The sequence below is a fragment of the Variovorax sp. RA8 genome (assembly GCF_901827175.1).
Lineage (GTDB): Bacteria > Pseudomonadota > Gammaproteobacteria > Burkholderiales > Burkholderiaceae_C > Variovorax.
In genome coordinates, this window is the sequence record NZ_LR594662.1 from 3,641,745 (window position 1) to 3,866,119 (window position 224,375).

Annotated in this window: 209 protein-coding genes, 2 tRNA genes and 1 pseudogene (2 of these 212 cut by a window edge); 99 read left to right on the top strand and 113 right to left on the bottom strand. The window is 68.1% G+C overall.

Annotated elements, in window-relative coordinates; genetic code table 11:
* Together E5P3_RS17035 and E5P3_RS17040 are read left to right on the top strand one after the other, a co-directional pair.
* A protein-coding gene (locus E5P3_RS17035) for a glycoside hydrolase family 3 N-terminal domain-containing protein (RefSeq protein WP_162587051.1) crosses the window boundary here: on the top strand, positions 1 to 1,592 show its 3' portion. The gene continues 709 nt to the left of window position 1, outside the view; only the last 1,592 of its 2,301 coding nucleotides appear in the window; the start codon falls outside the window, past its left edge; its stop codon occupies positions 1,590 to 1,592.
* Between the two features lie 33 nt (positions 1,593 to 1,625).
* Entirely contained in the window at positions 1,626 to 2,699 is a 1,074-nt protein-coding gene (locus E5P3_RS17040) for a DUF72 domain-containing protein (RefSeq protein ID WP_162587052.1), read from the top strand.
* Here the strand turns inward: E5P3_RS17040 and E5P3_RS17045 are convergent.
* The 9 genes from E5P3_RS17045 to E5P3_RS17085 form a co-directional block, all read right to left on the bottom strand.
* Positions 2,680 to 4,401, bottom strand: a complete 1,722-nt coding sequence (locus E5P3_RS17045) for a tannase/feruloyl esterase family alpha/beta hydrolase (RefSeq protein ID WP_162587053.1) — start codon at positions 4,399 to 4,401, stop codon at positions 2,680 to 2,682. The genes E5P3_RS17040 and E5P3_RS17045 overlap by 20 nt on opposite strands.
* Positions 4,402 to 4,572: 171 nt before the next feature.
* On the bottom strand, positions 4,573 to 5,481 hold the full coding sequence (locus E5P3_RS17050; RefSeq protein ID WP_162587054.1) for an SDR family NAD(P)-dependent oxidoreductase: 909 nt from the start codon (positions 5,479 to 5,481) through the stop codon (positions 4,573 to 4,575).
* 25 nt (positions 5,482 to 5,506) lie between these two features.
* On the bottom strand, positions 5,507 to 6,445 hold the full coding sequence (locus E5P3_RS17055) for a 3-keto-5-aminohexanoate cleavage protein (RefSeq protein ID WP_162587055.1): 939 nt from the start codon (positions 6,443 to 6,445) through the stop codon (positions 5,507 to 5,509).
* Positions 6,446 to 6,465: 20 nt separating this feature from the next.
* Positions 6,466 to 7,176 (bottom strand): ABC transporter ATP-binding protein, encoded by a 711-nt coding sequence (locus tag E5P3_RS17060; RefSeq protein ID WP_162587056.1) that lies wholly within the window; start codon positions 7,174 to 7,176, stop codon positions 6,466 to 6,468.
* Complete coding sequence (locus tag E5P3_RS17065) at positions 7,173 to 7,928, bottom strand: ABC transporter ATP-binding protein (RefSeq protein ID WP_162587057.1); 756 nt, start codon at positions 7,926 to 7,928, stop codon at positions 7,173 to 7,175. Before E5P3_RS17065 ends, E5P3_RS17060 begins: the two co-directional genes overlap by 4 nt.
* Positions 7,925 to 9,208 carry a branched-chain amino acid ABC transporter permease gene (locus E5P3_RS17070; protein ID WP_162587058.1) on the bottom strand — a complete coding sequence of 428 codons (1,284 nt, stop codon included), beginning with the start codon at positions 9,206 to 9,208 and terminating at the stop codon, positions 7,925 to 7,927. Before E5P3_RS17070 ends, E5P3_RS17065 begins: the two co-directional genes overlap by 4 nt.
* A 4-nt stretch (positions 9,209 to 9,212) precedes the next feature.
* The gene (locus E5P3_RS17075) at positions 9,213 to 10,154 is read right to left on the bottom strand and encodes a branched-chain amino acid ABC transporter permease (RefSeq protein ID WP_162587059.1); all 942 of its coding nucleotides are present in this window, start codon (positions 10,152 to 10,154) and stop codon (positions 9,213 to 9,215) included.
* 46 nt (positions 10,155 to 10,200) lie between these two features.
* Positions 10,201 to 11,442 (bottom strand): branched-chain amino acid ABC transporter substrate-binding protein, encoded by a 1,242-nt coding sequence (locus E5P3_RS17080; protein WP_162587060.1) that lies wholly within the window; start codon positions 11,440 to 11,442, stop codon positions 10,201 to 10,203.
* Between the two features lie 59 nt (positions 11,443 to 11,501).
* Positions 11,502 to 12,293 (bottom strand): SDR family oxidoreductase, encoded by a 792-nt coding sequence (locus E5P3_RS17085; protein ID WP_162587061.1) that lies wholly within the window; start codon positions 12,291 to 12,293, stop codon positions 11,502 to 11,504.
* 217 nt (positions 12,294 to 12,510) lie between these two features.
* On the opposite strand from E5P3_RS17085, the gene E5P3_RS17090 reads away from it, so the two are divergent.
* The gene (locus E5P3_RS17090) at positions 12,511 to 14,466 is read left to right on the top strand and encodes a helix-turn-helix domain-containing protein (protein ID WP_162587062.1); all 1,956 of its coding nucleotides are present in this window, start codon (positions 12,511 to 12,513) and stop codon (positions 14,464 to 14,466) included.
* 13 nt (positions 14,467 to 14,479) lie between these two features.
* On the opposite strand, the gene E5P3_RS17095 is transcribed toward E5P3_RS17090, so the two are convergent.
* Entirely contained in the window at positions 14,480 to 16,141 is a 1,662-nt protein-coding gene (locus tag E5P3_RS17095; protein ID WP_162589725.1) for a carboxylesterase family protein, read from the bottom strand.
* Between the two features lie 95 nt (positions 16,142 to 16,236).
* Complete coding sequence (locus E5P3_RS17100) at positions 16,237 to 17,217, bottom strand: Bug family tripartite tricarboxylate transporter substrate binding protein (protein WP_162587063.1); 981 nt, start codon at positions 17,215 to 17,217, stop codon at positions 16,237 to 16,239.
* Positions 17,218 to 17,443: 226 nt separating this feature from the next.
* Between E5P3_RS17100 and E5P3_RS17105 the strand changes: the two genes are divergently transcribed.
* From E5P3_RS17105 to E5P3_RS17120, 4 genes are all read left to right on the top strand, one after another.
* Entirely contained in the window at positions 17,444 to 18,367 is a 924-nt protein-coding gene (locus E5P3_RS17105; protein WP_162587064.1) for a LysR family transcriptional regulator, read from the top strand.
* 131 nt (positions 18,368 to 18,498) lie between these two features.
* Entirely contained in the window at positions 18,499 to 21,837 is a 3,339-nt protein-coding gene (locus E5P3_RS17110; RefSeq protein WP_162587065.1) for an acetate--CoA ligase family protein, read from the top strand.
* A gap of 59 nt (positions 21,838 to 21,896) precedes the next feature.
* Positions 21,897 to 23,003 (top strand): alpha/beta fold hydrolase, encoded by a 1,107-nt coding sequence (locus tag E5P3_RS17115; RefSeq protein WP_162587066.1) that lies wholly within the window; start codon positions 21,897 to 21,899, stop codon positions 23,001 to 23,003.
* 114 nt (positions 23,004 to 23,117) lie between these two features.
* Positions 23,118 to 23,633, top strand: coding sequence for a tetratricopeptide repeat protein (locus E5P3_RS17120; protein WP_162587067.1), 516 nt, complete (start codon positions 23,118 to 23,120; stop codon positions 23,631 to 23,633).
* A gap of 25 nt (positions 23,634 to 23,658) precedes the next feature.
* On the opposite strand, the gene E5P3_RS17125 is transcribed toward E5P3_RS17120, so the two are convergent.
* Together E5P3_RS17125 and E5P3_RS17130 are read right to left on the bottom strand one after the other, a co-directional pair.
* Entirely contained in the window at positions 23,659 to 24,264 is a 606-nt protein-coding gene (locus E5P3_RS17125) for a 2'-5' RNA ligase family protein (protein WP_162587068.1), read from the bottom strand.
* Complete coding sequence (locus tag E5P3_RS17130; protein ID WP_162587069.1) at positions 24,261 to 25,607, bottom strand: MFS transporter; 1,347 nt, start codon at positions 25,605 to 25,607, stop codon at positions 24,261 to 24,263. Before E5P3_RS17130 ends, E5P3_RS17125 begins: the two co-directional genes overlap by 4 nt.
* A gap of 172 nt (positions 25,608 to 25,779) precedes the next feature.
* On the opposite strand from E5P3_RS17130, the gene cyoA reads away from it, so the two are divergent.
* The 7 genes from cyoA to E5P3_RS17165 all read left to right on the top strand — a co-directional run bounded on the left by cyoA (position 25,780) and on the right by E5P3_RS17165 (position 32,558).
* Complete coding sequence (cyoA, locus tag E5P3_RS17135) at positions 25,780 to 26,838, top strand: ubiquinol oxidase subunit II (protein ID WP_162587070.1); 1,059 nt, start codon at positions 25,780 to 25,782, stop codon at positions 26,836 to 26,838.
* A gap of 61 nt (positions 26,839 to 26,899) precedes the next feature.
* Positions 26,900 to 28,903, top strand: coding sequence for a cytochrome o ubiquinol oxidase subunit I (gene cyoB, locus E5P3_RS17140; protein ID WP_162587071.1), 2,004 nt, complete (start codon positions 26,900 to 26,902; stop codon positions 28,901 to 28,903).
* Positions 28,896 to 29,537 (top strand): cytochrome o ubiquinol oxidase subunit III, encoded by a 642-nt coding sequence (gene cyoC / locus E5P3_RS17145; protein ID WP_162587072.1) that lies wholly within the window; start codon positions 28,896 to 28,898, stop codon positions 29,535 to 29,537. The genes cyoB and cyoC overlap by 8 nt, the downstream gene beginning before the upstream one ends.
* On the top strand, positions 29,534 to 29,932 hold the full coding sequence (cyoD, locus tag E5P3_RS17150) for a cytochrome o ubiquinol oxidase subunit IV (RefSeq protein WP_162587073.1): 399 nt from the start codon (positions 29,534 to 29,536) through the stop codon (positions 29,930 to 29,932). Before cyoC ends, cyoD begins: the two co-directional genes overlap by 4 nt.
* The gene (locus E5P3_RS17155) at positions 29,929 to 30,750 is read left to right on the top strand and encodes an SURF1 family protein (RefSeq protein ID WP_232073178.1); all 822 of its coding nucleotides are present in this window, start codon (positions 29,929 to 29,931) and stop codon (positions 30,748 to 30,750) included. Before cyoD ends, E5P3_RS17155 begins: the two co-directional genes overlap by 4 nt.
* Complete coding sequence (locus tag E5P3_RS17160) at positions 30,734 to 32,029, top strand: ATP-binding protein (RefSeq protein ID WP_162587074.1); 1,296 nt, start codon at positions 30,734 to 30,736, stop codon at positions 32,027 to 32,029. The genes E5P3_RS17155 and E5P3_RS17160 overlap by 17 nt, the downstream gene beginning before the upstream one ends.
* The gene (locus E5P3_RS17165; RefSeq protein ID WP_162587075.1) at positions 32,019 to 32,558 is read left to right on the top strand and encodes a response regulator transcription factor; all 540 of its coding nucleotides are present in this window, start codon (positions 32,019 to 32,021) and stop codon (positions 32,556 to 32,558) included. Before E5P3_RS17160 ends, E5P3_RS17165 begins: the two co-directional genes overlap by 11 nt.
* A gap of 35 nt (positions 32,559 to 32,593) precedes the next feature.
* On the opposite strand, the gene E5P3_RS17170 is transcribed toward E5P3_RS17165, so the two are convergent.
* Entirely contained in the window at positions 32,594 to 33,268 is a 675-nt protein-coding gene (locus E5P3_RS17170; protein WP_162587076.1) for a protein-L-isoaspartate(D-aspartate) O-methyltransferase, read from the bottom strand.
* 249 nt (positions 33,269 to 33,517) lie between these two features.
* On the opposite strand from E5P3_RS17170, the gene E5P3_RS17175 reads away from it, so the two are divergent.
* Together E5P3_RS17175 and E5P3_RS17180 are read left to right on the top strand one after the other, a co-directional pair.
* Positions 33,518 to 37,315: a Dyp-type peroxidase domain-containing protein gene (locus E5P3_RS17175; protein ID WP_162587077.1), complete on the top strand. Its 3,798-nt coding sequence runs from the start codon at positions 33,518 to 33,520 to the stop codon at positions 37,313 to 37,315.
* A 34-nt stretch (positions 37,316 to 37,349) separates the two neighbouring features.
* Positions 37,350 to 38,270 (top strand): hypothetical protein, encoded by a 921-nt coding sequence (locus E5P3_RS17180; RefSeq protein ID WP_162587078.1) that lies wholly within the window; start codon positions 37,350 to 37,352, stop codon positions 38,268 to 38,270.
* A gap of 61 nt (positions 38,271 to 38,331) precedes the next feature.
* Here the strand turns inward: E5P3_RS17180 and E5P3_RS17185 are convergent, their stop codons facing one another.
* Positions 38,332 to 41,424: an ATP-binding protein gene (locus tag E5P3_RS17185; protein WP_162587079.1), complete on the bottom strand. Its 3,093-nt coding sequence runs from the start codon at positions 41,422 to 41,424 to the stop codon at positions 38,332 to 38,334.
* Between the two features lie 275 nt (positions 41,425 to 41,699).
* Entirely contained in the window at positions 41,700 to 42,590 is an 891-nt protein-coding gene (locus E5P3_RS17190) for a LysR substrate-binding domain-containing protein (protein WP_443083287.1), read from the bottom strand.
* 168 nt (positions 42,591 to 42,758) lie between these two features.
* On the opposite strand from E5P3_RS17190, the gene E5P3_RS17195 reads away from it, so the two are divergent.
* Genes E5P3_RS17195 through E5P3_RS17205 form a run of 3 tightly spaced genes read left to right on the top strand, consistent with a single transcriptional unit; the run spans position 42,759 to position 45,842 of the window.
* On the top strand, positions 42,759 to 44,018 hold the full coding sequence (locus tag E5P3_RS17195) for a CaiB/BaiF CoA transferase family protein (RefSeq protein WP_162587081.1): 1,260 nt from the start codon (positions 42,759 to 42,761) through the stop codon (positions 44,016 to 44,018).
* Positions 44,019 to 44,025: 7 nt separating this feature from the next.
* Positions 44,026 to 44,823 carry an enoyl-CoA hydratase-related protein gene (locus E5P3_RS17200; protein WP_162587082.1) on the top strand — a complete coding sequence of 266 codons (798 nt, stop codon included), beginning with the start codon at positions 44,026 to 44,028 and terminating at the stop codon, positions 44,821 to 44,823.
* A 56-nt stretch (positions 44,824 to 44,879) separates the two neighbouring features.
* The gene (locus E5P3_RS17205) at positions 44,880 to 45,842 is read left to right on the top strand and encodes a Bug family tripartite tricarboxylate transporter substrate binding protein (RefSeq protein ID WP_162589727.1); all 963 of its coding nucleotides are present in this window, start codon (positions 44,880 to 44,882) and stop codon (positions 45,840 to 45,842) included.
* Between the two features lie 88 nt (positions 45,843 to 45,930).
* On the opposite strand, the gene guaA is transcribed toward E5P3_RS17205, so the two are convergent.
* Both guaA and guaB read right to left on the bottom strand, forming a co-directional pair.
* The gene (guaA, locus tag E5P3_RS17210; RefSeq protein WP_162587083.1) at positions 45,931 to 47,544 is read right to left on the bottom strand and encodes a glutamine-hydrolyzing GMP synthase; all 1,614 of its coding nucleotides are present in this window, start codon (positions 47,542 to 47,544) and stop codon (positions 45,931 to 45,933) included.
* 9 nt (positions 47,545 to 47,553) lie between these two features.
* Complete coding sequence (gene guaB / locus E5P3_RS17215; protein ID WP_162587084.1) at positions 47,554 to 49,023, bottom strand: IMP dehydrogenase; 1,470 nt, start codon at positions 49,021 to 49,023, stop codon at positions 47,554 to 47,556.
* A gap of 151 nt (positions 49,024 to 49,174) precedes the next feature.
* On the opposite strand from guaB, the gene E5P3_RS17220 reads away from it, so the two are divergent.
* Complete coding sequence (locus E5P3_RS17220) at positions 49,175 to 49,714, top strand: DUF4124 domain-containing protein (protein ID WP_162587085.1); 540 nt, start codon at positions 49,175 to 49,177, stop codon at positions 49,712 to 49,714.
* Between the two features lie 9 nt (positions 49,715 to 49,723).
* Here the strand turns inward: E5P3_RS17220 and E5P3_RS17225 are convergent, their stop codons facing one another.
* Both E5P3_RS17225 and E5P3_RS17230 read right to left on the bottom strand, forming a co-directional pair.
* The gene (locus E5P3_RS17225; RefSeq protein WP_162587086.1) at positions 49,724 to 50,056 is read right to left on the bottom strand and encodes an RnfH family protein; all 333 of its coding nucleotides are present in this window, start codon (positions 50,054 to 50,056) and stop codon (positions 49,724 to 49,726) included.
* The gene (locus tag E5P3_RS17230; RefSeq protein ID WP_162587087.1) at positions 50,056 to 50,502 is read right to left on the bottom strand and encodes a type II toxin-antitoxin system RatA family toxin; all 447 of its coding nucleotides are present in this window, start codon (positions 50,500 to 50,502) and stop codon (positions 50,056 to 50,058) included. Before E5P3_RS17230 ends, E5P3_RS17225 begins: the two co-directional genes overlap by 1 nt.
* Before the next feature lie 175 nt (positions 50,503 to 50,677).
* On the opposite strand from E5P3_RS17230, the gene smpB reads away from it, so the two are divergent.
* The 5 genes from smpB to E5P3_RS17255 all read left to right on the top strand — a co-directional run bounded on the left by smpB (position 50,678) and on the right by E5P3_RS17255 (position 53,504).
* Positions 50,678 to 51,154 carry an SsrA-binding protein SmpB gene (gene smpB / locus E5P3_RS17235; protein ID WP_162587088.1) on the top strand — a complete coding sequence of 159 codons (477 nt, stop codon included), beginning with the start codon at positions 50,678 to 50,680 and terminating at the stop codon, positions 51,152 to 51,154.
* Positions 51,155 to 51,166: 12 nt separating this feature from the next.
* On the top strand, positions 51,167 to 51,748 hold the full coding sequence (locus E5P3_RS17240) for a putative colanic acid biosynthesis acetyltransferase (protein ID WP_162587089.1): 582 nt from the start codon (positions 51,167 to 51,169) through the stop codon (positions 51,746 to 51,748).
* Between the two features lie 54 nt (positions 51,749 to 51,802).
* Positions 51,803 to 52,312, top strand: coding sequence for a sigma-70 family RNA polymerase sigma factor (locus E5P3_RS17245; protein ID WP_162587090.1), 510 nt, complete (start codon positions 51,803 to 51,805; stop codon positions 52,310 to 52,312).
* 11 nt (positions 52,313 to 52,323) lie between these two features.
* Complete coding sequence (locus tag E5P3_RS17250) at positions 52,324 to 53,046, top strand: anti-sigma factor family protein (RefSeq protein ID WP_162587091.1); 723 nt, start codon at positions 52,324 to 52,326, stop codon at positions 53,044 to 53,046.
* A gap of 68 nt (positions 53,047 to 53,114) precedes the next feature.
* Positions 53,115 to 53,504 carry a COG4315 family predicted lipoprotein gene (locus E5P3_RS17255; RefSeq protein WP_162587092.1) on the top strand — a complete coding sequence of 130 codons (390 nt, stop codon included), beginning with the start codon at positions 53,115 to 53,117 and terminating at the stop codon, positions 53,502 to 53,504.
* 20 nt (positions 53,505 to 53,524) lie between these two features.
* Here E5P3_RS17255 and E5P3_RS17260 read toward each other — a convergent pair whose 3' ends face one another.
* The 13 genes from E5P3_RS17260 to E5P3_RS17320 form a co-directional block, all read right to left on the bottom strand.
* A complete protein-coding gene (locus E5P3_RS17260) occupies positions 53,525 to 53,977 on the bottom strand; it encodes a YXWGXW repeat-containing protein (RefSeq protein ID WP_162587093.1) in 453 nt (150 codons plus the stop codon).
* Between the two features lie 73 nt (positions 53,978 to 54,050).
* The gene (locus tag E5P3_RS17265) at positions 54,051 to 54,920 is read right to left on the bottom strand and encodes a DMT family transporter (RefSeq protein WP_174263141.1); all 870 of its coding nucleotides are present in this window, start codon (positions 54,918 to 54,920) and stop codon (positions 54,051 to 54,053) included.
* A 34-nt stretch (positions 54,921 to 54,954) separates the two neighbouring features.
* Positions 54,955 to 56,790 carry a translational GTPase TypA gene (typA, locus tag E5P3_RS17270; RefSeq protein WP_068685517.1) on the bottom strand — a complete coding sequence of 612 codons (1,836 nt, stop codon included), beginning with the start codon at positions 56,788 to 56,790 and terminating at the stop codon, positions 54,955 to 54,957.
* Positions 56,787 to 57,731: a tRNA pseudouridine(55) synthase TruB gene (gene truB, locus E5P3_RS17275; RefSeq protein ID WP_162587095.1), complete on the bottom strand. Its 945-nt coding sequence runs from the start codon at positions 57,729 to 57,731 to the stop codon at positions 56,787 to 56,789. Before truB ends, typA begins: the two co-directional genes overlap by 4 nt.
* A 2-nt stretch (positions 57,732 to 57,733) precedes the next feature.
* Positions 57,734 to 58,105 carry a 30S ribosome-binding factor RbfA gene (gene rbfA, locus E5P3_RS17280; protein ID WP_068685509.1) on the bottom strand — a complete coding sequence of 124 codons (372 nt, stop codon included), beginning with the start codon at positions 58,103 to 58,105 and terminating at the stop codon, positions 57,734 to 57,736.
* Between the two features lie 28 nt (positions 58,106 to 58,133).
* The gene (gene infB, locus E5P3_RS17285; protein WP_162587096.1) at positions 58,134 to 61,052 is read right to left on the bottom strand and encodes a translation initiation factor IF-2; all 2,919 of its coding nucleotides are present in this window, start codon (positions 61,050 to 61,052) and stop codon (positions 58,134 to 58,136) included.
* Positions 61,053 to 61,076: 24 nt separating this feature from the next.
* Complete coding sequence (gene nusA, locus E5P3_RS17290; protein ID WP_162587097.1) at positions 61,077 to 62,561, bottom strand: transcription termination factor NusA; 1,485 nt, start codon at positions 62,559 to 62,561, stop codon at positions 61,077 to 61,079.
* Positions 62,562 to 62,578: 17 nt separating this feature from the next.
* Positions 62,579 to 63,202 carry a ribosome maturation factor RimP gene (gene rimP / locus E5P3_RS17295; RefSeq protein WP_162587098.1) on the bottom strand — a complete coding sequence of 208 codons (624 nt, stop codon included), beginning with the start codon at positions 63,200 to 63,202 and terminating at the stop codon, positions 62,579 to 62,581.
* Positions 63,203 to 63,352: 150 nt separating this feature from the next.
* Complete coding sequence (locus tag E5P3_RS17300; protein ID WP_162587099.1) at positions 63,353 to 64,558, bottom strand: YbfB/YjiJ family MFS transporter; 1,206 nt, start codon at positions 64,556 to 64,558, stop codon at positions 63,353 to 63,355.
* 23 nt (positions 64,559 to 64,581) lie between these two features.
* Positions 64,582 to 66,195 (bottom strand): ABC transporter ATP-binding protein, encoded by a 1,614-nt coding sequence (locus E5P3_RS17305; protein ID WP_162587100.1) that lies wholly within the window; start codon positions 66,193 to 66,195, stop codon positions 64,582 to 64,584.
* On the bottom strand, positions 66,192 to 67,220 hold the full coding sequence (locus tag E5P3_RS17310) for an ABC transporter permease (protein WP_232073180.1): 1,029 nt from the start codon (positions 67,218 to 67,220) through the stop codon (positions 66,192 to 66,194). Before E5P3_RS17310 ends, E5P3_RS17305 begins: the two co-directional genes overlap by 4 nt.
* A gap of 4 nt (positions 67,221 to 67,224) precedes the next feature.
* Complete coding sequence (locus E5P3_RS17315; RefSeq protein WP_162587102.1) at positions 67,225 to 68,259, bottom strand: microcin C ABC transporter permease YejB; 1,035 nt, start codon at positions 68,257 to 68,259, stop codon at positions 67,225 to 67,227.
* 7 nt (positions 68,260 to 68,266) lie between these two features.
* Entirely contained in the window at positions 68,267 to 70,063 is a 1,797-nt protein-coding gene (locus tag E5P3_RS17320) for an extracellular solute-binding protein (RefSeq protein ID WP_162587103.1), read from the bottom strand.
* A 37-nt stretch (positions 70,064 to 70,100) separates the two neighbouring features.
* On the opposite strand from E5P3_RS17320, the gene fabI reads away from it, so the two are divergent.
* Both fabI and E5P3_RS17330 read left to right on the top strand, forming a co-directional pair.
* On the top strand, positions 70,101 to 70,883 hold the full coding sequence (gene fabI / locus E5P3_RS17325) for an enoyl-ACP reductase FabI (protein WP_162587104.1): 783 nt from the start codon (positions 70,101 to 70,103) through the stop codon (positions 70,881 to 70,883).
* A gap of 70 nt (positions 70,884 to 70,953) precedes the next feature.
* Positions 70,954 to 71,808, top strand: a complete 855-nt coding sequence (locus E5P3_RS17330; RefSeq protein ID WP_162587105.1) for a DNA ligase — start codon at positions 70,954 to 70,956, stop codon at positions 71,806 to 71,808.
* A 14-nt stretch (positions 71,809 to 71,822) separates the two neighbouring features.
* On the opposite strand, the gene E5P3_RS17335 is transcribed toward E5P3_RS17330, so the two are convergent.
* On the bottom strand, positions 71,823 to 72,380 hold the full coding sequence (locus tag E5P3_RS17335; protein WP_162587106.1) for a fasciclin domain-containing protein: 558 nt from the start codon (positions 72,378 to 72,380) through the stop codon (positions 71,823 to 71,825).
* Positions 72,381 to 72,517: 137 nt separating this feature from the next.
* On the bottom strand, positions 72,518 to 74,812 hold the full coding sequence (locus E5P3_RS17340) for an arginine/lysine/ornithine decarboxylase (RefSeq protein WP_162587107.1): 2,295 nt from the start codon (positions 74,810 to 74,812) through the stop codon (positions 72,518 to 72,520).
* A gap of 118 nt (positions 74,813 to 74,930) precedes the next feature.
* On the opposite strand from E5P3_RS17340, the gene E5P3_RS17345 reads away from it, so the two are divergent.
* From E5P3_RS17345 to E5P3_RS17365, 5 genes are all read left to right on the top strand, one after another.
* A complete protein-coding gene (locus E5P3_RS17345; protein ID WP_162587108.1) occupies positions 74,931 to 75,356 on the top strand; it encodes an NfeD family protein in 426 nt (141 codons plus the stop codon).
* Positions 75,357 to 75,391: 35 nt separating this feature from the next.
* Entirely contained in the window at positions 75,392 to 76,321 is a 930-nt protein-coding gene (locus tag E5P3_RS17350) for an SPFH domain-containing protein (RefSeq protein ID WP_162587109.1), read from the top strand.
* Positions 76,322 to 76,357: 36 nt separating this feature from the next.
* A tRNA-Ser gene (locus tag E5P3_RS17355) sits at positions 76,358 to 76,448 on the top strand.
* A gap of 176 nt (positions 76,449 to 76,624) precedes the next feature.
* On the top strand, positions 76,625 to 77,005 hold the full coding sequence (locus tag E5P3_RS17360; RefSeq protein WP_162587110.1) for a response regulator: 381 nt from the start codon (positions 76,625 to 76,627) through the stop codon (positions 77,003 to 77,005).
* Between the two features lie 83 nt (positions 77,006 to 77,088).
* Positions 77,089 to 78,537: an IS1182 family transposase gene (locus E5P3_RS17365; protein ID WP_162587111.1), complete on the top strand. Its 1,449-nt coding sequence runs from the start codon at positions 77,089 to 77,091 to the stop codon at positions 78,535 to 78,537.
* Between the two features lie 167 nt (positions 78,538 to 78,704).
* Here the strand turns inward: E5P3_RS17365 and E5P3_RS17370 are convergent, their stop codons facing one another.
* The 4 genes from E5P3_RS17370 to E5P3_RS17385 all read right to left on the bottom strand — a co-directional run bounded on the left by E5P3_RS17370 (position 78,705) and on the right by E5P3_RS17385 (position 82,388).
* Positions 78,705 to 79,922, bottom strand: coding sequence for a branched-chain amino acid ABC transporter substrate-binding protein (locus E5P3_RS17370; RefSeq protein ID WP_162587112.1), 1,218 nt, complete (start codon positions 79,920 to 79,922; stop codon positions 78,705 to 78,707).
* 137 nt (positions 79,923 to 80,059) lie between these two features.
* Complete coding sequence (locus E5P3_RS17375) at positions 80,060 to 80,452, bottom strand: hypothetical protein (RefSeq protein ID WP_162587113.1); 393 nt, start codon at positions 80,450 to 80,452, stop codon at positions 80,060 to 80,062.
* Entirely contained in the window at positions 80,452 to 80,889 is a 438-nt protein-coding gene (locus E5P3_RS17380; protein ID WP_162587114.1) for a DNA polymerase III subunit chi, read from the bottom strand. Before E5P3_RS17380 ends, E5P3_RS17375 begins: the two co-directional genes overlap by 1 nt.
* A 5-nt stretch (positions 80,890 to 80,894) precedes the next feature.
* A complete protein-coding gene (locus E5P3_RS17385) occupies positions 80,895 to 82,388 on the bottom strand; it encodes a leucyl aminopeptidase (RefSeq protein ID WP_162587115.1) in 1,494 nt (497 codons plus the stop codon).
* A 21-nt stretch (positions 82,389 to 82,409) separates the two neighbouring features.
* Here E5P3_RS17385 and lptF point away from each other — a divergent pair, with 21 nt between their 5' ends.
* The 6 genes from lptF (at position 82,410) to E5P3_RS17415 (ending at position 87,438) form a co-directional block, all read left to right on the top strand.
* Positions 82,410 to 83,519 carry an LPS export ABC transporter permease LptF gene (gene lptF, locus E5P3_RS17390; protein WP_162587116.1) on the top strand — a complete coding sequence of 370 codons (1,110 nt, stop codon included), beginning with the start codon at positions 82,410 to 82,412 and terminating at the stop codon, positions 83,517 to 83,519.
* Positions 83,516 to 84,622 (top strand): LPS export ABC transporter permease LptG, encoded by a 1,107-nt coding sequence (gene lptG / locus E5P3_RS17395; RefSeq protein WP_162587117.1) that lies wholly within the window; start codon positions 83,516 to 83,518, stop codon positions 84,620 to 84,622. Before lptF ends, lptG begins: the two co-directional genes overlap by 4 nt.
* Before the next feature lie 8 nt (positions 84,623 to 84,630).
* On the top strand, positions 84,631 to 85,002 hold the full coding sequence (locus E5P3_RS17400; protein ID WP_162587118.1) for a sirohydrochlorin chelatase: 372 nt from the start codon (positions 84,631 to 84,633) through the stop codon (positions 85,000 to 85,002).
* Positions 85,003 to 85,066: 64 nt separating this feature from the next.
* A complete protein-coding gene (locus tag E5P3_RS17405; RefSeq protein WP_162587119.1) occupies positions 85,067 to 86,008 on the top strand; it encodes a CysB family HTH-type transcriptional regulator in 942 nt (313 codons plus the stop codon).
* A complete protein-coding gene (locus E5P3_RS17410) occupies positions 86,005 to 87,171 on the top strand; it encodes a pyridoxal phosphate-dependent aminotransferase (RefSeq protein WP_174263077.1) in 1,167 nt (388 codons plus the stop codon). The genes E5P3_RS17405 and E5P3_RS17410 overlap by 4 nt, the downstream gene beginning before the upstream one ends.
* A 108-nt stretch (positions 87,172 to 87,279) precedes the next feature.
* Positions 87,280 to 87,438: a DUF3309 family protein gene (locus E5P3_RS17415; RefSeq protein ID WP_106556648.1), complete on the top strand. Its 159-nt coding sequence runs from the start codon at positions 87,280 to 87,282 to the stop codon at positions 87,436 to 87,438.
* A gap of 76 nt (positions 87,439 to 87,514) precedes the next feature.
* Here the strand turns inward: E5P3_RS17415 and hrpA are convergent, their stop codons facing one another.
* Positions 87,515 to 91,492 carry an ATP-dependent RNA helicase HrpA gene (gene hrpA, locus E5P3_RS17420; protein ID WP_232073471.1) on the bottom strand — a complete coding sequence of 1,326 codons (3,978 nt, stop codon included), beginning with the start codon at positions 91,490 to 91,492 and terminating at the stop codon, positions 87,515 to 87,517.
* Positions 91,493 to 91,627: 135 nt separating this feature from the next.
* Here hrpA and argA point away from each other — a divergent pair, with 135 nt between their 5' ends.
* The 9 genes from argA (at position 91,628) to E5P3_RS17465 (ending at position 101,221) form a co-directional block, all read left to right on the top strand.
* The gene (argA, locus tag E5P3_RS17425; protein ID WP_162587121.1) at positions 91,628 to 92,974 is read left to right on the top strand and encodes an amino-acid N-acetyltransferase; all 1,347 of its coding nucleotides are present in this window, start codon (positions 91,628 to 91,630) and stop codon (positions 92,972 to 92,974) included.
* Positions 92,975 to 92,985: 11 nt separating this feature from the next.
* Positions 92,986 to 94,197: a succinyldiaminopimelate transaminase gene (gene dapC, locus E5P3_RS17430; RefSeq protein WP_162587122.1), complete on the top strand. Its 1,212-nt coding sequence runs from the start codon at positions 92,986 to 92,988 to the stop codon at positions 94,195 to 94,197.
* Positions 94,194 to 95,018 carry a 2,3,4,5-tetrahydropyridine-2,6-dicarboxylate N-succinyltransferase gene (dapD, locus tag E5P3_RS17435; RefSeq protein WP_162587123.1) on the top strand — a complete coding sequence of 275 codons (825 nt, stop codon included), beginning with the start codon at positions 94,194 to 94,196 and terminating at the stop codon, positions 95,016 to 95,018. The genes dapC and dapD overlap by 4 nt, the downstream gene beginning before the upstream one ends.
* 48 nt (positions 95,019 to 95,066) lie before the next feature.
* Positions 95,067 to 96,215, top strand: a complete 1,149-nt coding sequence (locus E5P3_RS17440; RefSeq protein WP_162587124.1) for a PilT/PilU family type 4a pilus ATPase — start codon at positions 95,067 to 95,069, stop codon at positions 96,213 to 96,215.
* A gap of 8 nt (positions 96,216 to 96,223) precedes the next feature.
* Entirely contained in the window at positions 96,224 to 97,405 is a 1,182-nt protein-coding gene (dapE, locus tag E5P3_RS17445; RefSeq protein ID WP_162587125.1) for a succinyl-diaminopimelate desuccinylase, read from the top strand.
* Positions 97,402 to 98,268 (top strand): 50S ribosomal protein L3 N(5)-glutamine methyltransferase, encoded by an 867-nt coding sequence (gene prmB, locus E5P3_RS17450; RefSeq protein WP_162587126.1) that lies wholly within the window; start codon positions 97,402 to 97,404, stop codon positions 98,266 to 98,268. The genes dapE and prmB overlap by 4 nt, the downstream gene beginning before the upstream one ends.
* The gene (locus E5P3_RS17455; protein ID WP_162587127.1) at positions 98,265 to 100,229 is read left to right on the top strand and encodes an ABC-F family ATP-binding cassette domain-containing protein; all 1,965 of its coding nucleotides are present in this window, start codon (positions 98,265 to 98,267) and stop codon (positions 100,227 to 100,229) included. Before prmB ends, E5P3_RS17455 begins: the two co-directional genes overlap by 4 nt.
* Before the next feature lie 26 nt (positions 100,230 to 100,255).
* A complete protein-coding gene (locus tag E5P3_RS17460) occupies positions 100,256 to 100,828 on the top strand; it encodes a hypothetical protein (RefSeq protein ID WP_232073182.1) in 573 nt (190 codons plus the stop codon).
* A gap of 171 nt (positions 100,829 to 100,999) precedes the next feature.
* Positions 101,000 to 101,221: a hypothetical protein gene (locus E5P3_RS17465; RefSeq protein ID WP_162587128.1), complete on the top strand. Its 222-nt coding sequence runs from the start codon at positions 101,000 to 101,002 to the stop codon at positions 101,219 to 101,221.
* A 65-nt stretch (positions 101,222 to 101,286) separates the two neighbouring features.
* On the opposite strand, the gene E5P3_RS17470 is transcribed toward E5P3_RS17465, so the two are convergent.
* Positions 101,287 to 101,481 (bottom strand): hypothetical protein, encoded by a 195-nt coding sequence (locus E5P3_RS17470; protein ID WP_162587129.1) that lies wholly within the window; start codon positions 101,479 to 101,481, stop codon positions 101,287 to 101,289.
* A gap of 141 nt (positions 101,482 to 101,622) precedes the next feature.
* Between E5P3_RS17470 and E5P3_RS17475 the strand changes: the two genes are divergently transcribed.
* Both E5P3_RS17475 and E5P3_RS17480 read left to right on the top strand, forming a co-directional pair.
* Positions 101,623 to 102,150: a protein-tyrosine phosphatase family protein gene (locus E5P3_RS17475; RefSeq protein WP_162587130.1), complete on the top strand. Its 528-nt coding sequence runs from the start codon at positions 101,623 to 101,625 to the stop codon at positions 102,148 to 102,150.
* A 139-nt stretch (positions 102,151 to 102,289) separates the two neighbouring features.
* The gene (locus E5P3_RS17480) at positions 102,290 to 102,541 is read left to right on the top strand and encodes a hypothetical protein (protein WP_162587131.1); all 252 of its coding nucleotides are present in this window, start codon (positions 102,290 to 102,292) and stop codon (positions 102,539 to 102,541) included.
* A 156-nt stretch (positions 102,542 to 102,697) separates the two neighbouring features.
* On the opposite strand, the gene E5P3_RS17485 is transcribed toward E5P3_RS17480, so the two are convergent.
* The 4 genes from E5P3_RS17485 to E5P3_RS17500 are packed head-to-tail and all read right to left on the bottom strand — an operon-like array spanning position 102,698 to position 107,985.
* Positions 102,698 to 104,431 carry an FAD-dependent oxidoreductase gene (locus tag E5P3_RS17485; RefSeq protein WP_162587132.1) on the bottom strand — a complete coding sequence of 578 codons (1,734 nt, stop codon included), beginning with the start codon at positions 104,429 to 104,431 and terminating at the stop codon, positions 102,698 to 102,700.
* Complete coding sequence (locus E5P3_RS17490; RefSeq protein WP_162587133.1) at positions 104,428 to 106,023, bottom strand: acyl CoA:acetate/3-ketoacid CoA transferase; 1,596 nt, start codon at positions 106,021 to 106,023, stop codon at positions 104,428 to 104,430. The genes E5P3_RS17485 and E5P3_RS17490 overlap by 4 nt, the downstream gene beginning before the upstream one ends.
* A 7-nt stretch (positions 106,024 to 106,030) precedes the next feature.
* Complete coding sequence (locus E5P3_RS17495) at positions 106,031 to 107,191, bottom strand: acyl-CoA dehydrogenase family protein (protein WP_162587134.1); 1,161 nt, start codon at positions 107,189 to 107,191, stop codon at positions 106,031 to 106,033.
* Positions 107,188 to 107,985, bottom strand: coding sequence for a shikimate dehydrogenase family protein (locus tag E5P3_RS17500; protein ID WP_162589729.1), 798 nt, complete (start codon positions 107,983 to 107,985; stop codon positions 107,188 to 107,190). The genes E5P3_RS17495 and E5P3_RS17500 overlap by 4 nt, the downstream gene beginning before the upstream one ends.
* A 75-nt stretch (positions 107,986 to 108,060) precedes the next feature.
* Here E5P3_RS17500 and E5P3_RS17505 point away from each other — a divergent pair, with 75 nt between their 5' ends.
* Together E5P3_RS17505 and E5P3_RS17510 are read left to right on the top strand one after the other, a co-directional pair.
* Complete coding sequence (locus tag E5P3_RS17505; protein WP_232073184.1) at positions 108,061 to 109,104, top strand: Gfo/Idh/MocA family protein; 1,044 nt, start codon at positions 108,061 to 108,063, stop codon at positions 109,102 to 109,104.
* 28 nt (positions 109,105 to 109,132) lie between these two features.
* A complete protein-coding gene (locus tag E5P3_RS17510) occupies positions 109,133 to 109,957 on the top strand; it encodes an IclR family transcriptional regulator (RefSeq protein WP_162587135.1) in 825 nt (274 codons plus the stop codon).
* Between the two features lie 41 nt (positions 109,958 to 109,998).
* Here the strand turns inward: E5P3_RS17510 and E5P3_RS17515 are convergent, their stop codons facing one another.
* The 3 genes from E5P3_RS17515 to E5P3_RS17525 all read right to left on the bottom strand — a co-directional run bounded on the left by E5P3_RS17515 (position 109,999) and on the right by E5P3_RS17525 (position 112,955).
* The gene (locus tag E5P3_RS17515; RefSeq protein WP_162587136.1) at positions 109,999 to 111,498 is read right to left on the bottom strand and encodes an FAD-dependent oxidoreductase; all 1,500 of its coding nucleotides are present in this window, start codon (positions 111,496 to 111,498) and stop codon (positions 109,999 to 110,001) included.
* Positions 111,495 to 112,466: a Bug family tripartite tricarboxylate transporter substrate binding protein gene (locus E5P3_RS17520; protein ID WP_162587137.1), complete on the bottom strand. Its 972-nt coding sequence runs from the start codon at positions 112,464 to 112,466 to the stop codon at positions 111,495 to 111,497. Before E5P3_RS17520 ends, E5P3_RS17515 begins: the two co-directional genes overlap by 4 nt.
* Before the next feature lie 87 nt (positions 112,467 to 112,553).
* Positions 112,554 to 112,955 (bottom strand): cupin domain-containing protein, encoded by a 402-nt coding sequence (locus E5P3_RS17525; protein WP_162587138.1) that lies wholly within the window; start codon positions 112,953 to 112,955, stop codon positions 112,554 to 112,556.
* A 201-nt stretch (positions 112,956 to 113,156) separates the two neighbouring features.
* On the opposite strand from E5P3_RS17525, the gene E5P3_RS17530 reads away from it, so the two are divergent.
* Together E5P3_RS17530 and E5P3_RS17535 are read left to right on the top strand one after the other, a co-directional pair.
* Positions 113,157 to 114,002 (top strand): hypothetical protein, encoded by an 846-nt coding sequence (locus E5P3_RS17530; RefSeq protein ID WP_162587139.1) that lies wholly within the window; start codon positions 113,157 to 113,159, stop codon positions 114,000 to 114,002.
* 62 nt (positions 114,003 to 114,064) lie between these two features.
* The gene (locus E5P3_RS17535) at positions 114,065 to 115,453 is read left to right on the top strand and encodes a hypothetical protein (protein ID WP_162587140.1); all 1,389 of its coding nucleotides are present in this window, start codon (positions 114,065 to 114,067) and stop codon (positions 115,451 to 115,453) included.
* A gap of 195 nt (positions 115,454 to 115,648) precedes the next feature.
* Here the strand turns inward: E5P3_RS17535 and E5P3_RS17540 are convergent, their stop codons facing one another.
* Positions 115,649 to 116,104, bottom strand: a complete 456-nt coding sequence (locus E5P3_RS17540; protein ID WP_162587141.1) for a Zn-ribbon domain-containing OB-fold protein — start codon at positions 116,102 to 116,104, stop codon at positions 115,649 to 115,651.
* Positions 116,101 to 117,282, bottom strand: coding sequence for a thiolase C-terminal domain-containing protein (locus tag E5P3_RS17545; RefSeq protein WP_162587142.1), 1,182 nt, complete (start codon positions 117,280 to 117,282; stop codon positions 116,101 to 116,103). Before E5P3_RS17545 ends, E5P3_RS17540 begins: the two co-directional genes overlap by 4 nt.
* A gap of 85 nt (positions 117,283 to 117,367) precedes the next feature.
* Here E5P3_RS17545 and E5P3_RS17550 point away from each other — a divergent pair, with 85 nt between their 5' ends.
* From E5P3_RS17550 to E5P3_RS17565, 4 genes are read left to right on the top strand one after another with little or no spacing between them, the layout of a single operon-like run.
* Positions 117,368 to 118,387, top strand: coding sequence for a cyclase family protein (locus tag E5P3_RS17550; RefSeq protein WP_162587143.1), 1,020 nt, complete (start codon positions 117,368 to 117,370; stop codon positions 118,385 to 118,387).
* Between the two features lie 21 nt (positions 118,388 to 118,408).
* The gene (locus E5P3_RS17555) at positions 118,409 to 119,170 is read left to right on the top strand and encodes an SDR family oxidoreductase (RefSeq protein ID WP_162587144.1); all 762 of its coding nucleotides are present in this window, start codon (positions 118,409 to 118,411) and stop codon (positions 119,168 to 119,170) included.
* Positions 119,171 to 119,193: 23 nt separating this feature from the next.
* On the top strand, positions 119,194 to 120,264 hold the full coding sequence (locus tag E5P3_RS17560) for an amidohydrolase family protein (protein ID WP_162587145.1): 1,071 nt from the start codon (positions 119,194 to 119,196) through the stop codon (positions 120,262 to 120,264).
* Positions 120,261 to 121,013 carry an SDR family oxidoreductase gene (locus E5P3_RS17565; protein WP_162587146.1) on the top strand — a complete coding sequence of 251 codons (753 nt, stop codon included), beginning with the start codon at positions 120,261 to 120,263 and terminating at the stop codon, positions 121,011 to 121,013. The genes E5P3_RS17560 and E5P3_RS17565 overlap by 4 nt, the downstream gene beginning before the upstream one ends.
* Before the next feature lie 82 nt (positions 121,014 to 121,095).
* Here E5P3_RS17565 and E5P3_RS17570 read toward each other — a convergent pair whose 3' ends face one another.
* The 10 genes from E5P3_RS17570 to E5P3_RS17615 form a co-directional block, all read right to left on the bottom strand.
* A complete protein-coding gene (locus E5P3_RS17570; RefSeq protein WP_162587147.1) occupies positions 121,096 to 122,322 on the bottom strand; it encodes an ABC transporter substrate-binding protein in 1,227 nt (408 codons plus the stop codon).
* 32 nt (positions 122,323 to 122,354) lie between these two features.
* Positions 122,355 to 124,901, bottom strand: coding sequence for a branched-chain amino acid ABC transporter ATP-binding protein/permease (locus E5P3_RS17575; protein ID WP_162587148.1), 2,547 nt, complete (start codon positions 124,899 to 124,901; stop codon positions 122,355 to 122,357).
* A complete protein-coding gene (locus E5P3_RS17580) occupies positions 124,901 to 125,767 on the bottom strand; it encodes a branched-chain amino acid ABC transporter permease (RefSeq protein ID WP_162587149.1) in 867 nt (288 codons plus the stop codon). Before E5P3_RS17580 ends, E5P3_RS17575 begins: the two co-directional genes overlap by 1 nt.
* Before the next feature lie 85 nt (positions 125,768 to 125,852).
* Positions 125,853 to 126,821: a Bug family tripartite tricarboxylate transporter substrate binding protein gene (locus E5P3_RS17585; RefSeq protein ID WP_162587150.1), complete on the bottom strand. Its 969-nt coding sequence runs from the start codon at positions 126,819 to 126,821 to the stop codon at positions 125,853 to 125,855.
* Between the two features lie 126 nt (positions 126,822 to 126,947).
* Positions 126,948 to 128,153: a CaiB/BaiF CoA transferase family protein gene (locus E5P3_RS17590; protein ID WP_162587151.1), complete on the bottom strand. Its 1,206-nt coding sequence runs from the start codon at positions 128,151 to 128,153 to the stop codon at positions 126,948 to 126,950.
* Positions 128,154 to 128,167: 14 nt separating this feature from the next.
* Complete coding sequence (locus tag E5P3_RS17595) at positions 128,168 to 129,925, bottom strand: FAD-dependent oxidoreductase (RefSeq protein WP_162587152.1); 1,758 nt, start codon at positions 129,923 to 129,925, stop codon at positions 128,168 to 128,170.
* Positions 129,922 to 130,632 (bottom strand): EthD domain-containing protein, encoded by a 711-nt coding sequence (locus tag E5P3_RS17600; protein ID WP_162587153.1) that lies wholly within the window; start codon positions 130,630 to 130,632, stop codon positions 129,922 to 129,924. The genes E5P3_RS17595 and E5P3_RS17600 overlap by 4 nt, the downstream gene beginning before the upstream one ends.
* Positions 130,633 to 130,667: 35 nt before the next feature.
* Positions 130,668 to 131,450, bottom strand: coding sequence for an SDR family NAD(P)-dependent oxidoreductase (locus E5P3_RS17605; RefSeq protein WP_162587154.1), 783 nt, complete (start codon positions 131,448 to 131,450; stop codon positions 130,668 to 130,670).
* Positions 131,447 to 132,298, bottom strand: a complete 852-nt coding sequence (locus E5P3_RS17610; RefSeq protein ID WP_162587155.1) for a sugar phosphate isomerase/epimerase family protein — start codon at positions 132,296 to 132,298, stop codon at positions 131,447 to 131,449. Before E5P3_RS17610 ends, E5P3_RS17605 begins: the two co-directional genes overlap by 4 nt.
* Complete coding sequence (locus E5P3_RS17615) at positions 132,295 to 133,353, bottom strand: SDR family oxidoreductase (protein ID WP_162587156.1); 1,059 nt, start codon at positions 133,351 to 133,353, stop codon at positions 132,295 to 132,297. The genes E5P3_RS17610 and E5P3_RS17615 overlap by 4 nt, the downstream gene beginning before the upstream one ends.
* Before the next feature lie 204 nt (positions 133,354 to 133,557).
* On the opposite strand from E5P3_RS17615, the gene E5P3_RS17620 reads away from it, so the two are divergent.
* The gene (locus E5P3_RS17620; RefSeq protein WP_162587157.1) at positions 133,558 to 134,553 is read left to right on the top strand and encodes a Bug family tripartite tricarboxylate transporter substrate binding protein; all 996 of its coding nucleotides are present in this window, start codon (positions 133,558 to 133,560) and stop codon (positions 134,551 to 134,553) included.
* Between the two features lie 35 nt (positions 134,554 to 134,588).
* On the opposite strand, the gene E5P3_RS17625 is transcribed toward E5P3_RS17620, so the two are convergent.
* The 8 genes from E5P3_RS17625 to accB form a co-directional block, all read right to left on the bottom strand.
* The gene (locus E5P3_RS17625) at positions 134,589 to 135,416 is read right to left on the bottom strand and encodes an IclR family transcriptional regulator (protein WP_162587158.1); all 828 of its coding nucleotides are present in this window, start codon (positions 135,414 to 135,416) and stop codon (positions 134,589 to 134,591) included.
* A gap of 80 nt (positions 135,417 to 135,496) precedes the next feature.
* Positions 135,497 to 136,219: a sulfite exporter TauE/SafE family protein gene (locus E5P3_RS17630; RefSeq protein WP_162587159.1), complete on the bottom strand. Its 723-nt coding sequence runs from the start codon at positions 136,217 to 136,219 to the stop codon at positions 135,497 to 135,499.
* A gap of 10 nt (positions 136,220 to 136,229) precedes the next feature.
* Entirely contained in the window at positions 136,230 to 137,018 is a 789-nt protein-coding gene (locus E5P3_RS17635; protein ID WP_162587160.1) for an ABC transporter ATP-binding protein, read from the bottom strand.
* Between the two features lie 14 nt (positions 137,019 to 137,032).
* Complete coding sequence (locus E5P3_RS17640; protein ID WP_162587161.1) at positions 137,033 to 137,923, bottom strand: ABC transporter permease; 891 nt, start codon at positions 137,921 to 137,923, stop codon at positions 137,033 to 137,035.
* A gap of 14 nt (positions 137,924 to 137,937) precedes the next feature.
* Positions 137,938 to 139,230: an ABC transporter substrate-binding protein gene (locus tag E5P3_RS17645; protein WP_162587162.1), complete on the bottom strand. Its 1,293-nt coding sequence runs from the start codon at positions 139,228 to 139,230 to the stop codon at positions 137,938 to 137,940.
* Positions 139,231 to 139,299: 69 nt separating this feature from the next.
* Positions 139,300 to 140,784, bottom strand: coding sequence for a pyruvate carboxylase subunit B (locus E5P3_RS17650; RefSeq protein WP_162587163.1), 1,485 nt, complete (start codon positions 140,782 to 140,784; stop codon positions 139,300 to 139,302).
* A complete protein-coding gene (gene accC / locus E5P3_RS17655; RefSeq protein WP_197893971.1) occupies positions 140,781 to 142,169 on the bottom strand; it encodes an acetyl-CoA carboxylase biotin carboxylase subunit in 1,389 nt (462 codons plus the stop codon). The genes E5P3_RS17650 and accC overlap by 4 nt, the downstream gene beginning before the upstream one ends.
* Positions 142,166 to 142,675, bottom strand: coding sequence for an acetyl-CoA carboxylase biotin carboxyl carrier protein (gene accB, locus E5P3_RS17660; RefSeq protein ID WP_232073187.1), 510 nt, complete (start codon positions 142,673 to 142,675; stop codon positions 142,166 to 142,168). The genes accC and accB overlap by 4 nt, the downstream gene beginning before the upstream one ends.
* Positions 142,676 to 142,861: 186 nt before the next feature.
* Here accB and E5P3_RS17665 point away from each other — a divergent pair, with 186 nt between their 5' ends.
* Both E5P3_RS17665 and E5P3_RS17670 read left to right on the top strand, forming a co-directional pair.
* Complete coding sequence (locus tag E5P3_RS17665; RefSeq protein WP_162587164.1) at positions 142,862 to 143,695, top strand: 3-keto-5-aminohexanoate cleavage protein; 834 nt, start codon at positions 142,862 to 142,864, stop codon at positions 143,693 to 143,695.
* On the top strand, positions 143,692 to 144,462 hold the full coding sequence (locus E5P3_RS17670) for an SDR family NAD(P)-dependent oxidoreductase (RefSeq protein ID WP_162587165.1): 771 nt from the start codon (positions 143,692 to 143,694) through the stop codon (positions 144,460 to 144,462). Before E5P3_RS17665 ends, E5P3_RS17670 begins: the two co-directional genes overlap by 4 nt.
* Before the next feature lie 46 nt (positions 144,463 to 144,508).
* On the opposite strand, the pseudogene E5P3_RS17675 reads toward E5P3_RS17670, so the two are convergent.
* Positions 144,509 to 144,864, bottom strand: a pseudogene (locus E5P3_RS17675) (PIN domain-containing protein); the annotation flags it as partial.
* Between E5P3_RS17675 and E5P3_RS17680 the strand changes: the two are divergent.
* Positions 144,865 to 145,200 carry a hypothetical protein gene (locus E5P3_RS17680; RefSeq protein ID WP_162587166.1) on the top strand — a complete coding sequence of 112 codons (336 nt, stop codon included), beginning with the start codon at positions 144,865 to 144,867 and terminating at the stop codon, positions 145,198 to 145,200.
* A 21-nt stretch (positions 145,201 to 145,221) separates the two neighbouring features.
* On the opposite strand, the gene E5P3_RS17685 is transcribed toward E5P3_RS17680, so the two are convergent.
* The 5 genes from E5P3_RS17685 to tolB all read right to left on the bottom strand — a co-directional run bounded on the left by E5P3_RS17685 (position 145,222) and on the right by tolB (position 148,797).
* A tRNA-Lys gene (locus E5P3_RS17685) sits at positions 145,222 to 145,297 on the bottom strand.
* A 45-nt stretch (positions 145,298 to 145,342) separates the two neighbouring features.
* Positions 145,343 to 146,164 (bottom strand): tRNA threonylcarbamoyladenosine dehydratase, encoded by an 822-nt coding sequence (locus E5P3_RS17690; protein ID WP_162587167.1) that lies wholly within the window; start codon positions 146,162 to 146,164, stop codon positions 145,343 to 145,345.
* Between the two features lie 16 nt (positions 146,165 to 146,180).
* The gene (ybgF, locus tag E5P3_RS17695) at positions 146,181 to 146,936 is read right to left on the bottom strand and encodes a tol-pal system protein YbgF (protein ID WP_162589733.1); all 756 of its coding nucleotides are present in this window, start codon (positions 146,934 to 146,936) and stop codon (positions 146,181 to 146,183) included.
* Positions 146,936 to 147,457: a peptidoglycan-associated lipoprotein Pal gene (gene pal / locus E5P3_RS17700; RefSeq protein WP_162587168.1), complete on the bottom strand. Its 522-nt coding sequence runs from the start codon at positions 147,455 to 147,457 to the stop codon at positions 146,936 to 146,938. Before pal ends, ybgF begins: the two co-directional genes overlap by 1 nt.
* Before the next feature lie 23 nt (positions 147,458 to 147,480).
* Positions 147,481 to 148,797: a Tol-Pal system beta propeller repeat protein TolB gene (tolB, locus tag E5P3_RS17705; protein WP_174263078.1), complete on the bottom strand. Its 1,317-nt coding sequence runs from the start codon at positions 148,795 to 148,797 to the stop codon at positions 147,481 to 147,483.
* A 145-nt stretch (positions 148,798 to 148,942) separates the two neighbouring features.
* Between tolB and msbA the strand changes: the two genes are divergently transcribed.
* A complete protein-coding gene (gene msbA, locus E5P3_RS17710; protein WP_162587169.1) occupies positions 148,943 to 150,727 on the top strand; it encodes a lipid A export permease/ATP-binding protein MsbA in 1,785 nt (594 codons plus the stop codon).
* Between the two features lie 120 nt (positions 150,728 to 150,847).
* Positions 150,848 to 152,659, top strand: coding sequence for a tetratricopeptide repeat protein (locus E5P3_RS17715; protein WP_232073188.1), 1,812 nt, complete (start codon positions 150,848 to 150,850; stop codon positions 152,657 to 152,659).
* Here E5P3_RS17715 and rng read toward each other — a convergent pair whose 3' ends face one another.
* From rng to E5P3_RS17755, 8 genes are read right to left on the bottom strand one after another with little or no spacing between them, the layout of a single operon-like run.
* A complete protein-coding gene (gene rng, locus E5P3_RS17720) occupies positions 152,660 to 154,183 on the bottom strand; it encodes a ribonuclease G (RefSeq protein ID WP_162587170.1) in 1,524 nt (507 codons plus the stop codon).
* A 15-nt stretch (positions 154,184 to 154,198) separates the two neighbouring features.
* On the bottom strand, positions 154,199 to 154,804 hold the full coding sequence (locus E5P3_RS17725; RefSeq protein WP_162587171.1) for a Maf family protein: 606 nt from the start codon (positions 154,802 to 154,804) through the stop codon (positions 154,199 to 154,201).
* The gene (gene rlmH / locus E5P3_RS17730; protein WP_088956899.1) at positions 154,801 to 155,268 is read right to left on the bottom strand and encodes a 23S rRNA (pseudouridine(1915)-N(3))-methyltransferase RlmH; all 468 of its coding nucleotides are present in this window, start codon (positions 155,266 to 155,268) and stop codon (positions 154,801 to 154,803) included. The genes E5P3_RS17725 and rlmH overlap by 4 nt, the downstream gene beginning before the upstream one ends.
* Positions 155,265 to 155,912 (bottom strand): ribosome silencing factor, encoded by a 648-nt coding sequence (rsfS, locus tag E5P3_RS17735; protein ID WP_162587172.1) that lies wholly within the window; start codon positions 155,910 to 155,912, stop codon positions 155,265 to 155,267. Before rsfS ends, rlmH begins: the two co-directional genes overlap by 4 nt.
* Positions 155,912 to 156,529 (bottom strand): nicotinate (nicotinamide) nucleotide adenylyltransferase, encoded by a 618-nt coding sequence (gene nadD / locus E5P3_RS17740; RefSeq protein ID WP_162587173.1) that lies wholly within the window; start codon positions 156,527 to 156,529, stop codon positions 155,912 to 155,914. The genes rsfS and nadD overlap by 1 nt, the downstream gene beginning before the upstream one ends.
* Positions 156,520 to 157,434, bottom strand: a complete 915-nt coding sequence (gene hemF / locus E5P3_RS17745; protein ID WP_162587174.1) for an oxygen-dependent coproporphyrinogen oxidase — start codon at positions 157,432 to 157,434, stop codon at positions 156,520 to 156,522. The genes nadD and hemF overlap by 10 nt, the downstream gene beginning before the upstream one ends.
* On the bottom strand, positions 157,434 to 158,729 hold the full coding sequence (gene purD, locus E5P3_RS17750; protein ID WP_162587175.1) for a phosphoribosylamine--glycine ligase: 1,296 nt from the start codon (positions 158,727 to 158,729) through the stop codon (positions 157,434 to 157,436). Before purD ends, hemF begins: the two co-directional genes overlap by 1 nt.
* A 24-nt stretch (positions 158,730 to 158,753) precedes the next feature.
* Complete coding sequence (locus E5P3_RS17755) at positions 158,754 to 159,479, bottom strand: YebC/PmpR family DNA-binding transcriptional regulator (RefSeq protein WP_162587176.1); 726 nt, start codon at positions 159,477 to 159,479, stop codon at positions 158,754 to 158,756.
* Positions 159,480 to 159,648: 169 nt separating this feature from the next.
* Between E5P3_RS17755 and E5P3_RS17760 the strand changes: the two genes are divergently transcribed.
* The 4 genes from E5P3_RS17760 to E5P3_RS17775 all read left to right on the top strand — a co-directional run bounded on the left by E5P3_RS17760 (position 159,649) and on the right by E5P3_RS17775 (position 163,778).
* Positions 159,649 to 161,010 carry an NAD(P)/FAD-dependent oxidoreductase gene (locus E5P3_RS17760; protein WP_162587177.1) on the top strand — a complete coding sequence of 454 codons (1,362 nt, stop codon included), beginning with the start codon at positions 159,649 to 159,651 and terminating at the stop codon, positions 161,008 to 161,010.
* Positions 161,011 to 161,179: 169 nt separating this feature from the next.
* The gene (locus E5P3_RS17765; RefSeq protein ID WP_162587178.1) at positions 161,180 to 162,211 is read left to right on the top strand and encodes a chorismate transformation enzyme, FkbO/Hyg5 family; all 1,032 of its coding nucleotides are present in this window, start codon (positions 161,180 to 161,182) and stop codon (positions 162,209 to 162,211) included.
* Positions 162,212 to 162,237: 26 nt separating this feature from the next.
* A complete protein-coding gene (locus E5P3_RS17770) occupies positions 162,238 to 163,035 on the top strand; it encodes a lysophospholipid acyltransferase family protein (protein WP_162587179.1) in 798 nt (265 codons plus the stop codon).
* Positions 163,002 to 163,778 carry a glycosyltransferase family 2 protein gene (locus tag E5P3_RS17775; RefSeq protein ID WP_162587180.1) on the top strand — a complete coding sequence of 259 codons (777 nt, stop codon included), beginning with the start codon at positions 163,002 to 163,004 and terminating at the stop codon, positions 163,776 to 163,778. Before E5P3_RS17770 ends, E5P3_RS17775 begins: the two co-directional genes overlap by 34 nt.
* Positions 163,779 to 163,803: 25 nt before the next feature.
* Here the strand turns inward: E5P3_RS17775 and fabG are convergent, their stop codons facing one another.
* The 10 genes from fabG to E5P3_RS17825 are packed head-to-tail and all read right to left on the bottom strand — an operon-like array spanning position 163,804 to position 173,270.
* The gene (fabG, locus tag E5P3_RS17780; protein WP_162587181.1) at positions 163,804 to 164,535 is read right to left on the bottom strand and encodes a 3-oxoacyl-ACP reductase FabG; all 732 of its coding nucleotides are present in this window, start codon (positions 164,533 to 164,535) and stop codon (positions 163,804 to 163,806) included.
* A 16-nt stretch (positions 164,536 to 164,551) separates the two neighbouring features.
* On the bottom strand, positions 164,552 to 165,013 hold the full coding sequence (locus E5P3_RS17785) for a hydroxymyristoyl-ACP dehydratase (protein WP_162587182.1): 462 nt from the start codon (positions 165,011 to 165,013) through the stop codon (positions 164,552 to 164,554).
* Positions 165,010 to 165,768 (bottom strand): class I SAM-dependent methyltransferase, encoded by a 759-nt coding sequence (locus E5P3_RS17790; RefSeq protein ID WP_162587183.1) that lies wholly within the window; start codon positions 165,766 to 165,768, stop codon positions 165,010 to 165,012. Before E5P3_RS17790 ends, E5P3_RS17785 begins: the two co-directional genes overlap by 4 nt.
* Positions 165,769 to 165,775: 7 nt before the next feature.
* Entirely contained in the window at positions 165,776 to 166,615 is an 840-nt protein-coding gene (locus E5P3_RS17795; RefSeq protein WP_162587184.1) for a polysaccharide deacetylase family protein, read from the bottom strand.
* Entirely contained in the window at positions 166,615 to 169,008 is a 2,394-nt protein-coding gene (locus tag E5P3_RS17800) for an MMPL family transporter (protein ID WP_232073190.1), read from the bottom strand. Before E5P3_RS17800 ends, E5P3_RS17795 begins: the two co-directional genes overlap by 1 nt.
* Positions 169,005 to 169,601, bottom strand: coding sequence for a LolA-related protein (locus E5P3_RS17805; RefSeq protein ID WP_162587185.1), 597 nt, complete (start codon positions 169,599 to 169,601; stop codon positions 169,005 to 169,007). The genes E5P3_RS17800 and E5P3_RS17805 overlap by 4 nt, the downstream gene beginning before the upstream one ends.
* The gene (locus E5P3_RS17810) at positions 169,573 to 170,616 is read right to left on the bottom strand and encodes an acyl-CoA synthetase (protein WP_232073192.1); all 1,044 of its coding nucleotides are present in this window, start codon (positions 170,614 to 170,616) and stop codon (positions 169,573 to 169,575) included. The genes E5P3_RS17805 and E5P3_RS17810 overlap by 29 nt, the downstream gene beginning before the upstream one ends.
* Positions 170,613 to 172,316: an AMP-binding protein gene (locus E5P3_RS17815; RefSeq protein WP_162587186.1), complete on the bottom strand. Its 1,704-nt coding sequence runs from the start codon at positions 172,314 to 172,316 to the stop codon at positions 170,613 to 170,615. The genes E5P3_RS17810 and E5P3_RS17815 overlap by 4 nt, the downstream gene beginning before the upstream one ends.
* Positions 172,313 to 172,936 carry a hypothetical protein gene (locus E5P3_RS17820; protein WP_232073194.1) on the bottom strand — a complete coding sequence of 208 codons (624 nt, stop codon included), beginning with the start codon at positions 172,934 to 172,936 and terminating at the stop codon, positions 172,313 to 172,315. Before E5P3_RS17820 ends, E5P3_RS17815 begins: the two co-directional genes overlap by 4 nt.
* A gap of 25 nt (positions 172,937 to 172,961) precedes the next feature.
* Positions 172,962 to 173,270, bottom strand: a complete 309-nt coding sequence (locus tag E5P3_RS17825) for a phosphopantetheine-binding protein (RefSeq protein ID WP_174263079.1) — start codon at positions 173,268 to 173,270, stop codon at positions 172,962 to 172,964.
* Between the two features lie 110 nt (positions 173,271 to 173,380).
* Here E5P3_RS17825 and E5P3_RS17830 point away from each other — a divergent pair, with 110 nt between their 5' ends.
* Entirely contained in the window at positions 173,381 to 174,901 is a 1,521-nt protein-coding gene (locus E5P3_RS17830) for a helicase HerA-like domain-containing protein (protein WP_162587188.1), read from the top strand.
* 66 nt (positions 174,902 to 174,967) lie between these two features.
* Here E5P3_RS17830 and E5P3_RS17835 read toward each other — a convergent pair whose 3' ends face one another.
* Together E5P3_RS17835 and E5P3_RS17840 are read right to left on the bottom strand one after the other, a co-directional pair.
* Positions 174,968 to 175,609 carry a DUF1109 domain-containing protein gene (locus E5P3_RS17835; RefSeq protein ID WP_162587189.1) on the bottom strand — a complete coding sequence of 214 codons (642 nt, stop codon included), beginning with the start codon at positions 175,607 to 175,609 and terminating at the stop codon, positions 174,968 to 174,970.
* The gene (locus E5P3_RS17840; protein ID WP_162587190.1) at positions 175,606 to 176,160 is read right to left on the bottom strand and encodes a sigma-70 family RNA polymerase sigma factor; all 555 of its coding nucleotides are present in this window, start codon (positions 176,158 to 176,160) and stop codon (positions 175,606 to 175,608) included. Before E5P3_RS17840 ends, E5P3_RS17835 begins: the two co-directional genes overlap by 4 nt.
* A gap of 175 nt (positions 176,161 to 176,335) precedes the next feature.
* Here E5P3_RS17840 and E5P3_RS17845 point away from each other — a divergent pair, with 175 nt between their 5' ends.
* The 12 genes from E5P3_RS17845 to E5P3_RS17900 all read left to right on the top strand — a co-directional run bounded on the left by E5P3_RS17845 (position 176,336) and on the right by E5P3_RS17900 (position 188,260).
* On the top strand, positions 176,336 to 176,626 hold the full coding sequence (locus E5P3_RS17845; RefSeq protein ID WP_162587191.1) for a BufA1 family periplasmic bufferin-type metallophore: 291 nt from the start codon (positions 176,336 to 176,338) through the stop codon (positions 176,624 to 176,626).
* A 25-nt stretch (positions 176,627 to 176,651) separates the two neighbouring features.
* Positions 176,652 to 177,503, top strand: coding sequence for an MNIO family bufferin maturase (gene bufB / locus E5P3_RS17850; RefSeq protein WP_162587192.1), 852 nt, complete (start codon positions 176,652 to 176,654; stop codon positions 177,501 to 177,503).
* Positions 177,500 to 178,270 carry an HvfC/BufC N-terminal domain-containing protein gene (locus tag E5P3_RS17855; protein WP_162587193.1) on the top strand — a complete coding sequence of 257 codons (771 nt, stop codon included), beginning with the start codon at positions 177,500 to 177,502 and terminating at the stop codon, positions 178,268 to 178,270. The genes bufB and E5P3_RS17855 overlap by 4 nt, the downstream gene beginning before the upstream one ends.
* A gap of 71 nt (positions 178,271 to 178,341) precedes the next feature.
* Positions 178,342 to 178,752, top strand: coding sequence for a DoxX family protein (locus E5P3_RS17860; protein WP_232073474.1), 411 nt, complete (start codon positions 178,342 to 178,344; stop codon positions 178,750 to 178,752).
* Between the two features lie 66 nt (positions 178,753 to 178,818).
* On the top strand, positions 178,819 to 180,162 hold the full coding sequence (locus E5P3_RS17865) for a GTP cyclohydrolase II (protein ID WP_162587195.1): 1,344 nt from the start codon (positions 178,819 to 178,821) through the stop codon (positions 180,160 to 180,162).
* Complete coding sequence (locus E5P3_RS17870) at positions 180,159 to 181,568, top strand: DUF1688 family protein (protein WP_162587196.1); 1,410 nt, start codon at positions 180,159 to 180,161, stop codon at positions 181,566 to 181,568. The genes E5P3_RS17865 and E5P3_RS17870 overlap by 4 nt, the downstream gene beginning before the upstream one ends.
* Positions 181,569 to 181,602: 34 nt before the next feature.
* Complete coding sequence (upp, locus tag E5P3_RS17875) at positions 181,603 to 182,232, top strand: uracil phosphoribosyltransferase (RefSeq protein ID WP_162587197.1); 630 nt, start codon at positions 181,603 to 181,605, stop codon at positions 182,230 to 182,232.
* 123 nt (positions 182,233 to 182,355) lie between these two features.
* A complete protein-coding gene (locus E5P3_RS17880; protein ID WP_162587198.1) occupies positions 182,356 to 183,357 on the top strand; it encodes a BMP family protein in 1,002 nt (333 codons plus the stop codon).
* Between the two features lie 5 nt (positions 183,358 to 183,362).
* Complete coding sequence (locus E5P3_RS17885) at positions 183,363 to 184,919, top strand: ABC transporter ATP-binding protein (RefSeq protein ID WP_162587199.1); 1,557 nt, start codon at positions 183,363 to 183,365, stop codon at positions 184,917 to 184,919.
* Between the two features lie 85 nt (positions 184,920 to 185,004).
* Positions 185,005 to 186,066, top strand: a complete 1,062-nt coding sequence (locus E5P3_RS17890; RefSeq protein ID WP_162587200.1) for an ABC transporter permease — start codon at positions 185,005 to 185,007, stop codon at positions 186,064 to 186,066.
* A complete protein-coding gene (locus E5P3_RS17895; RefSeq protein WP_162587201.1) occupies positions 186,057 to 186,977 on the top strand; it encodes an ABC transporter permease in 921 nt (306 codons plus the stop codon). The genes E5P3_RS17890 and E5P3_RS17895 overlap by 10 nt, the downstream gene beginning before the upstream one ends.
* Before the next feature lie 2 nt (positions 186,978 to 186,979).
* Positions 186,980 to 188,260, top strand: a complete 1,281-nt coding sequence (locus tag E5P3_RS17900; RefSeq protein WP_162587202.1) for an amidohydrolase family protein — start codon at positions 186,980 to 186,982, stop codon at positions 188,258 to 188,260.
* Positions 188,261 to 188,341: 81 nt separating this feature from the next.
* Here E5P3_RS17900 and sbcB read toward each other — a convergent pair whose 3' ends face one another.
* The 5 genes from sbcB to icd all read right to left on the bottom strand — a co-directional run bounded on the left by sbcB (position 188,342) and on the right by icd (position 195,620).
* Entirely contained in the window at positions 188,342 to 189,784 is a 1,443-nt protein-coding gene (sbcB, locus tag E5P3_RS17905; RefSeq protein ID WP_162587203.1) for an exodeoxyribonuclease I, read from the bottom strand.
* A gap of 85 nt (positions 189,785 to 189,869) precedes the next feature.
* A complete protein-coding gene (cls, locus tag E5P3_RS17910; RefSeq protein ID WP_162587204.1) occupies positions 189,870 to 191,327 on the bottom strand; it encodes a cardiolipin synthase in 1,458 nt (485 codons plus the stop codon).
* Between the two features lie 80 nt (positions 191,328 to 191,407).
* Positions 191,408 to 193,726, bottom strand: coding sequence for an ATP-dependent Clp protease ATP-binding subunit ClpA (gene clpA, locus E5P3_RS17915; protein ID WP_162587205.1), 2,319 nt, complete (start codon positions 193,724 to 193,726; stop codon positions 191,408 to 191,410).
* A gap of 54 nt (positions 193,727 to 193,780) precedes the next feature.
* On the bottom strand, positions 193,781 to 194,140 hold the full coding sequence (clpS, locus tag E5P3_RS17920; RefSeq protein WP_068679577.1) for an ATP-dependent Clp protease adapter ClpS: 360 nt from the start codon (positions 194,138 to 194,140) through the stop codon (positions 193,781 to 193,783).
* Positions 194,141 to 194,360: 220 nt separating this feature from the next.
* On the bottom strand, positions 194,361 to 195,620 hold the full coding sequence (gene icd, locus E5P3_RS17925; protein ID WP_162587206.1) for an NADP-dependent isocitrate dehydrogenase: 1,260 nt from the start codon (positions 195,618 to 195,620) through the stop codon (positions 194,361 to 194,363).
* Positions 195,621 to 195,816: 196 nt separating this feature from the next.
* On the opposite strand from icd, the gene E5P3_RS17930 reads away from it, so the two are divergent.
* Positions 195,817 to 196,134 (top strand): cell envelope biogenesis protein TolA, encoded by a 318-nt coding sequence (locus tag E5P3_RS17930; protein WP_162587207.1) that lies wholly within the window; start codon positions 195,817 to 195,819, stop codon positions 196,132 to 196,134.
* A gap of 193 nt (positions 196,135 to 196,327) precedes the next feature.
* Complete coding sequence (locus E5P3_RS17935; RefSeq protein ID WP_162587208.1) at positions 196,328 to 196,780, top strand: DUF192 domain-containing protein; 453 nt, start codon at positions 196,328 to 196,330, stop codon at positions 196,778 to 196,780.
* Positions 196,781 to 196,848: 68 nt separating this feature from the next.
* Here the strand turns inward: E5P3_RS17935 and E5P3_RS17940 are convergent, their stop codons facing one another.
* Positions 196,849 to 197,430, bottom strand: a complete 582-nt coding sequence (locus E5P3_RS17940) for a superoxide dismutase (protein WP_162587209.1) — start codon at positions 197,428 to 197,430, stop codon at positions 196,849 to 196,851.
* 47 nt (positions 197,431 to 197,477) lie between these two features.
* Positions 197,478 to 198,788: an exodeoxyribonuclease VII large subunit gene (gene xseA / locus E5P3_RS17945; protein WP_162587210.1), complete on the bottom strand. Its 1,311-nt coding sequence runs from the start codon at positions 198,786 to 198,788 to the stop codon at positions 197,478 to 197,480.
* Between the two features lie 313 nt (positions 198,789 to 199,101).
* On the opposite strand from xseA, the gene E5P3_RS17950 reads away from it, so the two are divergent.
* The 6 genes from E5P3_RS17950 (at position 199,102) to adk (ending at position 202,925) form a co-directional block, all read left to right on the top strand.
* Positions 199,102 to 199,734: a MotA/TolQ/ExbB proton channel family protein gene (locus tag E5P3_RS17950; protein ID WP_162587211.1), complete on the top strand. Its 633-nt coding sequence runs from the start codon at positions 199,102 to 199,104 to the stop codon at positions 199,732 to 199,734.
* Between the two features lie 76 nt (positions 199,735 to 199,810).
* Positions 199,811 to 200,236, top strand: a complete 426-nt coding sequence (locus tag E5P3_RS17955; protein WP_162589739.1) for an ExbD/TolR family protein — start codon at positions 199,811 to 199,813, stop codon at positions 200,234 to 200,236.
* A gap of 2 nt (positions 200,237 to 200,238) precedes the next feature.
* A complete protein-coding gene (lpxK, locus tag E5P3_RS17960) occupies positions 200,239 to 201,219 on the top strand; it encodes a tetraacyldisaccharide 4'-kinase (protein ID WP_162587212.1) in 981 nt (326 codons plus the stop codon).
* On the top strand, positions 201,200 to 201,382 hold the full coding sequence (locus E5P3_RS17965; protein ID WP_068679561.1) for a Trm112 family protein: 183 nt from the start codon (positions 201,200 to 201,202) through the stop codon (positions 201,380 to 201,382). The genes lpxK and E5P3_RS17965 overlap by 20 nt, the downstream gene beginning before the upstream one ends.
* Before the next feature lie 2 nt (positions 201,383 to 201,384).
* Positions 201,385 to 202,146, top strand: a complete 762-nt coding sequence (kdsB, locus tag E5P3_RS17970; RefSeq protein WP_162587213.1) for a 3-deoxy-manno-octulosonate cytidylyltransferase — start codon at positions 201,385 to 201,387, stop codon at positions 202,144 to 202,146.
* A 122-nt stretch (positions 202,147 to 202,268) separates the two neighbouring features.
* Positions 202,269 to 202,925 carry an adenylate kinase gene (gene adk, locus E5P3_RS17975; protein WP_162587214.1) on the top strand — a complete coding sequence of 219 codons (657 nt, stop codon included), beginning with the start codon at positions 202,269 to 202,271 and terminating at the stop codon, positions 202,923 to 202,925.
* Between the two features lie 3 nt (positions 202,926 to 202,928).
* On the opposite strand, the gene E5P3_RS17980 is transcribed toward adk, so the two are convergent.
* The 3 genes from E5P3_RS17980 to E5P3_RS17990 are packed head-to-tail and all read right to left on the bottom strand — an operon-like array spanning position 202,929 to position 204,834.
* Positions 202,929 to 203,402: a DUF6152 family protein gene (locus tag E5P3_RS17980; RefSeq protein ID WP_162587215.1), complete on the bottom strand. Its 474-nt coding sequence runs from the start codon at positions 203,400 to 203,402 to the stop codon at positions 202,929 to 202,931.
* A 15-nt stretch (positions 203,403 to 203,417) separates the two neighbouring features.
* On the bottom strand, positions 203,418 to 203,834 hold the full coding sequence (locus tag E5P3_RS17985; RefSeq protein WP_162587216.1) for a hypothetical protein: 417 nt from the start codon (positions 203,832 to 203,834) through the stop codon (positions 203,418 to 203,420).
* A gap of 4 nt (positions 203,835 to 203,838) precedes the next feature.
* Positions 203,839 to 204,834, bottom strand: coding sequence for an asparaginase (locus E5P3_RS17990; RefSeq protein WP_162587217.1), 996 nt, complete (start codon positions 204,832 to 204,834; stop codon positions 203,839 to 203,841).
* Between the two features lie 74 nt (positions 204,835 to 204,908).
* Here E5P3_RS17990 and lexA point away from each other — a divergent pair, with 74 nt between their 5' ends.
* The 4 genes from lexA to E5P3_RS18010 all read left to right on the top strand — a co-directional run bounded on the left by lexA (position 204,909) and on the right by E5P3_RS18010 (position 208,364).
* Positions 204,909 to 205,583, top strand: a complete 675-nt coding sequence (gene lexA / locus E5P3_RS17995) for a transcriptional repressor LexA (protein ID WP_068679551.1) — start codon at positions 204,909 to 204,911, stop codon at positions 205,581 to 205,583.
* A gap of 146 nt (positions 205,584 to 205,729) precedes the next feature.
* On the top strand, positions 205,730 to 206,062 hold the full coding sequence (locus E5P3_RS18000; RefSeq protein WP_162587218.1) for a hypothetical protein: 333 nt from the start codon (positions 205,730 to 205,732) through the stop codon (positions 206,060 to 206,062).
* Between the two features lie 125 nt (positions 206,063 to 206,187).
* On the top strand, positions 206,188 to 207,195 hold the full coding sequence (locus E5P3_RS18005) for a D-2-hydroxyacid dehydrogenase family protein (protein ID WP_162587219.1): 1,008 nt from the start codon (positions 206,188 to 206,190) through the stop codon (positions 207,193 to 207,195).
* Positions 207,192 to 208,364, top strand: coding sequence for an MFS transporter (locus E5P3_RS18010; RefSeq protein WP_162587220.1), 1,173 nt, complete (start codon positions 207,192 to 207,194; stop codon positions 208,362 to 208,364). The genes E5P3_RS18005 and E5P3_RS18010 overlap by 4 nt, the downstream gene beginning before the upstream one ends.
* Here the strand turns inward: E5P3_RS18010 and E5P3_RS18015 are convergent.
* Positions 208,354 to 210,486, bottom strand: a complete 2,133-nt coding sequence (locus tag E5P3_RS18015; RefSeq protein ID WP_162587221.1) for a type IV pilus assembly protein FimV — start codon at positions 210,484 to 210,486, stop codon at positions 208,354 to 208,356. The genes E5P3_RS18010 and E5P3_RS18015 overlap by 11 nt on opposite strands.
* Positions 210,487 to 210,638: 152 nt before the next feature.
* Between E5P3_RS18015 and E5P3_RS18020 the strand changes: the two genes are divergently transcribed.
* The 5 genes from E5P3_RS18020 to E5P3_RS18040 are packed head-to-tail and all read left to right on the top strand — an operon-like array spanning position 210,639 to position 216,147.
* The gene (locus tag E5P3_RS18020) at positions 210,639 to 212,159 is read left to right on the top strand and encodes a 3-hydroxyacyl-CoA dehydrogenase (RefSeq protein WP_162587222.1); all 1,521 of its coding nucleotides are present in this window, start codon (positions 210,639 to 210,641) and stop codon (positions 212,157 to 212,159) included.
* Between the two features lie 14 nt (positions 212,160 to 212,173).
* Entirely contained in the window at positions 212,174 to 212,953 is a 780-nt protein-coding gene (locus tag E5P3_RS18025; protein ID WP_162587223.1) for an oxepin-CoA hydrolase, alternative type, read from the top strand.
* Between the two features lie 55 nt (positions 212,954 to 213,008).
* Entirely contained in the window at positions 213,009 to 213,731 is a 723-nt protein-coding gene (locus E5P3_RS18030) for a Crp/Fnr family transcriptional regulator (RefSeq protein WP_162587224.1), read from the top strand.
* A gap of 17 nt (positions 213,732 to 213,748) precedes the next feature.
* Positions 213,749 to 214,837, top strand: a complete 1,089-nt coding sequence (locus E5P3_RS18035) for a phosphotransferase (protein ID WP_162587225.1) — start codon at positions 213,749 to 213,751, stop codon at positions 214,835 to 214,837.
* A gap of 38 nt (positions 214,838 to 214,875) precedes the next feature.
* Entirely contained in the window at positions 214,876 to 216,147 is a 1,272-nt protein-coding gene (locus tag E5P3_RS18040; RefSeq protein ID WP_162587226.1) for an acyl-CoA dehydrogenase family protein, read from the top strand.
* Positions 216,148 to 216,223: 76 nt separating this feature from the next.
* Here the strand turns inward: E5P3_RS18040 and E5P3_RS18045 are convergent, their stop codons facing one another.
* The 5 genes from E5P3_RS18045 to E5P3_RS18065 all read right to left on the bottom strand — a co-directional run bounded on the left by E5P3_RS18045 (position 216,224) and on the right by E5P3_RS18065 (position 221,713).
* Positions 216,224 to 216,703, bottom strand: a complete 480-nt coding sequence (locus E5P3_RS18045) for a GNAT family N-acetyltransferase (protein ID WP_162587227.1) — start codon at positions 216,701 to 216,703, stop codon at positions 216,224 to 216,226.
* Positions 216,700 to 218,043: a phosphoglucosamine mutase gene (gene glmM, locus E5P3_RS18050; protein WP_162587228.1), complete on the bottom strand. Its 1,344-nt coding sequence runs from the start codon at positions 218,041 to 218,043 to the stop codon at positions 216,700 to 216,702. Before glmM ends, E5P3_RS18045 begins: the two co-directional genes overlap by 4 nt.
* Positions 218,040 to 218,900, bottom strand: coding sequence for a dihydropteroate synthase (folP, locus tag E5P3_RS18055; protein ID WP_162587229.1), 861 nt, complete (start codon positions 218,898 to 218,900; stop codon positions 218,040 to 218,042). Before folP ends, glmM begins: the two co-directional genes overlap by 4 nt.
* Before the next feature lie 61 nt (positions 218,901 to 218,961).
* Positions 218,962 to 220,878 carry an ATP-dependent zinc metalloprotease FtsH gene (ftsH, locus tag E5P3_RS18060; RefSeq protein ID WP_162587230.1) on the bottom strand — a complete coding sequence of 639 codons (1,917 nt, stop codon included), beginning with the start codon at positions 220,876 to 220,878 and terminating at the stop codon, positions 218,962 to 218,964.
* 166 nt (positions 220,879 to 221,044) lie between these two features.
* On the bottom strand, positions 221,045 to 221,713 hold the full coding sequence (locus tag E5P3_RS18065) for an RlmE family RNA methyltransferase (protein WP_162587231.1): 669 nt from the start codon (positions 221,711 to 221,713) through the stop codon (positions 221,045 to 221,047).
* Positions 221,714 to 221,733: 20 nt separating this feature from the next.
* Between E5P3_RS18065 and E5P3_RS18070 the strand changes: the two genes are divergently transcribed.
* Positions 221,734 to 222,213, top strand: coding sequence for a YhbY family RNA-binding protein (locus tag E5P3_RS18070; RefSeq protein WP_162587232.1), 480 nt, complete (start codon positions 221,734 to 221,736; stop codon positions 222,211 to 222,213).
* Positions 222,214 to 222,216: 3 nt separating this feature from the next.
* On the top strand, positions 222,217 to 222,984 hold the full coding sequence (locus E5P3_RS18075; protein WP_162587233.1) for a glycosyltransferase: 768 nt from the start codon (positions 222,217 to 222,219) through the stop codon (positions 222,982 to 222,984).
* On the opposite strand, the gene E5P3_RS18080 is transcribed toward E5P3_RS18075, so the two are convergent.
* The 3 genes from E5P3_RS18080 to E5P3_RS18090 form a co-directional block, all read right to left on the bottom strand.
* Positions 222,981 to 223,394, bottom strand: coding sequence for a DUF4149 domain-containing protein (locus tag E5P3_RS18080; RefSeq protein ID WP_162587234.1), 414 nt, complete (start codon positions 223,392 to 223,394; stop codon positions 222,981 to 222,983). The genes E5P3_RS18075 and E5P3_RS18080 overlap by 4 nt on opposite strands.
* Positions 223,395 to 223,404: 10 nt before the next feature.
* Positions 223,405 to 223,884: a transcription elongation factor GreA gene (greA, locus tag E5P3_RS18085; protein ID WP_162587235.1), complete on the bottom strand. Its 480-nt coding sequence runs from the start codon at positions 223,882 to 223,884 to the stop codon at positions 223,405 to 223,407.
* A gap of 66 nt (positions 223,885 to 223,950) precedes the next feature.
* A protein-coding gene (locus E5P3_RS18090; RefSeq protein ID WP_162587236.1) for a Kdo hydroxylase family protein crosses the window boundary here: on the bottom strand, positions 223,951 to 224,375 show its 3' portion. 445 nt of this gene lie beyond the right edge of the window; 425 of the gene's 870 nt are visible here — the last part of the coding sequence; its start codon lies off the right edge, out of view; it ends in the stop codon at positions 223,951 to 223,953.

Sequence of the window (224,375 nt, forward strand, 5' to 3'; positions counted from 1 at the left end):
TCGACCTCTCCGAGCGCACGCTGCGCGAGGTCTACCTGCCGCCCTTCCGCGCCGCCATCGATGCCGGCGCGCTCTCGATCATGAGTGCCTTCAACGAGATCGGAGGCATTCCCTCCAACGCCAACCGCGCGCTGCTGACCGGCGTGCTGCGCGAAGAATGGGGCTTCCAGGGCTTCGTGGTCTCGGACTACACCGCCGACGAGGAGCTGATCGCGCACGGATTCGCGGCCGACGGGCGCCAGGCCGCCAAGCGCGCCTTCATGGCCGGCACCGACGTCAGCATGCAGAGCGGCCTGTACATGAAGTACCTGCCCGGCCTGGTGGCCAAGGGCGAGGTGCCCATGTCGCGCCTCGACGATGCGGTGCGGCGCGTGCTGCGGATCAAGCAGCGGCTCGGGCTCTTCGACCACCCCTTCCGCGGCCTCGAGGACACGCCGGGCCCGCGCTTCGATGCCGCCGCGCACCAGGCCCTGGCGCGCGAGGCGGCGGGCCGCTCGATCGTGATGCTGCGCAACGAGAAAGACGTGCTGCCCCTGCCGAGGTCGGGCAGGCGCGTCGCGCTCATCGGCCCCTTCGCCGGCACCGACGACCTGTTCGGCCCGTGGCGCATCTTCCCCGGCCAGCAGCCGCCCATGGGCATCGAGCAGGCGATCCGCCAGTCGCTCGCCGAGCCCGAGCTGCTGACGGTGGTACGCGGCGCCAACGTGGAGACACCGATCCCCGGCGGCATCGAGGCAGCCGTCGCGGCCGCGCGCGAAGCCGACGTGGTGCTGCTGTCCATCGGCGAGAACGACCAGATGTCGGGGGAGGCGCGCTCGCGCAGCGACATCGAGATCCCGCGTGCCCAGCAGGCGCTGGCCGAGGCCGTGGCCGCCACCGGCAAGCCGGTGGTCGTGCTGCTGCGCAACGGCCGCGCGCTGGCCCTGCGCGGCGCGGTGCGCAATGCCAACGCCATCCTGGTGACCTGGTTCCTCGGCTCGCAGACCGGGCCGGCCATCGCCGACGTGCTGTTCGGCGACGTCAATCCCTCCGGGCGGCTGCCGGTGAGCTTTCCGCAGACCCCGGGCCAGGTGCCCTACTACTACGCCCACAAGCGCACCGGCCGGCCGCAGCTGGCCGACGCCCCCGCCACCTTCTACAAGGCACGCTACCTGGACGCGACCAACGACCCGGCCTTCGCCTTCGGCCACGGCATGGGCTACGCGCGCGTGCGCTACGACGCGCTCGAGGTCAGTCCCGCGCGCATGGCGTGGGACGGCACGACCACCGTGCGCGCGCGCATCACCAACACCGGCCAACGAGACGCCGAGGAAACGGCGCAGCTCTACGTCGCCAACCGCGCGGCCAGCGTCACCCGGCCGGTGCGCGAGCTGAAGGGCTTCCGCAAGCTGCGCATCCCTGCGGGGCAATCGGCCACGGTCGAGTTCACGCTGACGCGGGCCGACCTGATGTTCATCGGCCAGGACATGGCGCCGACGGTCGAGCCAGGGCAATTCGACCTGTGGGTCGGGCCCTCCGCCGCCGGAGGCCTGCGCGGCGGCATGACGCTGCTGCCGGAAAGCCGGCGCTATTTCTTCTTCAGCGGCAGCTGATCGGCATCGGTCAGCGTGCCGAAGCGCCCCACGATGCAAGACTCCCTCTTCGACGATCCGAACGAAGCCAAACCGCCCGCCGCGGGCGAGCCTTCCCCAACGAGGAAGCGCACCCTTGCCGGCGGTCCGAAGGTCCGGCCCGCACCCGCCGACCCTGAACAACAGGCGCTCGCGCGCACCTTGCCCGCTGCGCTGCGCATGGGCACCTCCTCCTGGTTCTTTCCCGGCTGGGCCGGCATGGTCTGGGAGGGCGATTACGAACAATCCGTGCTGTCGAAACACGGCCTGGCCGCCTATGCGCAGCACCCGCTCTTTCGCACGGTGAGCCTGGACCGCAGCTTCTACCGGCCGCTCTCGGCCAGCCAGTACGCCGCGTACGCCGCGGCGGTGCCGCAGGACTTCCGCTTCATCGTGAAGGCGCCCGGCCTGCTCGCCGATGCGCTGGTGCGCGACGAGGACGGCCGCGGCATGCAGCCCAACCCGGCCTTCCTCGATCCGGTGCTCGCCGTGCAGGAATTCGTGCAGCCCGCACTGGACGGGCTGGGCGCGAAGCTCGGCGTGCTGGTGTTCCAGCTGAGCCCGATCCCCGCGCCGATGCGGGCCGACCTGCCGGCCCTGCTGCAGCGCCTGCGGCGCATGCTGGAGGCGCTGCCCTCGCTGCGCCCTGCCGCGCCGGACGGCGTGATCGCGATCGAGCTGCGAAACCCGGAGCTCCTCACGCCCGCGCTTGCCGACGTGCTGCGCGAAGGCGGTGCCACCTACTGCCTGGGCCTGCACCCCAAGATGCCGCCCATCGCCGCGCAGTTGCCGCTGCTGCGCGCGCTGTGGCCGGGGCCGCTGGTGTGCCGCTGGAACCTGAACCGCCTGCACGGCGCCTACGGCTACGAGGAGGCCAAGAAGCTCTACGAGCCCTTCGACAAGCTCGCCGATCCCGACCCCGGGACCCGCGAGACCCTGGCTCGCGTGATCGCCGGCACCACCGGAGCGGGCCACCCGGCCTACGTGGCGATCAACAACAAGGCCGAGGGCTCGGCGCCGCTGTCGGTGCTCGCGCTGGCGCAGGCGGTGGCGGCGCTGGATGCCCTCCCTACTGGCTCGCGCAGGTGAAGGAGGATGCGGCGTTCACGTCGCCCGAGCCACCGTAGCGCGGCCACTTCGGGTAGTCGCACAGCGGCCGCGTGCGGCCCGGCACGCCGACGGTGTCCCTGGCCACCTGCGCCGTGGGCGCGACACCTGCCTCGGCCCATTGCTCCAGCGCGGTGAGCGAATCCCAGGTGCCGTTGAACTGGCTGCTGACCGCATGCCCGAGGCCCGGGACTTCGTAGTAGCGCGCGAAGCTGTCCACCCTGGCCTGGCCGAATTGCTGCACGAGCCGCGTGTAGTAGTCGGCGGTGGCGCGCGAGCTGACCAGCACGTCATGCAGCCCGTGGGCGAGCAACAGCTTGCCGCCGCGCCCCACGAAGCCCGAGATGTCCGTGGACTGGTCGATCATCCGGCTCAACACGCCCCAGCGCTCCGCCAACGGGCTTGCGCTCTCGGGGTCGAAGCTCAGCGGGTTGAAGGCGAGGTCGCGCGTGATGATGTTCTTGAGCACCTGGTCGAGCTGCTGGCTGATGTACGGCGCGGTGGTCGGCATCGGATTGGCCGGCTGGCTGCTGCCCAGGTTGAGGAAGGTCACCGTCGGCTGCACCGCCGTGGTGATGGACGCGATGCCCAGGTCCGCGCCCCAGACGTTGTAGCCCGGGTAGCCCGTCTCGCCGCTCGCCAGCGCGAAGCCGAAGCTGGCCGGCCCGTTCATCGCCTTGAGCGCGTCGATCTGCGCATCCGAGAGGCAGGTGTCGGCGGTGTCCGCGCCGTCCGGGCAGCGCAGCGGCGTACCGTTCAAGGTGGCAGTGGCTGGATCGAAAGTCGCGTTGCAGGCGGCCTGGTTGCTGACGAGTCCGTCGGCCACGCCGTCCAGTGCATCGCAGGCCTGCATGGCCGCCTGGAAGAGCGCCAGCCGCTTGGCTGAACCGGGATAGGCGCCCGGCCTCGACAGCGCGAGCGTGGCCTTCTGGCCGCCCAGCATCGCGGACGCCTGGTTCCACGCCGGGTACCAGGCGATGGCGCCGTCCCAGTCGCTGGGCCAGCGCTGGATGCTCTGCAGCGCTTCCCGCCCGCCCGTCGAGCCGCCGGCGAAGTAGGACTTGGCGGGCGCGGCCGCATAGCGCGCCTTGATCAGGAACACGGCGGCGTCGCGCGTCTTCTTGAGGGCATCGCCGCCCCAGTTTCGAAGGGCCTCGTCGTTCAACCCGAACGAGCCGTCCAGGGAGCCCCGGGCGCCTGCCTGATGCCCGGAATCGCTCGCGAACACGGCATAGCCGCGGGCCAGCGGCAGCGGGCGGTCCGTCGGACCGTTGGGGACATTGCCCACGACGTTGGGAATGGAGCCGTCGAAGCCGCCGCCGCCGTACATCAGCGCCTTGGTGTTCCAGTTGGTGGGCAGCGCCACGCGGAACATGATCTTGGGCGCCGCGGCATCGACGGGTGAAATGCTCCCGGACACCAGGCAATGCTCGGGCACCGCCGCGGCGCCCGTGCCGCTTGCGGCGACCACGCTGGCCGCGGTCACCGTCCCGCCCTTGGTGGCCAGGCCGATGGCAGACGCCGGGATCTCCATGCCGGCGAGCTGGGCGCAGCTGCGCGGGAGATACACGAGGAAGGGCAAGCCACCGCCGCCGTCACCGCCGCCGCCGCAGGCGGTCAACAGCACGGCGGCCATGCAGCTCAATGGAAGGCGGCTGCGCACCCGCACATTTGTCGCGTTCATCTTTCGTCTCCGGCTTTGTAGGTTGTGGAGCGCCGCGTGCAGATGCGACGGCGCAACAAGAAGTCTGGCCAGTACCGGCCCGCCAGCCAATGTCGTCCCGCAACACACGCGACCGCTCTTCGATGTGTGCGCGCGTCATCGTGCCGAGGCAGGACAACCCTGGCGTGCGCGTCAGTCCGCGCCGGCAAGCTCCGTCGCCAGGCCGGCCTTGGAAAGCTCCAGCCTGTACTGCTCCCAGCCCGAGGCCGGAACCATTTCGCCGCCGCGCGCGCGGATCTCGTCCAGCCGCGTGCGAACCTGCCCGGCCGCGTCTTCTTCATCGTCGACGAAGACCCCGCGCGTCATCGTCACGTGCGCGCACTCGAAACTGCCCGCGCCGGCCAGCAGGATCATCCGCGTCGGCGCGTCATCGCCCACCAGCGCGACGAGGCCGGGGCTGACCTTCCCGGGAGCCAGGCCGGCCAGGGCGTCTTCGGGCAGGATGCCCTCGGTCATGCCGGTGGCCGCGCTCGGCGCGAGGCAATTGACGCGGATGTCATGCCTGGCGCCTTCCAGCGCCAGTGTCTGCATGAGTCCCACCAGGGCCATCTTGGCGGCGCCATAGTTGGCCTGGCCGAAGTTGCCATAGAGCCCCGACGACGACGTCGTCATCACGATGCGGCCGTGGTTCTGCGCGCGCATGCGGTCCCACACGGCCTTGGTGCAGTTCACGGCGCCCATCACGTGCACGTCCAGCACCAGGCGGAAATCGTCCAGCGGCATCTTGGCAAAGGACCTGTCCCGCAGGATGCCGGCGTTGTTCACGAGGATGTCCACGCGCCCCCACTGTGCGACGGCCTTGGCGACCATCGCCTCCATCTGGGCGAAGTCCCTGACGTCGCCGCCATCCACCAGGGCCTCGCCGCCGCGGCGCCGGATGTCCTCGGCCACCTGCGCGGCGGACGATCCTTCACGGTCGCCCCCGAGGTCGTTGACCACGACGCGGGCGCCCTGCCTCGCCAGCTCGAACGCATGCGCGCGCCCGAGGCCGCCCCCTGCGCCGGTCACCACGGCCACCTTGTCCTGCAGATATTTCCTCATGGTCCTCTTTCAAAAAATGGATCGATCAAAACGCAACCGCATCCTGCCCCTTGAGGCCGAGCATCGCCCTCGCCTCCTGCGGCGTGGCGATCTCCAGGGACAGCTCCTCCAGGATGCGGCGGATCTTGCGCACCTGCTCGGCGCACGACTGGGCCAGTTGCCCCTTGGCGAGATACAGGCTGTCCTCCAGCCCCACGCGCACATTCCCGCCGAGCACCGCGCCCATCGTGAGCAGCGGCATCTGGTGCCGGCCGGCGCCGAGCACGGAGAAGCGGTAGCGGTCGCCGAACAGCCGGTCGGCCGTCGACTTCATGACGACGAGGTTCTCGGGGTCGGGGCCGATGCCGCCCAAGATGCCGAGGATGCACTGGATGAACAGCGGCCCCTCGACGAGCCCCTCGTCCATGAAATGCGCCAGGTTGTAGAGATGGCCGACGTCGTAGCACTCGAACTCGAAGCGCGTCCCGCAGTCGTCGCCCAGCACCTTCAGGATGCGCTTGATGTCGCGGAAGGTGTTGCGGAAGATCAGGTCTTCCATGCCCTCGACGTACGGCTTCTCCCAGTCGTGGCGCCACTCCTGGATCTTGCGGGCGGCCGGATGGATGGAAAAATTCATCGAGCCCATGTTGAGCGAGCACATCTCGGGCTTCGCCTGCAGCGGGTATGCGAGGCGCTCCTCCAGCGTCATGCGCGTGCTGCCGCCGGTGGTGATGTTGATGACGGCGTCGGTGGCTGCCTTGATGCGCGGCACGAACTGGTCGAACACCGCCGGATCGGCGGTCGGCCGCCCATCGACGGGGTCGCGCGCATGCAGGTGCAGGATCGCAGCGCCCGCCTCGGCTGCTTCGATGGCCTGCTTCGCGATCTCCTGCGGCGACAGCGGCAGGTACGGCGACATCGAGGGGGTGTGCACCGACCCGGTGACGGCACATGAAATGATGACCTTGTCCTGTGAACTTGCCATTGAATGCTCCTTGGGCTGTTTCAAACAGCCAGCCAGTCCGCCAGCAGCTTCTCGTCGGCGGCGAGCTGCTGGGGTGTTCCTTCGAAGACGATCTGCCCATGTCCCATCACGCACACGCGCGTGGAGACCTTCAAGGCAATCGCCAGTTTCTGTTCCACCAGCACCACGGCCACGCCCCTGCGGTGCATGTCCTTGATGCATTCGCCGACGGCGACGACGATCTTGGGCGCGAGCCCTTCCGTCGGCTCGTCGATCAGGATGAGCTGCGGGTTGCCCAGCAGCGAGCGGCAGATCGTCAGCATCTGTTGCTCGCCGCCGGACAGGCTGCCGGCCTTGGTGTTGCGGCGCTCCTTCAGGCGCGGGAAGTACGCGAACATGTCCTCCACCGTCCACCGCGTCGCACCCTCCGTGGGCGGCTGCTCGCCCATGCGCAGGTTCTCGTCGACCGTCAGATTGGCGAACACCTCGCGCTCCTCGGGCACGTAGGCGATGCCCGCGCGGCAGATGGCATACGGCCGCGCACCCGTGATGTCGCGGCCGCCCAGGCGGATCTGCCCGCCGGTGGGCGTCACCAGACCCATGATCGCCTTCATCGTGGTCGAGCGGCCCGAGCCGTTGCGCCCCAGCAGGCTGATCACCTCGTTGCGGCCCACGTGGAGGCTCACGCCATGCAGGATGTGGCTCTTGCCGTAGTGGGCGTGCACAGCGTCGAGCGCCAGCAGCGATGTCATTGCGCAACCTCCTCGCCCAGGTACGCTTCCTTCACCGCGGCGTTGCGGCGGATCTCCTCGGGCGTGCCGGTGGCGATCACCTCGCCATACACCAGCACGCTGATGCGGTCGCTGATGGCGAACACCACCTGCATGTCGTGCTCGACGATCAGCAGCGCGCGGCCGCGCGTCACGGTTCGGATCAGCTCCGCGGTGTAGGCCGTCTCCTCGTTGGACATGCCGGCCATCGGCTCGTCCAGCAGGATGGCCTTCGGATCGGAGGCGAGCGTCATCGCGATCTCCAGCGAGCGCTGCTCCGAGTAGGACATCTCCCCCGCGATGGTGGCGGCGCGGCGCTGCAACCGTACCTGCTCCAGCAGCCGTTCGGTCTCTTCGCGGATGCGCGCATCGCGGGCGATCAGCTTCCACAGGTTGTTCTGCAGGCCATGCGGGCGCATCACCGCGAGCCGCAGGTTCTCGAAGACGGTCAGCTTCGGAAAGATGTTGGTGATCTGGAACGAGCGCGACAGGCCGAGGCGGTTGACCTCCTGCGGCGGCTTGCCGTCGATGCGGCGGCCGTCGAACACGATCTCGCCCGCGCTGGGCGCGAAGTGGCCCGAGATGAGATGGAACACGGTGGACTTCCCAGCGCCGTTGGGCCCGATCAACGCATGGCGCTCGTCAGGCAGCAGCTCGAGATCGACGCCGCGGATGATCTCCGTCTGGCCGAACGATTTGCGCACGCCGCGCAGGCTCAGGATGGCCTCGGTCATAAGGCCACCTCCGCGCCAGGTGCTGCAGTGCCGATGCCGCGCCCGCCCGCACCCTGGAGCGCTTCCACGCCCCGTCGCACGCCGTAGACGAGCGCCCCGCCACAGGCAAGAAGCGCCGCCGGGACCGCCCACGTCAACGCGTCGGACGGCAACCACGAACGGCCGAACAGCGCAATGGCCGGCCACGGCGCCCCGGGGTCGGCGCCGGCCAGGGCGCGGTAGTCCTGCGAGAACATGCGCTGCAGCAGCTCCACTGCGAACGCGGTGCCGGCCGCCAGCAGCGCCGCGGCGGCCACCCACGCGAGCAGCACGGGCAGCAGCCGCGCCACGCCGATCTGCCGGCGCAGCTGCGACGAGGCGCGGAACAAGCCAGCCAGCCCCTCCGGCATGAACAGCATCACCAGCACGAAGAGCGTGCCCTGGTAGAGCAGCCACGACTGCGTCAGGTCCGACACCGCGTAGCCGAAGAAGGTCATCAGCGAGGCGCCCAGCGCCGGCCCGAGGAACACCTTGACGCCGCCGATGTAGGTGTTCAGCACCACGGCGGCCGACAGCTGCGCGTCGAGGACGACGTAGTTGGCCGCCTCGTTGCTGATCACCTGCAGGCCGCCCGCGATGCCGGAGAACATGGCGGAGATGGAGAACACCAGTACGCTGAGCCGGTGCACGTCATAGCCCAGGAAGCGCAGCCGGTGCCCGTTCTCGCGCAGCCCCAGCGCCAGCCGGCCGACCGGCGTCAGCGTGTACACGTAGAGGAGCGCGAGCGACACCAGCACCCACGCGAGCGTGAGGTAGTACACCTGCGTGGTCGAGCCGAACGTGATCCCCAGCGAAGGCATGCGCATCGACGAGATGCCGGCCTCGCCGCCGAACAGGCCCTTGAGGTGCGGCGCCAGCGCATGCAGGAGCTCCGCGATGGCCAGCGTGATCATTGCGAAGTAGGTGCCGGTGCGCTGCGTGGCGAACCAGCCGGCGATGGCGCCGATCGCCAGTCCGCCCAGCGCGCCCGCCAGCGGCAGCAGCGGCGTCGGCAGCAGCCCGGTACCGCCGAGGGCGTTCATGGCATGGACGGTCGCGAACGCGCCCACGCCGAAGTACGCCGCATGGCCGAAGGACAGCATGCCCGCCTGGCCGCACAGCACGTTGTAGGCGCTGGCGAACAGCGCGGCGATCAGCATCTGGATGGCGGCATTCACCAGCCCCTGCGACAGCAGCAGCGGCACGCCGGCGAGCAGCAGCACGGCCAGGCCGACGCCGAAGACACGCGAAAGAGACGTCATGGTGTCAGCCCTTCTCGCCGAGCAGGCCGCCGGGCCGCACCAGCAGGATCAGCAGCATCAGCGCGAAGGGGATCGTCGCGGCCAGGCTCGACACCTTCAGCGTCAGCAGCCCGCCCACGCCTTCGGCCCAGGCACGCGCGCCCACCAGCGCGAAGGCATCGGCCAGCGTCGCGTCGACCGCGACCGCCAGCGAAGTGATGACGCCGATGAGCAACGAGGCCAGCATCGCGCCTTCGAGCGATCCGAGGCCTCCGACCACCACCACCACGAACACCATCACGCCCAGCTCCAGCGCCATGTTCGGATTGGTGGTGTAGAAGGCGCCGGCCACCGCGCCGGCCAGCCCGGCCAGCGCCGCGCCGACGCCGAACACGCCCATGAACACCAGCGGCACGTTGTGCCCCAGCGCCTCGGCCATGCGGGGCCGGTAGATGGCCGAGCGCACCACAATGCCGACGCGCGTGCGCGTGAGCAGCAGGTAGATGGCGACGAACATCGCGATGGCCACCGCGCCCATCAGCAGGCGGTACACCGGATAGTCCGAGTGACCGAGCGTGAAGGCGGCAAAGTCCAGCGACTTGGGGACGCGGTAGTTGACGGGATAGTTGCCGAAGAACAGCTTGACCAGCTCGGCAATGATGAACGACAGCCCGAAGGTCAGCAGCAGCTCGTGCGCGTGGCCGTGGTGATGCACGCGCCGCAGGAAGAAGCGTTCCACCACCGTGCCGACGAGACCCACGAGCAGCGGTGCCACCGCCAGCGCGCCGAAGAAGCCCAGCACGTCCTGCAGCGCGTAGGCGAAGTAGGCACCCAGCATGTAGAACGAGGCATGCGCGAAATTGAGGATGCCCATCATCCCGAAGATGAGCGTGAGGCCGGCCGAGACCATGAACAGCAGCAAGCCGTAGATGATCCCGTTCAGCAGCGAAACGATGAAGGTGTCCATGTGCCTTGGATGAGTGAGCCGGCGGCGCGGGCCGGCTGCCGGTGGATCAGGCGGGCCGCTGCATCTTGCAGCTGGCCTGCGCCGGGGTCGCCGCTTCGGCCGCGGAGAACAGCTTCACCGGCTTGAAGCCCATGTCGGTGTCGTCGGCCTTGTACCTGGCGTCCTTCGTCACCGTGGAGACGACCATCGGCAGCAGCACCTGGTGGTCGGCCGCGCGCATGCTCATTTCGCCCATGGGCGTCTTGATCTTCGCGGTCTCGATGGCCGCGGCCAGCGCGTTGACGTTCAGCTTGCCGCCCTCGGCCTTCACGCGCTTGAGCGCATCGGCCACCATGGCCAGGCCGAAGACGGTCTGCGGTTCCGTGGCGGCGGGCAGGTGCCCGGTCTTGGCCTTGTAGTCGGCGACGAAGCGCTCGCCCTCGGCACCGCCTGCTTCGGCATTGAAGGTGTGGGCCACGAAGTGGCCGATCGCCAGCTCGCCCGCGTTGGCGATGTTGCCCGGCTGGTCCAGGAAGATGGTGCCGAAGCGTGCCTTCAGGCCCGCGGCCTTGGTGGCCTTCATCAGCAGCAGCAGGTCGTTGGACCAGTTGCCGGTCATCACCGTGTCGGCCTTCGCCGCGCCGATCTTCGCCACGTACGGCGCGAAGTCCTGGATCTTGTTCACGTCGTGCAGCGTCTTCTCCACCACCTGGTAGCCGCCGAGCGCGGCGTTGTCGGAGATGGCCTGCTCCATGTCCTGGCCCCAGGAGTAGTTCTGGTTGATCGCGTACACGCGCGAACCCAGCGCATTGGCCTGCTTCATCGCCAGCACCAGGGCCTTGGTGCGGACCTGGGCGTTGCCGCTGAAGCGGAAATGGTGAAAGTGGCACTTGTCGCCGGTCAGCTCCAGCGCCTCGGCGCCGACGTTCACGTAGATCATCTCCTTGCCGGGATTGCGCAGGTTGTGCTTGCGCACGTCCTCGGTGATCTGCCCTCCGACGGCCGACGATGCGCCCTGCACCACGACGTGGACGCCATCCGCGATGGCCGCCTTCAGCTTGTCGGCCGCGCCCGCCGGGCCGCCCTGGTTGTCGTACTCGAGCAGTTGCACCGGCTGCCCGTTCCAGCCTCCTTCGGCGTTCATCCGCTCGACCGCGTACCGGGCCGCCGCACGGTACGTCTGCCCGGACGCGGCCTGCGGCCCGGAGAGCGTTTCGATGACGCCGATCTTCACGGGGTCGGCGAAGGCCGCACCCGAGGCCATGCAGGCGGCGATGGCGGCGAGGGAAAAATGGCGAAGCGATTTCATCAAGGTCTCCTTTTGAATTCGAATGGGGGTCGAAGCGGCGCCAAGCGGGCGCCCTTCACTCACAGGTACTCGACGTTGGCGTCGACGCTCACCGCCTGGCCGGTGACGTTGCGCGCGGCGGGGGCGCAGAGGAACAGCGCCATCGCGGCCACGTCCTCGGCAGTCACCATGCGGCGCAGCGACATCTTCTGGATGTACTGCTCGCGCACGGCGTGCGCGCTGAGGCCGGAAGCGGCCGCGCGCGCCGCGATGACGGCGTTCATGCGATCGCCCTCCACCGTCCCGGGCAGGATGGCGTTGACGCGCACGCCGTGCGGTCCGAGCTCGATCGCCAGCGACTTCATGAGGCCGATCACCGCCCACTTGGTGGACGCGTAAGGCGTGCGATAGGCATAGCCCAGCCGGCCCGCCACCGAGCTCATCGCGATGACGCAGGGGTTGGCCTTCGATGCCTTCAGCAGCGGGATCGCCCGCCGCGCAAAGAGAAACTGGCTGTTCAGGTTGACGGCCACCGTCCGGTCCCACATCACGGCATCGATGCCTTCGATGGCGGCAGTGGGCCCGGCGATGCCGGCGTTGTTGACGAGCACGTCCAGGCCGCCGAGCGTGCCGCGAACGTCGTCGAAGACGAGGTCGACTTCGCTCTCGACGGCGGCGTCGGCCATGCTGCTGGTGATGCCGGGGATCTCGCCGGACAGGCGGTCCAGGGCCGCGCGGTCGATGTCGCACACATGCACGTGCGCGCCGGCTTCGCTGAAGGCGCGGGCCACCACCGCGCCGATGCCGCTGGCGCCGGCCGTCACGAGCACTCTCAGGCCGGGTTCGGGCCTGAGCGAATCAAGAATGGTCATGGCGTGACTTTCGCGGACAGGCCGGCCGCATCCAATGTCTCGCCGCCACATTGCCTCGCGGCTTCCGGTGTGCCCGGAAGACTTCGCGAAAACCCTAGTCACTGAATCACTGAAATGACACCCGCTGCCCACGCGGTACGAGCCGCGCTCGAAGTGCAAGGCTCTGCTAGCCTCTGCCCCCGCCGCAGGAACTTCAAGCGGCGCAAGGAGCAAACGAATGGCAAGCGAGGTGGGTTCGGAGGGCATCGAAGAGATCGGCTGCGACCTCATCAGGATGCTGCACCAGGGCGCGTCGGCCGACGAGTTCGCGGCGCGCCTCGCGCAGGTCGAGGCGCTGGCGGCCAACGGCCCGGGCCGCTCGGGCTGGGGCGAGCTGGTGCGCATGGCCATGGGCGTGCGCAACCGGCTGGACCTGTGGCAGCAACGCGAGAGCGGCATGCTGACCGTGATCGAATCGGCGCGCGAACTCTCCAGCCGGCTCGACCTGAAGGAGCTGCTGCGCGCCATCGTCTCGCGCGCGCGCAACCTGCTGGGCTCGCAGGTGGCGTGGCTGTCGACGTACGACCCCGAACTCGCCGCCTTCCACGTACTGGCCACCGACGGCGCGCTGGCGCAGAGCACCGGCGACATGGTGGCCGGCCGCGGCCTCGGCATCGTCAGCGTGGTCCTGGCCACGCGGCTGCCTTTCACGACGCCGGACTACCTCCACGACACGCGCTTCCCGCACGACCAGCAGCTGGACGCAACCTTCCGCGACGAGGGCATCGCCGCCGTGGTCGGGGTGCCGATGCTGTGGGAGGACGAGGTCATCGGCCTGCTCTTCGTCGCGGACCGCTACCACCGCACACACACGGCGCAGAGCATCTCGATCCTGTCCACCCTGGCGACGCACGCGGCGGTGGCCATCAAGAATGCCAGGGCGTTCGAGCAGGCCAGCGCAGCCGTGAAGAGCGCCGAGGCCGCGCGCGCGGAACTGGAGCGCCACGCCCGCAAGGTGCAGGCTGCCGCCGAGGCGCACGAGCAGATGACGACGCTGCTCGCCAAGGGAGCGTCGCTCGCGACGCTGTGCGAGTCGGTTGCGGGCCTGATGGAAGGCAGCGTGCTGGTGCTGGACGAAGCGGCGCAGGTCATCGGCCGCGGCACCGCCCCTGGCTATGCGGGATCGGGTGCGGAGCACTACGCGCCGCACGGCGACAACAGCAGCGCACTCGCGAGCGCGCTGCGGCACAGCCGCCAGCTGGGCCGCTCCGTGGTGGCCTACGAGGCGGACGGCGAGTCCTGCAGGGTCAACGCGGTGATCGGCGGCGATGACGTGCTCGGCTCCGTCCTGCTCTTTCGTCGAGGCGAGCTCGACGAGATGTCGGTCCGCACCTTCGAGCGCAGCACCAGCATCGTGGGCATCGTCCTGCTCTCCAGGGATCGGATGGAGGCGACCAAGACGCGCGATCTTTCGACGCTGCTGCGCTCGCTGATCTCGCCGCGGCAGGACGACCTGGCGATCCTCTGCGAACGCGCGGCGCGGTTCGGCGTCGACCTCTCGCAGCCCAGCTCGCTGATGCTGGTGGATGTCGGCGAGCCCCACGCGGGCCATGCCGCACGCCGCCTGCGTGCCGCGAACCTCCTGCCCCATGCCGTGTTCGACGACATCGAGGGCGTGCTCACGGTTCTTTGCGCGACGACGAGGGCCGAGGACGTGCGCCGCATCGTGACGGAGCATGCGAGGAGCGAGTTTCCGGCCGACCACCGCGGCATCCTCTCCAGGCCGCTCTCCGGGCCTGCGGAGATCCCGGCTGTGTACGTGACGCTGCGGCGCGCACTCCCCGTGCTGCGCCGCATCGGCGTTCAGGGCCACGTGGTAGCCCAGAACGAGATGGCGCTGTACTCCACGCTGTTCGAGACGCACGACCAGGTGAGCCTGGCGGCATTCCTGGAGGCGACCATCGGCGCGCTGACGGCCCACGACCGGAAGCGCGGCTCGGAGCTGACCGCGACCTTGCTCAACTACTTCGACAGCAACCAGAGCGCGAAGCTGGCGGCCCAGCGCCTGGGCATCCACGTCAACACGGTGCGGCAACGGCTGGCCACCATCGAGGACCTGATCGGCCACTGGGGCAACGCCACCCGCGCGCTGGAAATCCACATGGCGCTGCGGCTGTGGAGCCTGAGCGCCTAGGCGCGCACGCTGCTCACCGGGCGGAGATGCGCGCCGCCTCCGGCGTCGCGTCGAACACGATGCGCGAGGGCCAGGGGCGCCATGCCGTCCCGAGCGCGGGGTGGTTCGGGTCGCCGCTGTGCGCGAACGCACCCAGGCTCTTCATCATGGCCTCCGACAGGGCCAGGCGGCCCGGCCGGTTGGCCTTGGTGAACGAGATGTTGGCGAACAGCGAGGGGCCGAAGTTGCCGAAGACGAAGGGCAGATCGAACGCATGCGCGGCGCCGAAGATGTCGTCGAAGGGCCTGGGCAGCTCGTCCCAGTCGAACTGGTAGAGCCAGATCGATGATTGCCGGGTCTGAAGCGCATTCAGCATGTCGTCGCGGATCGCCATGAACCAGATGCGGTTGAGCTCCTGCGCGCGTGCGTTGAAGCCAGTCACCGGCGCGTTCACCGGCAGGTACTGCGCCGGAATCCAGTCTTCGACGCGCGTCGCGGGCGGCCCTTCCGGATCGTGCTTGTAGGCGATGGAGAAGACGCGGGCATCGTCGATGAGCCGCCCGCTCGCGCCGCCGAGGCTGGGCCGCAGTGCGAACAGGCCGGGGAACAGCTTCGTCTCGTCGCGCGTACTGCCGGCAAGGACCGGCACCTTCACATAGCGGCCGGCGCGTACGCCTGCGATCGGGTCGGTCGCCACCACCGTTCCATCCGGGATCGGATTGGACGCGGCCATGCCCAGTGGTGCCAGGCGGGTACGAACGGTGGTCAGCAACGCATCGGGCGACTTGCCGCGGAGGTATTGGGCGATCTGCTGCGGGGTGCGGGCGGCCAGGTAGGCCTTGGCCGCAGCTTCGTCCGGCACCGTGCCGTCGGCGATCAGCGAATGCGCGAGCAGGGCCTGGCCGCGCGTGGCCCAGACGGATGCCGGAAGCACGCCCGGGATCGAACCAGGCGCAAGCGTGGCGGCCGTGGAGAGGCCGCCGCTGAGCGCCACCACGCGATGGAACAGCTGGGGCGATTGGTCGCTCACCATCGGCGAGGTCATCAACGCGTACACGTTGACCGCACCTGCCGATTCGCCCATCAAGGTGACGCGGGCCGGGTCGCCACCGAAGCTCGCGATGTTCTTCTGCACGAACTCCAGCGCCTTCACCAGGTCCAGCAGTGCGAAGTTGCCGGAGTCGTCCGCCGGGACGCCGGGCTTGAGCTGGGCGAGGTTGAGGAAGCCGAAGATCCCGAGGCGGTAGTTGACCGACACCACCACCGCGTCGGCCGTGCGCGCGAGATTGGCTCCGTCGTACACCGGGTCGGCGGTGTACCCGGTGATGTTGCTGCCGCCGTAGACCCACACGATGACGGGGCGCGGGCCGGCCGAGCGTGCGGCCGGTTCCCAGATGTTGAGTGTCAGGCAGTCTTCGGAGCCCAGCGTCTGCCCGAGCGTCGCGCCGATCGTGGCGTCGTACCGGTTGTTCAGGCCGGGGCCGTAGAGGCGCCCGGTCTGCACGCAGGCGGGACCGAAGTGCGTCGCGCGCCGCGCCGTGGTCCAGGACTCGGGATCGACGGGCGCCCTCCACCGCAGCGGCCCCACGGGCGCCTTGGCGAAGGGCACGCCCTTCCAGCTGTAGGTGCCCGTGGCCGCGCGATCGTCGGTGCCGCTCACCGGGCCGAAGGCCGTGCCGCGCTGGGTCGCGGACATCGTGCCGGCCGTATGGGAGCAAGCCTGCAGCAGCAGGAGCGCGGCGCCCGCGCACAGGCCGCGGAGGAGGCAGATGGTGAAACGCGTCCGCACGGCTATTCGCCCTTGATGCCGACCTTGGCGATCAGGTCGCCCCACTTGCGGGACTCGTCGTCGATGAACTTGCGAAATTCCGCGGCGGTGCTGCCGCTGGGCTCCAGGCCTTGCGCCAGCAGCTTCTGCTTGATGTCCGGGTCCGCCAGCGCCTTGGCCGTTGCGGCCTGCAGGCGCTCGACCACCGGGCGCGGCGTGGTGCCCGGCAGCATGAAACCGTACCAGCCGGACGCCACCACGCTCGGGAGGCCCTGCTCGCGCAAGGGCGGCGCATCCGGGTACAACGCGCTGCGCGTGGTCGAAGCCACGCCGAGCACGCGCAGCTTGCCGGCCTGGATGTGCGGCAGGGCGGTGGTGATCGCGGTGAGGGTCGCGTCGACGCGGCCCGCCAGCAGCTCGGCATAGGCCGGCGCATCGCCGCGGAAATGGACGATGACGCCCTTGATGCCGGCATCCCTGAGCAGCAGCTCGGCCGCCAGGTTGGGCTGGGAGCCGGCCCCTGGCGAGCCGATGTCCAGGCCGCTGGGTTTGCTCTTCCCGTGGGCGATGAGATCCTGCGCAGTCTTGAAGCCGGACTGCGCATTGACGATCAGGAACAGCGGCGCCATGGCGACCAGCGCCACGGGTTGCAGGTCCTTGCGCGTGTCGAACTTCTGCTTGCCGTACAGCGCTTCGGCGGTCGCGTACGGTGCCGCGGCATAGAGCAAGGTGTAGCCGTCGCCGGGGGCATGCGCCACGAGTTCATTGGCCAGGCGCGTGCCCGCGCCCGGCTTGTTCTCGACGACGACCTGCTGGCCCAGTTCCTTGCCCAGGTAGTCCGCCAGGATGCGGGCCGAGATGTCGTTCGCGCCACCGGCGCCGTAGGGGGAAATGAGCCGGATCGGGCGCGCGGGCCAGGCATCCTGGGCATAGGCGAACGATAGGGGGCCGGCCGACAGGCAGGCTGCGGCGGTGCCCAGCAGGGACCGGCGTGTGAACTTCATGGCGTCTCCTTTTTTGGGGCCGTCACGGCAGCCCGGGCAGTAACGCTAAGGCGTGGCGGGGCTATCGGGCAAGACGCATTTTCCGAGCAATCTATCGGATGACCTTATAAGTTCCCACCGCGCCGAGCGGCGCCGCTGCCGATGCAGCATGAAAAGGGCAAGTTGTCATTGCCCGTGACCTATCATCTGAGCCGATAACTGTCGCGGGGTGCGACGGAGGCCTGGGATGACGATGCATGTGACGCTGCGCCAATTGCAGGCCTTCGTGGCCGTGATGGAGGCCGGCAGCTTTTCGGAGGCCGCCGAGGCGATGCACCTTTCCCAGGCGGCGCTCAGCGGCCTCATCCGCGAGCTCGAAAGCCGCGTCGGCGTGCGCCTGCTGGACCGCACCACCCGCAGCGTGTCGCCCTCCGCCGTGGGCGAGGCCTTCGAGCCCATGGTGCGGCGTGTGCTGGCCAGCCTGGACGAAGCGCTCGACAGCCTGAGCAACCTCAAGGACCTGCGGCGCGGCGTGGTCCGGCTGGCCGCACCGGAGCCACTGTCCTGCACCTTGCTGCCGGAGCTGATTGCCAGCTACACGGCCAGCCATCCGGGCATCGACGTGCGCTTCGAGGACGTGCCGATCGAGCTCGTCCTGGCCGGGCTGCAGAACGGCAGCACGGACGTGGGCTTCGGACCTGCAGGGGTGGTGGCGGACGACGCCATCGAGGCGCACGTGCTCTGGGCCGACCCGCTGTGGGTGGCGCTGGCGCCGGATGATCCGCTGGCGGATGGCGCATCGGTGAGCTGGAAGGACCTGCGCGCCACGCCGGTGATCAACTACATGCCGAACTTCGCGCCGAACGTGCTGAGCCAGGTGCCGGTGCGCAATCACCCGCGCAAGATCGTGCCCGTGCACCGGGTGAACACCGCGCTGTCGATGCTGCAGGTCACGCGCGGCGCGGTCGTCTGTCCTTTCATCACGGAGCCCTTCGTCCGGGGCTTCGGGCTTGCCTTCCTGCCGCTGCTGCAGCCCCAGGTGAGCTGGCGCGTGGCGATGTTCGTGCGGCGCGGACTGTCGGTCTCGCCGGCGGTGGAGAGCTTCCTGCGCTTCGCGCGCGAATTCACGCGCGAGAAGGCGACCGGCAGCGCCGTTGGCCGCGGGCGCTAGCTCCCGGCGGACCTCCGCACCGCGCCGAATAATTCGGCTGCGGTTATCAATCTGTCGGAAATCTCAGTTTGTCCGATAGTTCGCCGGCCGCTATCTTGCGCAGCTTCATCCCTCCACACTGAAGCAAACCCGTGGCCACGCCAGACCTGGACTCCTTCTTCACGCCCCGCTCCATTGCCGTCGTCGGCGCCTCCGCCACGCCCCGCAAGATCGGGGCGGCGCCCCTTCGCTACCTCATCGACCACGGCTACGCGGGAGAGATCTACCCGATCAACCCGACCACGCCCGAGATGCATGGATTGCGCGCCTATCGCAACCTGCGCGACGTGGGCCGGCCGATCGACCTCGCGATCTTCGCCATCCCCGCCCAGCTGACGGAAGCGGCGCTGGAGGATGCGATCGCCGCCGGCGTCAGGAACATCGTGATCTTCACCGGCGGCTTCGCGGAGGCCGGGCCGGAAGGCGGCGAGGCGCAGCGCCGCATCATGGCGCGCGCGCGTGCCAACGGCATCCGGGTGCTGGGGCCCAACTGCCTCGGCTTCATGAATGCCAGCCGTTCCGTCTACGCGACTTTTTCTCCGGTGCTGGCGACGGGATTGGCACCCGCCGGGACGGTCGGCATCGTCACGCAGAGCGGCGCATTCGGTGCCTACGCCTATGGCATGGCGCGCGATCGCAACGTAGGGCTGTCGACCTGGATCGCCACCGGCAACGAAGGCGACATCGACGTGGCCGAATGCATCGCGTGGATGGCGCAAGACCCCGCGACGCGCGTCATCATGGCCTACATGGAAAGCTGCAACGACGGCGCCAGGCTCAAGCGCGCACTCGGCCTGGCGCGCTCGGCCGGCAAGCCGGTCGTCATCGTCAAGGTCGGGCGCACGCCGCTGGGTGCGATGGCGGCGGCATCGCACACGGCGGCGCTGGCCGGGGACGACGCCGCGTTCGACGCCCTCTTCCGCCAGTACGGTGCGTGGCGGGCCCGGACGATCGACGAGTTCTTCGATGTCGCGCATTGCCTGGCGGTGTCGGGCATGCCTGCGAACGGCAAGGTCGGCCTGCTCACCGTCTCCGGCGGGGTCGGCGTGCTGCTCGCCGACGCTGCCGCGGAGGCAGGACTCGACGTGGCCGCGCTGCCCGAGGCGGCGCAGCAGCGGATCCTCGACCGCGTGCCCTTTGCCGCCACCCGCAATCCCGTCGACGTGACGGGCCAGGTCACTTCCGAGATCGATCTTCTCGAAGTTGCTGCCAATGCCATGCTCGGCGGCGGCGGCTACGGCAGCCTGCTCGTGTTCCTCGCGGCCGCGGGCCTGACGCCCGCGATGCAGGAGATCCAGCTGAAGCTTGCCCGCGACCTGCGCCGCGATTTTCCGGGGCGCCTGGTGATGTTCAGCACCCTGGCCGACCCGGCGCAGCAGCGCGCGCTGGAACAACTCGGCTGCCTCACCTTCACGGACCCGAGCCGCGCCATCCGCGTGCTCGCGGCCATGGACTTCTTCCGGGAGCAACGCGAGCACGCGGGCGCTGCTCCCGCCGCTGCCGCCACGGGGTCCATCACGCTGCGGCCCGGCACGTACAACGAGGCCGATGCACTGGAACTGCTGCAAAGCCATGGCATGCCCGTGGTGCCGGTGCGCCGAGCCCGCACGCGGGACGAAGCCGTCGCCGCCGCGGAGGAACTCGGCTATCCCGTGGCGATGAAGATCCTGTCCTGCGACATCACGCACAAGAGCGACGTCGGCGGAGTCGCCCTCGGCGTGGCCGATGCGGCCAGTGCCGGCGCCGCCTACGACCGGATCGTGGAGGCAGTCCGCATCGCCGCGCCCGAGGCCCGAATCGACGGCGTCCTGGCGGCAAGGATGGTGCGCGGCGTCGAATGCATCCTCGGCGTGCACCGCGATCCGGTCCTCGGCCACGTGGTGATGCTCGGGGCCGGCGGGGTGAACGTGGAACTGCTGCGGGACGTCACCTTCCGCGTCGCGCCGGTGGACCTCCAGCAGGCGCGCCGCATGGTCGGCGAGCTCAAGACCGGCGGCTTGCTCCATGGCTTCCGGGGCGCGCCGAAGGCCGACGTCGAGGCCCTGGCGCAAGCGATCGTGCAACTGTCGGAGTTCGCCATTGCCGCGGGGGATGGCCTGGAATCCGTGGACGTGAATCCTTTCGCCGTGCTGCCGCAAGGCGAAGGGGCGCTTGCGCTGGATGCGGTCGTCGTCGGGCGCTGCGCTGGGCAAGGCTCCACCGTGCGCGATCAGGTGATCGAGACGCTGCCGCTCTTCGAGATGGCCCGGATGCGGTCCGCGAACACCGCCCGACGGCATCCGGTGGAAGGCTTCGCAGGCGACGGCCGGGATTCCACGATGCGGTGGGTCAACCAGTTCACCCACACGCGCAAGCTGATCTCACCCGACGACAAGGAAGTCGTGACGCCGAACAACGACACCTTGTTCACCAACGCATGGCTCGACCTCTCCGCGGGGCCCTTGGTCATCCAGGTGCCGGAGATGGGCGAGCGCTACTGGGTGCTCGGCTTCCTGGACGCATGGACCAATCCCTGGGCCTATGCCGGCCGGCGCACGACCGGCGGCGCGCAGCAGCGCCTGTTCGTGCACGGGCCGAACTGGAAGGGGCCGGTGCCGGACGGGATGCACGTCGTCAGCGCCCCTGGCGACGACGTGTGGGTCATCGGGCGCATCCTGGTCGACCACGACGACGAGGACCTCGCACGCGTTCATGCACTCCAGGACCGCTTCGGCATCTTGCGGCCGGACGGGTCACCCGCGCTGACGCGGCTGGATGTGCTGCTCGACGGCCGCCGCGCGGGCGTGCCGGGCGCCGGCGAATACCTGCGCGTCATCGAACGCATGCTGGCGCGTAACCCTCCCCCGCGGCCTGTCTCCGGCTGGCCGCCTGCCGCGGCAGCGCTCGAGGAGGCGCTTCCCCGCGTCTACGCTGAACTGCGGGAGGCGGACGCGCGCTCCGAACTCGGCGGCGGATGGACCACCGCCGTCCATGTGCGCACGCATTTCGGCGAGGACTTCGCCACCCGCGCCCGCGTGGCCCGCAACTGGATCGGCACGCTGGGCATCGAGGAAGCCATGTACGTGATGGCCGAGGTCGATGCGCAAGGCCGCGTGCTGGAGGGGACCCATCGCTATACGTTGAGGTTTCCGGGCACGGGCATGCCCGAGGTCGACACGTTCTGGTCGGTCACGCTCTATCGCCGTGAAGACTGCCTGCTGGCGCGCAACCCCATCAACCGGCACTCCATCGGCGACCGCACGCGCGGGCTGCATCGCGATGCAGACGGCGGCTTGACCCTGGCGATCCAGGCGGACGATCCCGGCCCGGGAAAGAATTGGCTGCCCGCGCCGGCAGGAGAGGGCTTCTACCTGACCTTGCGGCTCTACCAGCCGCGCCGGGCCCACCTGGAGGGCACATTCAGCTATCCGCCCGTGCACCGCGTGGATTGAGGCATCGCCGGCCATCTGGTTTATTGACCAAAGGGGGCAAAGGTTCTTCACTAGCGGTTGTGCAGAAATCGTCCCCGCCTCCGCTCGGCCATCCGCCCGCCAGGCAGCAGATCCGCTTCGCGCGCGGCCACGACGGCGTGCGCCTGGCCTACGCCCTCTGCGGCCAGGGTCCGCTGCTGATCAAGGCGGCCACCTGGCTTTCGCACCTCGAGTTCGACTGGGAAAGCCCGGTGTGGCGCCACGTGCTCGACGGGCTGTCCACCAACGCCACCTTCGTGCGCTACGACGAGCGCGGCTGCGGCCTGTCGGACTGGGAGGTCGAGGACCTGGGCTTCGACAGCTGGCTGCGCGACCTCGAGACCCTGGTCGATGCGCTGGGCGCCGAGCGCTTCGGCCTGCTCGGCATTTCGCAGGGCGCGTCCATCGCCATCGCCTATGCCGCCCGGCATCCCGATCGGGTGAGCCGCCTGGTGCTGCACGGCGGCTACGCGCGCGGCCGCCTGTTGCGCAACCCCACGCCGGAGCAGCGCGAGGAGGCCGAGATGATGCGCAAGCTCGCCCAGCTGGGCTGGGGCAAGCAGGACCCCGCCTTTCGCCAGTTCTTCACCAGCCAGTTCATCCCCGGCGGCACGCCCGAGCAGCATCGTTGGTTCAACGAGCTGGAGCGCATCTCCACCTCGCCGGCCAACGCCGCGCGCTTCATGCGCGAGTTCGACCAGATCGATGTCGTAGCCCGTTTGGCCGAGGTGCGCTGCCCCACGCTGGTGCTTCACAGCACCCGCGACGTCCGCGTGCCCTTTGCCGAGGGACGGCTGATCGCGAGCGCGATCCCGGACGCGCGCTTCGTGCCGATCGACAGCGGCAACCACCTGATCCTCGCGCACGAGCCGGCCTGGGCCCACTGGCTGGCCGAGGTGCGCCGTTTCCTGGGCGAAGCGGCGCCTGCGCGCGACCCGGTGTTCGAGACCCTCACCGCCCGCGAGCGCGCCCTGCTCGAACTGCTTGCCCAGGGCCGCGACAACGCCCAGATCGCGGCCACGCTCGGCCTGTCGGAGAAGACCGTGCGCAACCGGCTGACCAGTGTGTTCTCCAAGCTGGATGTCGACAGCCGGGGCCGCGCGATCGTGCTGGCGCGCGATTCGGGCTTCGGCAAGCTGAGCGCCTGAGCGCGCAGCCTCGGCAGATGGTGTGTGCCGCGTGACGCAAATCTTCAAGACCACGCGTGCGGCGCTGCCTATGCTCGGACTCAACTCCTTTCTCGCCCTCGATCGGATCACGCCATGTTGACCAGGATCATCCACCTCGCCGCTGTCGCCGTTGTCGTCACGCTTGCGCTGCAGACGCCGCCGGCGCAGGCCATCGACTCGGCCTCCCTGCCCTCCTCGATCCGCCTCGCCAACGCTCGGGCGCTGATCGAGGCCAAGGACTGGAAGGGGGCCATCGCCGAGCTGCAGGGCGTGGACGCCCCCAACGACGCCGACTGGAACAACCTGATGGGCTTCAGCCACCGCAAGGCGAAGAAGCCCGACTACGTGGCCGCCGAACGCTTCTACGACGCCGCCCTGCGCATCGAGCCCAGCCACCGGGGCGCCCTTTCGTATTCCGGCGAGCTCTACCTGGTGCTGGGCAATCTGCCGAAGGCCGAGCAGCGCCTCACCACGCTGAAGCTGGTGTGCAACAACGCCTGCCCCGAGCAGGACCGCCTGGCCCAGGCGATCGTGCGCTACAAGGAAGCCGGCAAGTACGTGCCGGAGCCCGAGGAGCCTGCGCAGAGCGGCGCGCGCGCTGCGCAGTGAGCGGATCCCGCGGAAGGGCTGCGCTTCAGCCGTGCAAGGTCCAGCGGGCCAGCACCTCGTGCCGGCCTTGGCCGATCAGGCTGCGCACCAGCACGAACTCGTTCGCTGTCCAGGCGATCGGCTGGATCGCGCGCGGGGCCACGTGCGTGTCGTCATACAGCAGCGTCAGGTGCGGCGTGTAGTGGGCGGCACCGCCGTCGTTTTCCCCGGCGCGGGCCATCGCCTTGCAGAGGGCCTGCCGGAAAGCCTTCGCGGCGATCAGGCCGTCCTCGCCCAGCAGCACCAACGGCATGTTGCTCGGCCTGCGGGAGAAGCTGCCCACACGGTCGAAGCCGAGCTTGTACGCGGGGATGACCGTCAGCGCCTGGACAGCCGCGCAGGCCGCATCGACCAGCGGCCGGGGTACGCCCGCAAAGGCGCCCAGGTGGAGCAGCGTGACGTGGAAGCGCGAGGCGCCGAGCGCCTTGCCCTTCAGCCCATGGTCGTGGCGCAGGTCCGCGATCAAGCGCTCGATGCGGGCGATGGCTGGTGCGTCCGGCAGCAGCGCGAAGAACAGCCTGTCGGTGTTCGGCGGCGGCGCGGGCGCGACGCCCTCCGGCGAGGGCTCCCGCGCGCCGCGCCCCGGCGTCACGACTCGTCGCCGCGCGCCTCCAGCGCGCGGTTGATGCTGAGCGCCGCCAGCGTGCACGCGGCGCCCGACAGCAGGTAGACGCTGACGTAGGCCAGCCCGAAATTGGCCGACAGGCCCAGCGCCACCAGCGGTGCGAAGGCAGCGCCGATGAGCCAGGCCAGGTCCGCGGTCAGCGCGGCGCCGGTGTAGCGGTACTTGCGCGCGAAATTGGCCGTCACGGTACCCGAGGCCTGGCCGTAGGAAAGGCCCAGCAGCACGAAGCCGACCAGCATGAACACGTCCTGGCCCAGCGTGCCGCCGCCCAGCAGCGTCGGCGCGAAGCCGCTGAAGACGGCGATCATCACGGCCAGGGTGCCCAGGGTGCGGCGCCGGCCCACGCGGTCGGCGATCCAGCCCGAGGCGACGATGCCGCCGGCCGCCAGGAAGGCGCCGATGATCTGGATGATGAGGAACTCGGTGATGGACTGGTCCGAGTAGAGCCGGATCCACGACAGCGGGAAGACCGTGACCAGGTGGAACAGCGCGTAGCTCGCCAGCGCCGCGAAGGCGCCGATCAGCAGGTTGCCGCCCTGGGTGCGAACCAGCTCGACCACGCTGGTGGGCTCGAGCTCGCCCTCTTCCATCAGCTGCTCGTACTCGTGCGTGACCACCAGCCGCAGCCGCGCGAACAAGGCCACGACGTTGATCGCGAAGGCCACGAAGAAGGCATAGCGCCATCCCCAGGCGAGGAAATCGTCGAACGACAGGCTGGCCCACAAGAACGCGAACAGGCCGCTGGCCACCACGAAGCCCACAGGCGCGCCCAGTTGCCCGAGCATCGAGTACCAGCCGCGCCGGTTCGGCGGCGCGTTCATGGCGAGCAGCGAAGGCAGGCCGTCCCAGGAGCCGCCCAGCGCCAGGCCCTGGCCGACGCGGAAGATCGACAGCAGCACGATGGACAGCGCCCCCGCGCTCTCGTACCCCGGCAGGAAGGCGATGCCGACGGTGGAAGTGCCCAGCAGGAACAGGGCCATGGTGAGCTTGGTGGCGCGCCCCCAGCGGCGCTGCACGTGCATCGAGATCACCGTGCCGATGGGCCGCGCGATGAATGCGAACGAGAAGATGACGAAGGCGTAAAGTGTGCCCTCCAGCCGCTGCTCGAAGGGAAAGAACAGCGCCGGAAAGACCAGCACCGAAGCGATGCCGTAGACGAAGAAGTCGAAATACTCGGACGCACGGCCGATGACCACGCCGACGGCGATCTCGCCGGGCGCGACCTTCGAATGGTCGGCGGTGATGAGCCGGACATCCCTCTCGAGGGAGTCGGACGAGGGTTCGGGATGGGTGTGACTGATGCTGGACATCGCGGTGCTACGGATTCAGGGAGCCTTGCAAGAGCCGTCAGGGTCGCATCAGATGCAGTTTTGCGCCATAGGACAAAACGTCCAATCGCCAAGCGCCCCCGATGGGGATACATTTTGCGCGCATTGGCCATCCGCGTTTTCCCGCGGGGCGCGATTCTCTTCCCATCCTGGCATGCCACTCCTACCCATCCTTCGCCGGTCGGCCCTGCTCGTTCTCGCCCTGATGCTGGCGGGCTGCAACATGGTGGTGCTGAATCCGTCCGGGGACATCGCGGCCCAGCAGGGCCGGCTGGTCGTCATCTCCACCCTGCTGATGCTGCTGATCATCGTGCCGGTGATCGCGCTGACGCTGCTGTTCGCGTGGCGCTACCGCCAGTCCAACACCGAGGCAACCTACAAGCCCGACTGGGACCATTCCACCCAGCTCGAGCTGGTGATCTGGGCCGCCCCGCTGCTGATCATCATCGCCCTCGGCGCGATCACCTGGATCAGCACCCACACCCTGGACCCGTTCCGCCCGCTGGACCGGATCGCCGAAGGGCGCGCGGTGCCCGAAGGCGCGCAGCCGCTGGTGGTCGAGGTGGTCGCGCTCGACTGGAAGTGGCTGTTCTTCTACCCTGAGCAGGGCATCGCGACCGTGAACGAAATGGCCGCGCCGGTGGACCGCCCGATCCAGTTCAAGATCACCGCCTCCTCGGTCATGAATTCCTTCTACGTGCCCGCGCTGGCCGGCCAGATCTATGCCATGCCCGGCATGGAGACCAAGCTGCACGCGGTCGTCAACCAGCCCGGCGTGTACGACGGCTTCTCGGCCAACTACAGCGGCGCCGGCTTCTCGGGCATGCGCTTCAAGTTCCACGGCCTGCAGAGTGCCGAGTTCGAGAGCTGGGTGCAGAAGGCCAAGGCCGAGGGCAAGGCGCTCGGCCGCGAGGACTACCTGAAGCTCGAGCGCCCGAGCGAACGCGAGCCCGTGCGCCGCTACGCCAGCGTCGCGCCCGGCCTGTACGACGCCATCCTCAACCGCTGCGTGGAGCCCGGCAAGATGTGCATGAGGCAGATGATGGCCGTCGATGCCACCGGCGGCGCCGGCAAGGCCGGCCTCTCGCCCCTGGCCATCACGCAAGTGCCGCGCGGCGAGCAGGGGCTGCCGATGCGCACCGTCGCCACCGAGCTGTGCACGGCCGACAACCCGACCGGCGCGCCGCTGCCCGCGCGGACGGTGCTCCAGTAATCACCCGACATTCCAGGCGCGGCCCCGGGCGGCGCTCCACCCTTGGTATCCGAGACCCACGATGCCCGACCATCCCGACCTGACCAAGCTGATCTTCGGACGCCTCACCTGGGAGGCCTTCCCCTACCACGAGCCCATCCTGGTGGCGACCTTCGCCGCCGTGGTGCTGGGCGGCCTCGCGCTGATGGGCGCGATGACCTACTTCCGCGTCTGGGGCACGCTCTGGCGCGACTGGATCACCAGCATCGACCACAAGAAGATCGGCGTGATGTACATCGTGCTCGGGCTGGTGATGCTGCTGCGCGGCTTCGCCGACGCGATCATGATGCGGCTGCAGCAGGCCATCGCCTTCGGCGACAACGCGGGCTACCTGCCGCCGCACCACTACGACCAGATCTTCACGGCCCACGGCGTGATCATGATCTTCTTCGTCGCCATGCCGCTGGTCACCGGCCTCATGAACTACGTGGTCCCGCTGCAGATCGGCGCGCGCGACGTGGCTTTCCCCTTCCTCAACAACTTCAGCTTCTGGATGACCACCATGGGCGCGATGCTGGTGATGGCGTCGCTGTTCATCGGCGAGTTCGCCAAGACCGGCTGGCTGGCCTACCCGCCGCTGTCGGGCATCCTCTACAGCCCGGACGTGGGGGTGGACTACTACATATGGTCGCTGCAGATCGCGGGGGTCGGGACATTGCTCTCGGGGGTGAACCTGATCGCGACCATCGTCAAGATGCGCGCCCCCGGCATGAGCCTGATGAAGATGCCGGTCTTCACCTGGACCGCGCTGTGCACCAACGTGCTGATCGTCGCCGCCTTCCCGGTGCTGACGGCCGTGCTGGCGCTGCTGTCGATGGACCGCTACGTCGGCACGAACTTCTTCACCAATGAGCTCGGCGGCAATCCGATGATGTACGTCAACCTCATCTGGATCTGGGGCCATCCGGAGGTGTATATCCTGATCCTGCCGATCTTCGGCGCCTTCTCCGAGATCGTGTCGACCTTCAGCCGCAAGCGCCTGTTCGGCTATGCCTCGATGGTGTACGCGACGGTGGTGATCACCATCCTGTCGTACCTGGTGTGGCTGCACCACTTCTTCACGATGGGCTCGGGCGCCAGCGTCAACTCCTTCTTCGGCATCACGACGATGATCATCTCGATCCCGACCGGGGCGAAGATCTTCAACTGGCTGTTCACGATGTACCACGGGCGCATCAAGTACGAGGTGCCGATGCTGTGGACGATCGGCTTCATGGTGACCTTCGTGATCGGCGGGATGACGGGCGTGCTGCTGGCCGTGCCCCCGGCCGACTTCGTGCTGCACAACAGCCTGTTCCTGATCGCGCACTTCCACAACGTGATCATCGGCGGCGTGGTGTTCGGCGCCTTCGCCGCGATCACCTACTGGTTCCCCAAGGCCTTCGGCTTCAAGCTCGACCCGTTCTGGGGCAAGTGCGCCTTCTGGTTCTGGCTGGTGGGCTTCTACTTCGCCTTCATGCCGCTGTACGCGCTGGGCCTGATGGGCGTGACGCGCCGCCTGAGCCACATCGAGGACCCGTCGCTGCAGATCTGGTTCCAGATCGCCGCCTTCGGCGCCTTCCTGATCGCCCTGGGCATCCTCAGCTTCCTCATCCAGCTGGTGGTGAGCTTCATGCGCCGCGAGTCGCTGCGCGACACCACCGGCGACCCGTGGAACGGCCGCACGCTGGAGTGGTCCACCTCCTCGCCGCCGCCGGCGTACAACTTCGCGTTCACCCCGCGCATCCATGACAACGACGCCTGGTGGGACATGAAGCAGCGCGGCTACGAGCGGCCCGTGGAAGGCTTCGCGCCGATCCACATGCCGAAGAACACCGCCGCGGGATTCGTGCTGTCGGTCATCAGCGCCGTGATGGGCTTTGCGCTGATCTGGCACATGTGGCTGATCGCCGGCGTGGCCTTCGTCCTGCTCATCCTCGCGACCATCGTCCACACCTTCAACTACAAGCGCGACTACCACATCCCCGCGGACGAGGTCGTCCGCACGGAAGCAGCGCGTACCCGAATGCTGGCCGGCCATGTCTGAGATCACCGCCTCCTCCTCCCCCGCCGCGGTGCGCGCGGCGGACCGCCCCATCTTCCTCGTGACCGAGGAGCACCACCCCGAGAACGGCACCCTGCTGGGCTTCTGGCTCTACCTGATGAGCGACTGCCTGGTGTTCGCCTGCCTCTTCGCGATGTACGGCGTGCTGGGCCGCAGCTATGCCGCGGGCCCTTCGGGCGCCGACCTGTTCGACCTGCCGCTGGTGGCGGTCAACACCGCGCTGCTGCTGCTGTCCTCCATCACCTATGGCTTCGCGATGCTGGAGATGCTGAAGAAGCGCAAGGGCGGCACATTGCTGTGGCTGGCTGTTACCGGCTTGCTGGGCGCGGGCTTCATCGGCATCGAGCTTTACGAGTTCGCCCACCTGCTGCACGAAGGCGCCGGCCCGCAGCGCAGCGCCTTCCTGTCGTCCTTCTTCACGCTGGTGGGTACGCACGGCCTGCACGTCAGCTTCGGCATCATCTGGCTGATCACGCTGATGATCCAGGTCGGCAAGCACGGCCTGATCGCCGAGAACAAGCGGCGCCTCTTCTGCCTGTCGATGTTCTGGCACTTCCTGGACGTCGTGTGGATCGGCGTCTTCACCTTTGTCTACCTGATGGGGAGCCTGCAATGAGCGCGCAGCAGCATCACGACGAGCACCACGGCCACGGTCACGATGACGGCGGCGACGACCACGGCCTGCACATCAGCGCCAAGGGTTACCTGACCGGCTTCGTCCTGTCGGTGATCCTGACGGCCATTCCCTTCTGGCTGGTGATGGGCAAGGTCTTCGAGAGCCCGGGCACCACCGCCTTCGTGATCCTGGGCTTCGCGGCCGTGCAGATCGTGGTCCACATGATCTACTTCCTTCACCTCAACGCGCGCTCCGAGGGCGGCTGGAACATGCTGGCGCTCATCTTCACCATCGTGCTGGTGGTGATCACCCTGAGCGGCTCGCTGTGGGTGATGTTCCACCTCAACCACAACATGATGCCGGCATCCATGCACGAGATGCGCAACATGCCTTGAGCGACACGCCGCCCGACCTGACCCGGGGACCGCGTTCCACGCCGGCGCTGGCGCTGCTCGCCCTCGCCGGCGTTCTTCTGTTCGCGCTATTCGTGGCGCTGGGTACCTGGCAGCTCGAGCGGCGGGCGTGGAAGCTGGCGCTGATCGAGCGCGTCGAGGCGCGCGTGCATGCCCCGCCCGAGGACGCCCCGCCGCAGGCCCAATGGCCGCGGGTCAACGCCGCCGACCACGAGTACCGGCACGTGCGGCTCGAAGGCGTTTTCCTCCACGAGCGCGAGGCGCTGGTACAGGCATCGACCCGGCTGGGCCCCGGCTACTGGGTGCTGACGCCGCTGCGCACCGCACATGGCGTGGTCCTGGTCAATCGCGGCTTCGTGCCACACGAGCGGCGCGAGCGCGCCACGCGCAGCGGCAACGAGCCAGCGGGCGTTGTTCGCCTCACCGGCCTGCTGCGCATCAGCGAGCCCGGCGGCGGCTTCCTGCGCCGCAACGATCCGGCCGCCGACCGCTGGTTCTCGCGCGACGTGCAGGCCATCGCCGCGGCGCGCGGGCTGGCGGACGCCGCCCCGTTCTTCGTGGACGAGGATGCCGCCGCGCCGCAGCCCCCGGGCGCCGAGCCGCGCTGGCCGGTGGGCGGCCTGACGGTGATCGCCTTCCACAACAGCCACCTGGTCTACGCCCTCACCTGGTTCGGCCTGGCGCTTGGGGTCGCGGTGGGCGCCTGGCTGCTGGGGCGCGCCGAGCACCGCCTGCGCCGGGCGCACGTACCGGACAGGACCGGCGCCGCCCACGGAGCCCACGATGCAGCCGCGGACTGAAGCCGACGCCACCGGCCTGAAGAACATGCAGCAGCTGATCCAGCTGCGCTGGATCGCGGTGGTGGGCCAGGTCGCGACTATCCTGGTCGTGCACTTCGGCTTGGGCATCCGGCTGCCGCTGGGACCGATGCTCGGGGCGCTGGGCTTCCTCACCATCTTCAACCTGGTCAGCCTGTGGCGCTGGGACCGCCACGAGGACGTGACGGACCTGGAGCTCTTCGTCGCGCTCCTGGCCGACGTCGGCACGCTGACCGTGCAGCTCTACCTGAGCGGCGGCGTCACCAACCCCTTCATCTTCCTGTTCCTGCTGCAGGTCTGCCTGGGCGCGGTGCTGCTGGGCCCAGGCTACTCGCGCACGCTGATCGGGGTGACCGTGGCCTGCTTCGTCGGCCTGATCCTGTTCCACCGGCCGCTGGAGATCCCGCCGGAAAACGGCCGCGGCCTCGCCAGCCCCTACATCCAGGGTCTGCTGGTCTGCTTCGCGCTCGATGCCGCGCTGCTGGCCATCTTCATCGCCCGCATCAACCGCAACCTGCGCGCGCGCGACGCCCGCCTCGCCGGCCTGCGCCAGCGCGCCGCCGAGGAGGAGCACATCGTGCGCATGGGCCTGCTGGCCACCGGCGCCGCGCACGAGCTCGGCACGCCGCTGGCCACGCTGGCGGTGATCCTGGGCGACTGGCAGCGTATGCAGCCCTTCGCCGCCGAGCCCGAGCTGCGGCAGGAGATCGAGGAGATGCAGGCCCAGGTGGCCCGCTGCAAGGCCATCGTCAGCGGCATCCTGCTGTCGGCCGGCGAGGCGCGCGGCGAGGCGCCGGCGCACACCACCGTCAATGCCTTCCTCGACGAGCTGGTGGCCGAATGGCGCGCCACGCGTTCGGCCGATGCGCTGGCCTATTCCAACGTGTTCGGCGACGATGTGGCCATCGTGTCCGATTCGGCCTTGAAGCAGACGCTCTACAACGTGCTCGATAACGCGCTGGAGGCCTCGCCCCGCTGGGTCGGCCTCGAGGCCGCGCGCCAAGGCGAGTGGCTGCGCCTGACCGTGAACGACGCCGGCCCGGGCTTCGCCCCCGAGATGCTGGCGCAGCTCGGCAAGCCCTACCAGTCGAGCAAGGGCCGGCCCGGCGGCGGGCTGGGCCTGTTCCTGGTCGTCAACGTCGCGCGCACGCTGGGCGGCAGCGTGTCGGCCCAGAACCGCCCCGAAGGCGGCGCGGCCGTGACCCTGCGCCTGCCGCTGGCCGCACTGACCGTCGAGGAGATGCCGCGCCATGGAAGCTGAGCAACGGCTGCTGCTGATCGTCGAGGACGACGCCGCCTTCGCGCGCACCCTGTGCCGCTCCTTCGAGCGCCGCGGCTACCAGGTGCTCGTGGCCACCAGCGCCGAGCAGGTGACGGCACTGCTGCAGGACCATTCACCCGGCTATGCGGTGGTGGACCTCAAGCTGGCCGGCGGCGCCTCGGGCCTGGCCTGCGTGCAGATGCTCCACCAGCACGACGCCACGATGCTCATCGTGGTGCTTACCGGCTACGCCAGCATCGCCACCGCCGTCGAGGCCATCAAGCTGGGCGCCTGCCACTACCTGGCCAAGCCCTCCAACACCGACGACATCGAGGCCGCCTTCGGCCGCGCCCAGGGCGATGCCGAGGTCGCGCTGACCGAGCGCTCCACCTCGATCAAGACGCTGGAATGGGAACGCATCCACGAGGTGCTGGCCGAGACCGGCTTCAACATCTCCGAGGCAGCACGGCGCCTGGGCATGCACCGGCGAACGCTGGCGCGGAAGCTGGGGAAGCAGCGGGTCAAGTAAGCCGCTGCATCCTTGAGCGGCGCTTCGGCGCAGGGTCAATCAGTCTCGGTGTCTTCCAGCGTCGAGAACAGCACCTGGAAGATTTCCCGCGTCGAGATGGAGCCGTCCGCGTCCTTCTCGACCAGCAGCAGCTGCTGCGCCTCCGGCAGGCCGGCCGGGATCACCATCCGCCCGCCGGGCTTGAGCTGGTAGATGAGCGCCGGCGGGATCAGCTCCGGCGCCGCGGTGACGATCACCCGGTCGAAGGGCGCGTGCTCGGGCCAGCCATGGCAGCCGTTGCCGATCTTGACCTCGACATTGGCATAGCCTAGACGGGCCAGCCGCTGCCGCGCCTGCCGGGCCAGCTCCTCGATGAGCTCGACGCTGTAGACCTGCTGCGCGAGTTCCGACAGGATCGCAGACTGGTAGCCCAGGCCGGTGCCGATCTCCAGCACGGTGTCGGTCGGGCGCACGCGCAGCAGATCGGTCATCACGGCGACGATGAAGGGCTGCGAGATGGTCTTGCCGTAGCCGATCGGCAGCGGTGTGTCGACGTAGGCATAGGGCCGCAGCTCGATCGGCACGAAGAGGTGGCGCGGCACCTTGCCCAGCGCGGCCATCACCCGCGCGTCGAGCGCCGCCTTGCCCAGGTGCATGGTCGAGAAAATCGTCTTGGCAGCGATCTCCGCGAGCATGCGCTGGTGCAGTGTCGTGAAATCCGGTTCGCTCATGGTGCCTCCTCGAGGCGATGCCGACGTTCGGATCGTACGCTTGCGCGCAGCCACAAGACAGCGGGGGACACCTCCCCTTCGGAGGGGATGCCGGGGCGCCCGGCCCGGCGATATCGTCCGTCCGGCTGTCACACGGAGGCGCGGCGCGACCCTTGCATCCGACGCGGGCCGCGCACGACAATCCGACTCACTTCATGGCCTCGCTTGGCGTGCCGCGGCGCGTCGCGCGGCCGCCCACAGGGAGGCAGCATGCGAGCAGAACTGGTGATCAAGGGCAAGAGCTTGACGGGCTCGAGCGACCTGACGCTCCTGGCACCGATCAAGCCGGGCCTGGTGCCCTCGCTGGACGCCGTCACCTACAAGACGCGCGCCAAGCGCCTGCTCAAGACGCTGCAGGGCGGCCGCGCTTCGCTGCACGAGCACACGCTGCTGCGCCCGATCTCCGACGCGGTGGAGCGCGTGGCCAAGATCCATTCCTTCCGCGTGGCGGTGCTCGAGCCGGAAGACAAGATCCTGCTGGCCGTCACATTCGACGGCACCTGGGAGGCCTACATCCGCGTGCTGTGGCAGAAGGTCGGAACCCTGCTGGACGTGATTTTCTGCAACTCCGACGGCTACGTGGTCTCGCACGACGCGGGCTTCGACGCCTGGGCGGGCTGGGTGCGCAAGGTGCAGGTCGAGACCGCCTTCTACTACAACACGCACGGGCTGACGGTCGAGGACGCGCGCTACCTGCGGGACGAGGAGCGCTTGCATCGCCAGCCGCCGGCGCCCTCTGCGCCGGACGCGCAGGCGGCCGAGGGGCTCGCGGCGACGCGCCTGCGCGTGCGCACGCCCGAGGAGATCGCCTGGGAGGCCGCGAGCGCAAGCCCCGGGCACGCGCTCGATGCCAGCCGCCAGGCGCTGCAATCGCTAGCCGTGCTGTTCCGGCTCACCGACCTGTACCTGCCCGGCACGGGCGACGGCCGGGTCCTGCAGCGGGCCGGGCGCGACATCCTGCGCGAGTTCGTGTCGCTCATGGAGGACGGCGACCTGCCGCCCGAGCTGAAGCAGGCGATGCGCGTGCGCTTCGATCGCCAGCTGCGCTGGCTGCTGCCTCAGGACGAGCCCGAGGTGACCCGGCCGCGCGAGGTGCCCAGGCTGCCGCCGAAGGCCGTGGTGGACGACCCCGGCGACGTGCAGGGCGGCATCCTGCGGCCCTACGAGAGCATCACGCACGGCTGCCTGCTGCTGGTCGCCTTCGACGCGCGCGGCGCCGGCGCGGGCCTGCTGGACGAGCTGCGCAAGTCGCTGACGACCGCCACCGGCCAGCCGCCGGCGGGCCAGCCGATCGTCAATGTCGCACTCACTTACGAGGGCCTTCGCTTCCTCGGCATGCCGGAGGAGCAGCTGGCCTGGTTCCCGCAGGAATTCCGCGAGGGCATGGAGGCGCGGGCCAGCATGCTCGGGGACTTCCGCGCCAACCATCCGCGCCGCTGGCGACTGCCGCAGCGCTTCGTCCAGGCCAGCGCGTCGGAGCACGACACCGCCGTCGAGCTCGCAGCCGTCCACCTCGTGATCCAGCTGCGCATCGGCGCGCCGGGCAACGACGTGAGCGATCCTGCGGACCGGAACCACCCCTTGCACGGAACGATCGGGAAGCTCTTCGGCAACCCGGGCCTGGGCGGCACGCGTCCCGGCGTACGGCTGCTGGCGATCGAGCCGCTGCGCCGCTACCTCAACGACAAGGAGCGCATCCAGGAGCATTTCGGCTTTGCCGATGGCGACGGCCAGCCGGTGCTCGACGCCGTGCCCGAAGGCGCCGTGTACCGCAACCAGGTGCACCTGGGCGAGCTGCTGCTCGGCTACCCGAACGAGGCAGACCCTGCCCCGCAGGGAGACAGCGACGCGGAGCGCGAGCGCATTCGCTTCTTCCACAACGGCAGCTTCCTGGTCGTGCGCAAGCTGCGGCAGGACGTGGCCGCACTCTACGAAACCGTGCGACAGGCCAGCCGTGACACCGGGCTCGACGAGGACCTGATCTTCGCGAAGCTGATGGGCCGGCACCGGGACGGCCGGCCGCTGGTCGATGCCACGGCGATCAACGACTTCGACTACCACGCGGACGGCGAGGGCAAGGTCTGCCCCTTCCACGCGCACATCCGCCGCGCCAACCCCCGGCAGGACGAAACCGCCCAGGGGCCGCAGGACCCGCCGGGGCGCCGACGCCCGCGGCTGATGCGCCGGAGCATGTCCTACGGGCCGCGCTATGCGTTTCCGGAGGTGGTTCCCGAGGGCGGCTACGTGGACGACGGCCAGGAGCGGGGCCTGATGTTCATGGCCTACAACGCCAGCATCAGCGAGCAGTTCGAGGTGATCCAGCGCTGGCTGGTCGGCGGCAACAGCGCCGGCGGCTTCTCGGGCCAGAGCGATTCGCTGCTCGGCGTGCCCGAGGTGGGCGAGAACCGCAGCTTCCGCTTCGAGCATCCGGTCGACGGCGTGCCGCGCAGCCATCGCATCGCGCTGGACACGGCGCCTGGCGTCGACGAGGAGCCCCGGTCCCGGCCCTACGTGCGCGTGGAATGGGGCGCCTACCTGTTCACGCCTTCGGTGCACGCGCTGCAACAGCTGATCCACCTGGCCGCGCTCGGCCCGCGTCCACTGCCCGTCTGGTCGGCCGACGAAGGCGAGCAGCGCATCCAGGCGCTGCTTCGGCTCGAAGGGGCGCCCTGCCCCGCGCCGGCGATCCGGGCCTGGAAGAGCGCGCTCGAGGACCCGGAGGCGCAGGAGAAGTTCATCAGCGCCGGCATCTGGGCTGCCATCCGCGAGCATCACGGCGGCGTGCTGCGCACGGCCTACGGCGTGCTGGTCGCCGATCGCGAGCGCGTGCTGGAAGTGCTGGGCGACGACCTGCACTACACGGTGGCGGGCTACCGGGAACGGATGGACGGATCGATCCGGCAGATCTACCTGGGCCTGGACCGCGACGGCAGCGGCGAGTACGAGCGGCAGTCGAGGGAAGTCAACAAGGCGATCGGCCGCATCGACGAAGAGAGCGCCTTCCGGTCGGCCTTCGCCTTCACCACGGAGGTGCTGGACCAGTTCATCGAGGTCGAGAAGGGCATCGCCCCGCTGCTGGGGCGAAAGCGCTGGGAACTCAATCTCGACGCCAAGGAGGTCAGCGACAAGGTGCTGGCGCAGCTGTGCCAGGAATGGTTCGGCCTGCCCGAAGCGCCCGCGCCCGGCGAGCAGGCGCCCGCCCTGGTGCCCGGCAGCTGGCGCTGGGACTGGAAGGAAGGCGAGCCCGCGATCTATCCCGCCCAGTTCACCGCACCCTCGCGCTACATCTTCCAGCCCCGTCCCAACGAGGACGTGAAGGCCTATGGCGAGCGCTACGGCGAGGCGCTCACCGCAGCGCTCCACGCTTTCATCCGGCCGTTCCAGAAGAGCAAGTCCGTGCCGAAGACGCCGCAGGGCGAGGACGCGGTGCTGGCGTCCGCCATCCTCCGCGCCTTCCCCGACGCCAAGGGAGAGGACGATTTCGTGGCACGCACCTTTGTCGGCGCGCTCATGGGCTTCCTGCCCACCGTGGACGGCAACCTGCGCCTGTCGCTCAACGAGTGGCTGCGCGACAGCACCTTCTGGTCGCTGCGCGCGGCCTGGGCGCAGAGCCGGGAGGCGGACCCCTACGAAAGGGCGAAGGCGCTGCTCGAAGGCCCGCTGAAGGAAGTGATGCAGCTGCGGCCTTCGCCCGAACTCGTCTGGCGGCGCGTCAAGGGCGAGAGCGTCCAGCTCGGCCACGAAACGCTCGCCGAGGGCGAGACCGTGGTCCTGTCGCTGGTCTCGGCGACGCAGCAGAACCTGCGCGAAGACAAGCTCGACGTGACGCCGATCTTCGGCGGCAGGCGCACCCAGGACGGCCCGCACCCTGCGCATGCCTGCCCGGGCTACCAGGCGGGCATGGGCGTGCTGCTGGGCATCCTGGCCGGCCTGGTGGACGAGAAGGAACGGATGCGGCCCAGCCCGGCGCCGCTGGCTTTCACCTTCGAGGGCCGCCTCGGCGGCTGAGCACAGCGCAGCCACGGCTGCCAAGGAGCGGGACATGGGCACCTATGACAAGGACCAGCCGGCCATCGAACGCGGCCGCCGGCTCGGCGATTTCCTGGTGGAGGGGCAGCGCAGGCGCGTGGCGCGCGGCGCGGGCTTCGCGCCCCTGGCCGCGGCGCAAAAGATGCTGCTCGCCATCGGTGACTCGTGGTTCTCCTATTGGCCGCGGGGCGACGTGCTCGACGTGCTGGAGCGCAAGTTCCACTACACGGTGGATTCGCGCGCCCGAGCCGGCAGCACGCTCGCGGAGATGATCTTCGAGGTGCCGCCAGGCGACGAGCTCCCCGACCTGGACGACACGACCCAGGGCGAGCAGCTGCAATGGCTGACCACGCGCATCGAGGGCCTGACCCCGGCCGACAAGAGCAGTCTGAAGGCGATCCTGCTCTCGGGCGGGGGCAACGACGTGGTGGGCGACAAGCAGACGCTCAAGTCGCTGGTGCATCCGGCCGCGGAGGGCCACGCTCAGCCGGTCAAGGAGGAGATGCTCCTGAAGATCGTCGACGGGCGGCTGCGCGAGCTGTTGACGGTCATGCTGTCGGCCATCACCACCGTCAGTGTCGCCTCGGTCGGGCGCAAGGTGCCGATCCTGATCCACGGCTACGACTACCCGGTGCCCGACGGCCGCGGCGTCTTCCTCAACGTGTGGCTGAAGCCGGGCCTCGTCGAGCTCGGCTACGACGTGCTGGAGGATCGAAGGAAGATCCTGAGGACGCTGATCGACCGGCTCAACGCCATGCAGATTGCGCTGGTGCAGCATCCGGAGTTCCAGCACGTGGTGCATGCGAACCTGCGCGGCACGCTGTCGACGCTGGATGCGGACTATCAGCAGTTCTGGCAGAACGAGCTGCACCCCACGATCCCGACCGGCTTCGGGCTGGTGGCGGACAAAGTGGCGGCGAAGATCCCGGCCTGAGTCATCGCCGCGAAAGAAGTCGGGAACGGCCGACTTCAGCAGCCGGCATTCAGGCGCGTGCCTAGACCCGGAGCATGTCGCGCGTGCGCTCGGCACGCTCCAGATGCCAGCGCATGTCCATGGCTTCGAAGGCGGTGCAAGCGGCATCGAGCAGCCGCTGCGCCTCGCCGACGTGGCCCCGGCCTACCTCGATCTGCGCCCGGCACAGCTGCGTCGCGGCCGCCTCGTGCGCCGAGCCGCGCGCCTGTGCCGAGCGCTCGGCGCAGGCGAGGTAGTGCTCGGCGCGCACGAAGTCGTTGAGCTTGGCGGCAGCGCGGGCCAGCGCGCGGCATCCGAGGGCCTCGCCGATGCGATCGTGCTGGCGCACCCGCATGAAGAGCCGCGCCGCATGGTGCCTCGCCTCCTCGGTGCGGCCGTTGGCGACCGCGCCGTCGACCATCCAGCCGTGGTTGAGCGAGGTGGCGAGCGCGCCCTTGCGCGCCTCGATCCACGCGGTGGCATCCCGCACCGCCTGCAAGGCCTGCGGATCGCGCGTCAGGGTCCACTGCGCATACCCGGCCAGCGCGCGGCCCATGGCGAGCTGCTGGCGGCTCTTCACATGCTCGGCAATCTCCGACGCGCGCTCGGCCACACGCAGCGCCTCTTCCCAGCGCCCCTGCCACTGGTAGACGACGCTGATCCAGTGGCGCACCGAGGCCGAGACCTGGTGCAGCGAATCGCCCACCAGCAGCAAGGCCTCTGCGAAGCACTCGTCGGCCTGCGCGAAGCGGCCCTGGTCGCCAAGCAGGTAACCCTTGCAGGCCAGGGCATAGGCCGAGCCGACGGCCAGGCTGCTGCCGGGCCGGCTCTGGCGCCGCTTGCTGTCCACTGCCGAGTCCAGCAGCACCAGCGCCCGGCCGTAGTCGCCGGCGGCCAGCAGTGCCTGGCCCAGCGTGGCACGCACCTGCGCGGCGAGGCGCGCATCGCCGATCTGCGTGGCGAGATCCAGCGCCGCTTCGCCGTGCGCGATCGCGGCCTTGGACATGCCCTTGGCGTAGCAGATGTAGCCGAGCCAGTAGGACGCCCGGGCGATCGCGTCCATGCTGGCGCTCTGGCGCGCCAGCATCAGGCCGCGCTCGAAGATCGCCACGCCGTCGGCCAGTCCCAGCGGATCGAAGACACAGGCCATGCCCAGCTTCTGCGCGATCGCGCACCAGCGCAGCGCCAGCTCGCGCGAGGGTGGGCCCAGCTCGTCGAGGGCCTTGAGTGCGGCGGAGTACTGGGCCCGGGCGCGGTCCAGCGCCGAGGCGGCCATGGCCTTGTCGCCGGCCAGCTCCGCGTAGCGTGCCGCCGGCTCGGCCAGCGCGGCAGCGGCGCAGTGGTAGGCCAGGGCTTCGTAGAGCTCTTCCTGGGCCGCGCCCTCGCCGCGGCCCTCGAGCACCTGCGCGATGCGGCGATGCATCTCGCGGCGCCGGTGCAGGCCGACGGCCTCGTAGATCACGTCGCGGGTGATGCCGTGCTTGAAGCGCAGCGTCCCCGGCTGCTCGCCCGCGAAGAGGAAATCCTGCTCGGCCAGCGCAATGACCAGCGGATCGTCCGCGCCGTGCCCGGTGAGCTGTTCCAGCAGCCAGGCCGGAAAAACGCCGCCGATGACGGCGGCAGCGCGCAGCACTTCGGCCTGCGCGGGCGGCAGGCGCTCGACGCGCGATTCGATCAGGGCGGTGAGCCAGGCCGCGCTGCCCAGGCGGAGCTCGCGCAGCCACTGCCCGCCTTGCGCAGAGGCCGAATGGCACAGCTCCTCGATGAACAGCGGGATGCCGCCGGCGTAGCGCTGGATCTCGGCCACCACGAAGGGATCGGCCCCGGGCAGCAGGTGGCGGGTCGCCCGGGCGGCCTCGTCGTCGTCCAGCGGCTGCAGCTCGAGCGTGGTGACGGGCGCAAGGAAGAGGCTCTCGCCGATCGCCGCCCGCGTCGCGGCGACGACGAAGATCGGAGCCTTCAGCGACAGCACCGCGTCGAGTGCCTGCTGGCTCGCCTCGTCCGCCCATTGCCAGTCGTCGACGATCAGCATCAGCGGTTGACGGGCCGCGAGCTGCTCGAACAGGCTTCGCAGCGTCGGCACCGTCGCGCCGGGGCTGAGCTGGCGCGCCTCTTCGCGTGGCGCCACCAGCAGCCGCACCTGGGCCAGCACAGCGGCGGCGCCCTCCTCCTGCTCCAGCGCGGCCAGCAGCGGATGCGCCTGCGCGGGCTCGGCCGGCAGGCCCGCCGACCGGCCGAACAGCGCGCGCAGCATCTGCAGGAAGGGCTGCAGGGGCTCCGCGAGGTAGGTGCCGCAGTAGCCCTGGAGGACGAGGCATTCGCCGGCGGCGGCGTGGCGGCGCAGCTCGTCGACCAGGCGCGTCTTGCCGACGCCCGGGCCGCCCGACACGGCGACGCACTGCGGGACGCCGGCGATCGCCATGCGCAGGCGATCGCGCAGCAGCCGCAGGGCCGGCTCGCGGCCGACGAAGGGACAAAGGCTGCGCCGCTCCATCGCCTCCAGGCGCGTCGGCGCCGGCGCACGGCCAAGCACCCGGCGCACCGCCAGCGGCGGCGTGCGGCCCTTCAGCTGTACCAGCGCGGGTTCGCTGGAGGTGAAGAACTGGGCATGCGGCCCGAGGGTCTCCTCGCTCACGCAGATGTCGTCGCGCTCGGCGAGGTCCGACAGGCGCGCGGCGATGTTCGGCACGTTGCCCAGCAGCTCGAAGCGCCCGCGCTCCACGTCGCCGTCCGAAATGAGCACAAGCCCGGCGTGGATGCCGGAATGCAGCGTCAACGCGCCAGCCGGGAATCCGGCGCCCGCGACGGCGAGCCGGCTCACCGCCGCATGCAGCTCGAGCGCGGCCTCGGTGGCGCGGCGCCCGTCGTCCTCGCGCGTCTCCGGATAGCCGAAGAAGGCCAGCACGCCGTCGCCCTGGATGCGGGCGATGTTGCCGCCGTGGCGCGGGATGATCTCGCGGCAGAGCACACGCAGCTGCGCGAGCATGTCGGCGTAGAGCTCCGACTCCATCAGCTCGCCGAGGCGGGTGGACTCGGAGAGGTCCGAAAAGAGGATGGTCAGGTACCGGCGCCGCCCGGAGGCGTCGTCGATCGCGTCATCTGCAGCAGCTGTTTCTTCTTCGGAGGGGCGGGGCATTTTGGAACGCTGGGGCTACACGGTCCGCTCCCCGGCCGGGGCGCCAGGGCCGAATACTTTGGTAGTCTAGGTCCTACAGCAACAAATGGAAGCATCCAGGTGTCCCGCAAAGGCGCGAGTGCCCGCGCTGCACCTGTTTGGCGCTCGCGTGTCACAGGCCGCGGCTGCCACGCACCCGGCCTCTGGCACAGCAGGTCTTCATGAGGATCGGGCCACGGGCGGTCTGCCACTCGTCACGGCCGGGAAGAGCGTGCTGCTCGAGCTGCGGCGGGTCGTCAAACGTTCTCGTCGAGCCACAACCTGAATGCGGTCAGTGCGCTCGACTCACGTCGATCAGCCGGCCAGACAAAATAGTAGGTGTGCGCCGCGCGATCGAGTATGAAGTCAAAAGGGGCGACCAACGACCCGGAAGCGAGTTCGCGCTCTACAAATGCCTTCTGCGCCATCGCAACGCCATGGCCCTCGGCCGCCGCCTGGTAGGCCAGCAGAGACGTCTCGTACTTCATGCCACGGTACCCGTTGACGCCACTCGCGTTCTGCGCCTTCAACCACAGGTTCCAGTCGTCCGGGCGTGCCATCGAATGGAGCAGGGTTTCGTGCTCAAGGTCGGCTGGAGAATGCAGGCGCAGGGCCAGATCTTTGCCGGGCGCGGCAACAGCAATCAGTTCATTTGCCACAAGTCGCAGGACTCGCGTTCCGGGCCACTTGCCATCGCCGAGTTGCACTCCCGCTTCGATGTCCTCCTGGTCAAAGCGCAATGGAGCCGGAGAGGTAGCAAGTTGGACGTCGATATCTGGGTGCGCTCGATGAAACGAGGCGAGGCGCGGGATAAGCCATTTGACAGCGAATGTCGCCGGCGAGCGCATCCTGAGCGTATGACGTCGGTAGCTGCCGCCCATCGCTGCGTTCGTGGCCTCGCGCAAAGTAGCAAATACCGGCATGACGTCAGAGAGGAATCGAGCGCCTGCAACGGTCAATTCCAGCCCGCCAGGGACGCGCTTTACCAGCTTGAATCCAAGAAAGGCTTCTAGCGCCTTGACCTGCCGGCTGACAGCCGCGGACGTGACACATAGCTCGGCAGCAGCGTGCGAGACGCTCAGCAATCGCCCTGTTGCCTCGAAGCATTTCAGCGGGTTGAGAGGCGGGAGCGGATGCATGCGCTTCAGCATTGCACCGAGTTTACAAAAAGTCAATTGTGAGTGAAAGAATGTCGATTGCCGCACCCTGGCGGGCCTCTTAAGCTCAATCCTCAGCAGGCTCGGTGACCACTCAAAGCCCAGCCTGCCCAGATTGAAAACACGGGCAGCCGCCCGGGATATGCAAGAGGCAAAAGAATGCTGAGAGACACGCTCCAGGGTATCCGTGCCATTGATTTCTCCCACGTTGTGGCGGGACCCGTGTGCGGGATGATGCTTGGCGATCTGGGTGCCGACGTGGTCAAGGTCGAGTCACTGAGCGGCGAACTCGGGCGTGCCATCGGCCCGCCATGGGTCAACGGCGAAAGCGTGGCATCCCTGAGCGTGAATCGCAACAAGCGTGGATTGGCCATTGACCTGCGGGATGGTGCCGCACGGGCAGCCGTGATGAAGATGGCCTGCGGTGCCGACGTGATCCTGGAGAGTTTCAGGCCGGGCGTCATGCAGCGGTTAGGGCTTGACTATGCGGCGGTTCACAAGCTCAACCCGCGTGTTGTGTACTGCTCGATATCCGCATATGGGCAAACGGGGCCGCAGCGAAGAATGCCAGGTGTTGACGGCGTCATCCAGGCTGTCTCCGGACTCATGAGCACGTTGGGCCCGCCCGGTTCTGCACCTTCGAAAGTTCCGGTCCCCATCGCCGACATGGCAACGGGCTACCTCGCGACGATTGCGATTCTTGCTGCGCTCCGCCGCGCTGAGCAAACGGGCCGAGGGCAGCACATAGACGTCAACCTGTACAACTCGACCCTCATGCTGCAGCAGGTGGGTTTGGCATTCTTTCTTGCGAGCGGCGAGGAGCCGGTCAAAAGCGGCAGTGCTGCGCCCTATGCTTCACCCAATGAAGCCTTTCCAACGCAGGACGGTTGGGTCATGGTGGCCGCATACCAACCTGAGCGATGGAGCCGTCTGTGTGAGTTGCTGCAGCGACCAGAACTGAAGGACGATCCCCGCTTCGCGAGCAACTCTGAACGCGTGCGCAACCGCGTCGCGCTCAACGAACTGCTGGCGGAATCGTTCAAGACGCAGACCACCAGCGTCTGGATGCAGCAGCTCGAGGCAGGAGACATCCTCTGCGCGCCGATTGCGAGCTACGGCGACGTAACCAGGTCTCTTCAGTATCTTCACAGCGGCGTCGAGACAAGCGTTTCACATCCTGTGGCGGGAATCGTCCGGATGCCCGGCTTTGCGCTCGGCGGCGCCGATTCGAGCACTGCGCCTCACAGGCCTCCTCCAATGGTGGGGGAACACTCCGGCGAAGTGTTGATGGAGTACGGCCTCACCCAGGCCGAGGTTTCCAGCCTTGTGGCGCGAGGAATGGTCGGCACGGCTTCCCATCTTCCGCTTGGACAGGACACAAGCAAAGTTCCCAATCACCAAACTTCGGCAACGGCCTGACAACACAATGAATGAAGACACACTCGATGCACCACTCGTACGCACCGAACGCGCCGGTCGCGTGCTCAATGTGGTGCTGGATGCGCCGGCGCAGGGAAATGCGCTGACGGTCGACATGACCGAGCAGCTCGCTGACATTCTCGAAGAGGCGGCGCTCAGTGAGGGTGTTCACTGCTTGGTCCTTCGCAGCTCGGGCAAGCACTTCTGCACGGGCGGCAACGTCAAGGACATGCAAGAGGGCACCGACTTGATGGCGGGCTCCGTAGCCGATGTCCGCACCCGACTGCAGCACACCCTTCATCGACTGACACGAGTCTTGGCAACCATCGAGATTCCGACGATTGCGGAGGTCAACGGAATGGCCATCGGTGCTGGCTGTGATCTCGCATTGATGTGCGACATCCGCATTGCAGGTGAGCGAGCCCAGTTCGCAGAGAGTTTCCTCCGCCTGGGCCTGGTGTCCGGCATCGGAGGCGCCTGGTTTCTGACGCGCCTGGTCGGCCCCGCGAAGGCGATGGAGATGACTTTGACGAGCGAGTTCATGGATGCCCACGGCGCCCTCGCTCACGGGATCGTTTCTCGTGTCGTGCCCCAGCAGGAACTGGCGTCCGAAACGGCAAGGCTTGCTGCGAAGGTCGCGTCAGCGCCGCCGCTTGCGCTTCGTATGGCCAAGCGGCTCGTGCGCGAGTCCGCCCGAAGCGAACTTTCCACCGCCCTGGAAATGGCGGCATCGATGCAAGCCATTCTGCTGTGCGGCGACGAACACAAGGCGACCGTCACTGCGTTCCTCGGGGGCAGTCAATGACTGTCACACGCCAGGCCTTCGAACTATCGACACCAACAGTGGAGACAACCTTGAAGATGAATAGAAGAGCGGCAATCGCCTTGGCATGCGCAATCTGCGCGGCTCCCGCTGCGGCACAGATGCCGCGCTTTCCCGAAAAGCCGGTCACCTTCATAGTACCGTTCGCCGCCGGCAGCGCGACCGACCAACTCGCGCGTGCCTTGGGGGTTTCGTTCACCGAGAAAACGGGACAGCCCGTGGTGGTCGACAACCGGGGCGGCGCCGGCGGCCTCATTGCCGCGCAAGCCGTTGCGCGTGCGGCGGCTGATGGATATACGGTGCTGATCACGACCAATACGACACAGGTCGCCAACCCTTACCTGTACCGCAAGCTTCCGTACGACCCGGTGGGCGACTTTGCACCGGTCACGGGACTCGGACGAGGAGGCCAGGTGCTGGTTGTTCCCGCTTCGTCACCCTACGTATCGGTCAAAGATGTTCTTGCACAAGCGCGCGCCCAGCCTGGGAAGCTCTCGTTCGGCGCGGGCAACTCTTCGAGTCGTGTTGCGGGCGAGATGCTGAAGCAGCTGAGCAACACCGATATCCTGTACGTTCCGTACAAAAGCAACCCACAGGCATTGACCGACTTGCTTGGAGGGCAGATCGACCTCATGGTGATTGATACAGTCACCGGCATGCCGCAGATCGAGTCGGGCAAGCTCCGTGCGCTCGGAGCCTCCACACCGCGGCGCCTGGGCGTTCTGCCCAAAGTGCCGACGCTCGACGAAGCTGGAGTCAAGGGCTATGACATCGGGTATTGGTTCGCAGCGTACGTTCCTGCGAAGACGTCACCCACCGTCGTGGCACGCTTGCGCGGGCTGCTTGTCGACGCCGTCCAGAGCCCTCAGGCAAAGGCCTTCTTCGACAACACCGGGACCGAGCCGTGGACGACCACCTCTGACGAGCTGAGCCGTTTCCAGGCAGCCGACGCCAAGAAGTGGGAGAAGGTCATCAAGGCCGCCAACATTCAGCCTGAGTAGCCTGGCACCTGCGTCCTGAACCCCCGGCCAGGCCGAAGACCGCTCGGGCGATGAAACGCCAGCGCTCCGGGGGATCCGGTCGATCTCGTCACTCCCACTCGATCGTCGCCGGCGGCTTGCTCGACACGTCGTAGGTCACCCGGTTGATCCCGCGCACCTCGTTGATGATGCGGCCCGACACCTTCTTGAGCAGCGCATAGGGCAGCTCGGCCCAGTCGGCGGTCATGAAGTCGCTGGTCTGCACGGCGCGCAGCGCAACCACGTAGTCGTAAGTGCGGCCGTCGCCCATCACGCCCACGCTCTTGACCGGCAGGAAGACGGTGAAGGCCTGGCTGGTCAAGTCGTACCAGCTCTTGCCCGACGACGGGTCCTTGAAGTTGCGCAGCTCCTCGATGAAGATGGCATCGGCCCGGCGCAGCAGATCGGCGTATTCCTTCTTCACCTCGCCGAGGATGCGCACACCCAGGCCGGGGCCCGGGAAGGGATGGCGGTACACCATCTCGGGCGGAAGGCCCAGGGCCACGCCCAGCTCGCGAACCTCGTCCTTGAACAGGTCGCGCAGCGGCTCCAGCAGCTTCAGGCCCAGCTGCTCGGGCAGGCCGCCCACGTTGTGGTGGCTCTTGATGGTGACGGCCTTCTTGCTCTTGGCGCCGCCGGACTCGATCACATCGGGGTAGATGGTGCCCTGCGCCAGCCATTTCGCTCCCTTGGCCCCGGCGCTGGTGAGCTTGGCGGCCTCCTGCTTGAAGACAGTGACGAACTCGCCGCCGATGATCTTGCGCTTGGCTTCGGGGTCGCTGACGCCGGCCAGCTTGCCGAGGAAGAGCTCGCTCGCATCGACGCGGATCACCTTGGCGTGGAGCTTGCCGACGAACATGTCCATCACCATGTCGCCCTCGTCGAGGCGCAGCAGGCCGTGGTCGACGAACACGCAGGTGAGCTGGTCGCCAATGGCGCGATGGATGAGCGCCGCGGCCACAGACGAGTCGACGCCGCCGGACAGGCCGAGGATCACCTCTTCGTCACCCACCTGCTTGCGAATCGCCTCCACGGCCTCCGCGATGTGGTCGCGCATCACCCAGTCGGGCTTGACGCCGCAGATGCCGAGCACGAAGCGCTCGAGGATCGCCTTGCCCTGCTGCGTGTGCGTGACCTCGGGGTGGAACTGCAACGCATAGAAATGCCGTTCCTCGTCAGCCATGCCGGCGATGGGGCAGCTCTCGGTGGAGGCCATCAGCTTGAAGCCCGGCGGCAGCTCGGTGACCTTGTCGCCATGGCTCATCCAGACGTTGAGCATGCCGTGCCCTTCGTCGGTATTGAAATCGGCGATGTCGCGCAGGAGCTCGGTGTGGCCGCGCGCGCGCACCGCCGCGAAGCCGAACTCGCGCTTGTGCCCGCCTTCGACCTTGCCGCCGAGCTGGTGCGCCATGGTCTGCATGCCGTAGCAGATGCCCAGCACCGGCACGCCCAGCTCGAACACTGCCTGCGGTGCCTTGTCGGTCGTTTCCTCGTAGACGCTGGCATGGCTGCCGGAGAGGATCACGCCCTTGAGCGTGCCGTCCTTCGCGTACTCACGCACCCATTCGTCGCTGACGTCGCACGGATGGACTTCGGAGTAGACGTGCGCCTCGCGCACGCGCCGGGCGATCAGTTGCGTGACCTGGGACCCGAAGTCCAGGATGAGGATTTTCTGGTGTTGCATGGGCGAGTCTTATTCCGCCCGGTAGTTCGGCGCTTCCTTGGTGATCTGCACGTCGTGCACGTGGCTCTCGCGGATGCCGGCGGTGGTGATCTCGACGAACTCGGCCTTGGTCTTCATTTCTTCGATGGTGGCGCAGCCGCAGTAGCCCATGCTGGCGCGCAAGCCGCCGGACATCTGGTAGACGATCGAGACCATGGAGCCCTTGTAGGGCACGCGGCCTTCGATGCCCTCGGGCACCAGCTTGTCGGCGTTGGGGTTGCCGGTGCTCGATTCCTGGAAGTAGCGGTCGGCGCTGCCCTGCTGCATGGCGCCGATGGAGCCCATGCCGCGATAGCTCTTGTAGCTGCGGCCCTGGAACAGCACGATCTCGCCCGGCGCCTCTTCGGTGCCGGCGAACATGCCGCCCATCATCACGGTGCTGGCACCGGCCGCGATGGCCTTGGCGATGTCGCCCGAGTAGCGAATGCCGCCGTCGGCGATCAGCGGTATGCCGCTGCCTTGCAGCGCGGTCGCGACGTTGTCCACCGCCATGATCTGCGGCACGCCGACGCCTGCCACGATGCGCGTGGTGCAGATGGAGCCGGGGCCGATGCCGACCTTGACGGCATCGGCGCCCGCATCGGCCAGCGCGCGGGCGGCGTCGCCGGTGGCGATGTTGCCGCCGATCACATCGACCTGCGGGTAGTTCTTCTTGACCCAGCGCACGCGTTCGATCACCCCGGCGCTGTGGCCGTGGGCGGTGTCGACCACGATCGCATCGACCCCAGCCTTGACCAGCGCCTCGACGCGCTCCTCGGTGCCCTCGCCCACGCCCACTGCTGCGCCCACGCGCAGCCGGCCACTCGCGTCGCGCGCGGCATTGGGAAAGCTGGTCTGCTTGGTGATGTCCTTGACGGTAATCAGGCCCTTGAGCTCCCAGGAGTTGTTGATCACCAGCAGGCGCTCGAGCTTGTGCTTGTTGAGGAGCGCCTTCGCCTCGCTCAACGTGGTGCCGTCGGGCACGGTGATCAGCTTCTCGCGCGGCGTCATGATCTCGCTCACCGGCACGTCGTAGCGGCTCTCGAAGCGCAGGTCGCGGCCGGTCACGATGCCGACCACCTTGCCGCCGTCCACCACCGGGAAGCCCGAGATGCCCAGTTCTTCCGACAACTGCAACACCTGCAGAACGGTGTGGGTAGGCGTGATCACCACCGGGTCGCGCAACACGCCCGATTCGTAGCGCTTGACCTTGGCCACGTGAGCGGCCTGTTCGGCGGGAGTGAGGTTCTTGTGTACGATCCCGATGCCGCCCTCCTGTGCGATCGCGATCGCGAGGCGGGCTTCTGTCACGGTGTCCATCGCCGCGGAAACCAGCGGCATGTTCAGCGTGATATTGCGGGAGAGTTTGGTGGCGAGGGAGGTGTCCTTGGGCAGGACCTGGGAGAAGGCTGGCACCAGCAACACATCGTCGAAGGTGAGCGCTTTGCCGAGAAGGCGCATGGGTGAAGCTCCAAAAGACGGATTGTAACGATGGCGCCATGCCCGGCCGGCGTGCGGGCTCATCGCGGATGTTGGCCAAATGCCTCGCGAAGCGCGGAAACCGCGCTGGAAAAACGTTGCCAAACGTAAGTCGCGGCTAAACTGCCACCTCATGAAGCTCGCGCACCTGCTCGTACTCGGATCGGCCTGCCTCCTCGGAGCGACGGCCGTTCAGGCCCAATGGCAATGGGTCGACCAGAACAACAAGAAAGTCTTCAGCGACCAGGCACCGCCCCCCGACATTCCCGACAAGAACATCCTCCGCCGCCCCGGCCCCGCTTCCTCTCGACTCAGCTTCAGTCCCGCTCCCGCGGCTGCGCCGGACGCGGGCAGCGTCCAGGCTGCCGCCGCGCCGGCAGCCGCGCCGCGCCCCGCAGGCAGCCCCAAGCCCACGGGGGTGGACAAGGAACTCGAGGAAAAGACTCGCAAGGCAGAGGAAGCCGAGAAGGCCAAGCAGGCCGCGGAGGCGCAGAAGGTGGCCCAGGCCAAGACCGAAAACTGCAAGCGCGCACGCGAAGGCAAAGCCACGATGGACAGCGGCATCCGCGTCGCCCGCCTGAATGCCCAGGGCGAGCGCGAGATCATGGACGACAAGATGCGCGCCGCAGAGTCGCAGCGACTGCAGTCGATGATCGACAGCGACTGCAAGTAGTCGAACGGCTCAGTACCCCGCTTTGCCGCCCTTGCGCCGGCGTGCGAAGAGCCCCGTCCCCCTCGCCCCCTGTTGCCGGAAGCGCTCGCGTCGCGCGATCTTGGGATCGACCGTCAGCGGGCGGCACAGCTCGATGCGATCCAGCGCGTGCACCGGCTGCTCCCATTCCACGGCGCGGCCCCAGATGCCAGGCGTCATGGCCTGCCAGTCGAGCTGCGGGTAGCGCGCGGCCAGACTGCTCGCCTGCACCGCATCGCGCACGGTGGCGCCTTCGGCCACGCCGAGTTCCTCTTCGAACACCTCGCGCGGGGCCGGCGAATACACGACCGTCACCTGAAGCATCAGCTCTGGCCGTAGATGTGCTCGGCGCGCTTGACGAAGGCTTCGACCAGGTTGGAGGCGATCTTGTCGAACACCGGCCCGACCAGCGCCTGCAGCGCGAAGTTGCTGAAGCCGTAGCTGAGGTTCAGCTCGACGCGGCATGCGCGCTCGCCCTCCTCGCCCACCGGGGTGAATTTCCAGACGCCGTCGAGATTGGAAAAGGGGCCGTCGACCAGTCGCAGATGCACCTCGCGGCCCGGCACATGGGTGTTGCGGGTGGTGAAGCTGTGATGGAAGCCGCTGAAGGCCAAGCCGACCTCTGCCGTCATGCCCGCTTCGTCCTGCTCGATCACACGGGCCTTGTCGCACCAGGGGAGGAACTCGGGGTACTTCGCGACGTCGGTCACCAGGCTGTACATCTCCTCGGCGCTGTACCAGATCAGGATGGACTTGTGGACTGATTTCATGAAATCGAATGGGGGCGGCGTTCGATTGTATGAAGCCCGCCGCGCACCGATCCGCCACCTCACGCCAACCCGCTGCGACACGAGCCATCCTGCACCTCCACTCATTTCATAGAATCGCATCGGTGTGTGCGTTTGTCCGTTGTGTGGATGCCATGCGCCCCCACCTGACGAAGCCATGGCCACCAAAAAACAAGACACCTCTTCCCGGATCGCCGAAAACAAGAAGGCCGCGTACAACTATTTCTTCGAAGAGCGCTTCGAGGCCGGCATGGTGCTGGAAGGGTGGGAGGTCAAGTCGCTGCGCGAGGGCAAGGTGCAGCTGACCGATGGCTATGTCGTGATCCGAGACGGGGAGCTGTTCGTCATCGGATGCCAGATCAACCCGCTGAAATCCGCCTCCACGCACATCAACCCGGACTCGGTGCGCACCAAGAAGCTGTTGCTGCACAAGGAGCAGATCCGCCGCCTCGTGGGCAAGGTCGAGCAGAAAGGGTACACGCTGGTCCCGCTCAACCTGCACTGGAAAGCCGGCAAGGTGAAATGCGAGATCGCGCTGGCAAAGGGCAAGGCCGAGCATGACAAGCGCGACACCATCAAGGACCGCGAAGGCAAGCGCGAAGTCGAGCGCGCAATGAAGAGCCGCAACCGCTGAAGAGGACAACGAATGGCCGCCAGACCGCTCGACGCTCAGAGAACCAAGCCCCTCGAGGGCGGCCCCAGCTTCTCGCTGCGCAACCGCCTGCTGCGCGCGGCCTGGAACGTGAGCTGGGCGCTGCTGGCCTCCTGGACGCCGCCCCAGATGCGCTTCTGGCGCCGCTTCCTGCTCAAGCTCTTCGGCGCGAAGCTGGGCGAGGCCAGCGACGTGCGCGGCAGCGCGCGGGTCTGGTATCCGCCCCACCTCCACCTGGCAGATCGCGCCCTGCTGGCCGAGCGGGTCAACTGCTACAACATGGCGCCGATCACGCTGGGCCGCGCCGCGCTGGTGTCGCAGGGCGCGCATCTTTGCGCCGGCAGTCATGACATCGCGTCGGCCACATTCCAGTTGACGGCCAGCCCGATCGTCATCGGCGCCGGGGCCTGGATTGCGGCCGAGGCCTTCGTCGGTCCCGGCGTGGAAGTGGGTGAAGGCGCGGTGCTGGGCGCGCGCGGCGTGGCCTTCCGTTCGCTCGACGCCTGGACCGTCTACGGAGGGAACCCGGCCAAGGCGATCAAGCCGCGGGTGCTGCGAGGCGCCGAGCACGGCTGATGTTTATTTCGCGGCGCAGGGAATAAGCTGCGTTCTCCCGGCGTTCATGCAGCAATGGATTCCCGCGCACTCATCGACCATATCCCCAGCCTCAGGCGCTATGCACGCGCGCTGACCGGCGACGCCTGGGCGGCCGATGACCTGGTCCAGGACACGCTGGAACGTGCCTGCCGCAAGTGGCAGCTATGGATCGTCGGCAGCGACTTGCGGGCCTGGCTGTTCACCATCATGCACAACGTGTTTGCCAGCCAGGTCCGGCGCGCGCCGCCGCGCGCCACGGTCGACGTCGACGAGATTGCCGCGCAACTGCCCAGCGCGGCGGGCGCGCGCGACCGCGCCATAGACCTGCAGCGCTGCCTGCTCCTCCTGCCCGAGGAGCAGCGCGCCGCGCTGCTGCTGGTGGCGCTCGAAGACATGTCCTACGCCCAGCTGTCCAGGGTGCTGAACGTTCCGCTCGGCACCGTCATGTCGCGCCTGGCGCGGGCGCGCGTGCGCCTGCAGGAACTGATGGAGGGCGCCCCGCCGCCGGCAGCCAGCCGCCCCGGGCTGCGCCGCCTCAAGTGAAGCGCATTGCCATGAAGCCGACTCCCTCGTCGCCCCCCGACACCGACCAGCCCGCCTGGCGGGCCCAGCGCGACGCGCTGCGCCGGCTGCACGGCGAGGTGCTGGACGAGCCCATCCCGCCTTCCCTGCTGGCGGCCGCGGAAATGGTTGCGGCGCGCCAGGACCAGCATGCGCGCTGGATCCGCTGGAGCGGCATCGCGGCTGGGCTGCTGGTCGCCTTTGGCGCCGGCTGGCTGGGCAGCCTGGAATGGACAACCCAGCGCCAGGCCTTGCTGGCCAAGGCACCGCCGACGCGCGAGTTCGTACATGCCGCTGCGGTCGCCCACCGGGTCTACACGCCCGAGACGCGCCACCCCGTGGAGGTTGCCGCCGCCGAGCAGCAGCATCTGGTGCAATGGCTGTCGAAGCGGCTGGACAAGCCGCTCAAGGTGCCAGACCTGTCGGCCCAGGGCTACGCGCTCGTCGGCGGTCGTCTGCTGCCCGGCAGCCCGGGTGCGCGGGCACAGTTCATGTTCGAGCGCGGCGACGGCGAGCGCCTGACGCTCTACATCGGCAGCGTGGAGGCGGCTGCTGCGCAACCGCCGCAGCCGGGAGAAACAGCCTTCCGCTACTCGGCCGAGGGGCCGGTATCGAGCTTCTACTGGGTCGACCAGGGCTTCGGCTATGCGCTGACCGGCAATCTGCCGCGCGAGGTGCTGCTGACCCTGGCCGGCGCGGTGTACCGCCAGCTTTGATGGAAGGCCCGGACGCCAGCTGCGTCGGCCTGTTTGGTGTGTTTGTTCAACAAGGAGAAAACTTCATCATGAAACTGCTCAGCGCCTCGATTCTCGCGGTTGCCCTGCTCGCCGGCTGCGGCGGCATGTCCAGGACGGCCTCGGTGCCGGACACTCCGACCCGCACTGCCGACGGCGTGCTGATCGGGCCGACCGGCATGACGCTCTACACCTTCGACCGCGATGCCGCCGGCAGCGGCAAGTCGGCCTGCAACGGACCCTGCGCGACCAACTGGCCGCCCCTGCTGGCAGCCGACACGGCCAAGCCCATGGGCGCCTACACCATCGTCATGCGCGACGACGGCAAGCGCCAATGGGCCTACAAGGGCTGGCCGCTCTACTACTGGACCAAGGACGCGAAGGCCGGCGACAAGACGGGTGACGGCGTCAACAACGTCTGGAAGGTCGCGCGGCCCTGATCGGTCTTGGGGCGCTGCGCTCAGCAGCGCCCCTTCTTGGCCTGCCCGGGCGGGCAGTGATAGCCGCCGTGGCGGTCGCCATCATCATGGCCGCGATCGCCATGATGGCCACGGGGCTCGTGGTGAGCATCGTCGCGGTCGCGCCGCTGGGCACGCCGCTCGGCGCGCCGCCAGTTGGGCTCGGCCCAGCGCCACCCTCCATCCGCACGCACCCAGCGTCCCGGCGCATAGACATACTCAGGCCTCGCGCGCTCCCAGTAGCCCGCGCGCCAGCCATAGGCGTTCTGTTGCCATTGCCAGTTCCCCGGCACCCAGACAAAGCCGGCGCGCGGCGCCGGCACGACCTCGTAGCGCGGCGCCGGCGGCGCGATCGTGATGAGGCCAGGCACGTTGATGTTGACCGAGACCTGTGCCGAGGCCCCGAAGGATGCCGCAGCCGCCACGGCGGCCAGCAGGAAGGCGGAAAGTCGCATCGCTATCTCCCTTATTGGATGGAAAGTCTTGAACGCGCCCGACCCGGGCGCGAAATCGGTGGAAGCACGGATGCTAGTGGGTTCCCGGAACGGGTAGGGCCGCCGCACGCCGGCCGCGCAGGCCGAGCCACTCGTTGACCACCAGGGCCCCGATCACGAGCGCGCCGCCCACCATGACGCTCGGCGCAGGCGCCTCGCCCGCGCCAACCCACGCCAGGGTGATGCCGAAGATGATCTCCAGCAGCGCCAGCAAGGCCACTTCGGGCGCCTTCAGGACCCGCGCGCAGAGCACCGAGAGCACGCACGGAATCGCGAGCTGGAACAAGCCAAGGAAGGCCAGCAATCCCACGTCATGCGCGCTGGCCTGGAAGGGCCAGGCAAGCGGCAGCGTCAGCAGCGAGGAGATCGCGGCGCCCACCAGCACCGAGGGCACCAGGTCCACGTCCTGCCCTTTCGCATGGGCATGCTGCACCACGGTCCAGTTGCAGGCGCCGGCGAGCGGCACGCACAGTGCCACCAGCGTGCCGGCCAGCACGCCCCCGCCGAGCTGGGTTCCGTACATCCAGCCGATGCCGACCCCGGCCACCACGATGGCGCCCCAGGTGCGCGCCGGCAGCCGCTGGCCGATGAAGATCCGGGCCGCGAGCGCCGTCAACAGCGGTCCGAGCGCCATCGTCACAAGCACATTGGCCACGCTCGTGAGCGTGAGCGCCACCATGAAGGCGGTGAACATCACGCACCAGCAGACGCCGGAGATCCAGAGCGCGCTGCCGCCCGTGCGGATCTTCGTGAGCACCGCCCGGCCCTGCCAGGCCGGCAGGATCACGAGCAGGGCCGCGAGGGTGAAGAAGCTGCGCCAGAAGGTGATCTCGAAGCTGCGCGCATGCTCGAGGTGGCGCGTGACCACGCCTGCCGTGGCCCACATCAGGGTCACGGCGACCATCAGCCAGACGGCGCGGCCGTGGGTCAGCACAGCCCTAGATCGCGGTCTCACGGCTGGCGCGCTTGCGCTCATGTTCCTTGAGGTGGCGCTTGCGCAGGCGCACGCTCTTGGGGGTGATCTCGACCAGCTCGTCGTCCTCGATGAACTCCACGCCGTATTCCAGCGTCAGGTCGATCGGCGGCGTGATCTTGATCGCGTCCTCCTTGCCCGAGACCCGGAAGTTGGTGAGCTGCTTGGTGCGCGTGGCGTTGACCACCAGGTCGTTGTCGCGGCTGTGGATGCCGACGATCATGCCTTCGTACACCGGGTCGTTCGCCCGCACGAACATGCGGCCGCGATCGTCCAGCTTGCCCAGCGCGTAGGTGAAGATCTCGCCGTCGTCCATGGAGATCAGCACCCCGTTCTTGCGGCTGCCGATTTCGCCCTTGTGCGGCTCGTAGCTGTCGAAGATGTTCGAGATCAGGCCAGAGCCGCGCGTCAGGTTCAGGAATTCGTTGGTGAAGCCGATCAGGCCGCGCGCCGGGATGCGGTATTCGAGGCGCACGCGGCCGCGGCCGTCCGGCTCCATGTTGACCAGCTCGCCCTTGCGCTCGCCCAACGCCTGCATCACGCCGCCCTGGTGCTGGTCCTCGATGTCGGCGGTCACCATCTCGATCGGCTCGTACCGCACGCCATCGATGTCGCGGAATACCACGCGCGGCTTCGACACCGCGAGCTCGTACCCTTCGCGCCGCATGTTCTCCAGCAGGATGGTCAGGTGCAGCTCGCCGCGGCCCATCACCTCGAACACGCCTTCCTCGTCGGTTTCCTTGACGCGCAGCGCCACGTTGTGCTGCAGCTCCTTCTGCAAGCGGTCCCAGATCTGGCGACTGGTGACGAACTTGCCTTCACGGCCGGCCAGCGGACTGGTGTTGACGCAGAAATTCATCGTCAGCGTGGGCTCGTCCACCTTGAGCATGGGCAGCGGCGCCGGATTTGCCGGGTCGGTGACCGTCACGCCGATGCCGATGTCGGCAATGCCGTTGATCAGCACGATCTCGCCCGGGCCGGCTTCGGTGGCCTGCACGCGCTCCAGCCCCTGGAAGGTCAGCACCTGGTTGACCCGGCCCTTGAAGGACTTGCCGTCGGGGCCTTCCATAACCACCACGTCCATCATCGGTCGGATGGTGCCGGCGTTGATGCGGCCGACGCCGATGCGGCCCACGAAGGTCGAGAAGTCGATGGCCGAGATCTGCAGCTGCAGCGGCGCATCCGGATCGCCCGCATGGGCCGGCACATGCTCGAGGATGGTGTCGAACAGGGCCGACATGTCGGGGCCCCACTGCTCGCCCGGTGCCCCCTCTTCCAGCGACGACCAGCCGTTGATGCCCGAGGCGTAGACGACGGGGAAGTCCAGCTGCTCGTCCGTCGCGCCCAGCTTGTCGAACAGATCGAAGGCGGCATTGACCACGTGGTCGGGGCGAGCACCCGGCTTGTCGACCTTATTCACCACCAGGATGGGCTTGAGGCCCAGCGCCAGGGCCTTCTTGGTGACGAATCGCGTCTGGGGCATCGGGCCTTCCTGGGCGTCGATCAGCAGCACCACGCCGTCCACCATGCTGAGCGCGCGCTCCACCTCGCCGCCGAAGTCGGCGTGGCCGGGGGTATCCACGATGTTGATGTGCATGCCCTTCCAGGTCACGGCGCAGTTCTTTGCGAGGATCGTGATGCCGCGCTCTTTTTCGATCGCGTTGTTGTCCATCACGGTGTCGACCACTTTCTCGTGCGCGGCGAAGGTGCCCGACTGGCGCAGCAGCTGGTCGACCATCGTGGTCTTGCCATGGTCCACGTGGGCAATGATGGCGATGTTTCGGATCTGGTTGGTGCTCATGGTGTGGCTTCGGTCAAAAGTGTCTGCTGGATTTCGATGGGGTTCAGCAAGCGCCCCGGAATGAGTTCGCCGGCCTTCACATGCGCGGTGCCGAGGAACGCGCGCGGCGCGCGGCCGAAGACGGCGACCTCCGCCGCATCGGGCCAGTCGCCGCGCCGGCGCAGGCCCGACAGGAAGCGTGCCGCATCTTCTGCCGCCAGCATGACGCTCGTATGGCCGGCCACCAGCGACTCGACAGGCAGCAGCTGGGCGAGGCGCTCTTCGTCGCTCATGGCTTCCAGTGCTTCCAGCGTCACGCACTGAGATGCGTCGAAACCGCCCGTGGCCGTGCGGCGCAGCGCGCTGAGATGGGCACCACAGCCGAGCGCCTCGCCGATGTCCTCGCCGAGGGTGCGGATGTAGGTGCCCTTGCTCACGCTGGCCCGGATGCGGATCTCGTGCGCCGACAGCTGAACGAGCTCTAGCGCATGGACCACGACATCGCGTGGCGCACGCTCGACCTCGACGCCCTCTCGGGCGTACTGGTAGAGCGCCTTGCCGTCCTTCTTGAGGGCGCTGTGCATGGGCGGCACCTGGCGGATCGGGCCGGTGAACTGTGCCTGGACGCGCGCCAGGGCCTCGGACGTGACGGCTACGGGCCGCTCCTCGATCACCTCGCCCTCGGCATCGCCGGTGGAGGTGCGGATGCCCAGCCGTGCAGTGGCCTCGTAGGTCTTGTCCGCGTCGAGGTGCAGCTGGCTGAACTTGGTCGCCGCACCGAAGCACAGCGGCAGCACGCCGCTGGCGAGCGGATCGAGCGTGCCCGTGTGCCCGGCCTTCTCGGCGCGCAGGAGCCACTTGGCCTTCTGCAAGGCCTGGTTGCTGGACAGGCCCAGCGGCTTGTCGAGCAGAAGCACCCCATGCACAGGGCGCCGCTGCACCCGTGTGCGTGGCGCGTTCATCCTCAGTCGTCTTTGGAACGGGAGGCGACGGCCTGCGCGATCAGCGCATTCATGTCGGCGGCGCGCTCGGTGGTGCGGTCGAACTGGAAGTGCAGCGTGGGCACCGTGTGGATGTGCAGCCGCTTGAAAAGGCCATTGCGCAGGAAGCCCGCCGCCTGGTTGAGCGCCTCGGTGGTCTCCACCGGGTCGCCCACCAGCAGGCTGAAGAAGACCTTCGCATGCGCGTAGTCGGGCGTGACTTCGACCGCCTGGATCGTGACCATGCCCACCCGCGGATCCTTCAGCTCGCGCGCGATCAGCTCCGTCAGATCGCGTTGGATCTGATCGGCGACCTTGAAGGCGCGATTGGGGGTTGCGGCTTTTCTCTTAGGCATGGCCAGGATCGTGACGCCTCGGTGACGCCTACAGCGTCCGCGCGATCTCCTTGATCTCGAAGAACTCCAGCTGATCACCTTCCTTGATGTCGTTGTAGTTCTTGAGCTTGATACCGCACTCGAAGCCTTCGCGCACCTCGCGCACGTCGTCCTTCATCCGCTTGAGCGACTCGAGCTCGCCGGTGTAGACGACCACGTTGTCGCGCAGCAGGCGGAAATGCGCGCTGCGGGTGACATAGCCCGAGGTGACGTAGCAACCGGCAACCGTGCCGATCTTGGAGGCCACGAACACGGTGCGGATCTCGGCCGAGCCGATGACCTCTTCGCGACGCTCGGGCGCCAGCATGCCGGCCATGGCCGTCTTCAGCTCGTCTACAGCGTCGTAGATGATGCTGTAGTAGCTGATGCTGACGTTGTTGCCCTCGGCCAGACGGCGGGCGCCGGCATCGGCGCGCACGTTGAAGCCGATGACCGTGGCCTTGGAGGCGATCGCGAGGTTGATGTCCGACTCGCTGATGCCGCCCACCGCCGCATACACCACCTGCACCTTGACCTCGTCGGTCGAGAGCTTGAGCAGCGACTGCGCGAGCGCTTCCTGCGAGCCCTGGACGTCCGCCTTGATGATGATCGGCAGCGTCTTGACCTCGCCGGCGCCCATCTCCGAGAACACGTTCTCGAACTTGGCGGCCTGCTGCTTGGCCAGCTTGGTATTGCGGAACTTGCCCGCGCGGTAGGTCGCGATCTCGCGCGCGCGGCGCTCGTCGCTCATCACCATGAACTCGTCGCCGGCCTGCGGCACCTCGGTCAGGCCCTGGATCTCCACCGGGATCGAAGGGCCGGCCTCCTTGGTGGGCTTGCCGTCCTCGTCCAGCATGGCGCGCACGCGGCCGTAGGTCGAGCCGGCCAGCACCACGTCGCCGATCTTGAGCGTGCCGGATTGAACCAGCACGGTCGCGACCGGGCCGCGGCCCTTGTCCAGCTGCGCTTCGATCACCAGGCCCTTGGCGGCCGCATCGACCGGGGCCTTGAGCTCCAGCACCTCGGCCTGCAGCAGCACCTGCTCCAGCAGATCGTCCACGCCCTGGCCGGTCTTGGCGGACACCGACACGAAGGGGGTGTCGCCGCCGTATTCCTCGGGCACCACTTGCTCGGCCACCAACTCCTGCTTGACGCGGTCGAGGTTGGCATCGGGCTTGTCGATCTTGTTGATCGCCACCACGATCGGCACCTTGGCGGCCTTGGCGTGGCTGATGGCTTCCTTGGTCTGGGGCATGACGCCGTCGTCCGCTGCCACCACCAGGATCACGATGTCGGTCGCCTGCGCGCCGCGGGCTCGCATAGCGGTGAAGGCCTCGTGGCCCGGGGTATCCAGGAAGGACACCATGCCGCGTTCGGTCTGCACGTGGTATGCGCCGATGTGCTGCGTGATGCCGCCGGCTTCGCCCGCCGCGACCTTGGTGCGGCGGATGTAGTCCAGCAGCGAGGTCTTGCCGTGGTCGACGTGGCCCATCACGGTCACGACCGGCGCGCGCGGCAGCGCTTCGGCCAGCTGCGCGGACACGTCCTCGTCGGTGAAGGCTTCCGGATCGTCCAGGGCAGCCACGACCGCGTTGTGGCCCATTTCCTCGACGATGATCATCGCCGTGTCCTGGTCCAGCGACTGGTTGATGGTGGCCATCTGACCCAGCTTCATCAGCTGCTTGATGACCTCCGAGGCCTTCACTGCCATCTTGTGCGCCAACTCCGAGACCGTGATGGTCTCGGGCACGTGCACTTCGATGATGCGCGCCTCGACCGGCGCGGCCTGCACGCGTTCTTCCTGGCCGCCACGGTCATTGCCGCGGCGCCCGCGCGGACCGCCGCGCCAGTTGCCGCGGCCGACGCCGCCGCTGGCATCGCCGCGGGTCTTGATTTCCTTCTTCTTGGCGGTGTCGCCGGCCCAGCTCGACGAGAGCTTGGCGGACTTGACTTCCTTGCCTGCGCCAGGCGCCGCGGCGCCGGGTGCAGCCGGCGCGCCAGGGCGGGCCGCCGGAGCGGTCGGCTTGTGCAGCGTACCCTTGACGCCAGCGGCCTTGGCTTCCGGTGCTGGCTTCTCGGGCGCCTTGTGCGGCACGAGCACGCGGGCGGGCGCATTCATCATGGCGCGAATGGCTTCCGCCTCGGCCAGCGCCTTGCGGCGGCGCTCGTCGAGGTCCTTGGCGCGCGCGGCTTCCTCATCGGCGCGGGCCTTCGATTCGGCAGCCGCCTTGGCCTTGGCGTCTTCCTTGACCTGGGCGGCAGCGGCTTCGGCAGCGGCCTTGCGGTCGATCACGGCCGGGGCTTCCTCGGGCGCTTCGGGCGCGCCTTCGGTCACGGCGGCGGCAGCCTTTTCCGAGGCAGCCTTCGCACGCGCGGCGCGGGCCTGCTGCTCGGCCTGTTCGGCACGCTCCGCCTTCTCGCGCTCGCGTGCCTCGGCTTCCTCGCGCAGGCGGCGCTTCTCGACCAGCTCTTCCTCCTGGCGGCGGATCAGCTCCGCCTGTCGGCGCGCCTCTTCCTCGCGGCGCGCGAGTTCGGCCTCGTCGACGCGCGGCGCGGCGGGCTCGGCAGCGGAGGGCGCAGGAGCGTCGGCGACCCCCCTCACCGGCTCGGGCGTGGCCGGATGTCCCTCGTCGCGCTGGATGAAGGTGCGCTTCTTGCGCACTTCGACCTGGATCGTGCGCGCACGGCCGGTGGCGTCGGCCTGCTTGATCTCAGTGGTCGATTTCTTGGTCAGCGTGATCTTCTTGCGCTCAGGCTCGACCGTGCCGTGGCTGGCCTTCAGGAAGCCGAGCAGGCGCTGCTTGTCCGCCTCGGTGAGCGCGTCGGTGACGGCGGCCTTGGGCACGCCCGCGCTCTTGAGCTGGTCAAGCAGGATTTCGGGCGTCTTCTTGAGCTCGTTCGCGAACTCGGCGACAGTGGTACTGGACATATTGCTTTCGTGCCTCCATGACCGTCACTCTTGGCCGGCGAACCAGTGTTCGCGGGCCTTCAAGATCAGGTTCTTGGCTTCATCGGCGCTCTGGCCGGTGATTTCGGTGAGTTCGTCGACCGCGAGGTCGGCCAGGTCGTCGCGCGTATGCACGCCAGCCTCGGCCAGCTTCGGGATCAGGGCGGGGTCGAGGCCCGCGAGATCGCGCAGGTCCTGCGAGACGCTTTCGACGTTCTCTTCCCGGGCGATTTCCATGGTGAGCAGCGCATCCTTGGCGCGCGAGCGCAGCTCGTTGATCGTGTCCTCGTCGAAGCTCTCGATTTCGAGCAACTCGGAGATCGGCACGTAGGCCACCTCCTCAAGGCTGGTGAAGCCCTCGGAGATAAGGATGTCGGCGATCTCCTCGTCGACGTCGAGCTTCTCCATGAAGAGCTTGCGGCTGGCGTCGGTCTCGCTCGCCTGCTTCTGGGCAGACTCGTTGGCATCCATGATGTTGATCTTCCAGCCGGTCAGCTCGGAGGCGAGCCGCACGTTCTGGCCGCCGCGGCCAATCGCAATCGCGAGGTTCTCCTCGTCGACCACCACGTCCATGGCGTGCTTTTCCTCGTCGACCACGATCGAGGACACGTTGGCCGGGGCCAGCGCGCCGATCACGAACTGTGCCGGGTCCTCGCTCCACAGCACGATGTCCACGCGCTCGCCGGCGAGCTCGTTGGTGACGGCGTTGACGCGCGTGCCGCGCACGCCGACGCAGGTGCCGATCGGGTCGACACGCTTGTCGTGCGAGAGCACCGCGATCTTGGCCCGCGAGCCGGGGTCGCGGGCGCAGCTCTTGATCTCCAGCAGGCCCTGCTCGATCTCGGGCACTTCCTGGCGGAACAGCTCGATCATGAACTCGGGCGCCGCGCGCGACAGGATGATGGGCGCGCCGCGCAGCGTGAGGTCGACCTCCATGATCATGGCCCGTACGCGATCGCCGTTGCGCAGGTTCTCCTTGGAGATCATTTCGCTGCGGCGCAGGCGCCCTTCGACGCGTCCCGCCTCGACGATGATGTCGCCCTTGTCGAGCCGCTTGACGGTGCCGGTGAAGATCTTCTCGCCGCGCGACATGAAGTCGTTGAGCAGCATCTCGCGCTCGGCGTCGCGGATCTTCTGCAGGATGACCTGCTTGGCCGCCATCGCGCCGATGCGCCCGATCGGCACCGAGTCCACCGACTCCTCGATGTACTCGTCGACCTCGATGTCGGGCATCTCTTCCTTGGCCTCGAACAGCAGGATCTCCTGGTCGGGCAGCTGCAGGCCCGCCTCGTCGGGCACCACGTGCCAGCGGCGGAAGGTCTCGTAGTCGCCGCTGTCGCGATCCACCGCAACGCGGATGTCCACATCGCCCTGGTAGAGCTTCTTGGTGGCCTGCGCCAAGGCGGACTCGACCGCGCCGAAGACGACGTCGCGTTCGACGTTCTTCTCGCGCGAGATCGCATCCACCAACATCAACATTTCGCGATTCATGCCACCACTCTCCTTGTTCAGTCCGACACCGTCATGTCGGGTTTGGGCCTGCGCCCCTTGAAATCCACGATCGGGGCGAGCCGCGCCTCGCGCAGCTCGTCCAGGGTGAAGCCCAGCGCCTGCATCGGGGCGGGCGCGCGCTTCGTGCTGATCTTCTGGCCGGGCTTCGGCGCCGTCTTTCCTTCGGGCTCCTGGCTCCAGACGATCTGCCAGCCCTGGGACCCATCGGCCCCTGCGACCCGCTCCAGCGTGCCGCGAAATTTCTTGCGGTTGGCGGCCACCTGCCCCCCAGCGGCGGCGCCCATGGGCGCCTTCAGCGTGATGTCGATCACCTCGCCGACGAAACGTTCGAAATCCTGCGCATTGCGCAGCGGCCGGTCAATCCCCGGCGAAGAAACCTCAAGCCGCTTGTAGTCGACGCCGTCCACCTCGAGCGCGAACTGCAGCTGGCGGGTGACCTTCTCGCAATCCTCGACGGTAACAAGAGCCTCCGGCGCGCCCGGTGCCGCTGCCTCCGATGTGGGGCCGCTCCAGGGCAAATCAATCGTGACACGCAGCAGTCCTCCCGCCGAGCGTTCGATCTCGACCAGGTCGTAGCCGAGGCCGGCCACGGTTCGTTCCACTGTCTGCTGCAATGCCACGTGCTTGAGTGCGCCTTCTGTGTGTGTCGGTGCGCCGCCCGCCCAGCGCCCCGGAAAATGCTTCGACCAATAAAAAACGGGCGGTAGGTACCCGCCCGTTTGGTCGTGAGCCTCGAATTATATGCCAATCGTGTCAGGAAACGCTGCTTTCTAGGCGGCAAAGGCGCCTGCCGACCGCCTGGCACGCCACCAGACCCAGGCGAACAGCAGCGCGCCGAAAGCCAACGCAGCAGCGGCCACGAGCAGCGGCAGGGTGAAGGAGCCCGTGCGCTGGGCCAGCGGGGCGGCGAAGAGCGGTCCAAGGATCTGCCCGACGCCATAGGAAGCCGTCGCATAGCCGATCAGCCCGGCCGCCGCGTTGCCCCGCAGGCGACGCGCCTCCCGCATTGCGAACAGGGTGATTACCGTGAATGGCAGCCCCAGCAGCAGGCTGCCCAGCATGAAGCCGGCGATGCTCGGGCGAACCACCGACAGCAGCACGCCGAGCGCCTGCAGCCCGTAGGCGAGGGCCAGCAGCAGCCGGTTGTCCCACCGGACCGGCGCCCGCGCGCCGATCAGCGCGCCCGGAACCACCGCCAGACCGAACAGGGGCCAGAAGAAGTCGGGCCAGGACGAGCCCGGCAGCGCCTGGCGCGCAATCACGGGCAAGAAGGTGGCTGTGATGATGTAGCCGAAGCCGGCGAGGCCGTAGAGCGCAACCAGCCACCGCGCATCGGCCCGGGCGGCGGCGGAGTCGGCATGCTCGGCGGCGGCCGAGCCTGCGGCCGCCGCAGGGGCCAGGACATGGGCACCGTCGCCGAAGATGCGCCAGACCCCGACGATCAGCACCGCCGACAACAGCCCGAAGCCGATCCAGCCAGCCTCCGAGCCCCAGCGTCCGATCGTGCCACCCAGCAGACCCGTGACCGCGATGCCGATGCCGGGACCGGTGTAGATCACCCCCTGCAAGGCGGGCGCGTGGGTCTCGGCCAGGCGCCTGAGTCCCCAGCCCGATGCGAAGACGAAGGTCCACGCGCTCATGACCCCGGCCGCCGTGCGCAGCACGCCCCAGGCGGTGAAGCTGTCCCATAGCCCCATCCCGAGCAGCAGCGCCGCGGTGGCGACCAGGCCGCCGCGCACCATGGTGGCAGCCTCGATCCGGATCGCCGCGCAGGACAGCGCGCCCACGAAATAACCCAGGTAATTGAGCGAGGCCAGCAGTCCGCCCGCTTCCAGGCCCAGCCGGCCCTCGTGCAGCATGACCGGCAGCATGGGCGTGAAGGCGAATCGCCCGAGGCCCATCGCCACCGCCAGGGCCACCATGCAGGCCAGCGCCGCGCGCCACGCGCCGCGCCGGTCGCTTCCGATTGTCGACATCGATACGTTCCGGATTCTTTTAATCAGCCAATGGCCGCGGCCACCAGCTTTTGCGTGTAGGGATGCTCCGGCGCATCGAGGACCCGCAGGGCAGCGCCGGATTCGAGGATCGCACCGTCCTTCATGACGATGACCTGGTGCGCCATGGCCCGGATCACCTCGACATCGTGCGTGATCAGCAGGTAGCTCAAGCCGCGCTCGCGCTGCAGGCGCTGCAACAGGCCCAGCACCTGCTTCTGGATGGTGACGTCGAGGGCGCTGGTGGGCTCGTCGAGCACCAGGAGCCGCGGGTCGACGATCAGCGCCCGCGCGATGGCCAGGCGCTGGCGCTGGCCGCCGGAGAATTCGTGGGGATAGCGATCGAGGAGCGACGGGAACTGGGCCTCGGTCAGGCCCACATCGGCCAAGGCCTCGAGCGCGCGCACGCGGCGGGCGGCGGTGTCGAACTCGGGCGCATGCACCGTCAGGCCTTCGCCGACGATCTGCTCCACCGTCATGCGCGGCGAGAGTGAGGAGAACGGGTCCTGGAACACGACCTGCATCTGCCGGCGCAGCGCGCGGTCGCTCGCCCGGCCGCTCTTCCAGCGCTGGCCCGCGACGGCCAGGCTGCCACCGTGCTTGAGCAGGCCCAGGGCGGCCAGGGCCAGGGTCGACTTGCCCGAGCCCGACTCCCCCACCACTCCCAGTGTCTCGCCCTGCCCGATGCGGAAATCCGCGCCTTGCACCGCCACGAACTCGCCCTTGCGGAACCAGCCGGCAAAGCCGGGACGCGAGACCGGGTAGCCCACCCGCAGGCCGTGGGCCTCCAGCACCGGCGGCTCCTGCTGGGGGGGCACGGGCGGCACATCGCGCGCGGGTCGGCTGTCCATCAGCATGCGGGTGTAGGCATGCTGCGGATTGCCGAACACTTCGGCCACGGCGCCCTGCTCGACGATCGCACCGTTCTCCATCACCGCTACGCGGTCGGCAAAGCGGCGCACCAAGTTGAGGTCGTGCGTGATCATCAGCATGGCCATGCGGTGCTTGTCCTGCAGGTCGGCCAGCAGGTCCAGGATCTGCGCCCGCACCGTCACGTCGAGCGCCGTGGTGGGCTCGTCGGCCAGCAGCAGGCGCGGCTTGCAGGCCAGGGCCATGGCGATCATGGCGCGCTGGCGCTGGCCGCCCGAAAGCTGGTGCGGAAAGGCCCGCGCCCGGCGCGCCGGCTCCGGGATGCCGGTGTCGGCCAGGAGCTGGACCGCCGCCTCCTGCGCCGCGCGCTTGGGCAGCGCCTCGTGCACTTCCAGAACCTCGGCGATCTGGTCACCCACGGTGTAGAGCGCGTTCAGCGCGGTCATCGGCTCCTGGAAGATCATCGCGACCTCCTTGCCGCGGATGGCGCGCAGCTCGCGCTCGGGCAGGGTCAGCAGATCGCGCGGGCCGGCGCCCTCCCCGTTCCCCGCCAGCCGCGCGTGGCCGGACACTTCGGCGTTGAGGGCCAGCCGAAGCAGGCTCAGTGCTGTCACGGTCTTGCCGGAGCCCGATTCGCCCACCAGGGCCAGCTTCTCGCCGGGCGCGATGCCGAAGTCGATGCCGTGCACCACTTCCTTGCCACCGAAGGCGACACGCAGGCCCCGCACCTCAAGCAGCGCTGCGCTCACTTGTCGGCCTTCCGCGGATCGAGCGCATCGCGCAATGCGTCGCCCATGAAGGTCAGGAGCATCAGCGTCACGACAAGCACGCCAAAGGTGGAGATCGAGATCCACCAGGCATCTATGTTGGCCTTGCCCTGGCTCAGCAACTCGCCCAGCGAGGGCGTGCCCGGCGGCACGCCCAGGCCCAGGAAGTCGAGCGAGGTGAGCGCCAGGATCGCCGAACTCATGCGAAACGGCAGGAAGGTCACGACCGGCGTCATGCTGTTGGGCAGGATATGGCGCCGCATGATCTGCAGATTGCCCACACCGAGCGCGCGCGCGGCCCGCACATAGTCCATCTGCCGATTGCGCAGAAACTCGGCGCGCACGTAGTCCGACAGGCCCATCCAGCCGAACAGGCTCAGCAGGACCAGCAGCAGCGCCACGCTGGGCGCGAAGATGGCGCTGAAGATGATCAGCAGATAGAGCTCGGGCATGGAGCTCCAGATCTCGATGAAGCGCTGGAAAGCGAGGTCGGTCTTCCCGCCGAAGTAGCCCTGGAGCGCCCCCGTCACGATACCCAGCACCACGCCGATGGCGGTGAGCGCCAGCGCGAACAGGACGCTGACGCGAAAGCCGTAGATCAGCTGCGCCAGCAGGTCGCGGCCGCGGTCGTCACTGCCCAGGAAATTCTCCCTCGAAGGGGCGGCCGGGTTGGGCGATGTCGCGAAGTAGTTGAGCGTCTTCGGGCCGTAGGGATTGGGCGCATAGATCGCCCAGTTGCCGCCCTGGGTGATTCGCTCGCGGATGAACGGATCGAGATAGTCTGCGGGCGTTTCGAAATCGCCGCCAAAGGTCTTCTCGGAGTAGTCGCGCAGCACCGGGAAGTAGGTCTGCCCTTCGTAGCGCACCACGAGCGGCTTGTCGGTCGAAACAATCTCGGCGAACAGGCTCAGGACCACTAGGACGCTGAAGAGCACCAGGCTCCAGAATCCGAGCTTGTTGCGCTTGAAGCGCAGCCAGGCGCGCCGGGCGGGGGAAACGGAGGGCACCGCGCTAGTCAAACTTCACTCTCGGGTCCACGAGGACGTAGCAGAGATCGGAAACGAGCTTGGTCACGAGGCCGATCAGGGTGAAAAGGTAGAGGGTGCCGAGCACCACAGGGTAGTCGCGCCTGATCACGCTCTCGTAGCTCAGGAGGCCCAGCCCGTCGAGCGAGAACAGGGTCTCGATCAGCAGCGACCCGGTGAAGAAGGCGCCGATGAAGGCGGCTGGAAAGCCCGTGATGATCGGAATGAGCGCATTGCGGAACACGTGCTTCCAAAGCACCTTGCGCTCGGTCAGTCCCTTGGCGCGCGCGGTCAGCACGTACTGCTTGCGAATCTCCTCGAGGAAGGAATTCTTGGTCAGCATCGCGGTCACGGCAAAGCTCCCCAGCACCATGGCCGTCACCGGCAGCGCAATGTGCCACAGGTAGTCGACGATCTTCGCACCCCATCCCAGGCTGTCCCAGTTGGACGACGTCAGTCCGCGCAGGGGGAACCACTGGAGTTGCCCGCCGAATACCACGAGCAATGCCACCCCCAGCACGAAACCCGGAATGGCATAGCCCACCAGCACGATCAGCGTGGTGACGGTGTCGAATCGCGATCCGGCACGGACGGCCTTCGCCACGCCGAGCGGCACCGCGATCAGGTAGCTGATGAAGAAGGTCCAGAGGCCGAGGCTGACGGACACCGGGAGCTTCTCCTTGACCAGTTCCCAGACGTCCTTGTGCTGGTAGAAGCTGGTCCCCAGGTCGAAGCGGGCGAAGGACTTGAGCATCATCCAGAAGCGTTCCGCAGGTGGCTTGTCGAAGCCGTAGAGCTTCTTGATTTCCTCGATGCGCTTCTCGTCCAGGCCCTGCCGGCCGCGGTAGCCGGCGCCCGAGCTGGCCGCGCGCTCGCCGCCCGAATCCCGCCCCTGCAGCTGCGCCACCATCTGCTCGACCGGCCCGCCCGGCACGAACTGGACCGTGACGAAGGTCAGCAGCAGCACGCCGAAGAGCGTGGGCACCATCAGCAGCAGGCGTTTGAGGATGTAGCTGGCCATCGCGATTTCACTTGTTGGAGGGCGATGCCCACCACGTGCTCATGGCCCAGGTATCGGCCTGGTAGTAGGGCGGGATCCGGTCCGGCAGAACGAAGGGCCGAGGCCGGTAGCCGATCAGGAAGGCGTCGCCATAGTACTGGGGCACCGAGTAGTGCCCATGCGAGAGCACGCGATCGAGCGAGCGCATTGCGGCGCTGAGCTCGGGCCGGGTCGTCGCGCTCACGACCTTCTGCAGCAGGGCATCGACGGCGGGATCCGCAATGCCCCAGATGTTCTGCGAGCCGTGGGTGGCCGCCGCCTTGGAGCCGAACAACTCCAGCAGTTCCCCGCCCGGAGCCGTGGTGCCGGGCAGGCGCACCGACGTCATCTCGAAGTCGAAGTTGTCCATGCGCTGCTGCGAGAGCGAGAAGTCCACCGTACGGAAGCTCATCCGGATGCCCAGCTTCAGCAAGGCGGTCTGCAGCGGGGTCACGACGCGGATCAGCGAAGGCTGGTCGTTCAGGAACTCGATGGTGAACACCTCGCCCTTCTCGTTGCGCAGGGCGCCATCGCGATACGTCCAGCCCGCCTCGGCCAGCAGATTCCTGGCCTTGCGCAGGTTCTCCCGCAGGCTCCCCGGAGGCGCTGTGCTCGGCGGAATCGCCGCGGGACCGAACACCTCGGGGCGCAGCTTGCCGCGCAGCGGTTCGAGCAGCGCCAGTTCGTCCGGCTTGGGCAAGCCTTCGGCGTGGAACTCGCTGTTCGGGTAGTAGCCCTGGACCCGCTTGTACAGGCCGTAGAAGAGCTGCTTGTTGAGCCACTCGAAGTCGAACGCGAGTCCGATGGCCTGCCGCACCCGGATGTCCTTGAACTTCGGGTTGCGCAGGTTGAATACATAGCCCTGGAAGTCGCCAGGATTCTGGTTCTCGAACGCGCGCTTGACGAGTTCGCCGGATGCGAACTGCTTCCCGGTGTACTGGCGCGCCCAGTTCCGCGAGGTGAACTCACGCATGAAGTCGAACTCGCCGGCCTTGAGTCCCTCGAAGCGCGAGGTGTCGTCGAGATAGATCTTGAAGGTGATGCGATCGAAGTTGAAGAAGCCCTTGCGCACCGGGATGTCGGCACCCCAGTAGTTCGGATCGCGCGCATAGGTGATGTCGCGCCCCATGCGCGGGTTGGCGATCTGATAAGGACCGGATCCGATCGGCACCTCGGTCGTGACCTGGTCGAAAGGCTTGCCGGCTCCCCATGACCGGCTGAACACGGCCATGCCGCCGACCACCAGCGGCAGCTCGGGATTGGGGCTGGCGAAGTCGAAGCGCACGATTCGCTCGCCCAGCGCCTTGACACCCTTCACCTCTGCATAGATCGTGCGGAACTGGGGTGCCGCCAGCGGACCCGTGAGGGTCGTGAAGGAATGCACGACGTCGGCGGCCAGCACCGGCGTACCGTCGTTGAAGCGCGCGTTGGGCCGGATGCGGAAGGTCGCCGAGCGCCTGTCGCCTGCGACCTCGACGTCCTCGGCCAGAAGCCCGTAGGCCGTGGTCGGCTCCTCCGAATTGCCGGTCAAGAGGCTCTCGAACAGCAAGGCGCCGATGCCGTAGGGCGCGGTGCCCTTGAGCGTGAAAGGATTGAACTTGTCGAAGTTCGTCGGCCGCGTCGGCGGCACCATGCGGATCTCGCCGCCCTTGGGCGCGTTCGGATTCACGTAGCTGAAATGCCTGAAGTCCGGCGGGTACTTGATATCCCCGAACTGCGCGTACGCATAGGCAGCCCACGACGGGGCTGCCGAGAGCGCCAACCCCAAGAGCAGCCAACCTCGCATGCGAGAATTCTGCCCAAGATTTTCACGAGGTCGCTTCATGGGCTTTCTTTCCGGCAAAAAATTCCTGATCACCGGCGTGCTGAGCAACCGCTCCATCGCCTACGGCATCGCCAAGGCCTGCCATGAGCAAGGGGCCGAGCTTGCCTTCAGCTACGTGGGCGAGCGCTTCAAGGACCGCATCACCGAGTTCGCCGCCGATTTCGGCTCCAAGCTGGTGTTCGACTGCGATGTCGGCGACGACGCCCAGATCACCAAGCTGTTCACCGACCTGGCCCAGGCCTGGCCCAGGTTCGACGGTTTCGTGCACAGCATCGGCTTCGCGCCGCGCGAGGCGATCGCCGGCGATTTTCTCGACGGCCTGTCGCGCGAGGGCTTCAAGGTGGCGCATGACATCAGCGCCTACAGCTTCCCCGCCATGGCCAAGGCGGCCCTGCCCTACCTCAACGACAAGTCGGCCCTGCTCACGCTCACGTACCTGGGCTCCGTACGCGCGCTGCCCAACTACAACACCATGGGCCTGGCCAAGGCCTCGCTGGAGGCCTCGGTGCGCTACCTGGCCGAGTCACTGGGCCCGAAGGGCATGCGCGTCAACGGCATCAGCGCCGGACCGATCAAGACGCTGGCAGCCAGCGGCATCAAGGGCTTCGGCAAGATCCTCTCGGTGGTGGCCGAGGTCTCGCCGATTCGCCGCAACGTCACCATCGAGGAAGTGGGCAACGTCGCCGCCTTCCTGCTGAGCGACCTGGCCAGCGGCGTGACGGCCGAGATCACCTACGTCGACGGCGGCTTCAGCCAGGTGGTGGGCGGCATCGCCGAATAGCCGCTCGGGGCCATCTGCCGGCGGCGGGCCGGCCCGCGTCAACACAAGAAGATCATTCAGGGAACAACACATGGATCGTCGAAAGCTACTGCTTCTCGGCACGGCGCTTGCGCTGGCGCCCTTCGCGCTGGCGCATGCAGCCGCGCCGAAGCTCATGCTGGCCGATGTCTATCGCCGCGGCATGCCGCTGGCGGACTATTGGGTCAGCGAGAAGTACGACGGGGTGCGCGGCTACTGGGACGGCAGGCAGCTCTGGACGCGTGGCGGCGAGCGCGTGGCCGCTCCCGCCTGGTTCGCCGCAGCGCTGCCGGCGGTGCCGATGGACGGCGAGCTGTGGGCGGGCCGCGGGCGCTTCGCGGAGACGGTGTCCACGGTCCGGGACCAGACGCCGAACGAGCAGGCCTGGCGGAACATCCGCTTCATGGTCTTCGACCTGCCGGCCCAGCCCGGCGACTTCACGGCACGGCTGGCGGCGCTGCGCAAGCTGCTGCCGTTGAAGGACGCGCCATGGGTGGTGCCGGTGCCGCAGGCGCGGGCCGGCACGCACGAGGACCTGCAGGCGCTGCTCGACAAGACGATGCGTATGGGCGGCGAAGGCCTGATGCTGCATCGGGGTGCCTCCCTCTACCGCACGGAACGATCAGCCGACCTGCTCAAGCTCAAGCCCTACGAGGATGCGGACGCCCGCGTGCTGGCGCACGTACCGGGCCGCGGACGGCACGCCGGCCGAATGGGCGCGCTGCTGGTCGAGACGCCCGAAGGCAGGCGCTTCAAGCTGGGCGGCGGCTTCAGCGACGCGCAGCGCGACCAGCCGCCTGCCGTGGGAAGCTGGGTCAGCTATCGCTACAACGGCACGAACCCCGGCGGCCTGCCGAGGTTCGCGCGCTTCCTGCGGGTACGGGACGACCTCGCGTTGTCCTCCTAGGCGCCGCCGTGCCCTTACTTGGGTAGCAGTACCTTGTCAACGACGTGGATCACGCCGTTGGACTGGTAGACATCGGCGGTGCTCACGGTGGCCCAGCCGCCCTTCTCGTTGCCCACCATGATCTTGCCGCCGCTTTCCTTGGCGGTGAGCGTGCCGCCAGCCACGGTCTTGAGCGTGGCCGTGCCCTTGCCGTCCATGATCTGGCTACCCAGCGCGGCGGCGTCGAGCTTGCCGGGCACCACGTGATAGGTCAGCACGGCCGTCAGCTGGCCCTTGTTCTCGGGCTTGAGCAGCGTGTCCACGGTGCCCGCGGGCAAGGCGGCGAAAGCCACATTCGTCGGCGCGAACACGGTGAAGGGGCCCGGCCCCTTGAGGGTTTCGACCAGCCCTGCGGCCTTGACCGCGGTGACCAGCGTGGTGTGGTCCTTCGAGTTGACGGCGTTGTCGATGATGTCCTTGGTCGCGTACATCGGCGCGCCGCCGACCATGACCTGCGCGGAAGCGAGGCCGGCGCCGGTCGTGAACGCGACCGCCAGGGCAAGGGAGGCAAGGCGGTGGAATCTGCTGATCATGATGAAGGCTCCTTGGGGTTGGACCGGCACCGGAATGGTGGCGGCTGCAACCAATACGGAAGCCGCGCCCGATTGGATTTGCGGGCACCCGAACAATGCTGCGTCCAGGCACGCGATGCGCGGCCGCGCCGCAGCGATCAGCCCGCGCGCACGCAGTCCGCGTAGTAGCGCTTCTTGCCGCTCTCGTCGAACCGAGCCACCAGCCCGTGGATGTCGGTCTCGAAGCCCGGGCACTCGCTGTTGAACGCGCGCGCGAACTTGAGATAGTCGACGATCTTCTTGTTGAAGACCTCCCCCGGGATCAGCAGCGGAATGCCCGGCGGGTACGGCGTGATCAGGCTCGTGGTGATGCGGCCCTCGAGGTGATCGATCTCCACCCGCTCGGTCTTGCGATGCGCGATGTGGGCGAAGGCGTCGCTGGGCTTCATTGCCGGCTGGAGATCGCTCAGGTACATCTCGGTCGTGAGCCGGGCCACGTCGTGGCGCGCATAGAGCTCGTGGACATGCTGGCAGAGGTCGCGCAGCCCCAGGCGCTCGTAGCCCGGGTGGCTCTGGCAGAACTCCGGCAGGATGCGCCACATCGGCTGGTTGCGCGCGTAGTCGTCCTTGAACTGCTGCAGCGCCGTGAGCAGCGTGTTCCAGCGGCCCTTGGTGATGCCGATGGTGAACATGATGAAGAAGCTGTAGAGCCCCGTCTTCTCGACGATCACGCCGTGCTCGGCCAGGAACTTGGTGACGATGCTCGCCGGGATGCCGGTGGGGGCGAACTTGCCGTTCAGGTCCAGGCCCGGCGTCACGATGGTCGACTTGATCGGATCCAGCATGTTGAAGCCGTCGGCGAGCTTGCCGAAGCCGTGCCAGTTGCGTGCGCCGTTCCTGGCGTTCGGGCCGCTGCGCGACTCGCCCTGCATGATCCAGTCGCTGGCGCGGCCGATGCCTTCCTCCACCAGCTTCTCGGGGCCCCAGACCTTGAACCACCACTCGTCCTTGCCGAACTCCTGCTCCACCTTGCGCATGGCGCGGCGGAAGTCCAGCGCCTCGAGGATGCTCTCTTCCACCAGCGCGGTGCCGCCGGGCGGCTCCATCATCGCGGCGGCCACGTCGCAGCTGGCGATGATCGCGTACTGCGGGCTGGTCGAGGAGTGCATCAGGTAGGCCTCGTTGAAGAGGTCGCGGTCGAGTGCACGGTTCTGCGAGTCCTGCACCAGCACGTGGCTGGCCTGGCTGATGCCCGCCAGCAGCTTGTGGGTAGACTGGGTCGCGAACACCAGCGATTCCTTCGGCCGCACACGCCGCTTGCCCATCGCGTGGTAGGCGCCGTAGAAGGGGTGGAAGGCCGCGTGCGGCAGCCAGGCCTCGTCGAAATGCAACGTGTCGACGTAGCCGTCGAGCATGCCCTTGATCGTCTCGGTGTTGTAGATCACGCCGTCGTAGGTGGACTGCGTGAGCGTCATGACCCGCGGCTTGACCTTGTCGGCATCGACATGCGAGAGCAGCGGGTTGGCGCGGATCTTGTCCTTGATGGCCGCCGGCTCGAACTCGCTCTTGGGGATCGGGCCGATGATGCCGAAGTGGTTGCGCGTCGGCTTCATGAAGACGGGAATGGCGCCGGTCATGATGATCGCGTGCAGCACCGACTTGTGGCAGTTGCGGTCCACCACCACCACGTCGTCCGGCGCCACGGTGTGGTGCCACACCATCTTGTTGCTGGTGCTGGTGCCGTTGGTCACGAAGAAGCAGTGGTCGGCGTTGAAGATGCGCGCCGCGTTGCGCTCGCTGGCCGCCACCGGGCCGGTATGGTCGAGCAGCTGGCCCAATTCCTCCACCGCGTTGCAGACGTCGGCCCGCAGCATGTTCTCGCCGAAGAACTGGTGGAACATCTGGCCGACCGGGCTCTTGAGGAAGGCGACGCCGCCCGAGTGGCCGGGGCAGTGCCAGGAGTAGGAGCCGTCTTCCGCATAGTCGATCAGCGCCTTGAAGAACGGCGGCTGCACCCCTTCGAGGTAGGACTTGGCCTCGCGGATGATGTGGCGCGCCACGAACTCCGGCGTGTCCTCGAACATGTGGATGAAGCCGTGCAGCTCGCGCAGGATGTCGTTCGGCAGGTGGCGTGAGGTTTTCGTCTCACCGTAGATGTAGATCGGCACGTCGGCGTTCTTGCGCCGCACCTCTTCGATGAAGTTGCGCAGGTTCAATACCGCCGGGTCCAGATCGGGCCCGGGGGTGAACTCCTCGTCGTCGATCGACAGGATGAAGGCACTGGCGCGGCTCTGCTGCTGGGCGAACTGGCTCAGGTCGCCGTAGCTGGTGACGCCCAGCACCTCGAAGCCCTCGCTCTCGAAGGCCTGGGCCAGGGCGCGGATACTGAGTCCCGAGGTGTTCTCGGAGCGGAAGTCCTCGTCGATGATGACGATCGGAAAGCGGAATTTCATGGGGGGGCTCCGGGGCACGGGACAAGCAAACAGGCGCGAAGTGTACGGAATTCAGATGAAGGAATCGCTGCCCTTTTGACACAGAATGTCGTGCCTTCACTTACAGAGGAGTCGTGACATGGCGAGTTCCACCGTCTGGTGGCTGATTGCGGGGGGAGCCATCGTGCTGGAGCTGCTGTCCGGCACCGTCTACCTGCTGCTGTTGAGCGCGGGCTTCGCGGCCGCCGCGGTGGCGGCACACGCCGGCGCCGGCATGTCCACCCAGCTGGTCGTGGCAGCGGTCGTCGGCGTCGGAGCGGTGCTCGTCTGGCACACGATCCGCCGCAAACGCCCGGCCGAGCCGCCGGCCGCCGCCAACCGCGATATCAACCTGGACATCGGCGAGAGCATTTTTGTCGACGCCTGGAACCCGGACGGCACTGCCACCGTGCGCTACCGCGGCGCGCAATGGACCGTGGTGCCCCGCCCGGGCGCCACGCCGACCGTCGGCGAGCACCGGGTGGCCGAGATCATCGGCAGCCGGCTGGTCGTCGACAAGATCTGATCCCCAAGCAACAAGCACAACGAGGAAGCAACTTCATGGAATTCACCGTCCCCTTGGTCCTGTTGGTCATCGCGATCATCGTCATCAGCCAGTCCATCAAGTTCGTGCCGCAGCAGAACGCCTGGGTGCGCGAGCGCCTGGGCAAGTACCACAACACGATGACGCCCGGGCCCAACTTCCTGATCCCCTTCATCGACAAGGTGGCCTACAAGCACAGCCTGAAGGAGATCCCGCTGGATGTGCCGAGCCAGATCTGCATCACCCGCGACAACACGCAGTTGCAGGTCGACGGCATCCTCTACTTCCAGGTCACCGATCCGATGCGTGCAAGCTACGGCTCGTCGAACTACATCGTGGCCGTGACGCAACTGGCGCAGACCTCGCTGCGCAGCGTGATCGGCAAGCTCGAACTCGACAAGACCTTCGAGGAGCGCGACATCATCAACGCGCAGGTGGTGGCCGCCATCGACGAGGCGGCCCTGAACTGGGGGGTGAAGGTCCTGCGCTACGAGATCAAGGACCTGACGCCGCCGAAGGAAATCCTGCAGGCGATGCAGCGCCAGATCACGGCCGAGCGCGAGAAGCGCGCGCTGATCGCGGCCTCCGAAGGCCGCCGCCAGGAGCAGATCAACATCGCCACCGGCGAGCGCGAGGCCTTCATCGCGCGCTCCGAGGGCGAGAAGCAGGCCCAGATCAACAACGCGCAGGGCGAGGCCGCGGCCATCACGGCGGTGGCGGAGGCCACGGCGGGCGCCATCGAGCGCGTGGCCGCCGCCATCCGCCAACCCGGCGGCGAGCAGGCCGTGCAACTCAAGGTTGCGGAGCGCGCAGTCGATGCCTACGGCAAGGTCGCGGCCGATGCCACCACCACCTTGATCGTGCCCAGCAACATGAACGAAACCGCCGCGCTCATCGCCTCGGCGATGCGCATGGTGCAGGCCGGAAAGACGTCGAGTACCGCCTGAAAACGCTCATTCCCCGCTGCTACAATCGCGGGCTTCGGAGCGGTGGATGAGTGGTTTAAGTCGCACGCCTGGAAAGCGTGTGAGGGTTAATAGCCCTCCGCGGGTTCGAATCCCGCCTGCTCCGCCACTCAATGTTCAGGAAGCCCGCGAAAGCGGGCTTCTTTGCTCATGCGGGCCGATGTCCTTCAGTCGCCCCCGCTGCCTCATATTCGTGCGCCTTATCCTACGCGACCGCGGGCGGCTTGGGCGCGACCGCGCATGCTGCAGCGCGGTAGGCTTTCGGCTTCACAGGCAAGAAAGCGTATGACGCTCTCCACCTTCCTTGTCGAAGACAACAAGACGATCCGCGACAACCTGATCCCTGCCCTCGAGGACCTGGTCGGCGCCCAGGTCGTGGGTTGCGCCGACAGCGAAAACGAAGCGGCCACCTGGCTGGCCTCACACGCCGGCGAGTGGCAGCTGGTGGTGATCGACGTGTTCCTCAAGCAGGGCTCCGGTCTCGGCGTGCTGAGAACCTGCAGGCAGCGCAGCGCGAGCCAGCGCGCGGTGGTCCTGAGCAACTACGTCAATGCCGACATACGGGCACGCTGCACGGCCTTGGGCGCGGATGCCGTGTTCGACAAGTCGAGGGAGCTCGAAGCCTTCTTCGACTACTGCAACGACGCCAGCCGCAGCGCCATGTAAAAAGGGCCCCTGAGGGCCGAGGCTGTGTGAAAACGTCAATCCGTCGTCTATATTGAGTCAACCCGTTTTGAGCGAGGTGGCCCATGAAGCGATTCATCGAAGGCGCGGACCGACAGCAGGTCACGCTGATGCCAGAGTGTCTCGATGACTATGTTGGTGAAGACAACCCGGTGCGCATCGTCGATGCCTTCGTGAACGAATTGGATCTGCAAACACTCGGCTTCGACGGTGCAGATCCCGCAACGACCGGACGCCCGTCCTACCACCCGGCGGTGCTTCTCAAGCTCTACATCTACGGATACCTCAACCGCATCCAGTCCAGCCGACGCCTGGAGCGTGAAGCGCAACGCAACGTCGAACTGATGTGGCTTACAGGCCGGCTCGCACCGGACTTCAAGACCATTGCCGACTTCAGGCGCAGCAATGGCGCTGGGATCCGCAACGTTTGCCGACGCTTCATCGTTCTGTGCCGCCAGCTCAAGCTCTTCTCCCAAGGCGTCGTGGCCATCGACGGTAGCAAGTTCAAGGCGGTGAACAGTCGAGACCGAAACTTCTCGCCTGGGAAGATCGACGCGCGCAAGGAACAGATCGAGCAAAGCATTCAGCGCTACCTGGATGCCTTGGAGACGGCGGACCGGACGCAACCTGCCGAGTTGGGAGCAAAGGCAGAACGGCTGCAGGAGAAGATCAGCAAACTGCGCGAGCAAATGCGGCAACTGGACGAGACCAAGGAGCAGCTGAAGAGCGAACCGGGCCAACAGCGCTCGCTGACGGATCCCGACGCCCGCTCGATGCTCCAGCAAGGCAAGAGCACAGGCTTAGTGGGCTACAACGTCCAGACAGCTGTGGACCGCAAGCACCACCTGATCGTTGCGCACGAAGTGACGAACGTCGGCAATGACCGAGCCCAGCTAAGCAAGATGGCGCTGGCCGCGCGCGAAGCGATGGGCAGGAGCAAGGTGCAGGCGTTCGCCGACCGTGGCTACTTCAGCGGCACGGAACTCAAGGCCTGCGAGGACGCCGGCATCACGACCTTCGTGCCCAAGCCGATGACATCGAATGCCAAGGCTGAGGGGCGCTTCGACAAGACCGACTTCATCTATATCGCCAGCGCTGACGAGTACCAGTGCCCAGCAGGGGAGCGGGCAATCTATCGGTACAGCACGCTTGAGAAGAGCGGTCTCAAGGCTGGCGTTTACTGGACCAGTGCGTGCCCACGCTGCGCGATGAAGGACCAATGCACAACTGGCGACTACCGCCGCATTCGTCGCTGGGAACATGAGGAAGTGCTGGAACGCGTTCAACGACGGCTGGATCGCAAGCTCGATGCGATGACACTTCGACGATCCACCATCGAACATGTGTTCGGAACGCTGAAGTACTGGATGGGTTCGACGCATTTCTTGATGAAGACCATGGAGCACGTCGGCACCGAGATGAGTCTTCACGTGTTGGCTTACAACCTGAAGCGGGTGATGAGTGTGCTGGGTATTGCCAGAACGATGAAGGCGATGCGGCTGGCGGGGGCATGAGCCCCGGTGTGTCTTCGTGCGCGTAGACAACGGACGTCACGAGGCCTGGAATACGGGTTCTGACGCACCAGAACACTGGGTGAACTCGGTAGGCGAACCGCCCGGCGTGACAACGCTGCGCGTTTCTACACAGCCTCGGCCCTTTTCGGCAGATGCAGCGACTTGCTTCAGCTCGCGCCGCGCACCACGGCGATCTGCGTACGCGCGCCACCCTTGTAGGTGTAGATCGTCAGCGCACCGTTCTTGATGTCGCCCTTCTCGTCGAAGGCGATCGGGCCGGTCACGCCCTTGTACTGGATCTTGCCGAGCTCCGGCAGGTACTTCTCGGGATCGGAAGAACCGGCCTTCACCATGGCTTCGGCCAGTACGTTGACCGCGTCGTACACGTACGGCGCATAGATCTGCACATCAACACCGTTCTTCGCCTTGAACTTGGTCTTGAAGTCTTCCAGCGGCTGCTTGAAGTCGCCTTCGACGCCGCCGGCCTCCGCGCAAACCACCATTTCTTCGCCGATCGCATCGCCAGCCAGCTTGGCCAGTTCCCCGGTGCACAGGCCGTCGCCACCCATGAACTTGACGTTCATGCCCAGTTGCTTGACCTGCTTGAGCATCGGGCCGCCCACGGCGTCCATGCCGCCGAAGAACAGCACGTCGGGCTTGGCGCCCTTGAGCTTGGTCAGGATGGCGTTGAAGTCGGTCGACTTGTCGGTGGTGAACTCGTGGCCGACGATCGTGCCGCCGGCGGCCTTGACGGCCTTCTCGAACTCCTCGGCGACACCCTGGCCATAGGCGGTGCGGTCGTCGATCACGGCGATGTTCTTGCCCTTGAGCGTGTCGACCGCGTACTTGCCCAGTGTGCCGCCGAGCTGCGTATCGTCAGCCACCACGCGGAAGGTGGTCTTGAAGCCCTGGCGGGTGTACTTGGGATTGGTCGCCGAAGGCGAGACCTGAGGGATGCCGGCGTCGCTGTAGAGCTTGGAAGCGGGAATGGTGGTGCCCGAGTTCAGGTGGCCGACGATGCCGTTGACCTTGCTGTCGACCAGCTTCTGGGCGACCGCGGTGCCCTGCTTCGGATCGGCGGCGTCGTCCTCGGCGAGCAGTTCGAACTTGGCAACCTTGTCGCCGATCTTGAGGCCCTTGGCATTCAGGTCCTCGATCGCCATGCGCGCGCCGAGCTCGTTGTCCTTGCCGAGGTGGGCGATGGCGCCGCTGGTCGGGCCGACGTGACCGATCTTGACCACCAATGCATCGGCCGGAGGAGCCGCGGGTGCAGGGGCTGCCGCGGTGGGTGCCGGCGCAGTCGCCGGGGCCGCTGCTTCTTCCTTCTTGCCACAAGCCACGAGCGTGAGTGCTGCAAGCGTGACTGCAGTCCATTTCAATTGCATGAGGAACCTCCAAGTATTGGTGGATAAGAACACTAGCTATACGGCCTTTTGATCCGTGCGCGAACCCTCAGCAAGTTTCACGCCGCAGACCCTCAGCGCCTCGCGCCTTCGACCTGGCGCGCAGTGTAGCCCAAGGATCAGGGGCGAAAAGGTGGCGTTGACCCTGGGGTGTCGGACAGTTCCTGGGCCAGTGCTTCGCTCACCAGCTCGCGCAGCACCGTTTCGATTTCGTCGCGCAGGCGCGGGATCATCTTGTCGAGCTGCTGCTGAACGGCGGCTGACACCGTGTCGCTCAGGCGCTCCTCCAGCGCGAGGTCGACGCGTTGCAGCACGCGATGCAGCAGTTGCTCCTCGACCCGGAAAGCGTCGGACTCCGACAGCAGGGCCTGTGGGTCGAGCGCGACCGCCTGCGAAGGGTCCGCAGCGGCGGCCGGCTCGGGAACCGGCTGGCTCGCGGGCACCGACTCGGCCGGCACCTCGAGCACGGTGGTGAGCGTGGGCACGAAACGCGGCGGGGTGCGGGCGGACATCAGGCAGTGTTCCCCGCGAAGTCGTGGCGCTGGATCGCATAGCCACGGTCGGCGTAGTGCCGCCAGCGCATGCGGCCGGCCTGCCGGTCGGCATCGTCGCCGCTCACGATGTCGATCAGGCGGTCGAAGCGTTCGAAGCCGCCAGGCACCGTGTGACCGAGGTTCACCAGCACCTGGCGGTGCGGCAGCGGCGCATCGCAGCTCTCGGCCAGCACCACCGGCGAGCGCGCGACCGTGTGCGGCTCGCCATCGCTGCGGCAGTGGGCGATGAACTCCGCGGGCGCGAAGGTCCAGAGCGCGAGATCGACCGCCTCGAGCATGGGCGCATCGGCGACCACCACCACGCGCGCGCCGCGCGCGCCGACGGCCTTGCGCAGCAACCGGCAGGCGTAGTTCACCTTGTCCGGCGTGTTGAAGTGGAAGTCGATCTCGGTCATGGCAGTTACCGGGCCTTGGCGTGCTTGCGAGCCTTGCGCGGCACCGGCTGGACGGCGCCTTGACGGGCCCGCTCCAGCAGATAGGACAGCAGCAGGCCGACGGGACGTCCGGTCGCGCCCTTGGCCGACCCGCTCTTCCACGCCGTGCCCGCGATATCCAGGTGCGCCCAAGGGAAGTCGCCCGCGAAGCGTTGCAGGAACTTGGCCGCGGTGACCGCGCCGCCGGCGCGGCCCGCGACGTTCGCCACGTCGGCGAAATTGGTCTTGAGGCCCTCGGCGTAGTCCTCGTCGAGCGGCATGCGCCAGCAACGATCCTGCGATGCCTCACCGGCCGCCAGCAGCGCATCGGCCAGCGCGTCGTCACTGGCGAAGAGGCCGCTGCGCACGCCGCCCAGCGCCACCACGCAGGCGCCGGTCAGCGTGGCGATGTCGACCACTACGGCAGGATCGAAGCGCCTGGCGTAGCTCAACGCATCGCACAGGATCAGGCGCCCCTCGGCATCGGTGTTGAGGATCTCGATGGTCTGCCCGCTCATGCTGGTGATCACGTCGCCGGGCTTGATCGCGCGGCCGTCGTTCATGTTCTCGCAGGTCGGGATCAGCCCCACGACGTTGAGCGCGGGGCGGATGTCGCCGAGCGCGCGGAACACGCCCAGCACGCTGGCGGCGCCGCACATGTCGAACTTCATTTCGTCCATCTCGGCCGCCGGCTTGAGCGAGACGCCGCCGGTATCGAAGGTGATGCCCTTGCCTACCAGCACCACGGGCGCCTGATCCTTGGGAGCGCCCTGGTAGCGCAGCACGATGAAACGCAGTGGCTCGGCCGAGCCCTGCGCCACCGCGCTGAACGCGCCCATGCCGAGCTTCTGGACCTCCTTCGGCCCCAGCACCTCGCACTTCAGCTGCGGCAGCGCGGCGAGCTTCTGCGCGGCCTCGGCCAGCATCGTGGGCGTGCAGTGGTTGCCGGGGCGGTTGGCCCACTCCTTGGCCAGCTCGATGCCCGCGACCGTCGCCGCCGCCTCGTCGAAGGCCCCGCGCAGCGCCGCCGCATCGTCCACGCCGAAGTGCAGCTGGCGAATGGAGCGCGGCTCGGGCTTCGACTTCGTGGCGGTGTAGACATAGCTCGCGTCGGCCGCCGCAAGCACCGCGCTGCGCAGCCCTGCCGCGTCGGTCGGCTGGGCGAAGACAATCGCCACCCGCCTGGGATCCGCCGCCTTGGCCGCGGCCACGGCCGCCAGCACGCCGGTGCGCACCGAGGCAGGCTTGCCGTCGCCCACCGAGGCCAGCAGCAGGCGTGGCGCAGCGACACGGGCCGGACGGTACAAGGCCAGCAGCTTGCCGGCCTTGTCGCCCAGGTCGCCGGCCTTGCGGGCGTCGGCGACGAGCGTCGCGATCACATCCTTGGAGGGGGGGGTTGCGGCTGCGGCGAGCACGATCAGCACATCGCATTTGTCAGTGGCAGCCTGGGCGGTGGAGAGGGTCTTGAGTTGAAAGTCCATAATCCTTTTTTTCCCTCGACGATGTTATTCCATTCCTCCATACGCAAGGAGCTGTCGCGCAGCTTCGGGGCCACGCTGGTGGTGCTGATCACCATCGTGATGACCATGATGCTGATCCGCACGCTCGGCCTGGCCGCCAGGGGCAGCGTGAATCCCTCCGAGGTCTTCCTGGTGATGACCTACACGGTGCTCGGCTACATGCCCACCATCCTGAGCCTCAGCCTGTTCGTCTCCATCGTGGGCACGCTGTCGCGCATGTACCGCGACAGCGAGATGGTGATCTGGTTCTCCAGCGGCCGCGGCCTTGCCGATTTCGTGCCGCCGCTGTTCCGCTTTGCCTGGCCGATCCTGCTGCTGATCGCCGTGTTCGCCCTGGTCGGCTGGCCCTGGGCCAACTCGCAGACCCAGGGCATGCGCGACCAGTACCAGCGCCGCAGCGACATCGAACGGGTGTCGCCCGGCGAGTTCCGCGAGTCGGCCGGACGCCTGCGGGTGTTCTTCATCGACAAGGACGCGCCCGACAGCGCCACGGCCAGCAACGTGTTCATCTCCTCGCTCGAGCGCGGCCTGCAGATCATCACCTCTGCGCAGAGCGGCCGCATCGAAAGCATCGGCGACTCGCGCTACCTGATGTTGAGCAACGGTCAGCGACTGGAACGCCCGCTGCTGCCCGGCGAGCTCAAGATCAGCGAGTTCCGCAGCTACGGCGCCAAGGTCGGCAGCGACATCGATCCCTCCAACGGCGCCGCACCGGTGCGTGCCAAGACCACCCTGACCCTGATGCGCGAACCCAGCGTGGCCAATAACGGCGAGCTGGCCTGGCGCATCGGTATGGTGCTCGCGGCCATCAACTTCGTGCTGCTCGCGCTGACCGTGTCGAGCGCGAATCCGCGCGTGGGCCGCAGCGGCAACCTGCTGTTCGCCCTGTGCGCCTTCGTCCTCTATTACAACCTGCTCAATCTCGGCCAGAACTGGGTCGGCATGGGCCGCTACAGCATGGGCGGGTTCATGCTGGCGCTGCATGGCGGGGCGCTGGCACTCGCCCTGCTCTGGCTCGCCAAGCGCCATTTCAACTGGAGCTGGCGTCCGTTCCCCGTCCGCAGCCGGTCGCCGGCGAGTTCCGAAACGTGAAAACCATTCGCCGACTGATCTACGTCGAGGTGCTGAAGGCGGTGGCCTTCGTGACCCTGGGCTTCCTGAGCCTGTTCTTCTTCTTCGATTTCGTCGACGAGCTGCAGGCCATCGGGCAGCCGGGCACCCTGGGCTACGGCGCGGCGCAGGCCCTGATGTACGTCGCCCTGCTGATCCCGAGCCATCTCTACGAGCTGCTGCCGATCGCAGTGCTGATCGGCACCATCTTCGTCATGGCGCGGTTGGCACAGAGCTCCGAGTACACGATCCTGCGCACCAGCGGCCTCGGCCCCTGGCGTGCGCTGCGCACCCTGCTCGTGCTGGGCCTCGGCTTCGTGTTCCTGACCTTCGCGGTGGGCGACTATGTCTCGCCGGCTTCAGACCGCACCGCCCAGTTGCTGAAGTCGCGCTACCAGGGCACCTATTCGCTGGTGGGCTACACCGGCGCGTGGCTCAGGGAAAAGCAGGGCGACAAGTCGTATGCGGTAAACGTGGCCTCGATCTCCCGCAACGGCACGCTGAAGGACCTGCGCATCTTCGAGTTCGGCCCGAAGGGCCTGCTGGTCTCGCACACCTCCGCCTCGCAGGCACACATCTCGAACGGCGTGTGGACGCTGGTCGGCGTCGAGCAGCAGCAGTACGACACGGGCAATGCCGACAAGGTCCGAGTCACCACCACGCAAACCCCGGTCGTGAACTGGCCTAGCTCGCTCACCAACGAGATGGTGTCGGTGGCGCTGCTGCGGCCGGACCGCATGCGCACCATCGATCTGTTCGAATACATCCAGCACCTCGACGCCAACGGCCAGACCGCCCAGCGCTATGAGATCGAGTTCTGGCGCAAGGTCTTCTACCCGCTTTCCTGCCTGGTGATGGTGGTGCTCGCCCTGCCCTTCGCCTACCTGCATTTCCGCCAGGCGGGAATCACGGCCTACGTGTTCGGCGGCGTGATGATCGGCATCAGCTTCTTCCTGCTGAACAACGTGTTCGGCTACTTGGGCAACCTGAGCAACTGGTGGCCCTGGATCACCGCCGCGGCCCCCGGCCTGATCTATTCGGTGATGTCGCTGGCGGCCTTCACCTGGCTGGTGCTGCGGCGCTAGCGACGCGCATGCAGGAACGCGCTCTCGGCATCGTGCTGCTCGCGCACGGCTCGCGCGACGTCCGCTGGCGCGCACCGGTGGAAGCCGTTGCGCGGCGCGTCGCCGATCTCGATCCGGCCGTGCAGGTGCGCTGCGCCTACCTCGAGTTGTCGCAGCCCGACCTGCAAACCGCCATGGCGGAGCTGGTCGCCGGTGGCGCCGGGTCAGTGCGCGTGGTGCCGCTCTTCCTCGGCATGGGCAAGCATCTGCGGGAAGACCTGCCGCGGCTGCTCGAAGAATTGCGCGCATTGCACCCGCAGGTTCCCGTGGAGCTGGCGCGCGCCGTCGGCGAGGAGCCCGAGATCCTCGATCTGCTGGCCCGGCTGGCGCTCAGATCCTGAACATTTCGCTGCTTTCGATAGACAGCGAAGGCATAATAAATCCGGAAATAAGACGGAATTTGTTATGAATCTTCACCAGTTCAAGTTCGTGCAGGAGGCGGTGCGTCGCAACCTCAACCTCACCGAGGCGGCCAAGGCCCTGCACACCTCGCAGCCCGGCGTGTCCAAGGCAATCATCGAGCTCGAGGAAGAACTGGGCGTGGAGATCTTCGCGCGGCACGGCAAGCGCCTGAAGCGCGTGACCGAGCCGGGCCAGCACGTGCTCGCGAGCATCGAGCTCATCATGCGCGAGGTGGGCAACCTCAAGCGCATCGGCGAGCAGTTCAGCGCCCAGGACAGCGGCACCCTCTCGATCGCCACCACCCACACGCAGGCGCGCTACGTGCTGCCGGTGCCGGTGGCCAGGCTGCGCGAGGCCTACCCCAAGGTCAACGTGAGCCTGCACCAGGGCTCGCCCGACCAGGTGGCGCGGATGGTGATAGACGAGATCGCCGAGATCGGCATCGCCACCGAGTCGCTCGCGGACTACGCCGAGCTCGTGACCCTGCCGTGCTACGAGTGGCAGCACGTGCTGGTGCTGCCCAAGACCCACCCGCTGGCGGACAAGGAGCGCATCCACCTCGAGGACCTCGCGGCCGAGCCGATCATTACCTATCACCCTTCCTTCACCGGCCGCACGCGCATCGACCATGCCTTCGCGCAGAAGAAGCTCACGCCGCGCATCGCGCTGGAGGCCATCGACTCCGACGTGATCAAGACCTACGTGCGCCTCGGCCTGGGCGTCGGCATCGTGGCCGAGATGGCGGTGCGCGACGACTCCAATGCCGACCTGGTGGTGCGGCCCATGGGCCATTTGTTCGGCAGCAACATCGCCCGCGTCGCCTTCAAGCGCAGCTCCTACCTGCGCAACTTCGTCTTCAAATTCGCCGAGCTGCTTTCCGACCGGCTCGACCGCAACCTGATCGCCAAGGCATTGGCCGGTCACAACCAGGATTACGAACTGTGAACGCCCCTGTAGCGCGCACCCCCAACGTGCAGACCAAGCTGCCGAGCGTCGGCACCACCATCTTCACCGTGATGTCGGCGCTGGCCGTCGAGAAGGACGCCGTCAACCTCGGCCAGGGCTTCCCCGATTTCGACTGCGACCCCAAGCTGCTCGAAGCAGTGACCGCCGCCATGGCCGCCGGCCACAACCAGTACCCGCCGATGCCCGGCATCCTGCCTCTGCGCGAGGCGATCGCCGCGAAGGTCGAGACGCTCTATGGGCACCGCTACGACCCGGCGAGCGAGATCACCATCACCGCCGGCGCCACGCAGGCCATCATCACCGCCATCCTCGCGGTGGTGCGTGCCGGCGACGAGGTGGTCGTGCTCGAGCCCTGCTACGACAGCTATGCGCCCAATATCGAGCTGGCCGGCGGCACGGTGGTGCGGGTGCCGCTCACCCCCGGCAGCTTCCGGCCCGACTTCGACAGGATCGCGGCAGCGCTCACCCCGCGCACGCGCGCGATCATCGTCAACACGCCGCACAACCCCAGCGCCACCGTGTGGACCGAGGCCGAGATGCGCCGGCTCGAGGAACTCCTCGCGCCGACCGACGTACTGGTGATCAGCGACGAGGTCTACGAGCACATGGTGTACGCCGGCGCGCGCCACGAAAGCGCGGCGCGCTTGCCCGGTCTGGCGGCGCGCAGCTTCATCGTCAGCAGCTTCGGCAAGACCTACCACGTGACGGGCTGGAAGGTCGGCTACGTCGCGGCGCCGGCGCCGCTCACGGCCGAGTTCCGCAAGGTGCATCAGTTCAACGTGTTCACCGTCAACACGCCGATGCAGCACGCGCTCGCCAGCTACATGGCCGACCCGGCGCCCTACCTGGAGTTGCCGGCCTTCTACCAGCGCAAGCGCGACCTGTTCGCCGAGGGCCTGGCGAAGACCCGGTTCAAGCTGCTGCCGAGCGCCGGCACCTACTTCCAGTGCGTCGACATCCGCGAGGTCAGCGACCTGGGCGAAGCCGATTTCTGCCAGTGGCTCACCCGCGAGATCGGCGTTGCCGCCATCCCGCTGTCGGCCTTCTACGCGGAGGGCTTCGACCAGCGCGTGGTGCGCTTCTGCTTCGCCAAGAAGGACGAGACGCTCAGGGCGGCACTCGACCGGCTGGCCCGGCTCTGACACGAACGGTAGGAGAGTCCTGACCGCCGGAGGGCGCGCCTTCCGGCGGGCAAAAGCACCGCTCACCATGACCATGAGTGCTCGGTACACAACACCAAGGAGTCTTCCATGTCGCTCTCGCTGATCCTGCTGATCGTCCTGATCCTGCTGCTGGTAGGCGCTCTGCCAAGCTGGGGCTACAGCCGCAGCTGGGGCTACGGGCCGAGTGGCGGCCTGGGCCTCGTCGTGCTCGTGGTCATCGTGCTGCTCCTCATGGGGCGCATATAGAAAGGCGGCGCCCACCGGCGCCGCAACAGCAAGGCCCACCCCGGTGGGCCTTTTTTTTGCCTGCCGTCCCGGGTTCTCAGCCTTGAAGCTGCGCCCACAGCTTGTCGAGCCGCTTGATGCTCACCGGTTGCGGCGTGCGCAGCTCCTGCGCGAAGAAGCTCACGCGCAACTCCTCCAGCAGCCAGCGGAACTCGTCCATGCGCTCGTCCACCGCGCCCTTGCGTTCGGCCACCAGGCGCCAGTAGCGCTGCTCCTGCGGCCGCAGCTCCGCCAGCCGCTGGGCGTCCCGGGCCGGGTCGGCGCGCAGCTTGTCGAGCCGCAGGCCGATGGCCTTGAGATAGCGTGCGAAATGCGCCAGCCGCGGCCAGGGCGTCTGCGCAACGAAGCGCCTGCCGACCAGGCGCTGCAGCTGCTGCGCGGCGTCCGCCGTCGCGTCGGGCTGGATCCTGGTATCCCTGATCTTGCGAGCGGCCAGCGTGTATTCCGCGAGGATGGTGCCTGCGAGGCGGGCGATCTCATTGGCGATCAGCGTGAGCCGCCCGCGCCCTTCCTCCACGCGGCGCTCGAAGGCGGCCTGGTCGGCCGGCAGCGGCTCCTGCAGGAAGGCCCGCTCCAGCGCCACCTCGACGATCTGCCCGCGCAGCTCCTCGGCCGTACCCAGCGGCATGTAGGCCACCGCCATCTTCTGCAGGTCCGGGATGTTCTTCTCGAGGTACTTGAGCGCGTCCTTGAGCTGCAATGCGACCAGGCGACGCAGGCCGGCGCGATGCCTGGCGGCGGCCACCGCCGGCTCGTCGAAGACCTCGATCGTCACCGCGTCGCCGGCATCGACCAGGGCCGGGAAGCCGATCAGCGACTGGGCGCCGCGGCGCACCTCCATCAGCTCGGGCAGCTCGCCGAAGCTCCAGCTCGTGTAGCGCTGGCCCGCCGGGAGGGCCGGCGGGGCGTCCTCCTTCGTCGCGGCGCGGCCCGCGGTCTGCGCGGCCTGCTCGGCATCCGCGGCGGGTGGCGCATCCGGCGAGACCTTCACCTGCAGCCCCGCCAGCGCCTGGAAGGCACCGCGCGCCTGCGCGCCCAGCTCGGCCTTCAGCGCACCGAGGTTGCGGCCCATGCCCAGCTGCCGGCCGTGTTCGTCGACCACGCGCAGGTTCATGAACAGGTGAGGCGGCAGCATGTCGAGCTTGAAGTCGGTGCGCTTGACGTCCAGGCTGGTCTCGTTGCGCACCCGCCTGAGCAGAGCCTCGGTCAGCGAGCCCTGGCCGAAGGCCTCGGGCACCCCCAGCGCCTCGGCCAGCCGTGCGGCCGATTCGGGCAGCGGCACCAGCCGCGCGCGCGGCTTTTGCGGCAGGCTCTTGAGCAGCGCCTGGACCTTGTCCTTGAGCATGCCCGCGACCAGCCACTCGCAGCGCTCCTCGCTCACCTGGTTGAGCACGAAGAGCGGCACGGTCACCGTCAGCCCGTCCCTGGGATCGCCGGGCTCGTGCAGATAGCTGGCGGCGCAGTCCACGCCCCCCAATCGCAGCGTCGGCGGAAAGGACTGCGTCGTGATCCCCGCCGCCTGGTGGCGCATCAGCTCCTCGCGCGTCAGATAAAGCAGCTTCGGCGCCTCCCTCGAGGCTTGCCGGTACCAGCTCTCGAACGCGAAGCCGCTGGCGAGGTCGGGAGGCAGTTGGGCGTCGTAGAAGGCGTAGATCAGCTCGTCGTCGACCAGCACGTCCTGGCGGCGCGACTTGTGCTCCAGGCCCTCGACCTCGCGCACCAGCTTTCGGTTCGCGGCCAGGAAGGGCAGCTTGCTTTCCCACTGCCCGCCGACCAGCGCCTCGCGGATGAAGATCTCGCGCGCCGCAACCGGATCGACGCGGCCGAATTCAACGCGCCGACCGCTGTAGACCACCAGCCCGTAGAGCGTCGCGCGCTCCAGCGCCACGACCTGAGCGCTCTTCTTCTCCCAGTGCGGATCGAGCAACTGCTTCTTCAGCAGATGGCCCGCCACCTGCTCCAGCCATGAAGGCTCGATGTTGGCGATGCCGCGGCCGAAGAGGCGCGTGGTCTCCACCAGCTCGGCGCAAACGATCCAGCGGCCGGGCCTCTTCTTGAGGTGTGCGCCGGGATGCCGGTGGAACTTGATGCCGCGGGCGCCGAGGTAGGCCTCTTCTTCCTCCATTTTCCAGCCCACGTTGCCGAGCAGCCCCGCCAACATGGACAGATGCAGCGCCTCGTAGCTCGCTGGCGCGCTGTTGACGCGCCACTTGTGCTCCGTCACCACCGTGAGCAGTTGCGAATGGATGTCGCGCCACTCGCGCACGCGCCGGACGTTGATGAAGTTCTGGCGCAGGAGCTGCTCGTACTGGCGATTGCTGAGCTTGTGGGTGGGCGCGCCCCCACCGCGAGGCTCCCCCGCGCCCCCGCCGCGCGCATCATGGATCCATTGCCACAGCCGCAGATACCCGCTGAACTCGCTCTTCTCGTCGTCGAACTTGGCGTGCGCCTGGTCCGCCTGCTGCTGCGCATCGAGGGGCCGGTCCCGCACGTCCTGGACCGACAGCGCGCTGGCGATCACCAGCACCTCCTCGAGCGCGCCGCGCGTGCGCGCCTCCAGGATCATGCGGCCGACGCGCGGGTCCAGCGGCAGCTTCGCCAGCTCCATGCCCATGGGCGTGAGTTCGTTCGCATCATCGACCGCGCCGAGCTCGTTGAGCAGCTGGTAGCCGTCCGCAATGGCGCGCCGCTGCGGCGCCTCGAGGAAGGGGAAGCGCTCGACATCGCCCAGATGCAGCGATTTCATCCGCAGGATCACGCCGGCCAACGAGGAGCGCAGGATCTCCGGGTCGGTGAAGCGCGGGCGCCCTTCGAAATCCTTCTCGTCGTAAAGCCGGATGCAGATGCCGTCGGCCACCCGCCCGCAGCGGCCGGCACGCTGGTTGGCCGCGGCCTGGCTGATCGGCTCGACCAGCAGCTGCTCCACCTTGCTGCGAAAGCTGTAGCGCTTGACCCGCGCCGTACCGGCGTCGATCACGTAGCGGATGCCGGGCACCGTCAGCGAGGTCTCGGCGACGTTGGTCGCCAGCACGACGCGCCGGCCGCTGTGGCTGTCGAAGATGCGGTCCTGCTCGGCCTGCGACAGGCGCGCGAACAGCGGCAGCACCTCGGCGTTGCGCAGCAGCGGCTGGTGGCTCAGGTGCTTGCGCAGGTGGTCCGCGGCCTCGCGGATCTCGCGCTCGCCGGGCAGAAAGACCAGGATGTCGCCGCCATCGCGCGGGTCGCGCCAGAGTTCGTCGACGCCGTCGGCGATCGCGTCGTTGAGGTCGTAGTCGCGCGACTCCTCGAAGGGGCGGTAGCGCTGCTCGACCGGGTACATGCGGCCCGAGACATAGATCGTCGGCGCCGGTGTCATCGGCCCCCACGCTCCGCGCTGCGCGTCGTCGCTGCCCCCCGAGGGGGCTTCGCCCGCCTTGGGGCGGCCCGGCGCCGGTGTCATCGGCCCCCACGCTCCGCGCTGCGCGTCGTCGCTGCCCCCCGAGGGGGCTTCGCCCGCCTTGGGGCGGCCCGGCGCCGGGCGAGCGGACGCGAAATGCTGCGCAAAGCGCTCGGCATCGATGGTCGCCGAGGTCACGATCACCTTGAGATCGGGCCGGCGCGGCAGGATCTCGCGCAGATAGCCCAGCAGGAAATCGATGTTGAGTGAGCGCTCGTGCGCCTCGTCGATGATCAGCGTGTCGTAGGCCTTGAGCAGCGGGTCGGTCTGAGTCTCGGCCAGCAGGATGCCGTCGGTCATCAGCTTGACCGAGGCGTCGCGCGACAGGCGGTCCTGGAAGCGCACCTTGTAGCCGACCACCTCGCCGAGCGGCGTCTTCAGCTCTTCCGCGATGCGCTTGGCCACGGAGGAGGCGGCGATGCGCCGTGGCTGCGTGTGGCCGATCAGCCGGCCCTGCCCGGGCGGCGCGTTGAGCTTGCCGCGGCCCATCGCCAGCGCTATCTTGGGCAGCTGGGTGGTCTTGCCCGAGCCGGTCTCGCCGCAGACGATGACGACCTGGTGACCGGCGATGGCCGCCATGATTTCGTCGCGTCGTGCCGACACCGGCAGGGCTTCTGGGAATTCGATTCGGAGCGCAGTCGAGGACAAGGCGGCAGTTCGGGGAAAATCCCCAATTATCTTGCGCCCCGACTTCCTGCCCGCCCGACCCCTTCCATGTCCACCGTCTTCAACTTCACCTTCGTCCCCTGGTTCCGCTCGGTGGCGCCTTACATCCACATGCACCGGGGCAAGACCTTCGTGGTCGCCATGGCGGGCGAGGCCATCGCCGCCGGCAAGCTGCCCCACATCGCGCAGGACCTGGCGCTGATCCAGAGCATGGGCGTCAAGGTGGTGCTGGTCCACGGCTTCCGGCCGCAGGTCAACGAGCAGCTGCGCGCCAAGGGCCACGCGGCGAAGTACGCGCATGGCATCCGCATCACCGACGAAGTGGCACTCGATTGCGCACAGGAAGCCGCCGGCCAGTTGCGCTACGAGATCGAGGCCGCCTTCAGCCAGGGCCTGCCAAACACGCCCATGGCCGGCTCCACCGTGCGCATGATCTCCGGCAACTTCATCACCGCGCGGCCCGTTGGCGTGGTCGATGGCGTCGATTTCCAGCACTCGGGCCTGGTGCGCAAGGTGGACGCCGCCGGCATCCGCCACGGGCTGGACTTCGGCGCGATGGTGCTGATGTCGCCCTTCGGCTTCTCGCCCACCGGCGAGGCCTTCAACCTGACCATGGAGGAGGTCGCGACCAGCGTGGCGATCTCGATCCAGGCCGACAAGCTGATCTTCCTGACCGAGGTGCCGGGCATCCCTCAGGACCCTGGCCAGCCCGTCGGCGAAGACAATCCGATCGACACCGAGCTGCCGCTCGACAGCGCCAAGAAGCTGCTGGCCTCGCTTGCGCCACCGCAGAAGCCGACCGACACGGGCTTCTACCTGCAGCATTGCGTCAAGGCCTGCGAGGCGGGCGTGGAGCGCAGCCACATCATTCCCTTCTCCGTGGACGGCGCGCTGCTGCTCGAGGTCTACGTGCATGACGGCATCGGCACGATGGTGATCGACGAGAAGCTCGAGTCGCTGCGCGAGGCAACGGCCGACGACATCGGCGGCATCCTGCAGCTGATCGAGCCCTTCGAGCGCGACGGCACCCTGGTCAAACGCAGCCGCACCGAGATCGAGCGCGACATCGGCCAGTACACGGTGATCGAGCACGACGGCGTGATCTTCGGCTGCGCCGCGCTCTACCCCTACCCGGAAGCGAAGACCGCGGAGATGGCGGCGCTCACCGTGTCGCCGCAATCGCAATCGCAGGGCGACGGCGAGCGCATCCTCAAGCGCGTCGAGCAGCGCGCCAAGGCCAGCGGGCTCGAGAGCATCTTCGTGCTGACCACCCGCACCATGCACTGGTTCCTCAAGCGCGGCTTCCAGCAGGTCAACCCCGACTGGCTGCCCGAGGCGCGCAAGCGCAAGTACAACTGGGACCGCAAGAGCCAGGTGCTGGTCAAGAAGCTCTGAACGCCCACAACATGAACCCCCTGCTCTCCAGGCTGCAGCCCTACCCCTTCGAGCGGCTGCGCCGCCTCTTCGCGGATGTCACTCCGAACCCGGCATTCGCGCCCATCAGCCTCGGCATCGGCGAACCCAAGCACCCGACGCCGGAGTTCATCAAGCAGGCGCTGTCGGCCGGCCTGGGCGCGCTGGCGGTCTATCCCGCGACCGCCGGCGACCTGAAGCTGCGCCAGTCCTTCACCGGCTGGCTGCAGCGCCGCTACGCGCTCGAACTGGACCCTGCCACGCAGGTGCTGCCGGTCAACGGATCGCGCGAGGCGCTGTTCGCGCTCGCGCAGACGGTGGTCGATGCGTCGACGACACCTGCCCCGGTGGTGCTCTCGCCCAACCCGTTCTATCAGATCTACGAGGGCGCGGCCCTGCTGGCGGGCGCCGAGCCGTACTACGTGCCCAGCGTGCCGGCGCGCAACTTCGCGGTCGACTGGGACAGCGTCCCGGCCGCGGTGTGGGAGCGCACCCAGCTGGTCTTCGTGTGCTCGCCCGGCAACCCGACCGGCGCGGTGATGCCGATGGAGGAATGGCAGAAGCTCTTCGCGCTGTCGGACCGCCACGGTTTCGTGATCGCGGCCGACGAGTGCTACAGCGAGATCTACTTCCGCGACGAGCCGCCGCTCGGGGGCCTGCAGGCTGCGGAGAAGCTGGGCCGCAGCGACTTCCGCAATCTCATCGCCCTCACCTCCCTGTCCAAGCGCAGCAACGTCCCGGGCCTGCGCAGCGGCTTCGTGGCGGGCGATGCCGCGATCATCAAGTCCTTCCTGCTCTACCGCACCTACCACGGCAGCGCCATGAGCGGTGCGGTGGCAGCGGCCAGCATCGCAGCCTGGGGCGACGAGGCACACGTCATCGAGAACCGCGCCCAGTACCGCGCCAAGTTCGCGGCCGTCACACCCCTGCTCGAAAAAGCGCTGGACGTGCGGCTACCCGACGCCAGCTTCTACCTGTGGGCCGGGGTGCCCGCGGCATGGCAGGGCGACGACGCCGCCTTCGCCCGCGCGCTCTACGCTCAATACAATGTGACCGTGCTGCCCGGCAGCTATCTCGCCCGGGAAACCGGCGGCGCCAACCCGGGCCGCGGCCGCATCCGCATGGCGCTGGTGGCCGACACCGCCGAATGCACCGAGGCCGCGCAGCGCATCGTGAACTTCATCCAGAACCGAGCCCATCCATGACCCAGCAACTCCAGCAGACCATCGACGCCGCGTGGGAAGACCGCGCCAACCTCTCCGCCACCAGTGCCCCGAAGGAAGTTCGCGATGCGGTCGAGCATGTGATCGCCGAACTCAACAACGGCCACCTGCGCGTCGCCACCCGCGAGGCCGTGGGCCAGTGGACCGTGCACCAGTGGATCAAGAAGGCGGTGCTGCTGTCCTTCCGCCTCAAGGACAACGAGCAGATGCAGGCCGGCTCGCTCGGCTTCTACGACAAGGTGCCGACCAAGTTCTCGCACCTCTCGGCCAACGAGCTCAAGGAAGCCGGCGTTCGCATCGTACCGCCGGCCGTGGCGCGCCGCGGCAGCTACATCGCCAAGGGCGCGATCCTGATGCCCTCCTACGTGAACATCGGCGCCTACGTCGGCGAGGGCACCATGGTCGACACCTGGGCCACCGTCGGTTCCTGCGCCCAGATCGGCGCCAACGTGCATCTGTCGGGCGGCGTCGGCATCGGCGGCGTGCTGGAGCCGCTGCAGGCCGGCCCCACCATCATCGAGGACAACTGCTTCATCGGCGCGCGCTCCGAAGTGGTCGAGGGCGTGATCATCGAAGAGAACTCCGTTCTTTCGATGGGCGTGTACATCGGCCAGAGCACCCCGATCTACGACCGCACCACCGGCGAAGTCACGTACGGCCGCGTGCCCGCGGGTTCGGTCGTCATCAGCGGCACGCTGCCCAAGGACAACGGCAAGTACAGCCTCTACGCCGCGATCATCGTCAAGCGCGTGGACGCGCAGACGCGCGCCAAGACTTCGCTGAACGACCTGCTGCGCGACTGACCCGGCAAGCCGCGACACCTTTCACAACCACACTGGAGGAGAGAGCCGATGAAGACGATGGAGCGAATTCTGCGCCTGATGGCCGAGCGCAAGGCATCCGACATCTACCTGTCGGCCCACTCCCCGGCACTGATCCGGCTCAACGGCAACTGCGTCCCCATCAACGGGCAGGTGCTGCCGCCCGAAGCGCCGCTGGCCCTGCTGGCGGAGGTGGTGCCCGAGGCGCGCATCGCCGAGCTGGAGCGCACCGGCGAGCTCAACATGGCGGTCGCCCTCGCGGGTGCGGGCAACTTCCGCATCAGCGGCATGCGCCAACGCGGCAGCTACGCCGTGGTGGTGCGGCACATCGCCGCGGAGATCCCCACCTTCGACGACCTGAACCTGCCCGAGATCCTCAAGACCCTGGTGATGGAGAAGCGCGGCCTCATCCTGATGGTGGGCTCCACCGGCGCCGGCAAGAGCACCACGCTGGCCTCGATGCTGGACTATCGCAACGAGCACGCCAGCGGCCACATCCTCACCGTCGAGGAGCCGATCGAATTCACCTACACCAACAAGAAGTCGATGGTGAACCAGCGCGACGTCGGCAGCGACACCGAGTCGCTGCAGATCGCGCTCAAGAACGCGCTGCGCCAGGCGCCCGACGTGATCCAGATCGGCGAGATCCGCGACCGCGAGACCATGACGGCCGCCATCGCCTACGCCCAGTCGGGCCACCTGTGCGTAGCCACGCTGCACGCCAACAACAGCTACCGCGCGCTCAACCGGATCCTGAGCTTCTACCCGGTCGAAGTGCGCGCCACCCTGCTGGGAGACCTGAGCGGCGCGATGCGGGCCATCATCGCGCAGCGCCTGCTGCGCACGCCCGAGGGCAGCCGCGTGCCGGCGCTGGAGGTGATGCTCAACACCGCGCTGGTGGCCGACCTGATCAGCAAGGGCGACTTCTCCGGCGTCAAGGAGGCAATGGAGCAATCCATGGCCGAAGGCTCGCAGACTTTCGAGGAGGACATCGCCCGCCTCGTCACCGAGAACCGCGTCAGCCGCGAGGAAGGCCTGTCGCAGGCCGACTCCCCGACCAACCTGATGTGGCGCCTGCAGAACCGCAATGCGGCGCCGGCGCGCAAGGAAGAGCACGCCTTGCTCGGCCAGGTCGACGAACCCTCCTTCACGGACATCACGCTCGACGTCCGACACTAGCTTCTTTCATGTCCCGTACGCTGCAACTCGCCGAACAACTGATCTCCCGCGCCTCGGTCACTCCCGACGACGCGGGCTGCCAGCAGATCCTCGGCGAGCGGCTGGCGCGCCTGGGCTTCAGGCTCGAGACCCTCGAGAGCGGCCCCGCCGACTTCCGCGTGACCAACCTGTGGGCCGTGCGCCCGGGCAGCGCGGGCGCCGAGGCCGCGCGCACGCTGGTCTTCGCCGGGCATACCGACGTGGTGCCCACCGGCCCGCTGGAGCAGTGGAAGAGCCACCCCTTCACACCCACCCACCGCGACGGCAAGCTTTACGGCCGCGGCGCCTGCGACATGAAGACCTCGCTGGCCGCCTTCGTGGTCGCGATCGAGGACTTCCTGGCCGCCCGGCCCGACCCGCGGCTCACCCTGGCGCTGCTCCTCACCAGCGACGAGGAAGGCCCCGCCGTCGACGGCACGGTGGTGGTGTGCAATGCGCTGGCCGCGCGCGGCGAACGGATCGACTACTGCATCGTCGGCGAGCCGACCTCGGTCGAGCGCTGCGGCGACATGATCAAGAACGGCCGACGCGGCACCATGAGCGGCCGGCTCACCATCCAGGGCGTGCAGGGCCACATCGCCTATCCGCACCTCGCCAGGAACCCGGTGCATGCCTTCGCGCCCGCGCTGGCGGAACTCGTCGCGATCAATGCGGCGGGTGGCTGGGACGCAGCGCCCAATCCGTACTTCCAGCCGACCAGCTGGCAGATCAGCAACATCCACGCGGGCACCGGCGCCAGCAACGTGATTCCCGGCATTGCGGTGGCCGACTTCAACTTCCGTTTCTCGACCGAAGCCACTCCCGAGTCCCTGCAGGCGCGGGTCAAGGCGGTGCTCGATGCGCACGGGCTCGACTACACCCTCTCGTGGACCGTGGGCGGCCTGCCCTTCCTCACGCCGCCCGGCGAACTGGTGGCCGCGGTGCAGCAGGCCATCCGCGACGAGACCGGCATCGAGACCGAGCTCTCGACCAGCGGCGGCACGAGCGACGCGCGCTTCATCGCGAAGATCTGCAGGCAGGTGATCGAACTGGGGCCGGTCAACGCCAGCATCCACAAGATCGACGAGCACATCGCCGTCCCCGAGATCGAACAGCTCAAGAACATCTACCAACGCACGCTGGATCGGCTCGAAGCGCTGTTGGCGGTATGAGCACTGTGATCGAATTGATCGAGGCCGGCGAAAAGCAGCTGGCCGAGGCCGGCGTCGCCTTCGGCCATGGGACGATCAACGCCTTCGACGAAGCGGCGTGGCTGGTGCTGTGGCGCCTGGGCTTGCCGCTCGACAGCCTGGACGAAGCCGCCGGGCGCACGGTCTCGCCGGCCGATGCCGCGCGCGTGCACGAGCTGCTGGCGGCGCGCATCGCCACGCGCAAGCCCGCGGCCTACCTCACCAAGGAAGCCTGGCTGCAGGGCGTGCCCTTCTATGTGGACGAGCGCGCCATCGTGCCGCGCAGCTTCATCGCCGAGCTGCTGGCCGACGGAACCATCGACTCCTGGCTCGGCGAGCACACGCAACAGGTGCTGGACCTGTGCAGCGGCAACGGCAGCCTCGCAGTGCTGGCCGCCCTGACCTATCCGGACATCCGCGTCGATGCGGCCGACCTCTCGACCGAGGCCCTCGAGGTCGCAGCCATCAACGTCACGCGCCACGCGCTGGACGATCGCATCACGTTGATCGAATCCGACGGGCTCGCCGCCGTGCGCGGACCTTACGACCTGATCCTCTGCAACCCGCCTTACGTCAACGCACAGAGCATGGCCGCCCTGCCGGCCGAGTACCGTGCCGAGCCCGAGCTGGCCCTGGCCGGCGGCGCCGACGGCATGGACTTCGTGCGCCGCCTGTTCGCCGATGCACCAGCCCGCATGAGCGAGAACGCCGTGCTGGTGCTGGAGATCGGCAACGAGCGCACGCATTTCGAGGCGGCGTTCCCGAAACTCGAGGTGGTGTGGCTCGCCACCAGCGCCGGCGAAGACCAGGTGCTCCTGGTAACTCGCGAATCCCTTCTTTCATGATCACCTTAAGAAACGTCATCCTCCGCCGCAGCGCCAAGGTCTTGCTGAACGGCGCGAGCGTCACCATCAATCCCGGCGAGAAAGTCGGGCTGGTGGGTCGCAACGGCGCCGGCAAGTCCACCCTGTTCGCACTCTTCAACGGCACGCTGCACGAGGACGGCGGAGATTTCTCGGTACCGTCGTCATGGCGCCTGGCCCAGGTCGCGCAGAACATGCCCGAAACCGAGGAGTCGGCAACCGACTTCGTGGTCGGCGGCGACACGCGGCTGGTGGAACTGCGCGAGGCGCTCGCGCTCGCCGAAGCCGGCCATGCCGCCGACCCCGACGACCCGGACATCGGCATGGCCCTGGCCCACGCCTACACCGACCTGCACGACGCCGGGGAACACGACGCAGTGCCGCGCGCGCAGGCGCTGATCCTCGGCCTGGGCTTCAAGGTCCAGGAGCTCGATCAGCCCGTCAACAGCTTCTCCGGGGGCTGGCGCATGCGACTGCAGCTGGCGCGCGCGCTGATGTGCCCGAGCGACCTCCTGCTGCTTGACGAACCGACCAATCACCTGGACCTGGATGCCCTGGTCTGGCTCGAAGCCTGGTTGCAGAAATACGCCGGCACCATGATCGTGATCAGCCACGACCGCGAGTTCCTCGATGCCGTGACCGACGTCACCCTGCACATCGTCCACGAGCAGCTCACCCGCTACGGCGGCAACTACAGCGCCTTCGAGACGCTGCGCGCCCAGCAGCTGGAGCTGCAGCAGGCTGCCTTTTCCAAGCAGCAGGACAAGATCGCCCACCTGCAGAAGTTCATCGACCGTTTCAAGGCCAAGGCCAGCAAGGCCAAGCAGGCCCAGAGCCGGGTGAAGGCGCTGGAGCGCATGGAAAAGGTCGCGCCACTCCTGGCCGAGGCCGACTTCAGCTTCGAATTCAAGGAGCCAGGGAACATCCCGAATCCGATGCTCACGATCAGCGCGGCGAGCTTCGGCTACCTGCAGGACGATGGACCGCCCAGGACCATCCTGAGCGGCGTCAATCGCTCGGTGCTGGCCGGCCAACGGATCGGGATCCTCGGCGCCAACGGCCAGGGCAAGTCCACGCTGGTGAAGACCATCGCCCGCGAGATGGGCGTGCTCGCCGGCACCGTGACCGAGGGCAAGGGGCTCAACATCGGCTACTTCGCGCAGCAGGAGCTCGACGTGCTGCGCCCGCAGGACACGCCGCTGGAACACATGGTGCGCATGGCGCGCGAGCTCGGGCCCAACGCCCGCGAGCGCACCGGCGAGCAGGACCTGCGCGGCTTCCTCGGCAGCTTCAACTTCAGCGGCGACATGGTGAAGCAGGCGGTCGGCACCATGAGCGGCGGCGAAAAGGCCCGGCTGGTGCTGGCCATGATGGTCTGGCAGCGGCCCAACCTGCTGCTGCTCGACGAACCCACCAACCATCTGGACCTCGCCACCCGCGAGGCCCTGGCCGTCGCGCTCAACGAGTTCGAGGGCACGCTGATGCTGGTCAGCCACGACCGTGCGCTGCTGCGCTCGGTCTGCGATGAATTCTGGCTGGTCGGCCGCGGCCGCGTCGGCGACTTCGACGGCGACCTCGACGACTACCAGCGCTACCTGCTGGACGAGGCCAAGCGCGTACGCGAGGAAGCCAGGCTGGCCACGCGCGAGGCCGAAAGTGCCGCCATCCCGGCTGCGCCCTCCGCCTCGGTGGCCGCGCAGGAGCGCCAGCAGCGCAGCGGCCAGGCCAGGCCGCTGAAGCGCGAGCTGGCGCAGATCGACGAGCAGTTGGCTGCCGCCGGAGCCGAAAAGACCGCGCTCGAAGCACGGCTATCGGCCCCGCTCCCGGCGCCCGAGATTGCCGAGACGGGACGGCGCCTGAAGACGCTGAACGAGGAGATCGGCCGCCTCGAGGAGCGCTGGCTGGCCCTGTCGGACCAGATCGAGGCACTGGCGGCCGGCTGACCGGACGTGATAGCCTCCAGCGAACCATGCCCTCGGCCCTCGAACTCGCACGCGGCGATCCGCAGCTGATCGCGGCCATCCAGCGCAGCCGGCGCATGCTCGGCCGCAAGGCGCTGATCGCCGCAGCCGCCAGCGCGGTGCCCATTCCCGGAGTCGACTGGGCCGCCGACGCCGCCCTGCTGTCGCGGCTGATTCCGCGGATCAGCGCTGAATTCGGTCTCTCGGTGGCCCAGATCGAAGGGCTTGCGCCTCACCAGCGCGAGCGCATCCAGCAAGCCGCCGCCGCCGCCGGCGCCCTGCTGGTCGGTAAGCTGATGACGCGCGAGTTGTTGATCAAGCTGGCCCGCCACGCCGGCATCCGCCTCACGGCCAAGCAGGCCACCAAATACGTGCCCGTCGCGGGGCAGTTAGTCTCCGCCGCGATCGGGTATGCCGCCTTGCGGGCGCTGGGCGAGCTCCACATCCGGGATTGCGTCCAGGTAGCGCAATCGGTGCGGCACCTGCTTCCGCCGCCGTCCGGGCCCGCGGACAAAGGGCAGATCGACGCCCGGGCCACCCCGACCCGCCGCTCCGGATGGGCGCGCCTGCGCCCCAACTGAGCAGCCATCGCCGTCCTTGCCGGCTCGACGTGTTTGTTTGCCCCCACACGACGACGGCATACCATCTGACGAAATCCGGTCTGACGATTGTCAAGCTCATAATGCCGGGCAAGGTGCCGAGGAAAAGGCAGCCCAGATTTCATGTCAGGGATCGAGGTGAGGAGCTAACAGATGAATGAGACAGATCTCGCAGCGTCGGTGGAACGGCTCATGGCCCGGGTTGACTACTACCTGCACTGCGAGTTGGACGAAGAGTACGACCATGATCGCCCCGATACGGCGCGCCGACAGCTGGAGGCGGCCCTGAGGCAGGAGTTGCTGCGTGCAGGCGCCGTTGGCCTCGTCTCCGCGATCGCGGGGGGCCAGCCGATACTCGGCGGCCACTCGGACTGATCCTTACTCGATCCGTTTTTCTTCTCCACACGGCCCTTCGGCAGCCCGTTGCCGCGAGCCCCTCGTCACAAGGTGCTGATCAAGCGCACCAGGACCGGAACGGCGACAACCAGAAAACCAAGCATCACGTTGCGCCGCCAAGCTACCGCATGCTCGGTGCGTTGGGCAGACCGATAAGAATCCAGGAAGGCGCGCTGCTCCGCCTGATCCGCATGGTCCTTCCACCACTCGTGGGTCGTTGATTGGGTAGTGCTCTTCATGTAATCCATTGTGCTTACTTTCTGCCGGTCGATCCAGGTAAAAAAGCACGCTTTCGTTTACAGACTCCACCTACATCAGCGTCGCGACGACTGTGATATCCCGTTGCACTCCCGACGGACCATTGACGCTAGAGTTTCTCCGTGGATGCTTGGCAACCCAACTTCAACTGGATCACCGACCTGCTTGCCGTCGGCGGCAGCTACCCCTCTGAATGCGCGGAACTGCTGGCGCACGAGCACCGGATCCAGGCAGTGATCGACCTGCGCGGCGAGGCCATGCCCGACACGCAACTGTTCCGGCGCCACGGCATCACGCTGCTGCACCTGCCCACCACGGACATGCGTCCGGTAGAGATGCCGGACCTGGAGCACGGCATTCGCTTTGCCAACGAGTTCCTGGACCAGGGACAGCGTGTGCTGATCCATTGCGAGTACGGCATCGGCCGCTCCGCCACGCTGGCGCTGTGCCTGCTGGTGCATCGCGGCCTCGCGCCGCTTGACGCGCTCGCGCTCATGAAGAAGCAGCGCCCCGTCGTCGCGCCTTCGCCGCCGCAGTTTGCCTGCTGGTCGGCCTGGCTGGACAGTCACCGCTTTTCGAGCGATGTCGATTGGGAGCTCCCGAGTTTCGAGGACTTCAAGGCGCTGGCCTACGTTCATCCGAAGCGTTGAGGGCCGCCTCGAGTTCCCTCGAGATGACCCTATGCGCCTCTGCGCCCGCCTCCTTTTCGGCTGATTGCCTACAGACGAGATTGGAGCAATCCTCGATCTTAAATTAGAACTTAAGCACTCTATTTAAGATGGGGATGGCATGGAAACGTCCGACCATGCAGAGCTGGAAAGGCTGCGCTCGAAGATGCTGAGCAGCAGGGCCGCCACCGTTGCGTGGCGCGAGCTGTTGATCGAGTCGTTGGGGAATAGCATGTGCGGGAGCGGCGATGGCCCCACGCCGGAACAGATCCAGACCTTGGCGTCGCTGGAAGAAGCGGAACAACGGGCCGTGGAGCGCTACCTGAGGTTCCTCGCTACGACCTCGTTGGACCCGGATCGGCGGCCTTGTTGAGCAAGTGCGGCGCTCACGGACGGTGGCGCAAAAACCGATCGATCCTCTGCTGCGCTGCACGCGATCGCATCAACGGCTGAGCCCCGCACGGTTCAGGACGAGCCGGAATGGCCCGGACCACAATGCCGGTCTCTTGCTATTGGGCTGTCCTATTGCTCATTGGACGATTTGCTGCCGCAATGGGCTGGCGGCATGCATCGCGACCCGGTAGCCGAACACCATCGCGGGACCGATGGTCGTGCCGGGACCCGGATAGGCGCCGCGCATGGCCGACGCCATGTCGTTGCCGCAGGCGTAGAGCCCCTGGATGACGTGCCCGGCGGCGTTCAGCACGCGGCCGTCCTCGTCGGTGCGCAGGCCCGCGTCGGCAGCGGCATCGGCGGGCCAAAGGGCCATCGCGCAGAACGGCGCCTCCCCGATCGGGCCGAGGCATGGGTTCGGCTGGTGGTCCGGGTCGCCATTGAAGCGGCTGACCTCGGTGCTCCCCTTGCCATGGTCGAGGTCGATGCCGGTGCGTGCGAACTCGTTGTTCCGCGCGACGGTCTTTTGCAGGCCCTGCGCGTCGACGCCGATGGCTCGGGCCAGGGCCTCGATGGTGCCGGCGCAATGCAGGTAGCCGCTCTTCACGTGCGGCCGCAGGTTTGTCGTGCCCGGGTGGACGAGGCCCAGCCCGTACTTGCGCACGAACGCGGCGTCGCAGACCATCCAGGCCGGGATCGCCGGCGTGCTGGCATGCCGCTTCACCATGTCCTGGCAGAAGTAGTGGTACGAGCCGCCCTCGTTGGTGAAGCGCATGCCGGCGGCGTCGACGACGATCAGCCCCGGCTTGGCCCGATCGAGGAACAGGTGGGCGAAGAGGCCCGTCGGCCCGTGCCGCGGCCGCGTCACCGAAACCGGCTGCCAGAACACGCCGGAGCCTCCCGTCATACCGTCGAGGGCTGCGCCCGCCTGCATGCCGGCAAGGACGCCGCCACCCTGGTTGCCTTCGAAGATCAGGGACGGCCAGTGCGCATGCCCGGGCGGCATGAGCTGTTCGCGCAATGGCCCGTTGCGGCCGAAGCCCCCGGTTGCCAGCACCACACCACGGCGCGCCCGTACATCGAAGGCCTGCCCGCCTTGCAGCAGGCGCGCTCCTGTGACGCCTTCCCCACTCCGGATCAGCGCGTCGATGCTGGTGCCGAAGGAGACCGCTACGCCGGCATCCTTCAGGCTCGCGTAGAAGCGCGCCACCAGCGCATTGCCCATGACCAGCCGCGTGCCTCGCGCATGGCGCAAGCGGTCGCCCAGGTAGCGCAGCGCCAGTGCAGCCGAGTGCCGGAAGCTCGCCAGTGACTTGAAACGTCCGACCAGGTGGGCGATGTCCGCCTTGCCGACCATCATGCCGCCGAGCACCATGAACTCGCGCATCGGCGCACGGATGCGGGCAAACTCCGGGCCGAGCAGCCGGCCATCGAAAGGCAGCGGCGCCAGCGCACGTCCGGCCACCCGCGAGCCGGGGATGTCCACGTAGTCCGGGTGCCGCCCGGCCGGCACGAACTGCAGTTGCGTACGCCGCGCCAGGTCGTCGATGACGGCCGGGCCGCTCTCCAGGTAGACCTCGCGCAGCCGCCGCCCTTCGCCGGACGGAACCATGCCGTCGAGATAGCGCGTCGCGTCCTCGATGCTGTCCTCGAAGCCCGCTTTTCGGCTCGCGCTGCTGTTGGGGACCCAGATGGTCCCGGCCGAGGTGGCGGTGGTCCCGCCGACCTGCTGCGTCGCTTCGCACAGCAGCACGTCGAGGCCTTCGAGCGCGGCGACCAGGGCGGCCGTCATGCCGCCCGCGCCGGCGCCGACCACGATGAGATCGACCTCGTTCTTCAAGGGCGTCGTCCCCGTTGCGGCGTCACTCATGCCCGGCCCTCTGCAATCGCGCCGCGGTTTCCCAGCGCTCCGGTGCGGTCGTCCGAGCGCTCGAAATGCGCCTTCGGCATCGTCACGATGGCCTCGGCGAGCCGCGGCGCAAAATCCATCTCTTCGAGCACGTCGCGCTGCAGATCGATGCCCGGCGCCACTTCAAACAGTTCCAGCCCCTGTGCCCGGAGCCTGAAGCTGGCGCGCTCGGTGAGGTAGAGGATCTCCTGCCCGCGCTCGAGCGCCTGCGGCCCGCTGAACGTGACCTGCTCGACTTGGCGCACGAGCTTGCGCACCTGCCCCTGCTGCAGGACGCGCAGCGAACCGTCGCCGGTTTCGAGCCGCACGCCCTTGGCCGCGAAGGTGCCGCAGAAGACGACCTTGCGCGCGTTCTGTGCAATGTCGATGAAGCCTCCGGGCCCGACTGCAAGTCCGCCCAGCCGCGAGACGTTGACGTTCCCCGTTGCATCGAACTCGCCGAAGCCGAGGAAGGCGATGTCCAGCCCACCGCCCGAGTAGAAGTCGAACTGTGTCGGCGCATCGAGGATGGCGCTGGCGTTGTGCGCATAGCCGAAGAGTTCGCCGTCCAGGAGCGACCCGCCGTAGGTGCCGTGCTCGATGGTCTGGTAGATGCGATCGAGCTCCCCGCGCGCCGCCACCAGCCGGGCGACCGCGTCGGGCACGCCGACGCCGTAGTTCACGATCGCGCCCTCGAAGAGCTCGCAGGCCGCGCGCCGGGCAACGGCCTGCCGCTCGCCGAAGGGCTCGTCCCCGGGCGCATCCACCTTGAAGCGCTCGGCGCCGGTGAGTTCGCCCGACAGGCGCGGATCGAAGGCGATCGCGTAGCTGCTGCGCTGCTGCGCGTCGACCACGATCGCATCCACCCACGCCGCCGGGATGCGCACCTCGCGTGCCTTGAGTGCGCCGCGTGCGAGCCGCTCCTTCACCTGCACGATCACCTTGCCCCCGCCCGCGCGGGCCGCGAGCGCAATGGCCTGTGCATCGAGATTCGCAGCCTCGTGCTCGAAACCGATGTTGCCGTCCTCGTCCGCGACGGAAGCCCGCACCAGCGCGACATCGACCCTGTAGGGCTTGTAGCGGAGGTACTCGCGGCCATCGATCTCCACCACCTCGGCCAGGTCTTCCTTGGCGCTCGCGTTCATCCGGCCGCCGCCGTGGCGCGGATCGCAGACGGTGCCGAGCCCGATGTGGGTGAACAGGCCGGGCCGACCGGCGCCGATCTCGCGAAAGAGCTGGGAGGAGACGCCGCCCGGCAGGATGTACGCCTCGATCTTCTCTGCCGCGGCGAGCTGCTGCATGCGCGGCGACCAGACCCAGTGCCCGCCGACCACCTTGCGCACCAGTTCTTCGTGGGCGAAGCAGTTCATGCCGAGCGACTTCCTGTCGCCGATGCCGAGCGCATGGACCACGGTCAGCGCGCGCGGATCGCGCACTTCGTGGAAGCGGCGTTCGATCGCCTGGAACAGGCAGGTGGCTTCCATCAGGCCGCCGCCACCGCCCATGAGCGCGACCGTCGCGCCGTCTTCGATCAGCGCGGCGGCCGCATCGGCATCGATGAACTTCGACCTCATCGCAGGCCTATCGGTGCAGGTCGAACAGCGCCGCGCCGCGCTTGAGCGCGCTCCTGGCGATGACGGTCCGATGGATTTCAGAGGTGCCGTCGAAGATGCGGTAGATGCGCGCGTCGCGGTAGTAGCGCTCGATCGGCAAGGCCTTGCAGTAGCCCATGCCGCCGAAGAGCTGCACGCCGCGATCGACCACGCGGCCCAGCGTCTCGGCCGCATGCACCTTGACCATCGCGATCCAGTCGCGGGCATCCAGGCCGGCGTCGATCATCCATGCGGCATGCAACACCATGAGGCGGGCCGCATTGATCTCGATCACGCTGTCAGCCAGCATCTGCTGCACCAGCTGGAAGTTCCCGATCGGCTGGCCGAACTGCCTGCGGTCGTTGGCATGAGCCGTCATCAGCTCGAGCACATGGCTCGCCTTGCCGACAGCCCGCGCGCCGACCTGGGCCAGCCGCACGCGCCCGAGGGAGGCCATGGCCATCTTGAAGCCCTGGCCGCGCTCGCCCAGCAAGGCCAGCGGCTCGAGCGGCACGTCGTCGAAGAAGAGCTCGACGTGGGGCGTGCCGCGCACGCCCATCATCGGCTGGTCCTTGCCGACGGTGAAGCCGGGCAGGCCCTTGTCGACCATGAAGAGCGAGATCTCCTTCTCGCCGGTGCGCGCGGACACCAGGAAGAAGTCCGACCAGAGCCCGTCGCTGATGAAGTGCTTGCTGCCGTTGAGCACCCATCCCTTGCCGGTGGGCCGCGCATGGGTCTGGATGCCCTGCGCGTCCGAACCCGCGCCCGGCTCGGTGATCGCGATCGCGCAGGTGCGATCGCCGCGCACCGAAGGCTCGAGCCAGCGCGCGACCTGCTCGCCCCGGCACGCGAGCAGGGCCTCGTAGACGTTGCCGAAAGCACGCCGGATGAGGATGTCGGTGGTGTGGCCGAACTGCTCTTCGCACAGCATCGCGTCCACCGCACCGAGGCCGGCTCCGCCCAGCTCGGCCGGCATGTTGAGGGCATACAGGCCGAGTGCCTTGGCAGCCGCGTGGACCGACCGCGCAGTGCCGTCGTCCAGCCTGCCGGTCTGCTCGACCCCTTCCTCGAGCGGACGAAGATGCTCGCCGATGAAGCGGCGCACCGTGTCGATCAGCAGGCGCTGTTCGTCGCTGAGCTCGAAGTTCATCGGGCTTCCAGGTAGAAATCGACCAGGCAGTCGCGCACCGCCTCGAACATGCCCATGCCGGTCATCGTCGCCAGGCCGCGCGAGCGCGCGATCTCGATCAGCTGCGGGACCGCAGGCACGGTCACGACGTCGCCCACGAAGGCCGCGGGGTCGATCGCGGCCACATCGACGGGTAGCGGGTCCGAGGCCTTCATGCCCATGGACGTCGCGTTGATCACGAGGTCGAAGCCCGACGGGTCGGCCGAGCCGATGCGCGGCTTCAACGCGCTGTAGGCCTCCAGCCTGGCCATCAGCGCGTCGCGCCGCGCCGCGTCGACGTCGTGCACCGCCAGCGCGTGCACGCCCGCATCGACGAGCGCATGCGCGATCGCGCAGCCCGCACCACCCGCGCCGACCAGCAAGGCGCGCCGCCCCGCCGGCTCGCAGCCGGCCTTGCGCAGGCCGACGACATAGCCTTCGCCATCGCACATGTCGCCGAACCAGCGGCCTTCGGCATCGCGGCGCACGACGTTGACCGCACCAATCGAGGCCGCGCGCGGCGTCACCGCGTGGCACAGGCGCGCGATCTCAAACTTGTGCGGGATGGTGGCGATGACGCCGTCCACGTTCGGCATGCGGGCCACGGTGGCCATGAAGGCCGCCAGGTCCTGCGCCAGGACATGCGCCGGAACGACGATCGCATCGGCGCCCCGCTCGCGCAGCGTACGGGTGGCGAGTGCGGGAGCTTTCACCTGAGCGATCGGATCGCCGGCGATGAAGATGACACGGGTGGCCCCGCTGTAGCTATCGATCATTGGACGGACCATATCAGTGTTTCTTCGAAATTGGAACTATGTTCTATTTTTGAATTACGTTCCATAATAAACCCCATGACCTCAGCACCCACCCGCATGCCCGTGGCCGTCATCGGCGCGGGGGCCATCGGCCGCATGCACGTCGAGCGCCTGCTGGGCCATCCCGAGGTCGCGCCTGCCGCCATCGCCGATCCCACGCCTGCCGCCCGCGACTACGCGGCGGGCATCGGCGTGCCCTGGTTCGCCGACCATCGCGAGTTGCTCGATCGCACGCGGCCGGGCGCCGTCATCGTGGCCACGCCCAACAGCACGCATGCCGAGGTCGGCATCGCCTGCATCGAGCGGCGGCTGCCGGTGTTGATGGAGAAACCCGTCGCCGACACCGTGGCGCAGGGCCAGCGCCTGTGCGATGCCGCGGCGGCTGCCGGCGTGCCGCTCCTGGTGGGCCACCAGCGCAGGCACAACCCCATCCTGCGCCATGCGCGCAAGCTGCTCGCGGACGGCATCGTCGGCAAGCCGGTGAGCGTGACGGCGATGGCCACCTGGCTCAAGCCCGATTCGTACTTCGAGCTGGCCTGGCGCCGGCAGGCGGGCGGCGGCCCGGTGCTGATCAACCTGATCCACGACATCGACCTGCTGCGCTTCCTCATCGGCGAGGTCGATTCGGTGCAGGCGATGGCCTCGAATGCGGTGCGCGGCTACGAGGTCGAGGACACCGCCGCCGTACTGATGCGCTTCGCCTGCGGCGCGCTCGCGACGCTGGCGGTATCGGACGCCGCCGTCGCGCCGTGGAACTGGGACCTGGCCGCGGGCGAGGCCGCCCACTACGCCCAGCTCGACGTCAACTCGCACTACATCAGCGGCACCGAGGGATCGCTCGCGCTGCCGCGCCTGGAAGTCTGGCGCTACGCGGGAACACGCGGCTGGCATGAGCCCTTGACCTGCTCGCGCACGCCGGTGCATCGCGGCGACCCCTACGTCGAGCAGTTGCGGCACCTGCGCGCTGTCGCGGAAGGAAGGGAGGCGCCGGTGTGCTCCGGCGCGGACGGGCTGCGCACCCTGCAGGCCGCGCTGGCGGTGCAGGAGGCGGTGCGCTCGCAGCGGCCCGTCGGCGTGTGAAGATCCGCCCTTTTCAAGGAAGTTGTGCATGAGCGGCGTGATGGAGCGAACCCTGGCGATCCTCGAACGGCTTGCGACCGATGTCGGCGGCGTGTCCATCGCGGTGCTGGCCGACGAACTCGGCATGCCGCGCAGCGCGGCGCACCGGCTGCTCGGCGAACTGGCGGACCACGGCTACGTGCGCCAGTCGCGCAAGCGTGGCGACTACGTGCTCACCACCAAGCTGGTGTCGCTGGGCCTGAACTACCTCAAGCACTCCGGCGTGGTCGACCTGTGCCAGCCCGTGCTCGATCGGCTCGCCGAATCGAGCGGCGAACTGGTGCGCCTCGGCGTGGTCGACGTCGACCACCTCACCTGGGTCGCGCTGTCGCAGGGCGCGCGCAGCGGGCTGCGCTACGACCCCGACATGGGCATCGACGCGCAGCTTTCCTGCACCGCCAGCGGCTTCGCCTGGCTATCCACCCTGGAGGAGGACGACGCGATTGCGCTCGTCGCCAGGCAGGGTATCGGCAGGCCCGAGCGCTTCGGCCCCAACGCCCCGACCTCGATGAACGCGGTCATGAAGGCGGTGCGCCAGGCGGGCAGGCAGGGCTTCGCGATTGCCTCTGAATCGTATGCGCGCGGGCTGTCGGCGATCTCGGCACCCATCGTGCGGACGGGCGCGGACGCCGGCGCCGTGGGCGTGATCGCGATCTCCGGACCTTCCGCGCGCTTGACGGACCAGAAGATGCGGGGCCTGGTGCCCGACCTTCTCGCAGCGGCCGCCGACATCGCGGCGGCCAGCAAGGCATCGCCGCTCTTCGACCGCGCCCATGCCTCCTCGTCGGACGAGGCCGCGCTGGATCCTGCATGAGGCCGCGGCCGATCAGGCCGTCGCGAAGCCCTCGTGATAACTCAACCAAATCGACCCTGTGCCGCGAAGCGCCCGGCGCGCCGTCCGGAAGTCACCGCCCAGCAAATGTGATGGCCGTTGCCGGCCAGGAGCGCCCCGCCCTGCCCCACGGCGCCGGCGGCATAGAGCCTGGGGATCACGGCCCCTTCTTCATCGAGCACCTGGTGGAAGCCATTGACCGCCAGCCCTCCGTCGGTGATGACGATGCGGCTCTCCAGCGGCCCCAGCGCATGGAACGGCGCTTGTGCCAACGCTCCCCGGCCCGCCGCCGCGCCGGCAGCGCCCGCGGCCAGATCCGCGTTGTGCTGCTCGACCGTGGCTCGAAGCGCATCGGGCCGCATGCCCAGGCTGCGGGCCAGGGCGCCAAGGTCGCCAGCCCGGTGATAGAGATCCTTGCGATGCCGCCGGTAGTCCGGCAGGTAGGCGAAGGCCACGCCCGGTGCGGTCGAGACGTAGTGCGGCGGCTTCGAGAACATCTGCGCCACGCGGTCGTCGAACACGAGCCATGCCTGTCCGCCGGGCTGTTGCGCGATCGCCAGGCCGGGTTGCGCCAGCTCGTCCGTGAAGCGCCTTCCTTCGGCGTTGACGAGCACGGCACCGGCGCGCAGGAGCGATGCTTCGGGCCCCAGCGACGCCGTCATGAAGGCCATCACGAAGGGCCGGAAGAGCGCGATCGGAAGATGGTTCAACGACAGCTGCATCAACTTGCCCAGCAGCCAAGAGGGCGGCAGGCGGCGCACCAGGCTCGGCCGCGCGGGCTCCGCGAAGCGAAGCCCCGGCCCATAGATGACTTCGCCGTTGACCAGCCGCGCGCCGAAGGCCTCGGCCATCTGGTGCCCGTCGCCGGTCGCTGTCGGATTCACGCCAGGGATGCCGGCCAGTTCGGGACGAAAGCGCTGCTTGAGATCGCGGCCGTTGCTGTAGTCTCCGGCGGCGAGAACCACACCCTTGCGCGCCTCGATCTCCACCGTCTCGCCGTCCACCAGTGCGGACACGCCGCGCACGCCCCCGTCGTCCGCGCGCAGCAGCCGGAGCACGCGCGTGCCGAGCCGCAGGTCGACACCCCGGCGCCTTGCCTCGCGGCCCAGGTAGTAGGGGTAGGCGCGCGAATTCGGCAGCACGTTGTGCATGCGCGGATGGCGGTGCGGCGGATCCCCCGTCGGGCCGTAGAAGCTGAGGCCGAGCGACATCAGCCAATCGAGCGTGCCCGCCGCGTTGTCGACCAGCAGACGGCGCAGCGCCAGGTTCTCACGCGAGGCGAATGCACCCACGTAGTGGTCCATGTCCTCGAAATGCTCGTCGGGCGTGTCGACGATGCCGGCGCGCCTCTGCAGGCTCGAACCGGCGGCATTGATCGATCCGACCGACAGGCGGCTGCTGCCGCCCGGCTGCGCGTTCTTCTCGAGCACCACCGTCTTCGCGCCGGCCGCCGCTGCCTCGATGCCGGCACTGAGCCCCGACGCACCGCCGCCGACGACTACGACATCGAAGGCCAGCTTCACTCGGCGGTGATTCCGGTCTTGTTGATCAGGTCGGCCCAGCGGGCGGACTCGTCGCGAACCATCCTGGCGTAGGCCGCGGGCGAACTGCTTTCCGCCGTGGCGCCGACGCCGGCGTACTTTTCCTTGATCTCGGGCATCGCCAACACTTGCGCCAGCGCGGCATTGAGTTTGGAGACGACCGCCGGCGGCGTGCCCTTGGGTGCGAAGAGGCCGAACCAGACTTCGGCCGTGAAGCCGGGCACGGTGTCCGATATCTGCTTGACGCCCGGCATCAGAGGTGCGGGCTTGCCCGACGCGACCGCCAGCAACTTCAGCTTGCCCTCCTTGACCGCCCCCATGATCGAGGGCGACGGCGTCGTGATCAGCGCCTTCACCTCGCCGGTGCGCAGCGCCAGGCTCATCGGCGCCTCGCCCTTGTAGGGCACGTGGTTCATCTTCACGCCGGTGGCCTGCGAGAACATGGCTGTGGCCATATGGCCGAAGGATGCGTTCCCGGCCGACCCGTAGTCGAGCCCGTCCGGCTGGGCCTTGGCATAGTCGATGAAGCCGCGCACGTCCTTGGCCGGGACCGACTCGTTGACCACCAGCACCATCGGGGAGGTGGAGACGACCGAGACCGGCACGAAGTCCTTCATCGGGTCGTAGCCTGCCCGCTTGTTGACCAGCGGGGTGATCACGAAGCCATTGTTGACGAACACCAGCGTGTACCCGTCGGGCGGCGAAGCCGCCGCCGCCTGGGTGCCGATACCGGCGGAGGCGCCGGGCCGGTTGTCCACGATGATCGGCTGGCCGAGCAGCTTGCCGAGCGGCTCCGAGATCGCGCGAACCTGGAAGTCCGAGAGGCCGCCGGCCGGATACGGCACGATGATCTTGATGGGCTTGTTGGGATAGTCCGCCTGCGCGAACGCCGGCACGACGGTGACGGCCGCGGCGGCGAACGCCAGGAGAGCGCGTCGAAAGTTTTTCATGGGGATGTCTCTTTCCAGGAATGAACAACAGATGGCGGATTTCACTGTGCTGCAGCGCTGGCGCAGGTCTTCGCAGCGGTAGCGCATCTACTTGAGCTCCTTGCCCGCGTGGTCGCCCTCGAGGAACTTGTTCGGCTTCAGGAAGAAGGACAGCACGAGCGCCCCCTTTGGCGAACGCGCGAGGTGGCGGTTGCCCTTGGGACGCCAGACGAAGCCGCCCTCGCGCACTTCGCCCTCGTCGTCGACGATGCTGCCCTTGAGCACGTAGGTCTGCTCGATCTCGACGTGCTCGTGCAGCGGCAGCTGGGTGCCGGGCGCCCAGCGGAACAGTGCCGTGAGCAGGCCGCTCGCCTCGTCCTGCATCAGGACCTTCATGTCGATGCCGGGCGTCAGCGTCGGCTTCCAGGGAATGCTCGCGACATCGACATAGCGCGAGGCGTCTTCGGCGAGCTTCTCGTGCTGCGGATGAAAGGGGGTGGACGCGGTCATGTGTGATCCCATCTTGAATGGTCTTACCATTATATACAGCAAAACAGATAATCGACACCCCTCATCGGCCGCTTCCCGCCCCAAGTGGCTGCGGGGTGTTGCCCCACCCATCGTGCCCGCGCACCGGCTTTTCCAAATGGATTTACCATTACGGCATTTCGCCCTCCCAGGCGCCACTCTTTCGGCGAAGATCCCACCTCCATGACCTCCAGCCCCGCTCCCCGAATCGTTCGCAGGCCCCAGGGGCGCGTCCTCATCTTCGACTCGGCCACCTACGTCGAGGGCTACGTCGCCCAGGCGCCCGAAACTGCCGGCGACCTGGTGGTGAACGCCTCCTACTCCGGCGTGCTGTGCGCGCGCATGGTGATGGCAGCCAGGCCCCATGCCGTGATCGGGCTGGACTGCGCCGTCGGCAAGGACGGCGCCGGCATCGCCGGCCTCTGGTACTACGAAGCGCTGGGCATCCCGTCCGCCGCCGTGGACGTGATGACCGCCGAGATGGGCAACGGCTCCGACCTCTACGACAACGGCATCGTGAGCCGCGTCAACGATGCGGCGCAGGCGCTGGGCATCGAGCCGGGCATGCGCGCCCGCGATGCCGCGCAATACCTTCTCTCCGGCGAGAAGAAACCGGCGGTGTTCGAGCCGACGCGCCGGCGCCTGATCCACACCGCGGCGAACGGACGCAGCATCGTGTGCACCGACTCCATCGCCTATGCCCTGCCCGAGGACAGGGAGCGCAACGTGCTGTGCACCGCCGGACACACCGGGCGCAGCGTGGTGGGCTACTTCCGCGACTACCGGCCCTGGGCCTTCATCTGCTCGGACGGCGGCATCGGCAAGAACAACTCCGGCCTGAGCGCGCTGGAAGCCGTCGAGCCCGACGGCATCCCCGGCGCCTCGGTCAGCGCCCTCAGCGCCCGCATGGGCGACGGCCAGAGCACCTACTTCGACGGTGTCATCAGTGCCGCCAACAAGCTCGCCCGCGACAAGGGCGTGCAGGTCGGCCAGAGCGCGAAGGAAGCCGCCTTGCTCCTCCTGAGTTGACTGCGCCCATGAGCCGCACGGCCGTTCCGAAGGCGAATAGCACCGCAGCCGAAGGTACTCCAGTGAGCGAAGCAATCACCGCGGCCGGATCCCGAGGCTGGCCCGGCGCGGCCTGCCTCATCGTGGTCGCGCTCGGAACGCTCGCCCATCTGTTCTGGCCGCAGGCCGGCGCGGTGTGGGTGATGGGTGCCGCGGCGGCACTTTTCCTTGCGCTGGAGCACCGGCGCATTCCGCCCAGCATCCGCCGCATGTCGCTCGCCGTCGGGGCGGCGAGCCTGCTGATGCTGCCCTTCTCGGCAGCGCCGATGTCGAGCCTGGCGAAGGGAATCGCCATCGGAGGACTGCTGGTCTCGCTGGTGTCCTCGGTGTCGCTGCTGGCGCGCGCGGCGCTCCACAGCCCGCACACGCACGTGGTCACGCAGCACCTGCTGGCGAGCAGCATGCGCAGCCGCTACGCCTGGTTCTCGGTGGCGGCCCAGCTCTTCGGCGGCCTGCTGGGGATGGCGGGGGTCACCTTGCTGCTGCAGATGGCCTCGAGAGGCGAATTCGCGGTGGAAGAAGACCGGCTGGCGATGTTCGCGGCGATCAACCGCAGCTTCGCCGCGGCCACCCTGTGGAGTCCGATGGTCAGCAACCTGACGATCCTGGTTGCGCTCTATCCCGGCCTGGACTGGTTCACCATCGTCCCGCTGACGCTGGGCCTGGCGGTCGGGGCCGTCCTGATCGGCACGGCGCTCGACCTGTGGCGGCTGCGCGGCCGCAGGGCGCCGGCGCCCGCGGCGCGGCCCGACGTTGCGCTCTACCGCGCGCTGCTGCCGATGATCGCGGCAATGGCCGGCTTTCTCGGCGCCGTGATGCTGCTGGCGCAGGCGCTGCACATCGCCGTGGTCGGCGCCATCGTGGTCCTGATCCCGCCGGCCGTGCTGGCCCTGCACCGGGCCCAGGCGAAGGGCCGGCACCGTCTTGCCCAGGCCTTCTCGCTGCTCCGCACGGACGTGCTCGCCCTGCCTGCGCTGGCCGGGGAGGTCGCCCTTTTCATGGTCGCGGGCTGCGGCGGCACGATCATCGCCAGCGCCGTTCCGCCGGCATGGACGGCGACGATCGGCGGCGCGCTGTCGCATTCGCCCGTGCTCGCTTGCCTGGCCTTGATGCTGGCGATCATCGCCCTCGGCTTCATGGCCGTGCATCCGATCCTGTCTGCCGTGCTGGTGGCTTCGTCACTGCCGCCCGGCGTGCTGCATCTCGCGCCGATGCCCCACCTCGCGGCGATCCTGGTCGGCTGGGCCATCGCCACCTGTTCGACGCCCTTCTCCATGATCGCCCTCATGACGAGCCGCTACTCCGGCTTCTCGATCTATGCCGTCACCGTCCGGGTCAACCACGTGTTCGCCGTGATCTGCCTGGGCATCGCCGCATTGGCGCTCGGCATCGGCTCGGCGCTGGTCCACTGAATCATTGAAATGGGCGGTGAGTGCCGCCCGAGACGGAATGCGATGCAAGGCGCAATGCGCAGCGATACCCGTAGGTATCGCGAGCATTTGCAACGCCGCAGCGCGCCCGTATTGGGTGGACAGCACCGACCGATTTCAGGGATTCAGTGGACGAGTGCAGGCTCATCCCTGGACCTGCCCGGGTTCCACGGCCCATTACACGCAGCGCCACTGCAGCAGCGTGAAGGGCGGGCTTGCCTGGGGATGGTGTTCGAACACGCCTTCGACCTCCGCGCCGATGACGACCTCGGCCATCGGGTCGCCCAGCAGGTTGCCCAGCATGCGCACGCCGGGAGCGTCGCGCAGTTCGACCACGACGACCAGATAGGGGCCGTGCCCGTTCAGGCAGGCGTGCACCGGATGCCAGGCGCGCTCCCAGCTGAAGATCCGCGCGCGCGGCGCCACAGGCTCGAACGGCGGATCGAAGGCGTGGCAGCCATGGCAGATCCACTCGGGGCCATGCTGGAAAGTACCGCAGGCCCGGCAGTGCTGGACCATCACCCGGTTCTCGCGCAGGCCGCTCCAGAACGGCGCGGACAGGCCGTCCGCCTCCGGCACCGGGATCGGCAGTCCGGCCGGCAGGTACGCTTCGTTCGTCGTGCTGGGGTTCACAGGGTCGCCTCCGATCCGAGAAGTAGATTGCTCACCGGCGTGACCATCGGTCCGCCGATCACCAGCGCCACGTCGTTGCGGGGCGCCTGCGCGGTGGAAGTGCCGCGCACCTGGCGCACTGCTTCGAGCACCAGTTCGAAACCGTGCATGTAGCACTCCGCCAGGTTGCCGCCGCTGGTGTTGAGCGGCAGCTTGCCGCCCGGCGCCAGCAGGTTCTCCAGCCGCAGGAAATCGTTGGCCTCCTCGGGCTCGAAGAACCCGTGCTCCGCCAGCGCCATCAGCACGCCGCCGGTGAAGTTCTCGTAGCTCTGCACCACGCCCACGTCCTTCGGGCCGAGGCCCGCCATCCGGTACATGTGGGGCGCCGCGGTGGAGAAGCTCGAACTCGCATAGTTCGGCTGGTTGTGCGCATTCGCACCTACGCGGTGGTCCGAGCCCGTCGCCGCCCCGAGCACGTAGACCGGCCTGTTCGGGAAATCCTTCGCACGCTCGGCCGGCACCATGATCACCGCGGCGGCGCCGTCGTTCTCCATGCAGCAGTCGAACAGGTGGAAGGGCTCGACGATCCAGCGCGAGTCGTCGTACTTCGCCTCGGTCAGCGGCTTGCCGTACATCACGGCGCGCGGGTTCGACTGCGCGTGGTGGTAGGAGGCCATGGCGATGGCGCGCAACGCCTCCTGCCCCACCCCGTGCTCGTGCATGAAGCGGCGCGCCTTCATAGCGAACTTCTGCCCCGGCGAGAGCACGCCATAGGGCGCCTGGTAGGCCATGTCGCCCGCGATGGTCGGCGCGGTGGGCGCCTTGCCGAAGCGGCCGTACTCGCCCTGGGCCAGCGCGCGAAAGGCGACCACGCAATCGGCCAGCCCGGCCGCAATGGCCGCGGCTCCGTTGGCGACGGCCCCGCAGTTCCCGCCGCCTCCACCGCCCCACTGCATCGTGGTCGAACGCAGCTGCTTCGCTCCCAGCGCCGCGGACAGGCGCGAGGGATCGGTGCGGTCGTTGGAATAGGAGGCGAAGCCGTCGATGTCCCGCGGGTCGATGCCTGCGTCCTTCGAGGCGGCCAGCACCGCCTTGAGCGCGAGCTTGAACTCGGCATCGGGCGACTGGCTGTGCTTGTAGTAGGTGGTCTCGCCGATGCCGACGATGGCAACGCGCCCCCGAAGTGATCGATTCGTCATGGCTAAATATCTATTTATCTATTCTTTAAATGGATGGACCAATACTATCATGGTGCTTATACTCCGACGCCGAAGGAGACATGCCATGCGATGGAAGAACCGTCCCGAGGGCTCCAACTGGGGCGACTTCGGCGAAGACGACCAGGTCGGCCGGATGAATCTCGTCACGCCCGAGCGGCGCCTTGCCGCGGTGCGCGAGGTGACCGAGGGCCTGGCCTTCCCGTTGAGCCTGCCGCTCGACTACCCCGGCGGCGGCGACCTGGTGCCCAGCCGGCGCGCGCCGCGCATCGAGGCCACCCGCCGCGCCACCGGCGAGCCGAGCTACAACTTCTGCTTCTCGTGCCAGAACCGTTCGCTCTTCGACGTGGTGTCGGATGACGCGGTAACGATCTGGACGCAGTACTCCTCGCAATGGGATTCCCTTGCCCACTGGGGCCAGGAGTTCGATGCCGACGGCGACGGCACGCCCGAGGTCGTCTACTACAACGGCTGGCGCGGCGGCGAGCATGTGCTCGGTGCCGACCAGGACGGCGGGCCCTTCGCGAAGAAGCTCGGCATGGAGTCGCTGGCCGAGACCGGCGCGCAGGGGCGCGGCGTGATGGTCGATCTCGCGGCCATCCACGGCGAGGAGCCGGCGCAGGTCGGCTACGACGGCCTGATGCGCGCGCTCGAGCGGCAGAAAGCCACGGTCGAGCCCGGCGATTTCCTGTGCCTGTACACCGGCTGGGCCGACCTTGTGCTCGGCATGAACAAGAAGCCCGACTTCGACCGGCTCAAGACATCGTGCGCGGTCCTGGATGGCAAGGACAAGGCACTGCTCGATTGGATCACCGCGAGCGGCCTGGTCGCCATCTGCGCCGACAACCTGGGTGTCGAGGCCGTGGCCAGCGCCGCCTCGGCCGGCGACGGCCCGAAGCATTCGATGATGCCGCTGCACGAGCACTGCATCTTCAAGCTCGGCATCTTCCTGGGCGAGATCTGGTACTTCGGCGAGCTCGGCCCCTGGCTGCGCGCTCACGGCCGCAGCCGCTTTCTTTTGACCGCGCCGCCGCTGCGCCTGCCCGGCCTGGTCGGCTCGCCGCCGATGCCGGTCGGCACCGTCTGACATTCTCAAGGAGCAATCGACATGGAGCAGAAAGAACAACGCGTTGCCGCGGTGACCGGCGCGGCCGGCGGCCTGGGCCTGGGCATCGCGCAGCGCCTGGCGCGCGCCGGCTACCAGGTGATCGCGATCGACCGTGCAAGGCAGGTCGAGGAAGCAGCCGCCGCGCTGCAGGGCCAGGGGCTGAGCGCGCAGGCCGTCGTGCTCGACATCGCCGACGAGGCGGCCGTGAAGAAGATGGTGGCCGACGTCGACGCGCAGTACGGCCGCTTCGACATCCTCGTGAACAACGCCGGCATCCATCCGAAGATCGACGGCGAGCGCAACAGCTTCCTGAAGATGACCACGGCACAGTGGAACGAGGTCCTCGGCGTCAACCTCACGGCCGCCTTCGTGCTCTGCCGCGAAGTCGCACCGCTGATGCGAACGCGCAAGTGGGGCCGCATCGTCAACATGTCCTCGCGCGCGGGCCGCACGCTGGTCGAGACGGCGGGCATCCACTACGCAGCCGCCAAGGCCGGGATGATCGGCATGACGCGCATCATCGCATCCGAAGTGGCGGCCGACGGCATCACCGCCAACTGCATCGCGCCCGGCCGCATCGAATCGCCGATGACCAGCCAGGGCAGCGAGGCCCAGCGCGCCATGCTCGTCGGTCGCATTCCGGTCGGCCGCATCGGCACGCCCGACGAGATCGGCCACGTGGTGGAGTTCCTGGTGTCGGAGGACTCGGGCTACCTGACGGGCACCGTGATCGACGTCAACGGCGGCACCTTCATGTGCTGAGGCCCACCGGCAAGGAAGCTTTCATGAGCAACGACAACGCGAAGAAGCGCGGCGCGCCGCCTCATCATTTCATCGATGACGACTGGCTGGCCCTGCGCAACGAGCCGGTGCTGGAGCCGGACCGCCCGATCGTCGATCCGCATCATCACCTGTGGGACCGGCCGCACCACCGCTACCTGCTGCCCGATCTGCTGGCCGACCTGAACACCGGCCATCACATCCGCGGCACCGTGTTCGCCGAATGCAGCTCGATGTACCGCGCCGACGGCGATCCGCGATTCGCCTGCGTCGGCGAGGTGGAATTCGTCAACGGCATCGCGGCGATGAGCGCGAGCGGCGTCTACGGCCCGGTGCGTGCCTGCGCCGGCATCGTGGGCAAGGTCGACCTGACGATGGGAAGCTTCGCGGCCCAGGTGCTCGAGGCCTGCGTTGCACGTGCACCCGAGCGCTTCCGCGGCATCCGGCACATGGCCGCATGGGACGCGAGCCCCGAGGTCAGCACGCTCCTGCGACCGCCGCCGAGCGACCTGCTGCAGGACGCGAAGTTCCGCGAAGGCTACGCCGTGCTGGGCCGCATGGGACTGAGCTTCGACGCCTGGGTGTACCACCCGCAGCTGCCGCAGCTGATCGACCTGATCGACGCGGTGCCGGCCACGCCGGTGGTGCTGAACCACCTGGGCGGCCGGGCCGGACTCGGCCCCTATGCCGGCAAGCGCGACGAGATCTTCAAGGCATGGAAGACCTCCATCCAGGCACTCGCGAAGCGGCCCAACGTGAGCATCAAGCTCGGCGGCATCGGCATGCGCCTGGGCGGCTTCGACTTCCACGAGCGCGCGCTGCCGCCGACGTCCGAGGAACTGGCCGAGGCCTGGGGCCCGTACGTGCAGACCTGCATCGAGGCCTTCGGCCCCTCGCGCGCGATGTTCGAGAGCAACTTCCCGGTCGACAAGTCCTGCTGCAGCTACCGCGTGATCTGGAACAGCTTCAAGCGCATGGCCGACGGCTTCTCGGAGAGCGAGAAGGCAGACTTGTTCGCCGGCAGTGCCGTGCGCGCCTACCGGCTGCCGGAAGCACTGACGAGGGCCGCGCCATGACCACCCCGCAGGAGCGCGTGGCACTCGTCACAGGCGCAGCCAGCGGGATCGGCCTGGCCATCGCCACGCAGCTGGCAAGGGACGGCTTCAGCACCGTCATGCTCGACCGCTCCAGGGAGGTCGAGCGCATCGCGGCCGGCATCGACGGACGCACGCACGCGATCGTTGCGGACGTGGCCGACGAGGCACAGGTTCGCAGCGCCATGAAGTCGATCGAGGTTGCCCACGGCCGCTGCGACATCCTGGTCAACAACGCCGGCATCCATCCCAAGAAGGGAGGCGGCAAGTTCCCGATCGAGGAAATATCCTCCGCGCAATGGCAGGAGGTGCTGGCCATCAATCTCACGGCGCCATTCCTGTTCTGCCAGCTCGCGCTGCCGCTCATGCGGCGGCGGAAGTGGGGCCGCATCATCAACATCTCGTCGCGCGGCGGACGCACCGCGTCCCCGGTGGCCAGCGCGCACTACGCGGCCACCAAGGCCGGGATGATCGGCTTCACCCGCATCGCCGCCCTGGAAGGCGCCCCGGACGCCATCACCGCGAACTGCGTCGCGCCCGGGCCCATCCTGAGCGCGATGACCGCGGCATCGTCGCCCGAGGTGCGCGCGGCCTTCACGCGCAGCGTGCCGCTGGGGCGCTACGGCGATCCGGAGGAGATCGCGTCGGTGGTCGCCTTCCTGGCCTCGGACGCTTCGTCCTTTGTCACCGGTGCCGTGCTCGACGTCAACGGCGGCACCTTCATGCCCTGAAGGGCACGGGGGCGCCTTCGGCCTTCGCGAACCGGATGTCGCCCAGGTGCCGGCGCCCCAGCGCGGCGTCCATGCTTTCGGATCAGATCGCGCCCATCGAGCAGCCGATCTCTTCCTTGGAGCCGTACAGGGCCTCGAAGTCCGCCATGCGCATCGACGAGTTCAGCACCTGCACCGGGTCGTACTTGTCGGTAATGGTGTCGCGCACCTGCGCCACGACCAGGCGCGTGATGAACTGATGGTCCCACGCCCGGTAGTAACCGGGCACGCCCTCGGGCCGCACGGTTTCGAGGCCTCGCACGATGGCCGCGGGCTCGGCGGATCTTTCCTTCTCCATCGCGGCCAGCAGCATGCGCGTGCAGACCCAGCCCTGCGCACAACTGGCCGACGCGGGGTGCCCGGTCTCCTTCATCACGGCGTCGTTGAGCAGCTTCTCCGCCGCACCGTTCGCGGGATTGTTGAAGTGCCAGTACTTGCCCATGACACCCGAGATTCCCGTCTGCGACCACAGCTCCTCGTCGGCCACCGTGAGGCTACCGAGCGGGATCTTGCCGCGCAGGCCGAACTCGTTGTATTGCTTGAGGAAGGCCGCCAGATCCGTGCCCGAGATGCCGAGCATCACGACGTCAGGCTTGGCCTGGCGGATCTTCAGGATGATGGAGCTGAAATCGGTGGTGCCGACGGCGGCGGCATCCATGCCCAGATCCTGCCCCCCGGCGGCGACGAGTTCGGCCTTCAGCATCTGGTAGGCCTCCTGGCCGTAGGCGTACGCCCCCACGAGGAAGTACCACTTCTTGCCCATGGGCAGCATCTGCTTGGCCAGCAGCCTGGCGTACACCGGCGGCGGCGCGTTGTTGCGGAACACGTAGCGGTTGCAGTTCTTGCCCGTGATCTCGCGCGCCAGCGCCGCGCTGATGATGGTCGGCGTCTTGGCCTGCGCAGCGACCGATGCGATCGCCAGGCCGGCAGCACTGTTGCTGCCGCCGATCACCGCCGCGACCTTGTCTTCCTGGATCAGCTTCTGCATGTTCTGCTGCGCGCCCAGCGGGTTGGGTTCGTCATAGGCGACCAGTTGGATCGGCCGCCCCAGCACCTTGTTGCCGGCCTGCTCGAGCGCCACCTTGATGCCGAGCGAGGTGGCCTCGCCCTGCAGCGCGAAGGGGCCTTGGCGGGGCAGCAGGCTGCCGATCTTCACCGGACTGCCGGCCTGTGAAAACACGAGCCCGGGCGCTGCGAGCGCAGCAGCCGCGGCACCGGCGGTACGCAGCACCTGGCGGCGGTTGAAAGGCGAGGACGCGATGGGTTCCATGTTCGTCTCCTGAGTACGTGGCAAATGAGATTTCAGGCAAGGGCCGAAGCGATCTCCACCGCTTCTTCCCGTCTCGGTTCGACCAGCCCGAGCAGGCGCGCCTGCAGGGACGCGTCCGCCGCCAGTTCGGCCGCGGCGCCTTCGTAGGCAACCCGCCCGTTGACCAGCACCACCGCGCGGTCGACGATCGACAGCACCTGCTCGGCGTGGTGCTCCACCAGCACCATGGCAACGCGGCCGCGCAGCTTCAGGATCGCGGCCATGACCTCGTTGACCACCGCGGGCGCGAGTCCCTCGAAGGGCTCGTCGAGCAGGATCAGGCGGCTGGGTGCGACCAGGGCGCGCGCGATCGCCACCATCTGGCGCTCGCCGCCCGAGATGCTCTCGGCGCGCGACTTCCGGATGGTCGCCAGGCGCGGGAAGAGTTCGAAGACCTCCTCCAGCGGCATGCCGCCCTTGCGCACCGCGATCAGCAGGTTGTCGAGCACGGTGAGATTGGGAAACAGGCGCCGGCCCTCGGGCACCATCCCGATGCCCAGGCGGTTGATCTCGAAAGGCCGCAGCTGCTCGATGGCCTTGCCGTCCCACCGGATCGTGCCCTCGTCCACCGGCAGCATGCCGTAGAGCGCGCGCAGCAGCGTGGTCTTGCCCACGCCGTTGCGGCCGAGCAGCGCCACCGCCTCGCCCTCGCCGACGCGCAGGTCCACGCCGTCGAGGATGCGCCCGCCGCCGTAGCCGGCTGCGAGGCCGCGCGCATCGAGCAGCACCGCCGGCCTCGGCCGCGCGTGGCGCCGCGGCGCGGCCGCCGGCGCCGAGTCGCGCGGAGCGCCGAGGTAGGCCCGGATGACCTCGGGGTCGGCCGCGACCTCGGCGGGCTTGCCGTCCGCGATCAGCCGGCCCTGGTGCAGCACGGTGATGCGGTCGGACAGCGCCAGTACGCGGTCGATGTCGTGTTCGATCAGCACCACCGCATGGGAGCGCGCGAGGGCGCGGATCAGCGCCGCCACGCGGACACGGTCGGCCTCGCCCAATCCCGCCAGCGGCTCGTCGAGCAGCAGCAGGCGCGCCCGCGTCGCCAGCGTGATGCCGATCTCGAGCAGCCGGCGCTCGCCGTGCGACAGGTCGGCGCACAGCTCCCCTGCCCTGGCCGCCAGGCCGACGGCGTCGAGGATCGACCAGGTGCGCTCGTTGGCGGCCGCCGACGCGTGCGCATCGCGCCAGAACGCGTGCCGGTCGGGCTGGGTGGCCTGCACCGCGATGCGGACATTCTCGAACGCCGTCAGGTTGGTGAAGACGCTCACGATCTGGAACGAGCGGGCCAGGCCGAGGCGAATGCGCTTGTGCATCGGCAGTCGCGTGATGTCCTGCCCCAGGAAGCGCACCTCGCCGGCGTCGGGCGCGATCACGCCGCTCAGCATGTTGAAGAAGGTGGTCTTGCCCGCGCCGTTCGGACCGATGAAGCTGTGCAGCGTGCCGGGATGGACGTCGAAGTCGTAGCCAGAGGCCACGGCGAGCGAGCCGAACTTCTTGCTGAGACCGCGCACCGTGAGCAGCGCCTGCGTGCCCTTGCCGCCGACTTCCGTGCCGCCTTCGGCCACATAGGGCGTGATGCGCTCCGGGCGCAGCGGGATGCCCTTGCGCACCAGCGTCCAGCCCTTGCCGCCCCAGGCGCGCCGGATCAGGCCGTGAATGCCCTCGGGCGCTGCCAGCGTCACCAGGATGAGGATCGGCGCGAACACCAGCCACCAGTTGTTGAGGAGCGCGCTCAGCTGGTCTTCGAGCACGATGAACAGGATGGCGCCCCACAGCGCACCGATGAAATGATGCATGCCGCCCAGCACGGTCATGAGCAATGCGTCGGCCGCATGCTCCCAGCTCAGGGGATTGGCATAGACCCCGCGCATGAACAGCGCGAGCATGCCGCCGGCCAGGCCGGTGATCGCGGCGGACAACGTGAAGCCCGCCAGCTTCACGCGGTAGACGTCGTAGCCCAGGCTCGCGGCACGCTGCTCGTTGTCGCGGATGGCCTGGAACAGCCGGCCCAGCGGCGAATGCACCAGGCGCCAGATGAACCACAGCGAGGCCAGCACCAGCAGCACGACGAAGACGTGGAAGCCGAGGGCCGAATCGAGTACCGGGCGCGGCACGCGTTGCAGGCCGTTCTCGCCGCCGGTCAGGTCCGTCCACTTGTAGGCGATCTCGAAGCAGATCTGCGTGCAGGCCAGGCTCAACAGCGAAAAATAGAGCCCCTTGCGCCGCAGGATGAGCGCGCCGACCGGCAGCGCCACCAGCGCGGTGAAAAGCACCGAGAACCCCAGCCCCACGAACTCGTTGACGCTTCCGAACCAGTGCAGCAGCGACAGCGCCGCCGCATAGCTCGCCAGCCCGAAGAACACGGAGCCGCCGAACGGCACCAGGCCCAGATAGCCCACCAGCAGCCCGATGCCCGCGGCATAGAGCACGTAGATGGCGATCTGCGTCACGCGCCCCAGCGGCAGATGCGTGACGAGGGTGAGCAGGCTCATCAGGACCAGCACGGCCGCCACCTGGGCGACCGGATGCCTCCACAGCGCTTTCATCAGAAGTGTTCCCAGTGTTCGCCGAAAAGCCCGCGCGGCCGGACCAGCAGGATGGAGGCCATGAGCAGGTACATGGCCGCGCCCGCGGCCTGCGGATAGAACTGCGTGGTCATGGCCGTGACCAGGCCCACCAGCAGGCCGGCCACCACGGCGCCGCCGTAGGAGCCGAGGCCGCCGATGGTGACGATCACGAACGCGGGCATGATCGCCTGCGCCGACATGCTGGGCGTGACCGACCACAACGGCGCCGCCAGCACCCCGCCGGCGCCCGCCAGCAGGCAGCCCACGCCGAACGCGCCGCTCAGCACCAGCGGCAGGTTGATGCCCAGCATGCCCACCATCTGCGGATCGCGGCTGCCCGCGCGCAGGATGCGGCCGTAGGGCGTGAACGAAAGAAAGGCCCACAGCGCAACCAGGATCGCGACGGTGATGCCCAGCACCGCCACGCGGTAGGTGGTCGTGAGCACCGGCCCGTACTCGATGAAGCCCGACAGCATGGCCGGCGGCGTGAGCGGCTGAGCGCTCGACCCCCAGACCGTGCGGATCACGGCCTCGATGAAGAGCGACAGCGCGAAGGTCAGCACCAGTGTCATCAGCGGGTCCTTGCCGTAGAGCCTGCGCACCAGCACGCGCTCGACCACGATGCCGACGATGCCGACGCCAATGGGCGCGAGCACCACGGCCGGCCAGCCGAAGCGCTGCTGGAGCGTCAGGGCAAAGTACGCGCCGAACGCGAAGAAGGCTCCGTGGGCCACGTTCACGATGCCGAGCAGGCCGAACACGATCGACAACCCGATCGAGATCAGGATGAAGAGGAAGCCCAGCACAAGGCCGTTCACGGTCTGGGAGATGATCGCATCCAGCATTGTTCTAATCTATCATTGGCCCAACCATTCTCCTGCAACGACATCACGCGATGCATGCGGATGAACCCTTGCCGTGGGGCCCGGCTCACTCAGGCGACAGGTTGGCCTCGCGCATGACGCGCGTCCAGATCTGCTGGTCGTTGCGGATCAGTTCGCCGAAGGCGGCGGCATTGCCGGGCTGCGGCGTCATGCCCAGGCCCTTGAGCTTCTCCTGCATGGCCGTCTCGGCCACCGCCATGTTCACGGCCTCGTTGAGCCGCGCCACGATCTCCGCCGGCGTGCCCGCCGGTGCCGCCAGGCCGAACCAGGCCATCACGCTGAAACCGGGCAGCGACTCGGCGATGGCGGGCACCTTCGGCAGCAGTGGGCTGCGCTTGGGCGAGGACACGCCCAGCATGCGCAGCTTGCCGCTGCCCACGAAGGCATTGATCGCATCGGAGGGCGTGGTGATCACCACCTTGACGTCACCCGCCAGCACCGCATTGGTGGCCTGCGACGAGCCCTGGTAGGGAACATAGACCATCTTCAGCCCGGCCATCTGGTTGAAGAGCTCGTTCGCGAGATGCCCCAGCGAGCCGCGGCCGGCGGACGCGTACTCGAGCTCGCCCGGCCGCGCCTTGGCATACGCGATGAGCTCGGCGATGCTCCTGGCGGGGATCACCGGGTTGAGCAGGAAGACCATCGGCGTGGTCGCGATGTTCGCCACGGGCGCGAGATCCTTGATGGCGTCGTAGCCGGCCGTCTTCTGCATCAGCGACGTGGTGACGGTGCTGTTGCCCACCTGCAGCAGCGTGTACCCGTCGGGCGCAGCGTTCTTGACATACTGCGTGCCCATCGTGCCGCTGGCGCCCAGCCGGTTGTCGATGACGATGGGCTGGCCGAGCAGGCGCTGCAGCGGCTCCTGCAGGTTGCGGCACAGCACGTCACCCGTGCCGCCGGCCGCAAAGGGCACGACGATGCGGATCGGCTTGTTCGGGAAGCCCTGCGCACGGGCCATGCCGTACGGCAGACTGGCGAGGGCAGCGGCGCCCATGAGGTGGCGGCGTGAAATCATGGCTTGTCTCCTTGGGGTTCAGACGCAGGATTGCTGCATGGCCCTGTCATTCATTGGTCCGACCATTATGCCTAAAGAAGGACGTACGTCAACAACGAGCGGGTGGCATCCGCGGACCGGCGGCCTTCAGCTCACGACGCCGGCGGCGGCGAGCCCGTCGATCTCTGTCCGCTCCAGGCCCCAGCCTGCCAGCGCCGCGTGCAGATCGATGCCAGGCTCCACCCCCGCGGCAGGCAACGCGGCCGGCGTTCGCGAGAAGCGCGGCGCCGGCGCCGGCTGCACCATGCCGTCGACCTCCACGAAGGTGCCGCGCGCGCGGTTGTGCGGATGCGCGGCGGCCTCCTCCATGCTCAGGACGGGCGCGAAGCACGTCTCGCTGGTCTCGAGCTGCGCGCACCACTCGTCGCGCGTGCGCGTGCGGAACACGTCGGCCAGCTGCGCACGGATGGCCGGCCAGTTGGCCGTGTCGGCGCGATCGGGCAGGCCCGCGTTCTCGAGCCCCATCTGGCGCAGCAACTCGGCGTAGAACTTCGGCTCGGCCGAGCCGATGCTGATGTACTTGCCGTCGCGCGTCTCGTACACGGCGTAGAACGGCGAGCCGCCCCCGGTCACGCTGCGCCCCCTCCCCGGCCACGCACCGCCCGCGCGATGGCCGAAGAAGTAGGTCATGAGCGAGGCCGCGCCATCGACCATGGCCGCATCGACGACCTGGCCCTTGCCGGAGCGCGCGGCTTCGATCAGCGCGCAGGCCATGCCGAAGGCGAGGTACATGCCGCCGCCGCCGAAGTCGCCGACCAGGTTGAGCGGCACCACCGGCGGGCCATCCGCTTCGCCGATCGCCTCCAGCGCGCCCGACAGTGCGATGTAGTTGATGTCGTGCCCGGGGGCCATGGCCATCGGGCCTTCCTGGCCCCAGCCCGTCATCCGGCCGTAGACCAGCTTCGGATTGAGTGCCAGGCAGGGCTCGGGGCCCAGTCCCAGCCGCTCCATCACGCCCGGGCGGAAGCCCTCGATCAAGGCATCCGCGCCTGCGACGAGGCGCTTGACCAGCGCAACGCCCCCGGTCGACTTGAGGTCCACGGCGATCGAGCGGCGGTTGCGGTCGGTGAAGTAGAAGCGCTGCGCCATTGCGCGCGGCGCCGGATCGGGCCGATCGACGCGCAGCACCGTCGCGCCCATGTCGGCGAGCATCATGGCGGCGAACGGGCCGGGTGCAAGCCCGGCCATCTCGACGACCCTGAGGCCGCCCAGGGGCCCGGTGGCGCGGCTCACTGGCGCACCTTTGCCTTCGGCTGCGGTGCTGTTCGCGTTCGGAACGGCCGTGCGGCTCATCGTTCGCTCCCGCCTCAGGCAGTGGTCATCGACGGCCGTGCCTCCGCGGCGGCCTCCGACGCGCCGTGCCCGGCCATGAACTCGGCCGCCACGAAGCCGAAGGTCATCGCCGGCCCGAGGGTGATGCCGCCTCCGGGATAGCCGCCGCCCATGACGCTCGCGTTGTCGTTGCCGGCCGCGAACAGCCCGGGCACCGGCCGGCCCTCGCCGTCGAGCACGCGTGCGAATCGGTCGGTCCTGATGCCGGCGAAAGTGCCCAGGTCGCCCATGACGACCTTGACCGCATAGAACGGGCCGTCCTTCACCGGCGCGACGCAGGGGTTGGGCCGATGGGTCTTGTCGCCGAGGAAGCGGTTGTAGACACGCCAGCCGCGGCGGAACTGGAGGTCCTTGCCTTCCTCCGCGCCGAGGTTGTAGTCGGTCACCGTCTTCTGCAGCGCCGCGCCATCGATGCCGGCCAGGGCGGCGAGCTCGCCGAGCGTCTTTCCGCGCAGCAGGTAGCCCGAGCGAAGGTGGCCCCCGAGCGGCAGCGGGAACGGCTTGGCGAAGCCGAGTCCGTAGCGGCGGATGGTGCGGTGATCGGCGATCAGCCATGCGGCGACCTCGATCCCGTCGGCGCAGTGCTTCTGCATCGCCATGCCCATGTCGTGGTACGAGTCGGACTCGTTGGTGAAGCGCCGCCCCTCGCGGTTGACGGCGATGATGCCGGGCTTGTAGCGGTCGATCAGGTGCGGGAAGACACCGGCTTCGCCATTGGCGCGCCGCACCTTCGACACCGGAATCCATGCTGCCGCGTTCGGCAGCTTCGCGCTGACCTGGCCGCCCACCGACTCGGCCAGGCGCAGGCCGTCGCCGGTATTGCCGGGCGGTGCGGGCGACAGGTGCTCGCGGCCGGTCGGCGCATGCGGAAACAGCTTCTTCCTGCGCTCGACATCCTGCGGGAAACCGCCCGCCGCCAGCACCACGCCGCGCCGCGCGCCGACGCGCACGCTGCTGCCGTCGGCCTTGCCCACGACGACGCCACTGATGCGTCCGCCATCGCGCACGAGCGCCCGGGCTGGCGACTCGAGCCACATCGGGATGCCGAGATCGAAGGCCGACTTGGCCAGCCGCGCCGTCAGCGCATTGCCATTGGTCAGCCGCATCGCGCGGCCGTGGAAGATCATCTCTATCGCATGCGTCATGAGCCGCTTCGCGACGTAGGCCGCCGACTTGAACGACCGCGTGGCGTTGAAGAAGTGCCCGACCTCGGCGCTCGAGTTGAACATCATGCCCACGAAGGTGATCTCCTTGAGCGGAGGCCGCAGCGATCGGATGTGTTCGCCGAGCTCGCGCCCATCGAGCGGCGCGGCCATGATCGAGCGCCCGGCCATGCGCCCGCCGGGACTCTCGGCGTGATAGTCAGGGTACTCGGGCAGCGCGATCAGCTTCACCTCGGTCTGGCGCACGAAGAAATCGACCATGCGCGGCCCGTTGGCGAGGAAGGCCTCCACGCGCTCGCTGTCGTAGAAATCGCCGCATTCGTACTTCAGGTAGGTCCGTGCGTCGTCCATCGAATCGGGCTCGGGCTTGAAGGTGGAGATCGGATTGTTCGGGATCCACAGCACGCCGCCGGAGCGCGCGGTCGTGCCGCCGTACAGCGGTTCCTTCTCGAGCAGCAGCACCTCGAGTCCCATCTTGCGTGCGGCCACGGCGGCCGCCATGCCGCCGGCCCCGGTGCCGATCACCACCACGTCGACCGTCTGGTCGAAGCCGTCGCCGGCCGTCTTCATCGGACTACCCTGCCCTCGACCAGCATGGTGCTCACCCGCGCATTGAGCTCGCGTCCGTCGTCCTTGAGCGGCAGGCGCGCATCGGATGCGTAGCTCGTGTTCATCGCCGCCTCATCGGCGAAGCAAACCTCTGCGATGCCGTCGATCGGCAGGCTTTCGTGGTCGACCGGCCGCCCGGCGGCGTCGTAGCGCGCCGTCACGAGGTTCTGCACGTAGCCGTCGAGCAGCGGCAGATGCCTGACCAGGCTGGCATGGCGGCCGAACCACGCCTCGCGGAAATCCTCCCGCGTGGCGGCCTTGCGCGTCAGCAGCAGCCAGCGGCGGAACCCGCCGTCCACGGCGCCATTGCGCAACGGCACGGGCACGTTCGGCTCGCTGTCCAGTGCGAAGAGCACTCGGGCGACACCCTGCATGTCCTTCATCAGCGCCGCCCATGCGGGCGATTCGACAGCCCGCCGGGCGGCTGCGGCATCGGCGAAATGCAGATCCACGGACACATCGATGTCATCCGCCTGCGCCACCGCGCCGCCGTAAGGCCTGTCGTTCTCGATGTAGTCCGTCGGCACATGGCGCACAACGCGGTTCACCTGCGCCTGCTGCAGGCCGGGCAACTCGCGCAACGCCTGTGCGGCCATCCGCTCGAGTGCATCCGCGGCGGCGGAAGCCGGTTGCGAGGCAGCCAGGCAAAGCGTCTTGATGAGCATCATGGTCCTTCGTCTTGGATCTAGCGCCGGCCCGCGGCTCAGGCAAACATTGCCGGCTGCACATTCATCAGCGCCGTGCGCATGAAGCCGCCGTCGATGATGATGTCCTGCCCGTTCATGTAGGAAGCGGCGTCGCTCACGAGAAAGGCCACCGCGTCCGCGATGTCGTCGGGCCGGCCGATGCGGCGCGCCGGCACCACCTTGATCCGGCCCTGGTGCAGCTTCTCGTTCCGATAGAAATCCTCGGTCATCGGCGTGCGGATCATGCCCGGGCTGACCGAGTTGGCGCGAATGCCGCGCGGCCCCCACTCCACGGCCATCTGGTGGGTAAGGCCGAGCACGCCGGCCTTGCTCGGGCCGTAGGGGCCGATGTCGTTCGGGACGCGCGCGCCGATCGAGGCGAGATTGACGATCGCGCCCGAGCCCTGCGCGAGCATCATGCGCGCGAGGTGCTTGGCGCACAGGAAGGAGCCGCGCAGGTTCACGCTCATCACCCGGTCCCACACCTCGGCGGGCAGTTCCTCCAGCGGAATGACGGGCGCCATGATGCCGGCGTTGTTCACCAGGATGTCGCAGCGGCCGAATGCGGCCTTGACCGCATCCGCCATGGCTTCGATCGCCGCCTCGTCGGTGATGTCGCAGGCCAGCGAGAGCGCGGCGAGCGGATTCCCGGGCGCCTCCAGGTCGACGGCCGCCACGCGCGCGCCCATCGCCGCGAGCCGCGCGACCATCGCGCCGCCAAGCCCGCCGCCTGCGCCCGTGATCACCGCGACGCGCCCCCGGAGGGCATCCGCACCGAAAGTCGTCTGCGGCTGGCTCATCGTTCGTACTCCATGGCGGTGGGAAAGTGGCGGTCGAAGAATCGTCGCGCCGCCTCGGCGGCATGGCGTGCACGCGCGGCAGGCGACAGCCCGGCGTGCGCGACCACCGGCGTCTCCAGCTCGAGCTCCGCGTCGGCCGGCAGCGCATTCACCACGGACGCCAGGTCGAGCCCGCCGTCTCCCAGGACCATGCGCCCCGACATCGCCTCGTCGAACAGCGTGCTGCCGGCAGCCAGTTGCGCGGGCGCATCGCTGAGCTGCGTGAGGTAGATGGTCGCGGGGTCCAGCGCGGCGACATCTGCGGCCGTGGCGCCGGAGCGTGCGAGGTGCAGCGTGTCGATCAGGAGCCCGGCATTGGCCGCGCCGCTGGCCGCGATGACCGCCTGCGCCTGCCCAATGGTCTTCAGTTCGCTCATCGGCATGAACTCGAGCGCGATCCGGATGCCCGCATCGGCAGCGGCGGCCGCGTAGTCGCGCAGCAGCGATGCGACGCGCGCGTGATCCGCCTCGAAGCAGCCCTGCAGGATCATCGGCGCGCCCACGGCCCTGGCCGCCTCGACGTTCGCCATCAGGTGCGCGGGGCGCACCTGCGGCGAGAGGTAGTAGCCGCTGATGCTCGAGATGCGAACGCCCTTCTCGGCAGCGGCCGCGCGGATCCTCGCGAATGCCGAAGGGTCGGCATCGACCGACGGCCAGGCATCGCCGGGATAGCGCCCGCTCACGCGCGGCCCGGCCGCGCCGTAGCCGGCCTGTGCGGCGGCGTCGATGGTGTCCAGCGGCGCTGCCTTCGCGCCCAGCGTCAGGAAGCCCAGCGTCAGGTTGGCCGTCTTGCGGTGCCGTGCATTCATTGGGGGATCACCTTGTGCTCCTGCAGTTCGCGCAGACGCTGCACGAACACGCGGTCGGTCTCGATGCATGCATGAAATCCGGCGCGGCGGATCTTGCCGGTCTCGAGCACGACGTCGTGCGACATCCGCAGCATGTAGTCGACCCAGGCCCAGTTGACGATCGTCGCGATGTCGATGCTGCGCAGGCCCTGCCGCTGCGCGATTCGATCCCACACGGCCTGCTGGTCGGGCATCACGTCGGCAAGCGGCATGGTCTTGGGCTCCGCCGCTTCCATGCCCAGGCTCGCAGCGACCACCGGCCAGGTATTGCGCCAGCGCGCGGGGTCGCCGTTGGCGACGTTGAAGGCCTGGTTGGCCGCCGCGTCGGCCGTCGCGGCCCAGCTCGCAGCCGCGCCGATCTGCTGGGCATCGGCGATCTGGTGCAATGCATCGTAGGCGCCCGCGCTGCCTGGAAAGCGCAGCGGCAGCCCCAGCTCCTTGCAGAGAGCGGCGTAGATGCCGACCCCCAGCACCAGGTTCATCGGGTTGCCGACCGCGAAGCCGGAGACGAAAGGCGGAATGAGGTTGACCCACGACCATGCCTGCCCGCGCTGCGCCTGGCGCAGGAAGTCTTCCTGGTCGTAGTAGAAATTGGGCGGCAGTTGCCGCGCATCGCTCTCGCGGCACGGCGTGGAGACGGCGCCCCACTGGATACCGTAGAACTTGGCACCCGTGACCAGAACGATCTTCCGCAGGCCCGGTGCCGCGGTGCTCGCGGCGTCCACCACGTTGCGCAGCATGCCCAGGTTGGGCGCCACCTCGGCCGCCCGGCCGGGCGCCTGCTGGTAGGCCGCGTAGAAGACGTGGCTGATCCCCTCGTGCCGCGCGAAGGCCTTGCGGCATGCCTGCGCATCCATCAGGTCCACGGCGATGCCCTCGGTCCCGGGGATGCCACCTCCTCCCGAACGCGAAGCGCACAACACGCGCCAACCGTCGGCCACGAGCCGCTGTGCGATGCCCGTGCCCACGATCCCGCTGGCTCCGGCGACCAGCGCGACGGGTTGATTGGATTGCAAGGAACTCTCCGATTGATCAACTGGAATGGTTATACCATTTTAATCATCAGATCACGACCAGGAGCATCGCGCAAAGTCAATGCAGCAGGCGTCGAAGACGCTTCCCGCTGGCAGCAGCCTTCTTGGCATTCGGGTAAATAAGAGGATCTATCCATTGGTCCGTCCATTAGGCTATTGGGTCTACACCGCTCCCGAAGGACAGCCATGACCGACCGCCCTCTCGTCACCCGCAGAGCCGCCATCATCTCGGGCGGCCTGGCCGCCGCGTCGCTTGGCGCCATGCCGCTGGCCGGACTGGCGCAGGGCGCCTATCCGGAGAAGCCGATCACGCTGGTTTCGCCCTTCGGCGGCGCCGTCGACTTCCTGGCGCGCCTCATCGTCGTGCAGCTCAATCAGCGGCTCAACGGCAACGTCATCGTCGACCTGAAGCTCGGCGGCTCGGGCACCATCGGCCTGGCACACGTCGCCCGGGCCGCTCCGGACGGCTACACCATCGGCATGGGCACCAGCACGGCGCTGACCTCTGCGCCCCACCTGATCAAGAGCCCCGGCTACGACGTCGCGCGCTCGTTCACCTACCTGGGCCTGATCCAGACTTCGCGCCAGGTCCTCGTGGTGTCGCCGCAGCTCGGCGTCGACAACCTGGCCGAGTTCATCGCGCTCGCCAAGTCCAAGCCCGGCGCGCTGAACTTCGGCTCATCCGGCATCGGCAACAGCATTCACCTGGCCGCCGAAGAGTTCAACTCGGCCGTGGGTATCAAGGCCGTCCACATCCCGTTCAAGACCGGCCCGGAGACGGATGCGGCCATCATCGGCGGCGAGGTGCAATACACCTTCGCCTCCGTGCCCACCTCGCTGGGGCTGATCAACGCCGGCAAGCTCAAGCCGCTGGTGGTGACGGGCGAGAGCCGCGATCCGTCGCTGCCCGGCGTCCCTTCGCTCAAGGAGGCAGGGTCCCCGGCGGCGCTGCCCGACCAGCTCTTCGGCATGGTCGCTCCGGCCAACCTGCCGCCGGCGGTGCTGGCCAAGCTCGGCAAGGCCATCCAGGACATGCAGGCGGATCCGGTGTTCCAGGAGGCGGTGCGCAAAGGCGGCGGGATTCCGTCGCAGATCTATGGGGATGACTTCCGCAAGCTCGTGCTGGCGGACAGCACGCGTTGGGGGGAGCTGATCAAGCGGCTGGGGATCTTGCCGAGCTGAGGCCGCCTGGTGCGCGGCGCACTGGCAAGATTCGTTCAACCCCGCGCGGCGGACCTGGACGTCTTTTTGGCGGCCGCGGGTGGCCTGCCGAGCGTTCCGGCAATCGCCCCGGCGGCGCGCTGCAGCGCTCCCACGTACCCCATGCAGGTCTTCAGGCTCGCCCGGGACGACGGCGCATGCATTGCCACCGCCATCACGATCGAACCGTCGCTGGCCAGCACCGGCACGGCAATGGCGACCGAGTCGTCGAAGCGCTCCGAATCGTGCGTGCCGATGCCGGTCTTGCGTACCTTCGCGAGCTCCGCCGCCAGCGGTGCGAACGCGGTGATGGTCTTGGCGGTGAAGCGCTCATAGGGCTCGGGACCGAGCGCACGGCGCGCCTCCTCATCCGTCATGCGGCTGAGGAACAGCTTGCCGCTGGCCGTGCAGTGCAACGGGACGCGCGTGCCGGCCTCGAGGTGCAATCGCAGCGGATGCGCGGTTTCGACCCGATCCAGGTAGAGCACCTGGTTGTTCTCCAGCAGCGTGAGATTGCAGCTTTCTCCGATCTCGTCTACCGCGTCCTGCAGCGCCCGGTGCCACTGCACGCGCAACGCGTCGCTGCGCCACAGGTTCACCGCAAAGGAAGTCAGCCGTGGACCGATGGTGTAGCGCTTGCCGTCGACCTCGCGCCGAACGAGCCCCGCATTCATCATCAGGTGAAGGATGCGGTACACGGTGGGCTTGGGCAGGTGCAGTGCGGACGTCAGCGCGTCCAGGGACATCGGTCCGGACGATTCGACGATGCTTTCGAGCAGCGCAAACGCCCGTAGCGCGATGGATTCCGTGCTGGTACTGGTACTTGTTTCCGCCGAAGGCGACATGGCCGCTAGTCCTCCTGAGCGGAATTCTCCTCTACCGGCGCCAGCCGCCGACATCCCGTTGGACGATCGGTGCGGCGCGCTCATGACGAGAGCAAGACCCCGAGCGCAACAGCGAACATCAGCAACATTGTGAGCTGGCGGAAGCGCTGGTCGGAAAAGCGGGCGAACAGACGCGAACCCAGCAGGATGCCGATGGCGAACGGCACCGCCAGCAGCGCGGCCTGGCGCACGGTGGCGGCCGTGAGCAGGCCACCGACCCCGAGCATCGCGAGGCCGGCCGCCGAGATGACCACCACGTACAGCGTGAGATTGGCGCGCGTCACAGAAGCGGGGTCGGGGCCGGACAGCAGGTACAGGATGACCGGGGGCGCGCCGATGCTGGTCGCGCCCAGCATCGTGCCGCTGAGCGCACCGAGGCCAATGGAGGTGCCCAGCCGCGGCGCGCCCTTGTAGCGCCGGCCGGACAGCAAGGCGAGCGAGAACAGCACCACGGTGGCCGCGATGATGCGCCGCAAGGTCAGGGGGCTCGCCATCGCCAGCAACAAGCCGCCGGCCGGCACCGCCAAGACCGCAGCGATGCTGATGGGAGCGATGACGCGGGCGCGTGACTCGCGCCATGCCGCCGGCAGCATCGGCGCGGCCGCGAAGGTCTCCAGCAGCAGCGTCACCGGGACCGCCGTGCGCGCGTCCATCAGCAGCGTGAGGGCTGGCGTCATGACCATCGCCGCGCCGAAGCCGGTGGTTCCGCGCACCAGGCCGCCGGCCAGGGCAATCAGGAGGCTCCAGGCCAGGACGCGGTCCATCGAGATCTCCTCAGAGCGCGGCTTGCGCCTCGATTTCCTCGTTGATCAGCGCGCGCAGGCGGTGGCGCAGCTGCACGAAGCCGGGCGCTTCCTCGTCGCGCGGGCGCGGCAGGTCGACCCGGATGATTTCCTTGATGCGGCCGGGTCGGCTCGACAGCACGATGATGCGGTCCGACAGCAGGATGGCTTCCTCGATGCTGTGCGTCACGAGCACCATCGTCTTGCGCGTGCTCGCGTCGGCTTCGGCCAGCAGGCGTCCCATCTCCTGCTGCATCAGTTGGCGGTTTTGTGCATCCAGTGCAGCAAAAGGCTCGTCCATCAGAAGTACGTCGGGATCGACCGACAGCGCCCTCGCGATCGACACGCGCTGCTTCATGCCGCCCGAGAGCTGGTGCGGGTAGCGTTTCTCGAAGCCCGTGAGCCCGACGAGTCGGACCTGCTGCGCGATGATGGCGCGACGCTGCTCGGCCGGCACCTTCTTCATCTCAAGGCCAAAGGCGATGTTCTGCTCGACCGTGAGCCAGGGAAACAGCGCGTAGTCCTGGAACACCATCGAGCGCTTCCAGCTCGGTTGGCCGACCGGCTCGCCGTTGACGGTGATCTGTCCGGCGGTCGGCCGTTCGAATCCCGCAATCATGTTCAGCATCGTGGTCTTGCCGCAGCCGCTGTGGCCGATGATGGAGCAGAACTCGCGCTCGGCGATCTCGAACCCGACATCGTCGAGCGCCAGCACCGGCGCGTCCCTGGGTCCATGCCCGGGGTAGATCTTGGTGACGTTCTGTACGTTGACGGCCATCATGTCGCGAACTCCGTTCATTGCTGCATGGCCCGCGACCACGGCGCGACGTGGCGGCTGATGGCACGGATCAACAGGTCGAGCGCCAGGCCAACGAGGCCGATCGCGATCATTCCCACGATGACGATGTCGGTGCGCAGCAGCGTGCGCGCATCGTTGATCAGGAAGCCAAGCCCGGAGTTGGCACCTACGAGCTCCGCTGCGACCAGCGCCATCCAGCCCACGCCGAGGCCGACGCGCACGCCGGTGACGATCTGCGGCAGCGCCGCGCGCAGCACCACGCGGCGCAGCACCGCGCTCTCTCCGCCTCCCAGGCAGCGCGCGGCCCGCACGAGGTTGGGTTCCACGCCGCGCACCCCCGCCACCGTGTTGAGCAGGATGGGGAAGAAGATGCCCAGGAAGATGATGAACTCGTTCTGCGTGTCGCCCACGCCGAACCAGAGGATCGACAGCGGTATCCAGGCCAAGGGCGGAATGGGCCGAAGGACCTCGACCAGCGAATCGACCTGGTCGTTGACCGACTTCCACCAGCCCATCGCGACCCCGATGGGAATCGCAATCAGCGACCAGGCGAAGGCCGTGAACTCGCGGCGCAGCGAATCGTAGAGATGGCGAAAGAGGTCTCCGGACATCAGCAGTTCCCAGGCTGCCGCTGCCACCGCCGTTGGCGGCGGCAACAGCGCGCGCGTGGTCTCGTCCAGCACGCGCGTGCTGACCAACTGCCAGGCGAGCAGCAGCACGATCGGCAATGCCAGTCGCGACAGCCGGCCAACGAGCCGCGCACCGGGGCCCGGCGGCGCCGGAAGGCTGACGACCGGGCGACCCGCGGGATGGGCCTCTGCCCTGCGGGGCTCGGGCTTGCTTTCGGCCTCGGGACGGGCGATCAGGGCCATGTTCACTGGATTCATTCAGAAAACCTCGATCAAGGCTGGAAGGTCTTGCCGCCGATGCTCCAGGGCCGGGTCAGGTCGGCCGGTTCGGGAAAGGGCTGCGGCTCCTTCAGGTTCAACACGCTCGCGTACTCCGGGTACGGCGGCGCCTCCGGCTTGCCGCTCCAGCCGGCGGGCAGGAAGGGCGGCTGCTTGGGCACCGCCCAGCCGAGCTTGTCGAAGGTCTTGCGCATGAAGCGGTCGTCCACTGCCGCCGCGAAATCGGCAGCGGTGAGCGGCCGCGTGATGCGTTTCGCCTCGTAGAGCCACTTGTAGATCGGCTCGTTCGCCTTGCCGTAGAACGTTCCGTCCGGGAAGATGTGCGTCGGCTTGTAGAGCAGCGTGTACGCCTTCACCTGCTGCAGCAGGATCTCCTTCGAATAGTTCTTGAGGCTGGCATCCTCGCCCAGCAGCGCAGCCGCCTTTTCAGGGTTCTGCCGCGTCCACAGCGTGGCCTCGGCGAACGCGTCGGAGAAAGCCTGCGCGACGTCCGGCGCGTTTTCGATCATCTCGCTGCGCAGGTAGAAGGTGCCCTCGTAGATGTTGTAGGGAAAGATGCTGTCGACGATGCGGCCGTTCTTGCGCTCCTCCACCATCATCGTCGGCGTCGGGTCCCAGGACACCACGCCTGTGATTCCCTTGGGCAGGCTCATCTGTTCTCCCGGCGCCATGTTCTTGAGGATCACGTCCTTGCCGATGTCGAGCCCGTTGAGCTTGGCAGCCATCTGGAAGTAGAACTCGCCCGACGATCCGGTCACCAGTCCGATGGTGGCCGGCGGATTCATGCCCTTGAGATCCTTGATCGACTTGATGGGCGAATCGTTGGGCACGACCAGCGCATGCAGCAGGTTCGGGCTTTCGATGGCGATCGACTTCACCGGGATCTTGCGGTCCACCAGCGTCGTGAACGGGAAGTTGCCACCGCTGCCGACCTGGTAGCGGCCGGAGATCAGCACCTCGTTGATGGCGGGGCCGGATGCGAAGGCGGTCCACTTGGCTTCCACGCCGCGCTTGGTCATCAGTCCCATGCGGTCCATGACGACGTTGACCGTGTTCTGGCCCGACCACGGCGCCTGGAATGCGACCTGGATCGGCCACCAGCCCTTGTCCTTGAGCCACTGGACGGATTTGTCCGAGACCTTCTCGTAGGGTCCGGGCCAACCCCAGGCAGCGGGATCGTCCGTGGTCTGTGCCATGGCGGGTGCCATGCCGGCCAGCAATGCAGCCGTCGCGCCGGCCAGCAGCGTGCGGCGTTTCAGGGGAAATCGCGTCATCCGTGTCGTCATGCTTGTCTCCATGGTTGTATTCGAAAAAGATGAGTCCGGGAGCGACGAGCGGGCCGGCACTGCGCAGCCTCAGGCCACCAGCGTGATCTCGGCGTTGCCGTAGCGCACGCGTGCCTGCTGCACGTCCTTGCACGATTCGATATAGCGCACGAGCTCCTTCAATGGCGTCGTGCTCTCGTACATGGGGGCGTGTGCGGTCTTCAGGGGCTCGATCAGGCTGCGGTCGTAGAAGGCAGCCAGCAACAGGTCTTCCTCGCTCGCCGAAGCGCCGAGTTCCGCGCGCAGCCGGGGCACCCAGGGCTGCAGCTCGAAAGCCGCACGCTCGCGCGAGACGTCCTCGCTGCGGATCCGTGCGCGTGCCATGAACTCCTGCGATGGCGTGCCAGCGAGCCGGCCGTAGGAGCCCATCGCGTACTTGCGCACTTCATCCGGAATGGTCTTGTAGCGCTCGCCCTGCACCACGTTCAGCACCGACTGGGTGACGATGTACTGCGCGAACGGGCTCACCAGGATCGGGTAGCCCAGGTCCTTGCGAACGCGTGCTGCCTCTTCGAGGATTTCGGGCAGGCGATGCTCCATGCCCATGCCGTGCAGCTGCGAGCGAAGGTTCGAGATCATGCCGCCGGGCACCTGGTGCTCATACAGCGCGGGGTCGTACTGCGCGACCTGCCCGAGCGGCTTGCGCTCGCGCTCGGCAAGGAGCGCGAAATAGCCGCTGACGTCCTTGAGCGCGTGGCGGTCGATGCCGGTGGCGAAGTCGAGAGCGCGTGCACGGTCGTCGATCTCCTCGGTCGATGGATGGGAGGCGCCATTGGCCAGCGGCTCCGAAGCCGTGTGTCCGTAGCGAAAGCCCGTGCGCATGGCGACTTCGTGCACCTGCGTGGCCAGACCGGACTGGCAATGCATGTGCAACTGCAGCGGAATGCCGCCGGCGGCCGCCACGATGGCCGGGAACAGCGTCTCGGCACGCTGCGGCGTCAGCAGGCCGGTCGGATCCTTCACGGTGATGTACTCCACGTCCTGCGCCACGAGTTCGCGCGTGCGCTCGACGTAGTAGTCATCGGTGTGCACCGGCGACAGCGTGTAGACCAGCATCGCGTTGACCTGCATGCCGAACTCGTGCGCCGACAGGACGGACGACTCGATGTTGCGCATGTCGTTCAGTGCGTCGTACACGGTCAGCACCTTCAGCCCGCGCGCGGCGAGCACCTTCGAGTTGAGCCGGACCACGTCATCCGGAAACAGTTCGAAGGTGTAGAGGCTCTGGCCGCGCGTGAGCCCGTCGCAGGGCGTGCGCAGGCGGTTGCAGAGGATGCCGATGCGCTCCCAGGGGTTCTCCTTAAGAAAGCGCACCTGCACGTCGAACACCGCGCCGCCGAGGATGTTGATGAACTCGTAGCCGACGTCATCGATGCGCGACAGGATGGGCGTCATCATCGGCGTGGTCATTCGGGTCGACCACAGGCATTGGTGCGCATCGCGCAAGGTCACGTCCACCAGGCCGTATGAACGGGCGGCAGCCGTATCGGGTCGTTCGCGTCGGGAGGGATTCATGAGCTGGTTTCCTGGATGAAGGATTCGACGAAGCGGGTGTGCACTGCCCCCTGCCGGAAAGCCGCGCTGTCGATCAGCCGAAGGAGGAACGGCGCGGTCGTGTGCACGCCGTCCACGCGCAGCTCGGTCAGCGCCCGGCGCATGCGCGCGAGGGCTTCTTCGCGGTCTCGCCCCCAGCAGATCAGCTTGGCGATGAGCGAGTCGTAGTCCGGCGGAATCACGTAGCCGGAGAACACGTGCGAATCCACGCGCACGCCGGGGCCGCCCGGCACCCGAAAGGCATCCACGCGCCCGGGGCTGGGCATGAAGTTGCGCGCTGGATCTTCCGCGTTGATCCGGCATTCGATCGCATGGCCGGAGAGCTGCACCTGCGACTGCCGGATCACGAGCGGTTCGCCCTGCGCGATCCGGATCTGCTCCTTCACGACGTCGATGCCCGTCACGCATTCGGTCACCGGGTGCTCGACCTGCACGCGCGTGTTCATCTCCATGAAGTAAAAGCGTTGCGCGGCCGGATCGACGATGCACTCGATGGTGCCGGCGCTACGGTAGCCCACGTGCCGGCACAGCCGCACTGCCGCCTCGCCCATGGCGTCGCGCAACGCCGTCGACAAGGCGGGAGACGGGCTTTCCTCGACCAGTTTCTGGTTGCGCCGCTGCGAAGAGCAATCGCGTTCGCCGAGGTGCAATACGTTGTCGCCGTCCGACAGGATCTGGATCTCGACATGGCGGATGTTGACCAGGTACTTCTCGACGTACATCGTGCCGTCGCCGAAGGCCGCGGTGGCCTCGCGTGATGCCGATTCGAAGCTCGCGGCGAGGTCGGCCTCGCGCTCGACCACGCGCATGCCACGGCCGCCGCCGCCGGCCACCGCCTTGAGGATCACCGGATACCCGAGGTCGGCCGCGATCGCCTTCGCCTCGGCGGGCGAGCTCACGGTGCCGGAGGACCCCGGCGTCACCGGCACGCCGGCCGCGACGGCCATCGCCCGCGCCGATGCCTTGTCGCCCATGAGGGCGATCACGTCGCCCGGCGGGCCGATGAAGCGCACGCCTTCGCTCTCGCACAGGCGCGCGAAGGCGGCGTTCTCCGACAGAAAGCCGTAGCCGGGATGGATCGCGTCGGCACGCAGCGCCTTGGCCGCTTCCACCACACGCTCGCCCAGCAGGTAGCTTTTGCTCGCGCGAGCCGGCCCGATGCAAACCGCGTAGTCGGCCATCTGCACGGCGAGCGAATCGCGGTCGGCCTCCGAATACACCTGCACCACTTCCAGACCGAGCTCGCGGCACGCGCGCTGCACACGCACGGCAATTTCGCCACGGTTCGCCACCAGCACGCGGCGGATAACCTGGCCGTCGTTCGACGGCGCCATCGCCTTGGTCATTGCTTCTCGATCACGAACAGCGCCTGCCCGAAGGCGACCGGTTCGCCATCGGCCACGAGGATCTCGCTGACGATGCCGTCGCAACCGGCGGGAATGGAATTCATGAGCTTCATCACCTCGACGATGCAGACCTGGTCGCCAGCCGACACCTTCTGCCCTACGGACACGAATGGCTTGGCGCCGGGCTCCGGGGCGTGATAGACCGTGCCGACCATCGGCGATGTGACCAGCATCGTCCCCTCGCGCGGTGCCCGGCTTGCAACGGGCTGCGCAGCAAGCGCGGGTGCGGACTGCACCACTTCCTGCAGGGCGGGTGCTGGCTCGGAAGCCGGGGCCGTCTTGACCGCGGGCGCTGCAGGTGGCGTGCCCAACGCAGCGGCACCGTGGCGCCGCAACTCGACTTCCACGTCACCTGCACGCAAGCGAATCTCGCTGAAGTTGGAAGAAGCCTTGATGAGTTCGACGAGCTGAAGCACGTCCTGGAAATCGATTTGCCCGTGGCTCACGGCACGTCCTTGTGTTGGGGGAAGAAACAGGCGGCAGCAGAAGATATTTCGACTGTCGAAATTAACAATCCGTCGGAAGAAATTCTTGCACAACACAAGGCGCGAACGCAATAATGAAATTCCCGACTCTTTGAATGAAATCTTTGCGCCGCAGAGAGAGCGCGCAATCACAGGAGACCGTCAGACATGAGCGAACCCGTCATCATCACCGTCGCGATCACAGGCGCACTGCCGCGAAAGAAGGACACGCCCGCCGTGCCCGTCACGCCGCAGGAGCAGATCGAGTCGACGCACGAGGCCTTCGAGGCGGGCGCCTCGCTCGTGCACGTGCATGTGCGCGCCGAGGACGAGAGTCCGAGCTCCGACCCTGAGCTGTTCGCACGCGTGCAGGAAGGCGTGCGCAAGCACTGCCCGGGGATGATCGTGCAGTTCTCCACCGGTGGGCGTGGCCGCGACCAGGCGGCGCGCGGATCGATGCTGCACTTGCGCCCGGACATGGCTTCGCTCGCGACCGGGTCGGTCAACTTTCCCACCAGCATCTACGAGAACCCGCCTGATTTCGTCGAAGGACTGGCAAGGACCATGCTCGACCACGACATCAAGCCGGAGATCGAGGTGTTCGACCTCGCGATGCTCTACAACGCTGCGAACCTGGTGAAGAAGGGCCTTCTCAAGGAGCGCCCGCACGTGCAGTTCGTGCTTGGCATTGCCAACGCGATGCCTGCGCGGCGCAGCGTGTTCGACTTCCTGCGCTCGGAACTCGCGCAGGTTCTTCCGGACGCGACCTGGGTGGCTGCGGGTACCGGCCGCTTCCAGTGGGAAGTGAACCAGTGGTGCCTGGAAGCCGGCGGGCACGTTCGCACCGGCCTGGAGGACAACATCAAGTTCGACCCGACCCGTCTGGCGACGAGCAACGCGGAACTGGTGCGCAAGGTGGTGGAAGCCTGCGATCGGTACGACCGTCGCCCCGCTACGGCCGCCGAGGCGCGCTCGATCCTCGGCCTCCCGCTCGCAGCATGAGCCTGGTCGCAAAGCCGCAACCCGCGTCCCACACGCGTGCGGTGATCGTCACCGGCGCCGGCCGCGGCATCGGCCGGGCCATCGCGCGGCGGTTCGCAGCCGCCGGAGATGCCGTGTGGTTCACCGATCTGGACAGCGACGCCGCGCGCGCTGCATCGGATGCGGCGGAAGGCGGCCTCTGCTTCTGGGCCCGCATGGATGTGCGAGATCCCGAGGCGATCGCGCGCGTGGTCGGCGAGGTCGAGGCGCGCCGGGGAGGCGTCGACGTGCTGATCAACAACGCCGGGCGGATGACGCAGGGCCCGTTTCAGGCCACGCCGGCGGGCGCGTTCCAGGACATGCTCGATGTGAACGTGGGCGGGCTCTTCCACTGCGTCCGGGCAGTGGCCCCGCGCATGGTGGAGCGTCGGCGTGGGTCCATCATCAACATCGCCTCCGTCTCTGCCCAGCGCGGCGGCGGCGCGGTCGGCAATGTGTGGTACGGCACGACCAAGGCCGCCGTGGTCGCGATGACCTCGGGCCTCGCGCGCGAGCTCGGTCCGTCGGGCGTCCGCGTCAACGCCATCTCGCCCGGGGTCGTGGAGACGGACATGGTGCGCACCTTCATGACACCGCAGGTGAGGGAGAGAGTGCTGACGCGCTTCCCGCTTGGCCGGCTCGCGACGGTCGACGACGTAGCCCGGATGGCGCTGTTCCTCGCTTCCGATGAGGCCGCGTTCGTGACGGGGCAGACCGTGGCGGTGGACGGGGGATTTCTTTCGAACTGAGCGGACTTGCGGGCCTGCGTGGCGGAGGTCGAGCCTGAAAACGAAGTCACGGCTGCCAAGGGTTGATGACTGCCACGCTGGCCGCTTTAAATGGGCCGGCGTCTCGTGAAGCAACCGCAAAGCCGTTGGCGGCGGCGATGGCTGCGATGTAACCGTCGGCCGTGGCAATAGTGAGCCCACCAGCACGCGCCTTCGCCATCAGTTGTGCATACGCTTGGGTGCAGGCCAGGTCGAAGGGCAACACACGGCCGGCGAGCAATGGAAGCACGCGCTTTCCAGGCCTTGCTGCAAGCCGGTCCGCCGCTTGCCAGCGGGCAGCAGCGCCACGCCGGCCCGCAGTTCAGCAACGGTGATGGAGGACAGGAAGAGCGTTTCCAGCGGCTGAGCGTCGATCCACTCGAGATGCATGCATCGATTGCATGCAAATGGCAGGGCGTGATCAGAGCCACGGCCTACAACAACACGCCGCTCACCACACCGAGCAAGCACTTCCGGCTCAAGGTCCGTCTGGATCAGCGATGCCTATCGGGATCTGAGCAAGGGCCGACCGATCCCAACAGGAAGGCCGGTAAAGAACCGACTCGGCTGAGCTGGCTCCTGCAAATCAATGCCGACGAGCCATCCCGTCTGGCTGCAATCAAGTGGTTGCGTCAAGCAGTTGGGAGTCGCGCTGAAGTTCTGGCAAAAATCGACAGGCACAGGCAAGAAAAAAGCACCTACCGCGCGCCACCGCCGTAAGTGCTTGATTCATTCATTCTTTGGTAGGACGTACAAGATTCGAACTTGTGACCAACGGATTAAAAGTCCGCTGCTCTACCAACTGAGCTAACGTCCCACACTTCTTTCTTCCACCGAACGTCGAATCCGGCAAAGCCCGAAATTATAGCGTCCCGCTTCGAGCGATCCGATCCAGCACCCAGCCCGCCGCGCACTGCCCGAAGGTGGCCGTCACGCTGACCACGGAGCCATAGCCATGGCAGTTGAGCGAACCGTCGCCTGCCTCTTCGATGGCGCACGAGGCATCGGGCGGCGCGACGCTTTCGCGGCTGAAGACGCAGGTCACGCCGATCTTGCGGCCCTCGCGCGGCGCACCATGTTCCTTCCTCAGCCGTTGTCGCAGTTGCGCCAGCAGCGGATCGTGCGTCACCGCGGCGAGATCGTCGATGTCGACCTTGTGCGCGAGCCGCTTGCCGCCGGCCGCCCCCACGGTGATGAAGCCGGCGCCGGTCTCGCGCGCCCATGCGGCCATCGCCAGCTTGGCTCGCACCTGGTCACAGGCATCGACGACGGCGGCCACCGGGCCGTTCGCGGCCTGCGCGCTCGCAAGCAACGCCTGCCAGTTGCCGGGCTCGACGAAGTCGTCGATGGCCAGCACCTCGCAGGCAGGATGGATGTGCGCGATGCGCTCGCGCATGGCCTCGACCTTGGCCTGCCCGATGGTGCTGTCGAGCGCGTGGATCTGGCGGTTGATGTTCGACTCGGCGATGTGGTCGAGGTCGATCAGCGTCAGCCGCCCGACGCCGCTGCGCGCGAGCGCCTCGACAGCCCAGGAGCCGACGCCGCCGATACCGGCGACCAGCACATGGGCGTCGCGGATGCGAGCCGCGCCCGGCACGCCATAGAGCCGCTCCAGGCCGCCGAAGCGGCGGGCCAGGTCGGCGTCGTCCAGTTCGACGACAGGCGCAGGCTCGACGGTGCTCACGTGCGCGAGCCCCGCTTCAACGCAGTCGCGAGAGACGCTCGCGGCCGGCCTGCGCCGCCTCGGACTGCGGGTAGGCCTTGGTCAGGTCTTCCAGCGTGCGGCGCGCGGCGCGCGTGTCCTTCAATTCGATCTGGCAGTTGGCGATCGACAACACGGCCTCGGGCGCCTTCGCATGGTCGGGCGCCAAGGACAGCATCGAGCGGAAATTGGCGATCGCCTCGCTGTAGTTGCGCGTGGCGTACTGGGCGTTGCCGAGCCAGAACAGCGCGGAGGCGTTGTAGCCGCTCTGCGGATAGCGCTTCACGAACTCGGCGAAGGCCGTCTGCGCCTGCGCGAACTGGCCGCCGCGGAAGATGCCCAGCGCGGCTTCGAAGTCGGCCTTCTCGCGCGGATCGGCCGAGAACTCGCGCCCGTCGACCGTCACCTTCGAAGGCTCGCTCTTCCTGAGCCGGTCGTCGATCTCGCCCTGGCGCTGCTGCATCTCGGTGATGGTGCGCGTGAGCTGCTCGTTCTGGCCGGTCATGCGCTGCAGCTCGCCGCGCATCTGCTCGATCTGCGTCTGCAGCTCGAGCAGGCTGCGTCGCAGCTGCGCGTTTTCCTCGTTCTGGCGCTGCTCGGCCTGCTGACGCATGGCCTCGACGCGCTGGCGCAGGTCGAGGATGGCGCGCCGCGCCTCGTCGTCCTCGAACAGCGCGGCCTGCGCGCCGAAGGAGGCGCACAGCAGGGCAGCGGCCAGGGCCGCGCCGCGCAGCGGGGCAACGACTCTTTGCATCATCGACGGTAGGTGATCTCGGCGCGGCGGTTCTGCGCCCACGCGTCTTCACCAGTGCCCTGGGCGGCCGGCTTTTCCTTGCCGAAGCTCACGGCTTCGATCTGGTTGTCCGACACGCCGAGCAGGTTGAGCGCGCGGCGCACGGCCTCGGACCGCTTCTGCCCCAGCGCCAGGTTGTACTCGCGGCCGCCGCGCTCGTCGGTGTGGCCTTCGATCGCGATGCGGCGCTGCGGGTTCGCCTTCAGGAAGCGGGCATGGCCGTCGATCAGCGACTGGAATTCGGGCTTGATGGTGTAGCTGTCGAAGTCGAAATAGACGATGCGCGCCACGCCGACCGGGCCTTGCGCGGTCTGGGCGTTCGGGTCGATGGTGACCGGCGCCACGCCGCTGGCCGCGCCACCACCCGAACCACCCGTGCCCCCCGAGCGATCCACCACCGGCGCATCGTTGAGCTTGGTGCCGGACGAGCACCCGGCGATGAGCGCCACGATGGCCAGCGAATAAATCGTACGTCTTAACATTTCGAACTCCTCAGGTTGATCATTCATTGCTTTTGAAACGGACCCCAGTCCGGTTCACGGATATCTCCTGCCTGCCCCGCCAGTCGCGCTTTTATTTTTCCGTCGAGCGTGGTCGTCATCAGCGCCTCGCGGCCCCCCAGCCGGGTGGCGTAGACGATCAGCTTGCTGTTGGGGGCGAAACTGGGGTTCTCGTCGGCGGTGGTATCGGTAAGCGCCGTGGCATTGCCGGACGCCAGTTCCATCACATGGAGTTTGAAGGCGCCGCCTACCCGCGAGATGTAGGCCAACCACCGGCCATCGGCGCTGACGGACGGAGAAATGTTGTAGGTCCCGCTGAAGGTCACGCGCGTCGGGTTGCCGCCGCCGGCGCTCATCTTGTAGATCTGCGGCGCGCCGCCGCGGTCGCTCACGAAGTAGATGGTGCCGCCGTCGGCAGAGTACACCGGCTCCGTGTCGATGCTGTTGCTCTGCGTGAGCCGGCGCGGCTCGCCGCCGCCGGAGGGGATGGTGTAGAGCTGCGAGCCGCCGTCGCGGCTCAGCGTGACCGCAAGAGTGTTGCCGTCCGGCGCCCAGGCGGGTGCGCTGTTGGATCCCTTGAAGTTGGCCACCAGCCGCCGCTGCCCGCTGGCCACGCTGTGCACATAGACCACGGGCTTGCGCGACTCGAAGGAAACGTAGGCCAGTTGCGTCCCGCTCGAGGACCAGACCGGCGAGATGATCGGCTCCGGGCTGGCGAGCGCGGCTTGCGCGTTCTCGCCGTCGGCGTCGGCCACCCACAGGTTGTAGCGGTTGCCGGCCTTGGTCACGTAGGCGATACGGGTCGAGAAGATGCCTTTCTCGCCGGTCAGCTTTTCGTAGACGTAGTCGGCGACGCGGTGCGCGGCGAGGCGCAGGTCGCCCTGCGGCACGGTGTAGCTCTGGCCGCCCAGGTCCTGCCCGCGCACCACGTCCCAGAGTCGGAACTTCACGTCGAAGCGGCCGTCGGCCAGGCGGGTCACGCTGCCCGCCACCAGCGAATCGGCCGTGCGCTGGCGCCACAGGCTGAGGTCGGGGCGGGAGCTCTCGTCGAGCGACTGGCCGCTGGCATCGACACCGCGGAACTGGCCGCTGCGTTCGAGGTCGGCCTGCACGATGGCCGAGATCTTCTGCGGGGACGCGTCTTCACCCCTGAACGGCACGAGCGCGATCGGCAGCTGCGTCAGGCCCACGCCCGAGACTTCCACCCGGAATTGGGCGAACGCAGGAGCGAAGGGGGAGGCAGCCAGAGCCGCAATCAACGTGCGGCGAACGGAGAACGATGAAGAAGGGGTTGGGGAGATTTCTTGCAACGGCTTTTTCATGCGGTTCGGAGAACTTTCCGGGAATTAAGTTTCAAGCCCGGATGAAACGAGGCCACATGGTACACATTGCGATGCCGCAGCCGTCACAAAACGTGTATGTGCCGGCGCGGTCCTACAGGAAGGCGAGAACTTAGAATGCGCCGCCATGCAGCCTTCCCCCGCCGCCGAGTCCGCGCGCCCTCCTCTCACGCGCCGGCTCGCGCGACTCATGACCTGGTTCGGAGGCTCGCGCCACTGGTGGGCCCTGGGCCTCGTCTGCGCCCTCATCGCCGCCGTGACCGAACCCCTGATGGCCGCCATGCTGAAGCCGCTGCTCGACCGCGGCTTCACGCGCGGCCAACTCCCGCTCTGGGCCATCCCGGTCGCAGTCATCCTGCTGTTCGCGGTGCGCGGCCTGGCGCAGTTCGTTTCCCAGTACGCGCTCGCGCGCATCGCCAACGAGGGCATGCAGCGGCTGCGGCGCGTGCTGTTCGAGCGCCTGCTGGCGGCCGAGCTCGCCCTCTTCTCGCGCCAGTCGGCCAGCACCTTGTCGAACACGGTGGTCTACGAAGTGCAGACCGGCGCCCTGCTGCTGGTGCAGGCGCTGCTGGGCCTGTCGCGCGACGGCTTCACGCTGATCGCGCTGCTGCTCTACCTGGTGTATCTCAACTGGAAGCTGACGCTGATCGTGGGCGTGCTCGCGCCGTGCGTGGCCTGGATCATCAAGGCATTCTCCAAGCGGCTCTACCGGCTCACCCAGCTCGGGCAGCGGGCGACCGACGAGCTGGCCTACGTGGTCGAGGAAAACGTGCTGGCCCATCGCATGGTTCGGCTGCACAACGCCGAGGCCGCCCAGATCCAGCGCTTCGACCGCCTGAGCCACGACCTCCACCGCCTGGCGGTGAAGTCCACCATCGCCTCCGCGGCGACCACGCCCCTGACCCAGATCGTCGCGGCGGTCGCGCTCTCGGCGGTGGTCATGATCGCGCTCTGGCAAAGCGGCAAGCAGGGCTTCACGGTGGGCGGCTTCGTCGCCTACATCACGGCCATGCTGATGCTGATCGCGCCGATCCGCCGGCTCGCGGACATGACGAGCCCGATCACGCGCGGCCTCGCAGCGCTCGAGCGCGGCCTTGCGCTGATCGACGGGGTGCCGCCTGAATCCCAGGGCAGCTTCCAGGCCCCGCGCGTGGCGGGCCGCATCGAGCTGCGCGCGGTGCGCGTCAACTACCGCGGCGAGGAGGAAGCCCGCGCGCTGGACGGCGTCAGCCTGACGCTGGCGCCCGGCGAGGTGGTGGCCTTCGTCGGCCCCTCCGGCTCGGGCAAGACCACGCTGGTCAACCTGCTGCCGCGCTTCGTGCTGCCGAGCGCAGGCCAGGTGCTGCTCGACGGGCACGATGTCGGCGACTGGCAGCTCAAGAACCTGCGGTCGCAGTTCGCGATGGTCAGCCAGGACGTGGTGATGCTCAACGACACGCTGGCGGCCAACGTGGCGCTGGGCGCCGAGCTCGACCGCGATCGCGTGCTCGCCTGCATCGAGGCAGCGAACCTGTCGGTCCACGTCGATGGCCTGCCCGATGGCATCGACACGGTGCTGGGCCACAACGCGACCCAGCTTTCGGGCGGCCAGCGGCAGCGCCTCGCCATCGCGCGGGCACTCTACAAGGACGCGCCGGTGCTGCTGCTGGACGAGGCGACCTCGGCGCTCGACACGGAATCGGAGCGCCTGGTCCAGGAGGCGCTGCAGCGGCTGATGCGCAACCGCACCACGCTCATCGTCGCGCACCGCCTCTCGACCATCCAGCACGCCGACCGCATCGTGGTAATGGACCATGGACACATCGTCGAGCAAGGCAGCCATGCGCAACTCATGGCGCTGGATGGGCTGTATGCGCGGCTTCAGGCAAATGCGGTGCGCTCGGCGCCGGAGGGCAGCGAGCCCAGCCTCTGAAGCCTTCGGCATATTGCGCCCGCCCCGGCAGGCGAGCAGAATTTTTCCTTCGACCCGGTCCGGCAAACTCGTCCGGTGGCGCACGCAGCGCCTGCTCGACCTCAGAGAAGGAGGAACGCCATGTCGTTTCAAGCCCCCTTCCGGCGGCGGCTGCCCGCGCTGGCCGCCTGCACTCTCGCTTCATGTGGCCTGCTCGTTGCCGACAACGTCGGGGCGGGCCGCGACCGGACAACGACCTTCGACCCCCTGCTTTCCGAACCGGGCCGTGCCTGCGGGCCGGTGGTGGCCGGTCCGCCAGCCCTGCTGAAAGCGCTGGTGCGCGTCAAGACCGAGACCGCCCCCTTCCAGCCGCAGCCGATGAAGGCCGCGGGCGGGGACGTTCCGCTCTACAACAACCTCGGCTCGCTCGCCTTCAGGATCGGCACGCGCTCGCCCAGGGCCCAGGCCTATTTCAACCAGGGCCTGCGCCTGTCCTTCGGCTTCAACCATGCCGAGGCCCAGCGCGCCTTCCAGGCCGCCCAGAAGCTGGACCCCGCGTGCGCGATGTGCTTCTGGGGCGAGGCGCTCGTGCTCGGCCCCAACATCAACGTGCCGATGATGCCGGAGGCCAACGCGCCGGCGTTCGCGGCACTCAGCCGCGCAGTCGCACTCAAGGCCGGCGCGACCGCGCGCGAGCAGGCGCTGATCGCCGCCCTCGAAAAGCGCTATGCCGAGCAGCCGCAGGCCGACCGCTCCGGGCTGGACGCCGCCTATGCCGACGCGATGAAGGCGGTGGCCGAGCGCTACCCGGCCGAAGACACGATCCAGGCGCTCTACGCCGAGGCCGCCATGGACACCCAGCCCTGGGACTACTGGGAGGCCGGCGGCGCCAGGCCGAAGGGGCGCGGCGCGGATATCGTCCGTGCGCTGGAGACCGTGCTCAAGCGCAACCCCGCCCATCCCGGTGCGATCCACCTCTACATCCATGCGGTGGAGGCGTCCACGCGGCCCGAGAAGGCCCTGCCCTACGCCAACCGCCTCGCAGCGCAGATGCCCGGCGCCGGGCACGTCGTGCACATGCCGGCACACATCTATTACCGCGTCGGCATGTACCGCGAGTCGCTCGCGGCCAATCGCAAGGCGATCCAGGCCGACGAGAAATACTTCAAGACCTCACCCTCCGACCCGCTGTACAAGACGGCCTACTACCCGCACAACATCCATTTCGTGATGGTGTCGGCGCAGATGGGCGGTGACGCGAAGACGGCCATCGACGCCGCCTCGAAGCTGGACGCCTCGGTGCCGGCCGAACTGGTCAAGGCCTTCCCGATCCTGCAGCCCATCAAGGCCTCACCCTTCACCACGCATGCGCAGTTCAGCGATGCCGACACGATCCTCAAGCTCGCCGCGCCGCCCGACGACGCGGTGATCGTGACCACCATGTACCACTATGCGCGCGCTGTCGCCTTTGCGTCGCGCAACGACAGGGCCGGCGCGCAGCAGGAGATCGACGCCATCGCGAAGATCGAGCGCGACGCGGACTTCAAGCCCTTCGAAGCGTGGCAACTGCCCGCCAAGGCGATCGTGCGCACCGCCGGCCTGGTGGCGACCGGCCGGCTTGCCGATGCGAGCGGCGACCTCGACGCCGCCGCCAAGGCCTACGAGGAGGCCATCGCGGTCGAGGACAGCCTCAGCTACACCGAGCCGCCCTACTGGTACTACCCCGTGCGCCAGTCGCTCGGCTCGGTGCGTCTGCGCCAAGGGCAGCTCGATGCGGCGCAGAAGGCCTTCAGGGACTCGCTGGTCCGCGTACGCAACAACGGCTGGGCGCTCGCCGGGCTGGCCGAGGTCGAGCGCAAGCGAGGCGATGCGAAGGCCGAGCGTGCAGCGCGGCAGGCCTACCAGCGTGCATGGTTCGGCGCCCGCAGCGGGCCGGAGCTGGCACGGCTCTGATCAAAGCAACACGATGTCGTACTGCCCCTGCCCCATTGCCGGCTCCGCCTGCAGCGAGATCGGCTTGCCGATGAAGTCGCTCAGCCCCGCCAGGTGCTGGCTCTCCTCGTCGAGGAACAGTTCGATCACCTGCGGCGACGAGACGATGCGGAACTCGCGCGGCGTGAACTGGCGCGCCTCGCGCAGGATCTCGCGCAGCACGTCGTAGGCCACGCTGCGCGCGGTCTTCACGATGCCTTGGCCATTGCAGGCCAGGCACGGCTCGCACAGCATGTGGGCCAGCGACTCGCGGGTGCGCTTGCGCGTCATCTCGACCAGGCCCAGCTGCGAGAAGCCGCCGGCCGTGGTCTTCACGCGGTCGCGCGCCAGCTGCTTGCGGAACTCGGCCAGCACCTGCTCGCGGTGGTCGTCGCGCACCATGTCGATGAAGTCGACGATGATGATCCCGCCCAGGTTGCGCAGGCGCAGTTGCCGCGCGATGGCCTGCGCGGCCTCCAGGTTGGTCTTGAAGATGGTGTCGTCGAAGTTGCGCGCGCCGACGTACCCGCCGGTGTTGACGTCGATGGTGGTGAGCGCCTCGGTCTGGTCCACCACCAGGTAGCCGCCGGACTTCAGCTCCACGCGCCGCCCCAGGGCCTTGGCGATTTCCTCGTCGATCGAATAGAGGTCGAAGATCGGCCGCTCGCCCTTGTAGAGCTGCAGCTTGCCCGCGGCCTGCGGCATGAACTCGAGGCCGAACTTGAGCAGCACATCGAACTGCTCGCGCGAGTCGATGCGGATGGTCTGCGTATCCTCGGTGGTCATGTCGCGCAGCACGCGCTGCAGCAGGCTCAGGTCCTGGTGCAGCAGCGACATCGCCGGCATGCGCGTGGACAGCTCGCGGATGCGCGACCAGGTCTTGCGCAGGTAGGCGATGTCTTCGGCCAGCTCGGCATCGCTCGAATCCTCGCCGTTGGTGCGCAGGATGAAGCCGCCGGTCGCCTCCGGCACCACGCCGCCGCTGCCGGCCGCGGCGGCCGCCTCGATCAGCACCTGCATGCGGGCCCGTAGCGCATTGCGCAGGTCGGACGGAATCTTCTGCGACACGCCCACATGGTTGTCCTGCGGCAGGAAGACCAGCAGCCGGCCCGCGATGCTGATCTGGGTCGACAGCCGCGCGCCCTTGGTGCCGATCGGGTCCTTGATCACCTGCACCAGCAGCGACTGGCCCTCGAACACCTGCTTTTCGATGGGCACCACCGCGCCGTTGCGACCGTCGCGATCGAGCGCCGCGGCGCTCGGCCGCGAGCCGGGCGTGAAGGGCGCCACGATGTCGGCCACATGCAGGAAGGCCGTGCGGTCCAGGCCGATGTCGATGAAGGCCGACTGCATGCCGGGCAGCACGCGCGAGACCTTGCCGAGGTAGATGTTGCCGACCAGCCCGCGCTCCAGCGTGCGCTCCACGTGGAGCTCCTGCACGGCGCCGTGCTCCACCAGCGCGACGCGGGTCTCCTGCGGAGACCAGTTGATCAGGATGTCTTGCATCTTTTTTCTACCGCCCTAGAGCGCGAACCCGGCCTGGCGCAGCAACTGGGCAGTCTCGAACATCGGGAGCCCCATGATGCCCGAATGCGAGCCGCTGATGTGCTCGACGAAGGCCGCCGCCCGCCCCTGGATGGCATAGGCTCCGGCCTTGCCGTCGGGCTCGCCGCTGGCGACATAGGCAGCGATGCGGCGCTTTTCGATGGCGGCGAAGCGCACCCGCGACACGCTGAGCGCCGCATGCCGGCGCCGGCCGTGCTGCAGCGCCACTGCGGTCAGCACGCGGTGCGTGCGGCCGGAGAGCAGCGCCAGCATGCGCTGCGCGTCCTGCGCATCCTCGGGCTTGCCCAGGATGATGCGGCCGAAGGCGACCGTGGTGTCGGCGCACAGCACCGGCGCCGGCGGCAGGCCCAGGCGGCGATGGCGCGCCACCGCCGCATCCAGCTTGAGCGCGGTAACGCGCTGCACGTAGGCGCTCGGCGATTCGCCCGGCTGCACATGCTCCAGCGCCTCGGCGTCTTCCTCGGGGCCGGCCAGCAGCAGCTCGTGGCGAACGCCGAGCTGGCCCAGCAGCTGCGCACGGCGCGGGCTCTGCGAGGCGAGATAGATGAAGGGCTCCGTCATTCGCGGTGGTAAGGATGGCCTGCGTTGACCGACCAGGCCCGGTAGAGCTGCTCGACCAGCAGCACGCGGGCCATCGCATGGGGCAAGGTCAGGTCGGAAAGGCGGATGCGCTCGTGCGCTGCGGCCTTGAAGGCCGGGTCGAGCCCGTCGGGGCCGCCGATGACCAGCGCGACGTCGTCGCCCTCGCCTTGCCACGCCTGCAGCCGAGCCGCGAGCGCCTTGGTGGTGAGCGCCGTGCCGCGCTCGTCCAACACCACGATGCGCATGCCCTTGGCAATGGCCGCTTCGATGCGCTCTCGCTCCGCGGCATACAGGGTTTCGAGCGTCTTGGAGCCGCGCGGCTCGGTCTTGACGGCGCGCAGCTCGAGCTTCAGCTCGGGCGGGAAGCGCTTGGCATAGTCGTCCCAGGCGGTCTGAGCCCAGTCGGGCACACGCTGCCCGACCGCGACCACCAGCAGCTTCATGTGCGCGCCGTGGTCTTGCGCGGCGCCTTCTTCGCCGGAGCCGCCTTCTTGGCCGCGGCCTTCCTGGCCGGCGCCTTGTTCACGACGACGGTCTTGACCGGCGCCTTGCTCGCGGGCGCCTTCCTGGCCGACGTCTTCCTGGGCGCCGGCTTCGGCTTGGCGGCCGCGTCCGCCGCGCGCTGCGCGGTCTTGGCGGCGCTGGAGCGCCTCAGCGAAGGGGTCTTGGCGGCGGCGGGCGGTTTCTCCTCGGCCGACCGCGCCGCCACCGGCTTCGCGGCACCGAGCTTGGTGCGCACCGGCTTGTCGCCCCAGATCTCCTCGAGGTGGTAGTACTGGCGGATGGCCGGTTGCATGATGTGCGCCACCGCGGCACCGCAGTCGACGATGATCCACTCGCCGTTCTCCTCGCCCTCCACGCGCGGCTTGTTGAAGCCCGCATCGCGCACCGCGTCGCGCACGCTGGCGGCCAGCGCCTTGGTCTGGCGGTTGGAGGTGCCCGAGGCGACGATCACGCGCTCGAACAGCGGCGAGAGGTGCTCGGTGTCGAAGACCTGGATGTTCTGCGCCTTGACGTCCTCAAGGCCATCGATGATGGCCCTCTGGAGTTTCTGGGTGTCTTTCTTGGCGGCGGCTTCAGTACTCATCAGGTGGAACGGTAGAGGTGGTGTTGGTCAATATAGCGTGCAACCGCCGGCGGAACCAGATGAAAGAAGTCCTGGCCCTGCGCAGCGCGCGTGCGGACTTCGGTGGCACTGGTGTCCATTGGGGCGAGCATGAGGTTCTCGAAGCGTGCGCCGGGCGGAAGATCCGGCAGCCCATGGGGATCGAAGGGGTTTCCGTCTATTGCGCCGGGACGGCGGGCGACCGCGACGACGGCCATTTCCAGGATCTCGCGCCAGCCGTGCCACTGCGGCAGCCAGGCGGCCTGGTCGGCACCCATGATCAGCACGAGTTCGGCCGCAGGCTGCTCCTGCTGCAGCTCGCGCAGGGTATCCAGCGTGTAGGTGGGCCCGGCGCGCCGCAGCTCGCGCGCGTCGACGACGGCCCCCGGCAGCGCCTCGAAGGCCAGTTGCGCCATCGCGAGGCGGTGTTCGCCGCCGCTCAGCGCGCGCGTCTTGTGCCAGGCATCGCCGGTCGGGAAGATGCGCAGCTCGGCCAGGCCCAGCTGCGCCAGCGCAGCCTGCACCAGCGCGACATGCGCGTTGTGCGGCGGATCGAAGGCTCCACCGAACACGCCGATGCGGAGCCGGTTCAGAGCCATTCGCGGCGCACGATGAAGTCGCTGTAGAGCGCCGCTTCGGGCGTGCCCGGCTCCGGCTCGCGGCGGTAGGCCCAGCTGGCCTGCGGCGGCATCGACAGCAGGATCGATTCGGTGCGCCCGCCCGACTGCAGCCCGAAATGCGTGCCGCGGTCCCAGACCAGGTTGAACTCCACGTAACGTCCGCGCCGGTAGAGCTGGAAGGCACGTTCGCGCTCGCCATGGGGCATGGCGCGACGGCGCTCGACAATCGGCAGGTAGGCCGGCAGGAAGGCGTCGCCCACCGCGCGCAGCATGGCGAAGCTGCGCTCGAAGCCCAGTTCGGCGAAGTCGTCGAAGAAGATGCCCCCTATGCCGCGCTGCTCGTTGCGGTGCTTGAGGAAGAAATACTCGTCGCACCAGGTCTTGAAGCGCGGGTACTTGTCCTCGCCGAAGGGCGCCAGCGCATCGCGGCAGCTGCGGTGGAAATGCACCGCGTCTTCCTCGAAGCCGTAGTACGGCGTGAGGTCCATGCCGCCGCCGAACCAGCACACGGGCTCGCCCTGCGCGGGCAGCGCGGCCAGCATGCGCACGTTCATGTGCACCGTGGGCACGTAGGGGTTGCGCGGGTGGAACACCAGCGAGACGCCCATGGCCTCGAAAGGCGCGCCGGCCAGCTCGGGCCGGTGCTGGGTGGCCGAAGGCGGCAACTTGGGGCCGCTGACCTGGGAGAAGCCGCAGCCGGCGCGCTCGAACAGGACGCCGTCCTCCAGGATGCAGGTCAGGCCGCTGCCCTGCAACGGCTCCCCGGGCGCCTTCTGCCAGGGATCGCGCAAGCAAGCCTTGCCGTCGGCCGCCTCTACCGCGGCCATGATGCGCTGCTGCAGCTCCCGCAGGTAGTCGCCGACGGCTTGGCGGTAATCAGGCATCAGCCGTGGGGCGTGCGCGCCTGGACGGCGCGGTGCCCGATGTCCTTGCGGTATTGCGCCCCATCGAAATGGACGCGCGCCGCCACGGCGTAGGCGCGCTGCTGCGCCTGCTTCACGCTGTCGGCCAGCACGGTGACGCAGAGCACGCGCCCGCCGCTGGTCTTGAGCTCGCCGCCTTCGAACGTGGTGCCGGCGTGGAAGACCACGGCGTCAGGTGCCTCGGCCGGGATGCCGTGAATGGCATCGCCCTTGCGCGGCGACAACGGATAGCCGTGCGCCGCCATCACCACGCCCAGTGCGACGCGGCGGTCCCAGTCGAGCTCGATCTGGTCCAGCGTGCCGTCGGTGGCGTGCCAGAACACCTCGAACAGGTCGGACTTGAGCCGCATCATGATCGGCTGGGTCTCGGGGTCGCCCATGCGGCAGTTGAACTCCAGCGTCTTGGGATGGCCGGCAGCATCGATCATCAGGCCGGCGTAGAGGAAGCCGGTGTAGGGGATGCCGTCCTTCTCCATGCCGCGGATGGTGGGCAGGATGATCTCGCGCATGGCGCGCGCATGCACCTCGGCCGTGACCACCGGGGCCGGCGAATAGGCACCCATGCCGCCGGTGTTGGGACCCTGGTCGCCGTCCTGCAGGCGCTTGTGATCCTGGCTGGTGGCGAGCGCGGTGACGTTCACACCGTCGCACAGCACGATGAAACTGGCCTCCTCGCCCTGCAGGAACTCCTCGATCACGACACGCGCGCCGCCCTCGTTGTGCGAGATGCCGAGCTTGTTGTCCACCAGCATGAAGTCGATCGCCTCGTGCGCTTCCTCCAGCGTCGTCGCCACAACCACACCCTTGCCGGCCGCCAGGCCGTCGGCCTTGATCACGATCGGCACGCCCTTGGCGTCCACATAGGCATGGGCCGCCGCGGGGTGGGTGAAGGCCTCGTACTCGGCCGTGGGAATCTTGTGCCGCTTCATGAAAGCCTTGGAGAAGGCCTTGGAGCTTTCCAGCTGGGCCGCCGCCTTGGTCGGCCCGAAGATGCGCAGCCCGTGCGCGCGGAACTCGTCGACCACGCCGGCCGCCAGCGGGGCCTCGGGGCCGACCACCGTGAGCGCGATCTTTTCCTGCAGCGCCCAGGCCCGCAGCGCCGCGGGCTCCGTGATGTCGATGCATTCGTAGCGCGAATCCGCGCGCGTGCCGCCGTTGCCCGGCGCCACATAGACGCGGCTCACGCGCGCGGCCTGGGCCAGTCGCCACGCCAGTGCGTGCTCGCGGCCCCCTCCCCCGATCACCAGTACCTTCATTCGCGGGCTTTCATGGGCGCTTCCTCACTCGGAAAGCGCCGCGTTGTGATAGACATCCTGCACGTCGTCGAGGTCTTCGAGGGCATCGAGCAGCTTCTGCATCTTCGCTGCATCCTCGCCGGCGATCTCGATGGTGTTCTCGGCGCGCATCGTGACCTCGGCCACTTCGGGCTTGAGGCCGGCCGCCTCCAGGGCGTTGCGCACCGCCTCGAAATCTCCGGGCGCCGTCAGCACCTCGATCGCGCCGTCCTCGTCGGCCAGCACGTCCTGGGCGCCGGCTTCGAGCGCGACTTCCATCACCTTGTCCTCGCTGGTGCCGGGCGCGAAGACCAGTTGCCCGCAATGCTTGAACTGGAAGGCGACCGAGCCTTCGGTACCCATGTTGCCGCCGTGCTTGCCGAAGGCATGGCGCACCTCGGCCACGGTGCGAACGCGGTTGTCGGTCATGGTGTCGACGATGATCGCGGCGCCGCCGATGCCGTAGCCCTCGTAACGGATCTCCTCGTAGCTCACGCCTTCGAGGTTGCCGGTGGCCTTGTCGATGTTTCGCTTGATCGTGTCGGCAGGAAGGTTGACCGCCTTGGCCTTGTCGACCGCCAGCCGCAGGCGCGGGTTGGCGCTCAGGTCACCGCCGCCGGCCTTCGCCGCGACCATGATTTCACGGATCGCACGGGTCCAGAGCTTGCCGCGCTTCTCGTCCTGCCGGCCCTTCCTGTGCTGAATGTTCGCCCATTTGCTGTGTCCGGCCATGGCAGTCGTTCTCGCTATCTCGTGTTTCTAAGCAGGTAGGGAGTTTACTGTCGGGCGCGTACGACGGCCCCGCGTCCTACAGCGGAAGCATCGATCCTTTTTGGGATAATCCGCCGCTGATGCGCCAGGTCAGTACGGGCATCTCCCGGTTTCCATCCCCTCACAGCGCATGAATATTCCTCCAACAACGAATGCCGAAGCCGCAGCACCCGCGCACCAGACCTGCGACGTCCTCGTGATCGGCGGCGGTCCCGCAGGCTCCACGGCCGCGGCGCTGTTGGCGCAGCAGGGCCGCAAGGTGGTGCTGCTCGAGAAGGCGCACCATCCGCGCTTCCACATCGGCGAATCGCTCCTGCCGGCGAACGTGCAGCTGTTCGACCGGCTGGGCCTGCGCGAGGAGATCGAGCGCATCGGCATGCCCAAGTGGGGCGTCGAATTCGTCTCGCCCGACCATGAGCACACCGCGATGGTCGAGTTCGCCGACGCCTGGGACAAGAGCATGCCCTACGCCTGGCAGGTCCGGCGCTCGGAAATGGACGAGATCCTGTTCCGCAACGCCGGCGCCCGCGGCGCGCAGACCATCGAAGGCTGCCGCGTGCGCGACGTCCAGTTCGACGCCGAGGGCGCCACCGTGACCGCCCACCTCGACGACGGCGCCGCGCGCAGCTGGCGTGCCCGCTTCGTGCTCGACGCATCCGGGCGCGACACCTTCCTGTCGAACAAGTTCAAGGCCAAGCAGAAGAACCCGAAGCACAACAGCTCGGCCCTCTTCGGCCATTTCCGCAACGCCGACCGGCTGCCGGGCAAGCTCGAGGGCAACATCACCATCTTCTGGTTCGCGCACGGCTGGTTCTGGTACATCCCGCTGGCCGACGGCACCACCAGCATCGGCGCCGTCTGCTGGCCTTACTACCTCAAGTCGCGCAGCAAGCCCGTCAAGGATTTCTTCGCCGACACCATCGCGCTGTGCCCGCAGCTGGCCGCGCGCCTGTCGCAGGCCACGCTGGTCGACGATGCGGTCTACGCCACCGGTAACTATTCGTACACCAGCACGCATTGCAGCGGCGAGCGCTACCTGATGCTGGGCGACGCCTACAGCTTCATCGACCCGGTGTTCTCATCGGGCGTGTACCTCGCCATGTACAGTGCCTTCGAGAGCGCCGAGGTGGTGACCGCCGTGCTCGATCGGCCGGCCGAGGCTGCCAAGGCGCGGCAGCGCTTCGAGCGCGACATGCGCAAGGGCCCGCGCGAGTTTTCCTGGTTCATCTTCCGCGTGACCAACCCGACCATCCGTGAATTCTTCATGTACCCGCAAAACCCGTTCCGTGTGAAGGAAGCGCTGCTCTCGCTCCTGGCCGGCGACATCTACGGCAAGACGCCGATCTGGCGCTCGCTGCGGGTGCTCAAGGCCCTGTACTACCTGGTGTCGGCCGGCCATCCGCGCCGCACCTGGCAGTCCTGGCAGCGGCGGCGCCGGAACATCCGCGACCTCGGGCCGCTTGCCGGCGAAAACGTGGTCGAGGCCCGGTGAGCGCCGCCCGGCCGCCCGAAGGCGCGAAGGCCCCCTCGGGGGGCAGCGCAGTACACGAAGTGACGAGCCTGGGGGCACTATCGAGCGCCGCCCGGCCGCCCGAAGGCGCGAAGGCCCCCTCGGGGGGCAGCGCAGTACACGAAGTGACAAGCGTGGGGGAGGTTGGCTTATGAGCGCGAGGGACTTCAATGGGGTGCCGCCGCTGCGCGTCGAGCGGCTGTCGCTGTCCGAAAGCCTGGCATTGTCCTCAGGGGGACATCCGCCCTTCGGCGCGCTGGGGTACGGCACCCCCGATCACCTGTCGTGGATGCCCACGGTCAACGCCCGCGTGCTCTCTGACGCCGGGGCGATGGCCGATGTGTGGCATGCCAGCGAACACATCGAGTCCGGCACCACCGGGGTGGTGCGCTGGCGCTGCGACGGACACTGGATGCTGGGCGCCATCGACCTCGACGAGGCGCGCGAAGGGGCCGGCCTCACCGAGCTGGCCCACTGGGCCTACCGCGACCTGTTCCAGTCGCTCGCGCAGACGGGTTGCACCCACGTGCTGCGCATCTGGAACTACCTGCCGCGCATCAATGCCGACGGCGGCGGCCTCGAGCGCTACCGCCAGTTCAACCTGGGCCGCCAGCAGGCCTTCGTCGAGGCCGGCCAGGCCGCCTTCGAAGGCGCGCCGGCCGCCTGCGCCCTGGGCATCCACCAGGGCGCCCTGTGCATCCGCTTCCTGGCAGGCCGGGTGGCACCGCTGCCTGTGGAGAACCCGCGGCAGGTGTCGGCCTACCACTACCCGCCCGCCTACGGCCCGCGCTCCCCCACCTTCTCGCGCGCAGCGCTGGCTGCGATCGGCGGCGGCGACGTGGCGCTGTTCATCTCGGGCACGGCCAGCATCCTCGGGCACGAGACGGTGCATCTGGGCGATGTGCGGGCCCAGACCGAGGAGACGCTGCGCAACCTCGAAGCCGTGATCGCCGCCGCCAACGAACGCAGCTCCGCACGCTTCGCTCTGGACACGATCGATGCCGTGGTCTACGTGCGCCACGTCGCCGACACGCCGGTCGTGCGCGAGGTGCTCGAACGGAAGCTGGGCGCGCATTCCCACACACTGCGCCACGCGGTCTACCTGGAGGCGGACATCTGCCGGCAGGACCTGCTGGTGGAGATCGAGGCCCACGCCGTCGCCGGCGGGTCACTGGACGCCTAGAAGGTGTGGACGAACCCGGGCTCACCATGAAGCGCCTGCTGCGCTCGATCTTCTCCCTCCCACTCGCCCTGCTGCTGTACGCCCTGCTGGCGCTGCTGGGCATCATCTCGCTGGTCTGGAACCTGGCCGCGATGCTGCTCTACCCGGTGCTGCCCGCGCGCACCGGCCGCGCGCTGGGCCGGCGCGTGATCGCGCTGGCCTACCGCGCCTTCTGGGCCACCGCCTCGGCCGCCGGGATGATGCGCATCGACGCCGCCTGCCTCGACGCGTTGCGCGAGGAGCGCGGGGTGATCTTCGTCGCCAACCACCCCACCATGCTCGATGCCCTGCTGCTGGTGGCGCGCCTGCCGCGCAGCGCCTGCATCATGAAGGCCGACCTGATGCGCAACGTCTTCCTCGGCGCCGGAGCGCGGCTCGCGCGCTATATCCGCAACGATTCGGCGCGCACCATGGTCCGGCTCGCGGTCGAGGACCTGAAGGCAGGCGGCCAGCTGGTGATCTTCCCCGAGGGCACTCGCACCGTGACGCCGCCGCTCAACCCATTTCGCCCCGGCGTCACGCTGATCGCCAAGCTGGCGCAGGCGCCGATCCAGACCGTGTTCATCGATACCGACTCGCCCTACCTCGGCAAGGGTTGGCCGCTATGGCGGGTGCCGCCTCTGCCGATCGTCTTCACGCTCCGCCTGGGCCGGCGCTTCGCGCCCCAGCAGGACAGCGACAGGCTGCTGCGCGAGATCGAACAGTATTTCAGACACCCCACGGAACAGCGCGCCACCGACGCGCAGCCCGAATGCCAGCAGTCTCGCGCACCCACCTTGTCCTGATCCCCAGCTACAACACCGGCGAGCGCCTGTTCTCCACCGTCAGCGCGGCCCGCGCGCAATGGAATCCGGTCTGGGTGGTGGTCGACGGCAGCACCGACGGCACCGGCGAGCGGCTGCAGCAAATGGCCGCGGCCGACCCTGGCCTGCGCGTCTGGCTGCTGCCGCACAACCAGGGCAAGGGCGCGGCCGTGCTGCACGGACTGCGCGCGGCGCAGGAGGCCGGCTACACGCATGCGCTCACCATGGATTCGGACGGCCAGCATCCGGCCGACCTGATCCCCGCCTTCATGCAGGCCTCGCAGGCGCGGCCCGAGACGATGGTGCTGGGTCGCCCGGTCTTCGACGCCTCGGCGCCGCTGCTGCGCGTGCGCGGGCGCAAGGTCTCCAACAGCTGGACCCAGCTCGAGACGCTGTTCGCCGGCATCGGCGATTCGCTCTACGGCTTCCGCGTCTACCCGGTGGCGGCGCTGATCGCGACCATGGAGCACCAGCCCTGGATGCGCCGCTTCGACTTCGACACCGAGGCCGTGGTGCGCCTGGCCTGGCGCGGCGTCAAGCCGGTCAACATCGATGCGCCGGTCAAGTACCTCACCGCCGAGGAAGGCGGGGTTTCGCACTTCCGCTATTTGCGCGACAACGCGCTGCTGACGTGGATGCACACGCGGCTGATGGTTGAGTTCGTGCTGCGCTTGCCGGGTCTGCTGTGGCGCCGGCTGCGCGGGGCGCCGCCGTTTCAGCGCTGACGAATAGGGGGTCGGCTGTCCGCTTTCAGATCATCCCGCCGTTGATCGAGATGATCTGCCCCGTGATGTAAGCCGCCTCATCGCTCGCCAGGAAGCCCGCCAGGGCCGCCACTTCCTCCGGCCTGCCGGCGCGCTTCACAGGCACCAGTTGGTCGATCATCGCCTTGTCGAAGGCGCCGTCGGCCATTGGCGAGGCGATGATGCCGGGAGCGATCGCATTCACCGTGATGCCGCGCGCCGCGACCTCGAGCGACAGCGCCTTGGTCGCGCTGTTGAGCGCGCCCTTCGCCGCTGCATAGTTGACCTGGCCGCGGTTGCCCGTGAGGGACGCCACGGACGACATGTTGATGATCCGCCCCCAGCGCGTGCGCAGCATGGGCAGCAGCAAGGGCTGCGTGACGCGGAAGAAGCCGTTGAGCGAGACGTCGATCACCTTGTGCCACTGCGCCGCGCTCATGCCGGGCAGCACCGCATCGTCGTGCACGCCGGCGTTGTTGACGAGGATCTGCACGGGCCCGCCCGCCAGGATGCGCTCGCAGGCGGCGCGCGAGGCTTCGTCGCTGGTGAGGTCGAACACATGGCATTCGGCCTGGCCGCCAGCGGACCTGATGGCGGCGGCCAACTGCTCGATCGCCTCGGGCTTGCTGTTGGCATGCAGCAGCACCGCGGCGCCATCGCGCGCCAGGCGCTGTGCGACGGCCGCGCCGAGGGCGCCGCTGGCGCCGGTGATCAATGCACGTTTTCCGTTGAGGCTCATGATGAGGTCCGCCTGTTCAGGTTTCCATGGCAAGCGGCGTGTTGAGCACGACCACCGCGCGGCCTTCGGCCAGCGCGCGCCCTGCTTCGTCCTTCACCGCGAATTCGTAGAGGATCTGGCTCGCATCGCCCGAGACGCGTTGCGCATGCACATGCAGCACGCCTTCGATCTCGTCGAGCCGCGCGATGGCCAGGCGCACGTTGCGCGCGCTGGCCAGGAAGCCGGCAGAAGGCTCGCTGCCCTCCGGCGCGATGAGGCCGCCGTGCAGGGCCATGGCCTGCGCCGCGTACTCGATGGCATTGGGGGCTAGCAGGCCGCCGGCCGTGCGCAGGGGGTTGTCGGCGTGCCGGTGCGTGCCGGTCGTGCAATGGATGTTGTGGGCGTCCCAGGACTCCAGCCGCTCCAGCAGGCACATGCTGCCGCTGTGGGGGATCAGGCGCGCGATGCCGGCGCGGTCGAGCTGTTGTGGAGCACTCATGACGACGAAGACTCCTTGGCACGGTCTGCGACCAGCAGCACATTGGCGAACGGCGTGCCCGCGCTCATCGGGATGCCCTGCACCGGCGAGAAGCCCAGGCCTTGGAGCAGCGTCGTCCATTCGGACAGCGTCCGCCCCCAGGTCGGCGAGACGCGGTGCCCGCGGATGCGGGTGACGGTGCGATCCACCCACTGGCTGATCGCGAAGCCGCGCCGGCTCGCCGCATCGCCCACGCGCAGCAGCAGCCTGCCACCCGGTTGCAGCGCCCCGTGCACACGGCGCAGCACGCCTTCCTGCGCGGCGTGGTCCACGTAGTGCAGCACGTCGAGGATCACGACCAGGTCGCAGGCTGGCATCGCAGCCTTGCACATGTCCTCGCAGACGAAGCGCGGCGCCGGCTCCAGGTGGCCGATGGAGGCCTTCGCACGCGCCACGTCCTTGGGCATCAGCTCGATGCCCGTGTACTGGGCCGCGGCCGGCGTGGCAGCCCAGGCAGCGGGCCAGCGGCCAGGCTGCGCCTGCATGCCGGCCATGGCCGAGAGCAGGCTGGCGAACAGGCCCTGGCCGCAGCCGATGTCCACCACGCGGCGGCGCTCGCCGATCAGGCCGCGCTCGATCAACCCGCGGAACACGGGGTCGCGGCCCAACTTGCCACGGGCGAAGTGCCAGGCGAAGTTGCCGGCCTTCTTGTACGGCGCGGTGGCCGCTTCATGCAGTTGACGCCAGGCGGCGTCGGTCGAGAGGCTGTCGTTCATGCAGGGGTCAGGGGGTGAGGGCTTGCGGCAGCGTCACTGCGCGCAAGCCATCGGTGCGAAGGCGCTCGAGCAGAAGAGGCAGGACCTCGAGCACCACCGGGCGTCCGCCGGCCGTGCGCGCGGCATGGCCGTCGTGCAGCAGCAGGATGTCGCCCGCCCTCAGGTCTTTGGTGAGGCGCGCAAGCACAGTGGCCGCATCGCGCTCGCGCGTGTCGAAACCGCGGCGCGTCCAGCTCACCAGCACCAGGCCCAGGCGGTGCAGCACCGGCGCGAGAAAAGGGTTGCGCAGCCCGGCCGGCGCGCGGAAGCAGATCGGGCGCTGGCCCGTCACTTCCTGCAGCAGCCGCTGCGCGCGTTCGATCTCGGTATGGAAGCCGCGCGGCCCGAGGAAGGAGAAGTTGTGGCGATGCCGCGCCGTGTGGTTCTGGATGCTGTGGCCGCGCGCGACGATCTCGCGTGCCAAGGCCGGGTGCTCTCGCACGCGCTCGGCGATGCAGAAGAAAGTGGCGCGCTGGCCCTCGGCGTCGAGCAGGTCCAGCACCTGCGGCGTGACTGCGGGATCGGGGCCGTCATCGATGGTGATCGCGACCTCGCCGCGCGCCGCCGAGGCCGCCGGCAGCCGCGTGATGTTCGGCCCCAGCAGGCTGCTGCGCGGCGTCAGGCCCGCGGCGGTGATCAGCACATGGTTCAGCACCACCGCACCGATGGCCCAGGGCACCGCCCCCGGCACGAAAAGCGCCGCCGCGAGCGCCAGCAGGTGCCAGCCGACACTGGCGCGCACGACGGGCGGCCAACGCCACGATCCGGAGGCAGGAAGGGCTTGGGACATCGGCGCCGATTCTCCCATCAGCGATGTGGCGCGGAGGCACCCGCCGGCCCGCGCGCGAAGGCGGCCGACAGCAGCAGCGCCAGCAGCGCACCGGGCGCGACCACGCGGCCGATGGCCGACAGCGCCGGGATGTCGGAGATCGCGATCAGCGTGAAGGACACCACGGTCGTCAGGTTGGCCAGCAGCAGCGAGGCCAAGGTGTCCTCGTCGGCACGGCCGGTCTCGCGCAGCTGGTCGAAGAAGAGCGCGTAGTTCGAGCCCACCGCCACCACCAGCAGCAGGCCCACCAGGTGCAGGATGCCGAGCGGCACCTGCAGCACGGCCAGCCCGCCCAGCGTGAGCAGCACCGCGACCAGCAACGGCTCGCACACTGCCAGCAGCCGGCGCCCCGAGCGCAGCCAGGCGCCCAGCAGCAAGACCACCGCGAGCGCGCCCAGCATGACCTGCACGAAGGCCTCGTGCAGATAGCGCCGGTAGAGGCTGCGCAACTCGTCGCCCACGTTGACCACCTGCACCTCGGGCACCTCGGCGAGCGCGGCCTCGAGCCGCTTCGCGTCGAAGCGCTCGCCGGGATGCAGCGCGACCAGCGTCGACCAACCGCCGCCGGGGCGCTCGAACATCAGTGCGCTGACCACCGCGTCCAGCGGCCCGCCCGCCAGATCGGAGCGGCGGATCATGGGCTGGCCGCGCGCCTTCTCCACATCGGCCAGGAAGGGCGCGAGCCGGCTCGCCGGCAGGGGCAGGCCCTGGGTGGCTTCGGCCAGCCGCGCCTTCAAGGTCGCGGCATCGGGCAGGCTGGCGATGCGCGCCGCCTGAGCGGCCTCGCTGGGCAGCATGCGGGTGACGCTCTCGAAGCCGGCGAGCTCGCCCTGGCCTACCAGCGTCTCGAGCTTCGCGGAGGCGGCCTCGGTGTTGCGCAGGGCCGCCTGCTCGTCCGCGCCGCGCACCACCACGAGCGTGCCACCATCGCTGGCGCCGATGTCGGCGCGCAGCTCCTCGTCGAGCTGCTGCGCCGCCTTGGGCACCGGGCTCATCGCGCTCAGGTCGGCGCGCCACAGGTGGCCGCCCTGCCAGAGCACCAGGCCCAGCGCCGCAATGCCGAGGCCGGCGAAGACCAGGCGCAGCCGTGGCAGCGCCCGCACGATCAGGCCCGCGATGCGCGCCATCTGCCGCCGCATGCCCATGCCGGCTGCGCCGTCTGGCGCCAGCACCGGCAGCACGAAGCGAGCGACCAGCGCCGCGGCGACCAGTCCGGCCAGCGAGAACACGCCCAGCTGCGCCAGGCCCGGGAAGCCTGAGAACACCAGCGCCGCGAAGCCGCAGACCGAGGTCAGCAGGCCCAGCCGCACCGTTGGCCAATGGATTTCGCGCCAGCGCATCCACCCGGTGCCCGGCACGGCGGCGCCGCGCGCCTGGATCAGGTAGTAGATCGCGTAGTCCACGGTCTCGCCGATCAGCGTACTGCCGAAGCCCATGGTGAGGCCGTGCACCTCGCCGAACACCAGGCTCACCGCCGCCGTGCCGCCGACCACGCCGGTGGCCACCGGCAGCAGCGCCACCACCAGCGCGCGCGGCGAGGCGAAGGCCAGCAGCAGCAAGGCGCCCATCACGATGCCGCCGACGGTGGCGAGCTGGATGGCCTCGTGCTTGATTTGGTCGCGGCTCTGCACCGAGAACACGGGCGCGCCGGTCAGCTGCAAGCGCGGGCCGGCGCCGTTCATCTCGCGCGTGGCGGCGTCGAACGCCTGCTGGACGCGCGCGATCGCTTGCGCCTGCGCGTCCAGGTCGCTGCCCGCTGCATGGGTGGTGGCCAGGATCAGCGCCCGCGGCGCGCTGCGCGAGACCCACACGCCCTCCTCGCTGCGCGGCGAGCTAGCCGGGATCAGGCCCTCGGCGATGCGCTGGGTCTCGCCGGTGGGATCGCGCTCCAGCAGCGGCTTGACCAGGTTGCCGGCCGGCGTGCCCAGCAGCGACAGCGTGTCGCCGATGGCATCGCGCAGGCCCGCCGCCGTGAAGCGCTCGGGCGCGATGTCGGGCGCCAGCTGGTAGCGATGCTCGAAGAGCCAGGTGCCCGCCTCCTTCCAGTCGCCGGTCTCGCCGTTCTGCACCTGGTCGAAGAGCTTGCTCTCGCGCATCGATGCCGCGACGGCGCGCGACACAGCCCCGCGCTGCCCGGCATCCTTGCCGCCTTCGATGCCGATGAAGACGGTGCGCGAGGCGATGCCGCTTTGCAGCTGCTCGATCAGCACGCGCTGCCGCTCGTCCGGGCTCGCGGGCAGGAAGGCCGAGAGGTCGGCGCTGAAATGCGTGCGCGCGATGAGCGCGATGCCGGCCGCCAGCGCCAGCAGCCAGATGACGATGGCCAGCGCGTGGCGCCCCCGGCCGGACGCTGCTGCCTCGGGCCGGCTCACGATGCGCCGCGCACCGGCGTGATGGCCATGACAGAGCGGTCGCCGCCGATGAACTCCATCTCGACGCCGAGCACCTCGCCCGCGCGGCCGGTCAGGCGCAGCGAGCGCACCTGGGCAGCCAGCCTCTCGTCGATGGGCACCAGATCCAGCGCCCACTTGTCGGCCGTGCCCGTGAGCGTGCTGCGGAAGTAGCGCCGAAGGGTCTGCGCATTGCCGTTCAAGGTGCTGCGCATGGCTTCGACCATGCCCAGCAGCTCGGGCATGCTGTCCAGCGTCATCGTGCGGGTGCGACCGCTGCGCGACAGGGTGAGGGTGTTGCCGTCGACCGACATGGTCTCGGGCCGGGGCGTGAGCGTTCGCCGCGTCAGCCGGTCGGGCGCCTGGAAGCTCAGCGTGCCGCTCGCGTCCAGCGGCCCTTCGATGCCGCGCACGAAGCGCTGCTCGGTAAAGCGCGCCTCGCCGTTCTTCTGCCGGGCGAGCAGGCCCATCAGCTCGGGCAGGTCGAAGGCCCACGCGGAGGATGCCGTGAAAGCCAGCGCCGCCACCACCCAGCGGCACCAGCGCTCAATCCGAATCTTCGAGCCAGAAGTCATGAAAATTGAACCAGTTGTACGGGTAGGCGCGGCACAGGGCTTCGAGCCGCGCGACATAGCTTTCGAGCGCGGCGCGGATGCGACGTTCGCGCTCGGCCGGATCCGACACGCGATCGCTGAAGTCGGCCAGCGGCTCGAAATGGACATCGTAGCGCGCGCCCCCCACATAAAGGCCCGCCATGAAGAACACCTTGCGCCGCAGCAGCGCGGCCAGCCGGAACGGACCGTCGTTGATCAGGGCCGGATGCCCGAGAAACGGCAGCGTGATGCTGTTGCCGCGCTGCTGGCCCGCCTCCTCCGGGCCCGGCAGCGTGCGGTCGGCCAGCAGGCCCGCGAGCCCGCCGCCGTCCAGCCAGTCGCGCAGGTCCAGCATCGAATGAGGCCGGCCGAGGGCGATGATGTGCGGCCGCAGGCCGGGCTGCGCAATGGCATCGAGCACCGCGGTGATCTGCTGTGCGTTGTCCTGGTACATCAGCATCGCGAGCCGCAGGTCCTTGGGACGGCCGCTCTGGTGCTTGCAGGCGCCCATGGCCTCGAAGCTGCCGATGTGCGCGCCGAGCATGAAGGCGCCGCGTCCCGCGGCCACCTCGGCTTCGACCGGCACGTTGCCATGCACGCGCACGTCGAACAGGTCCATGCGCCCCCGCAGGAAATAGATGCGGTCGAGCACGGTGGACGCAAAGGCGTGCAGCAGCCGGTACCCATCGGACCAGCCCGCGCGCGGCCCGATGGCCCGGAACAGGTAGCGCTTGATGTGCCGGCGCGGGGCGGGAGAGAACAGCAGGAAGTACAGGCAGATCGGATGCAGCACCAGCCGCGCCAGCGGGCGGCCGCAGCGGATCGCGATCCAGCAGATCACGCGCAGCGCCAGCATGTTGCTGCGCTCCGGCGTGCGTGACCAGTCGGCTCGGCGCGATTTCGCATCGCCGGCCTCGGGTGGCTGTGCCACGCTCACCGGAATGTCCTCGCCTTCGGCGACGGTGCTGTTCGCCTTCGGAGCGGCGGTGCGGCTCATGACGCTCCGCCGGGGGTCCAGCGGCCGCTCGCGGCGACCACCTCCGCCACCCGCACCTCGAAGCGCAGCCCGCGCGAGGCGCCGGTCTCGGGGCTGAGGTCGATGCGCAGCGTGCTGCCCGGGCGCACCGGCGCCAGGAACTTGGCCGCGGCCAGCGTCGGCCGCGGGCCCAGGCGGGCCGCCAGTGCGGGTACGCGTTGGGCGGCCTCCAGCACCTCCGACAGCAGCAAGGCGCCGGGCAGCAGCGGCTGGCCCGGGAAGTGGCCCGCGAAAACCGGGTGGTCTGCCGGTACCTCGTGCGTGAGCTGCACCGGCGCGCCGTCCGGGGCGAGCTGCGCCAGCGCGAACTCGCGCAGGGCACGCGCCGTCAGCTTGCCGGTGCCTTCGCGCGGGAAGGCGTTCACATGCACCACGCGGCGCGGCACGAAGACCGCCTCGAGACGCTCGCGCAGCGCCGCGACGATGGCGTGGGCATCGAGCTTGGGCGCAACCACGAAGGCGACCGGGCGCACCACGCCGTCGGTCACGTCGTCGGGCAGCCAGAAGGCGCCATCCTCCACGCCCGGAATGCTGTTGAGGTGATGGTTGAGGTAGCCCAGCGAGCTGCGCCGGCCGGCGACGTGGATCAGGTCGTTGGCGCGCCCGAGCAGGCGGAAACGGCGGTCGTCGAGCAGCTCCAGCACGTCGGCCATCGGCGTCGGCTCGGGCACGAAGTCGCCGGCGAAGACGAAGCGCTCCGCGCCCGCGGCGTCACGCTCGGCATGCACGCGGATCTCGCCGAAGGTCTCCCAGACCTCGCTGCGCGTCGGCCGCCGCGTCGCGACCTGGCCTGATTCGGTGCTGCCGTAGATCTCGATCAGCTGGCCGCCCATGGCCTGCTCGGCCTGCGCAGCGAGCTGAGGCGAGAGCGGCGCGGTGGCCGAGAGGATCAAGTCCACCGGCGGCAGCGCAATGCCGGAGAGCAGCAGCGTCTTGAGGTGGAAGGGCGTGGTGACCAGCGCGCGGGGCTGCGGCACCGAGGCCAGCGCCTGGGCGACGTCCGCCGGGAAGAAGGGCCGGCCGCTGTCGAAGGCGGCACCGCCGAGCATCGCCAGCAGGGCCGAGGATTCGAGGCCGTAGCTGTGCTGCACCGGCACGGTAGCCACCAGCGTCAGGCCGGCCAGCGAGGGGCGCCCGAGCAGTTCCGCCAGCCGGGCTACCGCGGCAGCCACATCACCCACCAGCGTCTTCCAGGACTTGGCATGGGGCTGCGGCACGCCGGTGGAGCCGGAAGTCAGCAGGCTCACGGCATGCAGGCCGCCGCCGATCTCCGGCACCGGCTGCGCACTCGCGCCGCCCGGCGGCGGCCGGTGCTCGACGAGGGTGCGCGACATGCCTGGGGTGGCGACCTCCGGGTCGTCCACCAGCGCATAGGTGCGGCCGCCCGGCTCGACCAGCCGCGCCAGCGTGTCGGGCCGCGCATCCGGAGGCAGCAGGCTGGCCTGGCCGCGCACCAGCGCCGCTGCGAGCCCCAGCGCGAAGGCATAGCGATCGCTGCAGAGGTTCACCACCGGGCCACCCTCCGGCAGTTGCAGCGCCAGGCGCGCCACGTCGGCCAGGAACTCGCGTGCGCTGACCGGCACGCCGGCGCGCCAGGCGAGGGGCGCGTCCGGATCGCGCTCGCTCAGAAGCGGAAGAAGGTCGAGGCCAGTCACATTCATTGCCGTGCCGCCGGGTCGACCGGCGCGCTGTAGAAGGCGCGCACCGTGTCGATCAGGCGGGTGCGCTCGAATTCGGGATGCAGCCGGTAGCGCAGCAGATACTCGCCCACGAAGAGGATTCCAACCATCAGGGGCGTGAGCAGGTTGGCGAGCACCGACCAGGCAGCGAAGGACATCGTGGCATACACCATCACCGAGGCCAGCACCAGCAGCGCGAAGTACACGGTCCAGACCCGGGTCACGCGCCAGGTGTACTCGCGCATCCCGGGCGACAGCGGGTGGATGCGTGCGGCGAACTGGCCGATCAGCGACAGCCGGTCGCGCCGCAGCGTGCCGCCGAACCAGCCGCACAGCAGCGCATTGATGCCCACGTGCTGCAGCATGTAGAGCCGGTTGGGGTCGCCCGCATCGCCGCGCAGCACCAGCGCGAATCCGAGCACGCCCACCGCCGCCGCGATCGCCAGGCCCCAGCCGCCGAAACGGCTACCCGCCAGCCCCAGCGCCGTCAGCCACAGCGGACCGAGCAGCACCCCCACCGCCCAGGGCTCGGCGGCATGGAAGAGCATCATCCAATGGGAGACACCGGCATAGGCCACCCCCGCCAACAGCAGGAGCGCCATGCGCCATCGAGACATGGATCAGGCGTCAGGAATCGCCGCGATTCTGGGCGACGTGGGCTGCGAGGCTGCGCAGGGACTGGAAGATCTGCTGGTTGCGCTCGTCGTCCGAGCGCAGCTGGAAGCCGTACTTGCGCGAGACCTCGAGCGCGACCTCGAGGATGTCGATCGAATCGAGCCCCAGTCCTTCACCGTACAACGGCGCCGTCGGCGCGATCTCGGAGGGTGCGATCTCGAGATTCAGCGACTCCACCAGAAGCACGGCCAGCTCGTTCTCCAGAGTGGACTGTTCGGGTGCATCGCCAAGGGCGGAAATGGGGGGCTGGGTCGATGACAAGAGGGACTCCGAGAACTTTTGAATGAACTATCGCACGGGGTCGGAATTATAGAAGGCGCCCCCGGGCGCCTTGGATAGACTGCGGCCAGTCCCCAACCCCGGAGCACCCCATGGCCGCCCCCCTCCTGATCGCCCGCCACGACACCATCGAATGCAACCTTCTGCCGGGGCTCGCCAATCGCCACGGCTTGATCACCGGCGCCACCGGCACCGGCAAGACCGTCACCCTGCAGACGATCGCCGAAAAGCTCTCGGCCATCGGCGTGCCGGTCTTCATGGCCGACGTCAAGGGCGACCTGACCGGCGCCAGCCAGGCCGGCAGCATCGGCGAGAAGATGGCCGCCACCCTGAAGGAGCGCGGCATCGAGCTGCCCCAGCCGCTGGCCTGCCCGGTCACCCTGTGGGACGTGTTCGGCGAACAGGGCCACCCGGTGCGCGCTACGGTCTCCGACATGGGGCCCCTGCTGCTGGGCCGCATGCTCAACCTCAACGAGACCCAGGCCGGCGTGCTGAACCTGGTGTTCAAGATCGCCGACGACAACGGCTTGCTGCTGCTGGACCTCAAGGACCTGCGCGCCATGCTGCAGCACGTGGGCGAGAACGCCAGCCAGTTCACCACCGAGTACGGCAACATCAGCGCCGCCAGTGTCGGCGCGATCCAGCGCGGGCTGCTGCAGATCGAGAGCCAGGGCGGCGACAACTTCTTCGGCGAGCCGATGCTCAACATCTCGGACTTCATGCAGACCGAGGGCGGCAAGGGCGTGGTCAACATCCTGGCGGCCGACAAGCTGATGAACTCGCCGCGGCTCTATGCCACCTTCCTGCTGTGGCTGCTGTCGGAGCTGTTCGAGCAGTTGCCCGAGATCGGCGACCCGGAGCAGCCCAAGCTGGTCTTCTTCTTCGACGAGGCGCACCTGCTCTTCAACGAAGCGCCCAAGGCCCTGGTCGAGCGCATCGAACTGGTGGTGCGGCTGGTGCGCTCCAAGGGCGTGGGCGTGTTCTTCGTGACGCAGAACCCGCTGGACATTCCGGACACAGTGCTGGCGCAGTTGGGCAACCGTGTGCAGCACGCGTTGCGCGCCTTCACACCGCGCGACCAGAAGGCGGTGAAGGCCACCGCCACGACGATGCGGCAGAAGCCGGGCCTGGACATCGAGACGGCGATCACCGAGCTGGCGGTGGGCGAGGCGCTGGTGAGCTTCCTCGATGCCAAGGGGCGGCCCAGCATCACCGAGCGCGTCTACGTGCTGCCGCCGGGCAGCCAGATCGGGCCGATCACCCCGGCGCAACGGCAGGCGCTGATCGCGAACTCGCTGGTGGCGGGCGTCTACGAGAAGGCGGAGGACCGGGAATCCGCCTACGAGAAGCTCAAGGGGCGAGCCGAGACGGCGCCGGGTGCTCCGCCTGCGTCTGCCGGCAAGCCGGGCGCCGCGGCGCCGGCCGAATCGGGCGGCGTCATGGGCAGCTTGAACGAGATCCTGTTCGGCTCGACAGGGCCGCGCGGCGGCAAGCGCGACGGTCTGGCGCAGACCATGGCCAAGTCGGCGATGCGGACGATGGGCACGCAGGTTGGCAAGGAGATCCTGCGAGGGGTGCTGGGGGGGATCTTCGGGGCCAAGACACGGCGGTAAGGCTGGGGACGATGCCCAAATCGGGCATGATCCGACCCAATCTGGGTACTGTTCGTCCGCCCGGACTCACCACCTCAGCAGCCGGTGCCCGATAAGCGCCCCCGCGAGCACCGGCACACCCATCCCCATCACATACCAGATCGCCAGGAACGGCGCCGCCAGTTCGGGGCAGTGCAAGGCGTACACCGCAGCCCCCGCCCCGGCCGACATCGCCCCGGCCGCCGCGCCGGCCAGCGCAGGCTGCGTCGGCGCGAGGCTCTTCAGTGCCGCCAGCGCAGCCACGAACACCGGCAGCGAGATCAGCGCGATGTTGAAGACACAGGTCCGCCAGGTCTGCCCCCACACCATCGCCGCGCGTTCGTCGACCGGCGCCATCAGCCACGCCGCCAGTCCCATCGCCCACACCAGCAGCACCGGCACGGCCAGGCCCAGCCAGGCCGCACGCACGCGCACACCGGGCCGCGCCAGCCGCTGCACGATCACGAAGCCGGCGACCGCAATACAGGCAGGGAACAGCAGCTTGACCCAGAACATCGGCCAGAACATGGTCTGCACCAGGTCGCGACGCGCCCCGAACTCGATCGCCATCACGGCGATCGACAGGGGCAGCCCGACCGCGAGGGCGACTGCGAAGCGCCGTGCGGCGGCGTGCCGCGGTACCGGCTCCGCGCGCGCCGCAAGCAAGGCCACAAGCTCGTCTGTTTTCATGATGAGGACTTTCCGATCTTCACTGCCAACGCCTTGAGCCCGCGATGGATGCCGACCTTGACCGCCGATTCCGACATGCCGGTCAAGCGCGCGGTCTCGGCCACCGAGAGGCCTTCCAGCTTGACGTGCACGATCGGCAGCCGATGCCGGTCGGGCAGGCTGTCGAGCAGGCCCGCCAGGTCACGCCGCGCATCGCTGGCTTCGGTCGCCGACTCTGCGAACACGGCGAGCTCGTCATCCAGAGGGTCGTGCAGTGCCTCTCGACCTGACTTGGCGCGCAACAGGTCGATCATCTTGTAGCGCGCGATCGCATGCACCCAGGCCGTCAGCGGCTGGTCGCTCTGGTAGGTGTGGCGCTGGTTGTGCATGGCGAGCAGGCATTCCTGGACAAGGTCCTCGACTTCATCGGGCCAGCCGAACAGGCGCCTGGCCAGAAAGGCGCGCAGGTGTGCGCTGAGCTTCTGCAGGAAGGCGTGATAGGCCTGGGCGTCGCCGTTCAGGCCGCGCACGAACAGGTCGTGCAGCACCGTCTCCGCATCGCTCTTTGCCATCGGGCTCCCACTGGTCATTCGTGCTTTCGGCTCCGCCGGTTACAGCCGGCGCAAAAAAAGAAATCGGGCGGATTGTGCCGCGCGCTGTAACCCGGCTCGCGCAGGCCGCGAAGTAGAAACCGACTGCGCCAGACGGTGCGGTTGCAATCTTCACTCAACCACTGGAGCACATTCCATGATCACTCGTCCCCTCGCCATCACCGCCCTCGCCCTCGGCGCCCTCGCCGCCGGTTCCGCCATGGCCCAGGACACGAAGCCGATGGCAGACAAGATGGCCGCGATGGAAAAATGCTACGGCGTCTCGATGGCCGGCAAGAACGACTGCGCCGCCGGCCCAGGCACCACCTGCGCGGGCACCTCGAAGGTCGACTACCAGGGCAACGCCTGGAAGAACGTGCCGGCCGGCACCTGCGCCACGATCAAGACGCCCAAGGGCATGGGCTCGCTGACGCCGATCAAGTCCTGATCGACCCCGCGGCCGCGTCCACCCCATGTCCTCCCCCGCGCTCACGGCCGGCCTCGGCCTCAAGGCCGAACACTACGACGCCGCCGTGTCGGCCCGGGTCGAGGGGCTGTGGTTCGAGGTGCATCCCGAGAACTACATGGTGGCAGGCGGGCCGCGGCTCGGCTGGCTCGAGGCCGTGCGCGAACGGCATCCCGTCTCGCTGCACGGCGTCTCGCTCTCCTTCGCCGGAGAGAACGAGCCCGATGCCGCGCACCTGCGCCGGCTGGCAGTGCTTGCCGAGCGCATCCGGCCCGCGCTGATCTCCGAACACCTCGCCTGGTCGGCCTGGAACGGCCACTACTTTCCCGATCTGCTTCCCTTCGCGCGCACGACCGAGGCCCTGCACCGCATCGCCGCGAACGTCGGCCGGGCGCAGGACGCGCTGGCCACGCCGATCGCCATCGAGAACCCCTCCCACTACCTGCGCTTCGACGGCCACGCCTGGGACGAGATCGACTTCCTTGCCGAGCTGGCGCGCCGCACCGGCTGCACGCTGCTGCTGGACATCAACAACGCCCATGTGTCGGCACGCAACCTGGGCTACTCGGCCGAGGCCTGGCTGGACCGCTTTCCGGCGGCGCTGGTCAGCGAGATCCATCTCGCCGGCCATTCGCACGACCCGGCGCTGGGCGAGGCCCTGCTGATCGACTCGCACGATGCGCCGGTCGCGCCCGAGGTCTGGCGTCTCTATGGCCGCTTCATCGAGCGCGCCGGCGCGCGGCCCACGCTGATCGAGCGCGACGGCAACGTGCCGTCTTTCGACACGCTGATGACGGAGCGCAACGTCGCCGAAGTTGCGCTGCGCGAAGGCACGAGCGCACTGGAGGCCCAGTCATGAGCTTCCACGACGCTTTCGCCCAGGCCCTGTTCGCGCCCGAGGCGGTCACGGACGCCGCGGTGCGGCGGCTCGCCGCGCAGCCTGCATTCGCGGTCTACCGCAACACGGTGATGAAGAGCTGCATCGATGCGCTCGAAGCCAATTTCCCTGCTGTCGCACGACTGGTGGGCAGCGAATGGTTCCGTGCCGCGGCCGCGCTGCATGCGGCGGCGAGCCCGCCGCGCGACGGACGGCTGCTGCACTACGGCGAGGGCTTCGCCGACTTTCTCCGGCACTTCGAGCCGGCCGCCGCGCTGCCTTACCTGCCCGATGTCGCACGCCTCGATGCGCTGTGGCGCGAGGTCCACGCGGCCGGGAATGCGCCAGTGCTCAATGCGGCATGGCTGGCGCGCCGTGCGCCCGATCGCCTCGCGGCCCTGGTGTTGCGCCTCCATTCGGCGGCGCGCTGGGCCTGGTTCGACGAGCAACCGATCTACAGCATCTGGGCGCGCAACCGCGGCGATGGCCACGATGGAGACGAAGAACTCTCCTGGCGTGGGGAAGGCGCACTCCTCACACGCCCCGCCGATGCCGTGACCTGGCGCGCCATCGGCCGGACCGGCTGCGCTTTCCTCGATGCCTGCGCCGCCGGCCTGCCCTTGGGCGAGGCCGCCGAGCAGGCCCTGGCCCTCGATGCCGATTGCGACCTCGCGGCGCTGCTCGAAGTCCTGCTGCGCGCCGGCGCCTTCACCACCACGCCTGACCCTTCTACCGAAAGCACGCCATGAGTTCGAACACCGCCGGATCTGCCCCCTTCGCAACCGAAGACACGCACAGCCTTCGCGCACGCTGGAATCGGATGGCCGAGCTGCTCACGCGCCTCGTCCCGCACGACCTGCTGGCGCTGGCCACGCGCGTGGGCATCGCCGCCATCTTCTTTCTCTCGGGGCGCACGAAGGTCGAAGGCTTCCTGATGCTGACGCCCAGCGCCTACGAGCTGTTCCGCACCGAGTACAGGCTGCCGCTGCTGCCGCCCGAGCTCGCCGCTCATCTCGCGGCCTACGCCGAGCACCTGTTCCCGGTGCTGCTGGTGCTGGGCCTGTTCACCCGCCTCTCGGCGCTCGCACTGCTGGGCATGACGCTGGTGATCCAGGTCTTCGTGTATCCCGATGCCTGGCCGACGCATCTCTCGTGGGCGGCGCTGCTGCTCTACCTCGTAGGACGCGGCGGCGGCGCGCTGGCGCTCGACCGGGTGTTGCGCATCGCCTAAGCCCCGCAGCACGCGGCTTGCCAGCCGCGGAAGCCCTCGCTACATTGTGTTTTTTGAGGGCCTGCAATGTCCGTTGACGCCGTTCCGACTCCTTCCTCGCCGACACTTTCCCCGAATCCCTCCGAGCCCTCTCCCTCCACGCCGGCATCTGGTTCGCCGGCCTCTTCCTCCCCGCAGCGGCCGCACATCCGCCTGACCTCGCACGCCGGCGGCATGGGCGCGCTGCCCATCCAATGGGGCGCCGCCAATGCCGCCGAGCGCGGGCCGGTGGTGGGCACCACCACCAAGCGCGCGCACCGCAACGTGATCGGCACGCACAGCGGCTCCTACAGCGTCTACCGCGCGCTGGCCGTGGCCGCCGGCGCGCTCAAGCGCGAGCACAAGGCCGACCTGACCAATACCGCGCCGACCGACGTGATCGGGCCCTATCCGCAGTGGAGCGAACCGGGCCGCATCGTCTCGCTCGACCCCTGGGGCGCGGTGGTGGCCGATGCGTTCGCGGCGGAGCTGGCGGCCGGCTACGACATCCGCCCCACCATCGCGATCACCAAGGCGCACGTGATCCTGCCCGAAGTCATCGAGGGACTGCAGAAGGGGCGGCTGGTGGCCGACGGCAAGTTCCTCACGCCCGGCGGCGCGGCCATCGTTACCAAGGCCGCGATCGAGCCAGTGTGGTACCTGCCCGAAGTGGCCCGCCGCTTCGGCTGCTCCGAGACCGACCTGCGCCGCGTGCTCTTCGAGGAAACGGGCGGCATGTACCCCGAGCTCGTGACCCGCTCCGACCTCGAGGTCTTCCTCCCGCCCATCGGCGGCCAGACGCTCTACATCTTCGGCAACCCGCGCGACCTGGCCAACCCCGAGGTCGAGCTCACGGCCCGAATCCACGACGAGTGCAACGGCTCCGACGTCTTCGGCTCCGACATCTGCACCTGCCGGCCCTATCTCACGCATGCCATCGAGGAGTGCATCCGCGGCGCGCAGCGCGGCGGCGTCGGCCTCATCGCCTACTCGCGCAAGGAAGGCCGGGCGCTCGGCGAGGTGACCAAGTTCCTGGTCTACAACGCGCGCAAGCGCCAGGTGGGCGGCGACACGGCCGACCAGTACTTCGCGCGCACCGAGTGCGTGGCCGGCGTGCAGGACATGCGCTTCCAGGAGCTGATGCCCGATGTCTTCCATTGGCTGGGCATCCGCAAGATCCACCGCCTGGTGTCGATGAGCAACATGAAGTTCGACGCCATCGCCGGCTCGGGCATCGAGATCGGCGAGCGGGTGAACATCCCCGACGAGTTGATCCCCGCCGACGCGCGGGTCGAGATGGACGCCAAGATGGCGGCCGGCTATTTCACGCCCGGCGTCGTGCCTGACGCCGAAGAACTCAAGAAGGCCAAGGGAAGGACCCTCGATCCATGAGCAAGAACATCTATGGGCTCGATCCCGATCGGCCCACTTCCAACGCCGCCGTGCGCCATGCCGATGCCGACGGCCATGTCGACCCGGCGCTCGAGTTCGTGGAAGACACCGGCCATCCCGCCGGTGCAGTCGCCTTCCTGCGCACCACGCGTGCGATCCGCATTCGCGCAGAGGCGCTGCTGGCGCGCGCGCGGCGCGGCGAATCGGAATGGTTCACCATCGGCGACGAGGCGGCGCTCGACGAGACCGCGCGCACCGTCGCGGCGGTGACGCACGAGCGCTATCCCTCCGGCCCGATCCCCTTCCACAGCCGCTGGCGCCACTTCGAGGCCGGCGAAGTGAACCGGCTCGAGGAGCTCGACCGGCTGCTGGGCGAGGTCGACCCGACGGAGCGCGCCCGCGCCCATGTCGACCTGGTGCTGGTGAGCGTGCTGCTCGATGCCGGCGCCGGACCCTATTGGCACTACACCGAGCCTGCCACCGGCAAGCGCTTCGCGCGCTCCGAGGGACTGGGCATTGCGAGCTTCCATGCCTTCACCAGCGGCCTGTTCTCCTCCAACCCCGATCGCCCCCTGCAGGCAGACGCCGCAGGGCTGCGCGGCCTGGTGACCGACCGGCTGGGCGATGCCTTCCAGGTCAGCGACACGAATCCGCTCGTGGGTCTCGCCGGCCGCGCCACGCTGCTGCGTCGCCTGGGCGAGGCGATGAGCGAGCAGCCCGAGACCTTCGGCGACGACGGCCGCCCGGGCGGCATGTTCAATGCGCTGGTCAGCCCCCTCGGCCCCAGCGCGCCGCCGACAGCGGAGGTCACGGCGCACCAGATTCTCTCGCTGCTGCTCGATTCGCTGTCGTGCATCTGGCCCTCCGCCAACCACGTCGACAGCCTCACCGCGGACGGCAGCGATGCAGCAGGCGGCATCCCTTCGGGCGATCCCGCACTGGCCCTGGGCGACTGCTGGCGTCATCGCGCCGTACACGGGCCCGGGCTCACCAACGGCTGGATGCCCTTCCACAAGCTCTCGCAGTGGCTCACCTATTCGCTCATCGAGCCCTTCGAATGGGCCGGCGTCAGGGTGCGCCACCTGGAGGCGCTGACCGCCTTGCCCGAGTACCGCAACGGCGGCCTGCTGATCGACAGCGGTGTCATCGTGCCGCGGGACAAGGCCATGCTGGAGCTCACCTGGAAGACGGGCGACGAGTTCATCGTCGAATGGCGCGCGCTGACCATCGCGCTGCTCGACGAGCTGGCGCCGCGCGTGCGCAAGGTGCTGGACCGCAGCGAGGAAGAGCTGCCGCTCGCCCGCGTGCTCGAAGGCGGCACCTGGGCCGCGGGCCGCGTACTGGCACAGCGCTTGCGTGGAGGAACGCCGCCCCTGCGCATCGAGAGCGACGGCACGGTCTTCTAGACTCCCCACTTTCGAAACGCATTCAAGCCCACCCATGAGCAACGTCCATCTCGTCGATCATCCCCTCGTCCAGCACAAGCTCACGCTGATGCGCCGCAAGGAGGCCAGCACCAACAGCTTCCGTCGCCTCCTCAACGAGATCAGCATGCTGATGGCCTACGAGGTCACGCGCGACATGCCGATGCAGGACATCGAGATCGAGACCCCGCTCGAGACCATGAACGCCAAAGTGATCGACGGCAAGAAGGTGGTGCTGGTCTCCATCCTGCGCGCCGGCACCGGCATCCTCGACGGCATGCTCAGCGTGGTGCCCGGCGCGCGCGTGGGCCACATCGGCCTGTACCGCGACCCCAAGACGCTGACCGCGGTGGAGTACTACTTCAAGATGCCGGGCGAGATGGGCGAGCGCGACTGCATCGTGGTCGATCCGATGCTCGCCACCGGCAACTCGGCAGTCGCGGCGGTGGAGCGGCTCAAGGAGCTGACCCCGAAGTCGATCAAGTTCGTGTGCCTGCTGACCTGCCCGGAAGGCATCAAGACCTTCCAGGCCGCGCACCCCGACGTGCCCATCTACACCGCGGCCATCGACCGCGAACTCAACAGCCACGGCTACATCCTGCCCGGGCTGGGCGACGCCGGCGACCGGATCTTCGGCACGAAATGACGCTCGCCCCCAGGTTGGCTCACTTCGTGTAGCCGCCCACCCCCTACCGGGGGCAACACCAGCGGCCCGGCGAAGCCGGTTCCGCGGTGTTTCCCGAATGAATTGCAACCTGAGGAGAAGCCTGTGTCCTTACGCCGTCATCTGATCGCCCGTTCAGTCGCCCTAGCCGCAGCGCTCGTGGTGTGCACACCCGGCCTTGCGCTTGCGCAGGCCAAGCTCAAGGTGGCCGCCGTCTACACGGTGCCCTTCGAGCAGCAATGGGTCGGCCGCATCCACAAGGCGCTGAAAGCGGCGGAAGCGCGCGGCGAGATCGAGTACAAGGCGACCGAGAACGTCGCCAACGCCGACTACGAGCGCGTGATGCGCGAGTATGCGCAGGCCGGCAACCAGCTGATCCTGGGCGAGGTCTTCGGCGTCGAGGCAGCGGCGCGCAAGGTCGCCAAGGACTTCCCGAAGACGGCCTTCCTGATGGGCTCGTCGCTGAAGCCGCAGGCGCCCAACTTCTCGGTCTTCGACAACTACATCCAGGAGCCGGCCTATCTCTCCGGGATGGTCGCCGGCGGCATGACCAAGACCAACAAGATCGGCATGGTGGGCGGCTTCCCCATTCCCGAGGTCAACCGGCTGATGAATGCCTTCATGGCAGGTGCGAGGGAGACCAACCCGAAGGTGGAGTTCAGCGTGAGCTTCATCAACAGCTGGTTCGATCCGCCCAAGGCCAAGGAGGCCGCCTTCGCGATGATCGACAAGGGCGCCGACGTGATGTACGCGGAGCGCTTCGGCGTCAGCGACGCGGCCAAGGAAAAGGGCAAGCTCGCCATCGGCAACGTGATCGATACGCAGGACAAGTACCCCGACACCGTGGTGGCCTCGGCGCTCTGGAACTTCGAGCCGTCGGCCGACCGGGCGATCAAGCTGGTGAAGGAAGGCAAGTTCACCGCCGAGGACTACGGCCCCTATTCGATGATGAAGCACAAGGGCTCCGAGCTGGCGCCGCTGGGCACCTTCGAGAAGAAGGTGCCGGCCGGGATCGTCGCCAAGGTCAAGGCCAAGGAGGCCGACATCCTGTCGGGCAAGTTCACGGTGAAGGTGGACGACAGCCAGCCGAAGTCCACCGCGAAATAGGCGAGATGGTGAGTTCCTGCTCCCTTCCTCTCCGGGAGAGTGAGCAAGACATCGTGCTGTCGCTGCGCAGCATCACCAAGCGCTTCGGCACCCTGGTCGCCAACGATGCGATCTCGCTCGAGCTCCGCGCCGGCGAAGTGCTCGCGCTGCTGGGCGAGAACGGCGCCGGCAAGTCCACACTGATGTCGATCCTGTTCGGCCACTACACCGCCGACGAAGGCGAGATCGAGGCCTTCGGCCGGCCGCTCGCGCCAGGCCTGCCCAAGGCGGCCTTGGCCGCGGGCATCGGCATGGTGCACCAGCACTTCGCGCTGGCCGACAACCTCAGCGTGCTCGACAACGTGACGATGGGGACCGAGCCGTTGTGGCAGCCGTTCTCGCGCCGCGGCGCCGCACGCGCCAGGCTGCTGGAGGTCTCGCAACGTTTCGGCCTGCCGGTGCAGCCGGACGCCCGGGTTGGCAGCCTGTCGGTGGGCGAGCGGCAGCGGGTGGAGATCCTCAAGGCGCTGCATCGCGGCGCGCGCATCCTGATCCTCGACGAGCCCACCGCCGTGCTCACGCCGCAGGAAAGCGAGGCGCTGTTCGGCACGCTCTCGCAAATGGTGGCCGGCGGGCTCTCGATCATTTTCATCAGCCACAAGCTGGACGAGGTGCTGCGCGTCTCGCACCGCGTGGCCGTGTTGCGCGGCGGCAAGCTGGTGGCCGAGGCGCCCACCCGCGAGACCACGGCGGCGCAGCTGGCGCTGTGGATGGTCGGCCATGCGGTCGAGGGCGTGAAGCGAACGCCGTCGCGGCAGGTGGGCGACGCGGTGTGCGTGCTCGACCATGTACGCACCGCCGGCGAGGGGCATGACCGGCTGGTCGATGTTTCCCTGAGCCTGCGCGCGGGCGAGATCACGGCCGTGGCGGGCGTTTCGGGCAATGGCCAGGTCGCGCTGGCGGAACTGCTCGGCGGCACCCGCCGCGCCACGGGCGGCAGCGTACAGCTGATGGGCCGGGCACTGCCTGCCTCTCCCGCGCGCCTGGTCCGGCGCGGGGTGGCTCGCATCCCGGAGGATCGGCACGCGGTCGGCGTGGTGGGCGACCTGCCGGTCTGGGAAAACGCAGTATCCGAGCGGCTTCGCAGCGCGCCCTTTTCACGCTGGCTCTGGGTCCGGCGCGCGGCGGCGCGTGCCCATGCGCGCCGCGTCGAGCAGGCCTTCGACGTCCGCGGCGCCGGGCTGGACGCGCCGGCGCGCTCGCTCTCGGGCGGCAACATGCAGAAGCTGATCCTCGGGCGGGCGCTGCTGGCGCCGGATGCGGCGAAGAGCAAGACTGCGCGCCTGATCGTCGCGCACCAGCCCACCTGGGGCCTGGACGTCGGCGCCGTCGCCTACGTGCAGCAGCAGCTGATCGCGGCGCGCGATGCCGGTGCCGCGGTGCTGCTGATCTCCGATGATCTCGACGAGGTGCTCGCGCTCGGCGACCGCGTCGCGGTGATGCACGGCGGGCGGCTCGGTGAGCCGCGGCCGGCCTCGGCCTGGACGCGCGAAGCGATCGGACTCGCGATGGCGGGAGCATGAGCGCAGCGCCGGGCCGCCCCAAGCAAGCGCGCGCCCCCTCGGGCGCAGCGAGGACACGAATTGCCCAGCGCGGGGGGCCACATCCGTGAGGCTGGAGCGCCGCCACCAGACCTCGCGCGCCGCGCTGCTGCTGGCGCCCGTGGGCGCGGTCGGCTTCACGCTGCTGGTCAGCGCGCTGCTGGTGCTGTGGGCCGGAGCGCCGGTGGGCCGAACCTATGCGCTGCTGCTGCAGGGCGGCTTCGGCTCGGTCTTCGCCTGGAGCGAGACGCTGACGCGCGCCACGCCGCTGATCCTCACCGGCCTCGCGGCCACCGTGGCTTTCAAGGCCCGGCTCTTCAACATCGGTGCGGAGGGGCAGTTCTATGGCGGCGCGCTGGCCGCGGTGGCGGTGGGCGGACTGCATGGCGGCACCGGCTTCGCGTTGCCGGGCTGGCTGCTGTTCCCACTGATGATGGCGGCCGCCGCCTGCGTCGGCGCGCTGCTGCTGCTCGGGCCCGCGCTGATGAAGAACAGGCTGGGCGTGGACGAGGTGGTGACTACGCTGCTGATGAACTTCATCGTGCTGCTCGGGGTCTCGGCCCTGCTCGACGGTCCGATGAAGGACCCGACGGCGATGGGCTGGCCGCAGAGCGTGTCGTTGCAGCCGGAGCTCGAGCTGAGCAGGATGGTCGCGCAGACCCGCGTCCACACCGGCCTGCTGTGGGCCGGCGCGCTGGCGGTCCTGGCCTGGGTCCTGTTCAAGTACACGGTGGCTGGCTTCGACATCCGCGCACTGGGCGCCAACGCGCGTGCCGCAGCCTTTGCCGGCGTGCCCGTCACGCGCACCGTGGTACTGGTGGCCTTGATCTCCGGCGCGCTGGCCGGGCTGGCCGGCGCGATCGAGGTCGCGGGCCGCACCAGCTATGTCACGCTGGACCTGTCGCCGGGCTACGGCTACAGCGGCATCGTGATCGCGATGCTGGCGGGATTGCATCCCCTGGGCGTGCTCGCCGCGGGCGTCTTCGTGGCCGGCGTGCAGGTGGGGGCCGACACCATGAGCCGTGCGATCGGGGTACCCACCTACATCGCGGACGTGATCGTTGCGGCCTCGCTGATCGCGGTGCTGGTGGCCACACTGCTGACCCAATACAAGCTGCGATGGAAATAGCCGAGATCCTTGGCAACCAGGCCTTCTGGGTGGCGGTGCTGCGCATCGCCACGCCCTTGATCTTCGGCACTCTGGGGGTGCTGCTGTGCGAGCGCGCCGGCGTGCTGAACCTCGGCATCGAGGGGATCATGGTCGCCGGCGCCTTTGCCGGCTGGCTCGCAGTCTATGCGGGCGCGCCGTTGTGGTTGGGCGTCGCGGTGGCAGCGCTCACCGGCGCGGTGTTCGGCCTGCTTCATGCCTTGCTGACCGTGGGCCTCGCACTGTCGCAGCACGTGTCGGGCCTGGGCATCACGCTGCTGGCGACGGCGCTCAGCTACTACGGCTACCGGGTGAGCTTCCCGAAGGTCAGCACGCCACCCACGGTCTCCCCCTTCGCACCGATGGCGTGGCTGCCCATCCCGGTGCTCGACGCGCAGACCCCGCTCACGCTGCTGGCGCTGCTGCTGGTGCCGCTGCTCGCCTATGTGCTCCACCGAACGCCGCTGGGGCTGGCGTTGCGGATGGTCGGCGAGAACCCGCAGGCGGCCGAGGGCCAGGGCGTGTCGGTGGCGGCGGTGCGCACGGGCGCGATCGTCGCCGGATCGGCGCTGATGGGCGTGGCGGGCTCCTTCCTCACGCTTTCGGCCTTCAACGCCTTCTTCTTCAACATGGTCAACGGCCGCGGCTGGATCTGCGTGGCGCTGGTGGTCTTCGCCTCGTGGCGGCCGGGCAAGGCCCTGCTGGGCGCCCTGCTGTTCGCCTTCTTCGACGCGCTGCAGCTGCGGCTGCAACAATCGGGCGACGCGCTGCTGCCCTATCAGCTGTACCTGATGCTGCCCTATGTGCTGTCGATCGTGGCGCTGGTGCTGGTGGCGCGCAAGGCCGGGTATCCGCAAGCCCTGATGAAGCCCTACCGCAAGGGAGAACGTTGAACATGCTCGATCTGCTGATCCACAACGCCACGCTGCCCGACGGGCGCGGCGGCATGTCCATCGCCGTGCAGGACGGCCGCATCGCCGAAGTAACGGCGGGCCTGGATGCACCGGCGCACGAGAAGCTCGACGCCCAGGGCCTGCTGGTCGCACCGCATTTCGTCGATCCGCATTTCCACATGGACGCCGCACTGAGCTACGGCTTGCCGCGGGTCAACGATAGCGGCACGCTGCTCGAAGGCATCGCGCTGTGGGGCGAGCTCAAGCCGCTGCTCACCGCCGAGGCGCTGGTCGACCGCGCCATGGCCTACTGCGACTGGGCGGTGGCCAAGGGCCTGCTCGCGATCCGCAGCCATGTGGACACCAGCGACCCGAGCCTGCTCGCGGTGGACGCGCTGCTCGATGTCAAGAAGCGCGTCGCACCGTACCTGACGCTGCAGCTGGTCGCCTTTCCGCAGGACGGCGTCCTGCGCACGGCGGGCGGCGTCGACAACCTGAAGCGTGCCCTGGACAAGGGCGTGGACGTGGTCGGCGGCATCCCGCACTTCGAGCGCACCATGGCCGATGGCGCCGCCAGTGTGAAGCTGCTGTGCGAGCTGGCCGCCGAACGCGGGCTGCCGGTGGACATGCACTGCGACGAGTCGGACGACCCGCTCTCGCGCCACATCGAGACCCTGGCCTTCGAGGCGCAGCGGCTCGGGCTGCAAGGGCGCGTGACGGGCTCGCACTGCACCTCCATGCATTCGATGGACAACTACTACGTGAGCAAGCTGCTCCCCCTGATCGCCGAGGCCGGCGTCGGCGTGGTCGCCAACCCGCTGATCAACATCACGCTGCAGGGCCGCCACGACACCTATCCCAAGCGCCGCGGCATGACCCGCGTGCCCGAGCTGATGGCGCAGGGCGTGAACGTGGCCTTCGGCCACGACTGTGTGATGGACCCGTGGTACGGCATGGGCTCGGGCGACATGCTGGAGGTCGCGCACATGGGCCTGCACGTGGCGCAGATGACCAGCCAGCAGGGCATCCGCCGGTGCTTCGACGCGGTGACGGCGAATGCCGCGAAGGTGCTCGGGCTCTCGGGCTACGGCGTGGAGTCGGGCTGCGACGCGAGCTTCGTGCTGCTGCAGGCGAGCGATCCCGTCGAGGCGATCCGGCTGCGTGCGCCGCGGCTCAAGGTCTGGCGCCGGGGCCGGCTGCTGGCGGAGACGCCGGCGGCGACGGCAGCGCTGCATCTGCCGGACCGGCCCGCCGCGACGAGTTGGATGGCTTCGCGGACCTGAGCGCTCGCACCGTCGTCGTCATCGTCATTTGAGCGGGACACCGGGCCGCACGCGTGCGAGTCGCCCGCGTGCGCCCTTGCTTCAGGTCGAAGGCGCGATGGCCTCGGCATATTCGTAGAGGGCGCCGAGGATCTCCTCGCCGCGCTGGTCGGCCGTCTCGGCCAGCGCATCGATCTCGGCGAAGAGCTGATCGACGTTGCGCGCGCCGCCCTCGCCTTCGAGCAGACGCACCGCGCGGTGCGCTTCCCAGCGCGCCGCCTGCTCGGCATCGAGCGTCTCGGGAAAGTTGCGCGCGCGGTAGCGGAACACCAGTTCCTCCAGCCGCGGGTCGTCGAAACCGGTGCGCGCGCGCGCCAGCTCGGCTGGCGACAGGCCGCGCAGTTGCGTCAGCCGACGCCGGTCGTCGTTGCCGACGAAACCACCATACAGGTCCTCGTCGACATCGGGCGTCTCTTCGCGCGGCCGCTCGTAGACCTGCGGCCAGATCGCGCTCATGTCGGGCAGGGCCGCCGCCCGCGCAGCGTGGCGCATCGCCGTATCCAGATCGATGCCCCAGCGCGTCGCCATGGCCGGCGCGAGCGTCTTGAGGTTGCCGACCACCATCGGCGACTTGTTGAGGTGCACACCCTTCAGCGGCAGGCGCAGCACGCCTTCCGGCAGATCGGCACTGCGCGTGAAGAGGCGCAAGCGCAGGGTCGCAACGTCGAGGTCGCGCAACTCGCTCGGGTCGTGCGCGAGGTCCCAGGCAAGCAGCTCGTTCTTGTTGGTCGGATGGCTCGCCAGCGGCCACATCACGGCCAGGCAGCCTCGTTCGGCCGGGAACATGCCCGAGACGTGCAGGAAGGGCCGCGCCGTCTCCCGCATGGCCGGCAGCCCAAGCTCAGCAGCGACACGGTCCTTCTTGCGCAGTCCCAGCGCGAAGTCGAAGAGCTTGGGCTGGCGCGTGCGGATGAGGCGCGCCAGCGCGATGGTGGCGCGCACATCCGACAGCGCATCGTGGGCCGCCTCGTGCAGCAGCCCGTTGGCGCGCGCCAGGTCTTCCAGCTTGAAGCTCTGCGACGCGTCTTCCTTCTTGGGCCACTCGATGCCCTCGGGGCGAAGCGCATAGCACAGCCGCACGACATCGAGCAGGTCCCAGCGACCGCAGTCGTTCTGCCACTCGCGCGCGTAGGGGTCGATGAGATTGCGCCAGAACAGGAAGCGCGTCACCTCGTCGTCGAAGCGGATGGTGTTGTAGCCCACGCCGATGGTGCCGGGCTGCGAGAACGCGGTTTCGATCTGCGCGGCGAACTCGTGCTCGGGCAGCCCGCGCTCGAGGCATAGCTGCGGCGTGATGCCGGTGATCAGGCAGGCCTGCGGGCTCGGCAGGTAGTCCGGCGCAGGCTTGCAGTAGATCATCAACGCATCGCCGATCTCGTTGAGCTCGGCATCGGTGCGGATAGCGGCGAACTGCGCCGGCCGGTCACGCCGCGGCACCGCCCCGAAGGTCTCGTAGTCGTGCCAAAGAAAAGTCTGCTTCGTCATCAAGGTGATTTTTCTCCCTCTTTCTTACTTTTGCGCGTCCGCGAAACCTTCGCGTCCTCTCTCCGGCAATCCATCGCGCTCCCTGCTAGAGAAGCGGCGAGAACAGCCGGGCAGTGGCATCGCCAAGACGGCGCAGAAAACTCTGGCGCCGCTGCCCACGGACCACGGAGGCGCTGTGCAGGTCGGTCTCGAACTGCGCAGCGAGCGGCGCGGCGAGCGCCGGGCCGTAGATCACGGCACACACCTCGAAATTGAGCCGAAAGCTGCGATTGTCGAAGTTGGCGGTGCCGATCATCGCGCAGTTGTCGTCCACCACCAGCGTCTTGGAATGCAGCATGCGGGCCTTGTACTCCCAGATCTTGACGCCGGCGGCGATCAGCTCGTCATAGTAGGAGCGGGCAGCGGCGCTCACGATCAACGAATCGCTGCGGCGCGGCACCAGCAGGCGAACATCCACGCCGCGCAGCGCAGCGCTGGTCAGCGCCATCAGGCCCGGTTCGCCGGGCACGAAGTACGGCGTGGTGAGCCACGCGCGATGCGTGGCCGAATGGATGGCCGCGAGATGGATGCGATGGATGGCTTCGAGGGTGCTGTCGGGACCGCTGGTGACGATCTGCACGGGAATGTCAGCCGCGCCGTCCTGGCGCGGCAGGCGCGGCAGCAGGACGTCAAGGGCCTTGATGATGCGGCGCGGATCTTCGCCGGTCGCGTAGGTCCAATCCTCGAGGAAGGTGGTCTGCAGCCAGCGCACCGCGCTGCCTTCGATACGCAGGTGGGCGTCATGGTAGGCGTCGGCCCTGATGCGGCGGTCTTCCTCGTCGGTGATGTTGACGCCCCCGGTGAAGCCGACGCGCCCGTCGCACACCACGATCTTGCGGTGGGTGCGGTAGTTGGTGACGGGCCGCAGCCGCCGGCCGATGCGGGTATCGTGGAACAGCGCGACTTCGATACCGGCCTCGAGCATGGGTGCCATGAAGCGGCGCCCGATGCGCTTGGAGCCCAGCGCATCGAGCAGCAGGCGGACGGTAACGCCATGGCGCGCCCGCTCGATCAGCAGGTCGCGCAGCGTCGTGCCGGTCTTGTCGGGTTCGAAGATGTAGTACTCGAGGTGGATGTGGTCGCGCGCCTGGCGGATCGCCTCGAAGATAGCATCGAAGGTGCGTGCACCACCCGACAGCAGCTCGGCGGCCGTCGCGCTCGATACCGGCAGGCCGCAGGCCGCCGTGCCGAGCGCGGCCATCTGGCGCAGCGCCGGCGGCGCCCGCTCGGCCGCCGCGCGCAGGCTCGCCACATCGGCCGGCGCCTGGGCGATGGCGCGGCTGCGCAGCCGCTTGAGGCGCTGCTTCTTCAGCCGCTGCGGCCCGAGGAAGTAGTAGATGAGAAATCCCGCGAAAGGCAGCAGCGCCAGCGAGAGGATCCAGCTCATCGTCGAGACCGGCGCGCGCTTCTGCATCACGATCCAGACGGAAAGCACCGCGATGTAGCCGCTCCACGCGAGGGAGAGGCCGGTCTTCCATTCCTGGCTGAGCTCGGGGAGTATCAAAGGGCGAAGGGTTCGTGCAACAAAAAAGGCCGGTAGCGCGAATGCTACCGGCCTTGGGACTCAGTCCCTCGGATCTCTGATCAGCCCGTGGCAGCCTCTTCGGCTTCGGGCTTGGCCCGCCCTTCCTTCTTCGGCAGCGGCTGGATGTCCAGCTGGACCTCTTCCTTGTCGTCGAGGTCGACGGTGAGACGGCCGCCTTCCTGCAGGCGTCCGAACAGCAGCTCGTCGGCCAGGGCGCGGCGGATCGTGTCCTGGATCAGGCGCTGCATCGGGCGTGCGCCCATCAGCGGATCGAAGCCCTTCTTGGCCAGGTGCTTGCGCAGCACGTCGGTGAAGGTGACATCGACCTTCTTCTCGGCCAGCTGCGTCTCGAGCTGCAGCAGGAACTTGTCGACCACGCGCAGGATGATCTGCTCGTCCAGCGCCTTGAAGCTAACGATCGCGTCCAGGCGGTTGCGGAATTCCGGCGTGAACAGGCGCTTGATGTCGCCCATCTCGTCGCCCGACTGGCGCGGGTTGGTGAAGCCGATGGTCGCCTTGTTCATGGTCTCGGCGCCCGCGTTGGTGGTCATCACGATGATCACGTTGCGGAAGTCGGCCTTGCGCCCGTTGTTGTCCGTCAGGGTGCCGTGGTCCATCACCTGCAGCAGCACGTTGAAGATGTCCGGGTGCGCCTTCTCGATCTCGTCGAGCAGCAGCACGGCGTGCGGCTTCTTCGTGATGGCCTCGGTCAGGAGGCCGCCCTGGTCGAAACCGACGTAGCCCGGAGGCGCGCCGATCAGCCGGCTCACCGCGTGGCGCTCCATGTACTCCGACATGTCGAAGCGGATCAGCTCGATGCCCATGATGTAGGCCAGTTGCTTCGCCGCCTCGGTCTTTCCGACGCCGGTGGGGCCGCTGAACAGGAAGGAGCCGATCGGCTTGTCGTCGCGGCCCAGGCCGGAACGCGCCATCTTGACGGACGAGGCCAGCACCTCGAGCGCCTTGTCCTGGCCGAACACCACGCTCTTGAGGTCGCGCTCGATGTTCTGCAGCTTGCCGCGGTCGTCGTTCGAGACGTTGGCCGGGGGAATGCGCGCGATCTTGGCGACGATTTCCTCGACCTCGCTCTTGCTGATGGTCTTCTTGCGCTTGTTCGCGGGCAGGATGCGCTGGGCGGCGCCGGCCTCGTCGATCACGTCGATCGCCTTGTCAGGCAGGTGACGGTCGTTGATGTACTTGGCGCTCAGCTCCGCCGCGGCCTGCAGCGCGGCTACGCCGTACTTCACGCCGTGATGCTCCTCGAAGCGCGACTTCAGGCCCTTCAGGATGTCGACCGTTTCCTGCACGGTCGGCTCGACCACATCGACCTTCTGGAAGCGACGCGACAGGGCCGCATCCTTCTCGAAGATGCCGCGGTACTCGGTGAAGGTGGTGGCGCCGATGCACTTGAGCGCACCGCTGGACAGGGCGGGCTTCAGCAGGTTCGACGCGTCCAGCGTTCCGCCCGAGGCCGCGCCGGCACCGATCAGCGTGTGGATCTCGTCGATGAAGAGGATCGCGTTCGGCTTGTCCTTGAGCGACTTGAGCACGCCCTTCAGGCGCTGCTCGAAGTCTCCGCGGTACTTGGTGCCGGCCAGCAGCGCGCCCATGTCGAGCGAGTACACGTGGGACTCGGCCAGGATCTCCGGCACGTCGCCCTGCGTGATGCGCCACGCCAGGCCCTCGGCGATGGCGGTCTTGCCGACGCCGGCCTCGCCGACCAGCAGCGGGTTGTTCTTGCGGCGGCGGCACAGGATCTGGATCACGCGCTCGACCTCGTACTCGCGGCCGATCAGCGGATCGATCTTGCCGTCCTTGGCCATCTGGTTGAGGTTCTGGGTGAACTGCTCGAGGGGGGACGACTTCTCGTTCTTCTCGCCGCCGCCTTCTTCGCCCTCGGATGCGGATTCGCCGCTGCTCTTGGTGGCCTCAGGCGGGTCGCTCTTCTTGATGCCGTGGGCGATGAAGTTCACCACGTCCAGGCGCGTCACTCCCTGCTGGTGCAGGTAGTAGACGGCGTGCGAGTCCTTCTCGCCGAAAATCGCGACCAGCACGTTGGCGCCGGTGACTTCCTTCTTGCCGTTGCCCGTGGACTGGACATGCATGATGGCACGCTGGATCACGCGCTGGAAGCCGAGCGTGGGCTGGGTGTCCACGTCGTCGGTACCCGCCACCTGCGGCGTGTTGTCCTTGATGAAATTGGTGAGCGACGCGCGCAGGTCGTCGACGTTGGCCGAGCACGCTCGCAGAACTTCCGCGGCACTCGGGTTGTCCAGCAAAGCGAGCAGAAGATGCTCCACCGTGATGAACTCGTGGCGCTGCTGCCTGGCTTCCACAAAAGCCATGTGCAAGCTGACTTCCAGTTCCTGGGCAATCATGTGATTTCCTTTTTGCCTTGCTGTAAATAAATCTCAGATGGGTTGGAGCGCGATTTATTCAACCGGTTCACTGACGCATTGCAGCGGATGCCCCGCCTGGTGCGCCGCCTCCATCACCTGATTGACCTTGGTGGCCGCCATGTCGCGAGAATAAACGCCACAGACACCGCGCCCGTCGAGATGGATCTTGAGCATGATCTGGGTAGCGGTCTCGCGGTCCTTGTTGAAGAACTCCTGGATCACGACGATCACGAACTCCATGGGCGTGTAGTCGTCATTGAGCATCACGACCTGATACATCTGTGGCGGCGCGGTCTTCTGCGGGCGCCGCTCGATCACGACCGCATCGCCATCATCCCGCCCCGGCGTCACGGCCGGGGGCTTGGGAGGAGTCGAGGGGATTTTGGTAGCCATGAAAATCATTTTATCGAGCCGCCCGCTGCTTGCAGTGCCCGTGTTGGCACAACTGGTGCCAGCTTTGTGACATTCAAGACGCGGGCGCCTGGATTGCCCCAAAAACGCATGCAAGCAGCGTGCCCTTCCGGCAATTTTCGGGGTCAAGCAAAGAAAAAAAAGCCCCGGCGCCTTGCGGGCCGGGGCCGGGCTGCCAGCGCCATCGCGCTGCGCGACCGCTTTACATGTTGTCGATCATGACCTGCCCGAAGCCCGAGCAGCTCACCTGGGTAGCCCCGTCCATCAGGCGGGCGAAGTCGTAGGTGACTTTCTTGCTGGCGATGGACTTTTCCATGGAGCGGATGATCAGGTCGGCGGCCTCGGTCCAGCCCATGTGGCGCAGCATCATCTCGGCCGACAGGATTTCGGAGCCGGGGTTGACGTAGTCCTTGCCGGCGTACTTGGGCGCCGTTCCGTGGGTGGCTTCGAACATGGCGACCGTGTCGCTCAGGTTGGCGCCCGGGGCGATGCCGATCCCGCCGACCTGGGCCGCCAGCGCGTCGGAGACGTAGTCGCCGTTCAGGTTCAGGGTGGCAATGACGCTGTACTCGGCCGGGCGCAGCAGGATCTGTTGCAGGAAGGCGTCGGCAATCGAGTCCTTGACGATGATTTCCTTGCCGGTCCTGGGGTTCTTGAACTTCATCCAGGGGCCGCCGTCGATCAGCTCGGCGCCGAACTCCTTGGCCGCCAGGCCGTAGGCCCAGTCGCGGAAGCCACCCTCGGTGAACTTCATGATGTTGCCCTTGTGCACGATCGTCACGCTGGGCTTGTCGTTGTCGATTGCGTACTGGATGGCCTTGCGCACCAGGCGCTCCGTGCCCTCGCGCGAGACCGGCTTGATGCCGATGCCCGAGGTGTTGGGGAAACGGATCTTCTTGACCCCGAACTCGTCCTGCAGGATCTTGATGAGCTTCTTGGCCTTCTCGCTTTCAGCCTCGAATTCGATGCCGGCGTAGATGTCCTCCGAGTTCTCGCGGAAGATCACCATGTTGGTCTTGTGCGGCTCCTTGACCGGGCTGGGCACGCCTTCGAAATACTGGATGGGACGCAGGCAGACGTACAGGTCGAGTTCCTGGCGCAATGCGACGTTCAGGGAGCGGATACCACCGCCCACCGGGGTGGTCAGCGGGCCCTTGATGGAGACCACGTAGTCGCGCACCGCATGCAGGGTTTCCTCCGGGAGCCAGACGTCGGGACCGTAGACCTTGGTCGACTTCTCGCCGGCATAGACCTCCATCCACTGGATCTTCTTCTTGCCCCCGTAGGTCTTGGCCACCGCCGCATCAACCACCTTGATCATCACAGGCGTGATGTCCAGGCCGGTGCCGTCCCCTTCGATGAAGGGGATGATCGGCTGGTCAGGCACATTGAGGGAGTTGTCGGCGTTGACCGTGATCTTCTGGCCTTCGGCCGGGACTTTGATGTGCTGATAGCTGGACATGAGAGTAAGAACTCCGGGGGATGAATTGAAGGCAGGAAGACACTATGTTTCCAGCCGGCTGAATAGCCGTAGAATTTTAGACGCAACCTGAGGAGCTGGAAGGCTTGTCAACCGTGGCCTTATAGCCCTCGTTGTTGACGGACCTTCTGCTGGACGGGAGGCGTTTTCAAACCATTTCCACACAGAGGAACCTGTAATGAGCAAAGTTCTCGCAGTCATGATGGCCGGCTTGTTCGCCACCGCCGCATTCGCGCAGACCCAACCCGCCGAGATCAACCCCCAGGGTCAGGGCAAGGCCGCTGAGCGCGCCGAAACCCGGAAGGCTGCAAAGCCTGCCGGCCAAGTCAAGGCTCCTGGTGGAGATCAATCCAAGGTTGCAGAAGGCAGCGGCGGCGTGACCGCCACCGGCGCCGACAAGGCCGCCCAAGCCCGCCGCGATTCGCGCGATACGCGCCGTCCCGCCAAGGGCGGCGGCAAGAAGCCGGTTCCCGCGCAAGGCGGTACGCCACAGTAAGCCATCCGGATATGGATCAAGAAGGCGTTCTTCGGAGCGCTTTTTTTTGGCGCACGGCAGGCCTTCAACGGCGATTCCCGAGTTGTTGAACGCGGGCGCATGCCCACAGGAAGGTGTAAGCTCCGTTACCCATTCACCCATGCCCGCCGCCGCGGGCATTTTTGTTTGCGCCGCTTTCCTCCCAGGACTTCCCATGTTCCAGCGCCTTTCCGTCCTGCTCGCACTCTCCGCCGCGTTGCTCGCACCAGCCCACGCCCAGCAACCACAGACCGGTCTCCAGCGTGTCAGGCTGACCGCGGGCATGTACCAGATTGACGCCCAGGTCGCCGAGACACCGGCACAGCGGCAGATCGGCCTGATGTTCCGCAAGGAAATGCCCCAGAGCGAGGGCATGATCTTCGTCTTCGAGCAGCCGGCCACCCAGTGCTTCTGGATGCGAAACACCCTGCTGCCGCTGACCGCTGCCTTCGTGGCCGACGACGGGCGCATCGTCAATCTGGCGGATATGAAGCCGCAGACCGACGATTCCCATTGCTCCGAGGAGCCCGTGCGCTTCGTGCTCGAGATGAACCAGGGCTGGTTCGCCCACAAGAACATCAAGAAGGGCGCGAAGCTGAACGGTGAACTGTTCTCGAACAAGCGCTGAGCCGCACGGGCCGGCCACAAGAAAAAGCCGACCCATGGGTCGGCTTTTTCTTGTGGCAGCGGGTCGGATCAGCCGAAGTTCTTCGCCGCGAAGTCCCAGTTCACCAGCTTGGCCAGGAAGGTCTCCACGTACTTCGGACGCAGGTTGCGGTAGTCGATGTAGTAGGCGTGCTCCCAGACGTCCACCGTCAGCAGCGGCTTGTCGCCCGTGGTCAGGGGCGTGCCTGCAGCGCCCATGTTGACGATGTCCACCGTGCCGTCGGCCTTCTTCACCAGCCAGGTCCAGCCCGAACCGAAGTTGCCCACCGCCGACTTCACGAAGGCCTCCTTGAAGGCCGTGTAGCTGCCCCACTTCGCGTCGATCGCCTTGGCCAACGCACCGCCGGGCTCGCCGCCACCAGCGGGCTTCATGCAGTTCCAGAAGAAGGTGTGGTTCCAGATCTGAGCAGCGTTGTTGTAGATGCCGCCGCTGGACTTCTTGACGATCTCCTCGAGTTCCATGTTTTCGAACTCGGTGCCCTTCTGCAGGTTGTTCAGGTTCACCACATAGGCGTTGTGGTGCTTGCCGTAGTGGTACTCCAGCGTTTCCTTGGAGTACTCGGGCGCCAGCGCGTCCATCGGGTATGGCAGAGGTGGGAGGACGTGTTCCATGTCTTTTCTCGCAGGTTGGTTGTGGGATGAAGCATTCTAGAAAGGAATCAGGTGGCTCGCGTCGGACGCGGTCCTGTCGTTTCCGTTCGCACGACCGTCATGTCGGCCGTGCCGTCGGCCAGCCTCGCCTGGACCGCGTCGCCCGATGCCAACTGCTGCGCGCGGGTGATCGCCCGGCCGTCCGGACCGGTGAGCCAGGCATAGCCGCGCTCGAGGACCAGCGTCGGATCGAGCAGTTGCAGCCGCAGCGCCGCCCGTTCGAGCCGTTCCCTGCGCTGCATCAGTGCGCGGGCGAAATCGAGAGGCAGCTCGGCTTGCAACCCTTGCTGTACCTGGGAGAGTCGCTGGATCCGCGCTTGCATGACGTGGCGAAAGCGCTGTGCGTGCTGCGCCAGTCGCAGTTGCTGGCGCAGCACCAGCGTCGAGGGGCGCGCGAGACGGGTGGCAGCGTCGTCGACACGCTGGCTCAGCGCATCCAGGCGTCCGGAAAGCGCGGTACGCAGGCGCCCTTCGAGCAGCGCCAGCGCGCCGAGCCACAGCTCGCGCGGCGCGGCCACGAGCTCTGCCGCGGCGGTGGGTGTCGGCGCGCGGAGGTCGGCGCAGAAGTCGGCGATGGTGAAGTCGGTTTCATGGCCGACGCCGCTGACGACGGGCACCGGGCTCTGCACGATCGTGCGCGCAAGCATCTCGTCGTTGAAAGCCCAGAGGTCCTCCATCGAGCCGCCGCCGCGCACCAGCAGGATCACGTCGACCCCCGGTCGCAGCGCGTAGAGGGATTGCAGCGAGCGTGCCAGTTCCGCCGGCGCGCCCACGCCCTGCACCGCGGCGGGCGCCAGCACCACGGGGATGTGCGGCACGCGGCGCCGCAGGGCGGTGACCACGTCATGCAGTGCGGCGGCACCCGGCGAAGTCACGAGACCGATCGCGCGTGGCATGGTGGGCAACACCCGCTTGCGCGCGGCATCGAACAGCCCCTCGGCCTCCAGACGCGCCTTGCGCTGAAGGAACTGCTCGAACAGCGCGCCCTGCCCGGCCCGGCGCAGGCTCTCGACCACCAGTTGCAGGTCGCCTCGGGGCTCGTACACGGCGAGGCGCCCGCGGACCTCGACCTGGTCGCCGTCGCGCGGCTGGAAGTCGAGCAGGCCCGCAGCACGCCTGAACATGGCGCAGCGCAGTTGGCCGCTTTCGTCCTTCAGCGCAAAGTAGCAGTGGCCACTGGCGGCGCGCGAGAAACCGCTGATCTCGCCGCGCACCGCGACCGGATTGAAACGCGCATCAAGTGCATCCGCGACTGCGCGGCACAGCGCGCCGACGCCCCAAACGCGCGGGCCGGCAGCCGGCGTTTCAAATTCGCTCATGAACCGACGGGTAACAGGGGGCCAGTCGTCCACAAGCGGCTGAATGGCTCACCGCGCCTTGGGGGCATTGGCATCGCATGCACGAGTTCACGTACAAGCCCTTGATTTGATTGGAGAAAGTGCTGCTCAAAATTCAGTCGATCCAGCGCAAGGCCCATGGAATGAGGCTGGCGGCGGCGTGCCTGGCGGGTTAGCCACAAAGTTATCCACAGAACTTGTGGGTGACGGCTGACAGGCAAATACAAATCGGAACATCTGCTGCTGACGGTGGATAATCGCCGCGCATTTGCAGTCCACGGGCCGGAGGATTTCTTTGTTTTCGATCATAGTTGCTGCGGGCTGGCCGATCTGGCCGCTGCTCGCCTGTTCGGTGGTGGGGCTCGCATTGGTCATCGAACGATTCACCAGTCTGAAGACCTCCAAGGTTCTTCCTCCCAAATTGCTCGACGAGGCCATCACGGTTTCGCGCAATGCGATTCCGGGTCCAGACGTGGTGACCAAGCTCGAGAGGAACTCGGGACTTGGCGAAGTGCTGGCGGCCGGCTTCCGGCACATGAATGCCAACCCCCAATCGACCGAGGACGACCTGCGCGCGTCGATGGAGGCCGCCGGACGCATCGTCGCCCACCGGCTCGAGCGCTACCTGCCGGCACTGGCGACCATCGCATCGGCGGCGCCGCTGCTCGGCCTGCTGGGCACGGTGATCGGCATGATCGAGATCTTCGGTTCTCAGTCGCCCAGCTCCGGCGCGGTCGGCTCCGGCAACCCCGCGCAACTGGCACACGGGATTTCCATCGCGCTCTACAACACGGCCTTCGGGCTGATCGTCGCGATCCCGGCCCTGATCTTCTGGCGCTACTTCCGCACCCGGGTGGACGAATACCTGCTCAACCTCGAGCTCGCCGGCGAACGCTTCGCCCGTCACCTGAACACGCTGCGGTCATGAACGCCACCCAGCTTGCCACTTCGTGTGTTGCACTGCCCGCCGAGGGGCGATTCGGCGGAGGCTGGCTATGAGGCGGATGCATTTCAGCCACGGCTCCAAGGAAGAGCCCGAGATCAATCTGATCCCCTTCATCGACGTGCTGCTGGTCGTGCTGATCTTCCTGATGCTGTCGACCACCTACAGCAAGTTCACGGAGATGCAGCTGCGCCTGCCGGTGGCCGATGTGGAGGCCCAGCGCGATTATCCCAAGGAGGTGATCGTCGCTGTCTCCGCCGATGGCCGCTACTCGATCAACAAGACCGTGCTGTCCGATCGCAGCGTGGAAGCGGTGACCGAGGCCCTGGGTGCCGCTGCCAACGGCGGCAAGGACACCATCGTGATCATCAGCGCCGATGCCAGTGCCGCCCATCAATCGGTGATCACGGTGATGGAAGCCGCGCGCCGCGCCGGCCTCATGCAGATCACCTTCGCCACGCAGTCGGCCGCGCGGGCAGGACGTTAGTCTTGGATCTGCAGCGGGCCTGGCTGCAACGCGGCGCGCTCGCAGGGCTGCTGTGGCCCATTTCCATTGTCTACGGCGCATTGACGGCTGCCCGGCGGGCGCTCTATCGCCTTGGGATCCTCGACACCGAGCGCGTCGGCGCGGCGGTGATCGTGGTTGGCAACGTGATCGCCGGCGGCTCGGGCAAGACGCCGGTCGTGATGGCCGTGGTACGCCATCTCCAGGCTCGGGGACTGAAAGTCGGCGTGGTGTCGCGCGGCTACGGCCGGGCAACCGACGACTGCCGGGAAGTGCACGAGGACAGCGACCCACGCGAGGTCGGCGACGAGCCCGCCTTGATCCGCCGTTCGACCGGGGCGCCGGTCTTCGTGGCGCGCCGCCGCATCGAGGCCGCACGTGCATTGCTGGCGAGGCATCCGGGCACGCAGTGCATCGTGAGCGACGATGGCCTGCAGCACCTGGCACTGGCACGCGACATCGAGATCTGCGTCTTCGACGACCGCGGCACGGGCAACGGCTGGCTGCTGCCGGCCGGCCCACTGCGCGAGCGTTGGCCTCGGCGCTGCGACCTGGTGCTCCACACCGGCGCACGCCCTGCTTTCGCCGGCTTCACCGCGCAGCGTTCGCTGGCCGATGCAGCCTTGCGTCTCGACGGCACGCCGGTCCCGCTCGCATCGCTCGCAGGCCAGCCACTGGTGGCCGTTGCGGGCATCGCAAAGCCCGAGGCCTTCTTCCAGATGCTGCGCGAATGCGGGCTCGTGCCGCAGCAGTGCATTGCGCTGCCCGACCATCACGATTTCACCGAATGGCAACCGCCGCCGGGCACAGGCTACGTGCTGCTGTGCACCGAGAAAGATGCGCTCAAACTGTGGCGCCGGGCACCCGATGCGCTCGCACTGCCGCTGGTGTTCCAGCCCGAGCCGGCCTTCTTCCGCGCACTCGACGCAAAGCTATCATCGCTCGATGGACACCAAGCTGCTTGAACTGCTCGTCTGCCCCGTGACCAAGGGACCGCTCACCTGGCATCCCGAGGCGCAGGAACTGCGCTCGCGCAGCGCCCGCCTGGCCTACCCGGTGCGCGACGGCATCCCGGTGCTGCTCGAGACCGAGGCCCGCACGCTGTCCGACGAGGAACTGGGGCTCTAAGCTTGCGCTATGCCGTCCTGATCCCGGCGCGGCTCGCCTCGACGCGACTGCCCGACAAGCCCCTGGCGGACATTGCCGGGGTGCCCATGGTGGTGCGCGTCGCGCAGCGTTCACGGCAGTCCGGTGCCGAGCGCGTGGTGGTCGCCGCCGACGACGCCCGCATCGTCGCCGCCTGCGAGGCGCACGGCGTTGAGGTTTTGCTGACCCGCACCGACCATGCCAGCGGCAGCGACCGTCTCGCCGAGGCCTGCATCCAGCTCGGCCTGGCGGACGACGAGATCGTGGTGAACGTCCAGGGCGACGAGCCGCTGATCGATCCCTCGTTGATCGACGCCGTGGCGCAGACCCTGGCTTCACACCCCGACGCGGCGATGAGCACGGCCGCGCATGCGATCGATTCCCTCGAGGACTTCCTCAATCCCAATGTCGTCAAGACGGTTCTCGACGCGCGGGGCAACGCGCTCTACTTCAGCCGGGCGCCGATTCCGTGGTGGCGCGACGGCTTCGCGAAGAACGGGCCGACGGGCTTGCCGGCCTCCCCGGCACCGCTGCGCCATATCGGCATCTATGGCTACCGAGCGGGCTTCGTGCGGCAGTTCCCGGATCTGCCGCCGGCACCGGTGGAAGCGACCGAGGCACTGGAACAGTTGCGCGCCCAGTGGCACGGGTATCGCATCGCCGTGCATGTGAGCGCGCATGCGCCCGGCCCGGGCATCGACACGCCCGAAGACCTCGCGCGGGTCCGCGCCCTTTTCGCCGCCTGACACGCCCGCCATCGGGCGGGTTCGCTCGAGAGTGCGTGCTATCCTCGACGCAACTCCGCCCGTGCAACGCCGTCCCCGGCATGCCAGGCGCGACAGAAGATCGAAGAACCTCCGAGGACACCATGAGACTGATTTTGTTGGGCGCCCCCGGGGCGGGCAAGGGCACACAGGCTGCCTTCATCTGCCAGAAGTACGGCATTCCTCAAATCTCCACCGGCGACATGCTGCGCGCGGCCGTCAAGGCCGGCACCCCGCTCGGCCTGCAGGCCAAGGCGGTAATGGCCTCCGGCGCCCTGGTGAGCGACGACCTGATCATCGACCTGGTCAAGGAGCGCCTCGCGCTGCCGGACTGCGCCCAGGGCTTCCTCTTCGACGGCTTTCCCCGCACCATCCCGCAGGCCGATGCCATGCGCGCGGCCAACGTCAAGCTCGACTACGTGCTCGAGATCGACGTGCCCTTTGCCGACATCATCGAGCGCATGAGCGGACGCCGCTCGCACCCGGCGTCCGGGCGCATCTACCACGTCAAGTTCAACCCGCCGAAGGTCGAGGGCAAGGACGACGTCACGGGCGAAGACCTGATCCAGCGCGACGACGACAAGGAAGAAACCGTGCGCCACCGCCTCGAGGTCTACAGCCAGCAGACCCGGCCGCTGGTCGACTACTACGCAGCCTGGGCCAAGGCCGAACCCGGCGCCGCGCCGAAGTACCGCGCGATCAGCGGCGTCGGCAGCGTCGACGACATCACCCAGCGCGCGCTGGCCGCCCTGGCGAGCTGATCGTCAGGCGGGGCTGGAACGCAGCCCGTAGGCCTTGCCGTCGACGAACAGGTATTCGACGCGCATCACGGGCTCTCCCTTTTCTTCCTTGAGCGTGAAGCCCACGGCAGAGACGGCGGTGCCGGGCTTGATCTCCGCGACCTTCCACGCCTCCATGCGCGTCAGCGGGGCCAGTTCGAGCTCCCACTGGCGATCGGTGCGGCGAGGCACGACCGCCCGCGCGAGCAAGCCTGGCCCGTCGACCGGGGCGCTCTGCCCCGGCAGCGCCCGCTTCGCCAGGTCGGCCGGCACCTTGAGCCCCGACGGGACGTCGAGCAACAGTGCCGCATGCGGGTTCTGCCACCGCACCCGCGCCACCGTCCCTTCGAGATAGATCGGACGGTCCTGGTCGAAGCTGCTCCAGCCATGGTGCGCCCAGGCGACGGGGGTGGCCAGCGGCAAGGACGCGGCGGCGATGACGATATGGCGACGTTTCATCGGCAAAGCTCCTCTTCAGTAGGCGATCCAGCGGCCACAGAACACGACGGCCAGCCAGATCGCAGTAGATAACAACATCTGTACCCGCGCCATCGCATCGAGTTTGCGCAGCGAGCCGCGCAGATGGAACCACCCCGCGTTGAAGCCGGCGGCCACCAGCAGGCCCATCTTGACCAGGAAAGTCTGGTTCGCCAGGAGTTCCGCCGGCTGGGTGGCGAACATCAGCGAACCGCTGGCCGCCGCGAGTGCGAAGCCGCCGGCGGCGATCGAGAGCGACAACCTGGCCATGGCCGCCACTGGCAGGACGGCAGCGCGCCCGAACACCCGCATCTCGAGCGCCACCAGATTGCCGAGCAGCAGCGCGATGCCGACGATGTGGACCACCTCCAGCGCCGGATAGAGCCAGGCGTGCGAGCGCAGAGCCTCGAACATGCGCTCAGGCGCCGCCAGCCTGGGTGGCCATCAATTCCAGCACCAGCGCGATGCGCGCCTTCGCCGGCGTCAGTGCGCTGGCGTCGCGCAGCGGCGCACCCGGCGTGGGAAGAATGCGCCCCTGAGGGCAACGCGTGGCGCGCACGACCGCAATGCCCGCCGACTGCGCCCGCAGCGCGGCCGCTTCCAGCGCCTCATGCAGGGTGCCGTTGCCAGTCGCCGCGAGCACCAGGCCCTGCACCGGCTCCGCAGTGCCTGCTTGCCGCTCCAGGACCAGCGCGTCGATGATGCTGCCGCGCGCTTCCGCGTGGCTCACCAGGATCTCCACCCGCGGCCAGCGGGTGGCCTGCCGCATAAGGTCGAAACACAGGCGTGCCGGCTCCGGCGACGAGGCGGGCCAGTTCCTGAGCTCGCGCAAGCCGCCCTCTTCCACATAGGCCACCGGCCCCGCATCGCCGGAACCGAAGGCGTCGACCCGGTAGGTGTGTACCTTCTGCACATCGAAGGCGCTGTGCACCGTGCCCGCGCACACCGCCACCACGCCCCTTGCACCAGGGCTCGCTGCCACCGCGACGGCATCGCGCAGGTTCTGCGGGCCGTCGGGCGTCAGCGCGGTCGCCGGCCGCATGGCGCTGGTCAGTACCACCGGCTTGGACGGCGCCAACACCGACTGAAGGAAGAATGCGGTTTCCTCCAAGGTATCGGTGCCGTGGGTGATGACCACGCCTGCCACGTCGGGCTGTGCCAGCCAATGAGCACAGCGCTCGGCCACGCTGCGCCAGATCGCGTAGCCCATGTCCTTGCTGTCGACCTGCGCCACCTGCTCGGTCTGCAGCACGATGCCCGCGGGCGCCGCAATGCCCTCGAGCAGTTCGGTCACCCCCACTTGGGCGGCGGTGTAGCCGACGTTGTCGGCCGCCGAACCCGAGCGGCCCGCGATGGTGCCGCCCGTGCCCAGGACGACCACACGACGCCTGCCTTCGCTGATGTTGTCGGCCATGACTTGCCAAAGCTCCGGAAACTGGTTAAAAATACAGGTACTGGATATTCAGCCAGTGCCGCAAGGAGTCGTCAATGCAGTTCGCCGCCAAGCTTACCGCCCGCCAGCAACAGATTCTGGACCTCATCCAGAGCGCCATCGCACGCACTGGCGCGCCGCCCACCCGTGCCGAGATCGCCGCCGAGCTGGGCTTCAAGTCCGCCAATGCGGCCGAGGAGCATCTGCAGGCCTTGGCGCGCAAGGGCGTCATCGAGCTCGTGAGCGGCACCTCGCGTGGCATCCGGCTCAAGGGCGATGCGCTGCGCTCGCTGAACGAATCGCGCAACAACCAGTTCTCGCTCTCACTGCCCGGCATGGCCCAGCTCGCGCTGCCGTTGATCGGGCGCGTCGCCGCCGGTTCCCCCATCCTGGCGCAGGAGCACGTGGACCAGACCTACTATGTGGAGAACACGCTGTTCCAGCGGCAACCCGACTACTTGCTCAAGGTGCGCGGCATGTCCATGCGCGATGCCGGCATCATGGACGGCGATCTGCTCGCCGTGCAGGCCACCAAGGAGGCCCGCAACGGCCAGATCGTCGTGGCCCGACTGGGCGACGAGGTCACAGTCAAGCGCCTCAAGCGCAACAAGCAAGTCATCGAACTGCACGCCGAGAACCCCGACTATCCCACCATCATCGTGCAGCCGGGCGAGCCCTTCGAGATCGAGGGCCTCGCCGTCGGCCTGATCCGCAACACGATGCTGATGTAGCCGCACAAGGCGGCAATGAGCGAACCCGCTCATGCTGCCCCAGCGGCTGCGACAGGTGGCGGGCGTATGGCCAAGGGCCATCACCCTGTCGCGGCCGGCGAAAGCAATCCTGCCTGTGTTCAATCTCTGACCTTCATGGAGTTCACATGGGAATCGCTCTGCTCAGCTTCGTCGACCTGTTCATGCCCCTTCAATCGCTGGCCAGCCGCTGGATACCGTCGCGCCGCCGAAGCGCCTCCGGCCTCCGTTACGTCGGCATCCGCCCCAGTTGCGCCGTGCGTCCCGCCGCGCCGGCATCCCGCCTGTCGGCACCGCCCCGCCCGCTGCGCGTGGTGCGCACGGTCGATGCGCAACACAAGGGGCCAAGCACCGGCCGAGTCGTGATCTCCGGCCGCATGGCGGACGTCTGCGCCGAACTCGACCGGCTGGCCGCCCTCGAAGCGGCAGGCGCCGCACCCTCGCCCGGCCATCTGCATTGACGACCGCGGCGCCCTGGGTCCGGGCGCGCTGAGCGCCCGTCGCGCGGAGCATGTCCCAGGAGCGCCCTGCGCTTCTGGCGCATGGCGCACAGGCCCCCTGATAGTGCGAGGCACAATGGCACGCCATGAACATCGTGATCCTCGACGACTATCAGGACGCAGTGCGCAAACTGCGCTGTGCCTCCAAGCTCGACGCGTATGCCGCCAAGGTCTACACCAACACGGTCAAGGGCATCGGACAGCTCTCGGTGAGGCTCAAGGATGCCGACGTGATCGTGCTGATCCGCGAACGCACCCAGATCTCGCGCCAGCTGATCGAGAAGCTGCCCAAGCTCAAGCTGATCTCGCAAACCGGGCGGGCCGGCCCCCACATCGACGTCAATGCATGCACCGAGCATGGCGTTGCAGTCGCCGAAGGCTCGGGCTCGCCGCTGGCGCCGGCCGAGCTCACCTGGGCGCTCATCATGGCGGCGATGCGCCGCCTGCCGCAGTACATCAGCAACCTCAAGCATGGCGCCTGGCAGCAATCGGGACTCAAGTCCGCCTCCATGCCGCCCAACTTCGGACTGGGCTCGGTGCTCAAGGGCAAGACGCTGTGCATCTGGGGCTACGGCCGCATCGGGCAATTGGTGGCGCGCTATGGCCAGGCCTTCGGCATGCAGGTGGTGATCTGGGGGCGCGAAGAGAGCTGCGCCCGCGCCCGCTCCGACGGCTTTCAGGTGGCGCCGAACCGCGAGGCCTTCTTCGCCGCGGCCGACGTGCTGTCGATCCACCTGCGGCTCACGGAAGAGACGCGAGGCCTGGTCACGCTCGAGGACCTCTCGCGCATGAAACCCACCGCCCTCTTCGTCAACACCTCGCGCGCGGAACTTGTGGAACAGGATGCGCTGCTCGCCGCGCTCAATCGCGGGCGGCCCGGGCTGGCAGCGATCGACGTCTTCGAGAGCGAGCCGCCGCTGCAAGGCCACGCGCTGCTGCGACTGGAGAACTGCATCTGCACGCCGCACATCGGCTACGTCGAGCAGGACAGTTACGAGATGTATTTCGGCCAAGCTTTCGACAACGTCGTCAGCTTCATCAAGGGCAACCCGACCAACATCGTCAATCCGGGCGCGCTGCAGGTGCGACGTTGAAGCGCGCCGCCCTGCCGGCGTCCCTCTGGGCCTTGCTGGCAGGCAACTTCGTGATCGGCACCGGGGTCATGGTGGTGCCCGGCACGCTCAACGAGCTCAGCAATTCCTTGCAGGTCAGCGCGGCCACGGCGGGCCAGCTGATCACCGCCGCGGCGGCGGTGGTGTGCTTCGGCGCACCCTTGCTGGCCGCCGTGGTCGCGGGCTGGGATCGGCGGCTGCTGCTGGCCTGCACCATGCTGTGGTACGCAGCCGGCCACCTCGTCGCGACGCTGATGCCCAGCTTTGGCGGGCTGCTGGCCGTGCGCATGCTGACCGTCATCTCGCCCGCGATCTTCACGCCCCAGGCGGCGGCCTGCGTCGGCCTGCTGGTGCCGCTGGAGCAGCGGGGCCGCGCCGTGACCTTCGTCTTCCTCGGCTGGTCCATGGCCTCGGTGCTCGGCCTGCCGCTGGGCGCGTTGATCGGCGGCCATTTCGGCTGGCGCACGGCCTTCGCCGCAATCGCCGCGCTGTCGCTGCTGAGTGCGGCCTGGCTCTGGCACCAGTTGCCGCGCGGCATCCGTCCGCCGGCATTGACGCGCGCTGCCTGGGCGCAGGTGCTCAAGAGCCCGCTGCTGATGGGGGTGGTCGCGGTCACCGCGCTGCAGGGCTCGGGCCAGTTCGTCCTGTTCAGCTACTTCGCGCCGGTGCTGCGGGAGACCGTCGGCGCCGACGCCACGGCGCTCGGCCTCGTGTGGGGCTGGTTCGGCGTGTGCGGCCTGCTCGGCAATATGCTCGTGAGCCGGACCATCGATCGCGTGGGGGCTCCGCGCATGGTGCTCGTCACCACCACGCTGATCGCACTGAGTCTGCTCCTGTGGCCACTGGGCGTCACACTCGCCGGGCTGGCGCTCATCCTGGTTCCGTGGGGCCTGGGCTGCTTCGCCACGAACTCGGCCCAGCAGGCACGGCTGGTGTCGATGGCGCCCGCGCTCGCGCCCGGCTCCGTGGCGCTGAACAGCTCCGGGATCTACGTGGGTCAGGCCGTGGGTGCCGCGGCTGGTGGCTGGCTGCTGGCGCACGATGCCATTGCCTGGATGAGCTGGGCCGGCTTCGCGATGCTGGTGTGCGCGCTGTTGCTGAGCCTGGCCGTCGACCGGGCCCAGACCCGCGCCACGGCCTTCAGCGCTTGACCGGCCTGGGCGCGATTTCGGCTTCGGTGTCCGGATCGAAGAGTTCGAAATCGATCACATGCGGGTCGGCGGATGGCGTCGGCGCCGGCGTCGGTGTCTCCAAAGGGGCCCGCATGGTTTCGAAGGCCGTCTTGTCGAACTCGGCCAGGTCCAGGCTGGCGTCGGGCTGAACGGCGCGCCTCGACTCGCGCTCCGGTGCATCCGGTACCGGGATGGGGGCGTCGGGCACCAGCACGGTCTCGTGCCCCAGCGTGTCGTCGATCGCACCGTAGATCGAGGCCGGCAGGACCGGCCCGTCCTCGACGGGCTCGGGCTGCCTCCGCGCTTCGAGAGGCGCGGGCGTCGTGGCCAGCTGCTCGTGGCCGAAGGTGTCGACGAAGGCAGGCTGCGTCACCGGCGCGGGCGGCGCACTGCCCGGGTCGATCACCTCCTTGGCGACCGAGTAGAGCAGCAGCAATTCCTGGTAGGCGGCGAGGTCGAAGGCCTCATCCTCACTCGCGCCGGGCTTGCGGAAGATCAGTTCCTCGATCAGCGCCAGGGTGCCCGGCGCCGGCCATTGCGATTCGATGCGCGCCAGCGTGCTGCGGTAGTGCTCGAGGCCCTTGCCGGTCTCGTTGAAATTCTCGAAACCCGGGACATCGGCATTGAAGGCCCGCTCGAATTCTTCCGCCAAGCGCGCATAGTCATCCTTGCGGTCCAGCGAGTGGTAGATGCGCAGCAGGTCCAGATAAGCCAGGGCGCTGGTACCGGGGTTGGTAGCAATGTGTTCGCGCAGCACCGTGATCGCCTGGTCGTGCTGGCCCAGAGAGAGGAAGAAGTCGGACTGCTGCTGGACGTCGAACAGCTCTTCGGTGTTGACCGGCCGGGATGGCGTGCTGTCCACCGCGCGGGGATGGGGCTGCGAATCGCCGAAGCCGCTATTGTCCTCGGGCTCCAGGCCCGCAAACGTGGCCGTGCCAAAGCTGGTGGCGTTCGCGCTGCGCCGCCGGCCGGAGGGCCCGACGGCTTCGCCGTCGTCGAGCAATTCGCCCAACGCGCTGGGTTGCGTGGGACCCGCGTCGCGCTTGGAGGCCGGCTCGCGCCACCAGGCCGGTTCGGCCCGGCGCGCGATCTGGCGCCACAGCAGCAGGATGGCGATCAGCGCGAGCAACAGCAGGCCGATCAGGGCATAGACCAGCGGATTTCGGTAGCGGTCCTCCCGCGCCTGCGCGAGCTCGGTGCGCAGCTCGAGCAGAGCGCGCTGGTTTTGCGCCGTCTGCTCGCGCAGCGCTGCCAGCGTGGCCTCCAGCGTCTGCATGCGCTGGGCCTCGCGCTGCGCCGCCTCGGGCTCGCCGTTGAGGGCACGCCATTCCGCAGCGGCGGCGCTGCGGCGCGCCAGGTCCTCGACCGCGGGTAGCGTCAGCTGTGGCGTGGTCTTGAGGCCCGGGGCTGCGGTCGGAACTGGCTCGATCGCCTCGAGCTGCAGGCGCGATCCGCCAGGCGCGGCGGCGCGTGCCGGGGCCGGCGCGGCTGGCGCGGTGGCCGGGCGCGGCGTGGCGGCACGCGGGGCTGCGGGGGGCCGGGGCTGCGCTGCGGCGGCTCTGCGCGGCTGCGCCGCGGCGCTTCGGCGCGGCGGCTGCGCTCCGCCGTCCTGGCTGCCTGCGGCGGGACCGGCAGCAACGGCGTTGCGTCGCACCGGTGCCGCGCCCTCGGAACCGGAAGAGGAGCCTGCTCCCCCCACGGGCGAAGGCGCGCGCTGCGGTGCGCGCACCGCGGCCGGCGTCTCGGCCGCGGGCCGCGGGCCCGACATGGCGACGGTGGGCAGGGAGGACTCCGTGGGCACATCGGCCAGCAGCACGTAGCTGCGCGTGGAGCGCGTTTCGCAACCCGCCCGCACGCTCACGTTGACCACGGGCTCCTCGATCGCGACAGTCGAGCGGATGCGCATGCGCGAACTGGCGGCGCTGGGCCCGGGCTCGAGCGATATCGTCACGCTCCGGTCCGGGATGCGCAGATCGCCCTGTACCACCTCGGCTTCCAGGCACAAGTCGCCCCCGGTTTCGGCATCGTTCAGCGAAAGCGGAACCACGACATCCAGGGGCTTGCCGATCCAGACGGCCCCTTGGGGCCGCCCGATCGTCAAGCCAAACGATTCAAGTGCGAACCCGAGTAGAAACAGGGCCGCAGCCAAACGTGGTGGTTGCAAAATGAATAAAGCCGAAAAAGCTAATCGAAAGTAGACACATTCTGGCATGCACGCCCGCAATGCCAGATTTAGCGAGAGACAATTATCAAATGACTGTGCAGTTTTCCAACGTAGGGATCATCGGAGCTGGCGCGATGGGGCGAGGCATCGCCCAGATCGCCGCCCAGGCCGGCAGCCAGGTGCTGCTGCTCGACAGCTTCGAAGGCGCCGCTGCCCGCGGCCGCCACGCCATCCTGGCCCAGTGGCAGAAATTGCATGAGAAGGGCAAGCTGGACGAGGCGCAGCGCGATGCGTTGTCGGCGCGCGTACGTGCCGTCGATTCGATGCAGGCGCTCGCCGGGTGCGACTTGGTGATCGAGGCCGTGGTCGAGGACCTCGAGGTCAAGCGCCAGCTGTTTCGGGAACTCGAAGCGGTGGTGGCGCCCTCGGCCGCCCTGGCGACCAACACTTCCTCGCTCTCCGTCACGGCCATCGCCGCCGCGATGGCACGGCCACAGCGCATGGCGGGCTTCCACTTCTTCAACCCCGTGCCCCTGATGAAGGTGGTCGAGGTGGTGGCCGGCTTCAAGACCGAGCCCGAGCTTTGCCGGCAACTCGCCGGCTATGCCGCGCAGATGGGCCACACCGCGGTGCAGGCCAAGGACACGCCCGGCTTCATCGTCAACCACGCGGGGCGCGGCTATGGCACCGAAGCGTTGCGGATCGCCGGCGAGGGCGTGGCTGACTTCGCGACCATCGACCGCATCCTCAAGGACCAGGCGGGTTTCCGCCTCGGCCCCTTCGAGTTGCTGGACCTCACGGCGCTCGACGTCTCCCACCCGGTAATGGAGTCGATCTACCGCCAGTACTACGAGGAACCGCGCTTCCGGCCGAGCGTGATCACCGCGCAACGGCTCGCGGCCGGTGCGCTCGGGCGCAAGACGGGAGAAGGTTTCTACCGCTATATCGACGGCGTCGCGCAGCAGGCGCCCGAACCGCCCGCGCCGGCGCTCGAAGGCTACCCGGCCGTCTGGGTCTCCCCGCGCGCGGCACGGCGGCCGGAGCTGCTGAAACTGGTGCACACGCTGGGCGCCCAGCTGGAGACCGGGGCTACGCCCTCCTCCGCTGCGCTGATTCTCGTCGCACCTCTGGGCTTCGACGTCACCACGGTGGCCGCGGTCGAGCGGCTCGATGCCACGCGCACGGTCGGCATCGACCTGACGGTGGACGACGCCGCCACGAAGCGCCGCGTGCTCGCCACCAATCCTGCAACGCGGCACGACGTGCGCGAGACCGCCCATGCCTTGTTCGCACGCGACGGCAAGGCCGTGAGCGTGATCCGCGACAGCGGCGGTTTCGTCACCCAGCGCGTGATCGGCACCATCGTGAACATCGCGGCCGACATGTGCCAGCAGCAGGTCTGCTCGCCTGCCGATCTCGACGTGGCCGTGAAGCTGGGCCTCGGCTATCCGCAGGGCCCGCTGGCAATGGGTGACCTGTATGGCCCGACCAACGTGCTCGAAGTCCTGTTCAACCTGCAGACCGTGTACGGCGATCCGCGCTACCGCCCCAGCCCCTGGCTGCGACGCCGCGGCGCGCTGGGCCTGAGCCTCACCCATCCCGAAGCGTAGGAGACAAGCATCGAATGAGCGCAGAACTGAAAAGCACGAGCGAAGGCCGCACCATGGTGCTCACGCTCTCCAACCCCTCGCAGCGCAACGCGCTCGGCCCCGAGATGTACGCCGCGGGCATCGAGGCGCTCAACGGCGCCGAGAACAGCGACGAGGTGCGCAGCGTGGTGCTGGTGGGCGAAGGCGCATGGTTCTGCGCCGGGGGGTCGCTGCAGCGCCTGTCGGCCAACCGCGAGCGCGAGCCCGCGGTGCAGGCCGAGAGCATCGAGGCGCTGCACAACTGGATCGACTCGATCCGCACCTTCCCCAAGCCGGTGATCGCGGCCGTCGAGGGCGCCGCCGCGGGCGCCGGCTTCTCGCTCGCCGTGGCCTGCGACTTCATCGTCGCGGCGCGCGATGCGGTGTTCGCGGCCTCCTACAGCAGCGTGGCGCTGTCGCCGGACGGCGGCCTGAGCTGGCACCTGGCGCAGTCCCTGCCGAGCCAGATCGCAAGCGAATGGCTGATGCTGGGCGGCCGCATCGACGCAGCGCGCCTGCACGCGCTCGGTCTGGTCAACGAGGTGACCGAGAGCGGCCAAGCCCTGTCGGCGGCGCTTGCCCTCGCCAACCGCCTCAATGCGCGTGCGCCCAACTCGCTGGCCAGCATCAAGGAGCTCCTCGGCGAGGCGCGCGGCGCCACGCTGGCCGCGCAGCTGTCGCAGGAGCGCGATCACTTCGTGCGAAACCTCCACCATCCCAACGCCGGCATCGGCATTGCCGCCTTTCTCGCCAAAGAGACGCCGCGCTACGAGTAACGGCGCGTCGCTCGGGCGACAAGCCCGGGCATTCAAGTCACGCACAGGACAGTTCATGGACGAGCCCATTCTTACCATCGAAGAACGAGAGGCGATCAATGGTGGTCGCTGGTTCTCTTCTCTTTCCCCCTCCCTGCGTCACGACATTCTTCGATGCACCTTCGTCAAGCGCTACAAGGACGGCGACCTGATCTGCGCGCGCGGCGATCCGCCCGAGCAGTGGATCGCCTGCGCCAAGGGCGCGGTGCGCGTGAGCTCGACCGCAGTGTCGGGCAAGCAAGTGACGCTGACCTACGTGGAACCCGGCATCTGGTTCGGCGACGTCGCAATATTCGACGGGGACCGGCGCACGCACGATGCCTATGCGCACGGCGACACCACGATCGTGTGCGTTGCGCGTGCCGATTTCCAGAAGATCCTCGCCAGCCACATCGAGCTCTACGAAGCGCTGATGCGGCTGCAGGCGCGGCGCATCCGGCAACTGTTCGGCCTGGTCGAGGACCTCAACACGCTGCCGTTGCGCGCCCGCCTCGCCAAGCAGCTCATCCACCTGGTGCGCAGCTATGGGGTGCCCAACCTCGCGGACGGCAGCCAGATGCGAATCGGCCTGCACCTGGCGCAGGAGGAGCTGGCGCAGCTGCTGGGCGCCTCGCGCCAGCGCGTGAACCAGGAGCTCAAGGCGATGGAGCGCGAGCAGGCGATCCGCATCGAGCCCGGCGGCCTGGTGGTGCTGGACCGCGCGGCACTCATGCGCATCTCGGAAGCCGACGACCAATAACAGCGGAACCCAGAGACATGACCCAGGACTTCGACAACTTCGTCGGCACCCGCGCCGTTTCCAAGCAGCACGTCTTCGACATCGATGCGCTGACCGCCTGGCTGGAGACGAAGCTCGACGGCTTCAAGGGCCCGCTCACGGTCGAGATGTTCAAGGGTGGGCAGTCCAACCCGACCTACAAGCTCAGCACACCCACGCGGAGCTACGTGATGCGCGCCAAGCCGGGCCCGGTCGCCAAGCTGCTGCCCTCGGCGCATGCGATCGAGCGCGAGTTCAAGGTCATGAGCGGCCTGGCAGGCACCGACGTGCCGGTACCTCGCATGTATTGCCTGTGCGAGGACGAGAGCATCATCGGCCGCGCCTTCTACCTGATGGAGTTCATGGAAGGCCGGGTGCTGTGGGACCAGTCCCTCCCGGGCATGAGCAATGCGGAGCGCACGGCCATCTACGACGAGATGAACCGCGTCATCGCCGCGTTGCACACCGTGAAGTTCGCCGAGCGCGGCCTGGCTGACTACGGCAAGCCGGGCAACTACTTCGAGCGCCAGATCGGCCGCTGGAGCAGGCAGTACGTGGCCTCAATCACCCAGCCCATCCCCGAGATGGACCGGCTGATGGAATGGTTGCCGCTCCACATGCCCGAGAGCGCGCGCGACGAGAAGATGATCTCCGTCGTGCACGGCGATTACCGGCTCGACAACCTCATGTTCCACGGCACCGAGCCGCGCGCCATCGCCGTGCTCGACTGGGAGCTGTCCACGCTGGGCCATCCGCTGGCCGACTTCAGCTATCACTGCATGTCCTGGCACATCGCGCCGGGCTCCTTCCGCGGCATCGGCGGCCTGGACCTGAAAAGCCTGGGCATCCCGACCGAGAGCGAGTACATCCGCAAGTACTGCGAGCGCACCGGGCTCACCACACCCGAGGCGCTGGCGCCCGACTGGAATTTCTACCAGGCCTACAACCTGTTCCGCATGGCGGCGATCCTGCAGGGCATCGCCAAGCGCGTCGAAGCGGGCACCGCATCGAGCGAACAGGCCGTGGCCTCGGGCCGCGGCGCGCGGCCGATGGCCGAGATGGCCTGGCAGTTCGCGCAGCGGGCCTGACCCGGCCCCCGCCCTCACCTTATCCCACAGGAGACCCCATGGATTTCGATTACTCGGCCAAGACCAAAGACTTGCAGAAGCGCGTCACCGCCTTCATGGAAGACCACATCTATCCCGCCGAGGCCGACTACACGGCAGAGCTGGCCGCCAACACCGCGGCGGGCAAGCGCTGGACCGCACTCAACACGGTCGAGAAGCTCAAGCAGAAAGCCAAGGCGCAGGGCCTGTGGAACCTGTTCCTGCCGGTCGACAGCGCCCAGGTCTCCGGCTACAAGGGCGCGGGCCTCACCAACCAGGAATACGCGCCGCTCGCCGAGATCATGGGCCGCGTGCCATGGGCCAGCGAGGCCTTCAATTGTTCGGCGCCGGACACCGGCAACATGGAAACTATCGCGCGCTACGGCTCCGACGACATCAGGGCGCGCTGGCTCAAGCCGCTGCTGGAAGGCGAGATCCGTTCCGCCTTCGCGATGACCGAGCCGGAGGTCGCTTCGAGCGACGCGACCAACATCTCGACGCGCATCGAGCGCCAGGGCGACGAATACGTGATCAACGGCCACAAGTGGTGGATCTCCGGCGCGGCCGACCCGCGCTGCAGGGTGTTCATCACCATGGGCAAGACCGATGCCGATGCGCCGCGCCACTCCCAGCAGAGCATGGTGGTGGTGCCCGCCGATGCCAAGGGCATCCGCATCGTGCGCCCGCTCAACGTGATGGGCTACGACGACGCGCCGCACGGCCATGTCGAGATGTACTTCGAGAACGTGCGCGTGCCGGTGGACAACATCCTGCTCGGCGAAGGCCGCGGCTTCGAGATCGCCCAGGGCCGCCTCGGGCCGGGACGCATCCACCACTGCATGCGCCTGATCGGCCTGGCCGAACGTGCGCTCGAGCTGATGTGCAAGCGCGCCTCCTCGCGCGTGGCCTTCGGCAAGACCGTGGCGTCGCAGACCGTGACACAGGAGCGCATCGCCGAGGCACGCTGCAAGATCGACATGGCGCGCCTGCTCACGCTCAAGGCGGCCTGGCTGATGGACGTGGCGGGCAACAAGGTGGCCAAGACCGAGATCGCAATGATCAAGGTGGTGGCGCCCAACATGGCCTGCCAGGTGATCGACTGGGCCATGCAGGTGCACGGCGGCGGCGGCATGTGCGACGACTTCCCGCTCGCCTATGCCTATGCCGGCGCCCGCACGCTGCGCTTCGCCGACGGCCCGGACGAGGTGCACCGCAATGCAATCGCCAAGTGGGAGCTGGGCAAGTACGCCGCCGCAAAGGGCAATGACGAAATGCCCGTAACCCGCTTCTGACTGAAGCCAGGAACACCGCGGAACCGGCTTTGCCGGGCCGCTGTGTCATGAAGTGAGCCAACCTGGGGTGGTCAGTTCACAGCTTCTTTTGCAGGAACATGGCCTCGCCGAAGGCCGGGTCGAGCTGGTAGTTGGCAAAGCCTTCGCGTACGTAAGCGCGCAGCGCGCTGTGGTTGGCCGACAGCACCTCCAGCGTGAGCTTGCAGGCGCCGCGCGCACGGGCCTCCTGCTCCACGCACGCCAGCATGCGCTGGGTGATGCGCTGGCCGCGATGCGTGGACAGCACGACCACGTCGTGCACGTTCACCAGCGGCTTGCAGGCGAAGGTGGAGAAGCCTTCGATGCAATTGACGAGGCCGACGGCCTGCTCGCCGTCGTAGGCCAGCACGCTGAAGGCCTGCGGCCGCGCGGCCAGCGCCCCGGGCAAGCCAGCAAGCACCGCCGGCGCCAACGGCGTTCCGCCGCCGGCCGGATCGCGCGCGTAGCTGTCCAGCAGCTCGATCAGCGCACGCGCATGCACCGGATTGCGGTAGTCCGCGAGCAGGACCTCGATCACGCCGCCGACCCTGCTGTCACCGCCGCAGCCAGGCGCTTCGCGCAGGCTTCGGCTTGCGCCGCATCGCGCGCCTCCACCATCACGCGCAGCAGCGGCTCCGTGCCGCTCGCGCGGATCAGCACGCGGCCTGCATCGCCCAGTTCGGCCTCGGTACGCCAGATCTCGGCAGCGAGTGTCTTGTTGGCCATCCACTCCTGATCGCCGGTCAAGCGCACATTGATGAGCGTCTGCGGGAACAGCGTGAGATCGGCCAGCAGCTCGCCCACCTTCTTGCCGCTGCGCTGGCAGGCCTGCAGCACCTGCAGTGCGCTCACGATGCCGTCGCCGGTGGTGTGGCGGTCCAGCGCCAGCAGATGGCCGGAGCCTTCGCCGCCCAGCAGCCAGTGGCGCTTCTCCAGCTCTTCCAGCACATAGCGGTCGCCCACGCGCGCTCGCACCAGCTCGATGCCCTGTCCGCGCAGCGCATTTTCCACGGCCTTGTTGGTCATCAGCGTGCCGACGACGCCGACCAGCTTCTCGCCGCGGGTGATGCGCTCCATCGCCATCAGGTAGAGCAGTTCGTCGCCGTTGAACAAGCGGCCGGTCGCATCGATCAACTGCAGCCGGTCGGCATCGCCGTCCAGCGCGATGCCGTAGTCGGCGCCGTGGGCCCGCACCGCGTCGATCAGCGCCTGGGGGTGCGTGGCGCCCACGTCCTTGTTGATGTTGAGGCCGTCCGGCGCACAGCCGATGCTGATCACATCCGCGCCGAGTTCGTGGAAGACGTTCGGCGCCACCTGGTAGGCCGCGCCATGCGCGCCGTCCACGACCAGCTTGAGGCCGCGCAGCGTGAGGTCATTGGCGAAGGTGCTCTTGCAGAATTCGATGTAGCGGCCCGGCGCGTCGTTGAGGCGGCGCGCCTTGCCGAGCTGGGCGGAGTCGGCCCAGGAGGGCGCCTCCTCCAGCGCGGCCTCGACCGCGAGCTCCCATTCGTCACTGAGCTTGGTGCCCTGGGCGCTGAAGAACTTGATGCCGTTGTCCGGATAGGCGTTGTGGCTGGCGCTGATCACCACCCCGAGGCTGGCGCGCTGGGCACGCGTCAGGTAGGCCACCCCGGGCGTCGGCAGCGGCCCCAGCAGCACCACGTCCACCCCAGCGGAATTGAAGCCGGACTCGAGCGCCGACTCGAGCATGTAGCCGGAGATGCGCGTGTCCTTGCCGATCAGCACCGACGGGCGCGACTCGGTCTTCTTGAGCACCCGGCCGACCGCGTGCGCGAGGCGCAGCACGAAGTCCGGCGTGATCGGCGCCTGGCCGACCGTGCCGCGGATCCCATCGGTGCCGAAGTATCGTCTTGTCATGGTTGGAACTCCTGTCCCTGTTGTTCTGATTTCATTGCCCGCCAGACGGCCAGCGCCGCCACGGTTTCGCGCACATCATGCACGCGCACGATCGCTGCCCCGCGCTCGACCGCCAGCACAGCGGCCGCGATGCTCGGCGCCACGCGCCCGGCTGCCGCCTCGATGCCGGTGACAGCGCCCAGCGAGGACTTGCGCGACCAGCCGACGAGGAGCGGCCACCCGGCGGCCAGCAATTCCTGCTGTTGGGCCAGCAGGGCGAAATTCTGCGCCACGGTCTTGCCGAAGCCGATGCCCGGGTCGAGCGTGATGCGCTCGGGCGCGACCTTCAGGGCCAGCAGCGCCCGCGCCTGTTCCTCGAGAAAGGCGCGCACGGCGGGAACGACATCGCCTTCCATCGGCGCCGCCTGCATGGTCTGCGGATCGCGATGCATGTGCATCAGGCAGATGCCGCAGCCTGGATGGGTTGCCACCGCCGCACGCGCCCCTGGCCGGCGCAGCGCCCAGATGTCGTTGACGATGTCGGCACCGAGGTCCAGCACCGCGCGCATGACTTCGGGCTTGTAGGTATCGACCGAGACCGGCACCTGCAGCTTCACCGCCTCGCGCACCACCGGCACCACGCGCGCGAGTTCCTCGTCCAGCGGCACGGCCGGACTGCCGGGCCGCGTGGACTCGCCACCGATGTCGAGGATATCGGCCCCCTCTTCCACCAGCCGGACGCAATGGCGCAGCGCCGCCTCGGTCGAGGAATGCGCACCGCCATCGGAAAAGGAATCGGGTGTGACGTTGACGATGCCCATCACGCGCGGCTGCGCGAGATCGATCTCGAAGCGGGTGGTGCGCCATCTCCTCGTCATGCAAGCCGTCCGGAAATGAAAAACGGGGCCAGAGGCCCCGTCGATCGCCCGAGCTTCATGCTCAGGCGGCAGTGGGCGCCGGGTCGGGATTCACCGTCGGCGCGCCACCGCTGCCACCGCTGCCCGAAGGCGGGGTGCGCGGCGTCCAGTCCTTGGGCGGACGTGGCTCGCGGCCGGCCATGATGTCGTCGATCTGCTCGGTGTCGATGGTTTCCCATTCGAGCAGGGCCTTGGCCATCGCGTGCATCTTGTCGCTGTTCTCCTCGATCAGGCGGCGCGCCAGGGCGTACTGCTCGTCGATGATGCGGCGGACCTCGGCGTCGACCTTCTGCATGGTCGACTCGCTCATGTTGGTGGTCTTGGTGACCGAGCGGCCGAGGAAGACTTCGCCTTCGTTCTCCGCATACACCATCGGGCCCAGTGACTCGGTCATGCCGTAGCGCATCACCATGTCGCGCGCGATCTGCGTGGCGCGCTCGAAGTCGTTGCTCGCGCCGGTGGTCATCTGGTGCATGAACACTTCTTCGGCGATACGGCCGCCGAACAGCATGCTGATCTGGTTCAGCATGTACTCGCGGTCGTAGCTGTAGCGGTCCTGCGCAGGCAGGCTCATCGTCACGCCCAGCGCACGGCCGCGCGGGATGATGGTGACCTTGTGCACCGGGTCGCACTTGGGCAGCAGCTTGCCGATGAGTGCGTGGCCGGACTCGTGGTAGGCCGTGTTGCGGCGCTCTTCCTCGGGCATCACCATGCTCTTGCGCTCGGGGCCCATGAAGATCTTGTCCTTGGCCTTCTCGAAGTCCTGCATCTCGACCACCCGCGCATTGCGGCGCGCGGCCATCAGCGCTGCCTCGTTGCACAGGTTGGCCAGGTCGGCGCCCGACATGCCCGGCGTGCCGCGCGCGATGATGCTCGGGTTCACGTCCTGGCCCAGCGGGACCTTGCGCATGTGCACGTTGAGGATCTGCTCGCGCCCGCGGATGTCGGGCAGCGTCACGTAGACCTGGCGGTCGAAGCGACCCGGGCGCAGCAGCGCGGCGTCGAGGATGTCGGGGCGGTTGGTGGCCGCGACCACGATCACGCCGAGGTTGGTCTCGAACCCGTCCATTTCGACCAGCATCTGGTTCAAGGTCTGCTCGCGCTCGTCGTTGCCGCCGCCGAGGCCCGCGCCGCGCTGGCGACCGACCGCATCGATTTCATCGATGAAGATGATGCACGGAGCATTTTTCTTGGCGTTCTCGAACATGTCGCGCACGCGGGCCGCGCCCACGCCGACGAACATCTCGACGAAGTCGGAGCCGGAAATCGAGAAGAACGGGACCTTGGCTTCGCCGGCGATGCCCTTGGCAAGCAGCGTCTTGCCGGTGCCGGGAGGGCCCACCAGCAGCAAGCCGCGCGGAATGCGGCCGCCGAGCTTCTGGAACTTGGCCGGGTCCTTCAGGAAATCGACGACTTCCTTCACTTCCTCCTTGGCTTCGTCGCAGCCCGCCACGTCGGCGAAGGTGACCTGGTTGTTGTTCTCGTCGAGCATGCGGGCCTTGCTCTTGCCGAAGCTGAAGGCACCGCCCTTGCCGCCGCCCTGCATCTGCCGCATGAAGTAGACCCAGACGCCGATCAGGAGCAGCATCGGCCCCCAGCTCACCAGCAAGGTCATGAGCAGCGAGCCCTCTTCGCGCGGCTTGACGTCGAACTTGACGTTGTTGGCGATCAGGTCGCCGACCAGGCCGCGGTCGAGGTAGGTGGCGGTCGTGCGGATCTTGCGGTCGTCGTTGGTGATCGCAACGATCTCGCTGCCGCCCTGTCCTTCCTGGATGGTGGCGCTCTTGATGCGATTGCTGCGAACCTCTTCGAGGAAGTCGGAATAACCGATGTTGCCGGCACCGGCGACACCGCGGGTGTCGAACTGCTTGAACACAGTGAACAACACCATCGCGATGACCAGCCAGACGGCGACCTTGGAAAACCACTGATTGTTCAAACGAAACTCCAGTCGAAAGCGCGTGGTACGGAAAAACAAAGAACGCGCTAGGGCACGCAATTGGCGCTCATTTTAGGCTTTTCAAGGTGCGAAATGCCGGATTTTCCCTATAGCAGCCATAGGACGCGCACGGGTTTGAGCCTGAATGCCCACCGCCCGCCGCGTTTCAATTCGTATCTACGGACTTGATCCCGATACCAACCATGAAGGTTTCGGCGGATTTGTCGCGCGAGGCTTTGGGCTTGATGGGTTTCACGACCCGAAAATTTGCCTTGAACAGCCGGGTCAGCTCCGCGTAGCCGCTGCCGTGGAAAAGCTTGGCAACCAGCGCGCCTTCGGGCTTCATGTGGTGGCGAGCGAAGTCGATGGCAAGCTCGATCAGATGGCTAATGCGCGCGGCGTCCGCCGACGCGATGCCGGACAGGTTGGGCGCCATGTCCGATACGACCACATCGGCCCGGCGGCCCGCCATGGCCTCCTCGAGCCGCGCCAGCACCTCGGCCTCGCGGAAGTCGCCCTGCAGGAAGGTCACGCCCTCGATCGGTTCCATCGGAAGGATGTCGAGCGCGATGATGGTCCCCTCCAGCTGCCCCGCCGCTGCACCGCCCGGCGATAGCTTGCGGCGCGCGTACTGGCTCCAGGCGCCCGGTGTCGAACCCAGGTCCACCACCAACTGGCCCGGGCGGATCAGGCCGAGCGCCTCGTCGATCTCCTTGAGCTTGTAGGCCGCGCGCGCCCGGTAGCCCTCTTTCGTGGCCAACTTGACGTAGGGATCGTTCACATGGTCGTGCAGCCACGCACGATTGACCTTGCTGCTCTTGGGTTTGGGGTTCATCGACACTCGATAATACGGGGATGCCCGCCATTCAACTGACCCCTGCCCAGCGCAAGGTACATCGCGCAGAAGCGCACCATCTGGACCCGATCGTCATGGTCGGCAACGACGGGCTGACACCCGCCGTCAAGAAGGAGGCCGACGCTGCGCTCAAGGCCCACGGCCTGATCAAGGTTCGCGTCTTCTCCGACGATCGTCCGGCGCGCGAGGCCATCCTGCAGGCCCTGGCCGAGGACTTGAACGCCGCGCCAATCCAGCACATCGGCAAGCTGCTGGTCCTCTGGCGCCCCATGCCCGAGAAGGCGCGCACGACGGACGAGGACCGCATGCCCGGTCCGCGCGACGTCAAGGTCATCAAGTACAGCAAGCGCGGCGGCCAGCGGCCCGAGATCAAGACCCTGCAGGTGCTCGGCAACCAGCGGCTCACCCCCGGCGGCAACATCAAGCGCGCCAAGGCGAAGAAAAGCCTGTCCGTCAAGAAGCGCCGCCAGGCGGATTGAAGGATGCCGAGCCACGAAGGGGCGGCCCTCCCCCAGCGCCACATCCTCTGCATGAAATGGGGCACCAAATACGGCCCCGACTACGTCAATCGCCTCTATGCGATGGTGCGCCGGCACCTGTCGGGCGAGTTCAATTTCGTCTGCCTGACCGACGACCCGAAGGGCATCCGCAGCGAGGTGCAGTGCCTTCCGATCCCTCCGCTGGACCTGGCGCTGGCGCCGGGCCAGGCGGACCGCGCCTGGAAGAAGCTGACCACCTTCGAGGAGAACCTCTACGGCCTGCGCGGCCGGGCGCTGTTCATCGACCTCGACGTGGTCATCGTCGGCAACCTCGATGCCTTCTTCGAGTATCCAGGCGAGTTCCTCATCATCCATGACTACGCCCGCCCCTGGCGCCGACGGCGCATCACGGGCAATTCTTCGGTCTACCGCTTCGAGATCGGCGCACATCCGGACGTGCTGGCGCATTTCCGCGAGAACATGGACGCGGTGCAGGCCAGGTACCGGAACGAGCAGACCTACCTGTCGGCCTTCATGCACCGCAAGGGCACGCTGGCCTACTGGCCGCCCGAATGGTGCCCAAGCTTCAAGTACCACGGCATCCCGGCCTGGCCCACCAACTACTGGCGCGAGCCCTTCGTGCCGGAAGGGGCGCGCATCATGGTCTTCCACGGGGAATGCAATCCGCCCGATGCCCTGGCGGGGCGCCGCAACCGGCGCTTCCGCTTCATCCGGCCGGCGCGCTGGATTACGCAGTTCTGGAACGCCTAGGCTTCGCTGCGCCCCAGGCGCCAGAGCAGCACGCCGGTGCATAGCCACTGGCCCAGATACATGGCACTGCCGAGTGAGTGCCAGAGCCGTAGGTTCTCGCGTGCCAGGATGCGCGGCGCGACCGCGTATTCCTGGAGCAGGGCCAGCAGGAGGGCCGCGAGGATCCAGGCCACCGCGACCCGCGAGGGCTGGTCGACCCGGTCCGCGGCGTTCGACCTGAAGTAGGTCAGCAAGACCAAGCCGCAGGCCACGGCCACCCAGCTCTGGGCCGAGAACAGCCGCCCCGCAAAGTTGCCGGCCAGGGTGGGGTTGCCGAGCTGAGCGAAGAGCATCGGCACGACCAGGAAGCCGATGGTCGTCAGGCTGCCCCACCAGAGGGCCGCCACCAGCAGCGCGATGCGGTCTTTCACCACGCGGGCGTCAGAGGTAGCTGACGCCCACGATCTCGTAACGCTTCACGCCGCCCGGGGCCTGTACCTCGGCGGTGTCGCCCTCCTCCTTGCCGATCAGCGCGCGCGCGATCGGGCTGGAGACGTTGATCAGGCCGAGCTTCAGGTCGGCCTCGTCCTCGCCGACGATCTGGTACTTGAGCGCCTCGCCGGTGTGCTCGTCCTCGAGCTCCACCGTCGAGCCGAAGACGACCTTGCCGCCTGCGTCGAGCTCGGACGGATCGATGATCTGCGCGTTCGAGAGCATGCCCTCGATCTGCTTGATGCGGCCTTCGATCCAGCCTTGGCGCTCCTTGGCCGCGTCGTAGTCCGCGTTCTCGCTGAGATCGCCCTGGGCGCGCGCCTCGGCGATCGCGGTGATGATCGAGGGTCGGTCGACGGACTTCAGGCGCTGCAGTTCGTCGCGCAGTTTCTCGGAGCCGCGCTTGGTAATCGGAATGGTATTGGCCATGTTTTGTCTCTCCAGAAAGCGAAACCGCCGAACGCTGCCGTTCGGCGGTTCATGGAAGGAAAAAGATCAGACGAGCGTGCGTCCGGTCAGCCGGCTCAGGATGGCGAGCGGGCTCGAATCTGGATTGTATTGCCTTGCGGCGGGCAAGTGCAGCGTCTGCTCCAGCATGTACTGGCCGGACATGACGGCGTGCGAGGTCTGGTCCGAAAAGCACACCCAAACCGATCCGGCCGGAAAGGGTACGGTCTCCTGCTGGGCGTTCTTCTGGTAGTCGAGGTCCGACTTCATGCCGTCGTGCAGCTGCAGCATCAGGTGGTCGTATTCGCTGCGGAAAGACTTGGTGACATGGAGGGTCTGCAGCAACCGGGCCTGCCAGCGCGAGTAAGGCCTGGCGCGCGGCAGGAAGCGCCCGGCCACCGCCTCGAAAGGCTCTCCTACCCGCCAGACGCGTGGCGCGCCGTCGGGGTTCACATTGGTGAAGACGCGCAGGA

Excerpts from the sequence above, each read along its gene's own strand:
- E5P3_RS17200 (WP_162587082.1), top strand. The coding sequence starts at position 44,026 with ATGAATGAAGACACACTCGATGCACCACTCGTACGCACCGAACGCGCC.
- E5P3_RS17265 (WP_174263141.1), bottom strand. The coding sequence starts at position 54,920 with ATGGTCGCCGTGACCCTGATGTGGGCCACGGCAGGCGTGGTCACGCGC.
- E5P3_RS17230 (WP_162587087.1), bottom strand. The coding sequence starts at position 50,502 with ATGAAATCAGTCCACAAGTCCATCCTGATCTGGTACAGCGCCGAGGAG.
- dapC (WP_162587122.1), top strand. The coding sequence starts at position 92,986 with ATGAACCCCCTGCTCTCCAGGCTGCAGCCCTACCCCTTCGAGCGGCTG.
- E5P3_RS17105 (WP_162587064.1), top strand. The coding sequence starts at position 17,444 with ATGACGATGCATGTGACGCTGCGCCAATTGCAGGCCTTCGTGGCCGTG.
- E5P3_RS17775 (WP_162587180.1), top strand. The coding sequence starts at position 163,002 with ATGCCAGCAGTCTCGCGCACCCACCTTGTCCTGATCCCCAGCTACAAC.
- guaA (WP_162587083.1), bottom strand. The coding sequence starts at position 47,544 with ATGCAACACCAGAAAATCCTCATCCTGGACTTCGGGTCCCAGGTCACG.
- purD (WP_162587175.1), bottom strand. The coding sequence starts at position 158,729 with ATGAAGGTACTGGTGATCGGGGGAGGGGGCCGCGAGCACGCACTGGCG.
- E5P3_RS18030 (WP_162587224.1), top strand. The coding sequence starts at position 213,009 with ATGGACGAGCCCATTCTTACCATCGAAGAACGAGAGGCGATCAATGGT.
- greA (WP_162587235.1), bottom strand. The coding sequence starts at position 223,884 with ATGGCCAATACCATTCCGATTACCAAGCGCGGCTCCGAGAAACTGCGC.
- E5P3_RS17255 (WP_162587092.1), top strand. The coding sequence starts at position 53,115 with ATGAAACTGCTCAGCGCCTCGATTCTCGCGGTTGCCCTGCTCGCCGGC.
- E5P3_RS17860 (WP_232073474.1), top strand. The coding sequence starts at position 178,342 with ATGGCCGAGCTGCTCACGCGCCTCGTCCCGCACGACCTGCTGGCGCTG.
- E5P3_RS17495 (WP_162587134.1), bottom strand. The coding sequence starts at position 107,191 with ATGAACTTCGAGCTCAGCGACGAACAGCGCCTGCTGATCGACACGGTG.
- E5P3_RS17465 (WP_162587128.1), top strand. The coding sequence starts at position 101,000 with ATGAATGAGACAGATCTCGCAGCGTCGGTGGAACGGCTCATGGCCCGG.
- E5P3_RS17680 (WP_162587166.1), top strand. The coding sequence starts at position 144,865 with ATGCATGCATCGATTGCATGCAAATGGCAGGGCGTGATCAGAGCCACG.
- truB (WP_162587095.1), bottom strand. The coding sequence starts at position 57,731 with ATGAACGCGCCACGCACACGGGTGCAGCGGCGCCCTGTGCATGGGGTG.
- E5P3_RS17380 (WP_162587114.1), bottom strand. The coding sequence starts at position 80,889 with ATGACCGAGATCGACTTCCACTTCAACACGCCGGACAAGGTGAACTAC.
- E5P3_RS17220 (WP_162587085.1), top strand. The coding sequence starts at position 49,175 with ATGAAGCTCGCGCACCTGCTCGTACTCGGATCGGCCTGCCTCCTCGGA.
- E5P3_RS17565 (WP_162587146.1), top strand. The coding sequence starts at position 120,261 with ATGACCACCCCGCAGGAGCGCGTGGCACTCGTCACAGGCGCAGCCAGC.
- E5P3_RS17260 (WP_162587093.1), bottom strand. The coding sequence starts at position 53,977 with ATGCGACTTTCCGCCTTCCTGCTGGCCGCCGTGGCGGCTGCGGCATCC.
- E5P3_RS17375 (WP_162587113.1), bottom strand. The coding sequence starts at position 80,452 with ATGTCCGCCCGCACCCCGCCGCGTTTCGTGCCCACGCTCACCACCGTG.
- E5P3_RS17935 (WP_162587208.1), top strand. The coding sequence starts at position 196,328 with ATGTTCCAGCGCCTTTCCGTCCTGCTCGCACTCTCCGCCGCGTTGCTC.
- E5P3_RS17345 (WP_162587108.1), top strand. The coding sequence starts at position 74,931 with ATGGCGAGTTCCACCGTCTGGTGGCTGATTGCGGGGGGAGCCATCGTG.
- E5P3_RS17980 (WP_162587215.1), bottom strand. The coding sequence starts at position 203,402 with ATGAAACGTCGCCATATCGTCATCGCCGCCGCGTCCTTGCCGCTGGCC.
- E5P3_RS17525 (WP_162587138.1), bottom strand. The coding sequence starts at position 112,955 with ATGACCGCGTCCACCCCCTTTCATCCGCAGCACGAGAAGCTCGCCGAA.
- cyoD (WP_162587073.1), top strand. The coding sequence starts at position 29,534 with ATGAGCGCGCAGCAGCATCACGACGAGCACCACGGCCACGGTCACGAT.
- E5P3_RS17195 (WP_162587081.1), top strand. The coding sequence starts at position 42,759 with ATGCTGAGAGACACGCTCCAGGGTATCCGTGCCATTGATTTCTCCCAC.
- E5P3_RS17055 (WP_162587055.1), bottom strand. The coding sequence starts at position 6,445 with ATGGCAAGTTCACAGGACAAGGTCATCATTTCATGTGCCGTCACCGGG.
- E5P3_RS17840 (WP_162587190.1), bottom strand. The coding sequence starts at position 176,160 with ATGGCAAAGAGCGATGCGGAGACGGTGCTGCACGACCTGTTCGTGCGC.
- E5P3_RS17225 (WP_162587086.1), bottom strand. The coding sequence starts at position 50,056 with ATGCTTCAGGTGACGGTCGTGTATTCGCCGGCCCCGCGCGAGGTGTTC.
- E5P3_RS18065 (WP_162587231.1), bottom strand. The coding sequence starts at position 221,713 with ATGAACCCCAAACCCAAGAGCAGCAAGGTCAATCGTGCGTGGCTGCAC.
- hrpA (WP_232073471.1), bottom strand. The coding sequence starts at position 91,492 with ATGGCGGCCATCGCCGGTCACCAGGTCGTCATCGTCTGCGGCGAGACC.
- E5P3_RS17500 (WP_162589729.1), bottom strand. The coding sequence starts at position 107,985 with ATGATCGATAGCTACAGCGGGGCCACCCGTGTCATCTTCATCGCCGGC.
- E5P3_RS17530 (WP_162587139.1), top strand. The coding sequence starts at position 113,157 with ATGACCTCCAGCCCCGCTCCCCGAATCGTTCGCAGGCCCCAGGGGCGC.
- E5P3_RS17240 (WP_162587089.1), top strand. The coding sequence starts at position 51,167 with ATGGCCGCCAGACCGCTCGACGCTCAGAGAACCAAGCCCCTCGAGGGC.
- E5P3_RS17045 (WP_162587053.1), bottom strand. The coding sequence starts at position 4,401 with ATGAACGCGACAAATGTGCGGGTGCGCAGCCGCCTTCCATTGAGCTGC.
- E5P3_RS18070 (WP_162587232.1), top strand. The coding sequence starts at position 221,734 with ATGCCCGCCATTCAACTGACCCCTGCCCAGCGCAAGGTACATCGCGCA.
- E5P3_RS17315 (WP_162587102.1), bottom strand. The coding sequence starts at position 68,259 with ATGGCCAGCTACATCCTCAAACGCCTGCTGCTGATGGTGCCCACGCTC.
- bufB (WP_162587192.1), top strand. The coding sequence starts at position 176,652 with ATGTCCTCCCCCGCGCTCACGGCCGGCCTCGGCCTCAAGGCCGAACAC.
- E5P3_RS17320 (WP_162587103.1), bottom strand. The coding sequence starts at position 70,063 with ATGCGAGGTTGGCTGCTCTTGGGGTTGGCGCTCTCGGCAGCCCCGTCG.
- hemF (WP_162587174.1), bottom strand. The coding sequence starts at position 157,434 with ATGCCTGATTACCGCCAAGCCGTCGGCGACTACCTGCGGGAGCTGCAG.
- E5P3_RS17360 (WP_162587110.1), top strand. The coding sequence starts at position 76,625 with ATGACGCTCTCCACCTTCCTTGTCGAAGACAACAAGACGATCCGCGAC.
- tolB (WP_174263078.1), bottom strand. The coding sequence starts at position 148,797 with ATGAAAAAGCCGTTGCAAGAAATCTCCCCAACCCCTTCTTCATCGTTC.
- E5P3_RS17635 (WP_162587160.1), bottom strand. The coding sequence starts at position 137,018 with ATGATGGCCGTCAACGTACAGAACGTCACCAAGATCTACCCCGGGCAT.
- E5P3_RS17900 (WP_162587202.1), top strand. The coding sequence starts at position 186,980 with ATGCTCGATCTGCTGATCCACAACGCCACGCTGCCCGACGGGCGCGGC.
- nusA (WP_162587097.1), bottom strand. The coding sequence starts at position 62,561 with ATGAATCGCGAAATGTTGATGTTGGTGGATGCGATCTCGCGCGAGAAG.
- E5P3_RS18005 (WP_162587219.1), top strand. The coding sequence starts at position 206,188 with ATGAACATCGTGATCCTCGACGACTATCAGGACGCAGTGCGCAAACTG.
- E5P3_RS17885 (WP_162587199.1), top strand. The coding sequence starts at position 183,363 with ATGGTGAGTTCCTGCTCCCTTCCTCTCCGGGAGAGTGAGCAAGACATC.
- E5P3_RS17060 (WP_162587056.1), bottom strand. The coding sequence starts at position 7,176 with ATGACATCGCTGCTGGCGCTCGACGCTGTGCACGCCCACTACGGCAAG.
- E5P3_RS17365 (WP_162587111.1), top strand. The coding sequence starts at position 77,089 with ATGAAGCGATTCATCGAAGGCGCGGACCGACAGCAGGTCACGCTGATG.
- adk (WP_162587214.1), top strand. The coding sequence starts at position 202,269 with ATGAGACTGATTTTGTTGGGCGCCCCCGGGGCGGGCAAGGGCACACAG.
- sbcB (WP_162587203.1), bottom strand. The coding sequence starts at position 189,784 with ATGACGAAGCAGACTTTTCTTTGGCACGACTACGAGACCTTCGGGGCG.
- E5P3_RS17785 (WP_162587182.1), bottom strand. The coding sequence starts at position 165,013 with ATGAGTGCTCCACAACAGCTCGACCGCGCCGGCATCGCGCGCCTGATC.
- E5P3_RS17790 (WP_162587183.1), bottom strand. The coding sequence starts at position 165,768 with ATGAACGACAGCCTCTCGACCGACGCCGCCTGGCGTCAACTGCATGAA.
- E5P3_RS17595 (WP_162587152.1), bottom strand. The coding sequence starts at position 129,925 with ATGAAGACGGCCGGCGACGGCTTCGACCAGACGGTCGACGTGGTGGTG.
- E5P3_RS17050 (WP_162587054.1), bottom strand. The coding sequence starts at position 5,481 with ATGAGGAAATATCTGCAGGACAAGGTGGCCGTGGTGACCGGCGCAGGG.
- E5P3_RS17835 (WP_162587189.1), bottom strand. The coding sequence starts at position 175,609 with ATGAAAACAGACGAGCTTGTGGCCTTGCTTGCGGCGCGCGCGGAGCCG.
- E5P3_RS17205 (WP_162589727.1), top strand. The coding sequence starts at position 44,880 with ATGAATAGAAGAGCGGCAATCGCCTTGGCATGCGCAATCTGCGCGGCT.
- E5P3_RS17870 (WP_162587196.1), top strand. The coding sequence starts at position 180,159 with ATGAGCAAGAACATCTATGGGCTCGATCCCGATCGGCCCACTTCCAAC.
- E5P3_RS17830 (WP_162587188.1), top strand. The coding sequence starts at position 173,381 with ATGGCCGCCCCCCTCCTGATCGCCCGCCACGACACCATCGAATGCAAC.
- ybgF (WP_162589733.1), bottom strand. The coding sequence starts at position 146,936 with ATGCAAAGAGTCGTTGCCCCGCTGCGCGGCGCGGCCCTGGCCGCTGCC.
- glmM (WP_162587228.1), bottom strand. The coding sequence starts at position 218,043 with ATGACAAGACGATACTTCGGCACCGATGGGATCCGCGGCACGGTCGGC.
- E5P3_RS17610 (WP_162587155.1), bottom strand. The coding sequence starts at position 132,298 with ATGAATGCACGGCACCGCAAGACGGCCAACCTGACGCTGGGCTTCCTG.
- E5P3_RS17455 (WP_162587127.1), top strand. The coding sequence starts at position 98,265 with ATGATCACCTTAAGAAACGTCATCCTCCGCCGCAGCGCCAAGGTCTTG.
- E5P3_RS17440 (WP_162587124.1), top strand. The coding sequence starts at position 95,067 with ATGAAGACGATGGAGCGAATTCTGCGCCTGATGGCCGAGCGCAAGGCA.
- E5P3_RS17550 (WP_162587143.1), top strand. The coding sequence starts at position 117,368 with ATGCGATGGAAGAACCGTCCCGAGGGCTCCAACTGGGGCGACTTCGGC.
- E5P3_RS17865 (WP_162587195.1), top strand. The coding sequence starts at position 178,819 with ATGTCCGTTGACGCCGTTCCGACTCCTTCCTCGCCGACACTTTCCCCG.
- E5P3_RS17165 (WP_162587075.1), top strand. The coding sequence starts at position 32,019 with ATGGAAGCTGAGCAACGGCTGCTGCTGATCGTCGAGGACGACGCCGCC.
- accC (WP_197893971.1), bottom strand. The coding sequence starts at position 142,169 with ATGACCAAGGCGATGGCGCCGTCGAACGACGGCCAGGTTATCCGCCGC.
- msbA (WP_162587169.1), top strand. The coding sequence starts at position 148,943 with ATGCAGCCTTCCCCCGCCGCCGAGTCCGCGCGCCCTCCTCTCACGCGC.
- E5P3_RS17760 (WP_162587177.1), top strand. The coding sequence starts at position 159,649 with ATGAATATTCCTCCAACAACGAATGCCGAAGCCGCAGCACCCGCGCAC.
- E5P3_RS17645 (WP_162587162.1), bottom strand. The coding sequence starts at position 139,230 with ATGACGACACGGATGACGCGATTTCCCCTGAAACGCCGCACGCTGCTG.
- E5P3_RS18020 (WP_162587222.1), top strand. The coding sequence starts at position 210,639 with ATGACTGTGCAGTTTTCCAACGTAGGGATCATCGGAGCTGGCGCGATG.
- guaB (WP_162587084.1), bottom strand. The coding sequence starts at position 49,023 with ATGCGCCTTCTCGGCAAAGCGCTCACCTTCGACGATGTGTTGCTGGTG.
- E5P3_RS17955 (WP_162589739.1), top strand. The coding sequence starts at position 199,811 with ATGCATTTCAGCCACGGCTCCAAGGAAGAGCCCGAGATCAATCTGATC.
- E5P3_RS17170 (WP_162587076.1), bottom strand. The coding sequence starts at position 33,268 with ATGAGCGAACCGGATTTCACGACACTGCACCAGCGCATGCTCGCGGAG.
- E5P3_RS17075 (WP_162587059.1), bottom strand. The coding sequence starts at position 10,154 with ATGGACACCTTCATCGTTTCGCTGCTGAACGGGATCATCTACGGCTTG.
- fabG (WP_162587181.1), bottom strand. The coding sequence starts at position 164,535 with ATGAGCCTCAACGGAAAACGTGCATTGATCACCGGCGCCAGCGGCGCC.
- fabI (WP_162587104.1), top strand. The coding sequence starts at position 70,101 with ATGGGCTTTCTTTCCGGCAAAAAATTCCTGATCACCGGCGTGCTGAGC.
- E5P3_RS17405 (WP_162587119.1), top strand. The coding sequence starts at position 85,067 with ATGAATCTTCACCAGTTCAAGTTCGTGCAGGAGGCGGTGCGTCGCAAC.
- E5P3_RS17845 (WP_162587191.1), top strand. The coding sequence starts at position 176,336 with ATGATCACTCGTCCCCTCGCCATCACCGCCCTCGCCCTCGGCGCCCTC.
- E5P3_RS18000 (WP_162587218.1), top strand. The coding sequence starts at position 205,730 with ATGGGAATCGCTCTGCTCAGCTTCGTCGACCTGTTCATGCCCCTTCAA.
- infB (WP_162587096.1), bottom strand. The coding sequence starts at position 61,052 with ATGTCCAGTACCACTGTCGCCGAGTTCGCGAACGAGCTCAAGAAGACG.
- E5P3_RS17520 (WP_162587137.1), bottom strand. The coding sequence starts at position 112,466 with ATGAAAAACTTTCGACGCGCTCTCCTGGCGTTCGCCGCCGCGGCCGTC.
- E5P3_RS17665 (WP_162587164.1), top strand. The coding sequence starts at position 142,862 with ATGAGCGAACCCGTCATCATCACCGTCGCGATCACAGGCGCACTGCCG.
- rbfA (WP_068685509.1), bottom strand. The coding sequence starts at position 58,105 with ATGCCTAAGAGAAAAGCCGCAACCCCCAATCGCGCCTTCAAGGTCGCC.
- E5P3_RS17090 (WP_162587062.1), top strand. The coding sequence starts at position 12,511 with ATGGCAAGCGAGGTGGGTTCGGAGGGCATCGAAGAGATCGGCTGCGAC.
- E5P3_RS17605 (WP_162587154.1), bottom strand. The coding sequence starts at position 131,450 with ATGAGCCAGCCGCAGACGACTTTCGGTGCGGATGCCCTCCGGGGGCGC.
- clpS (WP_068679577.1), bottom strand. The coding sequence starts at position 194,140 with ATGGCTACCAAAATCCCCTCGACTCCTCCCAAGCCCCCGGCCGTGACG.
- E5P3_RS17080 (WP_162587060.1), bottom strand. The coding sequence starts at position 11,442 with ATGAAATCGCTTCGCCATTTTTCCCTCGCCGCCATCGCCGCCTGCATG.
- E5P3_RS17340 (WP_162587107.1), bottom strand. The coding sequence starts at position 74,812 with ATGAAATTCCGCTTTCCGATCGTCATCATCGACGAGGACTTCCGCTCC.
- E5P3_RS17490 (WP_162587133.1), bottom strand. The coding sequence starts at position 106,023 with ATGAGGTCGAAGTTCATCGATGCCGATGCGGCCGCCGCGCTGATCGAA.
- pal (WP_162587168.1), bottom strand. The coding sequence starts at position 147,457 with ATGTTAAGACGTACGATTTATTCGCTGGCCATCGTGGCGCTCATCGCC.
- E5P3_RS17575 (WP_162587148.1), bottom strand. The coding sequence starts at position 124,901 with ATGAAAGCGCTGTGGAGGCATCCGGTCGCCCAGGTGGCGGCCGTGCTG.
- rng (WP_162587170.1), bottom strand. The coding sequence starts at position 154,183 with ATGCAAGACATCCTGATCAACTGGTCTCCGCAGGAGACCCGCGTCGCG.
- E5P3_RS17385 (WP_162587115.1), bottom strand. The coding sequence starts at position 82,388 with ATGGACTTTCAACTCAAGACCCTCTCCACCGCCCAGGCTGCCACTGAC.
- E5P3_RS17725 (WP_162587171.1), bottom strand. The coding sequence starts at position 154,804 with ATGACGGAGCCCTTCATCTATCTCGCCTCGCAGAGCCCGCGCCGTGCG.
- prmB (WP_162587126.1), top strand. The coding sequence starts at position 97,402 with ATGAGCACTGTGATCGAATTGATCGAGGCCGGCGAAAAGCAGCTGGCC.
- E5P3_RS17185 (WP_162587079.1), bottom strand. The coding sequence starts at position 41,424 with ATGCCCCGCCCCTCCGAAGAAGAAACAGCTGCTGCAGATGACGCGATC.
- E5P3_RS17810 (WP_232073192.1), bottom strand. The coding sequence starts at position 170,616 with ATGAGCCGCACCGCCGCTCCGAAGGCGAACAGCACCGTCGCCGAAGGC.
- E5P3_RS17175 (WP_162587077.1), top strand. The coding sequence starts at position 33,518 with ATGCGAGCAGAACTGGTGATCAAGGGCAAGAGCTTGACGGGCTCGAGC.
- E5P3_RS17330 (WP_162587105.1), top strand. The coding sequence starts at position 70,954 with ATGGATCGTCGAAAGCTACTGCTTCTCGGCACGGCGCTTGCGCTGGCG.
- E5P3_RS17160 (WP_162587074.1), top strand. The coding sequence starts at position 30,734 with ATGCAGCCGCGGACTGAAGCCGACGCCACCGGCCTGAAGAACATGCAG.
- E5P3_RS17985 (WP_162587216.1), bottom strand. The coding sequence starts at position 203,834 with ATGTTCGAGGCTCTGCGCTCGCACGCCTGGCTCTATCCGGCGCTGGAG.
- E5P3_RS17580 (WP_162587149.1), bottom strand. The coding sequence starts at position 125,767 with ATGCTGGATGCGATCATCTCCCAGACCGTGAACGGCCTTGTGCTGGGC.
- smpB (WP_162587088.1), top strand. The coding sequence starts at position 50,678 with ATGGCCACCAAAAAACAAGACACCTCTTCCCGGATCGCCGAAAACAAG.
- E5P3_RS17100 (WP_162587063.1), bottom strand. The coding sequence starts at position 17,217 with ATGAAGTTCACACGCCGGTCCCTGCTGGGCACCGCCGCAGCCTGCCTG.
- E5P3_RS17815 (WP_162587186.1), bottom strand. The coding sequence starts at position 172,316 with ATGAATGTGACTGGCCTCGACCTTCTTCCGCTTCTGAGCGAGCGCGAT.
- E5P3_RS17335 (WP_162587106.1), bottom strand. The coding sequence starts at position 72,380 with ATGATCAGCAGATTCCACCGCCTTGCCTCCCTTGCCCTGGCGGTCGCG.
- E5P3_RS17965 (WP_068679561.1), top strand. The coding sequence starts at position 201,200 with ATGGACACCAAGCTGCTTGAACTGCTCGTCTGCCCCGTGACCAAGGGA.
- E5P3_RS17250 (WP_162587091.1), top strand. The coding sequence starts at position 52,324 with ATGAAGCCGACTCCCTCGTCGCCCCCCGACACCGACCAGCCCGCCTGG.
- E5P3_RS17765 (WP_162587178.1), top strand. The coding sequence starts at position 161,180 with ATGAGCGCGAGGGACTTCAATGGGGTGCCGCCGCTGCGCGTCGAGCGG.
- E5P3_RS17070 (WP_162587058.1), bottom strand. The coding sequence starts at position 9,208 with ATGACGTCTCTTTCGCGTGTCTTCGGCGTCGGCCTGGCCGTGCTGCTG.
- argA (WP_162587121.1), top strand. The coding sequence starts at position 91,628 with ATGTCCACCGTCTTCAACTTCACCTTCGTCCCCTGGTTCCGCTCGGTG.
- E5P3_RS17400 (WP_162587118.1), top strand. The coding sequence starts at position 84,631 with ATGCAGGAACGCGCTCTCGGCATCGTGCTGCTCGCGCACGGCTCGCGC.
- E5P3_RS17545 (WP_162587142.1), bottom strand. The coding sequence starts at position 117,282 with ATGACGAATCGATCACTTCGGGGGCGCGTTGCCATCGTCGGCATCGGC.
- lptF (WP_162587116.1), top strand. The coding sequence starts at position 82,410 with ATGTTATTCCATTCCTCCATACGCAAGGAGCTGTCGCGCAGCTTCGGG.
- dapE (WP_162587125.1), top strand. The coding sequence starts at position 96,224 with ATGTCCCGTACGCTGCAACTCGCCGAACAACTGATCTCCCGCGCCTCG.
- E5P3_RS17670 (WP_162587165.1), top strand. The coding sequence starts at position 143,692 with ATGAGCCTGGTCGCAAAGCCGCAACCCGCGTCCCACACGCGTGCGGTG.
- E5P3_RS17770 (WP_162587179.1), top strand. The coding sequence starts at position 162,238 with ATGAAGCGCCTGCTGCGCTCGATCTTCTCCCTCCCACTCGCCCTGCTG.
- cyoC (WP_162587072.1), top strand. The coding sequence starts at position 28,896 with ATGTCTGAGATCACCGCCTCCTCCTCCCCCGCCGCGGTGCGCGCGGCG.
- E5P3_RS17930 (WP_162587207.1), top strand. The coding sequence starts at position 195,817 with ATGAGCAAAGTTCTCGCAGTCATGATGGCCGGCTTGTTCGCCACCGCC.
- E5P3_RS17485 (WP_162587132.1), bottom strand. The coding sequence starts at position 104,431 with ATGAGTGACGCCGCAACGGGGACGACGCCCTTGAAGAACGAGGTCGAT.
- E5P3_RS17350 (WP_162587109.1), top strand. The coding sequence starts at position 75,392 with ATGGAATTCACCGTCCCCTTGGTCCTGTTGGTCATCGCGATCATCGTC.
- E5P3_RS17120 (WP_162587067.1), top strand. The coding sequence starts at position 23,118 with ATGTTGACCAGGATCATCCACCTCGCCGCTGTCGCCGTTGTCGTCACG.
- E5P3_RS17095 (WP_162589725.1), bottom strand. The coding sequence starts at position 16,141 with ATGTCCGCGACCCAGCGCGGCACGGCCTTCGGCCCGGTGAGCGGCACC.
- E5P3_RS17065 (WP_162587057.1), bottom strand. The coding sequence starts at position 7,928 with ATGACCGAGGCCATCCTGAGCCTGCGCGGCGTGCGCAAATCGTTCGGC.
- E5P3_RS17650 (WP_162587163.1), bottom strand. The coding sequence starts at position 140,784 with ATGAATCCCTCCCGACGCGAACGACCCGATACGGCTGCCGCCCGTTCA.
- E5P3_RS17570 (WP_162587147.1), bottom strand. The coding sequence starts at position 122,322 with ATGGAACCCATCGCGTCCTCGCCTTTCAACCGCCGCCAGGTGCTGCGT.
- E5P3_RS18025 (WP_162587223.1), top strand. The coding sequence starts at position 212,174 with ATGAGCGCAGAACTGAAAAGCACGAGCGAAGGCCGCACCATGGTGCTC.
- E5P3_RS18075 (WP_162587233.1), top strand. The coding sequence starts at position 222,217 with ATGCCGAGCCACGAAGGGGCGGCCCTCCCCCAGCGCCACATCCTCTGC.
- E5P3_RS17630 (WP_162587159.1), bottom strand. The coding sequence starts at position 136,219 with ATGGACCGCGTCCTGGCCTGGAGCCTCCTGATTGCCCTGGCCGGCGGC.
- icd (WP_162587206.1), bottom strand. The coding sequence starts at position 195,620 with ATGTCCAGCTATCAGCACATCAAAGTCCCGGCCGAAGGCCAGAAGATC.
- E5P3_RS17470 (WP_162587129.1), bottom strand. The coding sequence starts at position 101,481 with ATGAAGAGCACTACCCAATCAACGACCCACGAGTGGTGGAAGGACCAT.
- dapD (WP_162587123.1), top strand. The coding sequence starts at position 94,194 with ATGACCCAGCAACTCCAGCAGACCATCGACGCCGCGTGGGAAGACCGC.
- E5P3_RS17370 (WP_162587112.1), bottom strand. The coding sequence starts at position 79,922 with ATGCAATTGAAATGGACTGCAGTCACGCTTGCAGCACTCACGCTCGTG.
- E5P3_RS17820 (WP_232073194.1), bottom strand. The coding sequence starts at position 172,936 with ATGGCGCTCCTGCTGTTGGCGGGGGTGGCCTATGCCGGTGTCTCCCAT.
- E5P3_RS17795 (WP_162587184.1), bottom strand. The coding sequence starts at position 166,615 with ATGGGAGAATCGGCGCCGATGTCCCAAGCCCTTCCTGCCTCCGGATCG.
- E5P3_RS17620 (WP_162587157.1), top strand. The coding sequence starts at position 133,558 with ATGACCGACCGCCCTCTCGTCACCCGCAGAGCCGCCATCATCTCGGGC.
- typA (WP_068685517.1), bottom strand. The coding sequence starts at position 56,790 with ATGAGCACCAACCAGATCCGAAACATCGCCATCATTGCCCACGTGGAC.
- E5P3_RS17715 (WP_232073188.1), top strand. The coding sequence starts at position 150,848 with ATGTCGTTTCAAGCCCCCTTCCGGCGGCGGCTGCCCGCGCTGGCCGCC.
- E5P3_RS17040 (WP_162587052.1), top strand. The coding sequence starts at position 1,626 with ATGCAAGACTCCCTCTTCGACGATCCGAACGAAGCCAAACCGCCCGCC.
- E5P3_RS17755 (WP_162587176.1), bottom strand. The coding sequence starts at position 159,479 with ATGGCCGGACACAGCAAATGGGCGAACATTCAGCACAGGAAGGGCCGG.
- E5P3_RS17990 (WP_162587217.1), bottom strand. The coding sequence starts at position 204,834 with ATGGCCGACAACATCAGCGAAGGCAGGCGTCGTGTGGTCGTCCTGGGC.
- E5P3_RS17590 (WP_162587151.1), bottom strand. The coding sequence starts at position 128,153 with ATGAGCCGCACGGCCGTTCCGAACGCGAACAGCACCGCAGCCGAAGGC.
- lexA (WP_068679551.1), top strand. The coding sequence starts at position 204,909 with ATGCAGTTCGCCGCCAAGCTTACCGCCCGCCAGCAACAGATTCTGGAC.
- cyoA (WP_162587070.1), top strand. The coding sequence starts at position 25,780 with ATGCCACTCCTACCCATCCTTCGCCGGTCGGCCCTGCTCGTTCTCGCC.
- upp (WP_162587197.1), top strand. The coding sequence starts at position 181,603 with ATGAGCAACGTCCATCTCGTCGATCATCCCCTCGTCCAGCACAAGCTC.
- E5P3_RS17585 (WP_162587150.1), bottom strand. The coding sequence starts at position 126,821 with ATGATTTCACGCCGCCACCTCATGGGCGCCGCTGCCCTCGCCAGTCTG.
- E5P3_RS17415 (WP_106556648.1), top strand. The coding sequence starts at position 87,280 with ATGTCGCTCTCGCTGATCCTGCTGATCGTCCTGATCCTGCTGCTGGTA.
- E5P3_RS17460 (WP_232073182.1), top strand. The coding sequence starts at position 100,256 with ATGCCCTCGGCCCTCGAACTCGCACGCGGCGATCCGCAGCTGATCGCG.
- E5P3_RS17560 (WP_162587145.1), top strand. The coding sequence starts at position 119,194 with ATGAGCAACGACAACGCGAAGAAGCGCGGCGCGCCGCCTCATCATTTC.
- rsfS (WP_162587172.1), bottom strand. The coding sequence starts at position 155,912 with ATGAGTACTGAAGCCGCCGCCAAGAAAGACACCCAGAAACTCCAGAGG.
- E5P3_RS17505 (WP_232073184.1), top strand. The coding sequence starts at position 108,061 with ATGACCTCAGCACCCACCCGCATGCCCGTGGCCGTCATCGGCGCGGGG.
- E5P3_RS17130 (WP_162587069.1), bottom strand. The coding sequence starts at position 25,607 with ATGTCCAGCATCAGTCACACCCATCCCGAACCCTCGTCCGACTCCCTC.
- E5P3_RS17180 (WP_162587078.1), top strand. The coding sequence starts at position 37,350 with ATGGGCACCTATGACAAGGACCAGCCGGCCATCGAACGCGGCCGCCGG.
- E5P3_RS17640 (WP_162587161.1), bottom strand. The coding sequence starts at position 137,923 with ATGAATCCAGTGAACATGGCCCTGATCGCCCGTCCCGAGGCCGAAAGC.
- E5P3_RS17600 (WP_162587153.1), bottom strand. The coding sequence starts at position 130,632 with ATGATGCTCATCAAGACGCTTTGCCTGGCTGCCTCGCAACCGGCTTCC.
- rlmH (WP_088956899.1), bottom strand. The coding sequence starts at position 155,268 with ATGAAGCTGCTGGTGGTCGCGGTCGGGCAGCGTGTGCCCGACTGGGCT.
- E5P3_RS17300 (WP_162587099.1), bottom strand. The coding sequence starts at position 64,558 with ATGTCGACAATCGGAAGCGACCGGCGCGGCGCGTGGCGCGCGGCGCTG.
- E5P3_RS17805 (WP_162587185.1), bottom strand. The coding sequence starts at position 169,601 with ATGACTTCTGGCTCGAAGATTCGGATTGAGCGCTGGTGCCGCTGGGTG.
- E5P3_RS17510 (WP_162587135.1), top strand. The coding sequence starts at position 109,133 with ATGAGCGGCGTGATGGAGCGAACCCTGGCGATCCTCGAACGGCTTGCG.
- E5P3_RS17625 (WP_162587158.1), bottom strand. The coding sequence starts at position 135,416 with ATGTCGCCTTCGGCGGAAACAAGTACCAGTACCAGCACGGAATCCATC.
- E5P3_RS17855 (WP_162587193.1), top strand. The coding sequence starts at position 177,500 with ATGAGCTTCCACGACGCTTTCGCCCAGGCCCTGTTCGCGCCCGAGGCG.
- E5P3_RS17555 (WP_162587144.1), top strand. The coding sequence starts at position 118,409 with ATGGAGCAGAAAGAACAACGCGTTGCCGCGGTGACCGGCGCGGCCGGC.
- nadD (WP_162587173.1), bottom strand. The coding sequence starts at position 156,529 with ATGGCTCTGAACCGGCTCCGCATCGGCGTGTTCGGTGGAGCCTTCGAT.
- folP (WP_162587229.1), bottom strand. The coding sequence starts at position 218,900 with ATGACGAGGAGATGGCGCACCACCCGCTTCGAGATCGATCTCGCGCAG.
- E5P3_RS17245 (WP_162587090.1), top strand. The coding sequence starts at position 51,803 with ATGGATTCCCGCGCACTCATCGACCATATCCCCAGCCTCAGGCGCTAT.
- cyoB (WP_162587071.1), top strand. The coding sequence starts at position 26,900 with ATGCCCGACCATCCCGACCTGACCAAGCTGATCTTCGGACGCCTCACC.
- E5P3_RS18040 (WP_162587226.1), top strand. The coding sequence starts at position 214,876 with ATGGATTTCGATTACTCGGCCAAGACCAAAGACTTGCAGAAGCGCGTC.
- E5P3_RS17895 (WP_162587201.1), top strand. The coding sequence starts at position 186,057 with ATGGAAATAGCCGAGATCCTTGGCAACCAGGCCTTCTGGGTGGCGGTG.
- E5P3_RS17085 (WP_162587061.1), bottom strand. The coding sequence starts at position 12,293 with ATGACCATTCTTGATTCGCTCAGGCCCGAACCCGGCCTGAGAGTGCTC.
- E5P3_RS17480 (WP_162587131.1), top strand. The coding sequence starts at position 102,290 with ATGGAAACGTCCGACCATGCAGAGCTGGAAAGGCTGCGCTCGAAGATG.
- clpA (WP_162587205.1), bottom strand. The coding sequence starts at position 193,726 with ATGATTGCCCAGGAACTGGAAGTCAGCTTGCACATGGCTTTTGTGGAA.
- xseA (WP_162587210.1), bottom strand. The coding sequence starts at position 198,788 with ATGAGCGAATTTGAAACGCCGGCTGCCGGCCCGCGCGTTTGGGGCGTC.
- E5P3_RS17940 (WP_162587209.1), bottom strand. The coding sequence starts at position 197,430 with ATGGAACACGTCCTCCCACCTCTGCCATACCCGATGGACGCGCTGGCG.
- E5P3_RS18035 (WP_162587225.1), top strand. The coding sequence starts at position 213,749 with ATGACCCAGGACTTCGACAACTTCGTCGGCACCCGCGCCGTTTCCAAG.